Annotated in this window: 218 protein-coding genes, 5 tRNA genes and 1 pseudogene (2 of these 224 cut by a window edge); 79 read left to right on the forward strand and 145 right to left on the reverse strand. The window is 41.7% G+C overall.

The window, feature by feature from the left end; all coding sequences use genetic code 11:
* The 7 genes from QQK05_RS05915 to QQK05_RS05945 all read right to left on the reverse strand — a co-directional run.
* A protein-coding gene (locus QQK05_RS05915; protein WP_284296629.1) for a MotA/TolQ/ExbB proton channel family protein crosses the window boundary here: on the reverse strand, nucleotides 1-183 show its start. Its footprint begins 1,185 nt before the window's first position; 183 of the gene's 1,368 nt are visible here — the first part of the coding sequence; its start codon is at nucleotides 181-183; its stop codon lies beyond the left edge, outside the window.
* Nucleotides 184-193: 10 nt separating this feature from the next.
* Complete coding sequence (locus tag QQK05_RS05920; protein WP_284296630.1) at nucleotides 194-961, reverse strand: DUF3450 domain-containing protein; 768 nt, start codon at nucleotides 959-961, stop codon at nucleotides 194-196.
* A gap of 304 nt (nucleotides 962-1,265) precedes the next feature.
* Nucleotides 1,266-3,920: a TonB-dependent receptor domain-containing protein gene (locus tag QQK05_RS05925; RefSeq protein ID WP_284296631.1), complete on the reverse strand. Its 2,655-nt coding sequence runs from the start codon at nucleotides 3,918-3,920 to the stop codon at nucleotides 1,266-1,268.
* A 187-nt stretch (nucleotides 3,921-4,107) separates the two neighbouring features.
* Entirely contained in the window at nucleotides 4,108-6,879 is a 2,772-nt protein-coding gene (locus tag QQK05_RS05930; RefSeq protein WP_284296632.1) for a hypothetical protein, read from the reverse strand.
* Between the two features lie 330 nt (nucleotides 6,880-7,209).
* A complete protein-coding gene (locus QQK05_RS05935) occupies nucleotides 7,210-7,653 on the reverse strand; it encodes a hypothetical protein (RefSeq protein ID WP_284296633.1) in 444 nt (147 codons plus the stop codon).
* A gap of 171 nt (nucleotides 7,654-7,824) precedes the next feature.
* Nucleotides 7,825-9,234, reverse strand: coding sequence for a sigma-54-dependent transcriptional regulator (locus QQK05_RS05940; protein WP_284296634.1), 1,410 nt, complete (start codon nucleotides 9,232-9,234; stop codon nucleotides 7,825-7,827).
* The gene (locus QQK05_RS05945) at nucleotides 9,231-10,499 is read right to left on the reverse strand and encodes an HD domain-containing phosphohydrolase (RefSeq protein ID WP_284296635.1); all 1,269 of its coding nucleotides are present in this window, start codon (nucleotides 10,497-10,499) and stop codon (nucleotides 9,231-9,233) included. The genes QQK05_RS05940 and QQK05_RS05945 overlap by 4 nt, the downstream gene beginning before the upstream one ends.
* 113 nt (nucleotides 10,500-10,612) lie before the next feature.
* Here QQK05_RS05945 and QQK05_RS05950 point away from each other — a divergent pair, with 113 nt between their 5' ends.
* From QQK05_RS05950 to QQK05_RS05960, 3 genes are read left to right on the forward strand one after another with little or no spacing between them, the layout of a single operon-like run.
* Nucleotides 10,613-11,155, forward strand: coding sequence for a heme NO-binding domain-containing protein (locus QQK05_RS05950; protein ID WP_284296636.1), 543 nt, complete (start codon nucleotides 10,613-10,615; stop codon nucleotides 11,153-11,155).
* A complete protein-coding gene (locus QQK05_RS05955) occupies nucleotides 11,128-12,591 on the forward strand; it encodes a sensor histidine kinase (RefSeq protein WP_284296637.1) in 1,464 nt (487 codons plus the stop codon). The genes QQK05_RS05950 and QQK05_RS05955 overlap by 28 nt, the downstream gene beginning before the upstream one ends.
* A gap of 29 nt (nucleotides 12,592-12,620) precedes the next feature.
* Entirely contained in the window at nucleotides 12,621-13,244 is a 624-nt protein-coding gene (locus QQK05_RS05960; RefSeq protein WP_284296638.1) for a chromophore lyase CpcT/CpeT, read from the forward strand.
* Nucleotides 13,245-13,304: 60 nt separating this feature from the next.
* On the opposite strand, the gene QQK05_RS05965 is transcribed toward QQK05_RS05960, so the two are convergent.
* The gene (locus QQK05_RS05965) at nucleotides 13,305-14,132 is read right to left on the reverse strand and encodes a hypothetical protein (protein ID WP_284296640.1); all 828 of its coding nucleotides are present in this window, start codon (nucleotides 14,130-14,132) and stop codon (nucleotides 13,305-13,307) included.
* 281 nt (nucleotides 14,133-14,413) lie between these two features.
* On the opposite strand from QQK05_RS05965, the gene QQK05_RS05970 reads away from it, so the two are divergent.
* A complete protein-coding gene (locus tag QQK05_RS05970; RefSeq protein ID WP_284296641.1) occupies nucleotides 14,414-15,205 on the forward strand; it encodes a DUF1194 domain-containing protein in 792 nt (263 codons plus the stop codon).
* Nucleotides 15,192-15,638 carry a hypothetical protein gene (locus tag QQK05_RS05975; RefSeq protein WP_284296642.1) on the forward strand — a complete coding sequence of 149 codons (447 nt, stop codon included), beginning with the start codon at nucleotides 15,192-15,194 and terminating at the stop codon, nucleotides 15,636-15,638. The genes QQK05_RS05970 and QQK05_RS05975 overlap by 14 nt, the downstream gene beginning before the upstream one ends.
* Nucleotides 15,639-15,711: 73 nt before the next feature.
* On the opposite strand, the gene QQK05_RS05980 is transcribed toward QQK05_RS05975, so the two are convergent.
* Genes QQK05_RS05980 through hutC form a run of 3 tightly spaced genes read right to left on the reverse strand, consistent with a single transcriptional unit; the run spans nucleotide 15,712 to nucleotide 19,943 of the window.
* Nucleotides 15,712-17,712 (reverse strand): urocanate hydratase, encoded by a 2,001-nt coding sequence (locus QQK05_RS05980; protein WP_284296643.1) that lies wholly within the window; start codon nucleotides 17,710-17,712, stop codon nucleotides 15,712-15,714.
* 9 nt (nucleotides 17,713-17,721) lie between these two features.
* Nucleotides 17,722-19,221, reverse strand: coding sequence for a histidine ammonia-lyase (gene hutH, locus QQK05_RS05985; protein WP_284296644.1), 1,500 nt, complete (start codon nucleotides 19,219-19,221; stop codon nucleotides 17,722-17,724).
* Nucleotides 19,222-19,241: 20 nt separating this feature from the next.
* On the reverse strand, nucleotides 19,242-19,943 hold the full coding sequence (gene hutC, locus QQK05_RS05990) for a histidine utilization repressor (protein WP_284296645.1): 702 nt from the start codon (nucleotides 19,941-19,943) through the stop codon (nucleotides 19,242-19,244).
* Nucleotides 19,944-20,184: 241 nt separating this feature from the next.
* Here hutC and QQK05_RS05995 point away from each other — a divergent pair, with 241 nt between their 5' ends.
* Both QQK05_RS05995 and QQK05_RS06000 read left to right on the forward strand, forming a co-directional pair.
* Nucleotides 20,185-20,637: a hypothetical protein gene (locus QQK05_RS05995; RefSeq protein WP_284296646.1), complete on the forward strand. Its 453-nt coding sequence runs from the start codon at nucleotides 20,185-20,187 to the stop codon at nucleotides 20,635-20,637.
* Nucleotides 20,638-20,674: 37 nt separating this feature from the next.
* On the forward strand, nucleotides 20,675-21,154 hold the full coding sequence (locus QQK05_RS06000; RefSeq protein ID WP_284296647.1) for an AAA family ATPase: 480 nt from the start codon (nucleotides 20,675-20,677) through the stop codon (nucleotides 21,152-21,154).
* Between the two features lie 87 nt (nucleotides 21,155-21,241).
* Here the strand turns inward: QQK05_RS06000 and secF are convergent, their stop codons facing one another.
* The 5 genes from secF to queA form a co-directional block, all read right to left on the reverse strand.
* Nucleotides 21,242-22,189, reverse strand: coding sequence for a protein translocase subunit SecF (gene secF / locus QQK05_RS06005; RefSeq protein ID WP_284296648.1), 948 nt, complete (start codon nucleotides 22,187-22,189; stop codon nucleotides 21,242-21,244).
* Between the two features lie 17 nt (nucleotides 22,190-22,206).
* Complete coding sequence (gene secD / locus QQK05_RS06010) at nucleotides 22,207-24,057, reverse strand: protein translocase subunit SecD (protein ID WP_284296649.1); 1,851 nt, start codon at nucleotides 24,055-24,057, stop codon at nucleotides 22,207-22,209.
* Between the two features lie 60 nt (nucleotides 24,058-24,117).
* On the reverse strand, nucleotides 24,118-24,450 hold the full coding sequence (gene yajC, locus QQK05_RS06015) for a preprotein translocase subunit YajC (RefSeq protein ID WP_284296650.1): 333 nt from the start codon (nucleotides 24,448-24,450) through the stop codon (nucleotides 24,118-24,120).
* 36 nt (nucleotides 24,451-24,486) lie between these two features.
* Nucleotides 24,487-25,617 carry a tRNA guanosine(34) transglycosylase Tgt gene (gene tgt, locus QQK05_RS06020; RefSeq protein ID WP_284296651.1) on the reverse strand — a complete coding sequence of 377 codons (1,131 nt, stop codon included), beginning with the start codon at nucleotides 25,615-25,617 and terminating at the stop codon, nucleotides 24,487-24,489.
* 66 nt (nucleotides 25,618-25,683) lie between these two features.
* Nucleotides 25,684-26,733, reverse strand: a complete 1,050-nt coding sequence (gene queA, locus QQK05_RS06025) for a tRNA preQ1(34) S-adenosylmethionine ribosyltransferase-isomerase QueA (RefSeq protein WP_284296652.1) — start codon at nucleotides 26,731-26,733, stop codon at nucleotides 25,684-25,686.
* A gap of 248 nt (nucleotides 26,734-26,981) precedes the next feature.
* Between queA and aceK the strand changes: the two genes are divergently transcribed.
* The 6 genes from aceK (at nucleotide 26,982) to QQK05_RS06055 (ending at nucleotide 32,239) form a co-directional block, all read left to right on the forward strand.
* A complete protein-coding gene (gene aceK / locus QQK05_RS06030; protein WP_284296653.1) occupies nucleotides 26,982-28,712 on the forward strand; it encodes a bifunctional isocitrate dehydrogenase kinase/phosphatase in 1,731 nt (576 codons plus the stop codon).
* Nucleotides 28,713-28,824: 112 nt separating this feature from the next.
* Nucleotides 28,825-28,901: transfer RNA gene (locus tag QQK05_RS06035), tRNA-Trp, on the forward strand.
* A gap of 69 nt (nucleotides 28,902-28,970) precedes the next feature.
* On the forward strand, nucleotides 28,971-29,336 hold the full coding sequence (locus QQK05_RS06040) for a DNA polymerase III subunit psi (RefSeq protein ID WP_284296654.1): 366 nt from the start codon (nucleotides 28,971-28,973) through the stop codon (nucleotides 29,334-29,336).
* On the forward strand, nucleotides 29,333-29,782 hold the full coding sequence (gene rimI, locus QQK05_RS06045; protein ID WP_284296655.1) for a ribosomal protein S18-alanine N-acetyltransferase: 450 nt from the start codon (nucleotides 29,333-29,335) through the stop codon (nucleotides 29,780-29,782). The genes QQK05_RS06040 and rimI overlap by 4 nt, the downstream gene beginning before the upstream one ends.
* Before the next feature lie 167 nt (nucleotides 29,783-29,949).
* On the forward strand, nucleotides 29,950-31,860 hold the full coding sequence (locus QQK05_RS06050) for a methyl-accepting chemotaxis protein (protein WP_284296656.1): 1,911 nt from the start codon (nucleotides 29,950-29,952) through the stop codon (nucleotides 31,858-31,860).
* Nucleotides 31,861-31,990: 130 nt separating this feature from the next.
* Nucleotides 31,991-32,239, forward strand: a complete 249-nt coding sequence (locus QQK05_RS06055; RefSeq protein WP_284296657.1) for a hypothetical protein — start codon at nucleotides 31,991-31,993, stop codon at nucleotides 32,237-32,239.
* Nucleotides 32,240-32,331: 92 nt separating this feature from the next.
* On the opposite strand, the gene QQK05_RS06060 is transcribed toward QQK05_RS06055, so the two are convergent.
* The 3 genes from QQK05_RS06060 to QQK05_RS06070 all read right to left on the reverse strand — a co-directional run bounded on the left by QQK05_RS06060 (nucleotide 32,332) and on the right by QQK05_RS06070 (nucleotide 35,020).
* Nucleotides 32,332-33,579 carry a M56 family metallopeptidase gene (locus QQK05_RS06060; RefSeq protein WP_284296658.1) on the reverse strand — a complete coding sequence of 416 codons (1,248 nt, stop codon included), beginning with the start codon at nucleotides 33,577-33,579 and terminating at the stop codon, nucleotides 32,332-32,334.
* A complete protein-coding gene (locus QQK05_RS06065; RefSeq protein ID WP_284296659.1) occupies nucleotides 33,572-33,946 on the reverse strand; it encodes a BlaI/MecI/CopY family transcriptional regulator in 375 nt (124 codons plus the stop codon). Before QQK05_RS06065 ends, QQK05_RS06060 begins: the two co-directional genes overlap by 8 nt.
* A gap of 108 nt (nucleotides 33,947-34,054) precedes the next feature.
* Complete coding sequence (locus tag QQK05_RS06070) at nucleotides 34,055-35,020, reverse strand: sensor domain-containing diguanylate cyclase (RefSeq protein WP_284296660.1); 966 nt, start codon at nucleotides 35,018-35,020, stop codon at nucleotides 34,055-34,057.
* 294 nt (nucleotides 35,021-35,314) lie between these two features.
* Here QQK05_RS06070 and prfC point away from each other — a divergent pair, with 294 nt between their 5' ends.
* The 4 genes from prfC to QQK05_RS06090 all read left to right on the forward strand — a co-directional run bounded on the left by prfC (nucleotide 35,315) and on the right by QQK05_RS06090 (nucleotide 39,995).
* Nucleotides 35,315-36,895 (forward strand): peptide chain release factor 3, encoded by a 1,581-nt coding sequence (gene prfC / locus QQK05_RS06075; RefSeq protein ID WP_284296661.1) that lies wholly within the window; start codon nucleotides 35,315-35,317, stop codon nucleotides 36,893-36,895.
* A 205-nt stretch (nucleotides 36,896-37,100) separates the two neighbouring features.
* Nucleotides 37,101-38,852, forward strand: coding sequence for an arginine--tRNA ligase (argS, locus tag QQK05_RS06080; protein ID WP_284296662.1), 1,752 nt, complete (start codon nucleotides 37,101-37,103; stop codon nucleotides 38,850-38,852).
* Nucleotides 38,853-38,934: 82 nt separating this feature from the next.
* Nucleotides 38,935-39,714 (forward strand): TatD family hydrolase, encoded by a 780-nt coding sequence (locus QQK05_RS06085; protein ID WP_284296663.1) that lies wholly within the window; start codon nucleotides 38,935-38,937, stop codon nucleotides 39,712-39,714.
* A 134-nt stretch (nucleotides 39,715-39,848) separates the two neighbouring features.
* A complete protein-coding gene (locus QQK05_RS06090) occupies nucleotides 39,849-39,995 on the forward strand; it encodes a hypothetical protein (RefSeq protein WP_284296664.1) in 147 nt (48 codons plus the stop codon).
* A 128-nt stretch (nucleotides 39,996-40,123) separates the two neighbouring features.
* On the opposite strand, the gene QQK05_RS06095 is transcribed toward QQK05_RS06090, so the two are convergent.
* A complete protein-coding gene (locus QQK05_RS06095) occupies nucleotides 40,124-40,729 on the reverse strand; it encodes an AhpA/YtjB family protein (protein WP_284296665.1) in 606 nt (201 codons plus the stop codon).
* 120 nt (nucleotides 40,730-40,849) lie between these two features.
* Between QQK05_RS06095 and serB the strand changes: the two genes are divergently transcribed.
* Nucleotides 40,850-41,908, forward strand: a complete 1,059-nt coding sequence (gene serB, locus QQK05_RS06100; RefSeq protein WP_284296666.1) for a phosphoserine phosphatase SerB — start codon at nucleotides 40,850-40,852, stop codon at nucleotides 41,906-41,908.
* Nucleotides 41,909-41,950: 42 nt separating this feature from the next.
* Here serB and QQK05_RS06105 read toward each other — a convergent pair whose 3' ends face one another.
* Nucleotides 41,951-44,419, reverse strand: a complete 2,469-nt coding sequence (locus QQK05_RS06105) for a PilZ domain-containing protein (RefSeq protein ID WP_284296667.1) — start codon at nucleotides 44,417-44,419, stop codon at nucleotides 41,951-41,953.
* A gap of 284 nt (nucleotides 44,420-44,703) precedes the next feature.
* On the opposite strand from QQK05_RS06105, the gene radA reads away from it, so the two are divergent.
* The 4 genes and pseudogenes from radA (at nucleotide 44,704) to arfB (ending at nucleotide 51,237) form a co-directional block, all read left to right on the forward strand.
* Nucleotides 44,704-46,089 (forward strand): DNA repair protein RadA, encoded by a 1,386-nt coding sequence (gene radA, locus QQK05_RS06110; RefSeq protein ID WP_284297189.1) that lies wholly within the window; start codon nucleotides 44,704-44,706, stop codon nucleotides 46,087-46,089.
* 138 nt (nucleotides 46,090-46,227) lie between these two features.
* Nucleotides 46,228-48,480: pseudogene (locus QQK05_RS06115) on the forward strand (S9 family peptidase).
* Nucleotides 48,481-48,747: 267 nt separating this feature from the next.
* Nucleotides 48,748-50,754: a methyl-accepting chemotaxis protein gene (locus QQK05_RS06120; protein WP_284296668.1), complete on the forward strand. Its 2,007-nt coding sequence runs from the start codon at nucleotides 48,748-48,750 to the stop codon at nucleotides 50,752-50,754.
* Between the two features lie 75 nt (nucleotides 50,755-50,829).
* Nucleotides 50,830-51,237 carry an alternative ribosome rescue aminoacyl-tRNA hydrolase ArfB gene (gene arfB / locus QQK05_RS06125; protein WP_284296669.1) on the forward strand — a complete coding sequence of 136 codons (408 nt, stop codon included), beginning with the start codon at nucleotides 50,830-50,832 and terminating at the stop codon, nucleotides 51,235-51,237.
* 19 nt (nucleotides 51,238-51,256) lie between these two features.
* On the opposite strand, the gene QQK05_RS06130 is transcribed toward arfB, so the two are convergent.
* Together QQK05_RS06130 and QQK05_RS06135 are read right to left on the reverse strand one after the other, a co-directional pair.
* Nucleotides 51,257-51,835 (reverse strand): hypothetical protein, encoded by a 579-nt coding sequence (locus tag QQK05_RS06130; RefSeq protein ID WP_284296670.1) that lies wholly within the window; start codon nucleotides 51,833-51,835, stop codon nucleotides 51,257-51,259.
* 49 nt (nucleotides 51,836-51,884) lie between these two features.
* Nucleotides 51,885-52,904, reverse strand: a complete 1,020-nt coding sequence (locus QQK05_RS06135) for a LacI family DNA-binding transcriptional regulator (RefSeq protein WP_284296671.1) — start codon at nucleotides 52,902-52,904, stop codon at nucleotides 51,885-51,887.
* Nucleotides 52,905-53,065: 161 nt separating this feature from the next.
* Between QQK05_RS06135 and pgi the strand changes: the two genes are divergently transcribed.
* From pgi to nagP, 8 genes are all read left to right on the forward strand, one after another.
* The gene (gene pgi, locus QQK05_RS06140; protein ID WP_284296672.1) at nucleotides 53,066-54,718 is read left to right on the forward strand and encodes a glucose-6-phosphate isomerase; all 1,653 of its coding nucleotides are present in this window, start codon (nucleotides 53,066-53,068) and stop codon (nucleotides 54,716-54,718) included.
* 271 nt (nucleotides 54,719-54,989) lie between these two features.
* Nucleotides 54,990-57,653 carry a TonB-dependent receptor gene (locus QQK05_RS06145; RefSeq protein WP_284296673.1) on the forward strand — a complete coding sequence of 888 codons (2,664 nt, stop codon included), beginning with the start codon at nucleotides 54,990-54,992 and terminating at the stop codon, nucleotides 57,651-57,653.
* A gap of 65 nt (nucleotides 57,654-57,718) precedes the next feature.
* Nucleotides 57,719-58,756, forward strand: a complete 1,038-nt coding sequence (locus QQK05_RS06150; RefSeq protein WP_284296674.1) for a cupin-like domain-containing protein — start codon at nucleotides 57,719-57,721, stop codon at nucleotides 58,754-58,756.
* Nucleotides 58,757-58,778: 22 nt separating this feature from the next.
* Nucleotides 58,779-61,445 (forward strand): family 20 glycosylhydrolase, encoded by a 2,667-nt coding sequence (locus tag QQK05_RS06155; protein ID WP_284296675.1) that lies wholly within the window; start codon nucleotides 58,779-58,781, stop codon nucleotides 61,443-61,445.
* Nucleotides 61,446-61,649: 204 nt separating this feature from the next.
* Nucleotides 61,650-62,543: an N-acetylglucosamine kinase gene (gene nagK / locus QQK05_RS06160; protein WP_284296677.1), complete on the forward strand. Its 894-nt coding sequence runs from the start codon at nucleotides 61,650-61,652 to the stop codon at nucleotides 62,541-62,543.
* A gap of 11 nt (nucleotides 62,544-62,554) precedes the next feature.
* Nucleotides 62,555-63,553, forward strand: a complete 999-nt coding sequence (gene nagB-II / locus QQK05_RS06165) for a glucosamine-6-phosphate deaminase NagB-II (RefSeq protein WP_284296678.1) — start codon at nucleotides 62,555-62,557, stop codon at nucleotides 63,551-63,553.
* Nucleotides 63,553-64,686, forward strand: a complete 1,134-nt coding sequence (gene nagA / locus QQK05_RS06170; protein ID WP_284296679.1) for an N-acetylglucosamine-6-phosphate deacetylase — start codon at nucleotides 63,553-63,555, stop codon at nucleotides 64,684-64,686. The genes nagB-II and nagA overlap by 1 nt, the downstream gene beginning before the upstream one ends.
* Before the next feature lie 52 nt (nucleotides 64,687-64,738).
* Complete coding sequence (gene nagP / locus QQK05_RS06175) at nucleotides 64,739-66,025, forward strand: N-acetylglucosamine MFS transporter NagP (RefSeq protein ID WP_284296680.1); 1,287 nt, start codon at nucleotides 64,739-64,741, stop codon at nucleotides 66,023-66,025.
* Between the two features lie 81 nt (nucleotides 66,026-66,106).
* Here the strand turns inward: nagP and QQK05_RS06180 are convergent, their stop codons facing one another.
* From QQK05_RS06180 to QQK05_RS06200, 5 genes are all read right to left on the reverse strand, one after another.
* Entirely contained in the window at nucleotides 66,107-66,499 is a 393-nt protein-coding gene (locus tag QQK05_RS06180) for a helix-turn-helix domain-containing protein (RefSeq protein ID WP_284296682.1), read from the reverse strand.
* Nucleotides 66,500-66,665: 166 nt separating this feature from the next.
* Nucleotides 66,666-70,349, reverse strand: a complete 3,684-nt coding sequence (gene metH, locus QQK05_RS06185) for a methionine synthase (protein ID WP_407704864.1) — start codon at nucleotides 70,347-70,349, stop codon at nucleotides 66,666-66,668.
* Nucleotide 70,350: 1 nt separating this feature from the next.
* Nucleotides 70,351-71,292 (reverse strand): homoserine O-acetyltransferase MetA, encoded by a 942-nt coding sequence (gene metA, locus QQK05_RS06190; protein ID WP_284296684.1) that lies wholly within the window; start codon nucleotides 71,290-71,292, stop codon nucleotides 70,351-70,353.
* A 189-nt stretch (nucleotides 71,293-71,481) separates the two neighbouring features.
* Entirely contained in the window at nucleotides 71,482-72,285 is an 804-nt protein-coding gene (locus QQK05_RS06195; RefSeq protein ID WP_284296686.1) for a substrate-binding periplasmic protein, read from the reverse strand.
* Between the two features lie 129 nt (nucleotides 72,286-72,414).
* Nucleotides 72,415-73,257, reverse strand: coding sequence for an HDOD domain-containing protein (locus tag QQK05_RS06200; RefSeq protein WP_284296687.1), 843 nt, complete (start codon nucleotides 73,255-73,257; stop codon nucleotides 72,415-72,417).
* A gap of 225 nt (nucleotides 73,258-73,482) precedes the next feature.
* Here QQK05_RS06200 and trhP point away from each other — a divergent pair, with 225 nt between their 5' ends.
* Complete coding sequence (gene trhP / locus QQK05_RS06205) at nucleotides 73,483-74,835, forward strand: prephenate-dependent tRNA uridine(34) hydroxylase TrhP (RefSeq protein WP_284296688.1); 1,353 nt, start codon at nucleotides 73,483-73,485, stop codon at nucleotides 74,833-74,835.
* 6 nt (nucleotides 74,836-74,841) lie between these two features.
* Complete coding sequence (locus tag QQK05_RS06210) at nucleotides 74,842-75,087, forward strand: YfhL family 4Fe-4S dicluster ferredoxin (protein WP_284296689.1); 246 nt, start codon at nucleotides 74,842-74,844, stop codon at nucleotides 75,085-75,087.
* Nucleotides 75,088-75,129: 42 nt separating this feature from the next.
* Here QQK05_RS06210 and QQK05_RS06215 read toward each other — a convergent pair whose 3' ends face one another.
* From QQK05_RS06215 to QQK05_RS06225, 3 genes are all read right to left on the reverse strand, one after another.
* Nucleotides 75,130-76,305, reverse strand: a complete 1,176-nt coding sequence (locus QQK05_RS06215) for a mandelate racemase/muconate lactonizing enzyme family protein (protein WP_284296690.1) — start codon at nucleotides 76,303-76,305, stop codon at nucleotides 75,130-75,132.
* Between the two features lie 15 nt (nucleotides 76,306-76,320).
* Nucleotides 76,321-77,091, reverse strand: a complete 771-nt coding sequence (locus tag QQK05_RS06220) for a class II aldolase/adducin family protein (RefSeq protein ID WP_284296691.1) — start codon at nucleotides 77,089-77,091, stop codon at nucleotides 76,321-76,323.
* An 87-nt stretch (nucleotides 77,092-77,178) separates the two neighbouring features.
* Nucleotides 77,179-77,352, reverse strand: coding sequence for a hypothetical protein (locus QQK05_RS06225; RefSeq protein WP_284296693.1), 174 nt, complete (start codon nucleotides 77,350-77,352; stop codon nucleotides 77,179-77,181).
* A gap of 170 nt (nucleotides 77,353-77,522) precedes the next feature.
* On the opposite strand from QQK05_RS06225, the gene QQK05_RS06230 reads away from it, so the two are divergent.
* The 5 genes from QQK05_RS06230 (at nucleotide 77,523) to QQK05_RS06250 (ending at nucleotide 81,258) form a co-directional block, all read left to right on the forward strand.
* The gene (locus QQK05_RS06230; RefSeq protein ID WP_284296695.1) at nucleotides 77,523-78,746 is read left to right on the forward strand and encodes a threonine/serine exporter family protein; all 1,224 of its coding nucleotides are present in this window, start codon (nucleotides 77,523-77,525) and stop codon (nucleotides 78,744-78,746) included.
* Between the two features lie 18 nt (nucleotides 78,747-78,764).
* Nucleotides 78,765-79,388, forward strand: a complete 624-nt coding sequence (locus tag QQK05_RS06235) for a TetR/AcrR family transcriptional regulator (RefSeq protein ID WP_284296715.1) — start codon at nucleotides 78,765-78,767, stop codon at nucleotides 79,386-79,388.
* A gap of 284 nt (nucleotides 79,389-79,672) precedes the next feature.
* Entirely contained in the window at nucleotides 79,673-80,164 is a 492-nt protein-coding gene (locus tag QQK05_RS06240) for a DUF2878 domain-containing protein (RefSeq protein ID WP_284296717.1), read from the forward strand.
* The gene (locus tag QQK05_RS06245) at nucleotides 80,136-80,687 is read left to right on the forward strand and encodes a chalcone isomerase family protein (RefSeq protein WP_284296718.1); all 552 of its coding nucleotides are present in this window, start codon (nucleotides 80,136-80,138) and stop codon (nucleotides 80,685-80,687) included. Before QQK05_RS06240 ends, QQK05_RS06245 begins: the two co-directional genes overlap by 29 nt.
* Nucleotides 80,677-81,258: a DUF3833 domain-containing protein gene (locus tag QQK05_RS06250; protein WP_284296719.1), complete on the forward strand. Its 582-nt coding sequence runs from the start codon at nucleotides 80,677-80,679 to the stop codon at nucleotides 81,256-81,258. Before QQK05_RS06245 ends, QQK05_RS06250 begins: the two co-directional genes overlap by 11 nt.
* Nucleotides 81,259-81,285: 27 nt before the next feature.
* On the opposite strand, the gene QQK05_RS06255 is transcribed toward QQK05_RS06250, so the two are convergent.
* From QQK05_RS06255 to rppH, 5 genes are all read right to left on the reverse strand, one after another.
* Nucleotides 81,286-82,137 (reverse strand): thymidylate synthase, encoded by an 852-nt coding sequence (locus QQK05_RS06255; RefSeq protein WP_284296720.1) that lies wholly within the window; start codon nucleotides 82,135-82,137, stop codon nucleotides 81,286-81,288.
* A 19-nt stretch (nucleotides 82,138-82,156) separates the two neighbouring features.
* On the reverse strand, nucleotides 82,157-82,966 hold the full coding sequence (lgt, locus tag QQK05_RS06260) for a prolipoprotein diacylglyceryl transferase (RefSeq protein WP_284296721.1): 810 nt from the start codon (nucleotides 82,964-82,966) through the stop codon (nucleotides 82,157-82,159).
* 46 nt (nucleotides 82,967-83,012) lie between these two features.
* Complete coding sequence (locus QQK05_RS06265) at nucleotides 83,013-83,810, reverse strand: sulfite exporter TauE/SafE family protein (protein ID WP_284296722.1); 798 nt, start codon at nucleotides 83,808-83,810, stop codon at nucleotides 83,013-83,015.
* A gap of 9 nt (nucleotides 83,811-83,819) precedes the next feature.
* Complete coding sequence (gene ptsP / locus QQK05_RS06270) at nucleotides 83,820-86,084, reverse strand: phosphoenolpyruvate--protein phosphotransferase (protein WP_284296723.1); 2,265 nt, start codon at nucleotides 86,082-86,084, stop codon at nucleotides 83,820-83,822.
* A gap of 65 nt (nucleotides 86,085-86,149) precedes the next feature.
* Nucleotides 86,150-86,656 carry an RNA pyrophosphohydrolase gene (rppH, locus tag QQK05_RS06275; RefSeq protein ID WP_284297192.1) on the reverse strand — a complete coding sequence of 169 codons (507 nt, stop codon included), beginning with the start codon at nucleotides 86,654-86,656 and terminating at the stop codon, nucleotides 86,150-86,152.
* A gap of 135 nt (nucleotides 86,657-86,791) precedes the next feature.
* Here rppH and mutH point away from each other — a divergent pair, with 135 nt between their 5' ends.
* The 3 genes from mutH (at nucleotide 86,792) to QQK05_RS06290 (ending at nucleotide 89,826) form a co-directional block, all read left to right on the forward strand.
* Entirely contained in the window at nucleotides 86,792-87,475 is a 684-nt protein-coding gene (mutH, locus tag QQK05_RS06280; RefSeq protein ID WP_284296724.1) for a DNA mismatch repair endonuclease MutH, read from the forward strand.
* Nucleotides 87,476-87,587: 112 nt separating this feature from the next.
* Nucleotides 87,588-89,015, forward strand: coding sequence for a sensor domain-containing diguanylate cyclase (locus QQK05_RS06285; protein WP_284296725.1), 1,428 nt, complete (start codon nucleotides 87,588-87,590; stop codon nucleotides 89,013-89,015).
* Nucleotides 89,016-89,088: 73 nt separating this feature from the next.
* Complete coding sequence (locus tag QQK05_RS06290) at nucleotides 89,089-89,826, forward strand: hypothetical protein (RefSeq protein WP_284296726.1); 738 nt, start codon at nucleotides 89,089-89,091, stop codon at nucleotides 89,824-89,826.
* A 27-nt stretch (nucleotides 89,827-89,853) separates the two neighbouring features.
* Here the strand turns inward: QQK05_RS06290 and QQK05_RS06295 are convergent, their stop codons facing one another.
* Nucleotides 89,854-90,093 carry a hypothetical protein gene (locus QQK05_RS06295; RefSeq protein ID WP_284296728.1) on the reverse strand — a complete coding sequence of 80 codons (240 nt, stop codon included), beginning with the start codon at nucleotides 90,091-90,093 and terminating at the stop codon, nucleotides 89,854-89,856.
* Nucleotides 90,094-90,331: 238 nt separating this feature from the next.
* Here QQK05_RS06295 and QQK05_RS06300 point away from each other — a divergent pair, with 238 nt between their 5' ends.
* From QQK05_RS06300 to QQK05_RS06315, 4 genes are read left to right on the forward strand one after another with little or no spacing between them, the layout of a single operon-like run.
* Nucleotides 90,332-92,332 (forward strand): patatin-like phospholipase family protein, encoded by a 2,001-nt coding sequence (locus QQK05_RS06300; protein ID WP_284296730.1) that lies wholly within the window; start codon nucleotides 90,332-90,334, stop codon nucleotides 92,330-92,332.
* A gap of 13 nt (nucleotides 92,333-92,345) precedes the next feature.
* Complete coding sequence (locus QQK05_RS06305) at nucleotides 92,346-93,425, forward strand: SMP-30/gluconolactonase/LRE family protein (RefSeq protein ID WP_284296731.1); 1,080 nt, start codon at nucleotides 92,346-92,348, stop codon at nucleotides 93,423-93,425.
* A 4-nt stretch (nucleotides 93,426-93,429) separates the two neighbouring features.
* Nucleotides 93,430-95,733 carry a c-type cytochrome gene (locus QQK05_RS06310; protein ID WP_284296732.1) on the forward strand — a complete coding sequence of 768 codons (2,304 nt, stop codon included), beginning with the start codon at nucleotides 93,430-93,432 and terminating at the stop codon, nucleotides 95,731-95,733.
* Nucleotides 95,734-95,748: 15 nt separating this feature from the next.
* On the forward strand, nucleotides 95,749-96,924 hold the full coding sequence (locus QQK05_RS06315) for a catalase family protein (protein WP_284296733.1): 1,176 nt from the start codon (nucleotides 95,749-95,751) through the stop codon (nucleotides 96,922-96,924).
* A 23-nt stretch (nucleotides 96,925-96,947) separates the two neighbouring features.
* On the opposite strand, the gene QQK05_RS06320 is transcribed toward QQK05_RS06315, so the two are convergent.
* The 8 genes from QQK05_RS06320 to QQK05_RS06355 all read right to left on the reverse strand — a co-directional run bounded on the left by QQK05_RS06320 (nucleotide 96,948) and on the right by QQK05_RS06355 (nucleotide 104,630).
* Nucleotides 96,948-97,853, reverse strand: coding sequence for a GGDEF domain-containing protein (locus QQK05_RS06320; protein ID WP_284296734.1), 906 nt, complete (start codon nucleotides 97,851-97,853; stop codon nucleotides 96,948-96,950).
* Between the two features lie 287 nt (nucleotides 97,854-98,140).
* Nucleotides 98,141-99,013 (reverse strand): D-hexose-6-phosphate mutarotase, encoded by an 873-nt coding sequence (locus tag QQK05_RS06325; protein ID WP_284296735.1) that lies wholly within the window; start codon nucleotides 99,011-99,013, stop codon nucleotides 98,141-98,143.
* 131 nt (nucleotides 99,014-99,144) lie between these two features.
* Nucleotides 99,145-100,377: an amidohydrolase family protein gene (locus QQK05_RS06330; protein ID WP_284296736.1), complete on the reverse strand. Its 1,233-nt coding sequence runs from the start codon at nucleotides 100,375-100,377 to the stop codon at nucleotides 99,145-99,147.
* Nucleotides 100,378-100,388: 11 nt separating this feature from the next.
* Nucleotides 100,389-101,771 (reverse strand): amidohydrolase, encoded by a 1,383-nt coding sequence (locus QQK05_RS06335; protein WP_284296737.1) that lies wholly within the window; start codon nucleotides 101,769-101,771, stop codon nucleotides 100,389-100,391.
* A gap of 194 nt (nucleotides 101,772-101,965) precedes the next feature.
* The gene (gene msrQ / locus QQK05_RS06340) at nucleotides 101,966-102,565 is read right to left on the reverse strand and encodes a protein-methionine-sulfoxide reductase heme-binding subunit MsrQ (protein WP_284296738.1); all 600 of its coding nucleotides are present in this window, start codon (nucleotides 102,563-102,565) and stop codon (nucleotides 101,966-101,968) included.
* 13 nt (nucleotides 102,566-102,578) lie between these two features.
* On the reverse strand, nucleotides 102,579-103,580 hold the full coding sequence (gene msrP / locus QQK05_RS06345; RefSeq protein ID WP_284296739.1) for a protein-methionine-sulfoxide reductase catalytic subunit MsrP: 1,002 nt from the start codon (nucleotides 103,578-103,580) through the stop codon (nucleotides 102,579-102,581).
* 66 nt (nucleotides 103,581-103,646) lie between these two features.
* Nucleotides 103,647-104,012 carry a glutaredoxin family protein gene (locus tag QQK05_RS06350; protein WP_284296740.1) on the reverse strand — a complete coding sequence of 122 codons (366 nt, stop codon included), beginning with the start codon at nucleotides 104,010-104,012 and terminating at the stop codon, nucleotides 103,647-103,649.
* A gap of 66 nt (nucleotides 104,013-104,078) precedes the next feature.
* The gene (locus QQK05_RS06355; RefSeq protein WP_284296741.1) at nucleotides 104,079-104,630 is read right to left on the reverse strand and encodes a DUF2058 domain-containing protein; all 552 of its coding nucleotides are present in this window, start codon (nucleotides 104,628-104,630) and stop codon (nucleotides 104,079-104,081) included.
* Between the two features lie 87 nt (nucleotides 104,631-104,717).
* Here QQK05_RS06355 and QQK05_RS06360 point away from each other — a divergent pair, with 87 nt between their 5' ends.
* Complete coding sequence (locus QQK05_RS06360) at nucleotides 104,718-104,966, forward strand: DUF2164 domain-containing protein (RefSeq protein WP_284296742.1); 249 nt, start codon at nucleotides 104,718-104,720, stop codon at nucleotides 104,964-104,966.
* Here the strand turns inward: QQK05_RS06360 and QQK05_RS06365 are convergent.
* Genes QQK05_RS06365 through rlmD form a run of 4 tightly spaced genes read right to left on the reverse strand, consistent with a single transcriptional unit; the run spans nucleotide 104,963 to nucleotide 109,781 of the window.
* A complete protein-coding gene (locus QQK05_RS06365; protein WP_284297194.1) occupies nucleotides 104,963-105,352 on the reverse strand; it encodes a YbaN family protein in 390 nt (129 codons plus the stop codon). The two genes, QQK05_RS06360 and QQK05_RS06365, sit on opposite strands and share 4 nt — an antisense overlap.
* A gap of 18 nt (nucleotides 105,353-105,370) precedes the next feature.
* Nucleotides 105,371-106,189 carry a nucleoside triphosphate pyrophosphohydrolase gene (gene mazG / locus QQK05_RS06370; protein ID WP_322790557.1) on the reverse strand — a complete coding sequence of 273 codons (819 nt, stop codon included), beginning with the start codon at nucleotides 106,187-106,189 and terminating at the stop codon, nucleotides 105,371-105,373.
* On the reverse strand, nucleotides 106,186-108,375 hold the full coding sequence (relA, locus tag QQK05_RS06375; protein WP_284296743.1) for a GTP diphosphokinase: 2,190 nt from the start codon (nucleotides 108,373-108,375) through the stop codon (nucleotides 106,186-106,188). The genes mazG and relA overlap by 4 nt, the downstream gene beginning before the upstream one ends.
* Before the next feature lie 53 nt (nucleotides 108,376-108,428).
* Nucleotides 108,429-109,781: a 23S rRNA (uracil(1939)-C(5))-methyltransferase RlmD gene (gene rlmD / locus QQK05_RS06380; protein ID WP_284296745.1), complete on the reverse strand. Its 1,353-nt coding sequence runs from the start codon at nucleotides 109,779-109,781 to the stop codon at nucleotides 108,429-108,431.
* Nucleotides 109,782-109,879: 98 nt separating this feature from the next.
* Here rlmD and barA point away from each other — a divergent pair, with 98 nt between their 5' ends.
* Entirely contained in the window at nucleotides 109,880-112,654 is a 2,775-nt protein-coding gene (gene barA / locus QQK05_RS06385; protein WP_284296747.1) for a two-component sensor histidine kinase BarA, read from the forward strand.
* A gap of 30 nt (nucleotides 112,655-112,684) precedes the next feature.
* On the opposite strand, the gene QQK05_RS06390 is transcribed toward barA, so the two are convergent.
* The 55 genes from QQK05_RS06390 to QQK05_RS06660 form a co-directional block, all read right to left on the reverse strand.
* Nucleotides 112,685-112,942, reverse strand: a complete 258-nt coding sequence (locus tag QQK05_RS06390; protein ID WP_284296749.1) for a hypothetical protein — start codon at nucleotides 112,940-112,942, stop codon at nucleotides 112,685-112,687.
* A 121-nt stretch (nucleotides 112,943-113,063) separates the two neighbouring features.
* Nucleotides 113,064-113,444 carry a holo-ACP synthase gene (acpS, locus tag QQK05_RS06395; protein WP_284296751.1) on the reverse strand — a complete coding sequence of 127 codons (381 nt, stop codon included), beginning with the start codon at nucleotides 113,442-113,444 and terminating at the stop codon, nucleotides 113,064-113,066.
* On the reverse strand, nucleotides 113,444-114,175 hold the full coding sequence (gene pdxJ / locus QQK05_RS06400) for a pyridoxine 5'-phosphate synthase (protein WP_284296753.1): 732 nt from the start codon (nucleotides 114,173-114,175) through the stop codon (nucleotides 113,444-113,446). Before pdxJ ends, acpS begins: the two co-directional genes overlap by 1 nt.
* Nucleotides 114,172-114,888, reverse strand: a complete 717-nt coding sequence (gene recO, locus QQK05_RS06405; protein WP_284296756.1) for a DNA repair protein RecO — start codon at nucleotides 114,886-114,888, stop codon at nucleotides 114,172-114,174. Before recO ends, pdxJ begins: the two co-directional genes overlap by 4 nt.
* Complete coding sequence (gene era / locus QQK05_RS06410) at nucleotides 114,866-115,777, reverse strand: GTPase Era (protein ID WP_284296758.1); 912 nt, start codon at nucleotides 115,775-115,777, stop codon at nucleotides 114,866-114,868. Before era ends, recO begins: the two co-directional genes overlap by 23 nt.
* Nucleotides 115,767-116,459 carry a ribonuclease III gene (rnc, locus tag QQK05_RS06415; RefSeq protein WP_284296760.1) on the reverse strand — a complete coding sequence of 231 codons (693 nt, stop codon included), beginning with the start codon at nucleotides 116,457-116,459 and terminating at the stop codon, nucleotides 115,767-115,769. The genes era and rnc overlap by 11 nt, the downstream gene beginning before the upstream one ends.
* Complete coding sequence (gene lepB, locus QQK05_RS06420; RefSeq protein WP_284296762.1) at nucleotides 116,456-117,376, reverse strand: signal peptidase I; 921 nt, start codon at nucleotides 117,374-117,376, stop codon at nucleotides 116,456-116,458. Before lepB (QQK05_RS06420) ends, rnc begins: the two co-directional genes overlap by 4 nt.
* 5 nt (nucleotides 117,377-117,381) lie before the next feature.
* Nucleotides 117,382-119,172, reverse strand: coding sequence for a translation elongation factor 4 (gene lepA, locus QQK05_RS06425; RefSeq protein WP_284296765.1), 1,791 nt, complete (start codon nucleotides 119,170-119,172; stop codon nucleotides 117,382-117,384).
* A gap of 176 nt (nucleotides 119,173-119,348) precedes the next feature.
* Complete coding sequence (locus tag QQK05_RS06430) at nucleotides 119,349-119,636, reverse strand: hypothetical protein (RefSeq protein ID WP_284296767.1); 288 nt, start codon at nucleotides 119,634-119,636, stop codon at nucleotides 119,349-119,351.
* A 67-nt stretch (nucleotides 119,637-119,703) separates the two neighbouring features.
* Complete coding sequence (locus QQK05_RS06435) at nucleotides 119,704-120,042, reverse strand: hypothetical protein (protein WP_284296769.1); 339 nt, start codon at nucleotides 120,040-120,042, stop codon at nucleotides 119,704-119,706.
* Between the two features lie 11 nt (nucleotides 120,043-120,053).
* Nucleotides 120,054-120,422, reverse strand: a complete 369-nt coding sequence (locus QQK05_RS06440) for a hypothetical protein (RefSeq protein ID WP_284296771.1) — start codon at nucleotides 120,420-120,422, stop codon at nucleotides 120,054-120,056.
* Nucleotides 120,423-120,438: 16 nt separating this feature from the next.
* Nucleotides 120,439-121,995, reverse strand: a complete 1,557-nt coding sequence (locus tag QQK05_RS06445; protein WP_284296773.1) for a hypothetical protein — start codon at nucleotides 121,993-121,995, stop codon at nucleotides 120,439-120,441.
* Nucleotides 121,996-122,298 (reverse strand): hypothetical protein, encoded by a 303-nt coding sequence (locus QQK05_RS06450; protein ID WP_284296775.1) that lies wholly within the window; start codon nucleotides 122,296-122,298, stop codon nucleotides 121,996-121,998. It lies immediately after the preceding gene.
* Complete coding sequence (locus QQK05_RS06455) at nucleotides 122,299-122,631, reverse strand: hypothetical protein (RefSeq protein ID WP_284296777.1); 333 nt, start codon at nucleotides 122,629-122,631, stop codon at nucleotides 122,299-122,301.
* 77 nt (nucleotides 122,632-122,708) lie between these two features.
* Complete coding sequence (locus QQK05_RS06460; RefSeq protein ID WP_284296779.1) at nucleotides 122,709-123,098, reverse strand: hypothetical protein; 390 nt, start codon at nucleotides 123,096-123,098, stop codon at nucleotides 122,709-122,711.
* A gap of 14 nt (nucleotides 123,099-123,112) precedes the next feature.
* Complete coding sequence (locus QQK05_RS06465) at nucleotides 123,113-127,150, reverse strand: phage tail protein (RefSeq protein WP_284296781.1); 4,038 nt, start codon at nucleotides 127,148-127,150, stop codon at nucleotides 123,113-123,115.
* Entirely contained in the window at nucleotides 127,138-127,539 is a 402-nt protein-coding gene (locus QQK05_RS06470; protein WP_284296783.1) for a DUF6950 family protein, read from the reverse strand. The genes QQK05_RS06465 and QQK05_RS06470 overlap by 13 nt, the downstream gene beginning before the upstream one ends.
* Nucleotides 127,539-128,168, reverse strand: coding sequence for a hypothetical protein (locus tag QQK05_RS06475; RefSeq protein ID WP_284296785.1), 630 nt, complete (start codon nucleotides 128,166-128,168; stop codon nucleotides 127,539-127,541). The genes QQK05_RS06470 and QQK05_RS06475 overlap by 1 nt, the downstream gene beginning before the upstream one ends.
* Nucleotides 128,168-128,764 carry a hypothetical protein gene (locus QQK05_RS06480; protein ID WP_284296787.1) on the reverse strand — a complete coding sequence of 199 codons (597 nt, stop codon included), beginning with the start codon at nucleotides 128,762-128,764 and terminating at the stop codon, nucleotides 128,168-128,170. Before QQK05_RS06480 ends, QQK05_RS06475 begins: the two co-directional genes overlap by 1 nt.
* Complete coding sequence (locus QQK05_RS06485; protein WP_284296789.1) at nucleotides 128,764-131,541, reverse strand: tape measure protein; 2,778 nt, start codon at nucleotides 131,539-131,541, stop codon at nucleotides 128,764-128,766. Before QQK05_RS06485 ends, QQK05_RS06480 begins: the two co-directional genes overlap by 1 nt.
* Nucleotides 131,538-131,813 (reverse strand): hypothetical protein, encoded by a 276-nt coding sequence (locus QQK05_RS06490; protein ID WP_284296791.1) that lies wholly within the window; start codon nucleotides 131,811-131,813, stop codon nucleotides 131,538-131,540. Before QQK05_RS06490 ends, QQK05_RS06485 begins: the two co-directional genes overlap by 4 nt.
* Nucleotides 131,814-131,872: 59 nt before the next feature.
* Entirely contained in the window at nucleotides 131,873-132,193 is a 321-nt protein-coding gene (locus QQK05_RS06495) for a hypothetical protein (RefSeq protein WP_284296793.1), read from the reverse strand.
* 19 nt (nucleotides 132,194-132,212) lie between these two features.
* Complete coding sequence (locus QQK05_RS06500) at nucleotides 132,213-133,139, reverse strand: phage tail tube protein (RefSeq protein WP_284296795.1); 927 nt, start codon at nucleotides 133,137-133,139, stop codon at nucleotides 132,213-132,215.
* Nucleotides 133,139-133,261 (reverse strand): hypothetical protein, encoded by a 123-nt coding sequence (locus QQK05_RS06505; protein WP_284296797.1) that lies wholly within the window; start codon nucleotides 133,259-133,261, stop codon nucleotides 133,139-133,141. Before QQK05_RS06505 ends, QQK05_RS06500 begins: the two co-directional genes overlap by 1 nt.
* Nucleotides 133,258-133,680 (reverse strand): phage tail terminator protein, encoded by a 423-nt coding sequence (locus QQK05_RS06510; protein ID WP_284296798.1) that lies wholly within the window; start codon nucleotides 133,678-133,680, stop codon nucleotides 133,258-133,260. Before QQK05_RS06510 ends, QQK05_RS06505 begins: the two co-directional genes overlap by 4 nt.
* Entirely contained in the window at nucleotides 133,673-134,152 is a 480-nt protein-coding gene (locus tag QQK05_RS06515; RefSeq protein WP_284296800.1) for a phage virion morphogenesis protein, read from the reverse strand. Before QQK05_RS06515 ends, QQK05_RS06510 begins: the two co-directional genes overlap by 8 nt.
* Complete coding sequence (locus QQK05_RS06520) at nucleotides 134,152-134,577, reverse strand: gp436 family protein (protein WP_284296802.1); 426 nt, start codon at nucleotides 134,575-134,577, stop codon at nucleotides 134,152-134,154. The genes QQK05_RS06515 and QQK05_RS06520 overlap by 1 nt, the downstream gene beginning before the upstream one ends.
* A gap of 6 nt (nucleotides 134,578-134,583) precedes the next feature.
* Entirely contained in the window at nucleotides 134,584-134,880 is a 297-nt protein-coding gene (locus QQK05_RS06525; protein WP_284296804.1) for a hypothetical protein, read from the reverse strand.
* 84 nt (nucleotides 134,881-134,964) lie between these two features.
* Nucleotides 134,965-135,888, reverse strand: a complete 924-nt coding sequence (locus QQK05_RS06530) for a hypothetical protein (RefSeq protein WP_284296806.1) — start codon at nucleotides 135,886-135,888, stop codon at nucleotides 134,965-134,967.
* Between the two features lie 11 nt (nucleotides 135,889-135,899).
* Complete coding sequence (locus QQK05_RS06535; protein WP_284296808.1) at nucleotides 135,900-136,259, reverse strand: DUF2190 family protein; 360 nt, start codon at nucleotides 136,257-136,259, stop codon at nucleotides 135,900-135,902.
* Between the two features lie 5 nt (nucleotides 136,260-136,264).
* Nucleotides 136,265-137,392 carry a phage protease gene (locus QQK05_RS06540; RefSeq protein WP_284296809.1) on the reverse strand — a complete coding sequence of 376 codons (1,128 nt, stop codon included), beginning with the start codon at nucleotides 137,390-137,392 and terminating at the stop codon, nucleotides 136,265-136,267.
* Between the two features lie 314 nt (nucleotides 137,393-137,706).
* Nucleotides 137,707-137,895, reverse strand: a complete 189-nt coding sequence (locus QQK05_RS06545) for a hypothetical protein (protein ID WP_284296811.1) — start codon at nucleotides 137,893-137,895, stop codon at nucleotides 137,707-137,709.
* A gap of 195 nt (nucleotides 137,896-138,090) precedes the next feature.
* Nucleotides 138,091-138,261: a hypothetical protein gene (locus QQK05_RS06550; protein ID WP_284296813.1), complete on the reverse strand. Its 171-nt coding sequence runs from the start codon at nucleotides 138,259-138,261 to the stop codon at nucleotides 138,091-138,093.
* 17 nt (nucleotides 138,262-138,278) lie between these two features.
* Nucleotides 138,279-138,590 (reverse strand): hypothetical protein, encoded by a 312-nt coding sequence (locus QQK05_RS06555; RefSeq protein ID WP_284296815.1) that lies wholly within the window; start codon nucleotides 138,588-138,590, stop codon nucleotides 138,279-138,281.
* 10 nt (nucleotides 138,591-138,600) lie between these two features.
* Nucleotides 138,601-138,864 carry a hypothetical protein gene (locus QQK05_RS06560; protein WP_284296817.1) on the reverse strand — a complete coding sequence of 88 codons (264 nt, stop codon included), beginning with the start codon at nucleotides 138,862-138,864 and terminating at the stop codon, nucleotides 138,601-138,603.
* A gap of 52 nt (nucleotides 138,865-138,916) precedes the next feature.
* Nucleotides 138,917-139,222, reverse strand: coding sequence for a hypothetical protein (locus QQK05_RS06565; protein WP_284296819.1), 306 nt, complete (start codon nucleotides 139,220-139,222; stop codon nucleotides 138,917-138,919).
* Nucleotides 139,223-139,315: 93 nt separating this feature from the next.
* Entirely contained in the window at nucleotides 139,316-139,666 is a 351-nt protein-coding gene (locus QQK05_RS06570; protein WP_284296821.1) for a hypothetical protein, read from the reverse strand.
* A gap of 12 nt (nucleotides 139,667-139,678) precedes the next feature.
* The gene (locus QQK05_RS06575; protein WP_284296822.1) at nucleotides 139,679-139,993 is read right to left on the reverse strand and encodes a hypothetical protein; all 315 of its coding nucleotides are present in this window, start codon (nucleotides 139,991-139,993) and stop codon (nucleotides 139,679-139,681) included.
* Nucleotides 139,994-140,002: 9 nt separating this feature from the next.
* Entirely contained in the window at nucleotides 140,003-140,194 is a 192-nt protein-coding gene (locus QQK05_RS06580) for a hypothetical protein (RefSeq protein WP_284296824.1), read from the reverse strand.
* Nucleotides 140,195-140,211: 17 nt separating this feature from the next.
* A complete protein-coding gene (locus QQK05_RS06585; protein WP_284296826.1) occupies nucleotides 140,212-140,370 on the reverse strand; it encodes a hypothetical protein in 159 nt (52 codons plus the stop codon).
* A 1-nt stretch (nucleotide 140,371) separates the two neighbouring features.
* Nucleotides 140,372-140,914, reverse strand: coding sequence for a hypothetical protein (locus QQK05_RS06590; RefSeq protein ID WP_284296828.1), 543 nt, complete (start codon nucleotides 140,912-140,914; stop codon nucleotides 140,372-140,374).
* Nucleotides 140,914-141,375, reverse strand: coding sequence for a DUF6884 domain-containing protein (locus tag QQK05_RS06595; protein ID WP_284296830.1), 462 nt, complete (start codon nucleotides 141,373-141,375; stop codon nucleotides 140,914-140,916). Before QQK05_RS06595 ends, QQK05_RS06590 begins: the two co-directional genes overlap by 1 nt.
* 42 nt (nucleotides 141,376-141,417) lie before the next feature.
* Nucleotides 141,418-141,825, reverse strand: coding sequence for a hypothetical protein (locus QQK05_RS06600; RefSeq protein ID WP_284296832.1), 408 nt, complete (start codon nucleotides 141,823-141,825; stop codon nucleotides 141,418-141,420).
* Nucleotides 141,826-141,983: 158 nt separating this feature from the next.
* Entirely contained in the window at nucleotides 141,984-142,385 is a 402-nt protein-coding gene (locus tag QQK05_RS06605; protein ID WP_284296834.1) for a hypothetical protein, read from the reverse strand.
* Entirely contained in the window at nucleotides 142,385-146,371 is a 3,987-nt protein-coding gene (locus tag QQK05_RS06610; RefSeq protein WP_284296836.1) for a phage minor head protein, read from the reverse strand. The genes QQK05_RS06605 and QQK05_RS06610 overlap by 1 nt, the downstream gene beginning before the upstream one ends.
* Nucleotides 146,371-147,864, reverse strand: a complete 1,494-nt coding sequence (locus tag QQK05_RS06615) for a DUF935 domain-containing protein (protein ID WP_284296838.1) — start codon at nucleotides 147,862-147,864, stop codon at nucleotides 146,371-146,373. Before QQK05_RS06615 ends, QQK05_RS06610 begins: the two co-directional genes overlap by 1 nt.
* A 3-nt stretch (nucleotides 147,865-147,867) precedes the next feature.
* Nucleotides 147,868-149,541 carry a phage terminase large subunit gene (terL, locus tag QQK05_RS06620; RefSeq protein WP_284296840.1) on the reverse strand — a complete coding sequence of 558 codons (1,674 nt, stop codon included), beginning with the start codon at nucleotides 149,539-149,541 and terminating at the stop codon, nucleotides 147,868-147,870.
* Nucleotides 149,541-150,122 (reverse strand): terminase small subunit, encoded by a 582-nt coding sequence (locus QQK05_RS06625; protein ID WP_284296842.1) that lies wholly within the window; start codon nucleotides 150,120-150,122, stop codon nucleotides 149,541-149,543. Before QQK05_RS06625 ends, terL begins: the two co-directional genes overlap by 1 nt.
* Nucleotides 150,123-150,143: 21 nt before the next feature.
* On the reverse strand, nucleotides 150,144-150,536 hold the full coding sequence (locus QQK05_RS06630; protein ID WP_284296844.1) for a hypothetical protein: 393 nt from the start codon (nucleotides 150,534-150,536) through the stop codon (nucleotides 150,144-150,146).
* A 90-nt stretch (nucleotides 150,537-150,626) separates the two neighbouring features.
* Nucleotides 150,627-151,136 (reverse strand): hypothetical protein, encoded by a 510-nt coding sequence (locus QQK05_RS06635; RefSeq protein WP_284296845.1) that lies wholly within the window; start codon nucleotides 151,134-151,136, stop codon nucleotides 150,627-150,629.
* Entirely contained in the window at nucleotides 151,111-151,479 is a 369-nt protein-coding gene (locus tag QQK05_RS06640) for a Mor transcription activator family protein (RefSeq protein ID WP_284296847.1), read from the reverse strand. The genes QQK05_RS06635 and QQK05_RS06640 overlap by 26 nt, the downstream gene beginning before the upstream one ends.
* A gap of 1 nt (nucleotide 151,480) precedes the next feature.
* Complete coding sequence (locus tag QQK05_RS06645) at nucleotides 151,481-151,894, reverse strand: VRR-NUC domain-containing protein (RefSeq protein ID WP_284296849.1); 414 nt, start codon at nucleotides 151,892-151,894, stop codon at nucleotides 151,481-151,483.
* Nucleotides 151,888-152,091, reverse strand: coding sequence for a hypothetical protein (locus tag QQK05_RS06650; protein WP_284296851.1), 204 nt, complete (start codon nucleotides 152,089-152,091; stop codon nucleotides 151,888-151,890). Before QQK05_RS06650 ends, QQK05_RS06645 begins: the two co-directional genes overlap by 7 nt.
* Complete coding sequence (locus QQK05_RS06655) at nucleotides 152,088-152,552, reverse strand: hypothetical protein (protein WP_284296853.1); 465 nt, start codon at nucleotides 152,550-152,552, stop codon at nucleotides 152,088-152,090. Before QQK05_RS06655 ends, QQK05_RS06650 begins: the two co-directional genes overlap by 4 nt.
* Nucleotides 152,488-153,543 (reverse strand): hypothetical protein, encoded by a 1,056-nt coding sequence (locus QQK05_RS06660; protein ID WP_284296855.1) that lies wholly within the window; start codon nucleotides 153,541-153,543, stop codon nucleotides 152,488-152,490. Before QQK05_RS06660 ends, QQK05_RS06655 begins: the two co-directional genes overlap by 65 nt.
* Nucleotides 153,544-153,908: 365 nt before the next feature.
* Between QQK05_RS06660 and QQK05_RS06665 the strand changes: the two genes are divergently transcribed.
* The 8 genes from QQK05_RS06665 to QQK05_RS06700 all read left to right on the forward strand — a co-directional run bounded on the left by QQK05_RS06665 (nucleotide 153,909) and on the right by QQK05_RS06700 (nucleotide 159,735).
* The gene (locus tag QQK05_RS06665; protein WP_284296857.1) at nucleotides 153,909-154,634 is read left to right on the forward strand and encodes a helix-turn-helix domain-containing protein; all 726 of its coding nucleotides are present in this window, start codon (nucleotides 153,909-153,911) and stop codon (nucleotides 154,632-154,634) included.
* Nucleotides 154,635-155,467: 833 nt separating this feature from the next.
* Complete coding sequence (locus QQK05_RS06670) at nucleotides 155,468-155,746, forward strand: hypothetical protein (protein WP_284296859.1); 279 nt, start codon at nucleotides 155,468-155,470, stop codon at nucleotides 155,744-155,746.
* A 12-nt stretch (nucleotides 155,747-155,758) separates the two neighbouring features.
* Entirely contained in the window at nucleotides 155,759-157,027 is a 1,269-nt protein-coding gene (locus QQK05_RS06675; RefSeq protein WP_284296861.1) for a PD-(D/E)XK nuclease-like domain-containing protein, read from the forward strand.
* The gene (locus QQK05_RS06680) at nucleotides 157,028-157,984 is read left to right on the forward strand and encodes a RecT family recombinase (protein WP_284296863.1); all 957 of its coding nucleotides are present in this window, start codon (nucleotides 157,028-157,030) and stop codon (nucleotides 157,982-157,984) included. It begins immediately after the preceding gene.
* A gap of 52 nt (nucleotides 157,985-158,036) precedes the next feature.
* Nucleotides 158,037-158,201: a helix-turn-helix transcriptional regulator gene (locus QQK05_RS06685; RefSeq protein WP_284296865.1), complete on the forward strand. Its 165-nt coding sequence runs from the start codon at nucleotides 158,037-158,039 to the stop codon at nucleotides 158,199-158,201.
* A 15-nt stretch (nucleotides 158,202-158,216) separates the two neighbouring features.
* Entirely contained in the window at nucleotides 158,217-159,005 is a 789-nt protein-coding gene (locus tag QQK05_RS06690) for a hypothetical protein (protein WP_284296867.1), read from the forward strand.
* A complete protein-coding gene (locus tag QQK05_RS06695; protein ID WP_284296869.1) occupies nucleotides 159,005-159,562 on the forward strand; it encodes a phage N-6-adenine-methyltransferase in 558 nt (185 codons plus the stop codon). Before QQK05_RS06690 ends, QQK05_RS06695 begins: the two co-directional genes overlap by 1 nt.
* A 2-nt stretch (nucleotides 159,563-159,564) precedes the next feature.
* Nucleotides 159,565-159,735 (forward strand): helix-turn-helix transcriptional regulator, encoded by a 171-nt coding sequence (locus QQK05_RS06700; protein WP_284296871.1) that lies wholly within the window; start codon nucleotides 159,565-159,567, stop codon nucleotides 159,733-159,735.
* Here QQK05_RS06700 and QQK05_RS06705 read toward each other — a convergent pair.
* From QQK05_RS06705 to rpoE, 5 genes are all read right to left on the reverse strand, one after another.
* Nucleotides 159,732-161,003 (reverse strand): tyrosine-type recombinase/integrase, encoded by a 1,272-nt coding sequence (locus QQK05_RS06705; protein ID WP_284296874.1) that lies wholly within the window; start codon nucleotides 161,001-161,003, stop codon nucleotides 159,732-159,734. The genes QQK05_RS06700 and QQK05_RS06705 overlap by 4 nt on opposite strands.
* Nucleotides 161,004-161,492: 489 nt before the next feature.
* On the reverse strand, nucleotides 161,493-161,975 hold the full coding sequence (locus QQK05_RS06710; protein WP_284296876.1) for a SoxR reducing system RseC family protein: 483 nt from the start codon (nucleotides 161,973-161,975) through the stop codon (nucleotides 161,493-161,495).
* Nucleotides 161,972-162,931: a MucB/RseB C-terminal domain-containing protein gene (locus QQK05_RS06715; RefSeq protein ID WP_284296878.1), complete on the reverse strand. Its 960-nt coding sequence runs from the start codon at nucleotides 162,929-162,931 to the stop codon at nucleotides 161,972-161,974. Before QQK05_RS06715 ends, QQK05_RS06710 begins: the two co-directional genes overlap by 4 nt.
* On the reverse strand, nucleotides 162,931-163,539 hold the full coding sequence (locus tag QQK05_RS06720) for a sigma-E factor negative regulatory protein (RefSeq protein ID WP_284296880.1): 609 nt from the start codon (nucleotides 163,537-163,539) through the stop codon (nucleotides 162,931-162,933). The genes QQK05_RS06715 and QQK05_RS06720 overlap by 1 nt, the downstream gene beginning before the upstream one ends.
* Before the next feature lie 18 nt (nucleotides 163,540-163,557).
* Nucleotides 163,558-164,139: an RNA polymerase sigma factor RpoE gene (gene rpoE, locus QQK05_RS06725; protein ID WP_284296882.1), complete on the reverse strand. Its 582-nt coding sequence runs from the start codon at nucleotides 164,137-164,139 to the stop codon at nucleotides 163,558-163,560.
* Nucleotides 164,140-164,354: 215 nt separating this feature from the next.
* Here rpoE and nadB point away from each other — a divergent pair, with 215 nt between their 5' ends.
* Nucleotides 164,355-165,950 (forward strand): L-aspartate oxidase, encoded by a 1,596-nt coding sequence (gene nadB, locus QQK05_RS06730; RefSeq protein ID WP_284296884.1) that lies wholly within the window; start codon nucleotides 164,355-164,357, stop codon nucleotides 165,948-165,950.
* Here the strand turns inward: nadB and QQK05_RS06735 are convergent.
* A complete protein-coding gene (locus tag QQK05_RS06735) occupies nucleotides 165,947-166,438 on the reverse strand; it encodes a protein YgfX (RefSeq protein ID WP_407704865.1) in 492 nt (163 codons plus the stop codon). The two genes, nadB and QQK05_RS06735, sit on opposite strands and share 4 nt — an antisense overlap.
* Nucleotides 166,395-166,649, reverse strand: coding sequence for an FAD assembly factor SdhE (locus QQK05_RS06740; protein WP_284296887.1), 255 nt, complete (start codon nucleotides 166,647-166,649; stop codon nucleotides 166,395-166,397). Before QQK05_RS06740 ends, QQK05_RS06735 begins: the two co-directional genes overlap by 44 nt.
* Before the next feature lie 185 nt (nucleotides 166,650-166,834).
* Between QQK05_RS06740 and ygfZ the strand changes: the two genes are divergently transcribed.
* Together ygfZ and QQK05_RS06750 are read left to right on the forward strand one after the other, a co-directional pair.
* The gene (ygfZ, locus tag QQK05_RS06745) at nucleotides 166,835-167,794 is read left to right on the forward strand and encodes a tRNA-modifying protein YgfZ (protein ID WP_284296889.1); all 960 of its coding nucleotides are present in this window, start codon (nucleotides 166,835-166,837) and stop codon (nucleotides 167,792-167,794) included.
* A 19-nt stretch (nucleotides 167,795-167,813) separates the two neighbouring features.
* Complete coding sequence (locus QQK05_RS06750; protein ID WP_284296891.1) at nucleotides 167,814-168,329, forward strand: FKBP-type peptidyl-prolyl cis-trans isomerase; 516 nt, start codon at nucleotides 167,814-167,816, stop codon at nucleotides 168,327-168,329.
* Between the two features lie 56 nt (nucleotides 168,330-168,385).
* On the opposite strand, the gene QQK05_RS06755 is transcribed toward QQK05_RS06750, so the two are convergent.
* The 10 genes from QQK05_RS06755 to QQK05_RS06800 all read right to left on the reverse strand — a co-directional run bounded on the left by QQK05_RS06755 (nucleotide 168,386) and on the right by QQK05_RS06800 (nucleotide 176,617).
* A complete protein-coding gene (locus tag QQK05_RS06755; RefSeq protein WP_284296893.1) occupies nucleotides 168,386-169,516 on the reverse strand; it encodes a sodium ion-translocating decarboxylase subunit beta in 1,131 nt (376 codons plus the stop codon).
* Nucleotides 169,517-169,526: 10 nt separating this feature from the next.
* A complete protein-coding gene (gene oadA / locus QQK05_RS06760; protein WP_284296895.1) occupies nucleotides 169,527-171,302 on the reverse strand; it encodes a sodium-extruding oxaloacetate decarboxylase subunit alpha in 1,776 nt (591 codons plus the stop codon).
* A 9-nt stretch (nucleotides 171,303-171,311) separates the two neighbouring features.
* A complete protein-coding gene (locus QQK05_RS06765) occupies nucleotides 171,312-171,572 on the reverse strand; it encodes an OadG family protein (protein ID WP_284296897.1) in 261 nt (86 codons plus the stop codon).
* 687 nt (nucleotides 171,573-172,259) lie between these two features.
* Nucleotides 172,260-172,336: transfer RNA gene (locus tag QQK05_RS06770), tRNA-Arg, on the reverse strand.
* Nucleotides 172,337-172,530: 194 nt separating this feature from the next.
* Nucleotides 172,531-172,607, reverse strand: a tRNA-Arg gene (locus QQK05_RS06775).
* A 71-nt stretch (nucleotides 172,608-172,678) separates the two neighbouring features.
* A tRNA-Arg gene (locus QQK05_RS06780) sits at nucleotides 172,679-172,755 on the reverse strand.
* Nucleotides 172,756-172,789: 34 nt separating this feature from the next.
* Nucleotides 172,790-172,881 (reverse strand) — tRNA-Ser (locus tag QQK05_RS06785).
* A gap of 200 nt (nucleotides 172,882-173,081) precedes the next feature.
* Complete coding sequence (gene csrA, locus QQK05_RS06790; protein ID WP_284206763.1) at nucleotides 173,082-173,276, reverse strand: carbon storage regulator CsrA; 195 nt, start codon at nucleotides 173,274-173,276, stop codon at nucleotides 173,082-173,084.
* A 258-nt stretch (nucleotides 173,277-173,534) separates the two neighbouring features.
* Nucleotides 173,535-176,159 carry an alanine--tRNA ligase gene (gene alaS, locus QQK05_RS06795; RefSeq protein ID WP_284296899.1) on the reverse strand — a complete coding sequence of 875 codons (2,625 nt, stop codon included), beginning with the start codon at nucleotides 176,157-176,159 and terminating at the stop codon, nucleotides 173,535-173,537.
* A gap of 20 nt (nucleotides 176,160-176,179) precedes the next feature.
* On the reverse strand, nucleotides 176,180-176,617 hold the full coding sequence (locus tag QQK05_RS06800; RefSeq protein WP_284296901.1) for a regulatory protein RecX: 438 nt from the start codon (nucleotides 176,615-176,617) through the stop codon (nucleotides 176,180-176,182).
* Between the two features lie 198 nt (nucleotides 176,618-176,815).
* Here QQK05_RS06800 and QQK05_RS06805 point away from each other — a divergent pair, with 198 nt between their 5' ends.
* Nucleotides 176,816-178,795 carry a BACON domain-containing protein gene (locus QQK05_RS06805; RefSeq protein ID WP_284296903.1) on the forward strand — a complete coding sequence of 660 codons (1,980 nt, stop codon included), beginning with the start codon at nucleotides 176,816-176,818 and terminating at the stop codon, nucleotides 178,793-178,795.
* A 54-nt stretch (nucleotides 178,796-178,849) separates the two neighbouring features.
* On the opposite strand, the gene QQK05_RS06810 is transcribed toward QQK05_RS06805, so the two are convergent.
* Entirely contained in the window at nucleotides 178,850-179,380 is a 531-nt protein-coding gene (locus QQK05_RS06810) for a MerR family transcriptional regulator (RefSeq protein WP_284296905.1), read from the reverse strand.
* Between the two features lie 159 nt (nucleotides 179,381-179,539).
* Here QQK05_RS06810 and QQK05_RS06815 point away from each other — a divergent pair, with 159 nt between their 5' ends.
* On the forward strand, nucleotides 179,540-180,250 hold the full coding sequence (locus QQK05_RS06815; RefSeq protein WP_284296907.1) for a DUF642 domain-containing protein: 711 nt from the start codon (nucleotides 179,540-179,542) through the stop codon (nucleotides 180,248-180,250).
* Nucleotides 180,251-180,297: 47 nt separating this feature from the next.
* Here the strand turns inward: QQK05_RS06815 and QQK05_RS06820 are convergent, their stop codons facing one another.
* Nucleotides 180,298-181,434, reverse strand: coding sequence for an AraC family transcriptional regulator (locus tag QQK05_RS06820; protein ID WP_284296909.1), 1,137 nt, complete (start codon nucleotides 181,432-181,434; stop codon nucleotides 180,298-180,300).
* Between the two features lie 98 nt (nucleotides 181,435-181,532).
* On the reverse strand, nucleotides 181,533-182,885 hold the full coding sequence (ccoG, locus tag QQK05_RS06825; RefSeq protein ID WP_284296911.1) for a cytochrome c oxidase accessory protein CcoG: 1,353 nt from the start codon (nucleotides 182,883-182,885) through the stop codon (nucleotides 181,533-181,535).
* A gap of 127 nt (nucleotides 182,886-183,012) precedes the next feature.
* Between ccoG and QQK05_RS06830 the strand changes: the two genes are divergently transcribed.
* Together QQK05_RS06830 and QQK05_RS06835 are read left to right on the forward strand one after the other, a co-directional pair.
* A complete protein-coding gene (locus QQK05_RS06830) occupies nucleotides 183,013-184,416 on the forward strand; it encodes an aminotransferase-like domain-containing protein (RefSeq protein ID WP_284296913.1) in 1,404 nt (467 codons plus the stop codon).
* Between the two features lie 111 nt (nucleotides 184,417-184,527).
* The gene (locus tag QQK05_RS06835; RefSeq protein WP_284296915.1) at nucleotides 184,528-185,472 is read left to right on the forward strand and encodes an alpha/beta fold hydrolase; all 945 of its coding nucleotides are present in this window, start codon (nucleotides 184,528-184,530) and stop codon (nucleotides 185,470-185,472) included.
* A gap of 16 nt (nucleotides 185,473-185,488) precedes the next feature.
* Here the strand turns inward: QQK05_RS06835 and QQK05_RS06840 are convergent, their stop codons facing one another.
* From QQK05_RS06840 to QQK05_RS06860, 5 genes are all read right to left on the reverse strand, one after another.
* The gene (locus QQK05_RS06840; RefSeq protein ID WP_284296917.1) at nucleotides 185,489-187,081 is read right to left on the reverse strand and encodes a cryptochrome/photolyase family protein; all 1,593 of its coding nucleotides are present in this window, start codon (nucleotides 187,079-187,081) and stop codon (nucleotides 185,489-185,491) included.
* The gene (locus QQK05_RS06845) at nucleotides 187,078-187,212 is read right to left on the reverse strand and encodes a DUF2256 domain-containing protein (protein ID WP_284296919.1); all 135 of its coding nucleotides are present in this window, start codon (nucleotides 187,210-187,212) and stop codon (nucleotides 187,078-187,080) included. The genes QQK05_RS06840 and QQK05_RS06845 overlap by 4 nt, the downstream gene beginning before the upstream one ends.
* Nucleotides 187,209-188,702, reverse strand: a complete 1,494-nt coding sequence (locus tag QQK05_RS06850; protein WP_284296921.1) for a cryptochrome/deoxyribodipyrimidine photo-lyase family protein — start codon at nucleotides 188,700-188,702, stop codon at nucleotides 187,209-187,211. Before QQK05_RS06850 ends, QQK05_RS06845 begins: the two co-directional genes overlap by 4 nt.
* 8 nt (nucleotides 188,703-188,710) lie before the next feature.
* Entirely contained in the window at nucleotides 188,711-190,066 is a 1,356-nt protein-coding gene (locus QQK05_RS06855) for a DASH family cryptochrome (protein ID WP_284296923.1), read from the reverse strand.
* Nucleotides 190,067-190,142: 76 nt separating this feature from the next.
* Complete coding sequence (locus QQK05_RS06860; protein WP_284296925.1) at nucleotides 190,143-190,988, reverse strand: DUF417 family protein; 846 nt, start codon at nucleotides 190,986-190,988, stop codon at nucleotides 190,143-190,145.
* A 157-nt stretch (nucleotides 190,989-191,145) separates the two neighbouring features.
* Between QQK05_RS06860 and QQK05_RS06865 the strand changes: the two genes are divergently transcribed.
* On the forward strand, nucleotides 191,146-191,835 hold the full coding sequence (locus tag QQK05_RS06865; RefSeq protein ID WP_284296927.1) for a cupin domain-containing protein: 690 nt from the start codon (nucleotides 191,146-191,148) through the stop codon (nucleotides 191,833-191,835).
* Between the two features lie 69 nt (nucleotides 191,836-191,904).
* Here QQK05_RS06865 and QQK05_RS06870 read toward each other — a convergent pair whose 3' ends face one another.
* Nucleotides 191,905-192,246 (reverse strand): zinc ribbon domain-containing protein YjdM, encoded by a 342-nt coding sequence (locus QQK05_RS06870; protein ID WP_284296929.1) that lies wholly within the window; start codon nucleotides 192,244-192,246, stop codon nucleotides 191,905-191,907.
* A 312-nt stretch (nucleotides 192,247-192,558) separates the two neighbouring features.
* On the opposite strand from QQK05_RS06870, the gene QQK05_RS06875 reads away from it, so the two are divergent.
* Nucleotides 192,559-194,139, forward strand: a complete 1,581-nt coding sequence (locus tag QQK05_RS06875) for an AbgT family transporter (protein ID WP_284296931.1) — start codon at nucleotides 192,559-192,561, stop codon at nucleotides 194,137-194,139.
* A 175-nt stretch (nucleotides 194,140-194,314) separates the two neighbouring features.
* Nucleotides 194,315-196,315: a TonB-dependent receptor gene (locus QQK05_RS06880; RefSeq protein WP_284296933.1), complete on the forward strand. Its 2,001-nt coding sequence runs from the start codon at nucleotides 194,315-194,317 to the stop codon at nucleotides 196,313-196,315.
* A 43-nt stretch (nucleotides 196,316-196,358) separates the two neighbouring features.
* Here QQK05_RS06880 and nhaR read toward each other — a convergent pair whose 3' ends face one another.
* The gene (gene nhaR, locus QQK05_RS06885) at nucleotides 196,359-197,234 is read right to left on the reverse strand and encodes a transcriptional activator NhaR (protein WP_284296935.1); all 876 of its coding nucleotides are present in this window, start codon (nucleotides 197,232-197,234) and stop codon (nucleotides 196,359-196,361) included.
* Between the two features lie 127 nt (nucleotides 197,235-197,361).
* On the opposite strand from nhaR, the gene nhaA reads away from it, so the two are divergent.
* Nucleotides 197,362-198,570 (forward strand): Na+/H+ antiporter NhaA, encoded by a 1,209-nt coding sequence (nhaA, locus tag QQK05_RS06890; protein ID WP_284296937.1) that lies wholly within the window; start codon nucleotides 197,362-197,364, stop codon nucleotides 198,568-198,570.
* Complete coding sequence (locus QQK05_RS06895) at nucleotides 198,545-198,928, forward strand: hypothetical protein (protein WP_284296939.1); 384 nt, start codon at nucleotides 198,545-198,547, stop codon at nucleotides 198,926-198,928. Before nhaA ends, QQK05_RS06895 begins: the two co-directional genes overlap by 26 nt.
* An 83-nt stretch (nucleotides 198,929-199,011) precedes the next feature.
* On the opposite strand, the gene QQK05_RS06900 is transcribed toward QQK05_RS06895, so the two are convergent.
* Nucleotides 199,012-199,608: a HutD/Ves family protein gene (locus QQK05_RS06900; protein WP_284296941.1), complete on the reverse strand. Its 597-nt coding sequence runs from the start codon at nucleotides 199,606-199,608 to the stop codon at nucleotides 199,012-199,014.
* 149 nt (nucleotides 199,609-199,757) lie between these two features.
* Between QQK05_RS06900 and QQK05_RS06905 the strand changes: the two genes are divergently transcribed.
* Nucleotides 199,758-200,558: a substrate-binding periplasmic protein gene (locus QQK05_RS06905; protein WP_284296944.1), complete on the forward strand. Its 801-nt coding sequence runs from the start codon at nucleotides 199,758-199,760 to the stop codon at nucleotides 200,556-200,558.
* Nucleotides 200,559-200,588: 30 nt separating this feature from the next.
* On the opposite strand, the gene QQK05_RS06910 is transcribed toward QQK05_RS06905, so the two are convergent.
* A complete protein-coding gene (locus QQK05_RS06910) occupies nucleotides 200,589-201,941 on the reverse strand; it encodes a serine hydrolase domain-containing protein (RefSeq protein ID WP_284296945.1) in 1,353 nt (450 codons plus the stop codon).
* Nucleotides 201,942-202,198: 257 nt separating this feature from the next.
* Complete coding sequence (locus QQK05_RS06915; RefSeq protein ID WP_284296947.1) at nucleotides 202,199-202,660, reverse strand: DUF4174 domain-containing protein; 462 nt, start codon at nucleotides 202,658-202,660, stop codon at nucleotides 202,199-202,201.
* A 147-nt stretch (nucleotides 202,661-202,807) separates the two neighbouring features.
* On the opposite strand from QQK05_RS06915, the gene QQK05_RS06920 reads away from it, so the two are divergent.
* Together QQK05_RS06920 and QQK05_RS06925 are read left to right on the forward strand one after the other, a co-directional pair.
* Entirely contained in the window at nucleotides 202,808-204,904 is a 2,097-nt protein-coding gene (locus QQK05_RS06920; RefSeq protein ID WP_284296949.1) for a protein-disulfide reductase DsbD family protein, read from the forward strand.
* On the forward strand, nucleotides 204,891-205,499 hold the full coding sequence (locus tag QQK05_RS06925; RefSeq protein WP_284296951.1) for a thioredoxin family protein: 609 nt from the start codon (nucleotides 204,891-204,893) through the stop codon (nucleotides 205,497-205,499). The genes QQK05_RS06920 and QQK05_RS06925 overlap by 14 nt, the downstream gene beginning before the upstream one ends.
* A 53-nt stretch (nucleotides 205,500-205,552) precedes the next feature.
* On the opposite strand, the gene QQK05_RS06930 is transcribed toward QQK05_RS06925, so the two are convergent.
* The 3 genes from QQK05_RS06930 to QQK05_RS06940 all read right to left on the reverse strand — a co-directional run bounded on the left by QQK05_RS06930 (nucleotide 205,553) and on the right by QQK05_RS06940 (nucleotide 208,996).
* On the reverse strand, nucleotides 205,553-207,556 hold the full coding sequence (locus QQK05_RS06930; protein WP_407704866.1) for a TonB-dependent receptor plug domain-containing protein: 2,004 nt from the start codon (nucleotides 207,554-207,556) through the stop codon (nucleotides 205,553-205,555).
* A gap of 83 nt (nucleotides 207,557-207,639) precedes the next feature.
* Nucleotides 207,640-207,930, reverse strand: a complete 291-nt coding sequence (locus QQK05_RS06935) for a hypothetical protein (RefSeq protein WP_284296953.1) — start codon at nucleotides 207,928-207,930, stop codon at nucleotides 207,640-207,642.
* Between the two features lie 166 nt (nucleotides 207,931-208,096).
* Nucleotides 208,097-208,996, reverse strand: coding sequence for a LysR family transcriptional regulator (locus tag QQK05_RS06940; RefSeq protein ID WP_284296955.1), 900 nt, complete (start codon nucleotides 208,994-208,996; stop codon nucleotides 208,097-208,099).
* A gap of 124 nt (nucleotides 208,997-209,120) precedes the next feature.
* Here QQK05_RS06940 and QQK05_RS06945 point away from each other — a divergent pair, with 124 nt between their 5' ends.
* The 5 genes from QQK05_RS06945 (at nucleotide 209,121) to QQK05_RS06965 (ending at nucleotide 215,567) form a co-directional block, all read left to right on the forward strand.
* Nucleotides 209,121-210,080: an NAD(P)H-dependent oxidoreductase gene (locus QQK05_RS06945; RefSeq protein ID WP_284296957.1), complete on the forward strand. Its 960-nt coding sequence runs from the start codon at nucleotides 209,121-209,123 to the stop codon at nucleotides 210,078-210,080.
* Nucleotides 210,081-210,231: 151 nt separating this feature from the next.
* Nucleotides 210,232-210,903, forward strand: coding sequence for a response regulator transcription factor (locus QQK05_RS06950; RefSeq protein WP_284296959.1), 672 nt, complete (start codon nucleotides 210,232-210,234; stop codon nucleotides 210,901-210,903).
* Nucleotides 210,887-212,281: a sensor histidine kinase gene (locus QQK05_RS06955; RefSeq protein ID WP_284296961.1), complete on the forward strand. Its 1,395-nt coding sequence runs from the start codon at nucleotides 210,887-210,889 to the stop codon at nucleotides 212,279-212,281. Before QQK05_RS06950 ends, QQK05_RS06955 begins: the two co-directional genes overlap by 17 nt.
* Nucleotides 212,282-212,397: 116 nt before the next feature.
* On the forward strand, nucleotides 212,398-214,185 hold the full coding sequence (locus QQK05_RS06960) for a DUF1800 domain-containing protein (RefSeq protein ID WP_284296963.1): 1,788 nt from the start codon (nucleotides 212,398-212,400) through the stop codon (nucleotides 214,183-214,185).
* 11 nt (nucleotides 214,186-214,196) lie between these two features.
* Complete coding sequence (locus tag QQK05_RS06965) at nucleotides 214,197-215,567, forward strand: DUF1501 domain-containing protein (protein ID WP_284296965.1); 1,371 nt, start codon at nucleotides 214,197-214,199, stop codon at nucleotides 215,565-215,567.
* A gap of 25 nt (nucleotides 215,568-215,592) precedes the next feature.
* Here the strand turns inward: QQK05_RS06965 and lepB (QQK05_RS06970) are convergent, their stop codons facing one another.
* The 6 genes from lepB (QQK05_RS06970) to QQK05_RS06995 form a co-directional block, all read right to left on the reverse strand.
* Nucleotides 215,593-216,240 carry a signal peptidase I gene (gene lepB / locus QQK05_RS06970; protein WP_284296967.1) on the reverse strand — a complete coding sequence of 216 codons (648 nt, stop codon included), beginning with the start codon at nucleotides 216,238-216,240 and terminating at the stop codon, nucleotides 215,593-215,595.
* A 138-nt stretch (nucleotides 216,241-216,378) separates the two neighbouring features.
* Nucleotides 216,379-217,617: a sensor histidine kinase gene (locus QQK05_RS06975; protein WP_284296969.1), complete on the reverse strand. Its 1,239-nt coding sequence runs from the start codon at nucleotides 217,615-217,617 to the stop codon at nucleotides 216,379-216,381.
* A gap of 11 nt (nucleotides 217,618-217,628) precedes the next feature.
* Nucleotides 217,629-218,324: a response regulator transcription factor gene (locus QQK05_RS06980; protein ID WP_284296970.1), complete on the reverse strand. Its 696-nt coding sequence runs from the start codon at nucleotides 218,322-218,324 to the stop codon at nucleotides 217,629-217,631.
* A complete protein-coding gene (locus QQK05_RS06985; protein ID WP_284296973.1) occupies nucleotides 218,321-219,211 on the reverse strand; it encodes an alpha/beta hydrolase family protein in 891 nt (296 codons plus the stop codon). Before QQK05_RS06985 ends, QQK05_RS06980 begins: the two co-directional genes overlap by 4 nt.
* Before the next feature lie 29 nt (nucleotides 219,212-219,240).
* Complete coding sequence (locus QQK05_RS06990) at nucleotides 219,241-220,365, reverse strand: type 1 glutamine amidotransferase domain-containing protein (RefSeq protein WP_284296975.1); 1,125 nt, start codon at nucleotides 220,363-220,365, stop codon at nucleotides 219,241-219,243.
* Nucleotides 220,366-220,434: 69 nt separating this feature from the next.
* Nucleotides 220,435-221,610 carry an alkane 1-monooxygenase gene (locus QQK05_RS06995; RefSeq protein WP_284296977.1) on the reverse strand — a complete coding sequence of 392 codons (1,176 nt, stop codon included), beginning with the start codon at nucleotides 221,608-221,610 and terminating at the stop codon, nucleotides 220,435-220,437.
* Between the two features lie 139 nt (nucleotides 221,611-221,749).
* Here QQK05_RS06995 and QQK05_RS07000 point away from each other — a divergent pair, with 139 nt between their 5' ends.
* Complete coding sequence (locus QQK05_RS07000; RefSeq protein WP_284296979.1) at nucleotides 221,750-222,790, forward strand: helix-turn-helix domain-containing protein; 1,041 nt, start codon at nucleotides 221,750-221,752, stop codon at nucleotides 222,788-222,790.
* Between the two features lie 7 nt (nucleotides 222,791-222,797).
* On the opposite strand, the gene QQK05_RS07005 is transcribed toward QQK05_RS07000, so the two are convergent.
* The gene (locus tag QQK05_RS07005; RefSeq protein WP_284296981.1) at nucleotides 222,798-223,895 is read right to left on the reverse strand and encodes a threonine aldolase family protein; all 1,098 of its coding nucleotides are present in this window, start codon (nucleotides 223,893-223,895) and stop codon (nucleotides 222,798-222,800) included.
* Between the two features lie 25 nt (nucleotides 223,896-223,920).
* The gene (locus QQK05_RS07010) at nucleotides 223,921-225,594 is read right to left on the reverse strand and encodes a protein adenylyltransferase SelO (RefSeq protein ID WP_284296983.1); all 1,674 of its coding nucleotides are present in this window, start codon (nucleotides 225,592-225,594) and stop codon (nucleotides 223,921-223,923) included.
* 299 nt (nucleotides 225,595-225,893) lie between these two features.
* Between QQK05_RS07010 and QQK05_RS07015 the strand changes: the two genes are divergently transcribed.
* From QQK05_RS07015 to QQK05_RS07030, 4 genes are all read left to right on the forward strand, one after another.
* The gene (locus QQK05_RS07015) at nucleotides 225,894-227,960 is read left to right on the forward strand and encodes a S9 family peptidase (protein WP_284296985.1); all 2,067 of its coding nucleotides are present in this window, start codon (nucleotides 225,894-225,896) and stop codon (nucleotides 227,958-227,960) included.
* 287 nt (nucleotides 227,961-228,247) lie between these two features.
* The gene (locus QQK05_RS07020; RefSeq protein WP_284296987.1) at nucleotides 228,248-229,225 is read left to right on the forward strand and encodes a DUF1852 domain-containing protein; all 978 of its coding nucleotides are present in this window, start codon (nucleotides 228,248-228,250) and stop codon (nucleotides 229,223-229,225) included.
* A gap of 22 nt (nucleotides 229,226-229,247) precedes the next feature.
* Nucleotides 229,248-230,303, forward strand: a complete 1,056-nt coding sequence (locus tag QQK05_RS07025) for a methionine synthase (RefSeq protein ID WP_284296989.1) — start codon at nucleotides 229,248-229,250, stop codon at nucleotides 230,301-230,303.
* A gap of 234 nt (nucleotides 230,304-230,537) precedes the next feature.
* Nucleotides 230,538-230,686: the 5' end (the start) of a hypothetical protein gene (locus QQK05_RS07030; RefSeq protein ID WP_284296991.1), read on the forward strand. It continues 1,336 nt past the right edge of the window; 149 of the gene's 1,485 nt are visible here — the first part of the coding sequence; its start codon is at nucleotides 230,538-230,540; the stop codon falls past the right edge of the window.

Below are 230,686 nucleotides of genomic sequence, written 5' to 3' on the forward strand. Positions count from 1 at the left end.
TGATTTACGGGCTACAAATTCAGCTTCACGCGATTTATTTTGTTCTGTTTGAGCTATTTGGCCTTGTGCCAATTGGCTAAGTAATTCATCCAAATTTTTAGCTTCATTTGCTTGTGCACCGAAGCTTAACGCAATCATTGCCACACTCGCCAATAAGGTCTTTTTATTAAATGTAAATTTCATGAGTTTTTCCTTATTCGCTAACATTTAATGGAACAACAACTAAATCAGGAGCAAGCTGTTTCTTTGCAATACGAAATGCTTTACTAATATCAGTGCGATAGCTAGCAGGTAATGCTTCCCATTTTTTAGTTTCTTGGTTCCACATCCCCAGTTCAGAGCCATCTCGCGTCTGATATATGTAGCTCACACGACCGATACGTAAGAAGTCGACATTCTGTTCTTGACCGTTAATGTCAAGAAGACCGCTGTACGCTTCAATTGTGCGACCGTAGTCAACTTCGATTTGATAAGCCTCTAATACACGACGGAACTTCTCTGAAACCGCAATATCAGCGCGTTCCATCATGCTATTTAAACTCTCTAGGCGCTTAGCACGTTCTTCGGCAAGAAATGGTACATCTAATGAAACAAAGGCTTCTAACGTTGAAATCATACGTGCCATTAATGGTGAAATTTGACGTTCAATGATGCTAACCTGCTCCATCGAATTAGCGATGTCTGCTAGTTCAGCTAACTGATTATCAATCTGCTTTTGCATTTGACCGTTATAAACATTCAAACCATCAATTTCTTTATTAACTGTTTTGAATTGCTGTAACTTGGTTTGAATTTGGTCGCTAATTTTATCGATCTTCTTTTGAGACGTATCAGCTGATTGGTTAATTTTTTGGCCTGCTTTTACAACATCCTGTACATCTGTTGATTGCGCAGCATTAAGCGAAAGGCTACAACTTGCACCCATAAGTGCAGTTGCAAAGGCTAGCTTAGACAATTTCATAGTAAACCCTAGATTGATTTGCAAAAATTACAGCACTTAAAGTGTAAAAATATCTAAAAACTTTTAGCGCTTTTGTTATGGGGCAAAATTCTAAAGGCGAAATGTGACAATAAAGTTTCAGCTATATTGCAACTTTATTAAATGACAAAACAGTTGCAATTTTTTGACATTTATTAAGGATTTATGACGTTTATTTGAGCGTAAGATAAGAGAAAAACGAGATGCAATTTTGCTGATTTTTCTTCGCATAGAAAACAAAAAGGCAGCGGTTTAGCGCTGCCTTTTTTAGTCTTAACAGTACAGGCTATTCAAAATCCCATTTGAATTGAATATCAAAGCCAATACCTTTTGTTTCAGATCGGAACAATGTATCTGAAAACTCTATTTCTTTTTTCTGATCTAGCAAGTTTTGCACTTTGAACTTCAACGTAGTCGAGTACGTTGGGTAGTAGGTGTACACTAAATCTAAAGAATGGAACGGCTGCTCGTACTTATCATCTTGACCTTCAATACCAGGTATAATGATACGATCACCAAATACGTTGTAAGCTAATGTTGCTGAGTGATTACCGTTTGGTGCATCAAAGCCTAGGTTTAAGTTAACAACGTACTCAGAATGGCCTGTCATTCGACGTGACGTATTCGTAATCGCTGCTGACACACCCGTTTGATCGACAACACGTTGAGTATCAATATTTATTTCTGAATCACTTAATGTAACGTTACCTGAAATAAAGAAACTGTCAGCCCATTCGCCAAGAGAGTCAGCTAAGAACGTAAAGTCCTTCATAAAATCTACTTCAACACCGTAAACATTACCGTCATTAGCGTTAGCCATAACGATAAGTGGTGGACCATCCTGCGCTGGTGATTGTACAGATTCAATCGGGTTAACCATATCTTTGTAGAATAAACCAACCGATAGATTTTCCCCGGTGTCCATGTACCATTCCCAACGAAGGTCGTAGTTTTTCATGTCTGTTGCATTTAAGCCCGGCGTACCACGCACAGGATAGCCAGTTAACGGATCCAAGTAAGTAGTAGGTGCAACTTCACGTAAATCTGGACGAACCGTTGTTTGACCGTAAGAAAAACGATATTGCATTTCCGAAGATGGAATATACGTTAACGCTACAGCAGGAAACCATTCATCTTGCTGGAACGCTAGATCATTTAAATCAGACGGTAAATCAAATTCACCTGTAGAAGGCTTCAGGCCAGCAACAACTTGACGGAAGTCTTCATAACGAGCACCACCGCTGATTCGCCATTGTTGATCAATAAACACATCGGCTTCAAAATAGTAAGCATCAATCATTTGAGCAGCGAAATAGTCATCGCCGTCCACTGATGTATCACGAATAATCGTTTCATTGCCGTTTAAATCTGCGTTTAGAATGATGTCATCGGTTAGGATGTCATTCATTTTGTGACCTGAAAAATCAACGCCATTAAACGCTAAAGTATTGACATCAATACGACGCGCAAATGCTTGTCGATTTTTCTCAACAAAGTCACCACCCGCCTTTAACTCAATTTCCATGTTATCGAGCATGATTGGCAACGAGAAGTTGTAACCGTAGTTTTCAACTTCATCATTTAGCGTCTGGAACGAGTAACGTGATGCCGTTGTCGCTCGACGTAAAGAGCTTTCGTTAAGCAAGTCAAAAACACCGTCTTCATTCTCATCAGCAATAATGTAGCGTGTTTCAATATTTCCTGGTGCTAAACGCTCCGAGCGCGCATCAGAGTACTTCCAGTCGAAGCCTAAAAATCCTAGCTCTGGAAAGTTGTGTGTACCACGGATTTGATTCGCGATCATTTCACGCTCTTCGTAGATCACTTCTGTATCACGAACACGTAAACCATCACTTAATAATACGTTGTTGGTATTACCTAACTTGTCTTTAATCTCATCAACCGTATCGTGTAAAATCAGTGATGATACGTCTAAACGGTGGTTTTTTTGGTATTCAAAACCAACGTTAAACATTCCTGACCATTTAACCGTATGTTCCGTTGACTTAACGTCATCAAAACCACGAACAAGTGACCAAGACTCATCCTGATTTGAACGAAAATCCTGACCTTCATACAGCTCACTGTATTGATATTCGTTGTCATATGAAATTGCGGCAAGGAAACCAATGCGATGGTCATCGAAATCGGCACGATTACCAATGGTTAAATCAACGCCGTAATCTAAATCAACTTCATCTTCTACCGGGTCATAATCGCGGTTCATATCAGCCGCAATTTGACGGTTTTCATCTTGAGAGATACTGCCTAGACCTTGGTAGCTTGACCACAAGTCTTTTAATGCTTGCGGTGCTGCGCGTGTTCCATCGTCTAAACCTTTCCAGTCATCATCGCCACCAGCATAACCAAAGCCTTCACCCAAGTTATCTGTATTACCACCAATATTACCTGACATATTGAAAACGAAATCAGATGGGATGGTTTTTAGGCGGATATCAACATTACCACCACCAAAATGCGCTGGCATTGATGGAGAGTATGATTTTTGGACGGATAATGATTCAATAATTGATGACGGAAATAAATCTAATGGAATAACCGTACGTGTAGGGTCTGGACTTGGTACATATGAGCCGTTTAGCTGAGTACTTGAGTATCGCTCACCTAAGCCACGAACATAAATGAATTTACCATCAACCAACGTAAGGCCAGTCACACGGCGAAGAGCCGCGGCAGCATCACTATCACCCGTTCTTGAAATTTGTTCTGCACCCAAAATATCAGCAACAAATGCTTGGTTTTTTCTTTCTTCAATTACAGCACTTGCGGTGCCTTTTAGTCGGCTTGCTTTTACAACAACTTCTTCAATGGCAAGCTCTTCTTCGTTTGCAGCTTCCTGAGCAACGGCATTGGCACTTAATCCTGTAAGAAGCGCTAGTGTAATGCTAGATAAGCTAAAACGATTGGTTATATTTTTCATCTCTAACCTCGTTACTATGATTCATTAATAAGCCATTCAAAACGCGTTATTAATCAATGCATGGTAGTTATGGACTGTCTTTTCTAATAGGTTATTTATTGTTAGTGGGTATTAACTACACCTATCGCTAGGTATTGTTAAAATGTTAAGCCACTACCTCCTGGTAGTGGCTTAACCAGACGTAGGCTTACTCTAAACCTACAGTCCAACCAGCAGTCCAATCGTTGTCGGCAGTAACCGCACCGATGTGAGATGCATTATCAAAGAAAGTGCTTGCACCAAAGTCGTATGCTTCAGTCGCGTCAGTCGTGTAGATACCACTTAACACATCACTAATGTTGTCTTGTGTTGAGTTGTTCATCATTAGGTTAGTTACCCAGTTGCCTAAATCAAACGCTGAGCTACTTGAATCTTCAGTGTTTTTGAAGTTTTCATCACAAGCAAATACTGAGTTAGTAATGATTGTATCGCCAGCAATCGCTTGGTCTACCGTTAAACCAGCTTCAAGCTCGAAACACTCACCCATACCAGCACCACCAGTTACAACAAAGTTGTGTAATTGTGCGCGAGTACCTTCACGTAAGTAGATACCTTCTGAATCTTTGTCAGCCGTATCGAAGCCATTACCAATAATCGTCATGTTTGCGATCGTTGGGTTTGACTGTGGATCCTTGCCTGGCGTTGAACCATCGTTATCAGCTTCAATCGCACGGTTAGCTTCACCGTCGTTGTCTGCATGCTTAACTAATACATACTGCATGTTACCGCGGTAACCATTATCCCAGTCTACTGAGTCATCTTTGTTCGCAGTTAACACAACGTATTTCGCATTTACTGCACCACCGAAGAACTCAACACCGTCATCTGCGTTTTCATGAACTTGGATGTATTCAACAGTTGTTGCTGCGCCAACACCACCAAACGTAATACCGTTTAATTCGTTGTCTGGTGCAATTTCATAACCTGCGTGCTTAACAACGACATAACGTAACGTACCTGAATTATCATTCCAGTCAGTGCCGCCGAATACAGCACCTTCTTCAACACCTTCTACTTGAAGTGCACATGCACTACCGTCAGTAGGACACTTGTTAGACGGAGCATTACCAAGTAATACGATACCGCCCCACTGGCCTGAACCTGTTTCTTCGCCATTAACATCTTGGCTTGAAGTGAATGTAATTGGGTTAGCAGAGGTACCATTTGCTTCAATTTTTGAGTCACGGCTTACCACTATGTAATCGTTACCTGAGCGACCAAAGATAGTCACACCAGCATCGATTGTTAACGTTGCTGAGTTAGCTTTGTCTTCACCAACAAATACTGGGCCGTTAAGTGCGTATATATTGTTTGCAGTAAGGCGAACATCAGCCGAAAGCGTACCAGAGATTTCACAAGCAGATTGACCGCCAACAGACGTGATAGCAGTAGTGCCCATTGGACAACCTTCAACAGGTGCTTCAGCTGTTACAACACCGCCACCAAAGCCAAATGCCCAACCGTCGCGCCAGTCGTTGCTACCATCAAAAGCGCCCACGTAATCTGTTGCATCAAACCATGCATCGACTGCTGAAGCGTCTTGGCCAGCACCTAATAATGAAGAGTTTGAATCTGGAACACCGTGATTATCAATTAAAATTGACGTGCTTACACTGTTTGAATCTTCAGCTAGGAACCATGCTTCAAGGTCTAATAACGTTGAATCATCTGCCGCTTTCGCATTTTTAAAGTTTTCGCCGTTTGAACAAGCCATCACTGAGTTTTGGAAAACGATTTTGCCAGATGTCGCGTTATCAACAGTTACTGATGACGTATCGCCACCTTCAAACTCTAGACATTCACCCATTTCTTCAGGGCCTGTGATTACAACGTTGTAGAACTTACCCGCTGTACCTTCACGTAAGTAAATACCTTCTGAGTCTTTATCAGACGTATCAAAGTTGTTGCCCATAATTGTCATGTTTGCAATTGTAGGGTTTGATTGAGGCTCTTTGTCTGGTGTAGAACCATCATTATCAGCTTCAATCGCACGGTTAGCTTCACCAGCATTTACATCGTGTTGGATAAATACGTGCTGTAAACGACCACGGTAACCATTATCCCAGTCTACAGAGTCATCTTTGTTGCCTGTAAGAACCAAGTGTTTAACATCAACAGCACCACCGAAGAACTCAACACCATCGTCAGCGTTCGCATGAACTTGTAAGTAGTCAACTTCAGTACCTGAACCAACACCACCAAATGTCACACCATTTAATTCATTGTCTGGTGCAATTTCGTAACCAGCGTATTTAACAACAACGTATTTCAGAACACCTGAATTGTCTTCCCAGTCAGTACCACCGAACACAGCACCTTCTTCAACGCCTTCAACTTGAAGCGCACATTCACTGCCATCTGAAGGACATTTATTTGATGGTGCGTTACCTAAAATAACTAAACCACCCCATTGACCAGCTGTTGTCTCTTCACCTTTAACATCTTGTAATGAAGTGAAAATGATTGGATCTTGTGCTGTACCCTCTGCCATGATTTTTGAACCACGGTGAACAACAACGTAGTCGCTACCTGAGTTACCAAAAACTACTGCACCTGGTTCAATGGTTAACGTTACAGACGTATCCGCTTCACCAACTTCAAGTGCACCATCAATTGCGTAAAACACTGGAGTGCCTTCCACGCTTGCAACTAATGTTGTGTTTTCAGTAAGTTTGCTAGAAATATTTTGAACATAAACGTCAGTACCTAATACTGCGCTAACCTCTGCACTTAGTGTCGTGTTTGGCGTACCTGCTAAGTCATCCGTAGGATTTGTAGGGTTAGTTGGCTCTGGATTATTGATGATAGTATCACCAACAGAGTTATCAACGTTTGACTCCAAATTGATGTCACCACCACAACCGGCAAGTATTAATGCACTTGAAACAGCGCTTACTTTAAAAATATCCATCATTTTCATTTTTGTTATGCTCCGCAGCATGTCTAAGTTATTAAAAGTTACTAAATGTAAATTTTTGTTATTAAAATTTTGGACGCCATGCTACGGAGCAAAAATGACAAAAATGTTTTGGAAATATTTATTTTTTATTTCACGAAGTTTACAAACAGATGACAAACGGTTGGGACAACCGATGTTATAAGGGACTGTTATGATGACACTTTTATTACACGCAAAAAAATACCGCCTATTACTGTGACAGTAAAAAGGCGGTAATTAATCAGCTATGTAACTTTCGATACAAAGTTGGGTGGGAACGACTCCTAGTACCGAAGAACTTAAACTGAAAACCTATTTTGGCGCGTTGTATTTCGCGAACTTAGTCACGATTACGCCATTACAGTACAAATCATCTAAAACTTTTTGATCGGTAATCGCTTCAATGCCCTGGTGCAAAGCGGTAATACACAAGTTCGACGCGTCATCGTTAATGGCAGGTACAAATTTAACAATTTTTTGTGCTTCTACTTTTGGTGGTAACGCCTTGTTTTGCACTTTTGTTGCAAAACGTTTAAGGCTAACACCATTACACGTCATGCGTGAAATTTCACGTTCTGCATCAGCAAAGTGCTTAACAGCAACACGTTTTGCTTCTTTTAGTCCTTTTTCAGCTGCAACGATACAAAGGTTAGTAGCCTCTGAATCATCTAAGGCAACCATTTTCACGTTTGATGAAAGTGCAAATGCTTGCGAACTAACGATTGATGCAACAACTAATGCAAATAACTTTTTCATAATGACCTCTAAAACTATTAATAAACTGGCTATCTCGCGATTTAGAGCAATTATACTAACCAAAAACTCAATGTAAATAGATTTCGTAATAAAATTACAAAAATAGGTTTTTGAATACGAATTCAGTGATAAATTCGCTCCAAGAGATACGGCTTATGTAAGTTTACTACATCACCATTTTTGCATTTTGCGGTAAATTGTTGAGGGGTTAACTTTCAATAACGCTGCGGCTTGGGAAATATTTCCTTGGCATTTCTCTATCGCACTCTCAATGGCTTTTCGCTCTACATCCGCTAAAGGAAGGATGTCTTCATCAACATTTGCGGTATTGTTGAGTGAGGTTGGTGTAGTGCCTGACGAAATAGACTGTGGCTCAACTTGAGGTTGATTTTGTTCAAAACTAACGTGTTCTTTTAAAATACTATCTAGCATTGACTGGGTTATTTGCTCACCTGTATTCATAATACAAGCACCATGGATCGTATTTTCCATCTGACGCACATTGCCAGGCCATGCGTAGTTGTTGATGTAACTGATCGCATCTTGAGAAAACCCTGTAAAAGACTTGCCCTGCTCTCTCGAATATTTTTCTAAGAAATATTTTGCAAGCGCTAGCTTGTCAGTACTTCTATCTCTTAGAGGAGGTATGGACAAAGGAATGACATTTAGGCGATAAAACAAATCCTCTCTAAATTCACCCGATTTTACAGCATCAGATAGTTTAACCGATGAAGCACTGACAATTTGACTATCAAAGCTAATAAGTTTTGTACTTCCTAATGGAGTATATTCGCGCTCTTGCAGTACACGTAACAACTTTGCTTGTATCGCTAGTGGTAGGGTTGTTATCTCATCAAGAAACACAGTACCACCATCAGCTTGAGCAAAAATACCTTGAGTATCAGTAACAGCGCCAGTATACGCGCCTTTTACGGCGCCAAATAATTGTGCCTCAATCAAGTTTTCTGAAAAATTGGCACAGTTAACTGCAATAAAAGCGTTTTGTTTTCTTGCACTAGCTAAATGGCATTCATTGGCCACGAGCTCTTTACCGGTCCCGGTTTCGCCATGAACAAATATAGGAACGTTAGCACCGGCTGCCACGCTAATTTGTTGTTTCAGCGAAAGCATTCCTTCACTATCGCCTACTATATTGCTACTTTTGTGTGACCCGCTTGTAGCGGACTCTATCGGTTGTGCTTGATCTAATACAACACTTTCCACAGCAAAGATTAGCTCAGCATTTTTCCATGGCTTTGCTATAAATTTATCGATAATACCTTCATTGAAACTCTGTGATACTTGGTCAAAATCTTGATACGCATTTAACATAATGCGAGTAGATTCGGGCCAGAGATCTTTAACTTCTTTCAATAAGCTATAGCCATCGATATCAGGCATTCTCTGATCCGATACAATAACAGCAGGCTGCTGTTGTTTAATCAGGTTTAATGCCTGCCGAGGTGAAGTAAAAGTTTCGATTTGTGCAGGCAATCTGATTAAACAGCGTTTTAACGCTGCACAAATTTCACGCTCATCATCGACAATGACAACGAGTGGCATTTCATTTTCTGTTGTCATTCTTGACCTCCTAATGATTTACCCCATTCCACATAAAACACCAATTTTTGTTTTGAGCTTTGCTGAAATGTAGCTATTTGATCTATTGTTTTGGCTGTTATCTGGGTGTCCTTTATTAATAATTTTCGTTCATTTTCATCAAATACGTCTTGAGATAAAACCATATTCACCGCTAGTTCTCTTGCTGTCATGATACGTTCAAAATGTTCTTGCTCTGACGGGTTTTCAATAAGCGCAAAAAAGGTCTTTGTAACTTGCCTGTCAAATAACCGACCAGCCAATTTATTAATAATAACAACCGCTTCTGAGTGACTTACCGGCTCTTTAACAAAGTCGCCACGTACAAGAAGGTCATAATACAGTACTACAGAAAGTATCTTACTTCCCATAGGAATATCATCGCCAGCAAGGCCATCAGGAAAACCGGTACCGTCTACATGTTCAAATAAGTGACTAATAATATCGGCGCTTGGTGCGAGTAATTTTGCACCACGTAATAAACTTGCCGAACTAACAGCAAATTTAGCCCATATGGATTTTTGAGTGTCCGTCATTTGTTGCCAGCCTTTATAGAGCAACTCATCGGGTACGCCAAAACTTCCAATCTTGTGATATAAACCAGCTAAATAAACTTGCTGGCATTCAGCTGGTGTCATTGCCATACGTTTAGCAACTAACTTAGCTTGGTCTGCAACCCGCGCACTTTGATGATCGCTTTCTTGGCTGAAAAAGCTGACAAGATCCGCACCGACATGCAGTAATTGGTAATTCATTTCTTTTAAATCAGTCAACTGTTGATCTGATTGCTCATTTACAATTGAAATATTCTTCTGCAACGAGGCTAGCTTCTTTTTATCATCGCTAAGCTGTTTAATCGCATTTCGTTGCTTTCGTTCAGACTTTATTTCTTTGACCAGTTTATTAAGCTGCTTGACTAATTTCTTATTGTCCCATGGCTTTGCAATGTAACAACACACTTTACCTTGATTAATTGCTGCTTCTGCAAGCTCTAAATCGGCATACCCCGTCAATATTACGCGCTTTGTCGACTCGTTAAGCTGAGCTATTTGGGTCAACAACTCCGCCCCCGTCATGTGGGGCATTTGCATATCACTGACAAAGATATGGCTTGGATGTTTTTCAAAGTCATCGAGTGCTTGTTGTGGGTCCGTATAGCCGTGAACTTCAAATTTACCCATTAGCACGCGTTTGAGCGCATTAATAATTTCAATTTCATCGTCCACTAAAAATATTGAAGGTAGCATCCAAGTTCCCGCCTATTTCTTGGTAAATTAATGACTTGCTTTAAGATGTGCTAGCATTATAGTAATTAAGATATAATGTAATTAATCCAATAATCAATCTTAAATGGTGGAAAATGAAAGGTGCTGTCTTTACAGGGTTAGCTGAATTTGTTGAAAAGCACTATTCGTTAACCGATTGGTTAGAAGCCATAGATGCTTGCGAGCTTCCGTCTAACGGCGAGTTTTTAGCGACTGAAATTTACGATGATGATGAGTTTTTCCAAATAGCCGGAGCACTGTCTAAACAGTTAAATACTCCTGCACCAGACCTTTACAGGGCGTTTGGTAAGTATTTCTTTGAAACCTTGTTGTCATTAACGATCAAACATGTTGAGCATATCGATGAACTGTTTGAATTTATTCGTGCAGTTGACTCAATTATTCACACTGAAGTGCAAAAAGCAGATCCGTTAGCTTACACACCAACGCTTTTGTATGATCAACCAAGTGATGACGCCTTGGTGGTTCGTTATATGTCGAAACGTAAAATGTGTCACTTTGCTGAAGGACTTATTTTAGGTGCTGCTGAACACTTCAATCAAAAAGTAGAGCTTTGTCAAAATCAATGTATGCTCGAGGGAGATGAACATTGTCTGATACGCATTCAGAAACAATAAGTGACTATCAACGCAAGATCGAGCTATTAGAAAAAGCCTTAATTCGCGAACGAAATACTAAGAAAAAGCTCGAAGTTAAACTTGACGAAAAAGCCAACCAAAGGCTAGCTGAAAATAAAGATTTTTTAAAAGCATTCGAAGAAGCCCAGTCTCGTCAAATTCAACTGCAATTCTTGGGAATTTTGAATAAAGACATCATCTCAGATAAAAAACCTGAAGAGATGTTTGACTCTTATAGCCGTGGCTTACAAAAACTATTGGAAAACTGCCCGGTCCTTCTAGGAACCTTAACAAAGGACAGCTGGCAGTTAATGACACTTGGTGGGCCAGATGAAGATTGGAAGCTCATCAAGCCGTCTGAAGGCCTCTCGACAACATTATATAGCGTCCTAGAGTACGAGCCACAGCAATGGCACCGTAAAGAACTAGATAGTCCTTCGACGTTTAATCAGCTGTTAAGAAACAATACACTCTTGTTTTACATTATCGAATTATCAAGTTCACAAAAGCGCGTAATTTTCCTTGATATTAATCACTACTGCTACAGTGAAGATTTTAAAAAAACGTTAAAGGTATCAGGGCAAAATTTTTCAACTGCGATAAAAAAACGCATGACAGAAATTGAGTTATCCTACAATAACCAAAAACTAAAACACACGTTAGCTACGCTAGAAAAAACCCAAAAGCAATTAGCGCATACCGATAAAATGGCGTCATTAGGACAACTCTCTGCCGGGATAGCACATGAAATTAATAACCCTATTGGTTATGTCACCAGCAACTTAGATGTGTTAAAGGATTACCTCCAGATATACGAAGACGCATTTGCAAAACTTGCCAAAAATACCGATAACAGCCACGTGCTAGCTCAAAGCGAACTCAGCTTTACTCGAGAGGATACTCCCGCATTAATTGATGCCTGTAAAAATGGGGTTGAACGTGTCGCAGCAATCGTCAATAGTTTAAAAACGTTTTCTCGTAAAGAACAAACTGACTTTGGTGATACCCAGATTAATGATGTTATTAAATCTGCGATAGAAATGGTTTGGAACCAAATGAAATACGAACATCAACTTGAAGTTCAGTTGCTTGATGAGTTACCACCAATTTATGGCAACTTCGGCCAACTTCAACAAGTTTTTGTCAATTTGTTCGTGAATGCTTCCCATGCGATGACAGAAAAAGGTCAATTGACAGTAACGAGTAACCTAGTTGGTGATGCAGTGGAAGTTACAGTAACGGATACAGGGTGTGGTATCGAACCTAAAAATCTTAAGCGTCTCTTTGAGCCTTTTTACACCACGAAAGACGAAAGCTCAGGAACTGGACTTGGCTTAAGTGTCTCTTATGCGATTATTGAGAAACACAATGCCAATATCTCCGTCAACTCTACCCTTGATATTGGAACAACCTTTACACTAAGATTCCCTACCTAACGAAGCACATAATAATAACAAGGACACTAATGAATTTACGCTCAATTATCGCGACTTTGGCTTTAACTATTCCCTCGTTATCGCACGCAGATGACTTAACCAAGTTAGCTGATTGGATGACAGGCTCATTCAACAGTAAAGCACAATCGATAAGTAACGAAAGCTACTACAATATCAACCTTGAAATGGCTCAAATTTGGCCGGACAGTAAAGAGGCTATTTGGTTATACGTTGAACAAGCCGTTGCAACCAGCCTCGATAAGCCTTACCGTCAGCGGATATACAAGCTTGAGCAACAAGGCGACAAATACATTAGCACCGTTTACTCATTACCAAATCCAAGTGCCGTGGTTGGTGCTTGGCAACATTTGGAGAAGCTCGAAGGGCTAACACCTGATTCTCTCTTAATAAGAAAGGGTTGCCATATCAATATCACGCATGAAAAAACCACAGACACGTATACCGGTTCAACAGACGAAAAACACTGTTCGAGCAAATTACGTGGGGCGAGCTATGCAACATCTCATGTTGAGATAAAGTCAGATGTATTAACAAGCTGGGATCAAGGTTTCGACGAAGCTGACAAACAGGTTTGGGGTGCAATTCAAGGTCCTTATATTTTTGATAAAGTAAAAAACTACTCGGTGAAGTAACCTAAGATTAGATAAGTAAAAAGCGCTCTTGTGAGCGCTTTTTTTGGTTATTGATAAGTCTTATAACTTAGCCGTGATGTTATCCGGCTTATATATATGAAATATCGAGTGACGGCTTGTCGTTAATGACTGCTGACGTGGGTTTCTAAATGAAATCGCAACTTCTACATCATCACCGCTAAAGTCAGATTTTTTATCGCAATAGAAAATTGCGCTAATTGGGTATAATCCCATCTCTAAATCTACATTACCTGTAAAAATCTGCTTTTGTTCATACTTTGTGACCACGTGTAACTGATGGTCGATTACACGCTTACGGTTAATATCAATTCGAGCATAGCATGAACCAATTTGACTCATCGCATCACTTTTGGTTTGCGTTTTTGTGCCTTTCAGGTAAAACGCTACTGCTACTTGTAATCGGCCTGGTTTGTGGCTCGGAAATAATCCATTCAGGCGATACATGCTCGAGTCAGAATCAGCGATTCCATATCTTTTATGACTCGATAGTGTGAAACGAGTTTCGTTCATTACAAACGAACCAATGTCATTCGCATGGAAGATCTGTTCTTTTCTATCAGGTACCGGATAGACTCGCGTGATCCAACCTGGGTATAAGTCAGCATTTTCAACGGCTTTCGCCAACACTTCATTGCTTTCGACATGGTAAGGGTTCAACGTTCTCAAGATTTCTAACTCATTAAGTTGAGCATTAATGACAACCTTTTGCTCTCTTAAGTCATCTTGTAACAAGGTTGTTTTGTACCATAGTTGTAAACTAACGCCTGTAGAGACAACGATAAATACCAAAATAACAACAAACTTAATAATGCTCTCTTTTAATGAGGCTTTTCTTTTGTAGCGTTCTTTTCTGTAGTATGCACTCATAATCCTACCCTCACACTTACATTTATTAACTCACATTTCGTGTTGAAACTGATGTTGCAAATTGCTAGCCAAAGATAAAAACCCAAACAAAACAACACCTTAAATATTTTCCAATGTATTTTTGAGCAAGATGCATTGCAAAATGCAACAAATAATCATGCAAACTGCAACTCAGCCGAAACGCTAAAAACATAAATTACTGATTTTATTTACTTTTAACGAATTGGCTTGGCTATTGCGATAGCTAAAACAACGTAAATCGGTGAGAGCTGGAGGTTGTAATGAAGTCTCTTATTTCATCTAGTGTGTTGGCAGTCTCTTTACTGGCTGTACCCAAGGCATTAGCAGTGACACCAGTAGATATAGAACTATCACTTTTAGTTGATATCTCTGGCAGTATCAGCAGTTCGGAATACGATATGCAAATGCTTGGCTACCAAGCTGCATTTGAGAGCGACCGTCTGCAAAATGCAATAATCAACGGAACGGAAGGTCAAATAGCAGTTCAATTGATCATGTGGTCCGGTAGTTCGCAACAGCAAGTGATGATCGATTGGAGTCTGATAAATTCGGCTCAGTCTGCAGATGACTTTGCACAAGACATCAGTGGTTTAGCAAGACCATTTTCTGGTTGGACGGCTATAGGTAGTGCTATCGATTTCGCTGCCCCTTTATTTGACAGCAACGAATACGAAGGATTCGAGCAAATTATCGATATCTCGGGCGACGGCACTAACAATTCAGGTCGTTCGGTATCTGCAGCTTCAAACGATGCAATAGCGAACGGTATAGATACGATTAACGGCATTGTCATAACACAACGCCAGTCGGTAGTTGATCAATACACGACACAAGTGATCAACGGCGACAGCCCATTTTTATTAGCAACAACAAATTTTCAAGACTTTCAGCAAGCCATTGAGAATAAGATTGTTGCAGAGATTGAAGGCAGTAGACCTGCTGGCGCGATAACAGTACCTGCCCCAGGTACAAACGTATTATTTATCATTGCGTTAATTTGTATTTTTGGCTCAAGAGTACTTGCTAAGGAGAACACTCATGAAACAGTTTAATCGTTCGTTAACAAGTTTAGTTATGGTCGCATTAAGTGGTTTTGCGACAGTTCATGCACAAGATTACAACCTAGATTTTGGTCTTGTTTTACATAATGACATTGGTGAGCCAGTTGGTTTCGAGAAAACGAAAGAAATCCCACTAACCTACAATGGCGAGCCGGCACTTTATGGTTTGGTCGTAACTAACGAAGAGAATACGCCTTTCACACTAAGTTCAGTCCATATTTTACCGGGAAACCAAGGTGAAGCGCCGCGCAAATTAATGGGGAAACCTATGTATATACAAAAGCGAGGAGCTGTATTTTTGAGAACAGACATCGATGATGTCGTGGGTGTATATCAAATGGAAATCTATTTAGACAATGTGCTTTACAAAACGATAACGTATCAAATTACCAATCCGTCTATCGAGTTAGCACAAATGCGTTAACCTCACCGTGAGACAAGGATGTCACCCTTTCAGAAACAAAAAAGGCAGGTTACCCTGCCTTTTTACACGCAATCTAAAATGACAAGTTATCTAAAATGTCATCATCTACAACATTAGCAAGTGTCACTCGAAGCTTAGGCGTTCTCTCCATTTCACGTTTTATCGCAAAATTAGCTTCTTCATTACGTGCCCAACTACGACGCGCAATACCATTATTAACATCAAACATTAACATTGACTTCAACCGACGTTTGGCATCATCAGAACCGTCAAGTAGCATACCAAAGCCACCATTGGTTACTTCGCCCCAGCCAACACCGCCGCCATTATGAATAGAAACCCACGTAGCACCACGGAAACTATCACCAATAACGTTATGAATCGCCATATCTGCAGTAAAACGACTACCATCATAAATGTTCGATGTTTCACGGAATGGTGAATCTGTACCACTAACATCATGATGGTCTCGACCAAGTACAACAGGGCCAATTTCACCGCGTTTAATCGCATCATTAAACGCGTTAGCTATTTCGATACGACCTTGTGCATCAGCATATAAAATACGAGCTTGTGAACCAACAACTAGCTTGTTTTGCTTAGCATCGTTGATCCACGTAATGTTATCTTGCATTTGTTGCTGAATTTCTTCAGGCGATTCCGCCATAATCTTATTCAGAACAGCTGCAGCAATCGCGTCAGTTTTGTCTAAGTCTTCCGGTTTACCTGATGTACATACCCAACGGAATGGACCAAAGCCGTAATCAAAACACATAGGACCAAGGATATCTTGAACATATGACGGATATTTAAAATCAATACCGTTCTCAGCCATTACATCACCACCAGCGCGTGATGCTTCTAATAAGAAGGCATTACCGTAGTCAAAGAAATAAGTACCACGAGCAGTGTGTTTGTTAACTGCATCTGCATGGCGCTTTAATGTTTCTTGTACTTTAACTTTGAATGCTTCCGGCTCTTCACGAATAAGTCTATTTGACTCTTCATAACTAATACCAACCGAGTAGTAACCGCCTGACCACGGATTATGAAGCGACGTTTGGTCAGAGCCTAAATGAACAAAAATCTCTTGTTCATAGAAGGTTTCCCAAACATCAACAACGTTGCCGATAAAGGCGATAGAAACGACCTCTTCATTCGCTTGGGCTTGCTTAACACGACTTACTAAATCATCCATGTTATCAATAAGCTCATCAACCCAACCTTGCTCGTGACGTTTTGTCGCGGCAGCTGGATTAACTTCAGCACAAACCGTAATACAGTTAGCGATATTACCTGCTTTAGGTTGCGCACCACTCATTCCACCTAAACCAGCAGTTAAGAAGATTTTGCCTTTAGGACTTTCACCTTTTTCTAATACCTTACGGAATGCGTTCATTACCGTAATTGTCGTACCATGAACAATACCTTGTGGCCCAATGTACATGAATGAACCCGCCGTCATTTGACCATATTGCGTAACACCTAAGGCATTAAACTTTTCCCAATCATCTGGCTTAGAGTAATTCGGGATCATCATACCGTTAGTTACTACAACACGAGGTGCATCTTTTGATGACGGGAATAAACCCATAGGGTGACCAGAGTAGATGTGTAACGTTTGGTCTTCCGCCATCTCGCTTAAATATTTCATGGCTAATAAATACTGTGCCCAGTTTTGGAATACAGCACCGTTACCACCATAAGTGATTAACTCTTCTGGGTGTTGTGCAACAGCGGGATCTAGGTTGTTATCAATCATCAGCATGATTGCTGCCGCTTGCTGGCATTTAGCTGGATAGTCATTTACGCTGCGCGCTTTTAGCTCATAATTTGGCTTAAAACGGTACATGTAGATACGACCGAAATCCTTTAACTCTTGTGCGAACTCAGCCGCTAACTCTTTGTGCCATGCTTTTGGAAAGTAACGTAAAGCATTACGAACCGCTAATTGCTTTTCATCATTCGTTAAAATGTCTTTGCGCTTCGGCGCGCGGTTCAGGCCTTCAAGGTATGGCTTAGCTGGTGGTAACTCAGTAGGAATACCTTGTTTAATTTGATCTTCGAAATTCATATTCCTCTCCTAATGTGCTGTTACGTTAAAGGCTTGTGATTTAACAAGCTCAACCATGGCATCAATGTCAGGCTTTAATAATCTATCTTCTTCAAGTTTGGCAACCTTCGTTCTGATTAAAGCGAAGTTTTCTTCGATAATTTCTGAACAAACGTTAGGACGTCTAAATTCGATGGCTTGCGCTGCGTACATTAATTCAATTGCGAAAATCTTATCTAAGTTACCTAAAACTTGGTTTAGTTTACGACCAGAAATACTACCCATAGATACGTGATCTTCTTGTCCCATTGACGTTGGTACACTGTCTGCTGACGGAGGGAAACAAAGCGCTTTGTTTTCTGTCACTAATGCCGCAGTTGCGTATTGTGGGATCATCATGCCTGAGTTTAAGCCGCCAGATGTTGTTAATAAGCGTGGTAAACCGTGTAAACCTTCAAGAAGCAAGTAACAACGTCTATCAGAGATATTACCTAATTCTGCCGCGGCGATTGTCGCGTAATCAAGCACCATAGCTAATGGTTGACCATGGAAGCTACCGCCTGAAATCGCTTCTTCAGAGCTGATAACAATTGGGTTATCGGTTACTGAGTTCATCTCAATTTCAGCAAGTTCTTTTAAATGGTAATAAGCATTCCGAGATGCACCGTGTACTTGCGGAATACAACGCAATGAATATGGATCTTGTACGCGATCACATTCTTCATGGTCTGCCATGTTTTGCGAATCTTTGAAGAAGTAACGCATTCTGCTCGCTACTTCTAAATTACCTATAAACGCTCGGGTGTTGTGCAGTTCAGCTCTAAATGGTGACTCACTACCTTGCATACCTTCGATACTCATTGCACCTGCTAAATCAGCTAGATCGAGTAAATAACGCATTTTGGTTAATGCAGTAATGGCATGAGATAAAATAAATTGCGTACCATTGATTAACGCTAAGCCTTCTTTAGCATGCAATTCAAGTGGTGCTAAATTGTTGTCGGCTAACACTTGAGCTGCTGGTACATTTTTACCGTCCAACCAAAACTCGCCTTCACCAATTAAAGGTAGAAATAAATGAGATAAAGGTGCTAAATCACCAGATGCACCTACAGAGCCTTGCTCTGGTACAACTGGGATTAAATCCAGTTCGATAAACGCTAACATGCGTTCAACGACTTCTAAACGAATCCCTGAAAAACCCTGACTTAATGCGTGCACTTTCGTGATTAGCATTAATTTAGAAATAGATTTTGCAATCGGCTCACCGACACCAACAGCGTGGGTGATCAACAAGTTCTTTTGCAATAAATGAGTTTCTTCAGGTGAAATTTGTGTATCACACAAAGGGCCAAAGCCAGTATTAATACCGTAAACAGCCTCATTTGAGTTGGCCATTTTCTCAACATTTTGACGACTGTTGTTAATCTGTTCTTTGGCAGCTTGAGCTAACTCTGCAGTAATAGTGCCGTTGGCAATGCCGTTTACAGTGTCAAGATCAAGACGATCGATACCATATTTAAACGTCACGATATTCTCCTAAATTTTCTTTAAAACGTAAGATGACCACCTAAGCGATACTTATCACCCGGCGAAGTCAAAATAGCGAAACTAACGACACCGGCTGATGACCAAGTGCGTCGTTTTACTTGTAAGCACGGTTGATGACTTGAAATAGCCAACAACTGATTAATTTGTGATGTAGCAATAATAGCTTCTATTTCGTGAGTTGCTTCCGTTAACGGTGCTACATTTGATAGATATTCATGTGGGGTCGTTTGATTATAGTCTTGTGCCAAATAGTTAGGCACAAGTTTGGCATTGACATAACGCTGTTCAAGTTGAATAGGTTGACCATTTTCAAAGTGCAATATTTCACTATAAAACACTTTATTTTCTGGTTTCAACCCGAACAGGGGTAACAACGAATCAGGCAGAGTAACTTCAACTAACTGAATGAGATCAGCTTGATACTGATGGCCTCTGTCACGAATTTCATCTGCGATGTTTTTAATCTCTAGTAGTGATGACTGCGATTTAAAACTTGCAACAAAACTGCCGACACTTTGTGTGCGAAACAACACATTTTCGTCTGTTAATTCTTGCAAAGCCCTTCTTGCAGTCATTCGACTAACACTAAATAGCTCTGACAATTCGTTTTCAGATGGGACTTTGTGATTAGCTGGCCACTCGCCACTTTCTATCTTCTTAAAAATGTATTGTTTAATTTCAACAAACTTAGGTACTGACATAATGATTTAGACAACCCACTTGTATATACAATCAATATTAAGCTAGAGTTTGGCACAAAAAACTTGTATATACAAGCCAATGTTTGGGGACTTTTTGGGGCTATTCGATCGGCTTATTCATCTCCTCGCCCCTAAAATTAACATTTTATTTACATTATTGTGTTTTGCCCAATAAATGGTAAATTAAGTTCGAATATTAAAGCGTTAATCAATGGACAAATAAAAACATTAAGGGATTAAAATGATTAAATTTTTCACTACATACGCAAACTTTTTCCTCTACGCCATCGCCGGTTTCTTCTTCGCAAGGTGGACGAGAACACTTTTAGTTGAAGGTGACTTTGAATTAACCTCTATGATGTATTTTATCTGTGCGTTGATGCTTGCGTATCGCTTTTCTGACAAGTTTGAGCGTAGAAATAATCTCGACGAACTTATCAAGCGCAAAGAAGACTCGCTAGTTATTCGTTCGGTTCACCCATTCCCGATCATTACATTGCACCAAGCTAAATCCATTGAAATTGAGCGGATTTCGAAAGTCGCAATTAGCGATAACTGGCTATCTATCATTATCGATGGCAATGGTAATGGGTTTGACTTTCAGTTAGCTGATAGCAAAGAAAATATAGAATCACACCTTAAAAACTTAATGGTTGATCACAATACCGCTCAGGTAGATTTTCAATTTGTTTAAGCTGTGCCATAAACATCAATAAACGAGGTAGTTCAAATTGGCAAATATCGTAATATTTGGAAACTCTGGCGCAGGTAAGTCTACGCTTGCTAAACGCTTAGCAGACTCCCATCAGCTAGCTCATCTTGATTTAGACACTATTGCTTGGCTACCGACATCACCGCCTCAACGAATGTCGCTTGACCAGTCTAGTGTTACTATTAATGAGTTTGTTAAAGGTCACAAAAATTGGGTAATTGAAGGGTGTTATAGTGATTTACTCTCTATAGTTCTGCCATACGCAAGTGAAATTATTTTTTTAAACTTACCGATAGCTGATTGCATTAGCAATGCCAAGAAAAGACCATGGGAGCCTCACAAGTACGCCAGCAAAGCGGAACAAGACGCCAATCTAGCCATGCTAATTGATTGGATTGCTCAATATACTGAGCGACAAGATACATTCTCCTATCACGCACATAGAGCCTTGTTTGATGAATTTGTTGGCGACAAAAAAGAAATAACTAGCAATCGCTAGTATCTTTGGTCGAGATTATTTTTAAAGTTAATAAAAAAGGCGATGTGTGGATAACACATCGCCTTTTTTCATATAAATCAATAATGACTAAGGCATCATTTGTTCTTGATCTGCACCTTCTTTCTCTACAACTTCTGGGATTAAGTCTTCTTTCGAAACACCTAATGTTAGCGCAAGCGAGCTTGCGATGTAGATAGAAGAATATGTACCAATTACAACACCGAATAATAACGCTGTTGAGAAACCGTGAATTAATTCACCACCTTTAAAGAATAACGCTAACAATACTAAGATTGTTGTTATTGAAGTGATAAATGTACGACCCAACGTTTGCGTCAATGAGATATTGATAATTTGCTCGGTTTCTTCATCGCGAATTTTACGGAAGTTTTCACGGATACGGTCAGATACAACAATCGTATCGTTCAGTGAGTAACCGATAACCGCAAGCAACGCCGCTAGTACAGTTAAATCAAACTGTAAACCTAAAACCGAGAATAAACCTAAGGTCAGTAATACATCGTGAAATAGTGCGACAACAGAGCCAATAGCAAATCGCCATTCGAATCGAAATGATACGTATACTAAGATACAAATTAGTACCGTTAGCATCGCTAAACCACCCTGCTCTGCTAAATCTTCACCAACACTTGCACCAACGAATTCAATGCGTCGCATATCAATACTTTGGCCTGTGCCTTCTTTGAGTACAGCAAGAACTTGGTCACCTAATGTTTCAGGTTTAACATCGTCACGTACACCTAAACGAATAACAACATCTTTCGAGCTACCATACAATTGCACAACAGCGTCGTCGTAGCCATTCTGGTCCAATACGCTACGCAACTGGTTCAAATCAGCTGGTTGTTCAAAGCCTACTTCAATTAACGTACCGCCAGTAAAGTCCAAACCCAAATTAAGCTTGTTCGTTGCTAAAGAAACGGCACAAAGGATCATCACCAAAACACTTAGCATAAGTGCAGGCTTTCGAAGTCGCATAAAGTCGATAGGTTTATCTACATTAATAATTTGCATAATAAAGTCCCTCGCCCTTAAATCGGAAGCTTTTCAAGGCGACGACCGCCCCAAACCGCATTAACAATAGTACGTGTGAGTAAAATAGCTGTGAACATCGAAGTAATAATACCGATTGATAATGTTACTGCGAAACCTTTAATAGGACCTGTACCAACAGCGTATAAAACAAACGCAGCAATCAATGTGGTAATGTTCGCATCTAGGATGGTTGAGTATGCAGCATCATAACCTTGATGAATCGCTTGTTGCACTGATTTACCCGCACGAAGCTCTTCGCGTATACGCTCAAATATAAGTACATTGGCGTCAACCGCCATACCTACGGTCAGTACGATACCCGCCATACCCGGTAACGTTAATGTAGCGCCAGGTATCATCGACATAATACCAATAATCATTATTAGGTTAACGGTAAGTGCCATATCAGCAACAAGACCAAATGCTCGGTAGTAAATCACCATGAAAACAACAACAGCCGCTAAACCAATGATGATAGCTTGTAAGCCCAGTTGTACGTTTTCAGCACCCAATGATGGACCTACGGTACGCTCTTCAACAATTTGAATAGGCGCAATCAATGCACCTGCGCGAAGTAATAAGGCTAAATCATGCGCTTCTTGCTGAGAACCAGCACCCGTAATACGGAAACTCTTACCTAAACGTGCTTGAATTGTTGGTGCTGAAATAACTTCTTCAACTTTCTCAAAGATAGTATTGCCGTCTTTATCAACACGATTTGTTGGCTTGTATTCAATAAATACAACCGCCATTGGCTTGCCAATGTTATTTTTAGTTGCATTCGAGAACTTGCTACCACCTGGTGAATCAAGGGTAATGTTTACCTGTGGGCGTGAATATTCGTCAAAGCCAGATTTTGCATCAACAATATGATCACCCGTTAACATAACACGCTTTTTCAATAAGATAGGACGGTTGTTATCACGTTGATTTAATAGCTGTGAACTAGCTGGCACGCGACCATTTAACGCGGCGTTTAAGTCACCTTCAGTGTCTACCATTCTAAATTCAATGGTTGCTGTCGCATTTAAGATTTTCTTAGCTTGGGCCGTATCTTGAATACCAGGTAATTCGATAACAATATGTTTTTGACCTTGACGCTGAACTAATGGCTCAGCTACACCGATTTCATTTACACGATTACGAATAATCGTGATGTTTTGTTGAAGTGCATAATCACGAGTTTCTTTAAGCTTTTGCTCAGTCATATTAGCAAGAAGCGTTAGCTCATCACTGTTTTCAACAAACGTTAAATCACGGTACTGGCGAGAAAGAAAAGTCTCTGCGGCGTCTAAGTCTTCAGCGTTACGTAATTTAATCTCGATGCCGTTGTCAGTGCGTTTCACACCGCGGTAACGGATTTTTTCATTACGTAAGTCAGAACGAAAGTCACCTACCATTGAGTTTTCAGCTTTTAAAATGGCTTCGTTCATGTTGACTTCCATTAAGAAGCTAACACCACCACTTAAATCCAAACCCAACTTCATTGGTGTGCCACCAATTGACTGCAACCACTCAGGGGCAGCTGGCGTAAGGTTTAACGCTACTGAGAATTCTTGACCAATTTTTTCATCAAGCAAATCACGTGCTTTTAACTGAGCTTCTGTATTTTCAAAACGAACTAAAATTTGATCGTTTTCAAGCTCAGCACGCATAAACGTGATGTTGTTTTCATTTAAAGTGCTTTCAACTGTTGTCATCGTCGTTTCGTTAGCTACGTAGCCACGTAAACCAGAAATTTGCACTGCTGGGTCTTCACCATATAAGTTTGGTAAAGCATATAGCGCGCTTATGGCAACAATGAAAAGTACTAGCAAGGTTTTCCATACTGGATTCTTGTTTAACACAATTTCATCCTAAATCTATCTTTGAAAAAGCAAAAAGCCGCGAGGAACGCGGCTATTTGATTATAAGTTTTTCATTGTACCTTTTGGTAATACAGCAGATACAGCTGCTTTTTGTACTGTTACTTCAGTACCTTCCGCAATCGCAATTACAATGAAGTCTTTTTCGTCAGAAACTTTTGCGATTTTACCTACTAGGCCACCTTGTGTTAACACTTCGTCACCTTTGCCAAGTGCAGACATAAGGCTCTTGTGCTCTTTTACACGCTTAGCTTGTGGGCGGTAAATCATGAAATAAAACACTAAACCAAAAACAAGTAACATGATTAACATGTCCATACCTGCACCCGGTGCTGGCGCTGCTGCGGCATGTGCTTTACTGATAAATAAGTCCATAGTTTCCTCTTTTTATACTTCTATATTAAATTTAAATTACTCTGATTCCTGGCCAGCTAATGGCGGCACAGGCAATCCACGCAAGGCGTAAAATTCTTCAACAAATTCGTCCAATTTACCTTGCTCAATAGCATCACGCAAACCTTTCATAACACGTTGATAAAAACGTAAGTTATGAATCGTATTTAACTGAGAACCTAAAATCTCATTACACTTGTCCAAATGATGTAAATATGCACGCGAATAGTTCTTACACGTGTAGCAATCACATTCAGGATCCAATGGGCCCGTATCCGTTTTATGACGTGCATTACGAATTTTGACTATGCCGTCTGTTACAAACAAGTGACCATTGCGTGCATTACGTGTCGGCATTACGCAGTCGAACATATCAATACCACGACGTACGCCTTCAACTAAATCCTCAGGCTTCCCTACTCCCATTAAGTATCTGGGCTTATTTTCAGGAATCAAGGGGGTGGTGTGATCTAAAATGCGGATCATGTCTTCTTTTGGTTCACCGACAGATAAACCACCGATTGCATAACCGTCAAATTCAATGGACTTTAAGCCTTTTACCGAGATTTCACGAAGATCTTCATACATGCCACCTTGAACGATACCAAATAGCGCATTTGGATTACCCTCGTGTGCATCTTTAGAACGCTGTGCCCAACGAAGTGAAAGTTCCATTGAATCTTTTGCTTCTTGGTGTGTCGCAGGGTATGGCGTACATTCATCAAAAATCATTACGATGTCTGAGCCAAGCTTACGTTGCACTTCCATCGAACGCTCAGGAGTAAGCATAATTTTCTCGCCGTTAACAGGCGAACTAAACTTCACCCCCTCTTCGGTGATTTTTCGCATTTTACCTAAGCTAAATACTTGGAACCCACCAGAATCCGTGAGGATTGGTTTGTCCCAGTTAATAAAGTCATGCAAGTCGCCATGTTGTTCGATAATGTCGGTACCAGGGCGAAGCATTAAGTGGAAGGTATTACCAAGAATAATCTCAGCGCCAATATCTTCAACTTCTTCGGTTTTCATTCCTTTAACAGTGCCGTAAGTTCCTACTGGCATAAATGCAGGAGTTTCTACGGTCCCACGATCAAAAGTTAATCGACCACGACGTGCCTTGCCGTCGGTTTTCAATAATTCGTATTTCATGTTTATTCCTTAACCTACCAGCGAAACAGGCTGATGGTTTGTAAAGTAAATAAAGTATAGCGCGATCTATAACGAAGATTTACGCGTTAAAAACATAGCATCGCCATAGCTAAAGAAACGATATTCTTGTGCTACAGCCTCTTTGTAAGCAGCCATGATATGCTCGTAGCCAGCAAAAGCGCTGACTAACATAAGTAAGGTAGATTCCGATAAGTGGAAGTTGGTAATTAAGCCATCTACAAGCTGCCACTGGTAACCTGGAGTAATAAAAATACTCGTATCTTGGTAGTATGGTTTTAACTCAGTATCGGCTTCTTTCGCTGCCATAGCAGCACTCTCGAGCGAGCGAACAGATGTCGTTCCAACGGCAATAATTCTACCACCACGAGCCTTTGTATTGTTAATTTGTTGTACGACTTCTTCGCTAACTTCAACATACTCAGCATGCATAACGTGATCTTTCACGTCATCCACTTTAACGGTCTGGAATGTGCCGGCACCAACGTGCAATGTAACGAATGCGAGTTCGACACCTTTCGCTTTAATTTGCTCTAATAGCTCATCATCGAAGTGAAGACCAGCAGTCGGCGCAGCAACAGCACCTGGTTTTTCATTGTAAACGGTTTGATAACGCTCTTTATCACTGTCTTCATCAGGGCGATCAATATATGGCGGAAGCGGCATGTGACCAATGCGTTCTAAAATATTTAAGACATTTTCATCGCCGGAAAATTTCAACTCAAATAGCGCATCGTGTCGAGCGACCATTGTTGCATTGACTTCACCTTCTAGAATGATCTCACTGCCAGGCTTTGGTGATTTGCTGCATCGTATATGAGCTAGAACACTATGCTCATCTAAAATACGTTCAACTAAAACTTCCAGCTTTCCTCCTGAAGCTTTTTGGCCAAACATACGAGCAGGGATCACGCGAGTATTGTTAAACACAAGTAAGTCACCAGCTTGCAGATGCTCAAGAATATCTGGGAAATGTTGATGAGATATTTCACCATTGTTACCGTCTAATGCCATTAAGCGGCTAGCAGTTCTCTGTGCTTTAGGGTAACGAGCAATTAGGTGTTCAGGTAATTCAAATGAAAAATCGGCTACACGCATGGTTTTATCTGGTTTTTTGACAAGTGAAAATCGTGCGCTAGTCTAGTGTTAGCCATGGAGAATATCAAGATAAAAGTGTGACTTTTCGCAGTTAATATGTTGCTTAGAAAAAAGACATTATACACTGTAGCGATAAACTTAGCTTATGATAACCATTCACCAAATAACTTTTCGCCTCGCCGAGCAGTTTTATAGGCTTGAATCTAGAGCGTTTTGCTCTTTGTTTAAACTAACAATATTGAGTCGTTATGAATAATTTAGCCTATGCCATTGCCAAGACCATTTTAAATGGCTTTGAACGCCATATCTTCCTTTTCACTGAAATAACTCGCAGTGCTAAACAACGTTTTGAACAATGTCAGTGGCAAGACGTCCACCAAGCAGCAAAAAAGCGTACCGACTTTTATGATATTCGCGTAAAAGAAACCTTAACAACACTCAAACATGATTTTGAAATAGAAGCGCTAGACTGTGAACTTTGGCAAGGAGTTAAGCAATCCTATGTTGACCTATTATCGTCTCACCCTCAACCTGACTTAGCTGAGAGTTTCTACAACTCTATCTTTTGCCATCTATTCGAACGCAAATACTACTTTAACGACTACATATTTGTTAAAACGACGGCCAATGAGAGTAAACCTGTAGCAAAAGCACAGTTATACACGCGCTATTTTCCTGCTGAAAAAGGTTTAAAACAGACAATTTCAGATATTCTGACCAAACCGGGTTTTGATATCCCATACGAAGATCTCGAACGAGATGTCGATATTCTAGTCGATCGCTTTTATCAACAGTCTGCAAAAACACGATTTACGCCAAAAGAAATGTCCTTCGATATTCTAGATTTTGTTTTTTATCGCAATAAAGGCGCCTACGTCATTGGTAAAGTAAATTCGCCTGCAGGTGAAACGCCATTTATTGTTGCACTAATTAACAATGAACGCGGTGGTTTAGTACTCGATGCTATGCTAAGCGAAAGTGAAGAAATGGCGGTTGTTTTTGGTTTTGCTCGCGCTTACTTCTTTGTCGATTGCCAGCATCCGTTTGCGTTAGTTGAATTTTTACAAAAGTTAATTCCTCACAAAACAAAAGCAGAGTTGTATTCTGCCATTGGCTATCACAAACAAGGTAAGACCCAGTTTTACCGTGACTTCTTAAATCACCTATCAAATAGTGATGATGACTTAATCTTGGCGCCAGGTATCAAAGGTATGGTCATGTCGGTGTTTACACTACCCTCATACCCTTACGTGTTTAAAATAATAAAAGACAAATTCTCGCCTTCGAAAAACGTCACTAAAGCAGAAGTTAAAGATAAATACCGACTTGTTAAACTTCACGATCGTGTTGGGCGAATGGCAGATACAATGGAATACTCCGAAGTTGCCTTTCCAAAGTCACGTTTTAGCCAAGAATTGCTGGATGAGCTTTTAAAAGTCGCCCCATCACTAATTCGCTTTGAAGACGGCCTGGTGGTGATTCAGCATATGTACATTGAGCGCCGAATGACACCGTTAAACCTATTTCTAGCTGACGCAACGGAGGAAGAACAAGAAGATGCGCTCTTCGGGTATGGTCAAGCGATTAAACAACTGATTGCCGCAGATATATTTCCTGGTGATATGTTGCTGAAAAACTTTGGCGTAACTCGTCATGGTCGAGTAATTTTCTATGATTACGATGAAATCACCTACATGGATGAAGTTAACTTTAGAACGAAACCTGTGCCAAAAACTGAAGAACAAATATATGCGTCAGAGCCATGGTACACGGTAAATCCCGGCGATGTTTTTCCTGAAGAGCTGGCCGTGTTTGCGTTAGCAAACCCCAAATACCGAGAGCTATTTAACAAACATCATGAAGATTTGCTTTCAGCCCCATACTGGCAGCAAGCTCAAAAAAATGTTGCTGATGGGGTAATTGAAGATGTTTTTCCGTATCCAAGTGACATCCGTTTTTGTCAATATTACGGATGTTAGCTAAATCTAAGCTAAGAATTAGCCAATATGTTTAGAAATTAAGCGAACGGTAAAAATTAGTAAATTTACTCTTTACCTTTTAAAAAGCATACGTATAATGCTCGCTTGTTGCAGGGGTATAGTTCCAATTGGTAGAACAGCGGTCTCCAAAACCGACGGTTGGGAGTTCGAATCTCTCTACCCCTGCCAATTCTTCCCTCTATTTATTTCCAAATTTTTCCGCTAGTATACAAATTCATTTTTTGACGCAGCAATACTATGGCTCTTACGCAAAGACAATATGACCAACTCAATGAGATTGGAATTTCACTTTGGCAAAATAGATCTGCATCCACCACTGAATCTGATACAGCAGTAACAATAAAGTTGACCAACGAAGACTTTTTGCAATTACTCGACTCTCAGCTTTTTCAAGATATATTGTTGGCATTATCGATCACACCAGATCAAATTAGTCTGCTTGCGGGTCATTTGGACCTTGGGTTATTGAACTGGCACATGGCTGATGTTGAATCATGTGAAATGACGGCTTCACAACTTACAACGCCAACGCTTGATAAATTATCGAAGTCGCCACAACTAAAACAACAACTCTGGCAACTCATTAGCAAGACCTCGTCATGAACCTGTCTTTTAAACCTGTGACTCAGCAATGTGTTGAAACATTGATGCCAATCGAGAATGCCTGCCACAGCCACCCTTGGAATGAAAAATTATTGAGAAGCTGTATTGGCGGACGATATTTCGGCTTTTCTGCTACGTTAAACAATCAAATCGTCGGTTTTTATATTGCTGATAATATCGTCGGCGAAACAACGCTTATGGATATTTGTGTCACCCCAACTCATCAGGGTAAAGGTTACGGTAAAGCGCTGCTAAAGCACTATATTAATCATGCGGCTTCACTCGATTGTGTAACGTCTTTCTTAGAAGTACGTGCCAGTAATATAAGTGCGCAAATGTTATATATTACATTAGGTTATGTTGAAACGGGACGAAGGACAGGATATTACCCAAAGGAAATTGGTTACGAAGATGCAATAGTTATGAGAAAAGACCTCAAGAGCTGATTAATTTGCGATAAATTAGCAAAAAAACACTTGCCAACCATCTGATAAATATTACTATTCACATTCTTTTAATACCCTATTAATAAGTTAAACATTTTTTTAGCTAAACCAGCTCGCAGGATTTGTTAAAATTAAATTAGTTTGACATTACCTTTTGTGAATCGCCCATGACAAATTTATCCATCAAGAACAAAATTTTTGTTTCGTTAATCAGCCTTGTGCTGGTGACGGCATTATTAGTTGGTGCATTCAGTCAATTAACTGCTCGCTCGGTAATTGAAGATCGAATGCTAAACAATGAAATACCATCTACCATTCAAAACATTGGTGCGCAAGTCAATACGGAAATTGGTGAAATGTCAGCAATAGCTAAACATATTGCTACTGATAATTTCATTCTAGACTGGAACGCTAACGGTCGCAGCAAACAAGGTGAACAACTGCTTATTCGTAAGCTTCAAAAAACGGCACAAGATTTCGACTTAAGTGCGGCGTCATTTGCAGATCGCCCTTCTGCTATGTATTGGAATCAAGATGGTTTTCTTCGAAAATTAAATAATGACAATATCGATGGCTGGTTCTATGCCTATCGCGATAGCGGCCTAGAGACCAGTGCGAGCTTATATCACTACCCTGATTCCGCGAAAATTGATGTATTCATTAATTACCAACAAGTCAATGGTGCGGGACTATCGGGTATCGCAAAATCATTTGAAGATATGGCTAGCTCACTGGCAAGTTTTAAAATTGAAGAAACAGGCTTTGTATACTTGGTTGATGGCCAAGGAACTATTCAACTTCACAAAAATAAATCATTGGTTGGTAAATCAATCAATGACATTTATCCTGTCAACACGCAAAGTCTATTAAGACAGTCAAATTACAATCTATCAGAAGCCTTACTAGAAGATGGACTTGTTGTTGCCTCAAGTCATGTGCCAAGTGCAAACTGGTATGTCATTGCAGAAGTCCCAAGAGCAGAAATTTTTCATGCGATAGACCAATCACGCACACAAATTATGATCTCAGTATTTATTATTGTATTGATTGCTGCTTTCATCGCCTTTTTCATCACCAAGAGTATTACCTTACCTATCGCACGACTTGCTAATATGTTCAAAGAGATGGGTGAAGGCCAGGCAGATATCTCCTACCGCTTGCCGGAATCAGGACAAGAAGAGATGGTTGCCGTTGCAAAAGGTTACAACCAGTTTGTTAGTAAACTAGAAGCTGTTTTCGTTAACATTGCACAAAACAGTCAACGACTGCGTGAGATAGCAATTAAACTCAACACCGATGCACACACAAGTATTTCCGGCTCTATCGCAAATGACGAGAATACGCAGCACATATCAACAGCATTAAGCCAAATAGGGGAAACCGTCTCTGAAATTGCTGAAAACGCCCTACAAGCCTCAGATATTGCCAATAACATTCAAGCAAATGAATCGAACGTTCAACAGGTCATTGAACAAACAGGGACAGACATTGCCGCCCTTGCTGAAAAAATTAATGACATATCTGCAGTAATAGAATCGCTGACAGCAAATACGGAAACAATTGGAACCGCATTAGGGGTTATAGAAACCATTTCAGCACAAACAAACTTATTGGCGTTGAACGCTGCTATCGAGGCAGCTCGTGCAGGTGAACATGGTCGTGGTTTCTCGGTTGTAGCAGATGAAGTGCGAAACTTGGCGGCGCAAACAGCAAACTCGACAACTGAAATCCAAGCAATAATGGAAACATTACAGACCTCTTCTGCGTCAGTTGCAAGTGAAATCACAGGCATTATCGAACAATCGAAAAACACGTCTGACTCTATTGATCAAGCACGCCAAAACTTAGCAATGTCAGTTGAATTAACCCACAAGATAACTGATACATCCCATGTTGTAGCGACGGCGACAGAACAGCAGTCTATTACGTTAACCGACATTAACTCTAACATGGAAGGAATGACATCAACGGCTGTTGAAAATAGAGAAATGGTTCAGCATATCGCTGATGAAGCAGAAACTCTTAAGGAGCTTTCACAAGATCTCGATGGTCTCATTGCACAGTTTAGTAAAAAATAGCTAACGAAGATGACAAACAGGGAGCCAGCGGCTCCCTTTCTCGTTACAACTAATAACAATCATTTACCAAGAAGGTACAGAAATAGAAAGGTCAACTTTTTATCATAAGTTACAGCAGGCTAAGGAGTTAATGATGCAAGCAGTAACTAGTGAATATTCAAATTTGGTAAACAGCAATCACGCTGAAAGTGCTCGTAGAATAGCAGAGCAAGCCATCGCTCAATTGGCAGAATTAACGCCAAACACAATATCACAATGTGCAGCACTACTTGCCGAGCAACTCAATGCTGTTGCACCTCAACCAAAGCATGTTACTGACTACGTGTTAAGTCATGATGAATTAGTATGTATTTCAGAGCTGTTTCAGCAAGCAAATTAGATGGGAAATAAAACGGAGCAAACTCACATAAAGTTCAACTCAAAAGAGAATCGAGAAAACTTTACATGAGTTTGATTTAAGGGAAGTTTTTCTTAGTGAGCTGTTTTTTGACTATTCGTCACTTTAATTTGCTCAACCTGTTTAAATGACGTTTGTGACTTTGGCCCTAGTAGAAAGTCTAGTTGCACCAATGAGTTTTTCATACCTGCTTTAGATGGTTTATATTTCCACTGACGTAAAGCAATTTTCGCACTCTTGTCGAACACTTTTTTCGGTGTTGCCTTAATCACAGATACGTTTTCAACATCACCTTTCGGTGTAATATCAAATTTCAAGACAACAGAGCCTTCTAACTTCTTATCGACCGCTTTTTGCGGGTAAACAGGTTCAATGCGTTTTACCGGCATTACTTCTGAACCACCGGCTTTAGTCATTTTAGCACCGCTACCTGCAAAACTCATTGCAGATAGGCTCATCATTAACACTGCCATTACTGCTAGTGAAGCAATCATAGAACCTTTAGGGTTGTTTTTAATAAAATGTATACGTTCAAACATCACGTCTTTATCTCCATATTCTTTAAAGGACAATTGGGCAAAGCCTACAGGCACAGTTAGCTGGGCTGCGACTACTAATGCTTTGCTGTAGTTGATCCTGCTAGTGGTGTGTTTGCGCGCCAACACAATTTCATCACAGGAAAGTTCTTGGTCACGGCGATAATAGCGAAACGCTAACCATGCCAATGGATGGAACCACATTAGCGCTAATAAGATTAGCGCAAACGCATTCCACACTAAGTCATTTCGTTGAAAATGACAGAGTTCATGTTCAAGGATCAGCGCCTGCTGTTCCTTCGAATAATGTTGCTCGAAGTCTTCTGGGATCACTAGTGTTGGTTTAATGAGTCCCACTAGCATTGGACTAAAAACGTCTTCACTTGCTCGATAACGAAGTCCCTTTACATCGCTAGTTAATGGTGTTTCAGTCAATTGGCGCCAATTCTTTGTTTGCTTAACAAGCAAATAATGATTAACCATTAAATAACCGAAAAATACACAAAAACCGGTAAGCCACAAATATAAAGCGATATCGTAAACCGAATACCGAGTCATTTGCTCATTAGCAATAACTAACATTTTCGCCATTTGAGCGGAGGTTTCCGATGGAATAAACCAATTAGGTATCGACAATAACGGCAATGCGAGCGTAAAAGGAATAAATAGATACAAACGATAATATGTTTGACTTCCTATGTACGGTAATAAAGTTTTCCGAGATAAGATCAACATGCCAGCGATAACAGTAAATGGCACAAGTACCTCTAATAGCCAATCAATCATTTTCTTGCTCCCATGATTTAATGAGTGCCTTTAATGTTTCAACATCTTCTTTTTCGAGCTGGTTTTGCTTAGCAAACCCAGCGACAAGTGGCGATAACTTACCACTAAAGAGTCGTTGAACTAATGATTGGCTTTCTTGCTGCTGATAGCTCTCACGCTCTATCAATGGAAAATAAAGGTAGCGACGTTGCTCTTTTTCAAACCCCAGCGCTTCTTTTTTTACCAGACGATTTAACAAAGTTTTTACTGTTTTTTCATGCCACTGACGATCTGTATTTAACCGTTCAACAATTTCAACAGCACTTATAGGGTTCTTTTGCCAAATGACCTCAAGAACTTCATACTCAGCTTTACTTATTTCGACCATAACTTTAACTATTACAAATGTAATCCTTAATTAAAGATTACACTTGTAATCATCTAAGTCAAGCTTAAATTATGATCTAAAACGAAAGAATTGTTTGGAGATTGAACGCTAACCTTTTCCCTGTTGCTTTTTGCGCTCATACATTTGCTTGTCAGCATCTTCTATTAACGCTTCAATTGAACCATGGGCCGATTGAACATAACTCACGACTCCATGAGAAAATTCAATGTCGTAAGGTTTACCGCTATTTTTATTGAATTCATCTAAGGTCTGTTGAAACCGTTTAATTGTGCGGTGAGTTTGATGAATATTTGCCCCCGTAAAAAGCACAGCAAACTCATCTCCTCCCAACCGCGCCAAAACATCTGACTCTCGCAGTTCTTTTGACAATAAAAAACTAAACGCAATTAACACGTCATCGCCTTCTTTATGCCCGTAGGTGTCATTGATTGCTTTGAACTTATCTAGATCAAAATACACCAAGGATAAATCTACGTTCATCCTGCGACACATTTGGAAGCTAAATTCAGATAACGTATTGAATCCTCGTCGATTTGTAATGCCGGTGAGCTCGTCTAGCGTTGATACTTGAACAGCTTCTAATTCGCGTTCAGCCATGACCGCCAAATCTTCAAAGTCACGCATATCTTCCTTGTCAAAGACACGCGGTTTATCGTCTATGATGCAGAAAGTACCGAGCTTCATTCCATTAATACCTTTGAGTGGGTATCCTGCATAAAATCTAATATTGGGTTCACCCGCTACCAGAGGATTATCAAAAAACCTGTTATCTTTAGTGGCGTCCTCAACAACCAAGCACTCCGACGATAAAATTGCATGGCCACAAAATGAAACACCCCTATCAGTTTCTTGCACAGGTAAACCAAAACACGATTTAAACCATTGACGATTATCATCAACTAAACTAACAAGTGCGATAGGCACATCAAACAGTCGTTTCGCCATACGCGTTAACCGATCAAAACGCTCTTCTGGTTCAGTATCAAGTATTTTCAGTGCATGTAATGTTTGCAAACGCTCTAGTTCATTTTCTAGATATTCAGGTTTGAGCAATGTGCCTCCTTAAACCACCTAACGCAGCTCTTCACCGGTGAGGGCCGTCAAGTTTCATCTTTGTTTAAGTATAGAATAAATGAAAAATTTCATGACTTATTTGGCAACGAAAGCACCAAAGGCCCAGAGCACGTTAAGTTATTCATCAACAATTTTGAAAAAAGCGTAAAAAGTTAGTGATTAACTACTGATTGCAGACATTGTTTTAGGTATAATGTCGCGCTTTTTAGCGATTGAATTGTAAACACTATTCAATCCTTTTAATTTTCGTATTCGCTACAACAGGTAACTAGCATGTCTGTACAACAGCAAGAAGTCGATATTCGTCGTACCTTCGCTATCATCTCGCATCCAGATGCGGGTAAAACAACCATTACTGAAAAAGTACTTTTATTCGGTCAAGCCTTGCAAAAAGCAGGTACGGTAAAAGGCAAAAAATCAGGTCAACACGCCAAGTCTGACTGGATGGAAATGGAAAAAGATCGTGGTATCTCAATCACCACCTCAGTAATGCAATTTCCGTATAACGACTGTTTAGTTAACCTACTAGATACTCCAGGCCACGAAGACTTCTCGGAAGATACCTACCGTACCTTAACTGCCGTTGACTCATGTCTGATGGTAATTGATACCGCAAAAGGTGTTGAGGACCGTACGATCAAGCTAATGGAAGTAACTCGATTACGTGATACGCCAATTATCACCTTCATGAACAAAATGGACCGCGATACCCGTGATCCAATGGAAGTCATGGATGAAGTTGAAGACGTTTTAAAAATTAAATGTGCACCGATTACTTGGCCAATTGGCATGGGTAAAGAATTTAAAGGTGTCTACAACATTATGACTGATGAAACGATTTTGTATCAATCAGGCCAAGGCCACACAATTCAAGAAAAGCGTGTAATTAAAGGCTTAGATAACCCAGAGCTTGATGAAGCCGTGGGTTCATACGCTGAAGATTTACGTGATGAGCTTGAACTTGTCGTTGGTGCCTCACATGAGTTTGATTTAGACGAATTCCTCAAAGGTGAATTAACGCCAGTATTTTTCGGTACTGCATTAGGTAACTTTGGTGTTGACCATATGCTAGATGGTTTAACTAAATGGGCACCTACACCACTACCACGTAAAACCAATGGTCGCGACGTTGCCGCTACGGAAGAAAAGTTCTCGGGATTTGTTTTCAAAATTCAAGCGAATATGGATCCAAAACACCGTGACCGTATTGCCTTCATGCGTATTGTATCGGGTAAATACTCCAAAGGTATGAAGATGCGTCAGGTACGTATTGGTAAAGATGTAAAAATTGCTGATGCAGTAACTTTCATGGCAGGTGACAGAGCTAACGTTGAAGAAGCTTTTGCTGGTGATATTATTGGTTTGCACAACCACGGTAGTATCCAAATTGGCGATACCTTTACTCAAGGTGAAGAAATGAAGTTTACTGGTATTCCAAACTTCGCACCGGAAATGTTCCGTCGTATTCGCTTAAAAGATCCGTTAAAGCAAAAGCAATTACAAAAAGGTCTGATTCAATTATCTGAAGAAGGTGCAGTTCAAGTATTTAGACCAATGAACTCAAACGACATGATTGTTGGCGCCGTCGGTGTGCTTCAGTTTGAAGTGGTTGTTCAACGTCTGAAAACTGAATACAACGTTGACGCGATTTACGAGTCTATTTCCGTTGCAACAGCTCGCTGGTGTACTTGTGAAGATGAACGCACATTAGAGCAATTTAAGAAGAAGGCGTTTGATAACCTAGCATTAGACGGCGGTGATAACTTAACGTACATCGCACCAACTATGGTTAATCTGAGCTTGGCGCAAGAGCGTCATCCGGATATTGAGTTTCATCAAACCCGAGAACACTAAATTTCGTCGTAAAAAGAATTTAGGCTGCATTGCCGGCGTTATTTTTAAGAGTCACATAGGCAAGCTATGCTCCTATTAAAAATAACTTGGCGGCTTTGCCTAAATCCCTTTAACTTAGAAATTGAATTTTACTGTACAGAATTAAACGTCATTCCTGCGACAGCGGGAATCTCATGCGAAATAGCAAAGAGAAAGTGATAAAGAAATGAATATTAAACAACTACTGAGTGACATCGTATTAAAAGCGATGATCGAAGCAGGCTTACCAGAAGATACTAACCCTGCCGTTAGCCAATCAACGAAACCACAGTTTGGTGATTACCAAGCAAACGGTGTAATGGGCGCAGCTAAAAAACTAAAAACTAATCCTCGTGAATTAGCGACTAAAGTTGTCGAAAACCTAACACCAGCACTTGTCGATGCTGGAATTGCTGAAAAAATCGAATTAGCTGGCCCTGGCTTTATTAATATTCATTTATCAAAAGCGTGGTTAGCAGAACAATTAGCTATTGCAGCAAACGATGAAAAGCTTGGTGTAACACAACGCGAAGAGCCTCAAACTGTTGTTGTTGACTACTCAGCACCAAACCTAGCTAAAGAAATGCACGTTGGTCACTTACGCTCAACAATCATTGGCGATGCTGTAGTTCGCGCGCTTGAATTTAGAGGCGACAAAGTTATCCGTCAAAACCATATGGGTGATTGGGGTACACAATTTGGTATGTTACTCGCACACCTAAGCGATAAATTGGCAGCAAATGAAGTAGCTGAAACTGCGCTAGCCGATTTAGAAAACTTCTACCGTGAAGCTAAGATCCGCTTTGACGAAGAGGAAGGCTTTGCTGATCGCGCTCGCGAATATGTGGTAAAGCTACAAAGTGGCGATGCAGATTGCTCAACCCTATGGCAGCAATTTATCGATATTTCGATTCATCACTCAGAAGAGATTTACGACAAGTTAAACGTTACCTTAAAGCGTGAAGACATCATGGGCGAAAGTGCCTACAACCCAGACTTGCCAGTGGTTATTGACGAACTGATGGCGAAAGGTATTGCCGTAGAAGACCAAGGTGCAAAGGTTGTTTTCATTGAAGAAATGGCCAACAAAGACGGTGAACCTTCAGTCTTTATCGTGCAAAAATCTGGTGGTGGCTACCTTTACGCAACGACTGACTTATCAGCGTGTCGTTACCGTTCAAATGAATTAAACGCAGACCGCATCATTATCTTCACCGATGCTCGTCAAGCACTTCACTTTAAACAAGTTGAAATTGTTGCCCGTAAAGCAGGCTTCTTACCTGATCATGTAGCTTACGATCACTGTCCATTTGGTATGATGATGGGTGACGACGGTAAACCGTTTAAAACACGTACTGGCGGCACAATTAAGTTAGCTGACTTACTTGATGAAGCAGTAACGCGTGCAACGGATTTAATCAAAGAGAAAAACCCAGAGATGCCAGCTGAGCAACTTAATGAAGTGGCACAAAAAGTTGGTATTGGCGCAGTTAAATTTGCTGACTTATCGAAAAACCGTACTAGCGATTACATCTTCAACTGGAAAACAATGCTTAGCTTTGAAGGTGCAACAGCGCCATACTTACAATACGCATACTCACGTATTCAAAGTATCTTCACCAAAGCTGGCATTACAGTAGCAGAGTTACCTAGCCAAGCAACCATTGTTGAGCCACAAGAAAAAGCGCTAGCGCTTAAGTTACTTCAATTAGAAGAAGTATTAGACTCAGTGATCGGTGATGGTACACCTAACTTGCTATGTAACTACTTATACGAGTTAGCAAGCCTATACATGAGCTTCTACGAAGCCTGCCCTATCTTAAAAGACGGTATCGAAGAAGACGTTAAACTTTCTCGTTTAGCTCTATGTCACGCCATCTCAAGTACGCTTATGAAAGGCCTAGATATTCTAGGTATTGAAGTAATGGAACGTATGTAGCTTTCAGCTAGCAAACTATCTAAACTTAAGGCTATCATTTGATAGCCTTTTTTATTGCTCAAATTTAATACCCCTAACCAATATGCTTTTTACTGATAGCCACTGCCATTTTGATTTCAAAGAGTTTGCCCAAACCCGAGAAGCTGTAGCGAAAAACTGTCTTGATCTAGGGGTTCATCAACTTATTGTCCCCGCCATTGCGCCAAGTAATTGGCAGGCTGTATTGGCATTAGAGACTCAAAGCGAGCTTAAACTTCATAAAGCACTCGGCATTCACCCATGGTTTCTAAATGATCTAACGCTTGCTGATGTAGAGGATTTGTCCTCCTTGGTTACAAGGCATCATAGCGAAATTATTGCGATTGGCGAGATAGGCATAGACGGTAAAATTGCAGAAGATTACGATAACTTAACAAAGCAGATTCAGTTTTTTGATGCTCAATTAGCGCTTGCTGCAAAATCACAATTACCTGTGATCGTTCATCACCGGAAATCTCATCCATTATTAGTTGAGAGAATAAAATCAGCAAAATATTCTGGAGGAGGAATCGTGCATGCATTTTCTGGAAGCTTTCAGCAAGCCAAACATTATTTGGATTTAGGTTTTAAACTTGGTATCGGTGGAACCATTACGTATGAAAGAGCAGCAAAAACACGTAAAACCGTCACTAAGTTACCGCTAGAGAGTATGGTTTTAGAGACAGATGCCCCTGCAATGCCGATTTTCCAACAAAAAATTCAACATAATAGTCCTGAGAATATCCCATTAATTTTTGATGCTCTGACAGACTTAAGGCAAGAGCCTAAAGATTTGATTGCAGAACAATTGGAAAACAACATTATTAATCTTTTTTCGGCATAAACTATTTTACCCATAAGAACAAAGACTTAGAATTAAAAACAACACGAACCAGCTCATAAAACAAACAAAAAGGTTCATTTTTGAAAGTAAAAGTGAAATAATACACACTCAATTACAAGTAGTAGGGTTGAATTATGGCGACTTCAGAAGCGAATCAAACACAAATCAATGAAACAGCAACTGAGCAAAACATTTCATTAGAGCAACAATTAGCAGACGCAAACAAGCAAATAGAAGACTTAAAGCTACAAATATCTTGGCTTGAGCGTTCATACGAATAATTAAACGTAACCTATTCATTTGTTATTTAGCGAGTTTAAAGTAACTCGCTTTTTTTTGCCCTAAAACAAGAGCCGGAAAGTTATAGCAATAACTTTCATCAATGATTCCAGAGATGTTTTAGACGGTATTAATGCTTAACTTTACCTACTTTTAACGTAGGGCGATTAACTTTTGAGAAGCTTTTGGCCAGCAAAAAGCCAATGATGCCTGCTAAGATAAGTAGCAACCGAGCTTGCTCGGATAACTCTTGATTCGATTGTGTTAGTGAGGCTTTGATAAACTCATCATTTAAGGTAATACGCACGTAACCAAGTAACTTTTCCGCACGAATTTCACCTGTAAAACTTGTTTGTCCGATAAATTCTGCATTGTCTCGAGCAATCAATCGCTCCTTAATAGGTATCGCATTTGATGAGCTCACAATCACCTGCCCTGTAACACCATAAAACGTCACATCATGGATAAAGTCTTGTTGGCTTACATTTTCAGCGAGCGCTATCAATGACTTTCGATCGTTTTTTTGCAAGTAAACCGACGCACTGTCCGACAACTGGGTTAGCTGAAGCTGCCCTACAGTTTGATAGTGCTGATGAACTTTAGTTTGAGATTTTTGATCACTAATGAAATGAATATTCAAGACAATAACAATCAACACAACCGCTATAGTTAATTGCAGAATTTTATTATAAATCGGCGATATTTTAAGGTATAAAGGCAATTCGATTCGTTTCATAACATGAAAAATAATACACAGCTTATATATAACTATACTGGCTTACTGCATTTTTTAAAATGTAAACGTAATAATAATTGATTTGAAATTACTCACTTACCATCTCAAGGTTGTAAAAATATGTCGATGTTTGAATTAAATTTATCTGCTCACGCTAATACGCCTCTTGCTGACATTATTGACTGTTCTGCAGATATTAAAACGCCAATAAATATCCACCTTGATAATGAAAACCTATTAATTGAACAAGCTATTTTAAATACTAAAGTCGCTCCTCATGCTCAAGGCAGTGACGCTCAGATGCAAACCGTAACGAGCAATGCCCGTTTAGTTGTTTTTTCTACTATCAATCTTTCAACATTAGTTGCGTTAACTCATCAATGCAATCTGACATTAGTGTCAATTGAACAATGTGTTGATAGAGTTGGAAGTACAAGTATTCGAATTCTCATTGCAACCCAAGATATTGATAAGAGCCGCCAGCTGTTAGCAAGCTTTAATATGGCCCACAACATTGAGTCTGCAATAACTGACAGTTCTCCATCTTTATCTCAGCCAGGGTTGTTAGTCATGGATATGGACTCGACGGCAATAAAAATTGAATGTATTGATGAAATTGCAAAACTAGCAGGAACAGGAGAGCAAGTAGCAGCAGTAACGGCTCAAGCAATGCAAGGCAACCTCGATTTTAAACAAAGCCTTTATCAGCGAGTAGCAACGTTAAAAGGTGCTGATGAGTCTATCATGCAGGCTGTTTTAGATGAGTTGCCTTTGATGGATGGCTTAACAAACCTAGTTAAAGTACTACAGCAACACAATTGGCGTTTAGCTATTGCTTCGGGTGGTTTTACCTATTTTGCCGATCATCTCAAACACACCTTACCATTAGATGAAGCCTACTCTAACCAACTTGAAATCATTGACGGCAAACTTACTGGTGAAGTCATTGGCGACATCGTCGATGCCAATAAAAAGGCAGAGGTACTTGCGACGTTAGCAACAAAATACGGTATTCCAATGAGCCAAACCGTTGCGATAGGTGACGGTGCTAATGATCTCGTGATGATGGCAAAAGCACAATTGGGTGTTGCTTGCCATGCAAAAGAAATCGTTAAACAAAAGGCTCAAACGAGTATTAACAAGGCGCCACTTGACACCTTATTACACTGGTTGGACTAAAAATTAAAAAGCCTGATGGCTTTGCTATCAGGCTTTTTAACGTTATTTATTTGCTTGCTCAGCCACATACATCTGGTGTCTCAACAAAGCTTCCTTTGTCGTATCAATCAGCTCTACGACACCGGCAACACTCCAAATATCCTGTTCCAGTTGTTTGCCACGATGAATGGCATAAGAGCCAATATAACTTAATTCAGGGTTAAGAAAATCCATATTGGGACTATCAACCCGTGATAACTTGGTTTGCAAGCAAAACAACTGACCACGCTTGAGCGCGGTTGCAATAAACATATGTCTGAGCTTATCGCTACTCAGCTCTGTATCAAATTTAGTAATTACAGCTTTCTCAACTGATTTAATGCTGGTATCAATTGAAACATATAACATTCCATTTACCGGCAAGTCAGCAGGCTGTAAGCGTTTTAATGCAGTAGATAATGAATCCATCGCACTATTGTGACTTAAGATTGGAAACAAGTTGGCTTTGCGACGATGATCACTTAACCCTCGACAAACAGAAATAAAGTTTGAGGTTTCATCGTTGGCGACTACAAGCTCAGCTTTATATCGGCTACCACTGGTCTGAACCAGAACGTTAGGGACATCGATAAAGCTTGAATAAACATTAATTAGCGCTTTGTTCAAACCAGGAATAGTTAATGCGTACTCATCAGTCTCTAATTTGTCTCGATTTTTACTGATTAACAGCTTAAAGAAGCTTCGACCAATATGATGATGTTGCTCTACATAGACTTTCAAATTAATAATATTTCGCTTCTTATTAATTCTAACCACTTCATAAGGTAGCTGACTTAAATCAAAGGCATTGGTAACTTTCTGTAAGTTTGGCAATGAAAGTTTAACCACATCACCGCGTTTTAATATTGCCTCCCTATCGAGCACTAATTTCAATCCCGACATTGAAAAGTCTTCAGAATGACCATGCCACTGCACACCACCTGCTTCAATAGTTGCAGGCGTTTTATAGCGAAAGCGAGGTTCAGTGCGTTGATTTAAAAAGTTTATTCCAACGGACTCGACTCGTTTATTTTCAACATGCCGTTTGTGGCCAAAGGCCTTTAGTTTTTTCTTGTCAATATCGCTAAATTGATACTGTTTGTACTCTTCAACTAAGCTTTCACAGGTAAGATCCTGAGCGACAATACAGTAAGGTAGACTGTCGACTACGTTGTAAACATCATCAGAAGGAAGATCCATTAAATATTGGTCTTTTGGCCCTAAAGAGTTCGACAAGGTTAGGGTTGCATGAACTTCTTCCCTATCAACATCAAACAACTTAATTTCCGTTACAGCGAATGAGTCTTTCGACGCAGCAAAACCAATAAATTTTCGCATGAACGCCTTGTCTTGCTCTAACTGTTTATTGTCTGCCGTATAGAAAAATTGCTGGCCTTTGTTTTCATGAATAAAGCTATAAACTAACAAGCTTTGACCAATTTTTTTTGCCATTCTCAGACGCGCAATACGCTCTTGGGTAAGCAAACAATCAATTGTTGAAAATTGACGTTCATCTTGCCAATATTGAAATAAGGCTTGGTTATTATGACCGGTCAATGCATAAGCGGGCTGGTATTTGCCATTGACTGACTGGATAAAAATGGGTAATTCATTAATTTTAGGTAAAATATATTGCTGATAGCTCCGAGACTTAATTGCTGCGATACTATTATCTAAGTTGATCTTATAACGACGCTTGTTACCTTGAATAAAACCTTTTAAAAATTGCCTAAACCCATCTTTTTCTAAGCCATCTTGATAGACGCGTTCTAAACCAATAAGTTGAATTTTATCAACCACCTGAAGGTTTCTAACGATATATTCAAATTCGTTTTGCTTACCAAACTGAAACTCTTGCTCTAGACCAACAAATTGAATAACAACAGTTTGGCCTTTTTTCACTTCTTGCTTTTCAGTTAGCCGGATCTTACAACCATCGATACTTAGATCAGATGTTGTTGCCAATAAGATGTCATTGTCATTAAATTGTATCTTTACAGATATCGCAAAGTTCATTCGCTCTTCTTTGCGGTTATAATATGGGCCTAATGAAACGACATCCGCGGGGTATTGAGTCTTATCGAAAACTCTATCTTGTTCGCCGGAAGCTTGGGTTGCATCAACTTGAGATTTTTCGCGTTGGTAGATAACTCGAAAATTGTTATCAGTATTTTTAACTGCTTCATAAACACCAAAGGTGTATGAACCATAGCTTTCAATACTTTCCTTGAAAGTTTGAATCGCGACGTCATCAAGAAAGTGTGTTTTCCCGTCATATTCAAACATTTTACATTCGCCATCAACCAAGCCTCGTAAGTCAACCAAACGAGTACACGGTTGCGCCAAACGCTTCACTTCCATTTTTAAAAGAAAACGATCGCTGGTAGGCAGTTTTTTTGTTGCAGCATTATATTTAGCTTCAAAGTCCGTCTTAAAAACTTGACCTCTAAACTGTTCAATAATGCGATTATATTTTGATAAGTCTTTTGACATTGAACCCTAAACTAACAAAATCACAAAAAGGCTAAACAATACATAGGTATTATTATCTTATTAAAATCGAAAAAAACAATAAGCAATAGTCGTACCCAATAAACATTAACGCCAACGAGAACCTTTATTTACAAGATAAAAACAATCAATTTAAGTAAAGTAACTAACGACTAAACATAACGATGGCAGAAAATTGACGTTATGGACTGCTGTTGCATATTCGTATTGAAACAGCGAAACTAGCGCCATTAGATCTGACTCAAAACAATAAGGTGTTAGCCTGTATGGCAAAAGCGGCAAAAATTGAATTTGTGTGCACCGATTGCGGGAAAAACTATACTCGTTGGCGTGGTCAATGTGAATGTGGTGCATGGAATACTATTGTTGAGATGAAAATCTCAGCTGCAAAAGCGAAAGCGAGCGCGAAATCAGGTTCCGTTGCTGGCTATGCAGGTATTGCTGGGGGCGGCTCAAAAAAAATCGACGAAATCGTTTCATTAGAAGCAGAAAAAAAACCGACAAGTATTGGCGAACTCGACCGTGTCATCAGTGGTGGCGTGACTACAGGATCAGTCAATATCATTTCTGGTGACCCCGGCGCCGGTAAAACAACACTTTTATCTGCGCTTATTGCGCGCATGTCACAAGATGTGGCCTCACTATACTGTACAGCAGAAGAGTCACTATCCCAGTTTAAGAATCGTGTTCAGCGATTGAAACTAGAATACCAACCAGATAATTTATATTTGTTATCGGAAACAAGTGTCGAGCTTATTATTGAAGAGCTTGAAACGAATCAAATCAAATTTGCCGTGATCGATTCAATTCAAGCTGTCGTGACAGAAACCGCAAATGGCAGTCCAGGTTCACCCTCTCAAGTAAAGAGTGCAGCACAAGCATTAACGCAATACTGTAAGCAAAACAACGTCACCATGTTCATCATTGCTCACGTCAACAAGAATAATGAGATTGCAGGCCCACAAACGTTGGTGCATATCGTTGATGCCCTACTCCATATCGATACTAACGATGGCCAAGTAAGAACGTTAAGAGCGAATAAAAACCGTTTCGGTGATATAGACACAGTTGGTATTTTTAAGATGACCGAACGTGGCATGATCAGCGTGGATAATCCAAGTGAGATATTTCTCTCGGGCTCTACGACTAACTCACCTGGTTCGGCCATTACCTGTATTCGCAAAGGCAATCGAAATCTCCTTTTGGAAATTCAGTGTTTAACGACTGAAATCGAATCAGAATTCCCTCAACGAGTATGTGTTGGTTTGAACATGAACCGAGTAAAAATGCTTACCGGTATTTTGCGTAAACATACCAAAACCAAAATTTTCCACGATACGTTTTTCAATATCGTCGGCGGTTTAAAAATAGATGAATCGGAAACCTGTATTGATTTAGCGCTAGTAACGGCACTGCTCAGTTCGTTAAATGACTTCGTGGTCCCCAGAACAACATGTATTATGGGGGAGCTAAGCTTGAACGGCGATGTTCGCCCAATCGATAGCGGCGTTCCCAGAGTTAAAGAAGCTGCACAACACGGATTCGAGCAGATAATTATCCCACACCGTAATTATCACAAATCAATGGAAGGAAGTGGCGCGCAAATTATTCCAGTAAAAACGATTCACCAGCTACTGGAAATTATCCAATAGTTAGCACTTATTAACACCAAACAATCGATAAATAAGAACAAGAAATTAAACCTGACGTTTTCTGTGGTTGTTTGGTATTATTCGAGAAATAATCACAACAAACTTGATGTTGTTTAATCAAAAAGTTGGAAAGATTCCATGAAGAATACAATTAAAAAGCTAGCGATAAGCGTAAGTGCGCTTGCAGTTAGTTTTGCAACGGTAGCGCAAGATGTAGCACCTGAAAATACGGCAAATGAACTTACGATTGAGCGTATTTATTCATCACCTTCACTAAATGGCACGACACCAAAGTCCCTTCGTTTTTCGCCAGATGGCTCACGCGTTACCTATTTACAGGGCAAAAAAGAAGATCTCAACCGTTACGACCTATGGGAATATAATATCGCGACGGAAGAAAATCGTATACTTGTTGATTCAAAAGACATTTTTGATGGCATAGAAAACCTATCTGACGAAGAGAAAGCCCGCCGTGAACGCCAACGAATTTACGGTTCAGGCATTATGGAATACAAGTTTTCTAACGACGGTAAGGCGTTACTGTTTCCACTTAATGGCGACCTTTATTACTACAATCTATCAGACAAGGAAGCAAAGCGCTTAACCAATACTGAAGCATTTGAAACTGATGCAAAGTTTTCACCTCGCGCTAATTTTGTCTCGTTTATCCGAGAACAAAATATCTACGTAATTGATATTGATTCAGGAAAAGAAACTCAACTAACCACCTCGGGTGGCGGTACCATCAAAAATGGCATGTCGGAATTTGTTGCTCAAGAAGAGATGGGCAGGATGACAGGTTATTGGTGGGCGCCAAATGAAAAACATATTGCATTCTTAAATGTCGATGAGTCACCCGTTGATATCGCCATTCGAAATGAAATTTATGCAGAGAATATCAAGCTAGTAGAGCAACGTTATCCATACACAGGCACGCCGAATGTCACTATCAAACTTGCTACAGTGAACGTGAAAAGTAAGAAAATTCGCTTCATCGATACAGGCGAAGAAACTGATATTTATATCCCACGCGTAAAATGATTACCAAAAGGTGACGCACTGACCTATCAATGGCAATCACGTGACCAAAAAACATTAAAGCTAAACCTATACAAGTTAAAAAACCGCCGTCAAACTACCTTGTTAACGGAAACCTCAACACATTGGTTAAACCTGCATGATGATTTACATTTTTTAAGTGATAACAAGCGCTTTATTTGGGCGTCTGAACGCAATGGTTTCAAACATTTATACTTATACAATACCGACGGCAAACAATTAGCGCAGTTAACTGATGGCCAATGGGTTGTTGATTCATTGCACGCCGTTGACGAACAAGATGGCTGGATCTATTTTACAGGTCGTGCTGACACGCCACTTGAGCGCCACCTATACAAAGCACCACTGGACGGCAAATCACCTGAACACGTTGTTAGAATCACTAAACGCAATGGTTTCCACAACATCGTTTTTGCCGGTAATATGAAAACCTATATTGATAAGTTTTCGAATATTCAAACACCATCGCAAGTTAGCCTTCACAAAATTAATGGCGAACATGTTACTTGGTTAGAAGAAAACAAAGTTGATGCAAATCACCCTATAGCACCGTACTACGATCAGCTCGTTATGCCAGAATTTGGCACATTAAAATCTGATGATGATCAAGCGACGCTCTATTACAAACTATACAAACCCAAGCAACTTGAGCCAGGTAAGAAGTACCCTGTTATCGTAAAAGTATATGGTGGGCCGTATGCTCAGCGTGTGACTAATAAGTGGCAAGGCGCTGACATGATTCAGTATATGGTTAACCAAGGCTATGTTGTTTTTCAGCTAGATAACCGAGGCTCTAATTACCGTGGTACCGCGTTTGAATTTCCAATTTATGAAAACTTAGGTGAAGTAGAAGTTGCAGATCAAGTTACTGGCGTTAAATTTTTACGTACACTCAACTTTGTAGATCCAGAGCGTATCGGTATTTATGGTCACTCTTACGGCGGCTACATGGCATTAATGAGCATGTTTAAGGCTGGTGATTACTTCAAAGCAGGTGTTTCTGGTGCGCCAGTTACCGATTGGAGATTATACGATACTCACTACACGGAGCGTTATTTAAACCACCCTGAGGCAAACGCAAAAGGTTATGTGACAAGCTCAGTATTTCCATATGCTAAAAACTTGAATGGTCCACTATTTGTTTATCATGGTATGGCTGATGACAACGTATTATTTACTAATACGACTAAACTTATCAAAACGTTACAAGATGAAAATAAAGTGTTTGAGTTAATGACTTACCCTGGGTCCAAACACTCTATGAGAGGAAAAAAAGTAAAAGTACATTTGAATAATACTATTATCGACTTCTTCGACCGTCATTTTAAATAGGTTTTTCTATATTTGTAAAAGGCAACCCTAGGGTTGCCTTTTTTGGTTTTGACAACACAGTTGAATAAATTTTGGTTATAAAGATATTCCTTTTTAACCTCAATTATGTTTAATATTAAGACGCCATATTTATGTTACTGAATAATAATAATAAGCATCAGAAAACGTAAGCAGTTTTGAGTGTTACCATTCAACCAATCGCTTCTTTAAAGCCTAGGTACCTGGGTTTATTCCTGTTGTTTAATGTAAAATTTTTGGGATAATTCAATGAAAAACCGACCGTCGGTAGTACGCAAAGTACTACTTTCTATTTCTGGTATTATTGCCGTTATAGCCATTGCTGTGGCTTATTTTGTCACCTCTGAACGAGCAGCAACTGTAGAACAGACAGTAACGCAAGAGATTCGTCGAGCTACACAACAAGCTGGTTACGGTATTCACGAGTTTTTCAGGGAGCGCTCTCGTGTCGTAACATCCTTACAGGGTAACCCATTTGTAAATGATTGGTTTAGCCGGTATTCAGAGCGCGGCTCATTCATTGACAACGACCAGCAATATCAGCAAATTGTTCAGTTATTTAAATACGAGTCAGACTATGACCCGTTAATCAAATCCGTATTTTATGCACCTGCGGCAACGTATGAATATTTTGATATTAATGGTCGCTACAACGATCCAAACTACTTTACGAGTAAACGCCCTTGGTGGTTTGAAGCACTCGAAAAAGATCGACTATTTATCACCAACCCAGAGATTGATGCCAACGATGGTTCAATTGTTACCTCGATAAAAACAACGGTTTACTCTCCATCACGCACACTACTCGGTGTCATGGGGATCGATATCCTTGCGTCAGAAATCAAAAGCGGCTTAATTGATAAAATGCACTACCAAAATGAAGGTTTTGGCTTCTTATACACCGCCGACGGTCGTATCATTTCGTTCCCTGATGATGGCAATAAAATAGATATGAGCACACTGCCGACACTTGATCAGGTGGATAATTTAATATCGCACGCAAAAGGTTTTAAAGCCCTGCTTAACAGAAGTAAACCACAAAAAGAGCTACTCACTACCGTTGAATTCAAAGGCGAAGAATACTTAGCATTAGTTTCTCCTATTACTGACGAAACAATGGCCCTGGATTGGCGTGTTGGCTTTATGGTGCCGATGCATGCAATCAATGACCCGGTAACAAAAACAACATATTCATCAATTTTTTCAGTAATCTTAGTATTACTATTAACGTCAGGTGTCATCTTTATTACGATCCAACGTTTGTTAACAAAACCATTGAAACGTGTAACGGCGGCCATGGACGACATTGCAACAGGTGATGGTGATTTAACCAAGCGTATTGACATTAATACCAATGATGAACTTGGTCAGTTAAGTCAGTCTTTTAATACTTTTGTTGAAAACATCCAGCAAATTATTGGCCAGTGCAATGACACGACACAAAAAGTAATGACAGAATCTGATCAAGTAAGTCATTTAGTTGAGGATTTCTCTTCGACCGTCGGCATGCAAAAAGGCTACATTGAGCAAATTGCGACAGCTGCAACCGAAATGACACAAACAATACACGGTATTTCGGACAATGCACAAACGTCACTTGATTATGCAACTAAAGCATCGCAAGAATCACAGGAAGGTAAAGTGCTCGCTGACGACGCTAATGCACTGATGAGTGACCTCGCGAACGAGGTGAGTCACTCAACAGACGTTGTGAATGCCCTTCACAAAAACTCAGAGTCTATCTCTGAAGTATTGGAGGTTATCAAAAATATTGCTGAGCAAACCAACCTATTAGCGCTAAACGCTGCCATTGAAGCTGCACGTGCCGGTGAACAAGGTAGAGGCTTTGCCGTTGTAGCCGACGAAGTTAGAACGCTAGCCAGTCGAACACAAGACTCAACAGGTGACATCGAAAAGATCATTGCAAAGTTACAAGAGTCGGCCTCTGGTGCTGTATCAGCAATGACGGTAGGTAAAGAAAAAACCAAGCAAGGTGTTACTGTTATCTCTCAAGTCTCTGAAAAACTTGCTCAAATAAACGAAGCAATCGCACTCATCGAAGAGCAATCAAATGAAGCAGCGTCGACAATCAAAGAGCAAGCCTCTGCCTCAGATGAAATAACTCAACAAACTATTTCAGTAAATGAGCTTGCCGATCAAGCTGTTACGCAAACTTCTGATATGGCTAACAAAAGCCAAGCACAGAAAGCTGTGACACTTGAACTAACAGAAACAATATCTCAATTTAAAGTTTAATTTCACAACCCACGTATCAATAAGCGATAAAGCTAGTGTAAACTGGCATTATCGCTTTTTGCTTTTAAGGACCTTATGAAAATATCAAACAACGTCGAACTTAATCTTGATGACGTTGAAATCTCAGCCATTAGGGCCCAAGGAGCCGGTGGTCAAAATGTTAACAAAGTCAGTTCCGCAATTCATTTACGGTTCAATGTCAATACGTCTTCATTACCTGATTTTTACAAAGAGAGACTGCTAGCGATAAAAGATAAACGCCTCACGAAAGACGGTGTAATCGTCATTAAAGCCCAACAATTTAGAACGCAAGAAAAGAACAGAGATGCCGCTATAGAGCGCTTGGTCGACTTGATTAAGAGCGTAAATGTTGTCCAAAAAGTACGACGTGAGACTAAACCAACGCGCTCTTCCGTCAAGAAGCGATTAGATAACAAAAAACAACGCTCGCAAGTCAAAGCCATGAGAGGTAAAGTCGTTTAATCAAGCCTGCATTCATGGATTAATTGCATGAAGAAAGCTTGGCTAAACTAGCTTCTCGAATCTTGCCTTCAGCATCGGTAATGCGCAATGTATTGCCATCTTTAGATAGGGAAAAATCAAATGTGTTACCTAACCAAGCTGTTTTGATAATGAGATTGAGTTCATAGCGATTCAAAGGTAAATCACACATTTGATAAAAATAATGATAGGCCCGCCCCATTGCTCCAGGATCAGCGGTATATACATAAATAGTGCTGTCTTCAAAAGCTTTTTGGCGATGAACCTTATCCAACCTATGTAATGAGTCGCTGTTAAGCATTACGCCGAAAAACATCACGAACATTTGAAGCCCTGAGAGCAATAAAGCGAGCCCCCATATAGACTTGCCCCCAAAAGAAGATTTAACAAGCTCCTCGAACTGTTCTAGCGAATATAAAGCAATACAAAAGCCAATAAAAACAGATAGGTATTTGAAATAAAAAAGCCAGTATCTAACGTTTGCCATAAAGGTTGGACTTTCAAAATTAAGCCCCCATAGCGTCGCTCCATGAATGCTCTCAATGAATGGCAAACAAATCAGGCAAAGGGTAAAAATCACAACTCGCATGCGGTATTAATATCCTTATTAACCGTAACTAATGAAATGATTAGGCGGTGATGTTACCCGTGGAATCTCGAACGACCAATTCAGGAGTAAATTGCTCAACCGTTTTTCCGTCGTTGGCTTTTTTAATTTGCGAAATGAGGAGCTTCGTTGCATTTTCCGCTATTTGCGCCGTTGGTTGGTTCGCGGTTGTCAACTTAGGCCATGTTTGACGTGAAAACGGTGAGTTCTCAAACCCTGCAATCGATAATTGGTTTGGGATATCGATATTCATTAAACGTGAGGCAAACAACGCGCCAGCCGCAATCTCATCATTACACGAGAATATCGCTGACGGTTTGTTATCCAGTGCCATCAAATACTTTGCCCCTTCGACACCCGACTCAAATGAATATTCGCCATCAATCATCAGTTTATCATCGAGCGCAATGCCATTTGCTTTCATGGCGTCTTTATAACCATTTAGACGTTCAGCACTCGAATTATGCTCTTTACCACCCGCAATAAATCCAATACGTTGATGGCCTAGTTCAATAAGATGTTCTGTTATATCAAACGCCGCTTTGTGGTCATTCACCATAACACAAGGAGATAATGTATCAGGTGCTTGCTCACCTGACATAATACGCACAACTTTTACATCAAGGTTTGTTAAGTGTTCAACAAACTCTGGGTTTTCTGAAAATGGTGGAGTTAATACAATGCCCGCTATTCGCGACATCTTTACCATCAACGTAATTTCATCAAGAATGTTTTTCGATTGCGCATTACACGGATGAATAACAAGCTCATAGCCTTGAGCTTTGCAGGCTTTTAAAATACCGTTTTGCATATCAATAACATAATACGCGTTTGGGTTATCATAGATAAACGCAATTGAATAAGATTTTGTCCCAGCCAAATTACGAGCAGCAAGATTAGGTTGATAGTCAAGGGCGACAACAGAGGCCATCACTTTTTCTTTAGTTGCTTCTCTAACAGACGGCTCGTTATTCATTACACGAGAGACGGTTTTTATCGAAACACCGGCATGTTTTGCAACATCATTGATCGTCGCTTTCATTAAAACTTCAAATCCTAAATTCTATTTCTTGTTTTTGGCTAGGGTATTGGCATTTGCTCTCAATCGCAACTAACAAATCGTTAAATTAAGCATCAACCCAATTTGACAGCGCTGTCATTTTAACTTAATTTGATCATATCAATAACAAGTAGGTAATCAATATGACCCGACGTACTGCACTCGCAAGTTGGAAAAAACTTGCCGAGTTGGCTAGCTCTCAAGCTAACTTTAATATTCAACAGGCTTTTAATCAGGAGCCTAAACGATTTGATAATTACCATATAACGCTCGACAACTTACTATTCGATTACTCAAAAAATCTCATTAACGAAGAAATCTTTGAGGCGCTAATTAGTTATGCAATTGATTGCCAACTAGATAGAGAGCGTACACGAATGTTTAGCGGCGAAAAAATTAATAAAACAGAAAACCGGGCTGTTTTGCACACTGCGCTGCGCAGTGCATCTGCAGAGCCATTATGGCTCGATGGTTCAAACATACGAGAACAGGTTAAAAATGAACTAATCAAAATTGAGCAGTTCACCAATGCTATTCATGAAAAACATCACTTGGGCTACAGTGGCAAGCCAATAACCGATGTCGTCAGTATCGGTGTCGGTGGATCTAACCTTGGTCCGGAAATGGTTTGTAATGCGCTACCTCATTATCAAGTTAGTGAGTTAACCATGCACTTTGTATCGAATGTAGACGCCGCGCAATTGTTAAGTGTACTTGACAAGGTGAACCCGGAAACCACCTTATTTATTATCTCATCAAAAACCTTTACCACCTCAGAAACCATGACCAATGCAAAAACAGCAAAAGCCTGGCTTGTGTCTCACTTTGCAAATGAGAAGGCGGTTACTCAACATTTTGTCGCTGTCAGTAGCAATTTACAGAAAGTCGCCGAGTTTGGTATTTCGCCAGACAACATTTTCGCGATGTGGGACTGGGTCGGAGGAAGGTTTTCTTTATGGTCAGCAATCGCTTTACCCATTGCACTCTACATAGGTTTTGACCACTTCCAGTCTTTACTTGAAGGTGGTGAAAACATAGATCACCACTTTACTCAAGCACCTTTAACACAAAATATCCCAGTGATCATGGCACTTCTAAGCTTTTGGCACGCAACGTTTCTAGACAATCAAAGCCAAGTGATTTTGCCTTACGACCAAGCATTGGCAAAGTTTCCTGCTTACCTTCAACAAGCAGAAATGGAGAGTAATGGTAAATCTGTATCCACGTCAGGTGAAGACCTCACCTACCCTACTGTTGCGGCTTTATGGGGAGAAATTGGCATTAATGGTCAACACGCTTTTTATCAATTCTTGCACCAAAGCGTGAGTACAGTGCCCGCTGATTTTATCGGCTCTATCTATCCGAATCATAATCAAGATAGTCATCATGAAGTGCTGATGGCGAACTTCTTTGCCCAGAGTCAGGGCCTAATGACGGGAGTAAGTTCTTCTCAAGTTATCGAGCAATTACAAGCTCAAGACTTAAAGCAAGAGCAAGTAAGAGCGCTCGCACCACACAAAGTCCATAAAGGTAACAAGCCTTCAAATACCATACTCATCGATAAGCTCACTCCATACAGCTTGGGGCAACTCGTTGCGCTATATGAGCATAAAATATTTTGCCAAGGTGTGTTTCTAGATATTCATTCGTTTGATCAATGGGGTGTAGAGTTAGGTAAAGTCTTAGCAAATGACATCCAATCACAACTAAAAAACCAAGAGATTAAACAAAATCAAGATAGTTCGACTCAAGGATTACTGCGTCATTTTTTGTTCAAACAGCAACAATCGGGATAAATAAAACACAAAACACGACCAAATATCCATCAAAAACAGATAAAAACAAGTCATAAGAAAATGAAAAGCGACAAATATTTTCTTATTTAAAACAATAAATTAAATAAATCCTTAACTTTTTTTTAATAATTTTGTAGCCAAGATAAAAATTTCTGTGTAAGGTTTATACAAATTTGATGACAACGCTGTCATAAAAAGACAGCGCTGTCATTTTAAATACAAAGCAACAAACTAAAATAATATTCACAACAATGTGTATAAGGGAAAGTCAATGTCATCTAAACACTTTAAAAAAGGCGTCTTAGCAAGCTCAATTGCAATGGTGCTATCAGGTGGTGCTGCGCCACTTGCTTTTGCTGACGAAGCAAATGCTAAAGCAGAAACAGAAGTCATCGAAGTTCGTGGTATTCGTGGCTCTTTGAAAGAAAACATTAATGCGAAACGCTTTTCAGACTCTATTGTTGATGTCATCACTTCTGAAGACATTGGTAAATTCCCTGATAAAAACGTAGCTGAAACCCTGTCTCGTATCACCGGTGTCGCGGTAAGTCGTGAATTTGGTGAAGGTGAGAAAATCAGCATTCGTGGTGCAGGCCCAAAATACAACCGCACATTGTTAAATGGTCAAACAGTTGGTACTGCTGACTGGTTTATCCTAGATGAAGCAAACCGTAGTTTTAACTACACTATGCTTCCTTCAGTAATCGTTAAAAACTTAGAAGTTTATAAGTCACCAGAAGCTGCTACCGACGAAGGTTCAATAGGTGGTACGGTTGTTTTACGTACTCGCCGCCCACTAGAGCTTGATGCGAACACGGTAAGCCTTTCATTAGAAGGTCAATACTCTGAAACATCAGGTGAAACAGACCCACAATTAGCAGGTATGTACTCGTGGAAAAACGAAGACGAGAATTTTGGTGTCATGATTTCTGCAGTCAGCCAAGAGCGAACACTTGAGCGTCAAGGTTTCGAAGTATTAGGCTGGATCGAAGATGAAGCAGACGATTACATCGTACCACGTAACATTGGTGCACCTCGTTTCCTTCAAGATCGTAAGCGCGACACGGTATTTGCAACCTTACAATACGCACCATCAGATGAGCTACTATTCACATTTAACGCACTGTCATCAAAGATGGATGTTGATAACCAGAACGCTAACTTAATTAACTTCGCATTTGCAGACCGCGCAGAAATCATTGCAAACGCGACAAAAGTTGAAAACGGTGCAATTTTAGCCTCAAGTGCAGGTGGTAACTATGCCTACAACTTTATCAACCGTGTATCTAGCACAGAAACAGAGCAATTCCATTTAGACGTTGATTACGAAGGTGATAACTACACGTTAAACTTTGAAATCGGTACGACGGCAGCAGAAGGTGGTACCTACCGTGAAACGTCATGGGAATATGTTGCTGTTGGCGCAGGTTACGCATACGACTTAACAGGTACGCCTAATGTTGATATCGGTGTAAACCCAGCAGATGGCAGTAACTTTGCAGCCGGTTGGATCTGGGGTGGCGCTAAGCCAACAACAGACGAAGAAACGTTTGCACAACTTGACTTAGAATTCCCAGTAGAAGTTGGTCCATTCTCTGCGTTAAAAACGGGTTTAAAATACCGTCAAGCTGAGCGTACTCAAGGCCGTCATGCGTACAGCTGGCACGCTCCATTTACCGATGGTGGTGGTGCAGATTGGAATGTGTACTTAGGCCACATCTTTGAAACATGCCCAACGCTAGCCGATTGTGGTCTTGATGCATTAGGTTCGGTTAATGTTGACGTTGCCGCAACGGGTAACCTAACCAGTCAAGTTGCACACAATCGTGCGTTAATGGAAGAAATTGCATTTGGTGGCCTTAACGGTATTAACGCAGGTTACGCAATTCACGACAACTTACCAGAAATTTGGGAAGTTGAAGAAGATATCTTAGCATTTTACGTGCAAGGTGATTTTAGTGGCGAAGGCTACCGCGGTAACTTAGGTTTGCGCTACGTGAGTACTGATCAAACTTCATATGGTTATGAGTTCTCAGGTGAAACTTGGGGCCTAAATACTATCAATGGCGACTGGTTAACGCCAGAAACACTAAACTGGGTAAGCGAATCTAATGATTACTCTGAAATGCTACCAAGCTTCAACATTGCATTTGATCTAAATGATGAGCAAATTCTACGTGTAGGCGCAGCTCGAGTAATGGCTCGCCAAAACTGGGCAGATATCTCATCTTCTGAGACTTATGGCTCTCTAAATGGTGGTCGTGGTTCAGGAACACGCGGTAACCCACAACTTTCTCCAACAATTGCAAACCAATTCGATGTCTCTTGGGAATGGTATTACGCTGACGCATCAGTGCTATCTGTTGCCTACTTTGCAAAAGATATCAAATCACTTCGAACATCGACTGTTGTAACAGAAGACCGTTACAATGAAGAGACAGAAACGTGGGTACCTGTAGACTTTACGCAACCAGGTAATGGCTTAGCGGGTACTATCGAAGGTATCGAGTTTGGCATCCAACATGACTTTGGTGGCTACGGTGTACAAGCAAACTACACCTACACAGATTCTTCAGCAGAAGAAGAGCGTGACCCAACTAAACCAGGCTCAGGTCTAGTTGAAGGGACATCACAAGACATGCTTAACTTAACGGCATACTATGAGAACGATACGTTCGGCGCTCGTGTAATGTATAACTACCGCAGTGAATGGTACAAAGGGTTACACTTCAATGGCGATGAGTTATTTAACGATGCATTTGGTCAATGGGATGCGAGCGCATCGTGGAACTTCAACGAATACCTAACCTTTACGCTTGAAGCCGTAAACTTAACAAACGAAGAAATTGTTGAGTACAACGGTAATAAAGAACGTGTGATGTCTATTTATGAAAATGGTCGTCGATACGTAGCCGGTGTTCGTGTTAACTTCTAAACGTTAACACCTAAAAAAGCCGAGCCTAGCTCGGCTTTTTATTCACAAAGATTGTTGAGTGAGTTATGAAAACACGTCCATTGAAACAAGTTGCTGTTTGGCACAATGTTGATAAAGCAACATTTACCCAAGAAATTTTGCCTTTAGCAGAACCTGCAATATTGAAAGGTTTAGTCAACCATTGGCCGCTTGTTCAACATACGTCAGACACAACTCGCTCAAGTTATGTTGCATTAATTGATAGCCTTAAAGCTCTCTATATAGGTGGTAATGTTCAGTTTGCCCGCCTTGACAAACAATCGGCAAATAACCGCTATTTCTACAACAGAGACTTCAGTGGATTTAACTTCAAGCGCGAAGTTGCGAGCTTTGACACCTTTGCAAACGCATTATTGCGAAATGAAATTAGTAGCCATGAAGCGGTTGCGATCCAAAGCGCGCCAGTAAACGATTACTTTCCAACATTTACGCAAACTCATGAGTTATCATTATTTGACGCATCCGTTGAGCCACGTTTTTGGTTGGGTAATCACTCTACCGTTGTGCCGCACTATGACGATGCCGACAATATTGCTTGTGTCATTGAAGGTAAACGCAGGTTTACCCTATTCCCGCCAGAACAAATCAATAACCTTTATGTTGGACCATTAAATCATACACCCGCCGGAGCTCCCGTTAGCCTGGTTGATGTAAACGTGCCTGATTTTAATAAATATCCAAAATTTAAAGAAGCACTCAACCATGCCCTAGTTGCAGAGCTTGAACCTGGCGACGCTATTTATATCCCAACGCTATGGTGGCATAACGTTGAAGCGCTATCGAAGGTCAACTTATTGGTGAACTATTGGCAAGGAGGCTCAATTGCAGGCAATGATAAGCCCGTACCGATGGATAGTTTATTGTTAAGTTTAATGACCATAAAACAACTTCCAGAGGCAAAAAGAAAAGCATGGCAAGCTTTTTTTAATTACTACATTTTCGAGTCGCAGCAAGACAGGATTACTCACATTCCAAACCACCTTCATGGTGTACTTGGCGAGTTAAGCGAGACTCATAAGCAACAAATAGCAAATTGGTTAATTAGCCAATTATCTAACCAATAAACACGATTAATAGGCTTGGTACATGAGAGTTTTACAATTTACCTTGATCTCAGCATTATCTATTGCAGGCGCACTAACACTGAGTGCTTGCTCTCCAAATCAACATCAAGAAGAGAACGCCCTAAATAAAGCAACGCAAAATGATATAGATCATATTGCAAGCACACTAGACGTTAAGTTTGCCCTCGTTACAAACCAACCATCTAAGCAGTGTGATAAAAATACAACAGATGGAAATTGTTTCACCGCTAAATTAACGCTGACGGCGGCAGAGGCTATTAATGCAAAAAATTGGCAAATCTATTTCTCACAGATCACGCCAATCCAATCGTCAAGCAGTGATGAGTTTATCATTGAGCATATTAACGGTGATATCCATCGCTTAAGCCTTACACCAAAATACTCTGGCTTTGCTAAGAATGAGACGAAAAGTGTCACCTTCTATGGGAGTTACTGGTCGCTATCAGAATCTGACGCTATGCCCAACTATTTGGTCACGGCACCTGAATTAAACGCACAAGTTATTGAAAGTACAAGAGCTACTATCGATGCTGATACAGGGCTTGAAATCTTACCGCATGTAGAAACATATACCAGCAACAAGCATCACTTTAAGCGCACAGCAAACGACAAAACTCAATGGCTGACAAGTCAAACGCTATTTGACCGAAATGCGCCTCATTTTAATGCTGAGGTCAGCGAAGATGATATTGCTCAAGCGATCATTCCGACACCATTGAAAGTGACAAGGCATCCAGACAACAAGTTACTATCAATTAAAAATGGCTTGAACATTGTATTTAATCAAGTGCCATTGGCTTCAGTGAGTGCGGCGCTCGAACGATTAAGCTCTATGGGCATTCAACAGACAAATGACGGTACCCCAGTTCAACTATTTATTGAACCTAAGCCAAATCGTGTTAATGGCAGTTATCAATTATCGATAACCGAGGATGGTATTTCGATCACAGGACAAGACGAGCAAGGTGTATTCTACGCACTTCAATCGTTAGCAAGCTTAGTTGTTCTGGAATCCGACACAATCCCGCAGTTGGAAATTATTGATGCGCCACTATTCGAGTTTAGAAGCATGCTTGTCGATGTCGCACGTAATTTTAAAAGCAAAGCCTTTATTTTAAAACTTCTCGACCAAATGGCAGCATACAAGCTCAACAAGTTTCACTTTCATTTAGCTGATGATGAAGGTTGGAGAATTGAAATACCAAGCCTTCCTGAACTAACACAAATTGGCGGTCAGCGTTGTTTTGATGTGACAGAACAAGCATGTTTAATGCCTCAACTTGGCGCTGGCATTGACACTGAAAGCCCGGTCAATGGCTACTACACCGTTGCCGATTACCAAGAGATTTTGCGATATGCTAGTGCACGACACATACAAGTGATCCCATCACTTGATATGCCAGGCCATTCTCGCGCCGCTGTGAAAGCAATGACTGCGCGCTTTGAAAAGTACAAGCAACAAGAAATGCTTGATAAAGCAAATGAATTTCTCTTGTATGAAGCCGACGACTACACAAAATATTCGTCAGTTCAATACTATCAAGACAACACCATCAATGTATGTTTAGATTCCGCTTACCACTTTGTTGAGCACTTGATGAAAGAAGTTCAACAAATTCATAAAGAAGCTGAACATCCACTAACGCGCTACCACATTGGCGCAGACGAAACAGCAGGTGCATGGGTAGAAAGCCCAAGCTGTAAAGCGTTCTTAGCTAACAATACCGAAGGTATTACTGAAGCAAAGCAATTATCAGGTTACTTCGTTGAACGTGTTGCAACTATGATTGCAAAACTCGGAATAGAACCTGCCGCGTGGGCAGATGGTTTAGAACATACGCGCGTAGAAAACATGCCATCAGTTGTTCAAGCCAACGCTTGGGGGCCTTTGATGTGGAGTTCACATAGTCAGACACATGAGCTGGCTAACAGGCAATGGCAAGTCGTGATTTCATCACCTGATGCGTTGTATTTTGATTTTCCTTATGAAGCAGATCCCAAAGAGCATGGTTACTATTGGGCAAGCCGAGAAATTAATACAGAAAAAGTATTTCAATTTATGCCCGAAAACTTGCCTATTCATGCCGAATTTTGGAATGACCGCGAAAATAACCATTATGTAGCTGACGATACTAAGCAAGTCGATGAAAACAACAAAATAAAAAGTGAACCACTACACCCTGGTGTAAAATTTTATGGTGTTCAAGGTCAGCTTTGGACAGAAAACACGCGTTCGGACGATATGGCTGAACACAAAATTTTCCCTCGCCTATATGCACTTGCCGAGCGTGCTTGGCATAAGCCAAGCTGGGCCGTTAACTATGACTATCAGGGCAAAAAGTACGATAAGAACTCTGGCATCTTTACTCAAGAGCTAAAAGCACAACGCGATCGTCAGTGGCAAAAATTTGCCCAAACCTTGGGACAAAAGGAATTACCAAAACTCGAGCTTGCCGATATTGCTTATCGCCTGCCAACAGTTGGCGCAAAAATAATCAACGAGACATTACATGCAAATATCGCATTTAAGGGGTTAACCATTGAGTACCAAATAAATGACGGTGAATGGGTGACCTATCAACAACCTGTACCAGTTAATGGCAAGGTTAAAGTGCGTGCACGCAGTTATGACGGTTCTCGCGCAGGCCGAAGTTGGCTGGTTAAGTAACCTTGCCAGTCAAAAAAGTATAAGGATTATGTGCCTAAAACACCCGTTATCACTGCTTTAGGCACACAGTTTAGTGGTTGTTAAAAAAATATTGCAGAAATGAAAAATAATAAATGACAACGCTGTCATTTATGTTAGTATGACTGTAAAAGTAAACCAAGTATTTATTTAGTAACTCAAGAAAGAGTTACCTAAGAGGTCAAAATGCCGACAGAAAATAAAACATACTTTTTAGGAATTGACGGTGGTGGCAGTAAGTGTAAAGCCATCATTGTTTCTGAAGACAATAAAGTATTAGGCACAGGGATATCTGGACCTGCAAACCCTATTCACGGTTTTGAGCAGGCAACACACTCAATAACAGAGTCAGCTTTACTTGCACTTGATGATGCTGGGTTGTCTAACGTTAGGCTTAGTGATTTAGTTGCTGGTGTTGGTTTAGCTGGGGTAAACCTACCTGTTTTGTTTGAACAAATGTCAGCATGGCAACATCCGTTTAAAGCTATGCATTTAACAACAGATTTATTAATCGCCTGCCTTGGTGCACACCAAGGTAAAGATGGTGCTGTCATGATTTCGGGCACGGGTTCATGTGGGTTTAGTTACGTTGATCAACGACCATTTATGGTGGGCGCACATGGCTTCCCTCATGGAGATAAAGGCAGTGGCGCTTGGATTGGTTTACAGGCAACGAAAAACGTATTGCTATCGCTTGATGGCCTAATCGAGCCAACAACACTTAACCAAGATATTTTAACGCACACAAAAGCACAAGATGCTCTTGCTTTAGTCGAAGCGATTGCAGGAAAGCCCGCAACTTATTATGCACAACTCGCCGGTTACGTTTTCGCCCGTGCTAATGAGGGCGACAAAATTGCCAAAGCAATCATTTTAGAAGGCGCTCAATATTTGAGTAGCGTTGCCAAACGGTTATCGCAACAAAATCCACCTCGTCTTTCAATTATTGGTGGTTTGTCGAGTTTCATCGTCCCTTGGCTTGAAAAAGATGTACAAGCCAATTTATCTGAGCCTGTTTACCCTCCCGAAATGGGCTCGGTTCTTTTTGCTAAGCAGCAAGTTGCCATCGCTGCACAATAATAGGTTTTACTATGACAAACACTCTAATGGAACAAGAGGCGAAACAAACGCCTCAAGTTATCGAGCAACAGCTCAAAAACAACAAAGCAACTGCACAATCGATTGCACAAAAGCTTCAACAATTAGCACCAACAAATGTGATGATTATTGGCCGTGGTTCATCTGACCATGCGGGCGTATTTGGCAAATATTTAATCGAAGTTGAAGCCGGCATTCCCGTGAGCTCAGCAGCCCCATCTGTTTCAAGTGTTTATAACAAACAATTAAAGCTGGATCGTAGTTTTGTCATTGTTATCTCTCAATCAGGTAGAAGCCCAGATATTTTAGCACAAGCGAAGATGGCCAAAGATGCGGGGGCATATTGTGTAGCATTAGTGAATGACGAAACCTCGCCATTAGGTGAAATTGTTGACGATGTTCTGCCATTATCAGCAGGTGCTGAAATATCTGTGGCGGCTACAAAGAGCTATTTAGCAACACTATCCGCTTTACTTCAGCTCACAGCCTACTGGACTGATAACCAAATATTGGTATCTGCGCTTGATAGCTTACCTGAAGCGCTGCAATCAATGATTGAGTCAGCCCCACAATTAACGCCAGAATCTATTGAAGGCGTTAAAAACTTAGTAGTACTTGGTCGCGGATTAGGATTTGCGGTATCAAAAGAAATGGCGTTAAAACTTAAAGAAGTAGCCAGTATTCATGCCGAATCATTTAGTAGTGCAGAGTTCTTGCATGGCCCTGTGACCCTCGTTGAACAAGGCTTAGCAGTGATTAACTGTCAAGTGTTTGATGAGAGCTTACAGGCGCATCAAGAACAAATAACAGAAGTTAGGCACCGTGGTGCAAGTGTTGTCGATATCAAACAAACTGACAATGAAATACATCCTCGCCTAGCGCCACTAATTGTATTACAGCGATTTTATTTAGACGTTGCCAATGTAGCCGTGTATCGTGGTTTTAATCCAGATGAGCCAAAAGGCCTCAAAAAAGTAACACGGACTTTGTAATGAACGAAAAGAGTATTAGCGTAGCCAAATTGTTCGACGGTGAACGGTTTTACAACAATTGTCGCGTAACGATTAACAACGGCAAAATTTTAGCAATAGAACCTAATGTTGCAGATAGCCAAGTAAACTACCAAGGCTTGCTTGTACCGGGGTATATCGATTTACAAGTCAATGGTGGTGGCGGTGTATTGTTTAACTCAACGCCGACAGTAGAAGGCATAAAAGCAATATTCGCTGCTCACAATAAATTTGGCACAACGGCGATGCTCCCTACGTTTATTACAGACAATGTTGATCAAATGGCTCTTGCTGCACAAGCTATCAGCGACGCCATCAATGAAGGGATAACGGGTATTGTTGGGGTACATTTTGAAGGCCCTCATCTAAGCGTAGCTAAAAAAGGAGCTCACAGTGCCGAATATATTAGGCCAATAAGTGAGGCTGAATGGGAAATTCTTTCACGTAAGGATCTGGGCAAGATTATTGTTACGATTGCGCCAGAGACCGTTCAAGCTGCCGACATTTCCCGAATGGTTTCATTAGGCATTAAAGTTTGCATAGGACACACCAATGCAGATTATAAAACGGCTCAACGAGCAGTAGATGCTGGTGCAAGTGGTTTTACGCACCTATACAATGCGATGTCAGCGCTAACCTCACGCGAACCAGGTGTAGTCGGTTGCGCCCTACTTAACGATCACACTTACTCCGGGTTAATTATTGATGGGCACCATGTGGACTACACCAGCTGCGAAATTGCATTAAAAGCAAAGGCACAAGGTAGTGTCTTCTTGGTGACTGACGCAATGCCACCAGTAGGCACTGAAGATAATAAATTTGCCTTTTTTGATCGCACCGTTCATTTACATGACGGCAAGTTAACGTCAACAACGGGTGAATTAGCTGGCTCGGTACTCGATATGGCGACTGCCGTTAAAAACTGCCATAAATTTGCTCATCAATCACTAGATGAAGCACTGCGCATGGCAAGCTTATACCCCGCTAATTACATCAATGAAAGCCACCATCGCGGCCGTTTAACCGTTAATCATTGCGCCGATATGGTGTTGTTGGACGATAACTTTAACGTTCAAAAAACATGGGTAGGTGGCGTACAAACGTACACAACATAAATTAATTAAAACAACATAAAAACAATAATTTATAAAAGAATGAGGAAGTATTATGACAGCAAATGCGATTGCGCAAACTAAACAAAGCAGCGTGGTGCCTATGACCATCGTCGCTGTTTTGTTTTTCATCCTAGGTTTTGCTACCTGGATAAACGGCTCTTTAATGCCTTATTTAAAGCAAGTCTTGGCATTAACACCTTTTCAGGCGTCGTTAATTCTTTTCTCGTTTTATATTGCTGTTACCTTCACTGCCATTCCATCAGCTTGGTTAATTCGCAAGGTAGGCTACAAGAAAGGTATGGCACTAGGCATGACGGGCATGATGCTAGCTGGCCTTCTATTCATCCCTGCAGCCAAAACGCAAATTTTTGCGTTGTTCTTATTCGCTCAACTAGTTATGGGTGCGGGTCAAACTTTATTGCAAACAGCGGTAAACCCTTATGTTGTTAGAATAGGACCGGAAGAATCAGCTGCCGTTCGTGTGAGCATTATGGGCATTCTTAATAAAGGCGCAGGTGTTGTAGCACCACTTGTATTTAGTGCGCTAATCGCAAGTAGCTTCCAAGATACAGTTGGCACTGAGCTAACAACTGCACAAATTGACGCCATGGCAAACTCTCTAGTTACCCCTTATTTAGGTATGGCCATATTTATTGGCGTATTAGCATTAGCAGTTTTCAAGTCACCACTACCGGAGCTGGAGAAAGAGCCAGAGCATAAAGGTGAAAACTTAATTAAACAAACACTTGCTCACAAACCATTAGCATTAGGTGTAATAGCGATTTTTGTTTACGTTGCGGTAGAAGTGATTGCGGCGGATACCATAGGTACCTACGCCCTGTCTTTAGGCATTGAAAACTATGCAGTGATGACGTCATACACCATGGTCTGCATGGTATTAGGTTATGTGCTTGGTATTTTAACGATTCCACGCTTTATCTCTCAGCCTGGCGCATTATCAATTTCAGCCGTATTAGGCCTGTTACTAACCTTAGCTGTAGTGTTAGGAGATAGTGAGTCTTACGTGATTGCTGAAACACTACTCGTGCCATTTGGCGGCGCAATGTTGCCAGATACCCTGCTTTGTATTGCCTTTCTTGGTTTAGCTAACGCAATTGTTTGGCCTGCCGTTTGGCCTTTGGCCTTATCAGGCTTAGGCAAGTTAACATCTACAGGCTCTGCTTTACTCGTAATGGGCATTGCGGGCGGTGCATTCGGCCCATTATTTTGGGGGTTGTTAAGTAATACTTCGCTAGGTCAACAAGGTGGCTATCTGGTGATGTTGCCCTGTTATGCATTTATTCTTTACTACGCATTAAAAGGCCATAAACAAACGTAATGTATACCCTCCTCTCGTGGTAATTCCACAGGCATAACCTTATCGGTTATGCCTTTTTTTTGCGAGTCTTGGAAGAAACTCTTATTCAGTCGCATTTAAACGCGCTAATAAACCCTTGGCATAATTTATCGCATCACGTTCAACTTTTGTGATCGGTTCTTGCTCTCCTTTTTTAGGCCCTTTTAAGATCGATTGAGCAAAGTCTATCGCATCACGCTCCACTTGATACAACAACCCCGTCGGTGGTAACACTTTCTCTTGGCCATCATGGTTTTGGGCTTCGGTTTCTTGAAACAACGTTTGAGATAACTCACTGACGGAGGTTTCAAACACAGCAGCTAAACATTTTAATGACTCTAAACTTGGCTGCTGACCACTTTCTAGACGTTGAATCGTACGAACACTAACCCCCGCTAGCTCAGCTAGATCCTCTTGTGACCATCCTTTATCTAATCTTCTTTGTTTAATTGTCATAATAACTCATCTTATTCCGACTTAAGTAAAGTGTAGTTTATGACAAAAAATACAGCTGAGTAACACGACACGAACCCGACAATTGCCAAAAGTCATGAAAAAACAAACGATAACGAACAAAAAAGGCACAACATTATGTTGTGCCTTTCGTCCAGTTAGCGATTAACTAATCTTCCAAATTAGGTGCTAGCCAACGCTCTGCTGTGTCTAAGTCCCAACCTTTTCGGTCAGCATAATTTTGCACTTGGTCGTGATCTATTTTCGCCACTGCAAAATATTTGGCGTCAGGGTGCGCAAAGTACCAACCACTAACCGCAGCACCGGGCCACATTGCATAACTAGAGGTGAGCTCCATGCCTATGTTGTTTTCAACATCAAGTAACTTCCAGATAGTGCCCTTTTCAGTATGCTCAGGACAAGCTGGGTAACCTGGCGCCGGGCGAATACCTTGATAAGATTCTCGAATTAACGCTTCGTTATCAAAGTTTTCTTCTGCCGCATACCCCCAATATTCCTTGCGAATTTGCTCATGCAGATACTCCGCACTCGCTTCTGCTAAACGGTCGGCTACAGCTTTCATCAAAATGCTATTGTAAGTGTCGTGTTTCGCATCAAGTTCAGCAACCAGCTCATCACAACCAAAACCTGCAGACACGGCAAATGCCCCCATGTAATCATCAACACCTGAATCTTTCGATGCGATATAGTCCGCTAAACAACGGTTGTACTGTCCTGCTGGCTTTTTACCTTGTTGGCGTAAATGATGGGTTGTTAGTAAATGCTGAGTTTTCGCTTCGTCACTATATAAAAGCACATCGTCATCTTCGCGCACTGCAGGGAATAATCCAAACACTGCTTTAGCACTAAGCTTTTTGTTATTAATTACGTCATCTAACATCGCATTAGCATCGTTAAATAATTTAGTTGCCTCTTCACCAATTAGCTCGTGCTCAAGGATTTTCGGGTACTTACCCGATAACTGCCATGTCATGAAAAACGGTGTCCAATCAATGTAGTTGCGAACAACGTTTAAATCTAAATCGTCAATCACGGTCACACCCAACTTATTCGGCTTTGTTGGCGTGTAATTGTCAAAGTTAATAGGGCTTGGATTAGCTTGTGCGTCTGTTAACGAGACAAGTGTTGAACGTGGGCCTTTATTGAAATGACGTTCTCTAACTCGTTCATACTCTTTAGTTTGACGCTCCATAAATGCAGGGCGTAGTTCATCAGATAATAACGAACTTACCACCGACACTGAACGTGAAGCATTTGGCACATACACCACTGGATGCTCGTATTGGGGTTCTATTTTAACTGCCGTATGCGCTTTGGAAGTTGTTGCACCACCAATTAATAATGGCAAATCAAAACCTTGGCGTTGCATCTCTTTAGCAACGTGAACCATTTCATCAAGTGATGGTGTAATTAACCCTGATAAACCAATCACATCTACCTTTTCTTCTTTGGCTACACGCAGTATTTCTTCACATGGCACCATAACCCCAAGATCGATGATTTCGAAGTTATTACATTGAAGTACAACGCCAACAATGTTTTTGCCAATGTCATGCACATCGCCTTTTACCGTAGCTAATAAGATTTTGCCGTTTGAGCTTGCTTCGGTTTTTTCTTCTTCAATAAACGGTTGTAAATGGGCAACGGCTTGCTTCATTACACGCGCCGACTTAACCACTTGTGGTAAGAACATTTCACCAGCGCCAAACAAGTCACCAACCACGTTCATGCCATCCATTAATGGCCCTTCAATAACGTCAAGCGGACGATTAGCCTCGAGTCTTGCTGCTTCGGTATCTTCAACAATGAACTCATTGATACCTTTAACAAGTGCGTGCTCTAAACGTTTTTTTACAGGCCATTCGCGCCATTCAAGATTCGCTTTGTTATCTTTGCTACCGGCTTGTCCACGATACTCTTCAGCAATATCTAGTAAGCGTTCGGTTGCGCCGTCATCTGAGTTCAATACCACGTCTTCAACGGCTTTTAATAAGTCTTTTGGAATATCAGAATAAATCGCCAGCTGACCTGCATTGACAATCCCCATATCCATGCCGTTTCGAATACAGTGATAAAGGAACACAGCATGAATCGCTTCACGAACAGGGTTGTTGCCACGGAACGAGAAGGATACGTTAGAGACACCACCAGAAATCATCGCATGTGGTAAGTGCTCTTTGATGTCTTTTACTGCTTCGATGAAATCAACAGCGTAGTTGTTGTGCTCATCGATACCTGTTGCTACCGCGAAGATATTTGGGTCGAAAATAATATCTTCTGGTGGGAAGCCAATTTCATCCACCAAAATATGATACGCGCGCTGACAAATCTCGAACTTACGTTTCCGGGTTTCTGCTTGACCTGTTTCGTCAAATGCCATCACGATAACGGCCGCACCGTAACGACGTATTAGCTCTGCCTGCTCGCGGAAAATTTCTTCCCCTTCTTTCAAGCTAATTGAGTTAACAACCCCCTTACCCTGAATACATTGTAAGCCTGCTTCTAAAATGTCCCATTTCGACGAATCGATCATCACTGGCACTTTGGCAATATCAGGCTCACCGGCAATCAAATTTAAAAAGCGCACCATGGCAGCTTTGGAATCAAGCATGCCCTCATCCATATTGATATCGATTATCTGGGCGCCGTTTTCAACTTGTTGTAAAGCGACTGAAATTGCCTCATCGTAGTTTTCTTCAGTGATTAAACGTTTGAATATCGCCGAACCTGTCACATTGGTTCGCTCACCTACGTTAACAAATAAACTTTCTTTTTCGATGGTTAGCGCTTCAAGACCGGATAGTCGGCATGCAATGGGTTTAGCTTCAATCTTTCTTGGTTTTATTTTTGCGACCGTTTCAGCCATGCCTCGAATATGATCAGGTGTAGTACCACAACAACCACCAACGATATTTAAAAAGCCTGCCTGAGCCCACTCCTCAATATGTTGATTCATATCTTCAACACTAAAGTCATATTCACCAAATGCGTTAGGTAAACCGGCATTTGGGTGAGCAGATACCGCGTAATCGCTTATACGGCTTAATTCTTCAACGTATTGGCGAAGCTCCACGGGACCTAGAGCACAGTTCAAACCAAATGAAATTGGCTTGGCGTGTCGTAATGAATTATAAAAAGCTTCAGTGGTTTGCCCCGATAATGTGCGACCTGAGGCATCGGTGATGGTGCCTGAAATCATCACAGGTAAACGGACATCTTCTTGTTCAAAGACCGTTTCAACAGCGAATACCGCAGCTTTTGCATTTAGTGTATCGAAGATAGTTTCAATTAAGATAATGTCACTACCACCTTTTATTAGGGCAGTAGTTGATTCAATATACGCCTGCTTTAATTCTTCAAAACTAACGTTACGAAATGCAGGGTCATTAACATCTGGGGAAATAGAACATGTACGGTTAGTGGGCCCTAACACACCAGCTACAAAACGTGGTTTTTCTGGTGTCTTTTTATTGTATTCATCCGCCGCCTGACGCGCTATTTTTGCCGCTTCTAAGTTGATCTCATAGCTGATATCTTCCATCTCGTAATCAGCCATTGCAATCGTCGTTGCGTTAAAGGTATTGGTTTCTAGAATGTCAGCGCCTGCTGCCAAATATTCATCATGAATGGTGCGGATAATCTCAGGTTGAGTAAGCACTAACAAATCGTTATTGCCTTTTACGTCGCAATGCCAGTCTTTAAAACGCTCGCCACGATAATCCTGTTCTTCGAGCTTGTATGCTTGGATCATGGTTCCCATTGCACCATCCAAGATTAAAATGCTGTTTTTTAAGGCCTGTGTTAATTGATTAAACGATGCTAACTGCTGCACGTTACTCTCCTGTGATTGATGTCTGAATATGCTCAGCATCTAATTGGTATGGGGTGATTTGGTAAACGTAATAGTTTATCCAGTTATTAAATAATAAACTGCCGTGACTACGCCAACTGCTTCTTGGATCGTTATTTGGATCATCACCTTTAAAGTAATTAACAGGCACTTTTGGCTCAAGGCCCATCGTAACATCACGCTGATACTCTTGAGCTAGGGTATGTGCGTCATATTCTGGGTGTCCTGTAACAAACACATGACGTTTATCTTCGCTAGCCACCAAGTAAACACCTGCCTCATCAGATTGTGCAACAATGTTTAAGCCGTCGACTGATTGGTAATCTTGCTCAGTGACTTGGGCATAGCGTGAATGTGGTACCTTAAACTCGTCATCAAAACCACGCGTTAGCTTCTCCAGTGGTAACAGTACTTCATGGTTATATACGCCTGATAGCTTTTCATCGCGCAGTTCACGGTCAATGCCGTAATGGTAATAAAGCGCGGCATGTGCAGCCCAACAAAGATACATGGTTGAGACAACATTTTGCTGCGCCCAATCAAAGGCTTCACAGATTTTGTCCCAATAGCTTACATCTTCATAATTAATTAAACCAAGCGGTGCGCCAGTAATAATTAAGCCGTCGTATTGCTTATCTTTCACGTCGTCGAATAAACGATAAAATGACTCTAAATGTGAAGTCGGCGTATTTTTCGACGGATTTTTATGAATGCGCACGAGCTCAATGTTAATTTGCAAAGGCGTGTTCGATAGCATGCGTAGAATTTGCACTTCCGTTTCAATTTTGTTTGGCATTAAGTTCAAGATCGCCACTTCCATCGGACGAATATCTTGGTTTACTGCGCGATGTTCAGACATCACGAAGATATTCTCATTGCCGAGAATATTTAATGCAGGTAACTGATCTGGGATTTTAATTGGCATGCTAGCTTATCCAATATTGCTGTAATTCAATAACTTGATAAAAACTCAATTTAGAAGTTTTTACATATAAACGTTTAGACGTCTAAACAATATCAAATTATCAACAAATAGCAAGTTGGAATTGCAACTAAAGCGCAAGTTAGTATTGTCTAATTTATTACCAGTAAATATGACACTGAAAGTGGATTGTTATTGCGATGAGGCAGGCACCGTTTGCAACACATCAGTTGTAGAGTAGTTCTTAAGGTGACGCTCTAAGATTGCTTGATAGGTGCCATTGACCTTTATTTTCTCTAATCCTACATTGAAATCGTCACGTACAGCTTGATCCCAAAACGCATTGTAGAAACCAAATTTATCACCAAATATTTTAGAGACTTGGTAATCCCTATTTTTTTGCTGATAATCAGCTCGCTCCTGAAAGTATAAAAATATTTCATGGGCTAACACGATCACATCAATACGACCGAGGAACATCATTCTTACCTGTGTTTCTTGCCTTGCGGTTTCCTGATAAAGGCCTGTATCTTTGTTTTTATCGGCAATCGATTTATATTCTTCGCCATAAAAAAGGTGAGCGCGTTGATGGGCAATGATGGACTTAGCTTTTAAATCATTTATCGAGTTAATATCAAAGTTGTTCTTCTTTAAATGCACCGCAACCGTTTGATATTCAGGTAACACAATATCGGAATAGTACACGCTTATCTCTGAAAAGTTCTTTTGGGTCACGATTGTGCAATCAACTTCTCGAGTACTGAATGCGATTGGTAGACGACCATATGGATAACTTACAAAGTTAACCTGGTACCCCATGATAGCTAAGCTTTCCTTAACTATATCCACTTCCGCACCGGTAATTTCATCTAAGTCATCAATACTGTATGGAGGAAAGTGAGCTACCCCTACAGATATAGTTTTATTGTCAGCACTCAGTACAATAGCGTGCCAACACATAAGAAAGATGAGAAGAGAATGCTTAAAAACCGTCATTCTTTTAAGCTAGCATATATAAAGCGGTTTTCAATGTATGACTAGGTTTATGGTTTTCGACTCCTTATTTCTGAAAACAAAAAAGGCCTCGAATGAGGCCCTTTTACTATCAATCACTTCAACTAATAATTAGTTAAACATTGCCTTCACGTTTGCCGCCATTTCTTCAAACTCTGGCGTATCCATAAAGCCAACGTCAGGCATTACACCTTTGTCTGCATAGCTTTTCAATAATACAGAGCACGTAGATTCTGATTTGAAAATACCTTTTTTAATAGCACCCGCGCGAATAAAATCCAGGTAACTGACCTCTTTCGGAAGTACTGTTAGGTCGCTCCAGTCGCGAACAATTTCGGTAAAGTCTTCAGTAAAGCCCCACGCCTTTGTCACTTCTGCACCTACAGGACTTGCAAGCTTGATAATTGCTTGTTGCAAGAACGTTGGATTTGCAAATACATCAGGGTGGTTTTTGGCTTCCGTTAAAATAGGTAACACGCCAACATTATGGATAAGCGCCGCAAGTGCTAGCGTATCGAGGGTTAATGGCGAGTGTTTGTTATCATTTTTGTAGAATGTCATTAATGCGATAGCGACAGACGCCACTTCAACAGTTTTTTCCCATGACTTTTTCAGGTACATACTGATAATTTCATTGTCAGAGATGAATACTTGTTCAAGTGCCATTGCCGTAGCAATACTCTTAATTTGACGTAAACCGATACGAGTGACTGCTTGGTTTACTGTTTCTACTTTTACTGAACGTCCCATAATCGCACTATTTGCCACTTTCAACATGCCTAACGATAAGGCAGGATCCTGGCTAATAATGTCACTCATTTGGTTTAGGTTAACCTCTGGGTCGTCGGCTGCTTCCCTAACTTTTAAGGCAATTTTTGGTAAGGTTGGTAATACTAGCGCGTCTTGTTTTATTTTCTCTATCAAGATTATGTAGAGGGCATTTTCTGTTGCCATAGAAGAAATCCTTAAATTTAGTACCTAATTACAAAATAGCACAAATTTGTGTTTTATCATGCACTTCTGAACAAACAATTAAAATAAGGTAAATCATTACAAAATAATGATTTTTGATATACATCAAAGAAAGTGCGAATTAATAATCGGTTTACATTCTTCATGTTGAAGGCCAAGCGTGCGGAGCTGTAAAATACGCGGCCTTGTGATTAAGTAGGAATGTAGATGTTTTCTCCTGAATTGCTATCCCCAGCAGGTAGTTTAAAAAATATGCGTTATGCTTTTGCATACGGTGCTGATGCGGTTTACGCAGGTCAGCCTCGATACTCATTGCGCGTGCGAAATAACGAATTTAATTTAGATAATCTAAAAATAGGTATTGATGAAGCACATGCCTTAGGTAAAAAGTTCTACGTCGTTACCAATATTGCACCACATAACAGTAAACTGAAAACGTTTATTAAAGACCTAAAACCTGTGGTTGATATGGGGCCTGACGCATTAATCATGTCAGATCCAGGCTTAATCATGTTAGTTAAAGAGCATTTCCCCCACATGCCTATCCATCTGTCGGTACAGGCAAATGCGATTAACTGGGCAACCGTTAAGTTTTGGTATCAGCAAGGGGTTGAGCGGGTAATATTATCGCGTGAACTATCAATCGATGAAATTGAAGAAATTCGCCAACAATGCCCTGAGGTAGAATTAGAAGTTTTCGTACATGGTGCGCTATGCATGGCCTACTCTGGTCGTTGCCTATTATCAGGCTACATTAACAAACGTGACCCAAACCAAGGCACATGCACCAACGCCTGTCGCTGGAAATACGATGTCCACGAAGCAAAGGAAAACGAAACGGGCGACGTCATTGCCATTGCGTCGCAACCTGAACCTGAAATTTACACACCGAGTGATGAAATCGTCCTACTGCAAGAGCAAGGCCGACCAGGTGAATATATGCCTGCGTTTGAGGACGAGCATGGCACCTACATCATGAACTCAAAAGACTTGCGTGCGGTGGAGTTAGTTGAAAGGTTAGTAAAAATTGGCGTTCATTCATTGAAAATTGAAGGCCGTACTAAGTCGTTTTATTACTGTGCTCGCACTGCACAAATCTATCGACAAGCGATTAATGACGCTGTCGCAGGCCGGCCATTTAATGACCGCTTAAATGTTGATCTTGAGCATTTAGCCCACCGTGGTTATACCGAAGGCTTTTTACGTCGTCATCGCCATGGCGACACACAGAACTATGAATACGGCTACTCAATCAGCAAAACTCAGCAGTTTGTCGGTGAAGTTACCGGATTAAATCCAGCTAATGGTTTAATCGATATTGACGTAAAAAATAAGTTTTTAGTCGGTGATGAACTTCAACTCATGACGCCTAATGGTAACCAAAGCTTTACCCTAACCCATATGGAAAATAATAAAGGTGAAGTGATTAAAGATGCCAAAGGTTCTGGTCACAAAGTGTCATTATCTTTAGAGACGGACTTAGACCTTACCCACGGTATTCTGCTACGCTATTTAGAAGAGGGTGAAAATACACGTAACCCTTTTTTACAGGCAAAGTAAGTAACCATGGCATTAAAAATATTAGACGCTTGCATTAACTGCGATATGTGCGATCCCGAATGTCCGAATGAGGCAATTGCACTTGGTGATAAAATTTATGAAATAGATCCCGACAAATGCACCGAATGCGTTGGTCATTATGACAACCCTACCTGCGTTTCAGTTTGTCCAATCGACTGCATTATCAAAGACCCAGATAATGTCGAAACCGAGGAAGAGCTACTCGGAAAATTTTTATTGATGCACGGCTAACAGATAATAAAAAAGGAGCGATTAAGCTCCTTTTTTATTATTTTATTTTACTGTGACATGTGGTGAGCGTTTAACGACTTCATCGTTTAGTTCAATACCAATACCTGGCGCTTCCGATACTTCAAACACCCCATTTTTAGGCTGTGGATCTTGAATACATAACTCCCTATTCCACGATTTAATTGCATAGGTGTGATGCTCGTGAATTAAGAAATTAGGAATAGCAGTTTCTAAATGCAATGATGCCGCTGTGGCAACAGGTCCACCACAAACATGTGCTTGAATACGTATGTCATATACATCTGCGTAATCACATACTTTTTTCGCCTCAGTGAATCCTCCACATAAACCAACATCTGGTTGTAGTACGTCGATTGACTGATCTTCAAAATACGGACGGACGTCCCAGCGATGATACAAACGCTCACCACCGGCAATAGGTACCCGTAAATTGTCAGAGACTTTCTTATGCACTTTTGAGTTCAAGTAATTGACTGGTTCTTCAAACATCATGCAGCCAACTTCTTCTATGACCTCTCCCATTTGAATCGCTGATGCCGCCCCCATTAACGAGTGCGCTTCGAATATAATATCGACATCGTCGCCAACAGCTTCTCTAATTGCTCGCAATCGATTACCAAAAAGCTTCATTTGAGGCTTAGTAAATAGTTTAGTGCGATCAAATGAAGACTCACCATTAGCATCGTAAACAATTGGATCAACCTTAACGCAGTCATAGCCTTCGGCCATCGCTTTATGGGCAGCTTCTGCATATTCTTCAGGCTCAATGAGCTTCTTACATTCTTTGTCCCAGTCAAACTGAAGCTGACTTGCATAGGTTCTTAATTTCGTATTTACTTTGCCACCAAGTAACTGGTACACAGGTACACCCAATGCTTTGCCTTTGATATCCCACAATGCGGTATCAATTGCGCTCATTGCTGAATAAAGTACCGGGCCGCCACCTAACCCCCAGAAGCTTTCGCGCAACATACGAGACCACAACATTTCAGTTTGAAATGGATCTAAGCCAATCAGCACAGCTTCGGCGATTTCTTTGATCATCGCGGCTGCCGCACTGTGACCCCAGTCATACGCTAAACCAGCTTCACCTACCCCGCTAATACCTTCGTCAGTGTGAATACGAACAAATACAGGATTCCACGGCGGACGCTCCGGACAGTGGATATCAAAAATTTCTACATGAGTTACTTTCATTGTTATACCTAAATTCTATTGAGCAAAACTTGGATCTGCTTTGTAAACACGGCGAAGCATCGCTGGCCATGATTTTTGTCCACCGGTAAGCCCTGAGTGAACGACATTAGCTTGCGCTTTAATGTTATCAACAATCGCCTGTTCAACCATCACGGGTTTCATGCCGGTAGACATAATTTGCAGCTGCACTTGGCAAGCTCGAGTTAAGTCATACATATGCATAAAGGCATCACCAATTGTTTTACCAAGCGTTAAGCCACCGTGATTACGCAACAACATAAAGTTCTTGTCGCCTAAGTCTGACTGCAAACGTAACTTTTCATCTGCGTTAACAGCCAAACCTTCATAATCGTGATAACTCATTGATGCTAAAGCAAACATTGCATACTGACTTAGCGGTAACAAGCCCTCTTCTAAACTTGCGACGGCAATGGTTTCGTTGTTATGCAAATGGAGCACACACATCGCATCGTGACGCACTTGATGGACCGCTGAATGAATCGTGAATCCTGCGGGGTTAATATCGAATGGGCTATCATCATCCAAAACGTTGCCATTAATATCGATTTTTACAAGGTTCGATGCGGTGATTTCGTCAAACGCCAAACCAAACGCATTAATTAAATAATCATCGGTATCAGGAATGCGTGCAGAGATATGTGTATAAATTAAATCGTCCCAACCATGCATAGCAACAAGTCGGTAACAAGCAGCCAAGTCAACACGAGTTTGCCACTCAGCGTCAGAAACTTTGCCTTTTAGAGAAGGTGTTGGAATGTCGAACATAGCCTGTACTTTTTGTTTTGGATGTCTATATGGCTAACTCTACCTTAGTTTTTTACTCGAATAAAGCATTCAGATGAACAAAAATAGCTACATGATTCCTCTGATCATAGCGGCAATAAGCAATACAAAAACCAAAATCATAATGATTTTAGAATACTTTCCTTGCTGTTGCTCATCCATAGGTTTGCCGTACTTTTCACCTAAAAGTACCATCAACGCAACGCCACCAAAGACGCACGCCAGTATTATCAATAACGTCATAAACAAACTCTCTTAAATTCTTGATTTGTACCAATTCAATTTGCTTTGCTCTTACTTCCTCATCGAAGCGATGAATTCACTAAATATTTAATAAAATTGGTATTGTTACTGCTATTAAAGCATTTTTTAATTAAAATAGTCATGAGTATTAGTTACAAATTGCGTCAATCATGCCAAAAGCAGCAACTTTTAAACAAAAACGTCGTTTTATCATAGGCCTAGGTAAAGCTTTACATAAGTTTGGTACCAACTCTTTTAGAAGTGAAGCCCACCTACAGCACGTTGCTGACTTTCTCGAATTACGAGCATGGTTCATTATTACACCAACGTCCCTAACGTTTGTTTTTCTCGATGATGACGACCAAGAACATAACTTTCTTGTCAGAGTTAAACCTAGCGAATTGGATTTAGGATCACTTGCACGTACCGATGAACTTGTCGACGAATTGATTTCGGGTAAACGCACCCTCGACGAGTCAATAGAGCGACTTGATGAGATTGCCAACAAACCTAACCCTTACGGTAGGCTATCAACGTTAATTGCCTTTGGTGCGTCATCAGGTGCATTCGCAATGTTAATGCACACAAGTTGGAATGACGTAATTTGGTCAACTATTTTGGGGCTAGTCGTCGCTATTTTAATCTTTTGGTCTGAGCGTTCAAAACGGGTGACTGAAATGCTTGAGCCTTTATCGGCATTAGTTTGTGCATTGGCGGCAAGTGGAATCGCCTCCTTTGATGCGCATGTTAATGTGCCTCTTGTAGTCCTATCGTCGATTATTGTCTTTATTCCTGGCTTGTCGCTCACGCTCGGTTTATCGGAATTGTCAGCACGCCATTTACTCTCCGGCACAGCAAGGATCATGGACGCCATTATGACGTTGTTTAAACTCTACTTTGGCGCCTTCTTGGGTATGTCTATTGGTGGTCTCATCTGGCAACCGTTGACGTTTGTAGCATCAACACCATTGGCAAGTTGGACGGCTTGGTTAGCTGTATTTATTCTTTCAACCACGCTAGCCGTATTATTTAGGCTCAGGAAAAAAGACGCCCCTTGGGCGATTTTAGGTGGTTTTGTCGCCTTTGGTACTAGCCTTTGGGCAAGTGCCTATCTAGGCTACGCACTAGGTGCCTTTGCAGGAGCATTTGCTTTAGGTGTTTACAGTAATTTATTCTCAAGAGTAATGAATTTACCATCGAGTATCGTATTACTCTTAGGTCTTGTTGTACTTGTACCTGGTAGTAAAGTATTTATTGGTTTGAACACAGCTATTTCAGGCAAAGAAATGCTTCACGTACCTGACATTGGTTCACAAACCTTTTTAATTTTTATGTCGCTTGTGGCAGGTTTAATTTTTTCAAACGTCGCTGTGCGCTCTCGTAAAAGTTTATAATTTGTAAATAGGAAAATCATGGCAGTATCTAGCACCAATAAAAAAGCAAAGTATCATCACGGTGACTTACGTGAAGCGTTGATTCAGTCAGCAACGAGTATGATTGAAAAAGATGGTGTGAATAACTTATCTTTGCGTAAACTTGCTGAACAGGTCAATGTCTCGCGAACTGCCGCCTACCATCACTTTAAAGATAAACATGATTTACTATGTGCCATCGCTGCTCAAGGCTTCGCTCAATGGACGGAAATGGCGGAAACTATCAATAATGATGATTCGCTGTCACCTCAGGAAAAGTTTAAACAATTTTTCTTAAAGTATATTCAGTTTGCTATCGACAATTCAGCTATTTACGAGCTCATGTTCGGTCATCAACTATGGCAAAGTGGCGATGATAACAGCACACTAACGAGTGTTTCTTACCCCTGCTTTCAGTACCAAGTAGAAATGACACGGACGTGGCAACAGCAAGGGATTTTTCCATCATCTGAGAACCCCACTCGTTTAGCGCAAGTAACATGGGCCACTATGCATGGTTTGGCAAAACTCTACATTGACGGTATCTACACACAAAGCTCAACGATCGAAGAGATGTGTGAAACGGCAATCAATCTGCTCTTAAATAATTCACCTTCCCACTAAGAAGAGCCAATGAAAACAAGAAAGACTACCCATGGTAGCCTTTCTTTCCGTGATTATGAGGTTATGACGCCTTATTGGCTACACATGAATTTCCTGAAAAGTCGACATCGGTCACTTTGTCGGTTTCTTTATCTAGTTTGAAGTAAGTCGTGCAGTGGTAGGTTATTCTCTGCCTTGATATTTTGGTTTGCTTTTTAAGCACATAATATTTTCTCTCAAAGCGATCTAAAAACGCAAAACATACGTTTATAAGTTTATAAGCACGCAAATACCCGGCAAATGAGATGTGGTTAATCAACAACTTAGGCTTCAACGCAATTTGGTTCAGTGCGATTTTTTTTGAAAACAGCGCATTACCGTTCGGTATCTTGTTGCTCACGATTCATTGTTGGTACTTCAGAAAATCGAATGAAATTAACACCGTTGCGCTCGTCATGGTACTCGGTACGATCCTCGACACAGGACTAATGTACTTAGAGGTGTTTAGTTTTAAAGAGCAAACACTGTTTATCCCTGCTTGGTTAATGCTTATTTGGGCAGCTTTCGGCGCTACCCTAAATCATAGTTTAGCGATACTTAAAGAGCGCAAGTTACTTACGCTAGCAATAGGCTTTATCTTCCCGCCATTGAGCTATTTAGCAGGCTACAAATTTGAAGCAGTCAGTTTTGGCTATAGCACGGGTATAACATTAGCAATACTCGCGGTTATTTGGGCACCACTTCTGTACGGATTGTTTAGGATCTCTTATGTCAAACACCAACAGCAGCTTGCTTAAGCTCATAAAACAAGCAACATTGTGCTCAGCCCTGACGCTGAGTTCAACATTCGCGTATAGCCAGCCCCTTCAACTTAACGAAATTCAATCAACCTACAAAGAGGTAGGAAGCGCCAAATTTCGCGTGCTTTTTTGGGACATATACCAAAGTCGCCTTGCTAGCCCATCCGGTAAATATGACCCAGACGAAACCTATTTATTTGAGATCACTTATCTACGCGATATTAAATCAAAAGATCTTATCGAACGAACCATCGAGCAATGGGAGCACATTGGCCTGGAGGAATCTCAATACCAAGGTTACTTAGGCCACATTCAAGCCCTATGGCCTGATATTTCCAAAGGTGACAAACTATCAATGTATGTCACTAACGAGCTTACCGCTTTTTACTACAACGATAGCTTCAGAGGCATTGTTGAGGACCCTAATTTTGCTGGTGACTTTGTCGCTATCTGGCTAAGTGAAAATACCAGTCAACCCTCCCTTAGACGTCAATTACTTGGAGAAAACAATGCTGAATAATGGTTATAAGCTGAGCAAAACCAAAGCGGCTTTTATTGGCTTATCTGCTGTCATCATTTCCGGCTGCCAAGCACAACTTAACGATTATAATGAGACCCAGCCTAGTCTGCGTTACGAAACCTACTTTAATGGCCCGATGGTCGCATGGGGCATGGTGCAAGACTTCCAAGGTAAAGTGACCCGGCGCTTTTGTGTTGAAATGACAGGAACATGGGAAGATAACGTGGGTCTCCTCGCCGAAACGTTTTATTTTGACGATGGAGAAGTGAGTTATCGCAACTGGCAACTAACAAAAACCAGTACTAATCAGTATACAGGAGAAGCTGAAGACGTTATTGGTGCAGGCTTTGGCGCGGTTAATGGTTTTGCTGGCAAATGGCAATATACACTTTCTTTAGATGTTGACGAAACCAATTACCATTTCGCGCTAGATGACTGGCTATATCAGATTGACGACTATCGGGCTTTCAACAAGGCAGAAATGAAAAAGTTTGGTATTACCGTGGCAGAACTTACCTTGTTTTTTGATAAACAAACACCCTTGAGAGCCTGTGATAAAAAAGGCGCTTAACACGCCTTTTTTATATTTGAATTGTCATTAAACCGCAAATGGATACTTAATCGGTTCATGGCATTGGTAGCCCACCACCTCGAAATCATCGGTAGTCACCCAAGTTTCAATATCTTCTAATGATTTAATCTTAGGGTTAATCTTAAGCTGAGGTGCAGGGAATGGCTCACGTTTTAATTGAACATCACGCATTAACTCAAGCTGGTTCTCATAGATATGAGCATTAACAATCTTATGGTACGCCTTGCCAGCTTTGTGACCTGTAATTTGTGCCATTAACGCTAACAATACAAAACACTGAATTTGGTTAAAGTTTAAACCTAGCGGCACGTCACAGCTTCTTTGTGTGCTATTTAGGTACAAAGTATCGCCTAGTAAAGAAAACTGATGCGAGTACATACATGGTCGCAAGCACCCTAAGTCAAATTCACCAGGGTTATAGAAGGTGACAATCTCCCCTCTATCATCGATGCCTTTAGATAAGTTATCGACAACTTTCTTAAGTTGATCGAGTGATGAACCATCAGGACGTTGCCAAGCACGGCCTTGAACGCCATAAACACGTCCCATGTCATCTTCACCTTTACGAACAGGATTATTTAACCATGCTTCGTTCTCGTTAGCATTGGCATCCCACGTTTTACAACCTATTTCACGGAATTGAGCCGCACTGTCGTAGCCACGCAGATAACCTAATAGTTCAGCAATAGCCGCTTTATAAAAGCTCTTACGCGTTGTAATAAGAGGGAACGCATTGTTTGCGACATCGTATTCAAGATCAGCGTTTACCACCGTTAAACACTTGATACCGGTTCGCTTATTCTCAATCCAAACGCCTTCATCAACGATGCGCTGACATAAATCTAAATATTGTCTCATTATTGACTAGCCTACCCTATTATTTTGATGTCGTATTTACTTGGCGATTTGAGCCATAAATGATAATGAATAATCCAACAATTACCATAGGCAAGCTTAAGATTTGTCCCATTGAAATATACTCAAAGAAGAAACCCAGGTGATCGTCCGGCTCTCTAAACAGCTCGACAAACATTCTAAAGATACCGTAACCAATTAAAAACATTCCTGACAGCATACCTGGCGACTGCTTTCTTTTACTCATAAAATACAGAATAAAAAACAACACAACGCCTTCTAAGAAGAATTCATAAAGCTGTGATGGGTGACGTGGTAGTTGCTCAGGGTCGGTAGGAAAAATAAAAGCCCACGAAACATCTGTTGGGCGCCCCCATAATTCAGAATTAATGAAGTTACCCAATCTTCCCATTCCGAGTCCAATAGGAACCAATGGAGCAACAAAGTCACCAACGGCAAGGAAGTGTTTATTCTCTTTACGAGCAAAAATAAACACTGCAGTAATCACGCCCAATAAACCGCCGTGGAAGGACATGCCACCTTCCCAGACCTTAAATAGGTATAATGGGTCGGCAAGAAACAGATCAAACTGATAAAACAGCACATAACCAATTCGACCGCCAAGAATAACCCCAAGAAAGCCATAGAATAACAAGTCACTAACTTGTTCTCTTGTCCACACCCCGTTGCTCTTATCAGCCGCTTTATTCGCAATGTACATTGCCGCGACAAAACCAATCAGATACATCAAACCATACCATCTGACAGCCAATGGGCCGATTGAAAAGATCACTGGATCGATATTAGGAAATTGCAAATACTGCGTTGTCATAAAAATTCCACAATTTTTTTAATTAAATTCAATAGTTAGGCTGTTCTTAAGCGAGAAGCATTTCTAACGCTACTAATAATAAGAAACCTGCAAATAGTTTTTTCAAGGTACGAACAGGTAATTTACTCGCTAGCTTCACCCCAACTGGAGCAAATAAGAATGAGGTTGATACTATGCCGATTAATGCAGGGACATAAATATAACCTAAACTCCAGCGTGGTAAATCAGTTTGCTGCGCGCCTGTGATAATAAATCCGAGCGAGCCGAACAATGCTACCATGAGACCACAAGCCGTTGCAGTACCAATAGCTTGCCTGACTGGCACACTTAAATAACTTAATGTCGGGATCAAAATAACCCCGCCCGAAATCCCCATTAGGCTTGCAATAACCCCCGTAACGGCGCCTACGCCATTTACTTTCCATTGTTCTGGGTATGGTTTAGTGCGCTCTACCTTAATGGAAATAAGCATGTATACCGCTAATACAATCACTGCACCAGCAAAAATGGCGGTTAGCGCTTCTGCTGACAATAGTTCAACAATAAATGAGCCTGAAATCGCACCAATACTTACTGCGACCATTAACGGCTTAGCAATATCCCATGGAATATTGGCATTTTTATGATGCGCAAAAACCGCAGACGACGAAGTAATTACGATTGCTGCAAGAGACGTAGAGAGTGCAATAGGCAATACAAGTTGAGGTTCAACCCCAAATAATGGTAACAAGTAAACCAAAGCAGGAACGATGATCAATCCACCACCAATACCTAGCAAGCCCGCTAGAAAACCAACAGACATACCTAGTATTGAGCAAACCAAAATAATGGTTAAAGCGATCATAGCTTGAAGTTACATTCCTGCACGAACAAAGCCACCTAAACCGAGGTTCTCGAGCTGTTCATTTAAATAATTCTTTATATCTTTTGCTGAGTCTAAACGCAGAACATGGGTTAACATTTCCTGCGCATGTTCCATCGAAATATGGCGAATGATCCACTTTATTCTGCCAACGTTATGTGGGTTCATACTAAGCTTATCAAAGCCCATGGCAACTAATAATACTGCACCGATAGCATCACCAGCCAATTCTCCACATAAGCTTAGCGGCACATTATTTCTCTTCGCCTGTAATGCTATTTCATTCAACGCTCTAACCACCGCTGGATGATAAGAGTCATACAAATGAGCGACACGTGAGTTATTTCGGTCAACCGCTAATAAATACTGTGTTAAGTCGTTACTACCAACAGAAAAGAAGTCCACTTTTGTTGATAATTCGTTGATCAAAAAGATAGCACTAGGGACTTCGATCATTATACCTATTTTGGGTTTCAAAATGTTTTCACTAAGCTCTTGGCATAATTCAAAATAAGCTTGATTAATCAGCCTAATGGCTTCGTCGACTTCTGACATAGACGATATCATCGGTAACATGATTTCTAAGTTACCACAGCCAACATTCGCTCGAATCATTGCCCTTACTTGCAATAAAAACAGCTCAGGATGGTCAATTGAAATCCTCACTCCACGCCAACCAAGAAATGGGTTGTCTTCCTTAATCGGAAAATACGGGAGAGACTTATCGCCACCGATATCTAACGTACGCATAGTGACCGCTTGCCTATCAAAGGCAGACAATACGTTGTAATACCAAATAGACTGCTCTTGCTCTGATGGAAAGCTTCGACTTTCCATAAAAGGGATTTCAGTACGGTATAACCCAATACCCGTTGCACCCGCTCGTTTTGAGTGTTCAAAGCCAGAACTTAAGCCGGCATTTAGCTGTAACTCAAGTGGTCTTCCGTCAAGCGTAACCGCAGGTAAATGCTCAACTGTTTGAATTTTTTCAACCAGTGCAATCTCTTCATTTACAAGATGCTCATACTCTTTTAACAGCCCGGCTTCAGGGTTTATAAATAGCTCACCAGAATAACCGTCAACAATAGCTTGAACATTATTAAATGCCGTTAAACTGCTTTCTTGAAGGCCCATAATAGCGGGAACACCAAGTGCTCTAGCAAGTATAGCAGCATGAGAGTTATTCGAGCCAGACAGCGAAACAACACCTTTCAATCCTTGAAATTGAAGGTCGGCAAGCATTGACGCGGTCACTTCTTCGGCAACTAGGATAAACGTTTCTGGTAATATCTCTTCGCGCTCATCCTGCTGTTGCAGATTTTGTAAAATTCTGTTGGATAAATCACGTATATCACTTGCTCGTTCACGAACATATTCATCTTCGAGGGCTTCAAACTGAACAACATAAGCATCGATAACAATTTTTAAACCACTTTGTGCACACCAACCTTGCTCAATTGTTGCGTGAATTTCTTGTCCTAGTTGCTCGCTTTCAAGCAAGTGTTTATACATTTCAAAAATATCAACACTTGCATCAGTAACAACACCCTGTAATTGCTCAGTGATTTTAATAAATTCAGCGCGTGTTTTTCTTATTGCTTGTTTGAGAAGCTCTATTTGCCCTTTACTATCAGGGTGTTTCTCAAGCGTTATGTTTCTTAAATCAGCTTTCGGCTGACTAACATATATCGGTGCGATCGCCACACCTGGAGAGCCAGCAACACCTTGAATATATGGCCTAACCTGTTTTTTATCGGCACGTTTGCCCGACCAACCACGATTTTTAGCATGAGCGAGTGAAGCGGCTAATTGCGCAGAAAGCGTTACCAAAAACGACTCTTCAGTCTCGGTAAAGTGTCTTGCTTGTTTCTGTTGAATGGAAATGACACCTAGGACTTGGCCTTGGTGAATAATTGGCGTCCCCAAAAAGGCATTAAACGCGTCTTCCTTCACCTCAGGAGCATATTTGAAGTGAGGATGTTTACGCGCATCTACTAGGTTCAAAGGTTCTTCTCTTTGCCCGACTAAACCGATCAAGCCTTCAGAAAAACCGATTGTTGTTTGTCCCAACGATTCTTTTGCTAATCCGTCGGAAGCGACAAGTAAAAAGTGTTGTTTTTGATAATCCGCCAAATGTACAGAACAACAGTCAGTGTTCATCACGCGCTTAACTTCTGACGTCATACGATCTAGCGCTTTGTCGAGCTCAAAAGCTTGACTAAACTCTAATACGATTCGTCTTAAATTAGTTAACATGCGCGTCCTTGGGAGTCATAAAAAAACAAACCGCTACAAGAAAGAGCGGTTTGGTACATAGTAAATTACCCTCTTTTCTTTCGCCTATCATGGCGATGAAAAGGTAAAGCAATTGGGGCAAATTCTTTCATGACTTTTCGATAAACCTCACGTTTAAATGACACCACCTGCCTTACTGGATACCAATAGCTTACCCAGCGGAAGTCATCAAATTCAGGATGTCCTGAATGTAATAAGTTTACGGCACTATCTGGGCTGGTTAATTTTAACAAAAACCATTTCTGCTTTTGCCCGATACACACCGGTTTACTGTCGTGTCTAATTAGTCGTTTTGGTAATTTATACCTCAGCCAATGTTTAGTTGAAGCAACGATTTTTACATGTTCAGGTTTTAAACCAACTTCTTCGTATAATTCCCGATACATTGTCTGCTCAGCACTTTCTCCATCATCAACGCCACCTTGTGGAAATTGCCATGAATGCTGGCCGTACCTACGTGCCCAAAAAACTTGTCCCCTGTCATTGATAATTACTATGCCGACATTGGCTCTGTAGCCATCAGCATCTATCACAGGAACTCCTGAATAAATTTTTAATTTATGCTTTGATTCTTCCACAATCTTCGCTTTCGAGCAAATGAATACTGACATTATTTTCTACGCTGTGTAAAAATAGCTTAGTAGCGAACAAAAATTGATAAAAATTGTATGAAACCAAAGGCTAACCCACCTCAAAGTGAGCAAGAATTACTCGAAAGAGCACAGCATTTAGCGGGTTTAAGCCTCGCACAAATTGCCGGAGAAGCGGAGATCGCTGTTCCTACAAGTTTGCGAAAGGAAAAAGGTTGGATTGGCTTACTCCTTGAGCATGTGCTTGGTGCTACTGCTGGCACACAAGCAAAGCCTGATTTTGATGAACTTGGAATAGAACTTAAAACCATCCCAATAGATTTTAGCGGCAAACCGCTTGAAACGACCTTTGTCAGTGTTGCCCCTTTAATGGGTTTAGTTGGCTCAACATGGGAAAATAGTCATGTTTGTCATAAGCTTGCGCGTGTTTTGTGGGTCCCGATTGTCAGTGAAAAGCAACTTGATATTAAAGAGCGTATTGTAGCGACGCCTTTTATTTGGTCTCCAAATGAGCAAGAAAATAACTTGTTAGCTAATGATTGGCAGGAATTGACCGATATGATTGTGCTAGGTGAAGTGGAAAAGATTTCAGGCAAGTACGGTCAGGTTTTACAATTACGACCCAAGGCGGCGAATAGCCAAGCTAAGACCAAAGCTATTGATAAGCATGGAAATTTATTTATGACATTACCTCGAGGTTTTTATCTTAAAACACAGTTTACCCACGAATTAATTAAACGACATTTAATCACCCATGATTAAGCTAAACTTAATTGAAATATAAATTGCATATTATTGAATTAGAAAATAAGCTTAATAAGTGTGGGTTATACCATTCACACCGCTGAATTTATAAGGTTTTTAGTTAAGATACATGAAGTTAATTGATCGCTTTGACCGATATATCACCGCCCTATTCTTTGCTACTATTTTTGCTGTAGTAACGACGTCTTATTTTACGTTTAAAACAGTCATAGCGACCTATAACAAACAGCAACAAGAAGTAACAATACCGCTTTTCTCATGGATTAACACTGAAGTTATCAGCCCATTTACTTTATCAAAGTACATGGCACAAGACCCTTTACTGATTGAGTTGGTTGAGCAACAAGCACTCGATGAGCAACGTTTACAGAAATATTTAAACGTCGCCTCAATGGACAATAAATTAAGAGCGTTTATTGCATTAGAGAAGCATAACGTGCTGCTTGATTCAGACGGGCTGAAGTTAAACTTTCAACATGAAGACGCGGAATGGTACCAGCGTATCAAAGCCTTGGAGCACAATTTTATTGCCGACATTGGTGACTCTGAGGACCCTACCTTATTTTACGATGTAAAAATGTTTAATGATGAGGGACACTTTATTGGTTTTACGGGTGTAGGTGTTGATCTCGATAGCTTTGCTGAAAAATTAGCAACGTTTAAGAACCAGTTTGGCTTTGAGGTGTATTTTGTTGACGAAGAGAACAATATTACCTTATCGACAAATGGTTTAATGAAAACAGAAAGTCACCATAGACGAGACGAACTAATAAATATCAACAGTTTTCCTTGGTATCAAAGTTATTTACACAGTATCGATAGCGATGCCAATGAGTTTACCTACAATGCCGAAAAAGAGATTTTTACGGTGACGCATTTAGACATCGAAGAGCTGCGTTGGAAAGTATTTGTCGTCGCTCCTTCTGCCACGAGTCAAAAAACCTTTTGGTTGATTTTAATGAGCCGTTTTGGTGTCTTTGTATTAGTGGCCCTTGTTTTGTATCTCGCATTTTTCTCAATTATTGAAGTGTTCAAAAAGGATATCGTTGCAGATGCTAATGTAGATAACTTAACAGGTCTGCCGAATAGATCATTTGTCCAATGGAAGTTCAAATATCTATTGGAAAACTATAAAGAGATTGCTGTTATCGTTGCCGATATTGACCACTTTAAGTCCATCAACGATACACACGGCCACATTGTCGGTGATAATATTTTAAAAAGAATAGCTAAACTTCTCTGCGCTGATTTACGCAGTCGTGATATTACCGCACGCTGGGGCGGTGAGGAGTTTGTATTAATACTCCCCAATACCGGACTCGATCAAGCGATTGAAATCTGTGAGAGGTTACGTGTAAATATTGAAGCATCGCAATTTTATGGCGAGCATAAAAAACAACCATTTAATGTCACGATGAGCTTTGGGATAAGTATTGAAACAACAAAAGGTCTCGAGTTTAAACACTTTATCGAGCATGCAGATAAAGCATTGTATGACGCGAAAGAAAATGGTAGAAACCGGGTCGAAGTTGCCTAAACCAACAAGAACAAATAGTTAATTGAAATCACCTGTTTAGTCATAAACGGTGCGCTGTTAAATTAAAGGATTAATGATGAAGAACGCGCTTATTGTCATTTTAGTAGTTATGGTTATTGCGTTATCTTACCTTAACTTTGGCCAAACACCTGCTCAATCCCCACAGCTAATGAGTACGCCAATCAGCAAAAGCACTGCCAGCACTATTGCTAAAGACACTAGCGCATCACAAACTCTAGAGTCGAAAACTCATCAATCCACAGAAAACAAAGAAGCATCACGAGTCACAGTTAATAACGCGACAACCAATCAATCGTTGGCAAGTAATCATTCCCAAGAAAAGCAACAGATGTGTATTGAAAATGATCAAGCCACCGACAAGTGCGAAGTCAACTTATCGCTCAATATTGAACAGCTGCTCATCAATCAAGAAACAGGTTCAACGAACGCAGAAAAAACCATTTTATTGCTTGAAAGCACCAACTTTTCCGAGGTGATGAATCAACTCGCTAGCACCAAGTACCGACAAAAAGCGTTTGATAGAGAGGCGCAATATAACAGCAAACTCAACGATTTTTTAAACACGCATTATGAACATATTCAAAGCGACGGCATTTTCTGCGGAGAATCAGTTTGTGGAATCGAATTCAGGTATGATGACGTCTCATACATTAACGACTTCAACAAAAATTACGCTATGGGGGGCTCTTTCACCAGTTTTGATGTACCAGATGACGAAATGGGTAATAAGAGAGCGCGAATTATTTTCACTCCTGAGAGCACGTCAATCACATTTAAAACCAAAAGTTAGTCACTTGGCGTTTGTGATTTATTTTTATCACAAGATCCTAATGGCGACTTTCATGCCATCGACTGTCCACTCTTTGGTAATTTGATTTTGAATAACACGAGCAACTAACGACTCTATATTCCCATTGTCGTATTCAACGACCATGCTGCACATATGATTATGTTTTTGCTCGTAATCGGGAACATCAACATTGATTATTGTGGCTGGGGTTTGCTTACTCGGTACTCGTCTTTTGTACCAATCTTTTTCGATTAATTCATATTTCATGTAATCATTATCGAATAATCTTTAATCTACGACAACAGTTAACCAGTGTGCGGAATTTTAAAGGTAGATAATCTCAAACGTTAGCGCGCTCTTTTTGGTCATAAGTCAGCTGGTTAACCAGAACTAATAAAAATTATCGTACTTATAGGAAAAAATCATATAATTTCATTATTTCTATATATAACAGCAAATTAAATATTGTTATGCTAATGCTCTAACTTAGTTAATGGATTATTTCATGACGAGCGAATTACAACAAAAACAACTGCTCGAAGAGGAGAGTGCGTGGCTAGAAAAACGCACTAGCAAGTCAAACAAAACACTTACAGGACTTGCGCTTTCCGGTGGTGGCATTCGTTCAGCTACCTTCAACCTAGGCGTTTTACAAGCCCTTGAAAAACATCAAATTCTCAAAAACGTTGATATCACGTCGTCCGTATCTGGTGGTGGTTACATTGCGTCTTGCTTGAGCTGGTTTCAACAGAAAAAAGGACAATTCCCTTTCGGTACGCAGCGTCAAGACCATGGTAAATTGGGTGGCGCAGTGCTGGCATGGCTACGATCTCATGCGTGTTTTTTAACACCAGGCGACGGCATCAATAAACTGTCTTTGTTTACCGCACTATTTACTGGCACCTTTATCAATCTTTTTATTTTGTTGCCACTGTTCATCGGGTTATTTTTTTTATTGGCTATCGATTTTTCGAGCTTTCAATTACCTCTGAAAAAGCAACACGACACTAACTTGTTTGGTATCGCTACTTTACTTGGCTTTTCAGGTATCGGATTGTGTATTGTGCTGATGATATGTGCCGCGCTTTCGACGAGAATAAACGGCTTAAAGAACCGGGCGACAGAAAAGATTCGATATTTATTAACGAAAGTCACACAGTGGAGCATCTTCTTTATCATCATCGGTCATTTGCCGTTACTACATGACAAAGTTGAGTCCTTTACTGACAAAATTGCGCACGGTAGTGTTACCGTATCAATCGTAAGTGCACTGTTGAGTTTGTTGTTGATATGGCGCGGTGACCGCACAGAGAAAGGTCAATCAATTGGCAGTATAATTTTAGTTAAATTGCTTATTTATACATTCTGTTTAAGCGTATTCATATTTACCTACCATTTGGCACGTTATTGGTTAATACCTGAGGAATACTTCTTACCACTGCCCTTTATTCTGTGGACGCTAACCTCAGTCGTTTTGGCCTTACTTTGTGACATAAACCTAATATCTATGCACGGTTATTATCGAAATAGACTGCGTGATACCTTTATGCCAACCGACGTTCCAAAAACTGACGGACAAGGAAGCTTTGAGATAGCCGAAGGCGGCTGGCAAGAATCACAGCTTTGTTATCTTGCTCAATTCACGCAAAACAAAGGTCCTTATCACATTATTAATTGCAATGTTGAGTTAGTTGATTCCAAACACCCTAAGTACAAGAATAGAAATGGTGACAATTTCACGTTCACGCCAGTGATGTCTGGGTCGTCGGCGACCGGATATATATCTACCAAACGATATATGTCAGGTAAAGTGGATTTAGCAAGCGTAACCGCAATCTCGGGTGCTGCTGTAGCAACCAATACCTCACACACCCAAGGTGTTGCACTAAACTTTATTATGGCCTTGTTCAACTTACGTCTGGGTTGTTGGTATCCAAACCCTAAAGCCACATTAGCGCATAAGGAACGCAAGCCGTTATGGTACCACTGCATTTTCAGAGATATGTTTGGCAAAGGTCTTGATGAAAATAGGCGCTTTATTCATTTATCTGACGGCGGGCACTTTGAAAATCTAGGCGCTTATGAACTATTCAAACGTAAAGCCAAATTAATTATCAGCGTTGATGCCGGAGCTGACCCAGATTTCAAATTTCACGATCTCGCAAAATTAACAGAACTCATTCGTGTCGACTTTGGTGCTAAGCTTGCCCTTGATACCTCCCCATTAGTGCCAGATGGCAAAGGGTTCAGCCAAACCGCTTGGGTTATAGGCGACATTAGCTATGAAGATGGCAGCAAAGGCAAGTTCATTTATGTGAAGTCAGCAATGTTGACGCAATTAAGTCCCGATATTGTTGGGTACAAACATGAAAACCCGACATTTCCCGATCAAACAACTGCGGATCAGTTTTTCGATGAATATCAGTTTGAAGCCTACCGAGAACTTGGCTTTCAAATAACTCATCGCATGCTGACACGAGATCCAGCTATCAAAGAACTATTATAAGAAAGGAATATCTATGCCATTAGAAAAACAAGTTACATTAACGGACTCAACGTTTTTTCATGGGGATTACCAACTAATTTCAGACTCCCTTGAATACCCTGAAGGCCCAGTATACATGGCAGACGGTAGCGTATTACTGGTTGACATCAAAGCGCAAACGCTTGTGAAAGTAGCGGCAGACGGCACAAAAACGGTTGTTGCAAATACCGGTGGCGGGCCAAACGGTCTCGCAATCGGCCCTGACGGCTGTGCGTATATTTGTAACTGTGGTGGTTTTACTTGGATGCCTGTACCTGTTCCAGCTAAGGATCAGGTATTACAAATTGGCACTACTCAACCGACTGATTACACAGGCGGATTAATTCAAAAAGTTGATTTAACGTCAGGCAAAGTCACAACCTTATACACTGAGGCATCAAAAGTCCGCCGACTCAACATGCAAACCATGCAATGGCAAATAGAGACCATTGATACACCATTTCAGTTGAAAGGCCCTGACGATATCGTTTTCGACGAATTAGGAAATTTCTGGTTTACCGATTGGGGCAAAAGCCGCGAATTAGATCGTGACATTACTGGTATTTATTATGCTAAAGCTGATGGAAGTGAAGTCACTCAGATGATTTTCCCGCTTAATGCACCAAACGGCATCGCGCTATCTCCTGATGGCAAACGTTTATACACAGTCGAAACCTATACTGGACAAGTCCTATATTGGGAATTATCGGCGCCTGGTCAAATAAAGCCTAACCCTGCATCAATAGACGGGACATATTCACTGTATAAATTTGGTGGACAAGCGATTTTTGATTCGATGGCCGTTGATACCGAAGGCAATTTATATATCGCTTCAATGTTGCCTTATGGCAACAATCCTATGTCCAATGGAGGTATCAGCGTCATCTCACCTAAGGGCGAACTAATTGAGTATATTGAAATTGTTCGACCAGACGGCAAATTTGCTCCACTTCCATCGAATATTTGTTTTGGTGGAGAAGACCTTAAGACGGCATTTATTACGCTTGGTGCGAGTGGCGCATTGGTCAAAATAGATACGACTATCGCAGGCTTAAAACTTGAGTACAACGGATAACATTATGTTTAAACACCTTTTAACGTCTTTAAAAAACATGGTGGCATTCATTACTTCCGGCGAGATTGTGACTTGGAGCGTAAAAGTCCTTAAGAATGTTTCCTTATACAAAGTAATCAAAGGCTTAGCGTATACTTTTGCAGGGTTAGTGGTTATTGGATGTATCGCTTTGTTTGCGGTTATTCATTACCCAGCCAGCCAAATCCCACTTTATGAGCCAACTGATAAAACCGTGTATTTAGACCAAGGCTGGGGCGTAACTGAATCTTCACCGGAGCGACAGCTATACTACTACACGGCTCAAGGCACTAGCCTAAAGGGGTTTGAGTATGAATGGTTTCACCACATTGAAATGCCTTGGGGTAAAAAAAGGTTTGCTGAACCTGATCACTTAAAAGCATACGGTTTTATCGTTGATGATAAGCCAAGTAGAGCCAATCCATATCTTTATCCGCTGGGTTTTACCAAGCATTACAGCCAAATAGAGGATGCTGAGCTACTTGATTTAACGTGTTCTGCTTGTCACAACGGTCAGCTCAATATCAGTAAAGCGGGCACACGATATGCTGTGCGCATAGACGGCGGACAAGCAATGCATGCGTTTACTACAATGAAGGTTGGTCACTTTGTGCCTACGCTTGTTGCATCAATGGCAAGTACCTACTTGAACCCGTTCAAGTTCAATCGATTTGCCAACAATGTACTCGGTGAGCATGCAAGTGGCGATGCTAAAGCGACACTTAAAAAACGTTTCGGTCAGGTATTGTGGCGTTTCGTGAAACAAGGTTATAACGACTCAAGCAAACATTTATACCCTGTTGAAGAAGGTTTTGGCAGAACCGATGCTTTGGCTCGTATCGGAAATACGGTATTTGGCGATAATTTAACGCCAGAAAATTATCATTTGGCTACGGGGCCTGTTAGTTACCCACCTGTCTGGAACATTTGGAAGTTTGACTGGGTACAGTATGGTGCATCAGTAAAACAACCAATGGCGAGAAATATGGGTGAAGCACTTGGTGTTGGTGCCCATATAGCATTCACCGATCAATATGGACGTCCTCTGCCTCTAGACCAGCGCTTTAATAGCTCAGTTCTTGCGGAAAACATTCATCAAATAGAAACAACATTGCAAGGGTTAACCCCACCGCAATGGCCAGAAGAGCTGTTTGGTGCGATTGACCATGAAAAAGCAGCTAAAGGTAAAAAACTTTTTGAAAATCACTGTCAGGGTTGCCACGGTCCACATCCAGCAAATGCGATGCTTAAAGCAATTGACATGCCTTTAAAGTCTGACGATGAGCCAGTTTGGATAATGAAAACATTGGGTATTGAAGAAATCGGTACAGACCCTAATGCTGCATTTAACTTCGTTAATAATCGCTTTGACCTGACAAAAACAGGTATTACTAATGACGAAATTGTAAAAACTGTTCGTCCTATACATGTAAAACAACTCAAACGCGTGACGGAACAAGTCCTAAAAGCACCGACTCTCGTGTCGTTTTTATCTTCGCCTAACCCACAAGTTAGCCAATTAGCATTTACCACGGATTGGCTAGCCAATAACCCTGAAGAATTTAAAGTGTTAAGCCAGGTTTTTGGTTCGTGGCAAAGCCAGTACAGCACCATCACTGATTTATCCGCAAAAATTGCAGAATATGGCGATGAAGCGGTACAGCTAGATATAAAAACAGCGCTAGTAAAAGAACAACTGAATACTTTAGATAGCGTTATTTCGAGCCTCAATGTGAGCGCTTTAACCGTTGGTGAAGCACTAAATCTGGTTGGTATAATGATTCGAGAAAAATACTACCAAGACCGAAACTTTAATGAGTCAGAACAAGCCTGTTTTGATGGTTTTGGCGCATTAGACATGCCCCAGCAACCGATGGCTTATAAAGCAAGACCACTTGAGGGGATTTGGGCAACACCGCCATTTCTTCATAATGGCTCAGTACCGAATATCTATCAATTATTGTCACCTGTTTCCGAGCGAGCTGAGAAGTTTTTTGTTGGCCGCCGCGAGTATGATCCTGTGACATTAGGCTACGATACTACGCCTCTGTCAAAAAGCGGCTTCTGGTTTGATACAAGCCTTGAAGGCAACTTAAATACAGGCCATGAGTTTAGAGCCGGTTATGTGCCATACAAACCAGGAAACCCGCCTCAATATGGCGTGATCGGCCCTGAGTTAACTCCTGACGAGCGTTGGCAAATCATTGAGTATTTAAAGATTCATAAGGATGATAAACACCCAATATCACCCAAAAAGCCTGTTAGTTGTCTAGCAAGCACGTCTCATTAAAATTGGACTAAGTTAATGAATACTGCATTAAAAATATTATTAGCTGGTGGCGGTGTCGTTGCTGTTGCTGCCAGTTTGAACTTTTTTTCAGAGGAAGAGGCAAGTGAATTCCATAACGGAATATATGAGCCGCCTGAAGAAAAAACGTATATCGCTGATATCATTTCATCAGCTGTTGCTATGTCGACAAGAAGCCATAAACTCACTGCACCAGCCCCCTACCGCAGAGACGTTCATGCTAAAGCTCATGGCTGTGTAAAAGCAACATTTTCCGTGCCTGAATTGAACCAACCCAATTTACGTTATGGTGTGTTTAAGGAGCCAAGGGAGTATCAAGCTTGGATCCGGTATTCAAGCGGTGACACCATGCCACAACCAGACTCGGTGCGAGACGCTCGTGGCATGGCAATAAAGTTAATGAATATTGATAGCCCTACACTGTTAAAAGATAAGCAGAACGCAGGAAGCCAAGACTTTGTCATGATCAATAACGATGTGTTTTTTATTCCAACGGTTAAGGAATATAAAACCTTCATGCAAACTCAGGCACAAGGCGATAAATTTGGTTATTTCTTTGATAATTTCAATTGGAATATATTCAAATGGCATTATCGTCAGCTATATCTTGGTGCTAGTACCTTAAAAGCAGCCCCTGATAGTTTGCTGACTGAGCGATACTACAGTTTATCTGCTTATCGATTGGGTCCAGAGCAATTTATGAAGTACTCCGCCAAAGCCTGTGACAGTAATACTTCAATTAAAGTCGATGACGATAAACCTAATTTTTTGCGCACAGAATTATCCGAAAACCTAAGCAGCAATGCCGCCTGCTTTGACTTTATGGTTCAATTGCAAAATCCAAGCAAGAATATGCCAGTAGAAGACACCACAGTGCGTTGGAAAGAATCTGATTCTCCCTTTGTCAAAGTTGCACGTATCACGATACCAAAGCAACAATTCGACACCCCGGAACAAAACGCATTTTGTGAGAACTTATCGTTTACGCCATGGCATGGTACACAAGATCTTGAACCTGTTGGTGGTATTAACCGCTTAAGAAAAGCAGTTTACGATGGTGTATCTAGATTTAGACACGGTAAAAATAACGTTGAAAAACAAGAACCACAAGGTTGGTGCTTATCGTTAGACGGTAAGCCATGCCCGACGAATAACGAGGGTGTAGTGCCTTAACCGACTACCAGGTAATCGTTTGGTTAAGATGCGATTACCTGATTTCTACCCGTCCTTTTCGCTTGATAAAGCGCGCTGTCAGCTCGCTTTATCAGCTCATTCACTTCAGTATCGTGTACTAATCGCTCTGTAACCCCAAAGCTCATGGTGACGGAGATGCTATCTCCCTGATAAATAAACATGTGATTGGCAATCGTCCGGCGAAGGTGCTCCGCAGTATCCGTTGCTTGTTGCAAGTTGGCTTCGGGTAGCAACATGACAAACTCTTCACCGCCATATCGCGCCAATCGATCACTTGCACGACTGTTCATTTCCAGGACATTGGCAACTTTCTTTAAAATATAATCACCTGCGAGATGGCCTTCTTCATCGTTAATTCGTTTAAAGAAGTCTATGTCCATAATAATTAATGAGAGCTTAGTTTCATATCTTTGGCTATGCGCCATCATGCTCTCAGCTTCGCTAATAAAGGTACGTCGGTTGTTAATGCCAGTCAAAGCATCCTTAGTCGCCATATCCATTAATCGAACCTGATACCGATGCACTAAGCGATTAAACCAAGACATCACAATAAAGGTTTCAATCATAATCACTGTGACAGTAGAAATTAAAATAAGCTCAGCTGTTTTAGGTGCAATCTCAATTAATGGAGGTTCTTGATAATTTACCGCGGCAAAAAACAGCACCACAGCTAACAACATGACGCCAATCTTTTCATGCATTTCATCTTCTTCAAATAAGACAAATATCCCAGTAGGGATGATCAAATAATAGAGGTGAAAATAAGATTCAGACGAGAATATTAGCGTGCTTAGCAAAAACACATGCATCATTAACGTAATGAAAAACCATAGTTTTGCTTGTTTAATCAGCTTTAAATGTGACATCACAAGTGTAATGCAATAGCCGGCCACAAACACTAAATTCATCAAAGTAATCGATGGCAGTTGCAGCTCAAAGTAGAAAAACATGGCGTAGCAAAAAGCTATCAGCGCCGTTATACAGCTAACCAAATTAGTAATTTTGATTTTTAAAGCTTTAGTAGAACTTTGAGAATCTGTCCCTAGATTTATGATAGAGCTTAACATAACCGTTATTTGCTGACTTTTTCAGCTGATAATAATGCCTCAAACGAATAACAACAAGCGTTGCATGGTTTAATTATTTAACAAAACCATAGTTCTCGCCAATCTTGGCGACTATTTTAGATGTCTTGCTATGAAATATGACTCACCTTAATGACCTGACGAATTGACACAGAGTCTCCAGCTGAAAGCGTTAGCGGTTCGGTAAAGCCAGCTTCAAGGCAGACAAACTCTTTTTCCCCACCAGCATGCACATCAGCCATCGCATCAGCGCTTTCCGTACCAGGATTCCATAAAATCCAAGTAGAGGTGCCATGCGCACTTAATTTTATATTTCGATTTAGACCATAATCTAATAGTTGTACGTCTTGGTGAGTAAAGTAAATTCGATCTTTGGGGCCACGACAATCATTTAAGGTTTTCGTTTTTTCGCTCCCATCGAGCTTATCAAAAAACCTTACTTGAGATAATTCCGGTACACACGTTTGTTCTGGTTGACTGACGGAAAAATAGCTATGAAGAGCGCCGTCGTGCTCAAAGTCATATTCACCCGTATTGGCGATATCTATGGTTTGGCTGAATTCTTCACCAAAGAATAACGTTTGCGTCACCTTAAAAGCAAACGGCCACGTCGCCGCTTTAGCGTCGCCTTCAAACGTTAAAACAACTTCGACACCTTCATCAGAACTCGTTACTTTAGTTAATTGCCACAGGCTCGTGCGAGCAAAACCATGATTAACCTCTCCTTCTTTCGCACCAAACCAAGGCCAACACAGCGGAATCCCCCCTCGAATTGCTTTACCGTCTTGGTAATGAGTGTTTTCTGACAACCAAAACACATCGCTATGCCCTTTGGGTTGCCAGCTTAATACATGACCAGCATATAGAGACAACGCTGCGTGACATTGCGGATGCTCTATTCTAAGAATAGGAATACCATTGTTCGTTGATTGAGTAACGTTTACATCACGTTGTTCGACAATAGATAACGTCTTTTGAGACATGAGTAGCTCACACTTTTTTATTTCTTGCTACTTTAACGCGATAACAAGGTGTAGCAAAGGGTAAAAGCTTTCGCGCACAATTAGGCATAAAAAAACCACCTATTACGGTGGTTTTTTTAAAAGCGAACAGCTTACTTAGTATATGAACGCGGCATATCAGAATTAGCCATGTAACGGTCTCTTAATTTGTCAGAACGTGACTCAGTAGAGTACTCTTTACCGCCAATCCAAATCTTGTCAACTTTAGTACTTAACTCAAACGGATCATTGCTCCATAAAACGAGATCAGCTTTTTTGCCAACGGCAATTTCACCTGCATCTAAGCCGAAAACATCAGCAACATTTGATGTAATCGCTGCCAACGCTTGTTCACGCGTTAAGCCGTTAGCAATCGCATTACCTGCGTTGTAACGTAACTGATACATATTATGTGTATCGCCACCCGTCGTTATAACAACTTTAACGCCGGCATTGACGAGTTTTGCAGCGTTATCAAGAGAGTTATGTAACGCGTCAAAGCTAGATGGTAGGTTTTCCAATGCATCAATGATAACGGGTACATCAGCTTTTGCTAACTCGTCTGCAACAACAATCGCATCAGCTGCACTGACGATGGCCAAATTCAGACCAAATGTCTCTTTAAGTTTAATGATGTTTAATAACTCACTTGCACGGTCAGCATAAACAACCATTAACTTTTCGCCATCTAGCAATGATTTAAGCACTTCCTCGTCACGCTTAAGCTCACTTTTCTTGTCGTCTTTCTCAGCTTTTTTCATTTTCGCCTGAAAATCAGCAAGCTTATTCGTTAACTTTTGTAAATTTGTCGCTCGAGAACCTTTACTCTCTGCACCTAACTCTACATAGACCGCATTATTTGCAACACGAACACTATCAAACTCACCCGATAAGTCCGTGTAGAATGTTTGACCTTTAAATAAGTTATCCCCGCCGCGTGGAGATACAACACTTGAGGTGATACCACCTTTACGAGTGTAAGCCACTACCGTTGATTTTGGGTTGTATGCCAAACTAGGGTCAAAAGTTATATCAGCACCTTTGGCGCCTGCATCACGACTTCGCGCGACAGCCCCTACTTCAACTAAGCCTAGGTTGTTCATAACACTGATGATACCAGGCGTTAAATTACGACCTTGTGCATCAACAACACTGTCAGCACTTACCGACGCTGGATTAATCGCTGTAATTACGCCATCTTCGACGATAATTGTTGCATTACTTAATACGCCCTGCTCGCCCGCGGTATGAACCGTTGCATTGGTAATCGCTAAGCTCTCTGCATTTGCCCAAGTAGAAGTCGCCGCAACAGCTAATGCCAATAATGATGATTTAAATAATTTCATGAGGCAGCTCCTTATTCTTGACCTAGTAGGAAATCACTTTTCGCTTGATACTTGTCATCAAAGCGATCGTAAACTTTTGCGCCATCAACAAATACTTGTTCTGCTTGCGCGTATACGCTAAACGGATTTTGGTTCCAAAGAACAACGTCCGCTTTTTTACCAACTTCCAAGCTACCAGTGTCTTTCTCAATACCCAAAGATTTCGCGGCATTGTATGTAATCCACGTAATTGCATCTTCTTCTTTTAGACTAAAACCATTTTCGTTCGCGCGATACATGATTTTGCCGGCTTCTTGGTTTAATCGCTGAATCGTCGATGCTGAGTCAGAGTGAACAATTGCACAAGAGTTTGGCTTGCCATCAACGATAGCAACGTTTTCCAATGTCATATCGTAAGCTTCCATCTTGAAGCCCCACCAATCTGGCCACATCGCGGCACAGTTACCGTTTTCAGCCAATAAATCGGCAATCTTGTAGCCTTCTACTGCATGGTGGAATGTTCCTGAGTGGTAATTGAACTCTTTGCCCAGGTCAATCATCATTGCCATTTCCTCTGCTTTATAGCAGTGGTTATGAATCATAATGTCACCATCTAACACGCCCATAAGCGTATCTAATTCAATATCACGAGTAGGAGCTGTAGGGTTTTTACCTGCATCATAATCTGCATTGTATTTATCCCATGCACGCTTATATTCTTGTGCTTCAGCCCATGCCATACGATAACCCGCCATGTTACCCATACGTGTCGAAGGGGCTACATTTTTGCTGCCATACACACGCTTCGGGTTTTCACCACAAGCCATTTTCAATCCGTAAGGCGCGTCTGGAAATTTCATACCTTGCATCGTATGACTTGGTACATTTTTCAATGTAACACCGCGCCCCCCAAATAAATTGGCAGAGCCAGGTAAAATTTGAAGTGTAGTAATACCGCCTGCACGTGCCGCCTCAAAACCAGGATCTTGAGGCCAAACACTGTGTTCAGCCCAAACTTCTGATGTATTTGGTGCGATCATTTCATTACCATCGGCATGTGACTCCACACTTGGATTTGGGTAAACACCAAGATGAGAGTGAACATCGATAATACCAGGAGTGACCCATTTACCTGCAGCATCAATTGTTGTTGCATTTGCGTCAGATAAATCTTTACCGATTTTAGAAATTTTACCGTCTACCAATAACACATCCGTGTTATCTAGACGCTCACCAGTACCTGTTAGTACCGTGGCATTCTTCAACAAAGTAGAAGTAGAAGGCAATACTTGGTAGGTGCTTGGGTATGGATTTTTATTAATTGTAACCCTTGGATCTTGTTTTTCAGACTGCATACAAGCAGTAAGTGCTAGCGAGATACCAGCAACTAACAGAGTTGGTACAAATTTTTGCATTATTGAGGTTCCCATGGTTGTTTTTGCATTACGCGTAAACAACTTCATCGTTAGATAGTTTATTTTTATTAATAAAGTTTTATGCATCATGACAATATATGGATTTACATAAAACAACAATAGCTATCAGATTCGATAGTTTGAATTATCGACAAGGTGGCGTGTTTTTGGGATATTTTACTGTTATAGCCAGGCTATTTAACAAAAATTCGTTTGATTTTGTCCTTTCTTAGCCATAACAAAAGTGCGGTCAGCAAGATGTATATGCTCGGCTCAATCAATTCTGATTTCACAGACCAATAAAAATGAATGGCAACAAGGAATACAATGGCATAGTTTCCATTGTGAAGTGATTGCCAACTACCTTTCATCTTTCTCTTCAATACCGCTAATGAGGTCACCGCCATTGGTATTAACCATAAAAAGGCTAACATCCCGATGGTGATGTAGGGGCGTTTAATCACCTCTTCGACAAATAAACGCCATTCAAACTGCAGATCGAACGCCAGGAAACTCAACAAATGACAGCAAGCGTAGAAAAATGCATATATGCCTAATAAGCGTCTTACTTGCATTAAAAACCCTTGTTTTAAACGTTTAGCAAGTGGGGAAATTATCAGCGTCACGAGTAGTAAATTAAATGCACCAATACCAGTAAAGTGAATAATCGCTTTCACTGGGTCGCCACCTAATTGGTCATTAATTGCCAAATAGTATTGATTAACAATTAGCCCTAATGCGATAAGGTGAATAATACATTTTAATAGAAAGACTTTTTTTGATGTAGACAACATAACAACACCACCACTAATAATATTTCGATAAGTCCATGCCTTTATACATATGGGCTACTTCCTCTGAATAGCCATTGAACATCTCTGTATCTAACCGATTTTGAGCAAACAAACCGCCAGAAGTAATTCTTCGCTCGCGTGCTTGACTCCAACGAGGGTGCGCTACATTAGGGTTTACGTTTGCATAGAAGCCGTACTCGTGTGGCGCAAGAATATTCCACGTAGTTGGTGGCATTTTTGACACTAATTTAATCGAAACAATGGATTTAATGCTTTTGAATCCATATTTCCATGGCACAACAAGGCGGATCGGTGCACCATTTTGCGGAGGTAATGTTTTGCCATATAAACCAACGCTTAAGAAACTCAGCTCATTCATCGCTTCATCTAATCTGAGCCCTTCTTTGTAAGGATATTGAATTCCCCCACCAAGTCGTCTACTTTTTTGGCCGGGCATTTGACTGGGGTCGTAAAGGGTTTCAAAAGCAACATATTTAGCCTTACTCGTTGGACCGGCTTGTTTAATTAAATCAGCCAATGAAAAACCAATCCAAGGGATCACCATAGACCAAGTTTCGACACAACGTAATCGGTATATCCGCTCCTCCAATTCAAAGCGCTTAAACAAATCGTCGTAATCTAAAGTGATAGGTTTATCGACTTCTCCGCTAATGGTTAGCTTCCATGGGTCCACTTTGAAAGACTGTGCAAGTTCAGCTGGTTGGTGCTTTTGAGCACCAAACTCATAGAAGTTATTGTGCGTGATGACTTTTTGCTCCGGTGTCAGTTTATCTAAACCGGGCTGTGCCTTTTTAAAGTCAAGTGACGTTAATGTGGCGTTAGGCGTTTCGTCATCACTAAACCAATCAACCGCGTTGGCAGCATGTGGCGCTAACAGGCCAGTCGCACCTATGTAACCGAGTGATTTGAGTAAAGTGCGTCGTTTTATATAAACGCTCTCATCTGTTACTTGATTTTCAAGTAATTGTGATTTTTTTGGGGTTTTTATCAGCATATAAGGTCTTAACTTCTAAAACTTACTTATAAGACCTTATACGCGAGGATTTGCTTTCCTGATTAATTAAATTTTCTCAAAAGTTTTGTTCAGGTAGGCGATGATATCATTTGATTCATACATCCAAGTCGCTGTTCCATCAGCATTTTCGATACGCAAGCAAGGAACTGTACGCTTGCCACCTTGACTAACTAACGTATCTAAATTCACTGAATCATGAATGTTTTTTAATGGAATGTTTAACCCTTGTCGTTTTATTTCACGGCGTACCTTTACACAAAACGGGCATGCAGGTAGTTGATATAAGCTTAAGTGACTTGTTGCTTTATCTAACTCAGCTTGCGCTTGTTCACTTCGCTTTGGTTTGCTTGGTGAAAAAACAAAGTCAAAAAATAATATAATGCGGCCAATGAGCCAACGAAGAAGTTTCATTATTACTGCCTAAAATGAATGATTAAAAGTAGCGCATACACAATATAGCCGGCATACGCGAGAAAATTACCACATTAAATCGTCTGGGATTTGGAAGTCAGCGTAAGGATCGTCTTCGTCAACTTGTTCATCAAGCTTACGGTCATTTTTGAGTAACACGACGTTTTCATCGATTGTCGCTAACTTTTCAGCCGTTTCAGCTGTCACTACATAGGTTTTTTCATCTAATCCACAAAGCGCTAAACGACCATTAACTAATGCATCTTGAATGGCTTGGGTGACATAAAGCTTTTTGATCGTACTGCCAAACGTATAATTGTATTCCAACTCGCCATCAATATCCGACAATGAATGATGAGTTAAAATTTGCAGTACACGCTGATGGTGCTCTTTTTGCGCAAGCTCCGCTTTTTTCTGTTCATTTAGCGCTTTATCTTTTTCTTGTTTTTGCGCTTGTTGTTTTGCTAAGTCTTGCTTGACTTGCTCTTGCATACTCGCTTCTACTTTAGCACCACTGCGTTTTTGCTTATTCTTTCTGCGTTTATCACTATTGGCTTGACGCGCTTTTTGCTTTGTCGTTAAGCCCGCTTTAAGTAACTGATCTTGTAACGATGACATCTCATAACCAACTAAAAATTAAATTAGGCTGATTTTATCAAGGTTCGTTACAATGAGCGAGCACTGATACTCAACAAAGAAACGAAAATGAATCTACTAAAATTATCGCAATTACAAAAAGCACGTCTAGTAGAGCAGTTTCAAGATTACTTTTCAGAAGAACTTGAAACTGACTTAGGACAATTTGACGTCGAATTTCTATTAACTTTTATCGAACAAACGCTCGGCCATGCCTATTACAACAAAGGGCTCGAAGATGCTCAAACCATGATAACAACAAGATTAGAGCTATTAACGGAATCAATTGTTGAGCTTGAAAAAACGAGTGATATCTAATCTTGTTTGGGTTCCCCAACCTCTTCCGCCAAAGGCAAACCAGCGAGAAAATAAATAGGCCAACTTACCAATAAGATGACCAGCAGCTTGAGATACCAGACAGGTAAAATATAACAAGACCAAGCACATGTTAGTACGATGCTAACGATAGCTATACGCTTAGCTTTTCGAGGAATACTGCGAGTGGTTTGCCAATGATAAATCAATGGCCCAAAGGTAGGATTATCAAGCAGCCAACGGTGCAAACGTGGTGATGACTTTGCAAAGCAGGCACCAGCAACGATCAAAAATGGTGTAGTCGGTAAAATTGGCAGGACTACACCTGCGGTTGCTAAAGCAACGAAGAGGAGTCCAATCACAGTGTAAAGCCATCTTGGTAGGCGCACAGTTCTCAATGCACTCCCCTATTTTTCGGCGCTTTTAACTTGTAGCCAAAATGCTTCAAGCTCATCAATGCTGTAGTCTTGTAATTGTCCATTGTTGGCTTGAGCTAGGCTTTCAACTTGCTGAAAGCGTTTAGTAAACTTTTGATTTGCTGCACGTAACAAGCTTTCGGGGTCTTGTTTAGCATGGCGACACAAATTAACTACCGCAAACATGAGGTCACCTAGCTCTTGATTTAAGGCTTCTCCGCCTGTTGGTAGTTCAGCTTTTACTTCAGCTACTTCTTCCTCAACTTTTGCCAAAACATCATCAATATTTTGCCAATCAAAGCCTACATGAGCGCAACGCTTTTGAATCTTATTTGCTTGAGATAATGCTGGTAAGCTCTTGGGAATATCCGCAAGGATACTCAACGACTCATCTTGGTTTTTTTGAGCCCGCTCTTTCGCTTTTTCGTTTTCCCAATTAGCTTTTATCTGTTCATCGGTTGCTAGATCTGTCGTACTGAATACATGAGGATGACGGCGAATCAGTTTTTCACAGACACTTTCAATAACACCATCAAAACTCAACACCTGTTGCTCTTCACCTAGCTGACTATAGAAAATCACTTGGAACAATAAGTCGCCCAGCTCTTTTTCTAGTTCAACAAAGTCCTCCAGTGCTATTGCATCAGCAACTTCGTAAGCTTCTTCAATAGTATGCGGAACGATAGTGGCAAATGTTTGTTTAATATCCCAAGGACAACCTGATTCGGGATCTCTAAGACTTGCCATTATCCATCGCAGCTTATCAATTGACGCAGGTGCATCAATCATATTCTTTTGTGTCTTTTTCACAGACGAATTACCTCTGAAACATCGTCAAGTTGAAGAATTTTATTCGTTAATCGCGCTAACACTTCAGCGTTAGCAATTTCCATCGTAATGTTCATACGGGAATTTTGTTTAGTTTTATCCGTATGACTCTGCATTCCCAATATGCTAATACGCTCATTCGCTATAAGTGTTGAAACGTCACGCAACAACCCTGCGCGATCACCAGAAATGATGGCAATAGTGACTTGATACGTCGACCTGACGTCATCTCCCCATTGCACTTCTACACCGCGTTCTGGATGTTGCGATAATGAGTTAGCCAATTGCTCACAGTCTTTTCTATGAACGCTAATACCACGTCCTTGAGTGATGAATCCTTCAATCTCATCACCTGGCACTGGCTGACAACATTTCGCCATATGAGTTAACAAATTACCAACACCTGACACCGTAATGGCATTATCCGACGTTGTTTTCGACGGCACAGATTGGCGCACTAAACTTTGCGGATCCAGCTCTTCTTCAGGTAGTGACTTCTTAATTAATTGTTGTAGGTAATTCATTACCTGCTGCAAACGAATATTACCCGTACCGATAGCTGCATAAACATCTTCTACCGTTGTCATATTGAACTTTTCAATAATTTCAGGTAGTTGCGTCAACGGGGTTTGGCTACGAGTAGACTCGGCTTCAAGTAACTCTTTACCCGCCGCAATATTTTTATCGCGATCGAGTAACCTAAAAAAGCTCTGTACTTTAGCTCGTGCTCTACCCGAATGGAGATAGCCTAAATTAGGATTTAACCAATCTCGACTTGGATTAGGATTCTTAGATGTTAGAATTTCTACCTGATCACCTGTTTGGAGTTGATAAGTAAACGGGACTATACGACCAGATATCTTTGCGCCAATACAACAATGCCCTACATTGGTGTGAATATAGTAAGCAAAGTCTAGTGGCGTTGAACCTAATGGTAAATCAATTACATCACCATTTGGTGTAAAGGCATAAATTCTGTCCTCAAACACCTGTGAACGAAGCTCATCAAGGATCTCACCACTTTCAGAAACATCCTCTTGCCACTGCAGTATTTTTCTTAGCCAGTTAACTTTTTCATCAAAGCCTGTTTTTTTGCCACTGGCACTACCTTCTTTATATTTCCAATGTGCAGCAACCCCCAACTCAGCATCCTGGTGCATTGCTTCAGTACGTATTTGCACTTCAACGGCCTTTCCTTCAGGCCCTAGTACTACAGTATGAATCGATTGATAACCGTTAGGCTTTGGTGTTGCAACATAGTCATCAAACTCGCTTGGTAGGTGTTTCCAGTTAGTATGAACAGCGCCCAGAGCACCATAACAATCTTGAAGCTCTTCAACCAAAATTCTGACAGCTCTCACATCGAACAATTGTTCAAAGTCCAGCGACTTTTGATTCATTTTTTTCCAAATACTGTAGATATGCTTGGGACGGCCATAAACGGTACCTTTGACATTCATTTTTTCCAATTGACTCTGCAAATTGGCGACAAAGTCTGTCATGTAGCGCTCACGCTCTAATCGTTTACCGTCAAGCATTTTGGCAATTTTCATATAGGTATCAGGGTGAAGATAACGAAATGAAATATCTTCCAGTTCCCATTTTAGTTGACCAATACCTAAACGATTTGCAAGTGGTGCGTATATATTTGCAGTTTCCTTCGCTGCAAGTACACGCGTTTCTTCTTCTGCATTTTTAACAATACGCAAATAACATAAGCGCTCTGCTAATTTGACAACGACTGCTCTCACGTCATCAACCATAGCCAATAACATCTTACGAATATTATCTATTTGTTTGGCAGCAACCTGGCTTGAATTACCTTGTTGTAACGTTTTGATCGCATCCATTTGATCAACCCCCTTAACAAGGCCAAAAACACTTTGACTAAATTGCTCTTCGACCTGTTCAAGCGACATCGCCTTATATTCCACTAAAGGGTATATAAATGCTGCACATAAGGAGTCTTTATCGAGGTTTAATTCAGCTAAAATCTCAACCATCTCGAGAGATTTAGTCAAACTTTCATCATTGTCCTTAAAGTAAGTTTGTACCTTTTGCCACAATGCCTCTAAACCGTCGCGTTTGGCTTGGGCAAGATCAAGCTGTGTTAACCATTGCTCAAAACTATGCTCAGACATTAAATGTGACTTACGAACTGAAACCATCAGTATTTCCTTGACTGCTTGAATAGCGAGATATTAAAAATAGAAATTAAAAGCTATGAATCTACTCGTTGGAACAATACCATAGTTTCAACGTGTTTTGTTTGGCTAAACATGTCCATTAATGCAATTTTTTTGAGTGCATAACCTTGCTTAATAAGTTCCGCACTATCTCTTGCTAATGTCGCTGGATCACAGCTCACATAAACGATATCGCTTGCACCAAATTGCCCTAGTTGCTGACATGCTTCTAAAGCGCCTGCTCGTGCGGGATCTAATAGGATTTTAGTATATGACGATGTTTGCCAGGACGACTTTTTCCATTCTTCATTTAAGTTAGCTTGAAAAAACGCTACATTGTTAAGCTTATTAGATTTGGCATTGCGTGAGGCTTTATCCACCATCTCTTCAACGCCTTCTACACCAGTAACCTGCGTTACTCGTTTAGCAATGGGTAGACTGAAGTTACCAAGCCCACAATATAAATCTAAGACATTGTCGTCCCTAGTTAATGATAGCCAAGACAAAGCTTGCGAAATCATTTTTTCATTTACTTGATGATGTACTTGAATAAAGTTATCAGGTTCAAAGTTAATCTTAATATCGGAATCAACCACATACATTAAAGGTGAAAATTTCGATAATGAAACAAGTTCACTACCGCCTCCAAAATCGAAATGCACCTGGATACGCGCGTTGTCACTGTATTGCTGAGTAAACATTAACCAAGCTGACTTTGTCTCGTCAGTTAGGTTACCAAGTTGCCGAACAACAATAGTGACTAGCGACTCACCTTCATCCATAGAGTGAATCAATTCAATATGCCCAATCGACTTATTTGGCAATAGGTTTACGAGCTCGGTAATTGGCCTAATCAATAGAGATAAAGGTTTGACTAGCGTTATACACTCTTTAATGGGGGTCACTTGGTTAGTGTTGCTTTCTCGAAATCCAACAACGGCAGTACCGTCTTTGTGATACTGCACTCCTAGTCTTGCTTTACGTCGATAATGCCACATATCCTCAACAATAGGTTGTTGCCAAGCAAGCTCATGAATTCCTTGACGGGCAAACAATTCATTGACTTTACGTAACTTCATATCGATGTGCTGTGATTGCGCTAAATGTTGTAAGTCACACCCTCCACAGACTTTGTTATGTTCACATTTGGGTGAAACGCGGTGTTCACTCGACTCAACAACCTCTTTTAACTGACCAACCAAGTATTTACTGGTTTGATCTAATACTCGTACATTAACGACTTCCGTCGGTAACGCGCCAGCGACAAACACTGGCTTTTTTTGATAACGAGCTACTCCGCGTCCATTAAAATCCATCCGCTCAATTTTTACTTTGAGTGACTTTCCTTTTAACGATTTACTGGCCGCAGGCTTAAAGATTTTTACCATGATTTTTCTATCTGACTGTAAGTTTTTTTTGGTCTACATGGCGAACTATGCCATGATATAGCGAAGCAGGGACAATTTTACACTAAACACGACGTTAGATGCAGAAAATAAGCCTAAAAGATTGGGTAATTCTAATTACTATTTTACCGACGACGTTAATCGGCTTGGGTTTGGCTGGTTATTTCACTGCAAGTCGTCACGCCCAATTAAATGAATTTCTAATTAATAAGTCTACTCATATTATCGAGCCGATAGCGATAGCTTCTACTAAGCTATTGGATGACAGAAATCGCGAAGATGTTCGCACACTATTAAGCTTTACACATCGAAATCATGCCGACGTGATTCGAAGCATCGTTTTATTTACTGATGACAATCAGGTTTTTGTGACCAGCTCTTATAATGGGGACACAAGCATTATGCGTGTTCCTGCTGGCTATGATCTTCCTCGAGAAACGACCGTAGAAGAGCAAAGCGACTTGCTTATATTCAGAACGCCGATAATTATCGATGTTGAGCCAACTGAAAATTACAATTCCCCACAAAAAATTATCGGCTACCTCTCAATGCAGGTAGACAAAAAATCAGTACAATTTGATCAACAACGTGAAATGATCATTGCATTTATCCTAGTTGTACTTGGTTCAATCATTAGTGCGATATCGTCATTTCGTTTGATTGGTAAAGTTACAAGGCCATTAGGTTCGATGGTCCAAGCGGTTGACAGAATAAGAGAAGGTAAATTAGAAAGTCGTGTGAGTGGCCAACTTATCGGCGAACTAAACTTCTTGAAAAATGGTATCAATGCCATGGCACAGTCACTCGGTGACTATCATTTGGAAATGCAACGAAGCATTGACCAAGCTACGTTAGACTTACGAGAATCATTAGAACAGTTTGAGATTCAAAACGTTCAGCTCGATATTGCAAAACGTAAAGCTCAAGATGCAAACAGAGTAAAGTCTGAATTTTTAGCGAATATGAGTCATGAATTACGTACACCATTAAATGGTGTTATCGGCTTTACGCGCCAAGTGCTTAAAACACCATTGACCGACACTCAGCGTGATTATCTTCATACCATTGAGCGTTCTGCTAATAACTTGCTTGCAATCATCAACGACATCCTAGATTTCTCAAAACTAGATGCCGGCAAAATGGTCATTGAGAACATTCCATTTGCCTTAAGAGAGTCCATCAAGGAAACCGTCGCGTTATTAGCACCAAGTGCTCACAAAAAGAATATTGAGTTGTCATTGCGTATTAGCAATGAATTACCAGACGCCCTAATCGGTGACGCCATGCGAATTAAGCAGGTACTAACGAACTTGATCAACAACGCGATAAAGTTTACCGACGAGGGTTCAGTGACTATCGACGTTGACACAGAACATATTGATAAAGAAAGCGTAATAGTAAAAGTACTGGTAAAAGATACTGGTATAGGTATGAGTAATGAGCAACAAGAAACGTTGTTTGAAGCATTCAACCAAGCGGATAAGAGTGTAACAAGACTATATGGTGGTACAGGTCTTGGTTTAGTTATTTCGCAGCGTTTAGCACATGAAATGCATGGCGATATCGGTTTACAATCTGAGCCAAATGTCGGTTCAAGCTTCTGGTTTACCTTCAAAGTTGATCTCAACCATATTCAGTTAACAACATTATCAAACCAAACAAATTTAAGAAGTAAATCTATCTTATATTATGAGCCTCATACCCACAGCCGCCAAGCCGTTGGGGAAATGCTTCATGCCACTCAAATGAACGTAAGCTGTGCTGTGACAATGTATGAGTTTGAAACCATGATGCAACAGCAACACTTTGATTACGCGCTTATTGGTGGCGACGTCAGCCCAGGTGCAATAAACCAATTAAAGAGTTTGGTTAATGAGACGAGCAAGAAAATAGATAATGTCCATGTAGCAATCAATAGCGCCTCACCTAACTTACAAGAAACCATTATCGCTTCTGGTGCAAAAACGTGTTTGTCAAAGCCACTTATCGGCATGAGATTAATAAAAGCATTGCAAGATAAATCAAGCGATAACAATCTTAATCAATCATCAACAGGCAATGTTATTGTCCCCATAAAGGTACTTGCTGTTGATGACAACGAGGCAAATTTAAAGTTAATCAAAGCGCTATTAAGCGAACAAGTACAAGATGTTGTCACAGCGACCAATGGTGAAGACGCTTTGGCGCTATGTAAACAAGAAAAGTACGCCATCATCTTTATGGATATTCAAATGCCTAAAATGGATGGTATTACTGCGCTTAAACACATCAAAGATGACACGTTCAATGAAAAAACGCCTATCGTAGCGGTGACTGCACATGCGCTAAGTGACGAAAGAGATAGACTCTTAAAGCTTGGCTTTAACTCATACATGACGAAGCCAATTGACGAGACAATGTTAAAGCACACTATATATGAATATTGTGATTTGAAGCTATTTGTAACGTCCAAAGAAGAGGCTATAGAAGAGCAAGCTGAGCAGGTTATAGAGCCTCCAGCGTCAACTAAGCCGGCGGTGATTGACTGGGATCTTGCACTGAAGCGTTCAGCAAACAATGAAGCGTTAGCCAAAGATATGCTTTCAGGGTTAGTTAATAGCCTACCTGAAACTCAAGAAAAATTAGACGAGGCTATTGCTTGCCAAGACGTAGAGAGTGCAAAAAGTTTAATTCATAAATTGAATGGCGCTTGTTGTTATTCTGGTGTCCCGAACCTTGCTCATTGTGTCAATGAGATTGAAACCCAGTTAAAACAAGGGGCAAGCATAGATGACTTAGAGCCAAACTTTTTTGAATTGAGCGATCATATTGACGCACTTAGTGAGCAAGCAAGTCAATATTTAACACCAGCCTAACTGAGTTAGTGGTGACTAGCGACGTGCTGTCTATCGGATTTGAATATCAGGTGAAGAGTTTATTTCGCCATCTTCCGTGATTACCGCAACGCCTCCATTACACATGAGCACGGCTAAACTTCGTCCGTTATCATTACGAACAAAAGCGAGCTCGTAGCCGAACTTCCCTAAGCTACTCGCAGAAAATTTTTGTGCTAACGATAATCTATTCCACCAAACCGATTGATGCGGGGATTCTGTCCTGCGTTCGACATACATTTGACTATCTACCTGACCGTGAGCTTGCATATACCACCTCTTTTATGGCATCACCCTAATACCAGTATAGTCACAAAGTACATTTTTTGCGCAAAATAATCCACACTTATATTGGATTACGTTTACATTCGCTGTTTATATACTAGAAATATTAGCCGCTTAAGATCACAAACGCACTCACAAGCGTGTTATCGTCAGCAAGAGAAATATGCCAACTATTAGCACCTAATGCTTTAGCTTTATCTAAGGCGACTCCCGTTAATGACAGAATTGGCGCACCACTAACCGTATTAGTAATCTCAAAATGCTGGAAAGATACGCCTTGTGCAATACCCGTTTGCAAAGCTTTTGAGGCGGCTTCTTTTGCCGCCCAACGTTTCGCCAAGAATTGGCTTGGAAATGAGTGAGCTTGATAACGTTCAAGCTCCAGAGGTGTCAGTACACGTTTAGCAAGCTTGGCACGCATAGCACCTTTCATTTCGACGATACGCGTGCTATCTAATATGTCAGTACCAATACCAACGACAGACATTAACTTCTCGCTTCAATCATCAGTCTTTTCATATCTCTAACGGCTTTCTCTAAGCCATCGATAGCGGCGCGAGCAATAATCGCATGACCAATGTTCAATTCAATAATATCTTCAATAGCCGCGATTGGTTTTACATTGAAATAGTGCAAACCATGTCCAGCATTAACTTTAATACCTAAAGAGGTCGCGTATGCAACACCCTCTTTAATTTTCTCAAGTTCTGCTAATTGCTTTTCTTCGTCAGCTTCATCAGCATAATGACCAGTATGAATTTCAATAAATGGTGCGCCTGATTTTGCTGCTGCATCAATCTGATCTTTATCTGCATCGATAAATAAGCTCGTCAAAATGCCTTGTTCTGATAGTTGAGTTACCGCTTCAGTAATGCGGTCGAGTTGACCAACAACATCCAAGCCACCTTCGGTTGTTAGTTCCTCTCGCTTTTCTGGCACCAGGCAAACAAACGCAGGTTTAACCTCACACGCGATTGCCAACATTTCGTCGGTAACTGCCATCTCCAAGTTCATGCGAGTTTGAATGGTTTGTGCCATTACATATACGTCTCTATCTTGGATATGACGACGGTCTTCTCGTAAATGAATCGTAATACCGTCAGCACCGGCATGCTCGGCAACACTAGCCGCATGTGCTGGATCGGGATACGTCGTGCCACGTGCTTGTCGTAATGTCGCAATATGGTCAACATTGACGCCTAAATATATATCTTTCATTGCTTTTTATCTCTCGCCATAAATAGTTCACGGCTCTTTAAAGGTTTATGTCCTAACAAATGATTAAGCATTTGACGCATTAATATTTTATGTGTGTTCAAACTATTTGGAGTTGTGCTGTTCCCCACTGCAATTGCAAGTAAATCATCTCGTGTAAAGATGGGAAGTTTACTGCTGGGATTGGCCTCAACGAAGCCTTGCTCAACAATAAATTGCCATTGTTCGTTCAATGAGTCACTCACTACGCTAAAATCTAAGCTAAAGCCTAGTTCATCAAGCAGCTGCATTTCAAATTTACGTAATATAGGCTCAATCGTATCACTTTTATCTAGGCAATCAATGGCTTGAGCATAATGTTCAAACAAGGTTTCACAAGGAATATTTTCAGGTAAGAGCTTGACCAAAAGTTCATTAATATACAAGCCACTATAAAGTGAATTTCCGAGCAACATTTTATGTTGGTGAAGACTTTCTAATTGACTTGCTTTTTTCAGCTGATGACGACCAGACAATTGTATAGTAAACCGAGAAAATGGTTGCAAAATCCCTTTTTTATTGGCTTTAAGCGAGTGCCCAGATGAGATTACGGCACTCACTTTTCCATCGTTTTGTGTAAGTAAATCGATGATTAATTGATGTTCTTTAAATGGGCGACTATGCAAAAGATAGGCTTGCTGAGTCTCTTGCATATTACCCCGAATAATCGTCGCCATAGCCTAGGCTGCGCAAAGCACGTTCGTCATCTGCCCAACCTGATTTTACTTTTACCCATGTTTCTAAGAATACTTTACGATCGAATAACTCCTGCATATCACGACGTGCTTCTTGACCAATCACTTTAAGTTTTTCGCCTTTATTGCCAATAATCATCCGCTTTTGACTGTTGCGCTCAACTAAGACCAACGCATTGATATGCAATATTCCCTTTTCATCAACTTTAAATTGCTCTATTTCCACCGTCGTAGAATATGGCAATTCATCACCTGTAAAGCGCATGAGTTTTTCGCGCATGATTTCAGACGCCATAAAACGACTTGAACGGTCCGTAATATAGTCTTCTGGGAACCACCAATCGCTCTCTGGTAATGCTTTAAAGCACTGCTCTTTAATCGCGTCAATGTTCTCACTCTTCTTAGCCGATATAGGGATAATTTCTTTGAACTCATACATGCTTGCAAGTTTTTGCAAATGAGGTAGCAACGCTTCTTTATCTTGAACGTTATCCGTTTTATTAACCGCTAAAATAGTTGGTACATTGGCATTTTTGATTTTCTGTAAAACCATTTCATCATCTTGGGTCCAGTGAGTTCCCTCAACTAAGAAAATGACCAACTCTACCTCTGCGATAGAGCTACTCGCTGCACGGTTCATTAAGCGGTTAATCGCGCGTTTTTCTTCAACATGTAAACCCGGCGTGTCAACCAACACTGCTTGATATTCATCTTCAGTGAGAATCCCTAGAATACGATGGCGTGTTGTTTGTGGTTTACGTGAAGTAATACTTACCTTTTGGCCAAGTAAGTTGTTTAGCAAGGTAGACTTACCAACGTTTGGGCGACCTACAATCGCAATGAGTCCACAATGTGGTGCTTTATTTGTCATTTTGTAATCTCTTCAAGACAAGCTCAGCAGCTGCTTGTTCGGCTTTGCGTCGGCTAGTGCCCTTAGTTATAACCTCATCAGATAGTATGTCTGTCGTACATTTTACAGTAAACGTTTGGTTATGGGACTTACCTTGAATATCAATCACTTCGTACTGTGGTAAAGCGATTTTTTTACCCTGTAGTAATTCTTGCAAACGGGTTTTTGGGTCTTTTTGAACACCCGGCTTGATCGTTTTTAAGTGATTATCAAACCACGATAAAATCAACGCTTTAACGGTATCAATATCGGAATCTAAGTATACCGCGCCAATAATTGCTTCGATAGCATCCTCTAGAATTGACTCTCGACGATGACCACCACTTTTCATCTCACCAGGACCGAGTACTAAATACTCTCCAAGCTTAAAGTCTTGAGCAAGTTTCGCTAACGTTACGCCACGCACGATACTTGAGCGCATACGCGTGAGATCACCTTCGCTGTGTTTTGGAAACTGTTGATAAAGCGCTTCAGCGATAACGAAACCTAAAATAGAGTCACCCAAAAATTCAAGGCGTTCGTTATGAACGCCCTTTGCACTTCGGTGAGTTAACGCCTGAACCAACAGCTCAGGATTGTTAAACTGATAATCAATTTGTTTAGACAGGCGATTTGCTGCTAATGGGTTGGTCTTGATGTTCACCCAATACCACCTAATCTTTCAAATCTGATGCCTGTTGGAATCCATGTTGGTAAGAAGTCTTCTTCTGTGCGCTCAAAATCAAAACTCATCCAAATAAAGACCGCTTTACCTACAAGATTTTCTTCAGGTACAAAGCCCCAAAAACGACCATCTAAGGAGTTATCTCGGTTGTCACCAATGGCAAAATAATGACCTTTAGGAACAACAAACTCATCTGCTTGCGTACCAGTTTGTTGGAAGTAATGCGGTACACGCGGACGCAAGTTTTCATTCACTAAAATCTCGTGCGTTACGTCACCAAGCTGCTCTGCATAACGTGTTAGTTCATTAAAGCCATCTGAATATGTCCCGCGCTCAACAAACTCCAAAGGCATTTGCTCAAAGTTTGGACACTCTTTATCGTCAGCCTGACAAGCCTTTTTAATGTATAAGACCTTATCGCGGTAGATAATACGATCACCAGGTAAACCAACCACACGCTTAATATAATCAAGATTTGGGTTTACCGGATACTTGAACACCACTATGTCGCCACGCTCCGGCAAATTATTCTCGTAGAATTTTTTGCGAGCAACTGGATCACGTAACCCATATTCATATTTATTAACTAAGATGAAGTCACCATCCAATAATGTCGGCATCATTGAGTCTGACGGAATCTGAAAGGGCTCATATAAAAATGAACGAAGGATCATGACAAACGCAATCACAGGGAATATTTGTACTGAGGTATCTACAAATCCACTAGGCGCTAAAATACCTTCAACAACGTCTTCCGGTAATTCACCTTCACATTGTGACTGTGCGCTCTCAAGCTTTTCTTGGCGCTGCGGCGCTAAATAAAACTTGTTGGCAAGCCAAACGATGCCTGTAAATACAGTGATTGCAACTAAAAATATAGAAAAATAAGCAGCCATAGACTCTAGTTATCCATCTTAAGTACAGCTAAAAACGCTTCTTGAGGAACTTCCACGTTACCCAATTGCTTCATGCGTTTTTTACCTTCTTTTTGCTTCTGAAGAAGCTTCTTCTTACGACTTACATCACCACCGTAACATTTAGCTGTTACGTTTTTACGCATTTGTTTAACGGTTGTACGGGCAATAACATTGTTACCAATAGCCGCTTGTATCGCGATATCAAACATTTGACGGTGAATAAGCTCTTTTAACTTTTCTACTAAGCTACGCCCACGTGCAACAGAGTTTGTTCTGTGTGTGATCATCGCTAATGCATCTACGCGATCGCCATTAATCATGACATCTACACGCACCATATCTGCCGCTTGGAAACGAACAAAGTGGTAATCAAGTGAGGCATAACCACGAGAAGTAGACTTAAGCTTATCGAAGAAGTCCATGACAACTTCAGCCATAGGAATTTCGTAAGTTACCGCGACTTGGTTACCGTGGTAAACGATATCTTTTTGTACACCACGCTTTTCAATACACAGAGTAATTACATTACCTAAATGCTCTTGCGGCACTAAGATATTGGCTTGAACGATCGGCTCACGAATTTCGTCAATGTTGTTGATTGGTGGTAGTTCACTTGGGTTATCAACCATCAAAGTCGTGCCATCAGTACAAGCGACTTCATAGTTTACCGTTGGTGCTGTAGTAATTAAGTCAAGGTCATATTCACGGGCAAGACGCTCTTGAATAATTTCCATGTGAAGCATACCAAGGAAACCAATACGGAAACCAAAACCAAGTGCTGATGAATTTTCAGGTTCGAAGAATAATGACGCATCGTTAAGGCTCAACTTATTCAATGCATCGCGGAAGTTTTCATAGTCATCAGAACTAATTGGGAAAATACCTGCGTATACTTGCGGTTGCACTTTCTTAAAACCAGGTAATGCTTCTTCAGCTTCTTTCTTAGAAATTGTGATGGTATCACCAACTGGTGCACCGTGAATCTCTTTGATACCCGCAATGATGAAACCTACTTCACCTGTTTTTAAAATATCCGTTTCCGTTTGCTTCGGCGTGAAAATACCGACTTTATCGATAATATGCGTTTGACCCGTCGACATAACAAGCATCTTATCGCCTTTGCGCACTTCGCCGTTCATGACACGCACAAGTGAAACAACACCTTGGTAGTTATCAAACCAAGAATCGATAATTAATGCTTGTAGATTGGCATCAGGATCACCTTCAGGTGCAGGAATATTTTCAACAATACATTCAAGTACATCTTCTATGCCGATACCTGTTTTTGCCGAACATGCGACGGCACCTGTTGCATCAATACCGATAATATCTTCAATTTCTTCTGAGACACGGTCTGGATCTGCTTGAGGTAAGTCAATTTTGTTTAGAATTGGCAATACTTCAAGGTCCATTTCAATAGCGGTGTAACAGTTCGCTACCGTTTGCGCTTCAACGCCTTGACCTGCGTCAACAACAAGTAATGCACCTTCACACGATGCTAAAGAACGTGAAACTTCATATGAGAAGTCAACGTGACCAGGCGTGTCGATGAAGTTTAACTGGTAAGTTTCACCGTCTTTAGCTTTGTAGTCTAAGGTAACACTTTGTGCTTTGATAGTAATGCCACGTTCGCGTTCGAGATCCATAGAATCAAGAACTTGAGCTTCCATTTCACGATCTGATAGACCACCACAGTGCTGAATCAAACGGTCTGATAGCGTTGATTTACCATGGTCAATGTGGGCTATAATGCTAAAGTTTCTTATGTGCTTCATTTTACTAAATATTTTTCTCTTAGCCTCGACAAGATCAAAAAATTTGTACTTGTTTTTGTACTTGTTTGCAAAAGTCATCACTTAGATTGACGATCTTTTTTAATCCGTTATCAAGGGTTAACAAATTGTCTAAAGTTGGCGGATTTTAGCATTTAGAAGCGCTAAGGCGCTAGCTTTTAATTGTTATGATTTATGTAGCGCTGATAATCGCCGACGGTTAACTCTTTGGCGTGGAATAACTCAAGCTGCCTTAGTCGCTCTTGAACGAGTTTAGCTTCGGCCTTGGTTTCTTGTGACATTTTACTCTGATTCGTTTTTATATCGGTAATATCTTCTTTTAACGCGACCATTTTAACATCTAATGCGCTAACGGTTCCGATAACTGAAATAACGCCAACTACCAGGCCGCTTGCTATATTTTTTAAAATGTCTGTTGCGTCGCTCATAAAAGATAATTTTTTCATATATAAAAAGTTAAGCTAACTATAAAGAGTTGGCCTAACTTTTCTTTAGGTGTGTTTTTGCACCTGGTTAAATGTTTGCGTTAACTGCATTAATAGATACCTTTGCACCGGCTAACGTCGGGTGAATGATCACCTGTCCGTTAGTGTGCAGCGGATCAAATACCGTTAACGATAGTGATTGCTGCCGAGCAGCTGCCGCCAATACTTGACCGAGTTTAAACACGATGCGGCCGCCGTTGAAAAATTCAACTTGGCCATTTTCCGAGCTAAACGGGATCCCTTGAACTGAGCCTTCCATTTTTGTAACGCCCATTTCAATAAAATTAAGGGGATCCCCTGTTCTAGCATTGCTGACAATTAACTCGTTTTCGTTGTCGGTACCAATAAAAACCGTTTCAATTATCATGCGTCACCTTTCTAGGTCGGATCGTTAAACTCAATATCAGCTTGCGGACAGTCGACCTTGTCCCCAGCATCTAAGTTTTTTTGTGTACCGGTGCCAATATATAAAATCTTGGTGCCGGTATCGTCGACAATCGCGTAATGGTTAAACTGGCCTGCATTATCGACATTCACCGTCGAGACGGCTTGTAATGTCCCTTTGCGACCTGACGCGTCGCCGTTAGCTTTTGTTATTGTTGGCACATACTCAGCGATAATGTTCGCGGGTGTTGTGACGGTTGCGTAAACAGTCGAATACACGTTAAAGCAGATAACGCGATCCGCTTCTGCGATAATTTTGTCGATTGGTGCGTCTAAAACGTCGTCATGAACAAATTTAGGCATGGTTATTACTCCAGGGTTATGAGCCTTTGGCTACTGTAAATTGTGGTGTGTTACTCGCTATATGGTATTTAAGCGTTGCGCTAATAATGTTTAAGGATCCGGCGATAATGTCCGGCATTGACTCTAACAGCATGGTCAGCGATTCAATGTCACAAACGACGGTTAAGTCATCAAACGATAACGCGGTATATCGGGTTAATGCGATGTGCTCGACTTCTGAGCTAACGGTCGGCTCGTCAAACTGTAATGACGCTTTACGTACCAAGGTTATATTGTCGATGTCGCAGCCGACGCTAACACTGTTAAATTGCAGCGCTTTATTGCCGCTCAAATTCATATTGTCAATGGTGCTAGCTATCGATAAATCGTGATACTGCAATGTTGCATTGCGTGATAGTGTTAAGCTTTCAATTGAGCAGCCAACGTTAACACTGTTAAATTGCAGTACTTTATTTCCTGTGGTCGATAACTCCATGTTATCGATTGTCGAATTAATAATAAGCTCGTCAAAAATTAACGCTGAATACCTGGTTAATGCCAGGTTATCAATTTGGGATCCGATAGCTATATCATTGAATAAAAGTGACGAGTATTTAATAACACTCATATTGTCGATTTGGGATCCGACAAAAACGTCGTCAAATGCTAAAGTCGATTTTCTTACCAGGCTGAAATTATCGATTGTTGATTGGATCGTTAAATCATTAAACCCGATGTTTGTAATGCGGGTTAGTTGAATTGATTCAATCGAGCACGCAATATTGATTTTGTTATAAATTAGTTGGTGCGTTTGGCTTGCGGCCGCCTCAAAAAAAGCCCCAATGTTTAAGGCGTGTAATGACGATGTTAGCTTGACTCTATAATCGCCGTTATCAGGATCGACGAGCTCTGTTTTTGTGTAGCCTGTGTGTACGCCTGACGCATCACCAGAAGCTGAATTAGTGTTACTTTCAGGGAAATTGTTAAAATCACCATTAACACCACCTGTCGCAAATACTTTATTTGATGTGTGAGCGTTCGAGCCTAACAGTCCTCGATTTAGATAGTTAATTATTGTTACGTTTTCTAGTGTGCCGGCATAATCAGCATATCTAAAATCAAGGCCGTCTTTACAGTTGTTAGCATCAATAACAATATTTCTGACATGAACATTGTTTGATTGACAGTCAATTCTAAATATACCGTATTGCCCGTCGGGAACATCGGAAGAACAGAATAATCGGTCAAATGTGCCGACGGTCATGTTTAAGCTTATAACTAACGATCTATTCCAAACGCTGTTTGATGAACAGTGTAAATCATAAACTTCGGTATTGTCTGCGCCTACTGTCAGCGTGATAACTTTAGCAAGCAGATCGCCGTTAGCACCGTTATAAGTCACGCTATCGGTGTATATTTTAGCACCATGAACCGCTGAACCGCTAATGTCGACAACGGCGCCAAGGTAACCTTTACATTGCGCCTCAATAGCCGAGCCATAATCGACTCCAGATTCAGCCGCCCACCATAACGCTAGCGTGGCGTAATCTTCCGAACCGCCCCAGCCGTCGCCCACCTTAGCTAGTCTAGGCATTTACTTTATCTCCACATAGTTAAGCAAAGTTGCCTCGTCAACTTCTACTATGCCTTGTGATAACAATTCTTGATAAAACGGATCTTGAACATCTGGTGTCCGTAGCTTTTTTGCTCCGCCAAGTAACTCGGCTTCTAAGTCTTCCGATAAATCCGTCACGCAAACCCTAACAAACGTTTTACCAACGATTACAACTTCTTTACCTTCGAATTGCTCAATAGGTATAGAGTCGATTACTTCGCCTATATATTTGTTAATGGTAGGCTTATCTTCTCGAAGAATAATTAACTTGCGAGCAGTCATTTAAACTAAGCCTTTTTTTAATTCATAAATATAGGCGCGATGGCAATGATCCCACTGTCGCTCGAAGGGATAAGCTAATAAATCTATGATATAAGCCTGGTATTGGTAACGGCGCTTTGTGAAAGCGTGCTCGCCCGTCCAGCCGCTAATCGTTCGATACCTGGTACCATGCGCAGCTGAGCAAATGACAATATCAATAGACAGCCAGAAATTTTGCCCCCAGCGAGAAAAAATCGTTGTCGGGATAGTAAAGAAATACGCGGCAATGAGTGGCAAGCCTACTAAGACATAGGCTAAAAGTGTTCTTATTGTTTTAAGTAATGAAAGCAGCATAAATAAGCCTTAACAGTCAGATAAGTTAAGGCTTATTGAAGTAAAATCGAAAGTTAAATATTACTAGCGTTTTTGCACTAGCCGGCCGGCAGCTGCGCCCACGCGTCAATCGCGGCGTGGTGATTAACAACGCGCTCAACGGCCTGGTTAGTTGCTGTCGTGAGCAGATCCGTAACGGTAAAGCTCGTTTCTGCAATGAGCGCGAGCGGCACTGTGTTAGTAAACGATGGGATCTCATATTTAACGCCGGTACTTGAGACTAAACAATCGCCGTTGTCGTCGATAAATTGCGCTTTGATCACGATAGCAATGTGATCTATTGTGCCGTTTTCGTCCTGATCTATATCCTGGCGTAAAATGCAAATTTTGACCTTTTGCCCGGCATAACTACCGCTTGTTATATCGAAGACTTTTTCACCTTCAGCTAAGTTGTTAAATGATGTGTTTAACTGATAGATTAATGACATAAACAATAAAATCCTTATGGTTGTAAACCGCCGCCGCCGCTACCGCCGCCGCTACCGTTTGCTGGTGGTGTAACAATCTTGCCCACATAGCGACGTCCAGTATTGGCGGTTAAATCGCTTTTACTTTGTGTCGCAACATAGGTGACGGCGCCACCGGCATAGGTCGGATCGTCACAATATAAATAATAGGTTCTGTTAGGGGTTGTCCATATCGTCCCTTGATTGTAAGTTACGTTTCCATGACCAAACCTTACCGTATGGGCGCTTATGCTGATTTGTGACGCTATCCCTTCCCAATCGGTCGTTGCGGTAATCGTTAAGCCGCTAATCGTGACTAAAGCCCCCGCCGAGTTGACCATTGGGATCTGTGTTTGGTCGGATAACGCGTCTTGATCTGCTAACGCGCCGGTGTTCTTAGTTGCGCCGCTCGCTGGTGTTTCTGTCCAATTGGCAGCGTCTTTTAAATTCGTTTCGGTTATCTCACCGCGTATTGTTGCGCTTGATTTGTTCTCGACACTACCTAGGCCGACATTTGCTTTGGTGGTGTTCGAGTTTTTGTAGTTAGAATCAGGGCGCAAACTACCAATACGAGAATCTGCGCGGCCGTCGATCTGTGATTGCGTAACCGCTTGGTAGGTCGCTGTTGTGCCATCGTCTAACTTGTATGATAGCTGACCGAGTGTTTCGTCATTAATAAGCTCAAATTTATTCGGCTTAGTCGCAAACGTTTTGCCTGTGCCGACAATGTCAGCCTCGACTATTTCACCGCGTATTGTTGCGCTTGATTTGTTCTCGACACTACCTAGGCCGACATCGCTTTTAGCTAAAGAGTCTTTTAAAGCTAATGCGCCAGATAACGGCGTAATATCCAAATACTTGATATAAATCTTTTCTAAGCCTAAGCCTGTCCAGTTTAAGATAACAGGGCTCGCCCATTTAGCCGTTGCTGTTGGTGTGTAGGTGAAAGTGAATTCTTGCCATGTGTCACTAATAGCATCGTTTTCTCTAAAACTTGTTATTTGTCTTGTGTCTTCGGTAACTGTGCTTTCACTTGCTGCCTGGCCATTACTGATCGCCAATTTGCCGTCGGGTAATTCGCTGTCGAGCTCTTGCATTCTAAAATAAAAGCCGGTGGCGCTAGCAACGCTCGCCTTTACTTTGATACGAATAGAGTATTTCGTTTTTGGGTTTACTCGAAACGCTGAAAAAGCCACGCCGATACTTGAATCTGAACCGTTGAATAGCTGTAAGGCGTTTTCGGTAGAATTATAAACAACGTTACCCGGCGACGCGCTGCCATAAGCAGCAAAGCAGCCGGCCGGCCGTCCGTCTTCGGCTAAAATAGAAAAGTCGCGGTTAAAGAACATTGCGCCAGGCGACGCGGCCATCGCATTAAAATATTTTTGTACTTCGGTATTTTTATAAGTGCTATCAGGTCTAAGCGCACTAACGCGACTATCTGCGCGGCCGTCCACCTGATCTTGGGTTATTGCTTGGACGGTTTGCGTTGTGCCATCATCAAGTTTGTAACTTAACCGTCCTAACGTATTGTCATTTACCCACGTAAATTTGTTCGGTTTGGTACCAAATGGCCGGCCACCACCAACAAGATCCGACAAGCCGATTTCGCCGCGAATTGTCGCGCTCGATTTATTTTCGACATTGCCTAGGCCTAACCCCGTTCGATTGACGCCGCCTAAATTAACCGAATTGCCGTTCTCGTCTTTACCGGCCAATGTACCGTCTGAATTTAAGATTAGCTGCTCGTTTAATATTGGGTTTAGGTTGGTTAAGTTACCTATCGTAATGATCGGTTTAGGTAGATAAGCGCGTCTGCCTTTAGGTACTTTCCAGACAAAGCCTGTCCAGCCGCCATCCTCATGATACCATTTGCCTTCGCTGTAGCTTTGCTCGCTATTCACTAACACGATGCGGTCGCCATGTATTGGCTGCGCGTTAGCGTCTTCTAACGCTTCTCGTAAGCCGGCTAATGCTTCGGTGTCTGACCAGGCCGTTAAGTCAGTTTCATAATAATACATCGCGATCGGCGTGCGCTCTTTGGTCACATCAAAGCCGATTTTTCGCCAAATGTAATCTGTCGGATCGTTGCTTTCTATTGGCGATAGTTGGTTTTCTGCAATACCTTCATAAAGCGCATCGGTCGGATCGTCCGTCATAAAAGGCTGCTCTATACGCTTTTTGTATTTTCGCCAGGTATAACGAATAGGGCTGTTGATTGGCTCGTTAGCAATAACGAGTGTAAAGATGATTTCTTTTTGGCGGCCACTTCGGTTTTTAGCTGTTAATCGCGCGCGATAGCTGCCTATTTGCAAACCATTAACCGCAACGACTCTGTCTTGTGTTGAGTATGTTCTGACCGTTAAATATTGCGGCAAAAATTTAAGCTCTGCATTATAGCTCGGTGATTTCGGGTTGAATCTGTCATCGGTGTGCGAAATAAACTCGGGGTTTAATTGTTGGATTTGCACATCATAGCTAACGCCCTGTAAAGGATAATACCAAGATAAGATCCCTTGCTCGTTTCGATTTTCGTCGGTGCTTTCGGTGTAAATAATATCCTCAAGCGACCAAGAAGGCATGGCAAACGAATCGCTGATAAAATTGTTGCCGCTGCGCTTGCGCTCGTTTGGCTCAAAATCATCCGGGTAAAGCTCGCTGCTATCTTTTTTAAAGACAGTATTAACAATTTTCTTGCGCGGATCCCATTGTACCGACTCGCAGCGAAACTCGACGTTATTTAGGCCATCTTCGGGCAAATTAATTAAATAGTTAGTACCAGGTTCAAGTAGTAAGCCGGACGCATTGAGCGGAAAATTAATGGTAAAGCCTTCGCGGTTTTGCTCTAAAAAGCCTTTACCTAAGCGCTGGCACATGGTTTCGCTATTCGTGCAAAAAAGCCTTAATTCTTGCTCTAAGGTCATGCCGTCTTGCGTTTTGTAAGTGTCGTTACTTGTTGGCGTCGCGTCGGTTGCCTGGTAATAACGTTTCGGATCGACAAACGATGTTCTAACCAGGTTAACGCGATCTTTAATTGGTGTGTGCGGCTGGTAAGAAATAATACCGGCGGCCATTGTCTTATCAATCGTCATGGTCGGGGCGCCCTGGTAGACTCCCGCTTTTAAATAGATTTTACCGCTATAGTTATAAGGCTTAGCGCCCATACTAGATAATAAGCGTTTTAAGTTTTCGCTTGGGCTTTGATCTTTGGCCAGTGTGCCGTTACACGTAAAGCGCTTTTCTGTGTTGGCTGCGTCGTTATCATCGGTGTAATTGACGGTTTCGTCGCACGCGTTCGCCTGAGCGGATATGTCGGCAATGTCAAAGCGTGAAATTGGCTGCTCTTTGTAGCCGCCAAAACGTATAAAATCCATCGCACATAAAATCGGGTTTTCGCTCCATTCCCAGGTTGACTCGTCATTCGCGCGATGGCTGCCGATGCCGCCATTCGTGCTATCTTTGCGCGGATCGTAAACCGACTTGCCTTTAACTTTAAAGCGAATAGAGTTAACGCCGTTGGTGAAGTAATCAGGATCGGCGACAATATCAACCGTCACGTAAGTAATGCCGTTACCGATATGATCTTCCGTCCAGCCATCACAATAGCGCAGCGCTACATCACAAGCGGCCACCTGGTCGCCTAGCTTTACGCGTAAATCAACTTTTGATGCCAAGATAGGATCGTCGGCCAGGACTTGCCCTTCAATATCATAAACGTTGACCGATTGGCACGCGTGCGCAGCAATTGGGATCACCATAACATGGTGTAAATTCTCGTCGTCATCTTCATAGCTGCCATAGCCAACAATGGCGCCACCGACCAAGGTTTCGCCGTAAATATCACGCCTTGGCTGCATGGTGCCAGTACCTAAGCTTTGCGCCTGGTTAAGACTTTCTGACGCGCTACCAAGATCCGGTTTGAGTGCAGCGGTTAACGCAACGGCCGCAACTCCGGCGGCAATACCGACGACAACGGAAGCGGCCGCAACTCCGGCAGCTACCCCAGCCGCTACTGCGACGACTACTGGTGGCATGAATGATTACTCCATATTTTTAATGATTGATTTAAGGGTTTTTGCAAAAGCCCTTTTTCGCCTGGCACATAAACAATGCTTCGAAAAACAATGCCGGCTTGTTGCTGCCCTTTTTCATTAAGCATTAAGGCGATGTCGCCAGTTATTGCCTGGTTAATTGGTTTAGGTTCGCCCAGGTAGGTATCGAGCAAGGCTTCAACGCTACCGCCATGTTTTGCGATAATTTTTAGCGCGCCGATTTCACTGTCATAACTGCCGCGAAAAGGCGCGGCGGGGTCGTGTCCGCTCAATGCGTTAACCAGATCCGCAGCAATCAAACAACAATCGTTTTCGCCCCATTTAAACGGGGTGTGTAATTTTTGCTGAATAACCTGGTTAACGATTTTCATTAGTGCAGCCTTTTACGTCGACCGCCGTTGCCGTCACCAAAACCGCCACCACCAGCACCACCGACTGACGTTCCAGGTAATCCGGCGTTAATCGGTCGTGAGCTCAATAATTCGACCTGATCGAAAAACTTATCGCCAGGGAATTTCTGTTGCTGTGCTGCGTCGGTATAAAGCGCGTTCTCAATTGGTCTGTTCCAAATTTCTATCCAATCAACAAGCGATAATGAAACGGCCGCAATTGCGCCTTTTGAAATAGATAAATCACCAATAGCACCATCGAATAAAACGTCGCCGTCAATGATGCGTCTATCTTCATCTAATACGACAATGTGCATTTTTGCGCTGTTCCCAATAGGATCCTCGGCTTTGACATCAGCGATTAACGACGGATCCGTTAGGCTTAATCCTACTTGAAGGCGCTTAGGTGAATAGTTCGCATCCTCGACCACTCGGCCAATACTGCCGAGCTCGCCAACGCCAATATAATCATTCCCGTTATAGCTTCTAGTGCCTACGCCGGTATGGACTCTTACCCAGCCACTAGCGCCCCAATCAAGCTCAAGAAAATAAAGAATGCGTTGTGCGTCGCCGTTTAAAATGGCGTTTTGAATGGTTGAAGAATAACGCATTATCTCAAGGCCTCTTTTAACCGAATAGCAACATTGCGAAAGACGCTAGGGCTTTGTGAAAATGTCGGTATATCGCCAGGGTTTTCAATAAAAAATAAACCCGCAATATCGGTGATCGATAACACTGTCCCGTCGGCTTTTGAATTAATGATCTCGGGTGCAAATTTAAGCCAGCATTTACCGGTCGAGTCGGCCGTCGCATCTTCGGTTAATTCGTGGATCCGATCCCCTAGCTGAAATCGATCGCCAATACGTCCAAAAGTTTGATAAGCCGTCATGCCGCGAATATGTAACGTCGTGCCGTATTGGTTATTACCATTCACGCGTGGGGATCCGCTCCAGGTACCTAAATTTTGATGCGCATAATCTTTTACGCGCAGTAGGTTAATTGAACCGCGCAAGGCGTTAAGCGCTGCGCGGATCTGGCGCCCGTCTTCGTGCTTAACGGCGTCCCATTCGAGCATGGCTACCCAGCGATCGCCTGGTTCGTCCCATACTTGCTCAACTTGGTTGTACGGGTTGAAATTAACCTGGCTTGCCGGTCTGATATTAAACGCGCATTTGCTCGGCGTAATATCGGGTAAATCAATAATCATTAACTTGCTGCTCTCATGTGTTGTGCAATAACACCACCGGCGCTAAAGTCTTCGATTAGCTCCGCTCTCATGCGTTCTGTTGCTAATTCGATGGACTGCTCAACGTCAGCGCTGCCCCCTTCGACGTTAATGTTATTCGTTATGTTTATAATATTGTTACCCGACTTTTTGCCGCCGCTCTTTATGTTGTCAGTTAGGTATTCGAAGTTTTCTCGTTGACGCTCGTTTAATACCATTTCGCCGCGTTTTAACATCCAAGTACCTTCGTTTTTAGCCGGTACCCGTCCGATCCCGTCGTGCGCCTGGCCTTGTAATTGTGTGCCTTGAATGGTCGAGACAATACCGGCCGTTTGTGCGGCGACGGTTGCCATAGCTGGGATATTAGCGGGGAAAGGCAGCGAAGCAGCTGTCGCTATACCTTGTTGAATTTTGATAATCGATTCAGCGATCGCAAACGCTTTACTAGCCGCAAACATGGCTTTATAGACGCCTGACTGCTCACCGGCGAAAGTTTTCGCTAATCCCGCCAGGCCATCGAATAACTGACCGCCATTTTGTAATAACGTGACCTTTTTCTGCGCTTCTATTTGCTCTAGCGCTTGTTTATGCCTAGCGTGCTCTTGCTCTATTAACGCGTGAATTTTTTTGCGTTGCTCTAACTCGGGATCACTGTCACCGAGCAAACCTAACGTATTATTAAGCGTATCAAGCCGGCCTTTGTGCGCTTTGTTTTCGACGTCTTCGGCTGTTCTTGGCGCGTTAATTTGCTGATCGAGTGCTTCAATCTCTTTTGCCCTGGCTTGGGCGTCGGCTTTTTCAGCAAGTAAACCTAGCTGCGTGCGTAGTTCTTCGCTAATGCCTTTTAACTTGCCATGTTCAAGCTCATAAGCAAGCTTTGCCGTTTCGCTCGACGTCGATGTTAATTGCACTTTCCGATCAAGTTGTGCCAGGTAGCTATCGCCTTGTTGTTTTAATTGCTCGGCGGCTGCTTTCGCTAGCTGATCTTGATTTAGCTGCGCGCGCTTTTGGTCGAGTAATTTAGCCTGGTTAAGTAATTCTTGCTGTTGGTGTGGCAATAAGTCTTTATACTTGCCCTGCTCTACGTGGTATTGAACCCGCGCAAGCTCTGTTGTTTTGCCTAATAACGCGACTTGCTCTTTTAGATTGTCGCGTTGCTTTTCGAAAAGACTAACGACGTTATCCGCTTGTTTAGTGCTTTCGCCGCCTTTTTCGGGGGTTGATTTTAAGCCGATAACATCGCGTAACGCCTTAATTGTGTTCTCTAATTCTGAAACTTTGTCGTTTGCTGCCTGGACGTCTTCGGCAGTTAATTTAAAAAACGGGTTGTTATAGCGCTGCTGTGTTTCTTCGGCGAGTGTTTTTGCGTGATCGAGCATTCCTTCATAACGGCCGAGCGCGGCTTCTGCCTGATCTAGTGTGTAGTTTTTAAATGGGTTTAGCTCTTTAGCCTGATCGTTAAGTCTTTTCGTTGCTTCGGCGGCTTCATCGGTGCTTGTCGCAAGCGAATACATACTAAACGCGGCGATAGTAAGTAAACCAGGTAAACCACCAACAACGGCCGATAGCGCAGCTAATCCACGCGACGCAATGGCCAAGCGAGTGGTCGCAGCTGCGGCAGCTGTTCGCGCAGCGGTTAACCTGGCTTCGGCTGCGGCGGCTTGTGTGGCGCCTAATGCGGCGGCTTTGGCAGCTGTCGCGCGTTGAATTTCAGCATTAGCCGCAATCAGCGCTTCTCGAGCCGCTGCTCTGTCAGCTAATACGCCTTTGGTTGCGGCGACGGTCTTAGCTGTTAATGCTCTAACGGCATGGCCAGCGGCCACAACCAGGGCGCCGCCTAATATTGTAGTGACGCCGTCGAGATTTTCCCGTAAGAATTGCAAGCCACCTGAGATCCCTTCTAATGTCGGCGTTAATGTCGAGTCGATAGGATCTTCTAAGGCAACGGCGAGTAATTGATATTCGCGCTTAATGTCTCGTAATTTGGTGTTGATATTGTCGGCCGTTCGTTCGGCTGCTCCCGCGTAATCTTCTAGCGCGGTCACTAATAACGTACCTAATAACTCTGACGAGATTTTACCATCGGCGACCATTTTTTTAAGGCCGGCCGACGTTTCTTGACCAGCTGCGCGCGCAAGCTTAGACATCAAACCAGGTAACGGCTCGGTCACCTGGTTAAGCTCTTGCATTTGGACGACGCCTTGGCCTAGTGCCTGGCTTAAACCATAATACACATTGGCTAGATTTTCGTTTGTGGCGCCCGTCTCGCTTGCTGCGTTAGATAGGCCGGTTAGAATGTCCCTGGCTTGCGTGTCATTTATTACCTGTTCTTTTACCAGCACAGACAACCGGCCGTAACCGTCGGCTAATGAATTAATTTCTTTGTGGTGACGCTCGGCTAATTGAATCAACCAGGCTTCTTTATCCGCGTAATCTTCGGCGCTTTCACTTAACGCCATTAATCGGGTGCGTATATCCTGAAAGCCGGCTAACTCTTGCACCAGGCTAGATCCGATTTGGAAGGCACCAAAACCGGCCGCCAACGTGCCGATTGTTCGGCCTAAGCTAACGGCTAGCTTATTAGTTTGGGAAAGCTTAGCATTGGTTTGGCCTAGCGATTTTTCAAACTTTTTATTTTGGACAGTCGCTTGGCCGGTTGCCTTTTCGAGTCGCTTTACTTCTTTTTCCGACGCCTTTACATCGCTGGTAAATTTGCCGGTTTTCGCATTAAAGCGGACGCTAACATTATAATTACTCATTCTAAGGCCTTGTTAATTTCTGCTGCTACAAATAGCCCCATTTGCTGCAATAATTTAAAATGCTTTGTTTTGTATTTGCGCTTGTTTAGCCTGACTTCTGCTTCAACTTGCACCAGGTCTAAACCTAAACACCTTCCGCATGGCTTCCAGCGCATTAGCTCGCGAATATCGACAAACCATTCTAGGATCGGCCAGTTCATTGGTAGCACTTCAATGATCTGGTTTTGTTTTAGCTCGTCTAAGACTTCTTGCGGCGCGCCGAGTTTTTCCATTTCCGCCAGGGTGTCATCGTTACCCGTTTGCGGTGTTGCTAGTCCTTTAGCAACGCGTTTTAGTTTTTTACTTGTGCGCCAGTGTTGGCCGATAGATAACCCGAAATAAGCGACGAACGAACAAAGGCAATGTCCGTTAATGCTTGCAAGTTATCCTCGTTAAATTCGAGCAATTCGCCGCTTTCATCGCCCAGGCCTTCCCAGCCTTTAATAACTTGTTTTAACAACGCCCGATCATCAGTGTAAAAGAGGTCAAATTCAGCCTGTTTAAGCAGCTTAAATCTGACCTGGCATTTGTGCTTTTTCACCTTGCCGCCGTCGACGGGTTCGTTAATAATTACTGGCCATAAAACAACGTTTTCGCTTTTTAATTTGAACATGATTAGCCCCTTAATTTACTTATTCAAACGTGAATTTAACTTCGTCATTACCCGCATTTGTCGGAATTGGGATCAATGACAATTCAAGTGTTGCTATGCCGTTTGCTTCGCTATAGTTCGGCGACTCCAACTGCACGTTAGGCGCATCGACCTTACAAATGAGGCCAGCTGTTTGGCCATGCTGAATCGATAGCGCGCCAGTTTGGTTTGTCATAATTGACGCAAAGTAATCTTTAGTTGCCAGATCCGGCGCTTCAATCGTGACAGATCCCGACGCCTGGCGATTGGTGATCATGACTTCCGCAGCGGTTAAGGTTTCGATGTATTCAACCGCTTGGCCAACATCAATATCGAGTTTATGAGGCTTCGCGCTATAACCTTGCAAGGTAAAGTTAGACGTTCGGCCTTCGCCTGTCGGTGTTGGTTTCTGCCAGGCTGACCAATCCGGCGTCGGTGCTGCGCCCGTAACCGGCGCCACATATAACGCGGTAAATTCAAACGCCAAGTAAGGAATACCCGCTTCCATTTCTAGCGAGACATTGCCGCGCGCGCCGACGGCCTTATGTAAGTTGTTACCGATAAAGAAAAAGAAGGTCGCTGACTCGTAATTAGTCGCCGCTAAGTCATATTCAACCATTGTGCTAGCGGTGACCGTTTCAGCAAAACCAGCTGCGCGTAATAATGTGCCGCACGCTGGAGCGGTACCCGCTACGCCGCTGCCTTGTAATTCAACTTTAAAGCTGATCGTTACATGCTCACCTGAGACGATTTTTTCTTCGGCGCCTAAATATGGCTTTTCTAAGCCGCGCTCAATCGAATTAGACTCTAACGGGGTAAACTCTAGATCCTTAGCTAAAATCGCGTTTGAGCCGTTGAGTGCTTCTTCTACGCCGTAAACTGACTCGATGCCAGCAAGTAATAATTTTTCGCGAAATTTGATACTCATTATTCTTCACCTTTCTTTTTATTTTCCGGCTGAGTGCCTTTCGGCTTGGTTTGTGAAACTAACTTAGCTTCGCCGTTCTTTTTCTCTTTTAGGTAAGAGCCGCCTTGACGCTGATTAATCATGCTGTCGAGTCCTCGTAAGTGTCTGTTGTGAATCTGTCTAACCAATAAACTTGGCCGCCGTCCATCGCTAAAAGCTCGCCACCGGCTAACCAGCATTGCGAATGCTCGCTATCAGGCTGCCAGCCAAATAACGCGTCTTTGACGGTAGCGCGCGCCTGGTTCAATGTGTCATTAGCGCTTTTGCCGGTAATGTCGTTTCTAACGGCGATCACCATTAAAACGCCGAAGGTTTTTCTATTTTGCTGCAAGATACGGCCGACCATTTCATTAGGCTGCGAGTGTTCTTCGCTCATTGGTACAATAAACGCCTGGTTCCGATTCCCTTTGATAGCGTTTTGGGCAGCGTCCATGCTAAGGGCAATCGATACAGTGTGAAAAAATACACTGTCATTTAATTTGTCGACGATAGCTTCAATCATTGGCAATTAACGCCTTAACAAAAGAGTTAACAGCATTACTTAATTTCTTCTCTTGGCGCTGGCCGTAACCGATAAACGGACGCGCGGGTAATACTGCTTTTTTCAAGAAGAAGACGCGGCCGGCTGCACTAAATTTGAGTTTGCCGCCTGGCTTCTTCGGTTTAATAACGGCGCCATGATGATGAAATGGCGCATAAAATACATTGGTACCCACTTCGACAACGGCGGGGGATAACTGACTATTAATGCTTTGCTGTAGTCTGCCGGTGTCTCTTAGTGGCTGGCCTTTTCTGATTTTAAGTGGCGCCCACTTGCTGCCATCCGGCGCAACGCCACGTTTAAAGCCTGTGCGAAAGTCGTTAACCATCGCTTGACCAATTGTTTTTAATACGGGGCGGCCTTGCTCATTACCAAAACTTATCGCTTGGTTAAAAAGCTTATAGAGGCCGTCGTCGTAGAAGTTCTTTTCCATTAAAAGCCGCTCAAGCTATCGCGCGTAAAGGTGCGATCTGATTGTCGACGTTTAACGCTCACCAGGCTTTTAGTGGGTGCCGGTGTGCTGTCGTTGATTTGTAAGTTAACCAGGCCTTTTGCAATATCTTTTAGATAACTAACGGCCTGGTCGTAACGTTTCTCGGCCGCGTCGGTCGGCTGATCATCCATCAAGGTATAACGGGCAATGTCGCAACAACGACGGATCAGGGCTAGCGGTGGCTCTTGTAGTGGCAATGGGTGAACCGCGCTGATATACGTATCAATCTCGGCGCTAGCGTCTTCTAGGGCTTTTACTATGACTGCTTGGCTATAGTTATTCGGATCTGATTCATCAGGGGCTAAGATGATCAATTCTTCTCGCCCTATCCGACTTTCAAGATCCGCCACTGTTGCATAACTCATAATGCGTTAACCTTTTAACAACGCGATTAACTGCGATTTATTGGCTTTTTTGTCATACTCGATCTGCTGCGCATCTAACAACGCTTTAAGCTCGTCATTGGTTTTGCTTTCGAGTGTATCGTCGCCACTGTCGACCGTCGGCTGCGCTGGCATTTCGTCGGCTTCTTCTTCGGTCGGCAAACGTGCTGCGCCTGAGTTGATTAGTGCTTCGACTTCGCTTTCGTCAACGTTAACGCTGTGGTGGTGTAATTCGCCATTAACGCGAATTGGCCAGTTACACATTAATAAAACTAAATTTTTCATCTTTCCTACTCCCAGGTAGTTGTTAAAGTGGCTCCCTGGAAAAAAGGCCAGGGGTTAACCTGACCAATCCCAGGGAGAGGGAACCTAGATAACAGAATCTAAGTAGTAACCCGCGTCAGCTGCTAAGATAAGCTCGCGGATTGACTCACCAACGCGCACGCGCTGACCGCCGCGAAGACCAATGCTTTCATCTTCAAAGCTGCCGGCTACTTTCGAGCCCCATTCTGCGGTTAAACAGAAAGTGACATCGTCTTGCACTTGTGCTGCCGGTTTTAAGTGGATTAACGCGGCGCCACCTGTCCAAAGCTTGCCCAGGTTAACCGGCTGGCCTTTGTTCGATGTGTTATATCGAGCCGAGCCGATAATGATTTGGTCTAGCTCTAATTGTTGGCGGATCCACTCCATCGGGACTAGGCCATCATCGCCTAATGTACCGTTGAACGATTTCACCACTGACGGGTTACGGCGAAGCTCTAACGCTTCTTTACGCGATAACACCATCACGTTAGGCGCGACGATTGGCGTTTCAATCGCATCAGCGATCTGTACCAATGGTTTAGACGCTGAATCTGTCCACTTATCCGCGCCCGAAAGCGACTCTTTGTGAACATAGCTGTTAGCGTTCATGATCATGTTAGCGACGCGTTTTTCGCGATCGAGCATGACTAATTCAGTTAGCTTCGATGTCGCGCGATTTAACGGGTTAAACGTCGGGTGATTAGATGCCGCGTCAATATCATGCTGCGGGATCGCATCTTCCAAACCGTAATCGTTAACAAAGCTCGACTTTTCTTCTGCGCCGAATTCAACTTCGTTCGGGCGACCTTTACGGCCTACCATTGTGTTAGGGATCGTGTATGAATCCGCTAAATTGAATTCGGTGTAACGAAAGTCACGCGTTAAAACTTCGGCGCGCGGACAAACAACGTCGGCGATAAAGTTTCTGTTTGAATAACCCAGGGCAATGGCCGTTAATACTGAGTTTTGTTTAAATGGTGTACCGCTCATTGGTCACGCTCCTAGTGCTTGTTAATTTCAATGCTGATCACATCGCCATCGACGCTCGATGCGTCTAGCGCGAAGCCGATCACGTTATCTGTACCGGCGCTTGTAGCAACGGCTTTACCTTGGGCGTTAGTTGTTACCGCAGCGCCCTTGTTGATTGCTGCACCGGCTTCAACTTCGACGATACCTTGGAAGATAACGTCAACGGCGCGGCCGTCTTCGATGTCTGCTGCGTCGTCAGAAACACCAATCAAACGATCACCAACGGCGGACGCCAGGCTAACCGAGTTTTCAGCGGCAATTAGTTTTACAATGCGACGTTTAGCAATAGCGCCCGACGCAATAAATGTTTTTGTTAAAGCTTGATTTCGCATCGCTGCTACTCCTTCGTTTTATACTTGCCACTAGCGACCGCTTGAACTGCCTGATCGATAGTGAGTGTTACGCCTTTTTCGGCCTGTTCTTCTTGATAATCTTGCGCTTGTTGGGCAAGCTGCGCGGCTGACATTTCGGCCGGCTCGTTTTCTTCGCCTGGCGCTTGTTCGCTAAAGTCAACTTGCTTCGGCATAGACGCTAAAAACTGGTTTAACGCTTCTTCGCCTTTGGCTGTCGTCTTGTTGTCACCTTCGCCAAAATCAACCGAAACATCATTACCGGCTAACGCTTCCATAAAGCTGGTAACTGCTGGTACTTGCGCCGGTGTGATACGGCCTTGTGCAACAAGCTTTTCAACTTTCTGTGTGCGTTCTGCGGCTTTTAACGCGTTTTCTCGGTCGGTAAAACCTTGGATTTGCTCGCTAAAGCTTTGGTTTTCATTAGTCAAGCGCTCATTCTCGGCCTGTAGTGCCTTGATTTCTTCTTCTGTCATAATCGGATCCTGTTGTGGGTCAGAAAAATTAGGTTTGTTGTGGGCGTTATCGATTTCTGTTTTAGCGTGGTTTTCCATGCCTTCGACAACATAGCTAGGGATCACCTGGTCGGCGTCTTCCTTCGAAAACTTCTCGATAAGAAATTCACGCAAACGGCGAAATAAACCGGCCTGATCTTGTTTGAGCCAGGCGGATTCTAGCGATTCTTCAAATTCGATTAATAGCTCGTCGTCTTCTTCGCCAAACTGTAAAGGCTCTAAACCTTTAACCGCTGGGGGTTGCGCACCTAAAAAGCCAACGTGACGAAGTGAATAGCTGCCAGGCGTCGGATTGTTCGGTGAATTAGGCGAATAGAAGCTTGCTGAGACTTTTTTAAATTTGCCTTGCGCGACCATTTCAGAAAAATCAGGATCTAGCTGGTGGGGCTCGGCGTGAATGCCTTTATCACTGAAAGACAACGCTTTAATCCAGCCGAAAGCGGGGATATTGTCGCTAGGGTGACCGATAACGATCGGCGCTTCGTGAATGGTCGGATCGTAGTTGTCGACAATGGCTTTTACCTTGTCTTCGCTAAAATCGATTGTAGAGCCGTTAGCGCTTGTGTGCGTGCCAGGCTTGAATATATGTATCTTTTTCATTTTAAGCCGCTTAAATACAATTTAAGGGCTATTTAACGGGATTTAACGAAAGTGGTTTAGGTGTGTTTTTGCACTTGCATAAAAAAGCCAGGGCTAAGCCTGGCTGATTGGTTTATATTTAGGTCTACTTTTGTGTGTATCGTTCTTTAAAATGTTCGATTAAAGTTTCTTCGTCACATTCATGCGTAAAATCCCAAGTGCATTCGCTACATTTAATTCGACTGATACCTAGCTCTCTACAGCTTTCGATACTTAGCCCTGCATAGTCTTGCCCACACATATGGCAATTTGTTTTGCTTAAATTCATCTTTAGCCTACTTTCTCGCACTTGGTTTGATGCGATATAAAAACTCTCTTTGCTCTGCCGCTTGTCGTTTTGCAACTTCAGCTAACGCGGTTAGCTCTCTGAACATTTCATCGGGCGTGTAGTGCTTAACATCGCGCAATACCAAACCAAGCTTTTTAGCAAAGTAATGATCATCTAATCCATATTCGTTTTTCATATCAGCCTACTTTTGCGAAACCGTTTTATACATATGAACTTTGCAACCGTTTTGATTTGGCTTTCGCTTCATAGGTGTTTTCGATTTGTCTTCTAAAATTGTATATCTGATAGTGCAAACATTGTTTTCTGCGTCAAAATCCGCACAGTTTTTACATGTTCTCTTTATGCTGTTTCTGCCAGACATAAGCACCTCTTAAACAGCTACTACTCTAGCTTTAGTTTCTTCACTCGATGCTTCAATTTCTTCTACCAAATCATCGGCATCCCCAAGATTGTTAAAAATCAGGTTGCCCTTGGTTTTTGAGCATTTGACGATTTCAGCTTTCGACGGGTCCTCTAACCCTTTAATCACCATGTAATTCATAGTTATTATTTCCTTGTCTACTTTTGTGTGAATGTATCGAACCATTCAACATTGTTTACTTCACAATCCCGAATAAACATATCTTTTACATTATTAAACTTGCCATTAGATAGGTTAACTTGGAACTCACTTGCTTGAGTGTATGTTGTGCCTCTCACCCCGATAGAGATACTTAATTCATCACGTTCTGATTTTCTGCAAACTGCGTAATCAACGTAAACATGCTCGTCATCTCTAAACGAATAATCTAAACGGCAAGGAACATCAAAACCATGAGTTACAACCAACTCATAAAGCTTTAAATAATCTTTACTAACCAATTGCTTCATATCAGCCTACTTAAATAGAGCGCATGCGCTTGTTGATGATATTGATAGCAGCATTAAAGCCCTGCTCAAAATCAGGAAACGAAACACCTTCTGCTGTTAAATCTTCTTCACCGTCACATTCTGAGCCTGCGCCAAATGTTGTTTTTCTTAAAGCTTTGTTTTCAGCAATTAAGGCTTCCATTGCTTCTACAGCTTCGCTAATAAACGCAGCATTAGGTAAGTTCTCAATGTTGTTTTGTTGTAATAACTTCTTTAAATTTTCTAACTCTTTCATTTCATATCCTTAATTCTTTTAAAGTACCATTTGGCACTGGTTAATCGTCTACTTATTCGGATAAGCTTTCGATGCTTGCCGCCTGTCTAAACCAAATCATTGCAGCAATGTTCATCACATCGCGCATATCGCCTTTATCTACATGCTCTTTAAGTAATTCTTTTAGAAACTCAGTATCACAGTCTGTAGTCCACCAGCCGCCTCGACCTTTCATACGTGCGTCGGTCAATTTTTCAGACATAGCTTTTTGAGCAAAAGCAACAAGCCATTGATCAGCTTCTATATCTCTTAGTTCTGGTTTTAGAGACATTAATTGCTTTGACAAACGTTTCCATTCTGCTTTGTTTAAATTACCCATTGTTATTTCTCCGTTTAAGTACCATTTAATAAAATAGAGACTCTACACATCGTTTAATTACATAAAGTCTCGTTTTGTTCGTTACGTTAAGGTCTAAGAATTACTCGCTATATCCTTAACGTGCTGTATACCTTCTTTTTCAATTTTTTTTAGCTTTTGCTTTTGGACAATTGACTCCTTAGAAGCTTTAGCTTTATTAGGCGGCATTGCTTCACCTACGCGATCCCAGATAAGTTCTTCTGGTATAACATTTCGCATCAGTCTTTCTATAGCTGCCTTAGGTTTATAATTTCGTTTTTCTGCCGCCTTGTTAATTGAATATTTCAAGCTTTTACGTTTATCTAAATAAAGCCATAAAGCTAAGTCTACGGCTCTAAAAAGATCCTTATCATCTATGAATGGCAAGTCGTTAATTGCTTGTTGTTTCGTATATAAAGTAGCCATCAAACATAGTTCCTAAATCGTTTTAAAGCTGTCGTTTAACTCGCGTTCAAACAAGATATTTTCGATTTTTTCTCTTGTTGAAAGCTCCCGCTTTTTGGCCGGCACGCTTGCTTTACGGTTGCGCGGTGAAACAATCAATTTAGGCATTCTTTTTTTATAGACCTTGCGCTGACAGCCGCAGCCTTTGACCTTGCCTAGATTGTCTTTTCTCACTTCGCGGATAGTGCCGCAAACGCATTTACACCGAAAGTAAGCTAAGCCATTACTTGATGGCCTTGCGACTTCCCCTAACACTGTAAAATTATTAAATACATCACCTGCTTTCATCTGCTCCCCCTATTCTGCCCAAGCTCTTAACTTGGCGCTCTTGCTTAGCTTCTTCTTGGCCGCTGCTTCTATGCGCTGAATATTGGTTTGACTACAACCGCAGATTTCAGCGATTTCAACTGTATTAAGTGTTTGCCCTGGTTTAGCGACGCAACACATCACCGCTAACGCCAGGTCAATATCAAGGTTAATTTTTGGCATAGTCTCCCCCTAGCGCATCAAGCCGCTTTTAGCTTCTCGATTTTTTCTAAAACGACGTAATAACCGGCGTTAAATAACGCCATTTCATAACTGCCGCCGCTGCTGTTTTTCCAGTGCGCGCAACGCGCCTCGATAGCTTCTTTTTGCTCGATTAGTGCTTTTAGTTCGTCGGACATATTATTCACCTTCTGCGATCGCGCTTAGCTGGTTGTAAACTTCTTGGAATTCATCAAAGTTCGTACCGGCAATAGTTAGGTCGGTTTCGTTCAGGATCTGGACGACGCGCCATAATGAATCGAAGCCTTGTTTCGATAGTTTGATGTCAATCTCTTGCTTAGGCGGCTGGAAGCAGTCAAGCTCGAGCGGCTCGTTAATCCCTGTCATTTGCTTAAATGAGCCGCGACGGTTAATCAGTTGGCCATAGCCAAAACCTTCAAACCAAACGCGTTCTAAAAAGCGTTTGTAGTTGTGATCAGGTACCGCATTTTTAAAGTTGTCATACTTGATATTGTCAGCGATCACACAAAGGCGGGTTTTAAGCTGCTCTTTGGTGATCTCAATACGCCAAGGGTAATCGCTCGGCGTCGTGCTATAGATTTGATCAGGGCGGTTCGTTAACTGCTCTAAGTGCTCTTTTTTACGTGCGCGCACCATGACCACGCTAGGGTCGTTTCGGTGCTCAACTGCGCTAATAAATCCGTCTGTTGTCATTAACCACATTATTTTGATTCTCCTGTTAATTCATTCGTTAGCCAGGCTAATTGCTTGCCAATGCCTAGGCCTTGTAATGGCTTTTCAATACCGATTGTTAATTCGTTCGCGACCAGGTCGACCGGCGCGACATACTTTGCACCAGCCAAGCAAACAACCTTGTCGCCGGTGTCTTCTGATTCGTATAAGTAAGCGCGCAGCTGCTGGGCTGTTGTTCTATTCCATGCTTTACGCTTGCGCATACTGAAATTATTTAGCGTCATATCGTAAGGCGCGATAACGTCGCCCAGGCGTAAGACGCCATGCTTAGCGCTTAAAATGATAATGTCCGCCTCTTTTGCGCCTTGTTTACGCGCATAAGCTAACGACTTCTTGAATAAATCGCCCTGGTATAAGTGACCAGCTGCGGCCGCGCCTTTCGTTTTCTTTCCCGAGCAAGCCAGGATAAAAAGGGTTCTTGGTTCAAACATGGTAAAAACTCCTGTAAGACGGGCGAAAAGCCCGTCGCTGGGCTAATCGATAAGCTGTAAAAACTGGCTTGATTCTTTCTCGTTAAGAAGGTCTAAGCTTGCGTCTTTGGCTTTGTAGAAAAAGTCAGAAAACATTTTCGCGATATGTAATTTGTTATTCATCGCGTAATGCCATGACAACTTGTTCAGCGTGATCACCAACGCGACCGCCGACGCGACTTTCGCGTTAACTTCAAGCGAAATATAGGCGCCGTCGTTGTGTAGCGTTAAATTGTCTTCTGACAGTAAAAGGGCAGTAATGGCCAGGTTGTTATCAACGCGATAATTCCACAAGCCGCCTTTATATTGGCCATGTGTTAAGCGTGATAACGTGCCGTAAGTGCTCGTTTCAATAAGTGCGGCAACTTGCGCCGGTAACTTTGAGTAGAGTTGTTGTGCAGTAGCTTTCATTTTGTCACCTTTGGTTAGTAGGTTAATGGTTGCTGTTTGTTTGTTCGCTAACCATTTAAGACCTAATTAGGGACTTTGTCAAGCTATTTTGTTTCGTTTTGTTTACTTTTGTTAAAAATAAAGGCTTTTTGCCTGTGGACTTAATCCCTATTTAGGGACTATATTAGGGTCATGTGCTCGTTTGAATAACGGATCCTGACGCGCTCTCGTTCGGCGTCGATGTCGTCTATCTTATCGCGCCAACGGGCAAGCATGGCTATTTCGTCGGGTCGCTCATTATGAATCTTATCGACGTAAACTTCCTTAGTTTCGGTTTTTACGCCAATACAATCTGCGCCGCTAAAATACTCGGGTTCACCTTCGATAAAGCTAAATTCTGGCGTTGCGATTCCATTAGGATCGTCATAATGCGGCATGACATAAAACAAGCCGCCTTGCTCTATTTCATAAACAAAGCAAGCAAAACGCGTTTGCACATCGTCGCCTTTTATGACCAAAACTAAACCGCCATTATCACTAAGGCCGCCATGCCATAAATCTAAATACTTTTTATCTAACATTAATACCTTGCCTGTATTACTTCTTCTAAGTCGCGACCGTCCGGCCACTTCTCATAATTGTTTGATTTTAACCAGGCGATAAACTCCTGGCGATCCGATTCACTATACAAAACTATTTTTTCCAGGTCTTCAAATAAGCTTAACCCGTCTTTAAAAATGGTTTCGTCTCGCGGTCTCTTGGCGTTTGCTACCCAATCGCTAATATGCTCGCCTCTCGAAGCAAGCGTCGAATCTAACTGGCTGCCGAATTCGTCGTCATCATAAGAAATACGATCCATGCGCTTCATTAACTTGTGCGGTTTAAAGTAAAGACCTACTGCGTTTAATCCGTTATAGCTCGAACTCGAGCGGCTTTTTATGCGGGTAAATACATAGTTAGCACCACCTTTACTGTAATCTGTCGATAGCGCTTGGGCAGATTCAGGCAAGCCGCGTCGTAATCGCTCGCCTAAGCTGGCCAACATGCCGCCACCGTTAAAAACGTCTTTGAGTTTTTCATTAATCGAAAAGCTCGCGCCGTCTTTGCCTAGTGTGCCAATAGCATGGAATAAAACGTGATTATCTGCCCATTGATCATACTCGGGCGACTCGAGATCCGTTCGGTAGAATACGCGGCGGCCATGCTCCCAAGCTTGGCCAGTGTCTCGCTTATTCCATAATGGATTTTTTGTAATATCGTAACCGACGGCATTATTAATAAAGTCAAGTTTCGCCAGGCGTCTAGCTTCGGGATCGGTAATGTCGTTAAGCGCCTGGTATTTAGCCGTCATATTGCGATCGAGTAATGCCCAGCGTCGATAGGCGGTCTGATCTAAATAAAGCTCTGTTCTGACCGCTTTTGTCGTCAATTGATTAGGCACGCCGAGCGCTTCTATCTGTTCAATAGCTCGCGCAGCTGCGGCCTTATTGTTGCCTTTGACTTCAATTTGCACATAACCGCGTGAATAGTAAGCATCACCGGCCATTACATTGATTTTGACGTCGTCACCTGGCTTGGCTTTGTAATTCGTAGTGTAAGGCGCCGAAATAGTATGGCCTTGCTGTCTAGGTGTAGAACGATCGTATTGCATCGCTTTATATCTAAAGGTACCCGCTTTTTCCCAGGATAAACCGGCCGCCGCTTTATCACTCACCAAATCAAACACATTAGGTAAATCATCCGTTTTCATCATAAACGCCCAAGGCTGCGCCGGTAAGTTTAATTTAGCAATGCCTTTCATGCGCTGTAATTCATCACGCCAGGATAACAACGTCACCATTTGTTGATCAGTGTAAACAGCTTTGTTTTTTGCTTTATCAATAACGCTATTAACTTCATCGATAGCAGCGTTTAACCTGTCTATATCAAGCGTTCTTATAACCTTTTTATCACGATAAAGCGCCCCTATCCCCCTGGCAACGGTTGAAACTTTTTCCTTTAGGCTCGTTAGCGAAATGCTGCCGCTGTTATCATTAAACTGTTTGCTGACTTCGCCTAAGCCTTTTTCGGTTAACTTCATGGTTAACATGGTGGCCGGCTCGCCGTTCTCGTCGATAAAGTGGCTTAACTTAACGTTGTGATCTTGGATAAAGTCTTCATCGATAGTCAGTGAATAACCGTTAACTCGAGACTCTTTGATCGCGAGTAAGTCTGCGTCGGTCACCGTTTCGATAATGTCGGGTTTAGGCTTTTGCGGTAGCGCTTCGGGAAAGGCTTTGGCGATATAGTCGCGGCGTGCTTTTAGCTTGGCTTTGAGCTCGTTAGCGATATTCGGATCACGACTGCCGAAGCGGTCGACCATATCGTCGATTTGCTCGTCAGTAATGCGAAGGACTTTGCGCGCGCCAATGATTAACTGCTCCCTGGTCGCATTAGAAAAGACGCTCGCGGCCTGGGGATTTAAGCTGCTATCTAAAAACGTCTCGAGCTCGGTAACATCATTGCCGAATCTATCGCCTTTTAAACCACCTTGCGCGCGATAACGAAGGGCTCCGCCAGGATCCATCCGAATAGCGCGATTGTTGAGTAAGATCAGGTTGTCATAATCCAGACCGATAACGTCCCAATTAGCAAGCCAGGCGTCAACAACCATGTTTTCATGGACATTGTCAGCTAGGTTATTGACTAATTTATGGCGGCTTTCTTCTAGGCCTTCGATGATTTCACTGGCAACGTGAAACTTGCCGTTTTCGCTGAAGTAGTAATAGCGCGGCGCTTCGGTACCGGCGAGCTCATAAAGTCTAGACGCTAGCGTTTCATTGCGCGCGATGTCTTCTGACGCCAGGGTTTTAATGTAATAACGCTTGCCGGTTTCGGTGTCCTGGTAGAAGGCGCCATCGTTAGAGCCTTTTTTCTTGGTCGCATACTTGACCATATTAGCCATTGATAGCGTCGGCTCGCTAACCTTCTCGGGCTTTGTGACATCGGCCAGCGCATCTTTAAGCGCTTGTACGGCGTCAGCTGGTGGCACTAATTCGGCTTGCGCTTTGGTAATGTCTGCCGTCACTTTCATTTTCTCGAGCTCGTCGAGTGAGTCGAACACTTCTTTTTGTTTCGGCGTCGGGATCTTCCCTTCAATCAATTTCTTTTTATAGCCGCTAAGGTGCTTTGATTTTTCCTTGGCTTGCTGTTTAACTTTGGCCTGTTCTTCAATGGCAGCAACTAAGCTTTTCGCATCAGGATAATTTGCCGCGCTGCCGTCTTTGGTCATCTTGTCGAAAATCTGCTTTTTAAAGGCGGCTTGCTTTTGCGCTTCACCTGCCGCTATTTTGGTCAGTTCTTCTTTTGCCTGGGCATTACCTGTCTTGACGTCAATTTCGGCAATTATGGCTTGCTGTGCTTCTTCTGGTAGTGAATCAAACGCCGCTTTTGCGTTCGTGCCTGGCTCTTTGTTCGCGATCTTCGCTTTCTTGAATTTGGCAAGTTGATCCCCTAGCTTTTTGGTGTCGGCTTGTTGCTTAGCTTTGGCCAACAATTCTTGAGCGTTCATGCTTTGCGCGGCTTTGGTGTTTGCTACTTTCTTAATTGCAGCAGCCAGGTATGGCGTGTTCGCTTCGATAGCGTGATCTATCTCAAATTGTGCGGCGCGCTCTTTGGCTTTATCCAGGGCTTTATTCGCGAGCCCTTGCGTTGAGCTAATACCTAATTCTTTCAATGCCTGGTTTGCTTCTTTGGCGGCTTGTCGTGCTTTTTCGTTGCCTTTTTTAATGAGTGCCGCTTCTTTTTGGGCTTTGGCTAACTTGTCGGCCTGAACTTTGTTTAGATGCTCGAGTCGCGTTTTTCCCGCGTTGTGATCAAAGCCAGGATCCACGCCTTCGGGTACCAGGTTGACTTTATCGCTGCCAGGCTTTTTCCATTTCTTCATGGCCGGTTTTTGTGCGGGTGAAACGCTTAACCCGTAATCGGCCAGATCCTCTTTTGACATTTGAATAACACCGCAGCGACATTGCCATCCGTTCGGCGGGTAGTGCGTATTCCAAAACTTATCGGTAACCGGTAAAACGACGTTGTCGTGCTTGGCGTGCTCCGGCCGCGTTCTTGAGTCGTCGACGGCGTCATACATCAAGTAAGGCATAGCTAGCTTTGCATCGTCTATCGCTTGCCAATGGCCGACCGCATAGGCTGACTGCATGTTAGTACGAAAGATATTTTCGAGACGGCTTGCGCTGCCTAACTGGACGGTTTGCTCGAAGGCTGTACCTGGATTAATAACCTGTTTACCCCACCAGCCTTTTTTTTGTAACAGCGGGATCAACTCGTCTTTAAAGTCCGCCAGGGTTTTTCCTTCGGTCAGTGCCTTAGATAAGCCATCTTTAACCGCGAGCAACAAGTCGTCATTCATCATCTTGGCGACGGTAAACGCGGCGTTGTGCTCGTCTTTTAGCATATCTGACCAATTCCAGGTCTGCGCTAAGCCTTTATCGTTAAAGAAGCTGATCGCCTGGATAAAATCTAAATCGAAATTACCTAACGCGCCTGGTCGACGGTCTTTAAAGTTAACAATCATTAAGCGGCTGTCCCTTTAAATAAGCCCATTAATCGACTAACAAAGGTCGCCTTTGCGATTTTCTGCGCTTGTGCTTGGCTTGGCGCCTCACTAAAGAGTAAATCTAATTCGCGCTGAAAGGTGCCGACGTCGTCGGTTTCTTCTAATAAGCCGATTAATTTTTGGATTTTATCGCCGTATAACTCGGCGTAGTCTTCGGCCAGCTGCTGCGCGCCTTCGATTAACGCTTGCTGATCCTGGCGATGATTCACGCGCTTTTGTGTTAACGCGGTAACGTCCGCAAAGTCGGCGCCCATTGGTGGGACATTGTTATTTTTAGGTGGCAGCATATCGCTAGCTTTTTTCGACCAACCTTCGCCGTAAGTTTCTTTGATGTACTGCTCCGACGGCTCAAAACCTAACGCCATGATCTTGTTATCACGCTCGGCGACTTTTTCCAAGTCTTCGTCGTCTTTGACTTTGCGCCAAACGCGAGGGACTTCGGCGCCTGGAAAGTTGTATTCAATTAACGGTTTGATAACTTGCTTGTTAAAAGAATCGCAGATCAGATCCGCATCAGCCTTGATAAGCTCGTCTTTTACGTCGCTGTGGACTTTGGCTTGGCTGTAGCTGCTGCCTGAGTCCGTTGTCATGGTCTGACTTAAAATAACTTTGGCAATAGCCGCATCCATGCGATCGCACATCGCGTTATAGTCTGCGGTGCCGCTTCTAGATGCCTCAACTAAATCAACAATCAAATTATCAGGACAAACGACGCCGCTGTCTGCCTGGATAGCCTCGAGCACTTCGAGCGCTTTTTCTTTCTCGTTCGGATCGTCGATTTGCGCGCCTGGTAATTTGGCCATTGCGGTAGGCATACCGAATTTTTCTAAAAAGATTAACCAAAACTTGATCCCGTTGCGCTTAAAGAAGGTCGGCCAGTAAAGTGAATGTGCTAGGCCTAAACCATAGGGGTTATCGTCGGTATCGGCGCCCGAATTAAATAACCAAAACTTATTATCAGGCATTGGCTTAGCTTCGCCGCCTTGCTGAATAAAATATAAATTATTGTCTTCATCGAACTTAAACTTCGCGCGGTCTTTGACTTTGATTTTATCAATGACAATGCGGTTATCTTCGCTCGCCCATAAAATCTCGCCAACTGCCCAGCCATAATGTAAGCCGTAAAGCATTTTGCGCGTGACGTCGTCAAAGTTAATGCGCTTAATTTGCTCTCGGACAAACTCGGCGATTGCTTGGTCTTGTGCGCTTTCGCTCGCCGCGTCGACTTGCCATTCTTTGCCTAATAACGCTAAAAAGCGCTGTTGATAGCACGATGTTACCTGATCGTCGCGTAAGATTTCGCGGTAAACGTCCAGGTTATGCCCTTTTGCGCGCAAGATATTATCGGGATTTTCGACAAGGCCTGACGTATAGACTGATCCTATCGCTCGGCTTGCCAAGCGACGGCTTGAAGGTGTTGTCGCTATCTCGGTGGTAACTGGTTTTTTCATTGCTTAATACCCGTTAAAGTTGTTTCTACTACGGACAGCGCCGTAACCTTTGTTTGTATCTGTGTGGCTTTGGTTGTTTTCATCAGCCAAGGCTGCACGTTTGTTATTGCTTCGGTAATGCGTTAAGTTCACGCGTTGCGCGTGCGCCCAGCGTAAAAACTGACTGACGCTATCGACCTGATCGTCATGTGTCGTTAACGGGAAGCCGAAAAGCTCTGACTCAAACGTCGTTAACCAACTGGCGATATTTGGCAGCCATAGCAAGCCGGCCTCAATTAACGGGCTGACGGCGACTAACCGCGTTAATTTGTCGCCTTCGGGCTCAATGGCAATGGTCGGAATAATTAATTTACGGTTCCAACCTTCAATCTCTATTCCCGCCTGGCATTCCTGGATCAGCGATTGGCCGCTGGCTTTATCCTCAATCAATACGCCGTCGGGCTTCCATTGCAAATACAAATTAGCCAGGGCTTTTTTAAGCTCGGGTAATCCGACGCGTTCGCGCCAAACGTGCAACAAATAATAACCGTCGTCTCTTTCGCCCCACACTGTCAGCACACTAGGATCGTTCACTTGACTAGCTTTATAAGCGGTATCTAACGAAAAGATTACCCGTAAAAATGCCGCTGGCTTTTCGCCGTAGCGCATCGGCCAGGCGCGTTTAATGAGTGCGCCGTCGGCCGGCTTAGGTCGTTGCATGTAAAGCGCGTCCCAATTGCGCGATCCTTGGACGCGTCGCTCTCGTTCCCAGTGTTCGGGGCTAAACCAATCTGTCCATAGCCACTGACCAATCTCTCGCCCGAGCGGATCGTCTTCGCGTTCACATTGCGCTTGAAGACAAATGACATACCAGGGCTCGCCGTCTTTCGCTTCTACCCAGCCGCTTTGCCCGTCCCAATCATCAGGCAAGATAAGGCCGCTTAGGTCTTGTTCGTGCCACCGGGTTTGAATGATCAAGATAAATCCGCCAGGCTTTAAACGCGTGCGTAAATCGTTTAGGTAGGCTTCCCAGGTCTTTTCTCTAATGGTCGGGCTGTCTGCGTCTTCGCGACCTTTGACGGGGTCGTCAATGACTAGGCCGTCGGCGCGGTTACCTGTGATCCCTGACAAGATGCCGCCACACATAAACGTCGATTCGTTCGTTAATGCCCAATCATCAACGGCGCGGTTATCGGTTTTCAGCTGCGCGTTAAAGATTTCGTCGTATTTGGTCGATGATGTAATTGTCCGGCATTTGCGGCCGAATTTTTTCGCTAGGCCTGACGCGTAACTGGTGGTAATAATATTTTTTCTTGGGTTGCGTCCCATAAACCAGGTAGGAAAAACCACCGTCCCGTAAGTCGACTTTGCCGAGCCTGGCGGCATAAACACCATGACGCGATTAAAAATATTGCCGGTATCGGGGCAGACTTCCTTAGCCTCGACTTTCATCAGCGTATTGTTAATTAATTCATGATGAATCGCTGGCTCGACGGTTTCGGGGTAAAACGCGTTCGATATTTCGTGGCCGGTACATTTCGGATCGTCGCAGTCGTCACCTAACGGGCAGCTGTCGGCCAAAAGTGGCGCACCTGGGATCTCAATCGCTCGGCAATATTCGTTTAAGTCGTTATAAGCTAACCGGCGGTTTTGTTCTTCAAGAAGCGCTAAATACTCTAACTGCTCGTCTCTAGTCACTACGACGCCTTTTTAACTTTCTTCTCTAGCTCGGCGATACGCTGTGACAGTTCATCGTCTGACATTTCGCGTCGGTCAACTGAGATATTGCCTTCTAAGGTGGTCTTTACTTCTTTGCGCTCACTAAAGGCGCCGACGTCAATGTGTTTGCCGATCATTTCTAGGTTTTTGACCTTGTCCGGCCATTTTAGCTTTTTCAAAAAGCCGATTTGCGCTCGTTCGTCGCCATGCCCTTCGAATAATTCGCTCACTTCAAACTGTGAGATAAATTGCCGCCAGGGTCGTGGCCATTCGCTAAGAGGTTTAACGCTGCCGTCGTCAAAAACGATGTCTAGGACGTCTAATTGGTCAATCTCGACCATGCGTAAGAGGACATAGTCTTTATCGATGCTTAGACGCTTGAGGCGCTCGCTGCGCTCTGTCTTAATGGCGTCCGTAATCTTAACATTTCTTAACAGCCTGGACGCGGTCTGCGCGGCGGTCTTTTCAGAATAACCGGCTAAAACGGCTGACTGTGTGCCATTCTCACCGGCCGCATAGTGAATAACAAACGCTGCTTGTTGGTTGTTTAATTTCGCCATGTGCGCTCCGCGTCCTGGTGATTACTTCTGCTCGGTTTTACGGTTTATCGCTTGTTGTACGTGTGGCAACGTAAAATAAAACGCAACGACTAGACCAAACGGCCATGACCACACATCATCGAGCAAGGTTAAAACCCAGCTCGAATCTTCATGCCAACCAGCTAGACGGCAGCCGACCGAAATTAAACTTAAAATCGATACCATGCCGGTAATTGTCCAGGCTAATCCGCGACGGCTGCGCGCGCTTGGGCTTAGCGTTTTCATCAATTCCAGGTACCAATTTAGTTTTTTCTGTTTGTCTCCGGCTTTTTCTTCGTCGGTATAAACCAGGGCGTCGCCTGTATCTATAATCGCGTTTAAGCCGGTTTTGATTGTGTCTTCACTTGAAAAAAGTGATTTAAAAAATTTAATCATTATCTCCACCAATGACCGGCAAGCCTTTGTAAAAAACAGACTGCGGGTTATCGAGCTCTAACATAATGGCTAATGCCAAACGTGAATATCTCATGCGTGTTCGGTTTCCTTTTCGGGTAAGTGGTAGAGGTATTTTTCCGCCATTTTTAAGTAATGTTTAGGTGTACCTTTGCCGGCCACTGTGTTGTAGTAGCGCTTCCAATACATCGCACGCGAAACAAAGTCTCGCGGGATAGGTTCGGGGATAAGTAAATATTTAAGGCGAGTCAATGCCAGGGATAACATCGGATCGTCGTTTAGGTCGGCCAGCTGCGCCGCGTCGACATCAATATCAAGTTCCTGGCGTAGCGCTTCTTTGTGTTTTGCGCGTGCGCGCTGCTTAACGTCTTCAAAGCCGATTAAATCAAACTGCGTTAACCCGAAGCCGGCACCGTTAGGCGTCGGATCCTGGTAATACCCTAAACAAGTTTCGGCGGCGGCGGTTTCTGCCAACATATAGTCCGCGCTGCCGGTTGAACCGTACCCGAGTACATCACAAACTTGGCGGCTCATAGCGAGCACATTGTCGCCAGGGTTAAGCCCGTAACTTCTTTTGCTCATTGAGTCTCTCCGTTTTACGTTGAAGGATCATGCGAATAGCACGCGCTTTAAGTTTGTACTTGGCGGCCATTTGCTCGATAGATAAAGGTTTCGTCTCTTGCGTTTCCTGGAATATTTTTTCGTTGCGCTCTTGACGGTAAATAGTGGAAGGTACCCAAAGCGTATCGCCTTGCATGTAAGCGACTAGGGCGTCAGCTGCTGCGTGTGAAATACGCGCGCGAATAACTTTGATAGAGTGACTTTCTCGGCCAATGTAAATAAATTGGCTTCGAAAGATTTTTTCTAGTTTGAGTGTTGCGTCATACCCTAAAATTCTGACGAGCTCTTGTTCTGCAAGTGTCATGTTAGGCGGCCTTCTCTTGTTGTTTTAAATAAGCTTCGATAGCGTCTTTGGCTTGTTCCCAGCCATAAGCTAAAACGGTTTTGTAGCCTACGCGTTCCATGCGCTCGAGCCATATTAATTGACTTTCTGAGGTTGACGGTTTCTTCTGGCCTTTCACTATTGGCCGCTTTAATTCAATCCATAAACCGCTATAACCATTCATCGGAATAGGTAAGAACAAATCTGAAACACCGGCTTTGACGCCCTGACGCTTTAACCTGGCCGCTTCTCGACTGTCACGCTTACCACCGTTAGGGATAGCAAATAAAAAGTCGTATAACGTCTCTGAGCTCGTCACGCGTATAGACTTAGACCAAGTGATTAACGCTTTTTGGTGTTCGTCTTCGATGTGTCGTGTTGTTGTTCTTCTTACCATCGCTGTTTTAACCTTGTTTCGAATAATGGCCTTCTTGCTTGCTGCCAATCTTCTGGTTGCTCGTTAAACCACTTGCGTAACTGTTGATTGGTTTTAGAGCCTTTAAGTAAATATCGCGTCAAACAATCGAGTTTGTGCCAGGTCTGCTTTTGCACTTGCTCGAGTGTTTGCGCGCCAAACTTGCAGCAATTCGTCACTTAGCCGCCTTTTTAAAAATTGAGCGTTTTATCCCCTGGATATGTAACGTCGCTTGCGCTTGTCGCTCTGCCCAGGGTTTAGCCGGTAGCGCTTTACTTGCATCAAAAACTTTGTGCTCTGGTGGGCTTGATTGTTTACATAGCCCAATAAACGCCGGTATATTCGGCCATTCAAACGTCTTGTTGCCTCGCTCCATTTCGCGCTTTAATCGCTCGATACCTTTTTCCAGCTGCGCCCTGGATATTTGGCCAAAGTTACGCGCCCATTGTCGGCGCGCTGCTTGTAGTTCTTCTGTGCTAGCAAACGTCATTGAGAATTTTTTCAAGTAAACGCTGTTTAGCAACGTAAACGCATAAACCGTTATTTGTTTTTCGTAGGGTGTCGGTTCATACCCGTTACCAATTGGCGATTGCTGATCTTGGATCTGATAATTGTTTGCTAACGTTGCTAAGTCCTTCATGGTGACTGCCCTTCTTCTGGTTGTGCTTGGTTTGTTTGGCTTGTTCTAAAGTGAGTTTTTCCCACCACTTGCGCAGTGAGCTAGGCGACAAGATATTCGCCCGATACCAATCGCTAGCACTGAGTCTTGCATAGCGAAACAATTCGCATATTTCACGATGGCTGCGCTTTTCTACTTGGTTGATTAATCGAATGGTATTAGCCCACGACTCGAGATTGATTTTTTTGGTATAGGGTTTGCCGGTTTCTGCAAGATACGATTGCAGCAAAATAGATTTAAAATATTCAGCGGTTTTGAAATCGTCTGCTGAGTATTTGTATTTAGTTTTGGTTTTCGATTTTTTAGCTGGTTTAGATTCGCTCTCGATCGGTACCTTTATATTATTATTATTATTATTATTATATTTATGACCACCAAATGGCTGGAGCCCTTGATTTTCCTGGGGGTCTAGGTGACCAGCAAACTTCGACGGATCAGGGGGGGTCTGATCGTGGTGTTCTAGGTGACCACCAAGCGGCGCTAGCCCTTTATCTATAAGGCTTTGTACGTGACTTGCAAAGTCATCATCACCGATAGAAAAAGACTCTACCTGACCTTGTGCGTGACCTTGTACGTGACCACCAAATGGCTGGAGCCCTTGATTTTCCTGAGGGTCTAGGCGACCTTGTGCGTGACCTTGTACGTGACTTGCAAGCGGCAAAGTCCAACTTGGCAAGATGCGTTTTTTAAAGTCACCGGCTTGCGTTTTGATGATAATTTCGCGTTGTTCAAGTGCCTTTAGCCAATCCCTAACTTGTTTGTCAGTCGGGATCTGGGCGACGGCGCGAGACTTGGCGCTTGGCCGATATGATATATCGTCTTTAAGTTGGGGGATCCCGACGGTCACTTGATTAGTGTTCGGGTTGAGTCGCTGCCGTAAGGCGACATACAAAAGGCGGCATTGTGGGGCAAGCCTATTGTCTAATAACAGCTGATATTCTTCTGTTAACACGATAGACGCTCCATTATTGTTATAGTTTTCATGGTGTGCTCGTTGTTCTAAAAAGTTTAAAAACCAGTGAGTGGTTAATTCACCGACAACTATATTAGACTAAAAAGATAACAATTCGCAACTTTTTAGCAATACAAAGCACCTTAGGATCCCTAATTAGGGATCAAAAGGTTAACAAATATTTATTTTGATAGGATTGTTAGCAATTTCTTTCCCTGTAGTGTATAAAAACGGGAGATACAGGGGGAAAAGTTAAAGGATTGTTAACTCTGTGTCTCCAGGGAGCTTTCGCGTAGGTTCTGCGAAAGAATTATATTTGTAGGAGAATATAAGCGCCTTATGCGCATTAATAAGGACTTGGGGCAATGAAATTTGAAGATAAATTAAAGTCTAGAATGAAAGAGCTAGGCATTAAACAGGTCGATTTAGTAAGAAAGACAGGGAAAAGTAAAACGAGTGTTTCTAGATGGATGCGTGGCAGCATTCCACGAGGCAAAGCACTTATCGACTTAGCAGAAATGCTAAGCGTCTCGACTGAATGGCTAGTCGGCGACACTGAAATTAATCGCTCGATTGAATGGAAATGGAAAGGCAGCGAAGAACTTGATCACCAAGCCAAGATCCCAGCGGCCAATATTCTGCCGATAGCGTTTGTGAATAAAGATACATTATCGTGGGAAATGACGGGCGACGTTACGTTAAGTGCGTCATCAAATAGCGCATCGATACTACAAGATGACAACGATTATATCGTCTTAGATTCTGATTTTATGCAGCAGCTGGGGATCTCCCCCGGTAGAGGCGATCTGTATTGCATTGTTAGGACATCGATTGCTAGTCATATTTCACAAGTAGACATTAACCCAATGGTGGGCGGGTTCTATATTGGTGCCTGGCGCGAAAACCCTGTTTTAATGCACTTGAGCCTAACGGCTGACGATGGGATCCGCATTAAAAAAATGGTAAATTCGAGAAGTGAAGAAGTCGTTGCCAAGGATGCTATCAGCAATATTAGCGGGATCAGTATTCTAGGACAGGTCGAATCTGTTACAACTAATTCAACGGAAATGTTTGAACGACTTTTCGCATAACCTAAATTAAAATAAAAATACAAGGCCGCTAATTTAGCGGTCTTTTTTTTGTTTCTTGCATTCTTTTTCTTTCTAAGTTGGAATTTTTTCAATGAAATTCCGAATTCTTTTTTTTAGCTTTTTGACAGTCTTTTTGTCGATGTTTTAATACTGATAAATGAATGAGTTAACAGCTAAAACCACGACAAAATTAAGATTCCTTAACGGAAAAAGTAGATTTCATCAAAAAGCCTTGTTAGTCAACAAATGTTTACTAACTAAGTCGTTGTAATAAAAAGGGCTTAGGGTAACCAAATGGAAACTCCGGTGAAAATGCAAAGATTTTTACTGTATATAATCACAGTTAAAATAAAATTTAAAAATAATTAAAAAACAGTTGCTTTCAAAATTTAAATCATTAACTTGTTAGTCAACTAAGTGTTTAAGAACAATAAAAATGAAGGGAAACAATAAAATGATCGAAGCAGTAGTTACATTCCAAATAGAACTTTTGTTAGGCGCTGGGGGATCTTATCTTTGCCTTGGGCAAACAAGAATAAGCGCCGCCACTAAAGAGCGGTTGGAAGAACTTATCGACGCAGCAAGGAATCAACACGAAGTAACAAACGTTAAATTCCTATAATAAACAAGTAGTTATTATTAAAATAAAAGAAAGTCCCTTTTTAGGGACTTTTTTATTTGCTTTTTTGGTTTCGCTTTGTTAACTTTAATTGCGAAAAAGTTAGCTTTTGTTTACTTTTTTATTTAAGCACAAAGAAAAACGGCTCCCGAAGGAGCCGTCTTAGAACAAACCGTCAGTAACCAGCTGACGATGCACAAAAGGATAATAGCAAATGAGTTTATCACTTGTAAAGCAATGCCCCAGCGTTGGCGAAGCTATCTCGGCGTGTAGTGACTTAACAAAGCACTTTAACCGCACTGTCGAGCCGTCAAGAAATTTAGTCGCGAGCACCAAGTTAACAAAGCGCAACGAGTTAATCGTTAATGTGGTTAATCACTTGGCTGCGGATCATTCAATGTCAATCTATCGTCGTCGCATCTGCTTAGCTACGCCTGACAAGTTCAGCGTGTTAATCGATGCCGTAAAAGATGATTTGGCCAATATCTTATAAGGGGAAAAGATCATGAAATTATTTGACGTTACATTTATGCGTTTATCGAAAGCGCCTAAAAATATTCATTGCATGACTTACCAAGTAGAAGCAAACGACGAGTCAGTGGCAAGACATAAAGCGCTTAGCTGTTTAATTGAAGACAATTTAAACCGTAAGCATTACAAGCAAACACCGAAGGTTGAAGAAGTTAAAACAACCGCTAGTGAAGAAGTTATCGACGTTGATCAGGAGTTAGTCATTAATGAAAAACCGAGCGAGGACAAGGCGCCAGAAACTGCCGAAGAAGTCCAGGGCGAATTATTACCAGCTGTTGAGACTGAGCCAACACCAGAAGAAAAGCTAGCCGCCGAAATAAGCGCATTAAATGACAAGATCAAGTCGTTGTTGCCTGGTGAAGTGTTAGTCCTAGAAAACGTGACTAACGAAGCTTATCACGCCAGTTTAGGCGTTAGCTGCTCTAAGTTGAAAGTGCTAATCGATGAATGCCCCGCCGCTTATAAGGCCGTTATCGATGGCGAGCGCGAGCGCACCGAAAAGGCGATTTTTAATGTCGGATCCGCTGCGCATAGTGTGATTTTAGAGCCGCATAATTTCGAACGCGATTTCGGCGTGATGCCGGCCGACTTGAAGAAGCCAACTAAAGCGCAACTTCAAGCCGCAAAACCGAGCGAAGCAACGGTCGAATTAATCAAGCGCTGGGACGCTTTCAACGCTGAGCATGGCCACAAAACCTTTATCACTGACGAGCAATTCAAAGCTGTTAAAAAAATGCGTGACGCGGTTGTCTCGCATCCATTCGGCAGTCGTTTAGTGGCTAATGGTACGCCTGAGATCAGCTACTGGCGCCGCGATAATCAAACCGGCCTCATTGTTAAATGTCGCCTGGATTATCAATTAGGCGACTTGGCTGTCGATGTGAAAACCTGTCAAGACTCGAGCCCGAAAGCATTTACTCGTCACGCGCTGCAATACGGCTATCACGTACAAGACTCATTTTATCGCTTTGTTACCGGCCTAAAAGAATTCGCCTTTTTAGCTGTAGAAAAGCAAGCGCCTTGCGTCGTGACTGCGCCGTTACTGTTTGATAAAGACGCTCGCCGCTTAGGTCAGCTGCAATTTAGAAAAGCGTTAAACACGATCGCAGAATGCGAGAAAACCGGTATTTGGCCAGGTCACGCCCAGGGCGTTGTCACAATGGAATTGCCGGCCTATGAATCATCAAAGCTAATCGATTTAGAAGTCGAATTAGAGTCGAACAACATTAACGAGGTGGCATAAATGAATAACGTAGCAAACATCAACGTAAACGAAACAGGTTCAACGGCGTTAAGTAATACTACCGATATGCTGTTAAACCCTACGGTAATGCAACAAATGGACGCGTTGGCCACAATGATGGCCGGTGGTAAAGCGACCGTTCCGCAGCATTTACAAGGCAATCCGGCTGACTGTATGGCTATTGTCATGCAAGCGGCACAATGGGGCATGAATCCCTTTGCTGTAGCGCAAAAAACGCATTTGGTTAGCGGTCAGTTAGGTTATGAGGCGCAACTTGTTAACGCGGTGATTTCGAGCTCTCGCGCTATCCAAGGCCGCTTTAAGTATGAATGGTTTGGCAATTGGGAAAACGTCTTAGGTAAGGTCGTTCAAAAGACGAACCAAAACGGCAAAAAGTATATTGCGCCTAACTGGTCGTTTGAAGACGAGCGCGGCTGCGGCGTTAGAGTGTCAGCAATACTGCGCGGCGAAACAACGCCAACAACGCTTGAATTACTTTTAACCCAGGCGCAGACCAGAAACTCGACGCTTTGGGGATCGGATCCTAAGCAGCAACTAGCTTATTTAGCCTTAAAGCGTTTTGCGCGTTTATATACGCCTGACGTCATTATGGGGGTGTATACCAGTGACGAGCTCATGCAGCCGCAAGGTGAAATAGAAATTAACCCGATCACCACAACGCAAAGCGAGTCGCTTAATTCAATTATTGAAGAAGTGAACACCGAGCAAAACGCCGAACAAGAAAACGTCGCTAATCAAGCAGTATGCGACGAAGACGGCGTCGAGCATTCAGACCACACAATGGCTAAATACATCGACCAATTAGAAGCGGCCGATCAATTAGACATTTTACAAGCTGTGTTCGAGCAAGCCTGGAATTGGGCGAAGGCCAACAAGCTAGCCCAGGCCGCCGCTAACTTTAAAAACACTTATGACGCTCGATTATTAGAGTTTTAACGCGTGCCGGCCGGTAGCGCATATCGGCCGGTTAACTTTGGAGTAATAAATTATGTCTCAATTAGTTAACCAAGAATTCATCCTAAAACGTTATGGAATTTCGCGGATCACGTTACACAAATGGCGTAAGAACAAGAACTTTCCACAACCGATCCCGGCGGGTAAAAAGTGGCGTTTAGATGCCATCGAAGCCTGGGAAAAAGCCGCTAACGAATAATAAAGAGTCAGAACGATGCACACAATTAACGAACTTATAGAGAACTTAGCAGCGCAATATAACAGCGAAGTCGACGACTATAACCAAGTTGTCGACCACGCCGAGCAGCTGGAGCGCGAAAACACCGCGCTAAAATTAGAATTAAGCCGGGTTAAAAACGACTTAGCAAAGGCGGCCGCCTCTTTGGTTGCCGCTGAGCAAGTAGCTAAAGAAAAGCTACGCTTAGATTTAGTCGTCAAAAGCTTAAACGCTAAACTTGTCGACGCCCTAGCCTCTACCGATAAAGATTTACTTTCTCGGTTTAAAGAAATTGGCAGCACGCCGAAGAAGATCCGGGATCGGATTAAGCAGCTTCAAACGAACGCAGAAAAGCAGCGCAAAATTGCAGAAGCGCACAAGCGAGATATTGCCGCCTATCGTCACGATCAGAAGAAGTACAAGGCGGAAATTACCGACTTAAACGCGCGCATAGCGCAGTCGAGTTTATTTTCACCGCTGATTTATGGCAATGGTGATCAGCTTGTGATGTGGCCAAGCTATCGCGGCGAAACGGACAAAGACGCAAGAATGGCATTGCTTTATATGACCAACCAAGGGCGCGGATCCTTGATTGAATTAGACGGCGACAACGAGGCGGCCTTAGCTCCAGCACCTAAACGCGGCTTGCGCCCTAGTGACGCATTGCTTGACGATGCCGGCCGGATCTTGCGCCGATTCAAGAAGCAAAATTGGACGGTAGGCAAAGACGATTTAGCCTGGTTCGAGCAAATGAGTAAACAAAGCTTTAACGAGGTAGCCGCATAATGACAACGTCTAAAGACTACGGCGGATCTAATACGCCGGTTGATATTCGCGACCTATGGGCGACGCCTTCTTGGTTGTTTGAAAAGCTGCACCAGGAATTTAACTTTTCCCTGGACGCGGCCGCCAGGAAAGAGTCGGCCAAGGTCGACAACTTTATTACTAAAGAAGAAAACGCCCTAACCATTAACTGGTTGTCGCGTATCGGCAGTAATAACCGCGCGGTGTGGATTAATCCGCCTTATTCAGATATTGCGCCTTGGTTAGCTAAAGCCGAAGCCGAAGCACGCAAAAATAACATTGTTAGCGTGCTACTTATTCCAGCGACGCCCGATGCCGGCTGGTGGCCGAAGTCGGCCAGCGAAGTTCGCTTTATTACCGGCGAAGTGCTCGAAGGAAAACAGCGCAACGCATCAGGCCGGATCCATTTTGTCCGCGCTGATACCGGCGAAGTGCAAAAAGGTAACCCGAAGGGCTCTGCGTTAATTGTTTTTGCGCCTGGTACCTTGGGCAATATGACCACGAAATATACACCAATAACGGCTTTTAAAGGGGAATAATCATGGGGTTAGATAAGCCTATTTTAAAAACCAACGATATAACGAATTACTTTGGCATTAGCACGCGCACACTCGATAGATGGCGCAAAGAGAAGGGATTCCCTAACCCAATAATGAAGGGATCCCCTAATATCTACCGACGCGAAGAAGTGGAACGCTGGTTAAATTCTTAACCAGCCTTATTGCGAGTAATCGGCGTAACGTTACTCGCTCGCCCTTGGATCTGTTCTAGCTTGTAAAACCACTGTCTATAAGCGTCGGCCATTTCTTCTAAATAATCATGATGGTTATAGTTCTTCAAAACGCCTTGTAATACGTGACCTAACATTTTTTCACTATAGCGATCGTCAATCCTTAATTTCTCCCAATTTGTCCTAGCCGTTCGGCGTATATCATGCGTAGACCAGTGCTTGAATTTTTCCGGCTGCGGCCTGTGCTTATCAATCCAGGCGGTTAAATTATAGGGGATCCCAATATGGCTGCGATCACCAACGACGCGATCTTCTTCGGATTTTGAGCAAGGAAAAAGTAGCGTATTACTACTTGATAAATCAATCGCAAATTTAATGATTGGCACAAACTCGGGGATAATCGGCCGCTTAATGTCGTTGCCTGTTTTGCTAATTTCTGCCGGCACCGTCCAAATACCTTTAACCAAGTCAAAGTGCTTAATTTCAGCTTGGCGCAGTTCACCGACGCGGCAGCCATAATAAAACAGCAACGTAAAAAGCGCTTTGTTCGCTGGCCGCAACATGCTTTTTTGTATTGCGGTAAAGATCAGGCTAATTTCATGATCAGCCAATACCCTGTCTTTGACGCGTCGCTTAATGCCGAAGTCTGTAGCGCTATATTCAACGAGTGGCAAGGTATCAATAAGCTTTGCCTTTTTCGCCCATTTAGAGGCTTGTTTAATCTCGCTAATAAGTGACCGGGCAGACTCGGGCTTCTCGTCGGCGACGTCTTGAATAAAGTTAATCCAATCGATAACCGGGATCTTGTCAAAATGTACCTTGCCAAATTTAGGAAGGATCCAGTAATTAACACGATTCATTAGCATGTTATTAGACTTTCGCTTACCAGCTGACGCGCTGCTGTACCACTGTTCGAAAACTTGCTTAACGGTTTGCCTTGATTGGATCCCGTCCTTCTCTATTAGTAAAACTTGCTTAGGATCTTCGTTTTTATCCAGATATTCAGCCAGGCGATCACGCTCTTTGCGCGCAGCTGCTAGCGGCATTTCGGGATATACGCCTAAATCAATCCGGCGCTGTGTGGATTTTTGTTTAACAACATCGAAGTAATAATAACGATATTGCCAGGTAATTTTACCTTTTGGCGATACCCTGGCGGCGAGTCCGTCGCGTTTATCATCTTTAAAAATTTCCGTCTTTTCCCTGGGTGACTCGAAAACTTTTTCTAGCCACTTGTTAGTAATGTTCATGCCTTGCCCCTTCTGACCTACAAGCCCTAGCAAGTACAAATTTTAGTGAGATCCTGTCGGGATCGAAATTTTGTACTTGTTTTTGTACTTGTTTTGCTTGGCTTAACTTACCTTAAAAGGTAAACAAAGGGAAACGAAAAGAAATGATTATTAACTGGTAAGGCGCATTAAAGCTGCTAAAAGTTTACTTTTTGACTAGGATCGTCAAGGGGTGTCTTATGGTCTATGATAAATGTGGGCAATGATTGAGAAGTTACGTATGTGTTTCATTTATATATTTTCTAACCAATGTTGTTTCGATGACCTATCTTAAGTTTAGGTCATAGTGAGTGTTAGCACCTGCCAACACCAAATATCCGGATAATGGTTGCGAATTATAAACAAAAACAGAGGGCTATTCTTCTTTTTTCGTATTGTTAATCATGAATAATCGAGGAAAAGTGTAAAGAGCTTTGTCCTTATCACATAAAATGACGAAACAACGGCTAGTTAAGCACTGTGAATTTGTACGTCAATATCACTTGAAGGTATTTTTTTTAACAGGTACGGCGCCAAATTAGTTTGGTTATTTTTTTGATTCTCGATGTATTTCGCAAGCCGAAAACCCAAGTAACCACCAATAAAGCCAAATAAGATTGAAAATATTTCATGAGTCGATTGCGCTATCGTGATCTGCCCAATCCCAGAAAACGTGATTAAAAAGATTAAAGGAAGTCCATAAACACGAGCCAAACTCGACATCAATCTGCCTTGAGGAATTGCAATAATCACTTTATCACCAACTTTTAAGGAAGGTTTGAAGTCTTTGGTTGGTAGTCTCAATGATAAGTTTTTTTGAGGAAACGCTTTCGCAACCTGTCCGCTGCCACAAGTATCGATTTGTTGGCAGCTTGAACATGTTGATTTAATTTCACTTGTCACCTCAACCCAGTCGTCCTCAACTGAGTTAACGGTCGCAGTTTCTTCGATCACTGAATACTCTGTAATTTAAATTGTATTGATTCAGCCATAAGTTTAGCAGTAGCCGTTGGTATTTTACCAACCACACTGACTTCGAAACCGTTGTTTACTTGGTTGTAAACTATGGTTGCTCCATCTCTAACAAACTCTGGAGCTCTTTGTTTATCGCTACTTTGCGTAACATACACTGACACGTCAACTAAACCGTCACTAAAAAGCATAAACTCAGCGGGCTGTTTTAACAGGTTAATACGATGACGATTTACACGTTTCCTTTCGAAACCCATCGGTAACCAACCAACTTGCCAATTTAGTTCTAAATCACTGTTAGCGCTTGGTAATTCAATAACATTAGGTAATGTCATTTCGTTTACTTGATTTAGCTGGTTTGGCATATTTTCTGGCAGTTCTAGATAGGTAAACTGTACCTGTTCAAGTAATTGCCCTTTTGATGTTAGCAATGCCATTTTAAGTAACATGCCTGACTCTTCATCTAACCAAACCCAATGCCCTAAACGATGTGGGTCTTTCGAAACAATACGGATTAATTGGGCAGCGCGACCTAAAATGCGAGAACGACCGACACTCACAAAGTCGTAATATTGATTTAACTGGGTGATATCACCACTAAAAATTGACGGAATAGGTCCCGATATTTGGTTTGTAGCTAGTGAATATGCTGGCAACCCTGGTTCGATATAACTAACAATTTCGCCCTTGCGAAGAATATCTTTGCGAGGCCCATTGAGTAACGAAAGAATTTCAAGTTGCTCACCTTGTTCATCAATGCCGTGAGCCCAGTGGTATGGCTCAGCTTGATTGTTTTTGACAACAACAAAAGCTGTTGAAAAATGGCGTTGGTTTAAGGTTTCAGAAAGGCGGTTTAACCAAGCACTTGCGTCTTGGGCGTCATTTGCTATTGAGCCAAATGAACTCAATAGCAAAGATAAAACTAACACATATTTCATTAATTATTTTCTACTTCAGCTTCTTTTACTTCAACAGTTGACTGTTTAGATTGAGGTGCTTGAGATAATAACTTAATTTGTTGCTGGTGATCAGCTAATAATGCTTGGAATCTACGTTGTTGCTCAATGTAAGCTTGCTTCTGTGAAACTTTTGGTTGATTTACATTGTAGCTAACTGGGCTCGTAATCCCTGAGATAGGGTTGGTGCGAGCAACTTCGCTTGGCGAAAAAGGCTCGTTTTGAGCAACGTTTTGTTGTACGCCTAAAATCATCAAACCAGCTGCCGACGCTGCTATCGCCACTTGACCTGCTGGCTTAACAAACTGTACCAAGTTATCTTTAACCTTTTGCGTAAACGACGGCTTGGCTTTCGGTGCTAAAACAGTTGGTTCGAGCGCAATCGCTGCTGCAATACTTTGCGATACATCGATCAGTTGTTCTGGGGTTGTTTCGTTACGAATGGCATCACCGGCGAGGTGGTACTGCTTCCAAGTATCAGACAACGTTTCATCAGCTAAAATTGCATCTAACTGTGCATCGAGATCATCAATATTCTCTAGCTCGTTATCTACAATGGCTGACATTGTCTCAAACTTATTTTCACTCATACATTTTACCTTTTTCTTTTAGCGTCGAAGTAATGGTCTAATTTGCTTATCTACTGCTTCACGTGCTCTAAAAATCCTAGACCTTACCGTGCCCACAGGACAATCCATTTCAATCGCAATTTCTTCATAACTTAACCCATCTAATTCACGCAGCTTAATTGCTACACGTAAATCTTCTGGTAATTTATCTATCGTACGAAATAAAACTTCTTGAATTTCGTCCGTTAATAATAACTTTTCAGGTGATGCACTCTCTTTCAGTACATCCGAGCTGTCGTAAACTTCAGCATCAGCAACATCAATATCGGCTGGGCTGTTAGGTTTTCGACTGCTAGCTACAATGTGGTTTTTTGCGCAGTTAACAGCAATTCGATAAAGCCATGTATAAAACGCACTATCACCTCTAAAATTTGGCAAAGCACGATATGCTTTAATAAATGCTTCTTGCACTATATCTGCAACATCGCTTTGGTTCTTCACATAGCGAGATACCAAACTAGCAACTTTGTTTTGATACTTAGTTACCAGCAGGTTAAATGCATTTTTATCACCACGTTGTACCTTTTCAACCAACAATTGGTCAACGTTCTGTTCGCTCATTTGAGCTCGTTCTCCTACATACTACTAATTTGTTTTTATAGTTGGCTCAAAGCAAACGCACAATTTAGGACTATGATAATTATAGAAAGTTCGAAAATATTTTATTTTTTTTTAATTTAGTATTTTAAACCATATGGATTACGCATTTATTCTATGCGTATTATCAAATTAACGGTAAAATAATCCCTATTATAGTACCCGAATTTCTTTGATTTATGAATCAACAACATAATTGTGACGTGTTAATTATCGGTAGCGGTGCTGCTGGATTGTCGCTTGCTCTTCATTTAGCTAAAAATGCAGACGTTATCATCCTGAGCAAAGGTCCCGTTACAGAAGGCTCAACCTATTACGCACAAGGCGGTATCGCCGCAGTATTTGATGAAAATGACTCGGTTGATTCCCATGTAGAAGATACGTTAATTGCCGGTGCAGGCATATGTAATGAAGACGCCGTTCGTTTTACAGCAGAAAATGCTCAAACCTGTATGCAATGGTTAATCAATCAAGGCGTCGAATTTGATCATGAAATCAATGATGAAGGCGAAAAACGATACCACCTAACACGTGAAGGTGGTCACTCACATCGTCGAATTTTGCACTCTGCTGATACCACGGGTAAAGCGATTCAAACAACATTAGTCGATCGCGTTAAAGCCCATACGCGTATTCGCGTATTTGAGCGCTACAACGCAATAGACCTAATTACTGAACAAGCAAATAAAACGAAAGCCTGCATTGGTGCTTACATTTGGAATCGCAACATTGAAAAAGTAGAAGCGATTCACGCCAAAAAAATTATTTTGGCTACAGGCGGTGCAAGTAAAGTTTATCAATATACATCTAACCCTGATGTCGCCAGCGGTGATGGTATCGCCATGGCATGGCGTGCTGGGTGTCGAGTTGCAAACATGGAATTTAATCAATTCCATCCAACGTGTTTGTTCCACCCAAAAGCTGGGACATTTCTATTAACCGAAGCCTTGCGCGGTGAAGGGGCAATATTACGTCGCCCTGACGGTAGCCGATTTATGCCAGAGTTTGATGAGCGTGCAGAGCTTGCGCCGCGAGATATCGTTGCCCGTGCTATTGATTACGAAATGAAACGTCTTGGTGCCGACTGCATGTTTCTCGACATAAGCCACAAAAGTGCTGACTTTATCCAGCAGCACTTCCCCAACATTTATGAAAAAACCCGTGCACTAGGGATGGATATGACAAAAGAGCCTTTACCTGTTGTACCGGCTGCGCACTACACCTGTGGTGGTGTCATGATAGACAAGCACGGCCGTACCGATATTGAAAACCTATATGCCATTGGTGAAGTCTCATATACAGGTTTACACGGCGCCAATCGGATGGCAAGTAACTCGTTACTTGAATGCTTAGTCTATGCGAGAGCCGCTGCCCTCGACATTGAACGTGTTATTGATCATCGAAGCAAATACAAAAAGTTGCCTAAATGGGATGAGTCTCGTGTTACAGATTCAGACGAAGAAGTCGTTATTCAACACAACTGGCATGAATTACGCCTTTTCATGTGGGATTATGTCGGTATTGTTCGGACGACTAAGCGACTCGAGCGAGCATTACACCGCGTTGAATTATTGCAAAGAGAAATTAGCGAATATTATGTCAACTTTAAAGTGAGCAATAACTTACTTGAGTTGCGTAATCTAGTGCAGGTCGCGGAGCTCATTATCCGCAGTGCAATGGAGCGAAAAGAAAGTCGCGGTTTACACTTTACATTAGATTACCCTGATCTTTCTGAAAATTCAGCTGAAACAGTGTTAACGCCCAATGAAAGCTAATGACGTTTTAATTGATTCATGATTCTTAGAAGTCGTCGGTAATCAACATCTGACATACTATCTTTAAAAATAAACCAAGCATATTTTTGCTTGGTTTTTTGTTCCTGCCAGCACATTCGAGCGCCAAACCAGAATACTAGGCTTGTCGAATTTAGTTCTCCTGTAGTAATCGAATCATTGCTCTTTTCATAAAATGAAATGGCACCATTTTCAAATAATCGGAATTGGCTTGCAATACGTTCATCGCCAATGAGTTTTTGCGTCCATATTGCAAATGTAGTCGTCCAGGACCAACACGCTAGGTATTGCCATAGCGCCACTAAGACTACATAGACAATTAAATAATAAATGAATGTTTTAGGGGTGAAAAAAGAGAAGACGACGATGCCATAGAGGATATGAAGGCACGCCAATAACGGAAAATTAGAGTGCCTTATCGTTAAATTATGACTTTTTAACTCGATTGAGGATATGTTGAACCATGTCATTTAATTCTGCGTCCTTACAGATTTCATGTCCCATAAACCATGCAAAGAGTTCCGGATCTTCACATTCTAGTAAACGTTCAAATGTAGCTTTTTGTTTGTCCGATAGATCATCAAAGGCTTCGTCCACAAACGGCATAAACAATATATCAAGTTCTAACATACCGCGACGACATGCCCAACGTAATCTGGCTTTATTCTCACTTAACGACATAGAGGACCTTATTTTTATTACCAGTAAATACAAGTTAATCTGAACTCAGGCGAAATATGTAAATTACCTAGGCTAGATTGCTCTTTAGATTCTACCAATTAAATACGAAAAAAACTTGTCTACGGTTGTTTTTTTTCACTTTACCCTCACTCTATAAGTATTCTCATCATTCAAAAGTGATAAATATGACTCAAGCATTGCCCTCATTAGCGCAACTACCTGAAGTATTCAGTTTAGAATTAACGCAACTTTCTGCAATAAGCCTTACCGGTGAAGAACAAAATCACTACCTCCAAGGCCAAGTAACTTGTGACGTTTTGTCGTTAGCGGACTCCAAACTTTTAACTGGCGCTCATTGTAATGCAAAAGGAAAAGTGTTTAGTGTTTTTAGATTATTCAACGCTGATGGGCGCAATCTTCTGCTTCAGCCTAAAACAACGTTAGAAGCGTCTTTGAAAGAACTTCAAAAATTTGGAGTTTTTGCAAAAGTAGATATTGCTGAAACATCAGATTTGAAGTTTTATGCTGTTGCAGGTAGCAAGAGTGCAGAAGCTATTGGGAAAATTGTATCGACTGTTCCTGATAGTCTGACACCTGTTGTAGAAGAACAGGATGTCGTTGTCTTGTACATAGGCGGAGAAACTGATCGATATGTTATTGCGACACAAAAAGCATATACAGATGTAATTGATGCAGGCATTACTAAACTTCACCAAGATGTTTGGCAACTACTAGAAATAACAGATGGCTTCCCTTACATGGCAGAGTCTCATGTTGATCAATATGTTCCACAAATGCTTAACCTTCAAGCTATCGGTGCAATTAGTTTTAACAAAGGCTGCTACTTAGGCCAAGAAACCGTCGCAAGAATGCAATATTTAGGCAAAAACAAACGTGCACTTTTCTCACTGGTTAGCCAATCAAATGTGCCATTAGAAAATATTACCTTGTTGGAACAACAACTCGGTGAAAACTGGCGAAAAGCTGGTGATGTATTAGCCTCTTATCACGCAGATAACGGCGAAGTATACTTACAAGGTGTATTGGCAAGCGATATTGAAGTTGAAACAGCACTTCGAGCTAAAGAGCAAACATCTTTGCTATGCAAAATTAAACCTTTACCATATTCAACTGAAATTAAATAAATAACTGAAGAGACCTTTTATGAAAATTGAACAAAACAAAGTTGTGATCATGCACTATGCCGTAATGGATAGTGAAGATACTTTAATTGATAGCTCATATGATCACAGCCCATTGGCAATTATCCACGGTACGGGTTATTTGATTCCAGGCCTAGAAAAAGCACTAATAGGCCATGAAGCAAAAGATACTTTCGAAGTATCAGTAGCTGCTGATGACGCATATGGCCAGCGCCATGACGAGCTTGTTCAAACTGTTTCTCGTGAACTGATGCAAGGTGTTGAAGACTTGGAAGTAAGTACACAACTTCGTGCCTCAACCGATCAAGGCGAGCAAACAGTTATTGTGATTGACGTTAATGACGATGAAATCACGGTTGATGGCAACCACCCATTAGCTGGTATCGACTTAAAATTCGACGTTGAAATTTTAGAAGTTCGTGAAGCGACTGAAGAAGAATTGGCAACAGGGCAAGTTGCTCCTGAAAAGGCAAGCTGCTGTGGGCCATCTGATGATGAAGGCGGTTGTTGCGATTAAAGCGCTTACAAAAAACCGGAGTTGATACTCCGGTTTTTTTTACCCTAAATTGACGCCTACCCTACGAGCGCAAGCAATATACCTGCAGCTACCGCAGAGCCAAGTACACCAGCAACATTTGGTCCCATTGCATGCATCAATAAGAAGTTATGAGGGTTAGACTCTAACCCAACTTTGTTTGCTACACGTGCCGCCATCGGCACAGCAGAAACACCAGCAGCACCGATGAGTGGATTAATTGGCGTTTTTGATATCTTGTTCATTACCTTAGCCATTAATACACCAGAAGCTGTACCGATAGAGAACGCAACAGCACCCAGTCCTAAAATACCTAAGGTTTCTACATTTAAAAATTGGTCTGCTTCTAATTTTGAACCAACGCCTAAGCCCAAGAAGATGGTCACGATATTAATCAACTCGTTTTGCGCAGTTGAGCTTAAACGATCAACCACACCACATTCACGCATTAGGTTACCTAAACAGAACATACCAACAAGAGGCGTTGCTGCAGGTAAGAAGAAAATAGCCATCATCAATACGCCGAGTGGGAAAACGATTTTTTCCACTTTTGTCACGTGGCGAAGCTGAGCCATTTCAATTTTGCGTTCTTCTTTGTTAGTAAACGCCTTCATAATTGGAGGCTGAATAATCGGTACCAAAGCCATATATGAATAGGCAGCTACTGCAATTGCACCAAGTAATTCAGGTGCAAGTTTTGATGCTAAGAAAATCGCGGTCGGACCGTCGGCACCACCGATAATAGCTATAGCAGAAGCATCCTGTAGACTAAATTCAAATCCTGGAATCGCATTTAACGCTATAGCGCCAAATAACGTAGCAAAGATACCAAATTGTGCGGCAGCCCCTAAAAACAACATTTTAGGGTTAGCGATTAATGGCCCAAAGTCAGTCATTGCTCCTACCCCCATAAAAATGAGAAGTGGGAAAATACCGGTATCGATACCCGCGTAGTAAATGTAATGGAGTACCCCACCTACTTCTGAAAAGCCAGCAAGAGGGATATTCGTCAAGATCGCACCAAAACCGATAGGTAACAACAATAATGGTTCAAAGTTTTTTGCAATGGCAAGGTAAAGCAAACCTACACCAACAAGCATCATAATAATTTGATTCACTTGAAAGTTTGCTAAACCTGTCGACATCCATAAGGTATGTAACTGCTCCATAATACAACCCTTACGCTAAGCTTAGTAAAGCATCACCAACAGCGACACTGTCACCTTCTTTGGTGTGGATAGCAACGATTTGGCCGTCAGTCGCAGCACGAACTTCAGTTTCCATCTTCATCGCCTCCATAATAATCACAACATCACCAGCGCTTACTTGCTGACCTTCGCTAACAAGTACTTTAAAGATGTTACCGGCCAATGGAGCATTCAACGTTTCTTCGGCAGAAACTGAAGCGGTTTGTTTAATTGCAGCATCACTTACTTTGGGCGCAATATTGGCAATCTCGCCACCTTGAGCCACAACAACGTCGTACACTTTACCGTCAACACTGACTGAATAGCTTTCTTGTGCAGCAGGTTTCTGTGACGGCGTTTGTGCAACAACCACATCTTCTTTCGTTGGCACTGGCTCAAAGGCATCAGGGTTGTTACGGTTTTCTAAGAACTTCAAACCGATTTGTGGGAATAACGCATAAGTCAGTACATCATCGATCTTTTCTTCCGCCAAGTTAAGTGACTTTTCAGTAGCAAGCTGCTCAAGTTCAGCAGTTAAGTTGTCTAGCTCCGGAGATAGCAAATCTGCTGGACGGCATGTTACAACGTCTTTACCCTCAAGCACTCTCTCTTGCAATTCTTTGTTCACCTCGGCAGGTGTTGAGCCATATTCGCCTTTGAGTACACCAGAAGTTTCTTTTGTAATTGACTTATAGCGTTCGCCAGTCAGCACGTTCAGTACAGACTGTGTGCCAACAATTTGAGACGTTGGCGTCACTAACGGAATGTAACCTAAGTCCTTACGTACACGAGGAATTTCTTCAAGTACCTCATCTAATCGATCGGCTGCACCCTGCTCTTTTAATTGGCTTTCCATGTTCGTTAACATGCCACCAGGTACTTGAGCGAGTAAAATTCGAGCATCTACACCTTTTAGGCTACCTTCAAATTTCGCGTATTTTTCACGAACATCTCTAAAGTAAGCAGCAACTTCAGCGAGTTTGACCATATCTAGACCAGTATCTCGCGCCGTACCTTCAACAGCAGAAACAATAGTTTCCGTCGGCGAATGGCCGTAAGTCATACTCATTGATGAAATTGATGTATCAATAACATCGACGTCGGCATCAATTGCCTTTATATGTGTACCAACACTTAAACCGGTTGTTGCATGACAGTGCAAGGCTATTGGTAAGGAAACGGTTTCTTTTAAACGAGAAACGAGTTCTTGAGCGGCATAAGGCTTCAATAAGCCAGCCATATCCTTTATACAAAGAGAGTGAGCACCCATGTCTTCTAGCTTCTTCGCCATATCTAACCACGTATCTAAAGTGTGGACAGGGCTTTCAGTAAAGCTCAATGTACCTTGAGCGTGGGCACCAACTTTGACTGCAGCTTTAATTGCCGTTTCTAAATTGCGCGTATCGTTCATTGCGTCAAATATGCGGAACACATCGATACCATTAACATGAGCACGTTCAACAAATTTTTCGACAACATCATCTGCATAATGGCGGTAACCTAGAATATTTTGACCGCGAAATAGCATTTGTTGTTTCGTGTTTGGCATCGCCTTTTTCAAGGCTCGAATACGCTCCCATGGATCTTCACCCAAATAGCGAATACATGAATCAAATGTTGCCCCACCCCAAGACTCAATTGACCAAAAGCCAATTTCATCCAACTTAGGAGCAATCGGTAACATGTCCTCTAAACGAAGGCGTGTTGCCAGTAATGATTGGTGACCGTCTCTCAGGACTACTTCTGTAATGCCCAATGGTTTAGTCATGATATGCTCCTACTCTTTATTATGTTTTTGACGGAAGTTAGCAACCGCAGCACTTATTGCTGCAACAACATTTGGTTGAATCCCCTGAACTTGCGCAGATTTGGTCGGGGTTGGCTTTTGAACAGGTTGTGGATCAGGAAACTTTTTCGAAAGCGGGACTAGTACGGCATTGATAAATATCACCAAAATGCCTAAAAATAAAAAGACAAATACCATACCGGCGAACATCAAGGTGCCAGCCTCGATAAATTGTTGACTTAGTGATTCCATGATTAACTCTTAACCTATTTTTTGAGAAATAGAATAATCACTCCAATAATAAAATTGCAAGCAAGAATTTGCATTTTGTTAAAAATAATTACTGTCAAGAACTAAAACATAAGTTTTAATAACTATTTCGAATTAACTCTAATAATTATTCACACAAAGATACATTTAAAATAAATTAAACCGATATCAGTGAATATATATTCACATGAATTCATAATACCTAATTCAAAAAATAGGCATGCTCAATACGGCAAAAGCGCTAAACAGTTGTTAAAGAATAAGACGTTACTTTCCGATTCACTTAACTCGCGATAAATGAATAAGAAACGGCAATTGAAATGCGATGTGCAATAAATAAGTTAATATTGAATTGGCTGTGAACATTCGCCCCCTTAAGCACACAGGGACTCGTAACCAACAGTTTCCAGACAAGCTATCCAACCGAGCTACGCGTTAGATTTAACAAGCGCCAGAAAGCAAAAAAGCTGACATATAGTCAGCTTTTTCTACTCATAATGAGTTTATATGTCGATTGCTCTAGGAGTCGAGCCTGCGACCGCAATGGGGCTCGTAACCAACAGTTTTCAGACAAGCTATCCAACCGAGCTACACGTTAGATTTTACAAACGACAGAAAGCAAAAAAGCTGACATATAGTCAGCTTTTTTTACTCTTTACCGAGTAAAAGTGGCGGACGCGGCAGGAGTCGAACCTGCGACCGCCTGGTTCGTAGCCAGGTACTCTATCCAGCTGAGCTACGCGTCCGCGGTAACCTTTCTTTTATATCCTAGTTCCGGATAACGAACCTTGTTCGTAGCCATCGTTACCTGATATTTCTATCCAGCAACACTACGTGTTCGCGGTAACCTTTCTTTTATATCCTAGTTCCGGATAGATTGATTAAGCTTCAATCAAAGCTAAAAATAAAAAAGCTGACTAAAAGTCAGCTTCCTTGAATGTGGCGGACGCGGCAGGAGTCGAACCTGCGACCGCCTGGTTCGTAGCCAGGTACTCTATCCAGCTGAGCTACGCGTCCGCGGTATATTAACTTCTTTTATCAGCCTTAATATTAGCTGAGAAATATTGCATTGCCACTTGTTATCAAAGTGGCGGACGCGGCAGGAGTCGAACCTGCGACCGCCTGGTTCGTAGCCAGGTACTCTATCCAGCTGAGCTACGCGTCCGCAATATTTGATACGTTATTATCAATAAAGATAATGGCGGTGAGGGAGGGATTCGAACCCTCGATAGGGTATAACGCCTATACTCCCTTAGCAGGGGAGCGCCTTCAGCCTCTCGGCCACCTCACCAACGTGCGGTGAATAATAAGGGATAAAAAAAATAAGTCAAACGCTTTTTTTACTTTTCTTTCCGTTTGAAGATATTTCGTTCAAGTCGGGCGTTTTTCATACATTATCAAGCATTCAATGCAGGGAATAATGTTAGAAAACATTAAAAAACAGCCATAAAAAAAGCCGATTCAAAAATCGGCTTCTTGTCAGAAAATTTTTTAGAAGTTGCCCGAAGGTTCTCCTTCACCTTTTTCTGATTGTATACGCATATAAATTTCTTCACGATGTACTGAAACTTCTTTTGGAGCATTAACACCAATTCGTACTTGGTTTCCTTTTACACCCAATACAGTCACAGTAACTTCGTCACCAATCATAAGGGTTTCGCCTACGCGTCTAGTAAGTATTAACATTATTGGTTCCTTTTACTAATGAGGTCCACAGATTATAAAGCTAGATTTTAGATGTCCATTTTCATACTTCTCTATCTAGTAATAGCCAAGATTATGAAATTAGTCTAAATTTTCTTTAAATTAACTGAATAAATCGTTAACTTTGCGTTAATTATAACAAAGTAAATTGTTACTCTTGTTAACTAAAGTGTTCTTAGTTGTTACCAATCTTTTAAGTGTGTAAGGCTCTAAAAACGAGCCTTATACATCAAGACCGTTCTAACTAAGCTTTTCTTGCAACCATGGCTGCACTGTTGCCATAGCCGCAGGAATATTTTCAGGTTGGCTACCGCCAGCTTGCGCCATATCAGGACGACCGCCGCCTTTACCACCAACTTGTTGGGCAACGAAGTTAACTAACTCCCCTGCTTTGACCTGACCTGTCAGATCTTTTGTAACACCGGCAATCAAGCTTACTTTGCTTTCTTGAGACGTTGCTAACATGATAATGCCAGACCCCATTTTGTTCTTAAGGTCATCAACCATACCACGCAACGACTTCGCTTCAACACCGTCAATAGCAGCAATTAATGCCTTAACACCATTGATGTCTACTGCTTGGCTAACTAAGTCAGCCCCGGCTTGTGCCGCCATCGCTTGCTTGAGTTGTGTAACTTCTTTTTCTAACTGTTTAGTTTTAGAAAGAAGCTGTTCAACTTTTTCCTGAACATTCGAGCTATCACCTTTAACTAACGATGAAAGCATAGCAATAAGATCACTTTGCTGTTCGGTATATGCTAGTGCAGCTTCACCAGTAACGGCTTCGATACGACGGATACCCGCAGCAATACCTTGTTCAGTTACTAATTTAAATAAGCCGATATTGCCGGTGCTTTCTACATGTACACCACCACATAGCTCAGTAGAGAAATCTCCAAGTGTTACAACACGAACTTCATCGTCATACTTTTCACCAAATAATGCCATTGCACCTTTAGCTTTTGCATCTTCGATATCCATCAATTCAGTATCACGTGTATGGTTTTTACGAATTTCGTCATTCACCAAGCGCTCAACTTCACGCAGTTCGTCTTTCGTTAGACCTTCAAAGTGAGAGAAATCAAAACGTAGTTTTTCATCGTCACACAGTGAACCTTTTTGAGTCACATGGTCACCTAACACTTTGCGCAACGCTGCGTGTAACAAGTGAGTTGCTGTGTGGTTTTTGATAATTTTTTCACGACGTTCAACGTCAATAACGGTATTAACACGCTCATTGAGTTGAATAGGAGCGTTAGCAACGCCTTGGTGCGCAAATGCATCGCCAATTTTTACCGTGTCATTAACAACAAATTCGCCACCGTTAACAGTAATAACGCCACTATCACCGACCTGACCACCTGATTCTGCATAGAATGTTGTATGGTCTAAAACAACAACGCCTTTTTGGCCCGCTTCAATTTTACTTACTGGTTCACCTTCAGCAAACAATTCAACAACTGTCGCGTGTGTTTCGTGTTTTGTGTAACCCTTAAAATCAGTGACATGCTCAGATTTAAGTTGTTCGTTGTAATCTGTACCGAATTGACTAGCTTGTTGAGCACGTTCGCGCTGTAAGCCCATTGCTACATCAAAACCATTGTGGTCAATGTATAATGCACGCTCACGCGCAATATCTGCTGTTAAATCTGCTGGGAAACCGTAAGTGTCGTATAACTTGAATACATCATCACCACTGACAGTATCACCTTCTAGATTCGTTAAAATATCTTCTAAAAGCGCCATACCACGATCTAAAGTACGACCGAATTGCTCTTCTTCGATACGAAGCATTTTTTCAATAATTGCTTGGTGCTTTATTAACTCAGGGTATGCTTGTCCCATTGTTTCAACTAAGGCTGCAACTAGCTTGTGGAAGAAGTGTGATTTAGCTTCTAACTTGTGGCCATGACGAACAGCACGACGAATAATACGACGTAGCACATAACCACGCCCTTCGTTTGATGGCATAACACCATCAGCAATTAAGAAGCTACATGAACGAATATGATCAGCAATAACACGTAACGACTTGTGCTCTAAGTCATTACACTCTAATAGATGAGCCGCTGATTTGATTAAATGTTGGAAGGTATCTATTTCATAGTTACTGTGAACGCCTTGCATGATTGCTGCAATACGTTCTAACCCCATACCTGTATCAACAGATGGTTTAGGTAATGGTTCCATTGTACCGTCCGCTTGACGGTTGTACTGCATAAATACTAGGTTCCAGATTTCGATAAAGCGATCACCATCTTCTTCAGGTGAACCTGGAGGACCACCCCAAATATGATCGCCGTGATCGTAGAAAATTTCAGTACACGGACCACAAGGACCTGTATCACCCATTGACCAGAAGTTATCAGATTCAAACTTTTTGTTTGGTGATTTGTCGCCAATACGAATGATACGATCTTTTGGTACACCAATTTCGTTCGCCCAGTAATCAAATGCTTCTTGGTCGGTTTCGTATGTCGTTACAAGTAGCTTTTCTTTCGGCAGACCTAAAACAACTGTTAAGAATTCCCAGGCAAAGCCGATAGCATCTTCTTTAAAATAGTCACCAAAACTAAAGTTACCTAACATTTCAAAAAACGTATGGTGACGAGCTGTGTATCCTACATTCTCTAAATCGTTATGTTTACCACCAGCGCGTACACAGCGTTGAGACGAGGTTGCTCGTGTATAACTTCTTTTTTCTGCGCCTAAAAATACATCTTTAAACGGCACCATACCCGCGTTGGTAAATAATAATGTTGCATCATTACCCGGAATTAACGAGCTACTATCAACAATTTGATGCTGCTTTGATGCAAAAAAATCTAAAAATGCCTGTCTTATTTCGGCACTTGTTTTGATCATGGTGATACCCACTTCTTTAATTAACTTAATGACAATACAGAGGCAATTTCATCATATGAAAACCCTCTCGATTGTAAAAATCGAATTCTTTTCGCTTTGTCTTTAGGATCTTTAATGGCGATGTCACCATATTTTTTCAAGTACGTTTGTGTTACCAACTCGAACCAATCTACAGGCTCATCTTGATATGCCATCCGTTCAATATCACTTGAGATACCTTTTTGCTTCAGCTCATTTTGAATATAAAACTGACCATATCCCCTTGAGACGCGATTGCGAATAATGCTTTGCGCTGCGCGGAACTGGCTTTGATAATTGTTTTCTATCAAAAAGTGTAATACTTCATCTATTTCATCGTGCACAAAACCTTTATTTTTTAATTTTTGCACTAACTCTTTTTGCGTGTGTTCACGACGAGCTAAGTATGAAATTGACTGGTGTAATATATCTTTATTCAAAAAAGTTAAAGCTGACAAATTTTAATAGTTTATTGTACCTATAAACACCACCTAAATAACAGCTTTAAAACATAAGAATATTAATTAACCACATTCACAGACAAATTAGGCAGATTCTCTTTTACTTTGTGTTAACAATCACGCAATATTAGAAGATAATAAATGAAAAAATAATACTAATATTGCACAAGGATGAATATGAAAGTTCAACTTAACCCTTTGGCTTCATCTTTTATCGTTTTCTTATTGTCAAGTTTGCTCGCCGCTTGCGGTGGCTCATCGAGTAACAGTAACGATAATTATCGTGTCAGCGTCGACCAATCTGCGATCGAGTTCATCAATGAAGCAGGCACTGAGTCAGATGAAACAATTACGGTAAATGTTAACTACTCAGGTAAAGGACTTCTGGTCGGTATACCAAATGATGGTTCAGTCCCTTCATGGTTAAATTACCAAGTAACAGAGGTCACCGAGTCTACAGCACAAATTGAGTTTCGCTTAGACTTTGAAGATCAAATAGCAGCAAACACATATACAACAGACATTCGTGTAACAAGTGGTGATATTGATAACAACCAATTTGTCCACGCTGATATTGCCGTGAGCCTCAACATTTGGCAGTTAACAATTGATGATACAGCCATTAACTTATCTTCAACAAAAGGTAACACTGCAACAGATGAGTTTGATGTTCGCCTAATTGCAGGTAATACAAATTATACCATCAGTAGCGATCTCGACTGGTTATCGTTCGCATCAACCGAAGGTGAAGGTACAGGTGAACTCGAAACGATTACTGCAACCGCTAATTACTCGGCGATTGAAGCAGCTGGCTTAATCGAAGGCTCTATCACCATCAGTGAAAGCACAACAAACTCAGAGCAAACGATTCCTGTTTCACTGACCCTTGACGAGCTCTACGTCACTACGAGTCAATCAGCATTAAGCTTAGTCAAAACCGCCAATACAGAATTTTTAACACAATCAATCGACATCCATTCCAACGCTGAATCGGCACTTACTTGGCAAGCAAGTTCAAATGTAGACTGGCTAACGTTAACGCCGTCAAGTGATGGCAGCTCATTAACCGTTGAAGCAGATGCTAGCCTGATAACAGCCGAAACGACAGAACAAGCGCAAATTACCATAGAGTCGACAGATAGTTTAAGCGCTCAACCGGCCGTTGTTGAGGTGAATATTTATCACAGTGAAGCAACCCTTGCAGACTCCGAATCAATTGATAGCATTACCGTTAATACCGATGGTTTAGCCGTGAATCCGCTTACGCCATATTTATATGCAGCCGTTGACAATACCATTAGAGTCTATCATCAGTATTCATTGAATCTTGAAAATACGTTAACGCTAAACTCTTCAGATCTTGATATTGAAAACCTAATTATTTCAAAAGATGGTAAGCACCTATTTGCACTCGCTCAAGAATCCACTACTGATGCAGAGGGCGCAGAAACTACAACCACATATCATTATCACGTTGACTTGCAAACGAACCAAGTTACTGAACTTACAGACGCAGATATCACTGGCAAGCCAGTAGAACACCTTGTGATAAGTGGGCGAAATTTTATCCTCACGGATGCATTAGAATTTGCCGCGTTAAATTTAACCTTGATTCATCAAGATCCTAATAGCTTAACAGTTGATAACGTTGATTTTGCCAATGCAACGAATGCATTGTATATAACTAACGGTGGTGCTGATCTCTACAGGTTTACCGCGCAAGTTAATGACTTTTCACAAGAAATGATTGATTTAACCTTCGATCAATCATACCGCCCAGACAATGGTGGCAACACGTCATTATTTGACATCGTAGTGAATGATCAGGACACCAACATTTATGTACTCAATGGTTCGACAGATTGGATAAGTTTTGATGGAGCAGGTTTTACCGATAATGGTCGATTAAATGCCGGATCAAACCTCTCAACCTTAGGACTTGTTGCAACGCAAAATAAACAACCAATGATCCTACGCGCCGACGCAACACCGACAGTGTTTCTTGAAGGCTACGACAATGCGCAAACACAAAGTAGTCAAACAACTGTGCAGACCGTCCTACCGACTATCGTTGAAATTGATGGTACAGGGACGCGTTATATAAACTATATCGCAGGAACGAATACCATCGTTCTCTACCGAATAAATCCATTATAATCACCACAAGGCCCAGTCAATAGTGACTGGGCCTTTTTTATAGGAAAAGTAAAATTATTTCCTACAACGATGCGACCAACGCCTAATACTTTCTACCTCTTCTTTTTCACATCCTAACGAATATAAAAAGTCTTCATGCATTGCAGGTAGGTCGTTTTCAAACGCTATATGCCATCGATGCATATCTTCGTCAGTCATCCCTGAAGCTCTCAATATATTTACCCACTGTTCCTTGTTAACCGTTTTGGTTTGACCAAGCAATGAATCCTTGCCAAGCAACTTCACAATGAATTGCTGTTGTTGACGCAGTCGATTCATTTCGTTATTAATATTTTCCAATCGAGCCGCAAGCACCTGACTTGTATCACCTTCACTATCTTCAATGAGAGGCTTTATTTCATCTAAGGTAAGCCCTGCTTCACGAAAAGCTGAAATTTTTGTCATCTTTTCAACGTCATGGGCGCTATATAAACGGTAATTAGCTCCTGATCGAGTAGTCGGTGATAACAATTCAATTTTGTCGTAATACAATAAAGTGCTTCTTGATAAACCAAACTTCTTAGCAACTTGATTGATGGTCAACATAATTTTCCAATACCTGAGGGATCATTTAATCAACTATAAACTATGAAGTTATAGACACCGCAATAATTCTTTAAAACTTAAATTGGACACTTTAGCCATATTTTTAATCGTGCTAGTTACTTATTATTCAAAGTAATAATAGCAATTGAAAGTTGAACTATGTCTGCATTTATAAAACGATTATCTTTGGCAAGTATCCTGTTTTGCGTCAGCCATGTTGCGAGCGCATCATTGATTACGAATGGTAGCTTTGAACAAGTAATATTTGATGATAATTCTGAATCTAAAGGCAAAGTATTCGGTACCGACTTATCGGCTTTTGGCCATAAGAAAAAGGGCTGGGATGTTTTCACAACACTACCTGGTTGGTACACGTCTTCTGGTAACGGAATCGAAATTCAGAAGAATATTGTGACGCGTTCACAAGATGGCTCACAGCATGTTGAGTTAGACTCTCATAAACGTGGTGGTTCTAATTCTATGATGACACAAACCATTAGTTCGTTGGTTATTGGTCAAACTTACCAGCTTGATTACTTCTACAAACCAAGAACTAATGGCACGAACGATAATGGGATTAACGTTTATTGGTACGATGCAGATGCGGTGTTCAACAGCAGCATCCAAGCGCTTCACACCTCTAATGGTTCTCGTAAAGAGCAACGTAACTGGGAACGTGAAACATTAACATTTCAAGCTAATTCAACGTCAATGAATTTAAGCTTCGCGGCTACAGGAAAGCAAAACACGCTAGGTGGTTTGATTGATAACGTGTCGCTAGTGCAGGTTGCTCAAGTGACAGAACCGTCAACTTTATTGATGTTCTTGCTACCAGCTGGCTTTATGTTAACGAGAAAAAGAAACCGCTAACCCAATCCTGCCTGCTGGTTTACGCTTTTTAGATAAATCAGCAGGGCCTAATTAAATATTTGCGTCAACCCATCAAGATCATCGATAGCAAATGACTTTGCTTGCATATAAATGTCATCATTGAATTCTCTATGCGTTGCACATCGATACAAACAATCGAGCATAAAATGAAACGCACATACTTGCTTGTTGCCCGTTAAGTTGCCCGCCTTTAGTTTCAACTTATCTAATGCTAGTAGCCATTTGACGACATTAACATCAATGTGCCACTGCGAAAGCATCAGCGCTGACGCAGAAAAAATACTAACGCCACAGACTTTCTCAAGTTGTTTATTCAAAATAGAGAGTTCATCAATCCCCTCAACCGCTGGGATAACATAATCTGCCTTTGGCATCTCACGATGATTTAACAAAAATATACCAATCAAACCAAACATTAACACTTGTTGGCTAATTGCATAATCTACAGATTGATCAAAGAGCTTTCTATTTTTAAACCACGTTAAACAATTCGCAGCAAGAGAAAATGAACGATGATAAGTCTTCAATAACTGTTCATCGACTACCTCGTTTAGTGCATCGCCAATTCCGTATAAAACGGCAAAATTGATAACATTATCAATGCCAATATTTCGCCCTATTGCTTCATGCAAATCCGCAGGCGTTTTGCCATAAACGGCTGTACTCGCTTGCCCCATGACACGCCCAGTAAAAACAGGGTCCAACTCAATAATGTCAACAACTCTGTCCAAATCAATATTGCCCGTCGCTTTGTATTTAATCAGCTCTGCACAGCTTTTTGGCATTGGAGGCAACGAATCAATAATTTGGCTAAAAGTTGTTTTCTGATCGTGTGTTTGCGACGTATTCGCTAAGTTACGATATTGTGAAGGTGTTATATTAAACTTCTGTTTGAATGCACGTTCGAATGTTGCCCTTTCTGAATAGCCAAGTTTAAAGGCTAATTCATCAATCTTTATGCTATTTTTTCGTAGCGACTCTACACATAATGCATTTAAAAATTTTGTTTGAATCGCTTTGTAACTTGTGTCGTCATTAGCAAGTTTTCGCCTAAAAGAGGTCGTACTCATGTGTAGCTCTTTAGCACATTGCTCCAATGTCAAAGCAGCAGGTAATGGACTAACCAACAATTTTTGGGTCACTGCTTCACTCAATGTGCTCATGGGATAAACATTCCTTTTTTCCGCGAAAACTCACTCGAAACACAATTATGAAAGCTTTTATCAATAACAACAAGTTGTTAGATCAATATCTTGTCATTTTACCAAGCTTTTGCGTGAAACTTACTTTTTGTTATCACTTTCTCTTGTTCACTCGTCAGCATGAAGGTTAGCTCAGTAAATTGAGCGCTATGCCCTTCTGGCGAAGTGACATTGATCAGTAGCAGTTTGTTTTCCTCTTTATCCAGCAGAATGGGTTTGTTATTTTCTATCGTAAAACCTTCATTTTCAGGTAAAGATAAAATTAACCGTTTCGCTTGATTAGTTTTATTTAACAGCTTGATTTGATAACTATTTTCAAATCTGCCGTCGAGATTTTCACGATAGAGGACATTTCTGTCTTTAATAATACTCACCTCAATGAGCGAACGGTTTGCAAGCCAAACAGCAAAGATAGCGGTAAATACTACAATGACACTAATATAGGCAATTGAGCGCAGTTTATTAGAGGCTCTATTTGCTACATTAGCAATAAGTCCTTTAGCATAGCCAAAACGAGTCATCACTTGGTTACATGCATCAATACACAAGCCACAACTAATACATTGGTATTGAAAGCCTTGGCGAATATCAATTCCGACAGGGCAAACTTGGACACATAAATTACAATCAACACAATCGCCAAGACCGTCAGGTTTTTCGCGGTTTAGTTTTCTTGGCGCTCTGGGCTCACCTCGACTTGCTTGATAAGTAATGACCTTTGTTTCGTCACCGATCATTGCTGACTGAAAGCGAGAATACGGACACATATGCTCACACATTTTCTCTTTTATCCAACCAGCGTTTGTATATGTCGCAAACGCAAAGAATAATACCCAGCCCCAAAATAAAGCACTCAACTCACCCGTAAAAATAGCAATGTAAAGAGGCTTTACTGGCGTGAAGTAGCTCATAAATGTTGTTGCAGTAAAAAAGGCAATGAGCAGCCAAGCAACGTGTTTTAAACCTTTCCGGGTTAACTTGTCCGTTGACCATGGCAATTTGCTAAGTTTTTTCTGCGCTTGATAGTTACCTTCAAAGCGAAATTGAGTCCAGAAAAACATAAAGCTCCAAATCGTTTGAGGACAGAGAAAACCACACCACAAACGACCATACCGAGCAGAAACAAAAAACAGTAAAAATGCCGCTATGACAAAAACAAAAAAGAAAATCAGTAAATCTTGTGGATAGAAGATCAAGCCAAAAAAGCGAAGTTGCTGAGCACCGATATCAAACAAAATCGCTTGCTGACCATTAAACTCGATAAATGGTAAGCCCGCAAAAATAACCATCAAAAATGTTGCGATTAACCTGCGCAATCGTTGCCAACTTCCTGTTTGCTCCTTGATGATAATTTCCTTATCAATATCTGCGGTTTGAAAGATAACAGGTGAAGTGTTGTCAAAGTTTTTCATCGTAACCTCGTACTGCCACGTGGTGAGCAAAAATTTCGCCGGCAATTCTAATTTCAAGACCGACATGGTTACAGGGACAAAAAGTTATATTACAATGGGTACAGTTAAGTATTTGTAGATATGCGACATGACAAAACTTTATTTACAACTAAGTCATTCTATTCAAGAAAAAATTACGCTGGGACTGTTGAAAAGTGGTGAGCGTTTAGCGTCTATTCGCTCGCTCATGGACAGCCATGGCGTTGCTAAAAATACTGTCATCAGTGCGCTCAATGATCTTGAAATGAAAGGGTTTATTGTCGCAAAGCCAAAGGTTGGTTACTTCGTTACACAAACCAAACAGAACATGCAAAGGGTACCTGAACAGCATTTCCCAGATACCACTTTAAGTAAAGTTTCCTTATCCGATGTTTTTTATGATGTTATGACAAAGCAAGCCGCTTTTGACATTATTCCCAACGAGCAATCTACACCACCAACAAGCCATTTAGCGTCGTTGAACAAATGTCTTCGTCGAGCCTTTCGCGAGGAAATTCCATTTAGAACGAGTCACTATGACACGCCAAAAGGGTTAAGATTACTCAGAGAACAAATTAGTCTGCGCTATCGCCAACGTAACATTCCAATCGATGCGTCAGAACTATGTATAACATCAGGTTGTCAGCATGGCCTTATGTTGGCGCTCATGGCCTGTTGCGAGCCTGGTGATGTCGTTGCAGTAGAAAGTCCAACATTTTATGGTTCATTGCTTCTATTGGAGCAGCTAAAACTAAAAGTTGTTGAAATATCATCTCACCCTTTAACCGGATTAGATGTTACACACTTGTCATCCGTACTTAAAAATCAAAACATCAAGGCTTGTATCGCAACACCAAATTTCGCTACTCCGACAGGTAGCTTAATGCCAGAAGAAAGCAGAAAAAGTTTGGTAATGCTTGCCAACAAATATGATTTTGCGCTAATTGAGGATGATATCTATGGCGAAATATCGTTCTCAAATACAGTGTCATCACTTAAGTCATATGATGTCCAAAATCGTGTCATTATTTCTAGCTCTGTGTCGAAAGTACTGTCTAAAGACATAAGAATTGGCTGGGTAGCGGGTGGAAAGTGGCAAAAGAAAATCGAACATTTAAAGCTAACAAGCATGCTAGCAGCAAGCCGCTCTGTCCAAGCAGGACTCGCCCAATTTATGCATCAAGGGGGCTACAGAAAGCATATCAACTACACAAACCTGCAATTAAACAATCAATTACAAACACTTGTTGATGTGATTCAGCAACATTGGCCTACTAACATAAAGTATACTGTCCCCAATGGTGGAATCGCTTTGTGGGTTGAGTTGCCAAAACCGATAGATAGCATGGCGCTATATCATGCGTTACTCAACAAACACATCGTTGTAACGCCCGGCATTCTTTTTTCTCATCGAAATAGCTATTCCAATTATTTACGCTTAAGCTTTCAGCATAAAATGACACCCAAACGCGTCGCCGCGCTCAAGGTAATAGGAAAAATGTTAGCCACCTAATGCAAGCTAACTTTTAAATAGAAAAGTGTAATTTTCACAATAATTTCATCAAGCCTTATTATTGCTTATTTAACATGACGTGTTATTTGCTATGTGATTTATCGCACTACTATGGAAAAAGTTGCCCAGCTTGAATCTGGCATCAACCTTAGTTACCAGGATACAGGCAAGAAAGGACACCCTGCGATTATCTTAATAATGGGGCTAGGTGCACAAATGACGGTATGGCCTGATGAGTTGTACTACGGGCTTGTCAACAAGGGATTTCGGGTTATTCGATTTGACAACCGAGATACGGGAAAATCATCATTACTCAGTCACTATGGTAAACCCAACGTCCTGAAAACTTGGGCAACTCGAAAATTTACCAGCAAAGCGAAAGCTCCCTACCTGCTCGAGGACATGGTTCAAGATACCTTAGCACTCATGTCGTATTTGAAGATCAAAAAGGCACATTTTATTGGCGCTTCTATGGGCGGAATGATTGCACAAATTTTGGCAGCAAATAACAAAAAGAAGGTATTGAGCCTTACCTGCCTAATGTCATCAGCCAGACCTCAAGGGTTAACAGTATCTCGCCTCCGAATGTTCATGCAATTGGCAAACCGCCCAAACTCTAGTAATCGAAAAGCTGCAATTAACTACAATGTAAAACTCAATCGCCTAATTGGTAGTCCCTCGTTTCCAATTGATGACAAACAACTCTATCAGCAAGCAAAATTCCATATAGAAAGAGGTTACCACCCTGACGGTATATCTCGCCAATTAGCCGCCCTCACGGCTTCAGGTTGTCGTCGACATCTCCTCAAGTCAATCAAAGTAAAAACGCTTGTTATTCATGGTAATCAAGATCCTGTAATTCCTCTTCAAGATGGGATTGAAACCGCTCAATCAATTAAGAAAAACAAGCTAAAAATTGTTGACGGTATGGGCCATGACTTTCCACCTGAGATCACACCAAAACTGATTAAGTGGATTAGTAAACACATTCTAAAAGCTGAGCAAAAAAGAGCAGTGAAAAAGGCATTAAAGCAAGCAACTATCGAACTAAATTAATAGCGACATCACCAACCTATAAGGTATTGATATTTGCTAAATACTCTTCTGCCTTTGTAAGTACTTGCTCGCGCTGTGCTTCAGATTTTTTATACCAGTTAGCATAAACCATTCGATTTCTTGGATTCGCTTTAAATTGCGTTTCATGATTGACCATAAAGCGCCAATATAAGGCATTAAGCGGACAAGCATTTGTGCTCGTTATTTCTTTTACTTGATAATGACAACTGGCGCAATAGTCACTCATCTTATTGACATAGTTTCCACTGGCAGCATAAGCCTTTGAACCGACAATGCCACCATCAGCAAATTGGCTCATTCCTCGAGTGTTTGGCATTTCTACCCATTCAATTGCATCGATATAGATGCCCAAATACCAAGCATCAACTTCCGAAGGGTCAATACCAGCAATTAGACAAAAATTCCCGGTAATCATGAGTCTTTGAATATGATGTGCGTAGGCAAATGTTAAAGACTGGTTGATTGCATGATGTTGACAATTCATTTTGGTATCAGCCGTCCAAAACCAATCAGGCAACGGCCGACTTGCAGATAACGCATTCATTGTCGAATACTCGGGCATATTGGCCCAATATATACCTCTGATAAACTCTCGCCAGCCAATAATTTGCCTAACAAACCCTTCTATCTGGGCTAGATTAATCAAATCAGAATGAGCGCAATAGTATTCAATGGCGGTATCAACAACGAGTTGTGGACTTATCATTTTGCTATTTAACGCAAATGACAGTCGTGAATGATATAAGCTCCATGTATTTTGCTGGGCAAGTAAATCCTGCTGACAGGTCATAGCATCTTGAAAGCGGCCAAATTGAGGCAGACAAAATTGACAGAAGTACTTGAGTAATTCAACTGACTGCTGTCGATTAACGGGCCACAATAATGTCTTGTTTGCTTGTCCGATCGTTTTTACTTCATGCCGACTTAGCCGTGACAGAATGTCAGTAACATCATTACTGAACATCAAAGGTTCTGGAATATTGTTAATATCTGCTGGCTTTAACTTTTCTCTATTTTGCGCATCGAAATTCCACTGTCCTCCCAGTGGCTCGTTATCATCCATCAACAATGAAAATGACTTGCGCATCTTTCGATAAAACGCCTCCATGCGATGATGTTTACCACGTTTAAAATGCTGGCCTAACGCCTTTTCAGTTAAGTAAAAATGTTCACATTCAAATGCATTAACGGATATATCTAGTGTTTTCACGAACGCTTCAACCTGTGATCTCAAACGAAACTCATCTGGTAGTTGATAATCAAACGCTGTTACTTGGTATTTCCTAAGGAGTTGTGACAGAAGTTGAGGCAAGTCTGCAAATTTATGAGTTTCATCCAGCGAAAGATACAGCACATGATGCCCAGCTTGTCGCAGTGCGTTGGCAAAGTGCTCCATGGCAGCAAAAAATGCACAAACTTTTTGGACATGATGCTTGGCATAATCGGTTTCCTGCTTTAACTCAGTGATCACATACAGAGTCTGCTCATCAACCGAGTTAAACCAAGAATGACTCGCGTTCAGTTGGTCACCTAGGATAAGCCTCATTCGTCGGTAACATTGCCCAATATTTTGATTCATTTGATTCATTTGTTTCTTTTTCCCGCGCATCTTTTTGAGCAGTATCTAACGTGCTCCCAATTCAATCGCCACTTTTTACGCCAGCTAAATGGTAGTGAACAAACCGGACAAACCTTTTGAGGTAACTGGGATTTTTTCATACCGACGCCTTTGCTCTTTTTTGCCTAGATTGATTCTGAGAACGCACATGTCGTGCGAGAATACGCTGTGATTCCTTTTTCACAGGCAACCTATTACGCCAACTCCAAAGCAGTGACTGTGCTTCTTTGTAACTTGCTGCTAAGTCGACGATTGGCTCAGGGTAGTCTTGTCCCAACTCAACGCCATACATCATTTGCTCCATAGGAGAAAGCTCCCAAGGTGTATGAATTAATGGTGCAGGGATTTGTTCAAGTTCAGGCACCCATTGCTTGACAAAAGCTCCATCAGTGTCTTTTTCTTGCCCCTGTTTCACAGGGTTATATATTCTGATGGTATTAATCCCTGTAACCCCTGCTTGCATTTGAAACTGGCTGTAGTGGATGCCGGGCTCATAATCGAGGAAAAGTTTTGCTAAGTGTGTGACGCCTAAGCGCCAATCGAGCGCTAAGTGATGGCATAAAAAGCTTACTAACATCGCTCGCATGCGAAAGTTGATATATCCGGTACTTTGCAAACAGCGCATACAAGCGTCAACCATTGGATAACCAGTTTGCCCTTGCTGCCACGCAGCTAAACGGGTACGCGCTAAGTCACCACTAATTCTGGGTAAATCATGATAGCCCCGATTAACTGCCTCAAACTCCATGCGAGACTCACTCTCAAACTTTTGAATGAAATGACAGTGCCAGTGCAGCCTAGAGCTTAGCGCTGCGAGTGAACGTCGCCAGCCAGGTTTGTGCCAAAAATTTAATAGTTGTTGATAAAACTGCCTCAGGCTAATGTTGCCCCAAGCCAAGTGTGCAGACATTCGAGAGCAATGCCGTTGGCTTGCACTTGGGCTTGATAACGAATAGAAATATGATTGGCCTCGCTCATTAAAAAATGAGGATGACACTTGCCAAGCCTCAGCCTCACCACCTCGTTGAAAGTTGCTATCGTATTGAGTATTCCACTGGTCTAAAGGCGCTTGAGGAAGGTTCTCTTGGAGCCCTAAATCGTTAAACCAACAGACAGACTGTAAGTCAATCTCGAGGATAGGCTCACGCATCACACGTTGCCAATTACGATCCCAGTTCTCGCGACTCTTTAACGCGCGAATTACTGCTGCATATGATGATTCATGCCAGACAACCGAAGCATTCTCGCACCATTGCTTTACCACGAGGTCTCGCTCAAATGTTCGATTTAAACCAATTTCTTGGTGAGAATGTAGCGATTTAATACCATAGCGCTGATGAATCGTCTTTAGCGTGGTAATAACATCACCTTTGGTCACACAAATTGCGGTGGTTGGTACTCGATCTTTAATATCTTCAAGCGATTGAGCAACAAAACGCCAATGACGTGGATCATGATGAGGATCATTGAGCAGTATATCTTCAAAGCAATACAGTAATAGAACAGGACGCCCAGACGAGACTGCCGCATGAAGTGGCGGATGATCCGATAAACGCAAGTCTCGTTTGAGCCAAACTACACTAATCGACATGATTTATCCTAGGCTTCTAACACTGGCCAGTCAGCAGCGTCAGTGCTGTCTATTGCTGTAATATTCTGTTCACCACTCCATCGAGCAATAAAGCTACCGTCGGGATCATACTGCTGTTGTTGCTTCTCAATATTAAAGTGACGTCCGCCGCGAGGATCGACACCGACACCCGCAATGTATTGCCAATTTCCCCAGTTGGCTGCAACATCATAATCAATAAGTTGTTCTTGAAAATAAGCCGCGCCATATCGCCAGTCAATATTGAGTTCATTGGTTAAGTAGCTCGCAACAAGTTGTCTTCCACGGTTTGATAAATAGCCAGTTGAGCGCAATTGATTCATACATGCGTTAACCAAAGGTGATGGTGTAGAGCCGTGTACCCAGCGATTAAAACGTTCAGGAAAATAAGAGGTTAATGGAGATTGTTGGGCAACCCCTTTGAACGTGAACAAACTCGTACCTTGGCGAGTGGCTTGCCATTGAAAGTACTCTCGCCAAAGTAATTCAAACCCTATCCAATAAGTGGATTCGTTAGCGCCAAAAACCTCCTCATAACTTAACTTTTGTAACCAAACCTGTCTCGGTGATAAATTCCCTTGACTCAAGTAGGGACTGAGTTTTGTCGACGACGACCAATCATCTAGTGCATTGCGGGTTTCTTTATAACTTAGCGGTGCTTGACTTGAAAAGTACCCTCTCAAATGTCTACTTGCACTCAGTTCGCCACCATGGAACATCGACGATTCAACCAAATCATCTCGAAGTGACTGACTAGCGCCTGAAAGACTAGAGGCTTTTTCAACATCAAATACATCAAGTGGCAATGTCATTGGTGCACGAAGTTTGAGTCCATAAGATGCTTGTGGCAGTTGAACTTCAACGGACTTTTTCTCAACAAAATTACGAAATCGACTAAAACTTTTGTATTTTGCGTCATCATCAGGGAGTTGCGAAGGTTCAAAGAGTGTCGAATTCCATCGGCTTACAACGGTAAGCTCGTTGAACTCTTTGGCTACCTGACGCCAGTGCTGTTGCTCATACCAACCAACTTGATGCGCAACACCAAGGTGAGTAAATGTATGTTGTGTTGTAAGTTGACTAATGACTTGTTTCGGCGAACCAAAGGCCACATATAAACGATGTTTACTATCGCTTAGATTGCGAGCCAGCGCTTCAAGTGACTGACAGATGAAGCGCCATCGATGGAATCCTATATCTTGATGGTGATAATTGGTTGGCTTAAACCACTGTGGGTTGATGATGTATACAAATGCCAAACTCTCGCACTCTCGAGCAAGTGCGTTGAGTGTGGGGTTATCTTCTAATCTCAAATCATGGGTGAAACAGTATAGGCCTTTTCGCATACTCTAAATTTCATGTAAAAACAGTCTTTTTAATACGGTTTCTAGCAGAATTTAGTTCAGTCGTAAGGCCTTTAACTTACGTATTATCAGCTGTTTGATGTTCGTTTTCAGACTTCACGAGCGTAATGAAAAACAGTAAATTTGCAATAAACCAAAGATCTTTTATTAAGAAATGCCCGCCGCCAGATAGCAAGGTATCTGTTGAAAGCGCACTATCCCAACTAAACAAGAAAGTTTGTGTAACCACAAACACAGCACCCGACATTAGCACGGAAGGCACTAGCAACTTAGTGTAAAACACGGCAGCAACAAGTAGTAAAATTGCGATAAGATCATAAAGACCAATTAAGTTTGATGTGGTTTGTAAATCCCAAACATCATACATCCATGCCATCAATGGCGAACTTTTGACTAGAGTTTCAATACCTTGCGCTTCGAATAATGTGAATTTCATGCCGCCAATCCAAAGTAGCACTAGGATTACTGGAAAAAGACTGATCCATATTTTGGTATTACGCGTTAGGTTAGGAAAAATGATAAGTAAACCAACACTTAATAAGGCAAAATATTTAATAATTCCCTGGCCAGAACCAATCGCTGGAAAACCGCCCAATTTTGATAGGTACATCGTTTCACTCACTAAGCTTAGCAACGGAAAAATACCGACAGCAATCATTGTCCAGCCAGCTGGTCGCTGTAGTTTGCTAAACTTAATCGCACCTAACGATAACACCGAAATAAGAACAAAGCTTAGTGCCGCAAGGGAGTTAAAAAAATCACCAGATGCGAAGTTTGTTATGCCATAAAAGTTTGTGATCAGGTCTATTGAACGGTGATGCCCCATTAAAATCATTGATACGCCCATCAACGCGCTTGAGAAAGCGATCAAGATTAATGCTGCTGTTTGGTTTAATTGCTTCATTCAAATATAGTTAAGTTGCTAAAAAGTTACCTATAAGACCTTAGAGATGATTTTTTATTTCATAATAGATATAAAAATTAAAATTTTAATAGCATTTTAGAATTTAAATAATTGAAATCTGGTCGGTTAAAAAAATTAAATAATAGAGATTCACCATATGTCGAGCCTGGAAAACGTAAATTTAGACTTTTCACTACGTGTCGAAATAAATACTCAAAACAGAGAGTGGCTGCCTAGCCCAATGAAGGGGGTATGGCGAAAACCTCTTGCGCGTGAACAGGCTGAACGGGGGCATGCAACAAGTATTGTCAAATATGAACCAGGCGCAAAATTCTCCGAGCACCCTCACCCATTGGGTGAAGAAATATTGGTCTTAGAGGGTGTCTTTTCTGATCACACCGGTGATTATGGCGCAGGCACCTATATTAGAAATCCAGAAGGTTTTAGTCATGCTCCGTTTTCAAATCAAGGCTGTACGCTATTTGTAAAATTACATCAGTTTCAATCAACCGACAAAAAACAAGTACGTATCAATACCAACGCCACACCATGGCTACCTGGTCAAGGCGGATTAGAAGTCATGCCTTTGCATGAACATGATGGTGAACACGTGGCGCTTGTAAGATGGCCTGCTGGTGAAAAGTTTCAACCCCACAGGCATTTTGGTGGAGAAGAGATACTTGTGTTGAGCGGTGAATTTAAAGATGAACACGGTAGTTACCCGACAGGTACGTGGTTGCGCAGTCCGCACATGAGCCAGCATCACCCTTATGTTGATGAACCGACAATTATATGGGTCAAAACGGGCCACCTTCCTTTTGACCCCTTTGCAACAATCAATCAATAAAAACAGCCCGACTAAAATCAAAGTAACAAAAAAGCAGGCCGAAGCCTGCTTTTGTCATTTACTTACTGCTTAAGCCTTTTTAACAAACTTAGCGGTAACCATCATTTCTCCGACACCATCGACCTTACAGTCTAATTCATGGTCTTTCTTATCAAAAATGCGTCTCACCACGGCTTTCGTACCAATCTTAATCACCTGAGAGCTACCTTTGATTTTTAGATCTTTAATCACAGTAACTTTATCACCTTCAGCTAGTACTGCGCCGTTAAAGTCTTTGATTTCAAACGCATCTTCATCTTCCACATCCGAAGGGTTCCACTCGTACCCACATTCAGGACAAATATACATATCTTGATCTTGATACACATATTCAGAATTACATTTAGGACAATTTGGAATAGCTTCACTCATAATAAAAACGCCTTAGAAAAATTGTGGCTATTTTAACAATAAATCATCATAAACCCTAGACTAAAACTGTTATTAATCAGCTTCATAAAAATTAACTTCATACAGATTAACCACAATGAGGATTGTTCACGTAATTTATCAAACCAAGGTACACCACCAAGCAACGGTAAACTGTATATTATTAAACCAATTGATAAAGGTGAAATTGCACCTTGGCTAGAGAAAATGGTAATGTTGGCCAGCAATTATTGAAGTACACACACAAATATTAGAAACAGAAACTAAATCTGTTCGAAGTATAAGGCGTTATTTATGAGCACAACCGTTAATCAGCCAATCCAAAGAAATGGCTGGTTCAACCGTTTTTTATCGACGGTAGAATTTCTTGGCAACTTATTGCCACACCCGATAACACTATTTGCGATGTTTTGTTTATTCATCATTGTATTTAGTGGTATTGCAGATTACTTCGGCTTGAGTGCCGTCGACCCGAGACCAATTGGATCAGCAGGCCGGGATCCAGATGGCGTAATTGAAGTTGTGAGCTTATTGAGCGCAGAAGGCTTGCAAAAAATCTTTGGCGGTTTAGTGACGAACTTCACTGGTTTCGCGCCTTTAGGCACTGTTTTAGTGGCGTTGTTAGGCGTGAGTATTGCAGAACATTCAGGCATGTTATCGGCGGCATTGCGCGGTATGGTAATGGGTGCATCAGATAGACTGGTCACTTTTATGGTGGTATTTGCTGCAATCATATCAAACACAGCATCTGAGCTTGGGTACGTGGTGTTAATCCCATTAGCAGCGATGATCTTCCATAGTTTAGGCCGACATCCGCTTGCTGGTTTAGCAGCTGCATTTGCAGGTGTTTCTGGAGGCTATAGTGCCAACCTACTACTAGGTACTATCGACCCTCTTCTATCAGGTATCACCACCGAGGCTTCTCAATTAATTGATCCTAATTACACGGTTAGCCCCGAAGCCAATTGGTACTTCATGATTATTTCAACATTTCTCATTGCTGGTTTGGGTACTTTTATCACAGAGAAGGTCGTAGAGCCGCGTTTAGGAAAATACGATGAAAGCGAAGCAAGCGAGAAAATTGTTTCTAACATTGAGAAATTAAAGCCAATTGAAGTCAAAGGCCTAAAGTGGGCTGGTGTAGCATTTCTTGTCATTGGTGGTCTATTAGCACTAACGATTGTGCCTGAAAATGGTATTTTACGTCACCCTGAAACTGGCGCAGTGACTGGCTCACCGTTTTTAAAGGGGATTGTCGTTGTAATCTTTATCACCTTTGCTATTCCTGGGTTTGTTTACGGTAAAGTGGTCGGCACAATGAAGAATGATGTCGACGTTATCAATGCAATGAGTAAAAGTATGAGTTCGCTTAGCTTGTACATCGTGCTTGTATTTTTCGCAGCGCAATTTGTCGCCTTTTTTAAATGGACAAACTTAGGCACGATTATGGCGATTAATGGTGCTGAGCTCCTACAAGCTTTAGGGTTAACTGGTCCAGAAGTATTTGTATTGTTTATTTTTATGTGTGCCCTGATTAACTTAAGCCTTGGCTCTTCATCAGCACAATGGGCAGCAACGGCGCCGATATTTGTCCCTATGCTAATGCTTATTGGCTACGCACCAGAAACAATCCAAGCGGCCTACCGTATTGGTGACTCAGTGACAAACTTAATCACGCCTATGATGAGTTACTTCGGCTTGATATTAGCGGTTGCGAGTAAATACAAGAAAAATATGGGGATAGGTACGCTAGTTGCCACCATGCTGCCATATAGTATTGCGTTCTTCATTGGTTGGGTTGCATTATTTTATATTTGGGTATTTGCATTCGGTATGCCAGTAGGACCTGGTTCACCTGTGTACTACACGCCTTAAGCTATAAAAGCCACCGCTCTGGTGGCTTTTTTATCGGAATAAAACTGACCTATTCACTTGAGATTGACGTACAATAGTTTCATAACAAAAATACTACGTCTAATTAACTGTTTTGATTCATTTTAATTTACCTATCAAGTACAAGAAAAACGCGCTTTATTCACTGTGCACTGCAATGTTAACGCTTAACAGCCCTCTGGCAATTGCCAGCGAGTTGGAAACTATTACTGTCACAAACAACCGTGCTGAACAACCACTTGAAGAAATCAGCCGCTCTATTTCAGTAGTATCTACCCGCGAGATAGCACAAAGCCAAGTCGATCATATTCAGCAAGTGCTAAATCAAAGCGCAGGTGTCTATGTAAATCGAAACTCTGGACAAGAAATGCTGCTCGCTGTGCGCTCCCCAGTGTTAACAGGCGCTGGAGCTTGTGGCAGTTTTTTGACTTTGGAAAATGGTATTGCATTGCGCCCAACAGGCTTTTGTAATGTTAATGAGCTGTTTGAAAGTCACTATGAATTGGCACAGTCAATCGAGATACTCAAAGGCCCAACCTCGGCGTTTTATGGCAGTAACGGCTTGCACGGTGCGATCAATATCATTGAACCAGCATCAAGAACACGCACACCGTTTGTCAAGGCAACATTCGGTCAATGGGATTATCAGCAACTTTCTTTTTTAGCAAATAATGAGTCATTTTCAGTGTCTTCATCACTTAGCCATAGTGGTGGTTATCGAGATGAGTCCGGCTTTGATCAACAAAAGCTATCCATGTCTCATTACTATCAAGGACAAGGTTTTGATGTAACGACGTATCTAAGTGCAACTAATTTAAACCAAGAAACAGCCGGATACATTGTCGGTAAAGACAGCTACAAAGATGATGAAATCAGAGAGTCAAACCCTAACCCTGAAGCATATCGAGATGCCAGCTCTGTTAGAGTATCACAACGTTATGAATTTGATTCAGGTCTAACGATTTCACCTTATGCACGCTATAGCGAAATGGAATTTCTTCAGCACTTTGTACCAGGTAAACCAGTAGAGAAGAACCACCACCACAGTGTAGGTATTCAAACTCAATACCTTGCATTTGAAACAGCTACAACAACGGTTGATATCGGCCTAGATACTGAATTGTCAGAAATGTCGTTGATTGAAGAGCAATTTTCACCGACACAAGGTAGCGCGTTTTTGCAGGCAACGATCCCAAATGGCAAGCACTATGATTATGATGTTGACGGACTTAGCGTTGCTGGATTTGCCACAGTGAAGCATCAGTTGACTGAATTGGTAACATTAAATGCAGGTGCGCGAATTGAATATATACACTACGACTATAACAACCAAATGAACAGTGGTCGAGTCGACGAGAATGGTAACCCATGTGGCTTTGGTGGTTGTCGATTTAACCGCCCTGAAAGTAGCGAAGATGATTTTACAATATTCTCCCCAAAACTAGGCATTGTCTACAGTATTGATAATGATTCAAATGCTTACATAAATCTTAGCCATGGCTTTAGAGCGCCACAAACAACAGAGCTGTATCGCTTACAACGTGAACAATCCGTCTCAGAGTTATCCCCTGAAGAAATCGTAGCGTTTGATGTGGGCTATAGAAAATCAACAAACAATAGCGCTTGGTCAATTGAAGCCTATTGGTATGAAAAATCTGACGTGATTTTGCGCGACAGTGACTTTTTCTACATTAGCGATGGTGAAACACGCCATCAAGGTATTGAAACATCTTTTACGACCAAGCTCGATAATAGCTGGCAATTACACGGCAACATTACCTACAGTAAACACCAATATCAAAATAACCCTAATTTAAGCCAACAAGATATTGTTGATAACGATATATCCAATGCTCCGCGTTGGTTATCAAATCTATCTATTGGCTACTACAAGCATGACTGGCAACTTGCGTTACAAGGTCAGTACGTGGGCAAATACTACTTGAATGCAGAGAATGACGCGAGCTACTCAGGCCATACGTTGCTCCATTTAAGAGGACAAATTTCATTGTCAAACAAACTGAGCATATACATTAACTTAGATAATATTTTAGATAAAAAGTATGCCGAAAGAGCTAATTATACGAACTTTACGCAGGAGCGTTACTTCCCCGGCTTACCGAGAAACTTGAAGCTATCAATTGACTATAGCTTTTAAACTAAATAAACATTCAAGCACCTAAAATCGGTGCTTGAATGTCTTATGGCTTTAACGCCATAACCGCCGGATGAGTGAACTTTCGCTCAGCGCTAATTAAATACAACACCTCTTTTATGTCTTCTGTTCGACCGATAACTTCTACTTGATAAGTCTCTAAAACGTGGCTTTCAACGATTGTTGGTGTACAAAAAATACCGTAGCCTGCTTGGCCGAATAATTTAGCTAAGGCACTATCATCAAACTCGGCGACTATTTCTGGGTGAAGATCATTATCGTTTAACCAAGAAATCAAACTCATTTTAATTGACGATTGCTCACCTGGAATCAAAATCGGTTGTTGATTGATATTCTGTGGAAATGTTCCTGAAATTGTCGATTTTTTGTGTTTAGCGATGTAAAACGTCAGCCCGCTTTCCGTAATCTTGTGGCTAAAAGCTTTTACACGTCGACCTGGAGGCACAGGACAATCAGATAATATGATATCAAGCTTATTAAGCGCTAAATCAGCCAGCAATTGATCAAGCTCACCTTCACGACACACTAACTTAACATCCAGCTCACCTTCAAATATCGGCCTAAGAAAATCATAAGTAAATACTTTTGGAATGACGTCGGTAATCCCTACGGTTAATGTTAATTTCTTATTCAACTGATTCGGCTCAAGGCTTTGCATCAGCTCATGGCCTAAACTAAAAATGTCTTCAGCATAGGAATAGACCAGTTTGCCATTGTCGTTGAGTACTAGCCTTTTGCCATGCCTTTCAAATAATCGTAAATCGAGATAATCCTCTAACGTTGCAAGTTGACCACTTACAGTTTGTGGTGTGACGTGCAAAAGTTTACATGCATCCGCGATGCTGCCCTCTTTTGCGGTCAAATAGAAATAATACAAGTGGTTGTAATTTAACTGTTTCATATTCACACCTTATGATCGAAAGCCCTTATCAGGAAAAACCGAATTAAAATTAAGTTTATATCGAATTTTAAGTAGAGTGAATTTTTTCTATAGTCGAATATCAGGCAAATTTCTCAGGTAGCTATTTATGACTAAAGCTGATTTTCGACTCATGATCCAACACGATGCGCTGGGCGGTCTGTTGTTAGTTGCGGCAGCAACGCTTGCAATGATTGTTGCAAACACTGGGTTAAACGTATTTTATCAAGGTTTTCTTAATGTGCCTGTTGAAATACGACTAGGCGACTTTGAAATCGCGAAACCATTGTTGTTGTGGGTAAACGATGGATTAATGGCGATCTTTTTCTTTCTGGTGGGTCTAGAAGTTAAACGAGAAATTATTGAAGGACACTTATCTTCTCCTGAACAAATCATTCTTCCTGCTGTTGGTGCAATTTCAGGTATTGCGTTTCCTGCGCTTTGTTACGTCTGGTTCAATTGGGGCAACCCAGAATCAATCGTTGGTTGGGCTGTTCCGTCTGCGACAGATATCGCATTCGCTTTGGGTGTTTTTAGCCTGTTCGCCAAACAAGTACCGCTATCTCTGAAGCTGTTTTTACTTTCCGTGGCTATATTTGACGATATTGGTGCTATTGTGATCATCGCGTTATTTTATTCACAAGACCTATCGACCTTGTCTCTGACTATTGCCATTGTTGGTCTCGTTATTTTATTCATCTTGAATAGAATGGAAGTTCGCTATCAAGCAGCGTATATCTTAGTGGGTGTTATCGTTTGGGCAGCTGTGCTCAAGTCCGGTGTCCATGCAACATTAGCCGGTTTCGCTCTTGCGCTATTTATTCCATTAAAAGTCAAAAATGAAGATGGTAATCCAATGTTGCTCAACCTAGAGCATAGTGTTCAGCCTTGGGTCGCCTTCGCAATCCTACCATTGTTTGCCTTTGCAAACGCTGGTATCAACCTTGCTGGCATCACCTTTGATGATCTATTACACCCCGTGACATTAGGCGTAATTGCAGGTCTATTCATTGGTAAGCAAGTCGGTATCTTTGGCGCATGTTGGCTAGCGATAAAACTCGGTTTTGCCCAGCTACCAAAAGGCGCTAATTGGCTTCAACTTTACGGTGTATCGGTCCTATGTGGTATCGGATTTACCATGAGCTTGTTCATCGGTTCACTTGCATTTGAAAACTCAACCACAACTTATTTTAATCAAGTAAAACTTGGTGTGTTGATCTCGTCCCTACTCGCTGCAGTTTGGGGTGGCTGGATGATTAAACTTTCACAACCAAGCACAAAGGAGATTCGTTATGAAACACCTAGTACTGCTCGTTAGTGCATTATCACTATTCAGCTTGAATGCGCATAGCTCTGAGCAAGCTAAATCACCCTGTAAAAAAGATACAGAGTCTACGGCTTGCCAAGCCTATATTTCAGGTATTGTAGAGGCCTACATTGCCAGTAAACAGAACTATTTAGTGAAGCAGTCATCAGCTGATAGCTCGATTGTCGATAGAGCTTACGCTAACCGTGTTGGCTATCATAGAGCAAAGGCGCCAAAGGCCCAAAGAGCTTGTTTACCGGATGATATAGATACAGAAGAAATCACCAAACAATTTCAAGCATTGAATGCCTCAACAGATATTACTATCGCGCTCGGTGATTACTTGCGTAACACTTATCCTTGTAAGTAATCAAGCCAAGTTTGAGTAGAAGTTTTCCAACCAGTTTGGCAAGGATGCCACTACTTGGGGATGTTAATACACTATGCTTACCGTTATGGCTGAGGGTATAAACTGATTAAAATGAGATTTTTACCTGAAACCGCAATCCCTATTTCATCTCCGTCTTGGCATTCGTGGATTTTTACCAATGCGCCCGATGGCATATCCTTTTGAAAGTCACCTAAATGCAAGGTGATTTCACCACCATCGATGGCATAGACAAAATTCAAGACACTCTCATCAAGTAACAATGAATCTAATTCATGAAAAGTTGAGACTTGAGGGATATAAAGCCCCTGTTTAACCATCACATTAAAGTCTTTAATCGTTCCATCAGTTAACTTGCCTATGGTTTTGCTTCCGCCATCGAACGTTGTAAACTCTAGTAATTCACGAAGACTATCCGTGTATTCATCATCATGAGTCAAGTCTATGCCCTGGCCTTCAATCAGGACTAAGTTACGCCAGTAACCAGAAAAATCTGAAAACGCTCCATCTTCACTTACCGTCGCCATACTTAATCGCCAGTCGAAGCCATTAACATCACCGCCATCATTTACTGCTAATTCGATGGTCTCGCCTTTTCCATTTTTCCAAGGCGTTTTTGTAAACTGTTCAGGCGTAATTATTTCGATTGGACTTAAGCTCATGACTAACCTTCAATAAGTGAGTGTTTTAACGGCGCTAGTTATACGTGAAGTTTCCACAACTAGCAACGTTACTAGACAAACGTCCAATCTGTTTTACCGAAAAAATGATATATACTTGTTCATTAGTTGTTCCAATATAGTTGTATTTAATGTCCCGATCGCGTTTTTTGGCTTTAGTTATCAGCATGTTGCCTTTTACAGGGCAAACACAAGAGGAACTAGTGATTTATACGGAACACTTTCCTCCCTATAATTTTCAAATCAATAATAAGATTCAAGGCATCAACATCGATCTTATTAAATCTGCATGTAAAAATGCCGATATTGATTGCGACTTCGAACTGTATCCATGGCAGCGCGCATACAAGAAATCATTAAAAACAGAAAATGCTGGGCTTGTATCTACCGCCTACACAGAAGAGCGTGAATCACTGTTTCAATGGGTTGGTCCGCTTGTTTCCGGCGCATCGTGCTTTTATAAGCTAAAAGCACGACATGATATTGTCATTAACGAAAAGAATGATTTACTCAACTACTCAATAGGCCTGCCATGGTCTGATGTTTATGAGGAAATATTAAAGAATTGGGGATTTGAAAAGGGAACAAACTACGTTACCTTTTCTGAAAAATACGCATACGCTAACGCGTTCAAATCGGACAAACTTGATTTATTCATCGCGTCAAATGTCACCCTACCTCGCCATTTGAGTAAGCTAAACCTATCATTTGAAGATGTTGAACCCGTCTATTTACTCGAAGATCCAGACTTAGGTGGCAACTACCTAGCCTTAAATAACAATGTTGACCAACACACAGTAGATAAACTGCAACAAGAAGTTGAAAAATTAATGAGTTCATCGACTCCAGATGATTTGCAAGAGCACTATATCCGATCACGATTATCTGATCCTAATAACCGCAGTAACATCGCTAGACAATGCCGAATTTAATTCTCGCCACCTAAGTGTTCAAAGTTTTTATCATTGGCCGTTTTGCTTCCTCGCCTGAGATACCAAGTAATCGGCTACCGCTTGATAAGCAGGCAATGATGTAACGTCTATGACACTATTCCCAGCAACAGGATGTGATGCCAACCTAACAAGTACCATGTTTGCAGTCGGGTCGATATAAATCGTCTGGCCATGCACGCCTCTTGCGGCATATGCGTTATTTTCATTATGAAAATGCCACCACATACTTCGATAACTTCCTTCAGGTAAAGTAGAAAAACCGCCATACCCGAATGCCTTTTTGTCACCCCCTTGACGGATGCTCGCTATTACACTTTTTGGCAATACTTGCTTTCCTTCAAGCACTCCCTGGTTGAGCATGACATCACCGACTCTCGCCAAATCTCGAAGTGAAGCGCTTAAGCCTCCTCCCGCAAACGGTGTGCCGAGCGCATCAACGGTAATGTCTGCACTGTGCTCCATACCAAGCTTTGACCAAAGCAAATCACTTGCAAGCTCATTGAATTTTTTCCCAGATACTCTAGCCAATATCCAACCTAAAACATCTGAATTTACCGTCTTGTAACCAAATTTCTTGCCGTGTTCATTCGCCTTTTTTACGGTTACTAGGTATTCAAAATAGCCTACTGGCCCCTGGTAATCTTTCGGTTTCGGTAGCGGATTTGCGGCATAGCTATATTGCCAAATATCAGCATTTGGATCGGCATAGTTTTCACTGTATTGAATCGAGGTTGTCATATCCATCACTTGCCTCACAGTGGCGTCACCGAATCCCGATGTTGATAGCTCAGGGATAATTGTGTCGACACGAGCTGACTCATTGAGCGTCCCTTGTGAGATAAGAATTTCTGCTAGCAACCCTGTTATCGATTTGGTCATCGACATCGCAGCATGATTATCTTGAGGCCTCAAACACCCGCGGTATTTCTCATAAACAATCTCGCCGTTGTGCATAATTAGCAGTCCATCAGTGTAATTACTCGCGAGACTTTCGCTAAAAGACATCGGCTCGCCTGTCAATGTTTTAAAGGTGATTGACTCTATGCGGTTATCTAATTTCGTGGGTAGCTTACGATAAAACGTTGGATTTCTTGAAACTGATGCAGTCGGCAACAACGCCCTCATGTTGCACACAGACCAGCGTAGGTTAGGAAAACTAAAAAAGTTAGAATCCGGTAGTGTGACGCGTTTATCAATGGGCGGAGGAAAACCTACCATCACACTATTTAATTTGGGATCAGAATCTCTATCCGATAAAAACTTCGACACATGATGGCTTGGGGCATGTGCTTCATCGCTTGCATATAAGGGCACCCCTGCCAAAACGAACCACACGCTTAACAATAATAAACTTGATTTCATAAACCCAATCCCTATGTAAAATTAATAGTGACTACGAAATGAAAAGCAATTTAGCTTACTACCGTTTTCTAACCCAGAGCCCTACAATCAACTCGCTTCATTTGAGCTTTTATTGACTTTGACACTAGGTAATTGCAAAACAACCCAATAACCTATACTCAGAGCGCTAATCAAAATCCCTAAACCATAGATAATGGCCTCAATCTAATGAAGTTAATGCAGCCTAGCTAAATGAATTTCAAACATCCCTAATTTCGTTAAAATTCCACATTAGAAGACTTATTAATTTCAACCTGGCGCATTGGCATCGTGTTAATCAATGCCATCACTTTATCAATGGTTAAATCGTCAATTCGATAGGTTGCTTTTACCGCCCCATCTAATCCAACCACTACTACTTGCTGCGGGGTTGGTACTCTCCGTTGCAAGTCTGAATCTAAAGAATCCACTCGTTTCATCAATGCAGTTGGCATTAACTGGTAGGCCTCATCATTAATTAATGCAAATACAGACAAACGATAATCCGCCAAAATATCATTATCTAACGACCACATAAAATCATTAAGCAATGGCTGTGAATCAACATTAATGAGTACTAACCTTTGCTCCCACTCAAGCTCATCTAGAGAAATTAATTCCGATGAGGCGAAACTATAAAAGCTAATAAGACTTCCAATCACCACCATAACCAAAATTTGGCTTAATTTGACCATTTTCATCGTGCTTGCCTGCTCCTTCTAATGACGACGCCAACATTAGCTACGTATACTTGCGTTAAGTTGTTCATTTTTTACGCTCGATGAGCTTTAACAATAAATCAAACGTACGTTAACATGGTGCAATCGATAAAATTAATTAGTTGATATATGACGCGTTTTTTATCCTTAAAGCTTTGCTTGGTGGCAATACTACTTGTATCGCCACTCCTTCTTTTTAATAAAGCTGACGCGCAAGTCACCCAAACTTCTCACGACTTTAATCTCTCCACCTACGTAACAAATACCATTCAACTGGGCCGTGGTCCTCATATTGAAGTTGCTTTAGTGTCGGAGTTAGATGGGGCAAAAATAGGTCAAGAGCAATGGCTTGGGATTTTATTATCGACAGAAAAACATTGGCATACGTATTGGCGCAACGCAGGTGACTCAGGTGAGCCTCCAACTGTCAATTGGCAATCTCCCTCTGATATCACCTTCGGTGAATTTCATTGGCCAATCCCCACACAAATCCCTGTTGCTCACCTTACGAACTATGGTTACGAAGGGAAAACCTTGCTTATGGTGCCGTTTACCATCAACAACCTAGTGCCTGAGGTTAGTCAAGTCTCGATTACTGCCGATTTGTCATGGCTAGTATGTAAAGAAGACTGCATACCGGGCTGGGCAACGCTTTCGATTGAACTACCGGTATTAGATTCCCCCAAAGTTGCTACTAACGGACAACTGTTTGAACAAACCCGAAAATTGCTCCCTCAACCTGAGAAGCTAAGCGCTTTATATGAAGTCACTGACCAGTTTTTAACGTTATCACTCGAATTACCAAGCAAGAGCAACTGGCAATTACTACCTTTTCGATCTGATCTCATTCAACACAGTGCACAGCAACAATGGCTTACAGAGCCGGATGACGTAAAAACCAATGTATTACTACAAAAGTCAGATTACTTTAGCGTTGAAAATGAACCTACCGACTGGTTACTAACTGACGGGAAGAAAGGCTATTACGTCCAAGCCACTGTAAATACAACAAACCCACCAATACCTCACGGGCAGGCTTCAATTTGGCTGATGGTATTGTTTGCCTTTATCGGAGGACTCATCCTCAATATTATGCCTTGTGTACTGCCTGTTTTGTCATTAAAAGCCATGTCTGTGACATCATCAGGTGACAATAAAAATCATTGGGGATATTTAATTGGCATCATGGTGAGTTTTGGCTTATTCGCCACGCTCATCATAACGTTGAAAGCCAGTGGTAACGCCATAGGTTGGGGCTTTCATTTACAAGAACCCTTAGTTATCGCCTTTTTAGCATTTTTATTTGTCTTTATTGCACTGATGCTGTGGGATTTGGTACCTAACGTAGCTGGTATCTCAGGTCTTGGGCAAAACCTGACGCAAGGAGATTCGTTTACTAGCTCATTCTTTACCGGTGTTCTGGCGGTCATTGTGGCATCACCTTGTACCGCGCCATTTATGGCGACGGCCCTAGGGGTAGCAATGGTGAGCCCTGCTTATGTTACTTTCCTTATCTTCGCGGCGCTTGGCCTAGGTTTTGCGTTGCCCATGACACTACTATCACTCTCACCAAGATTTGCTCGCCTACTACCTAAACCTGGTGCGTGGATGAATACCTTCAAGCACTTCTTAGCGTTTCCGATGCTTGCCACTGTTATTTGGCTAATATGGGTATTCCTCGGACAAACCAACAGCCTTGGACAGCTTTGGCTATTAACAGGATTGCTCTCTTTTGCATTTTGCTTTTGGTTAGCCAGTTTATACGTTGGTAAAAAAGCGTTATTGGCCACGATTTTTGGATTATTTGTTGCCTTTTATACCAGTATAAAAGGCAGCGAGCTTGCCACCACAGCGCAAGTAATCACTCAATCAAGCTTTTCTGAACAAAAGCTCGCAAACATGCGTAATAACAATCAAGTAATCGTCGTCAATATGACAGCAGATTGGTGTATTACCTGTAAAGTTAACGAGCAAGTCGCGTTTTCAGATGAAACGCTTCAGGCTGTTTTGGCACAAGAAAATGTCCAATATTTAGTTGGTGATTGGACAAACAAGAATCAAGAAATCTTAGATTATCTAACGCGATATCAGCGCTCGGGCGTCCCGTTGTACGTGGTTTATGCAGGGAATCAATCTGAACAGGTTTTACCTCAAGTGCTAACCTCAGATATCGTCATTAATGCAATTCAACAAGCACAACAGGAGCTTAACAATGCGACACTTTAAACACTGGCTATGTACACTACTTTGCATATTACCTATTGCGGCAAACGCAGGAGCAAAAGTAGACAAAGCAGCCCCTAGTTTTGAACTTAAAAACACGCAAGGCGAAGTAGTAAACTTATCTGAGTTCGCCGGTAAATATGTTGTACTTGAATGGACAAATCACCTTTGCCCATATGTAAAGAAACACTATGAAAGCGACAATATGCAAGCTCTTCAACGTAAGTACACGGTTCAAGACGTCGTTTGGTTGTCGATTATCTCTTCAGCGCCAGGCAAGCAAGGTCATGTAAGCGCGACGAAAGCGGATGAACTCACTAAATCACGAAATGCTGCGCCAAGCCACGTATTATTTGATGAAAGTGGTGAGGTCGGTAAATTATACGGAGCTAAAACCACACCACACATGTACATTATCGATCCTAAAGGCGCACTGCGTTATGCTGGCGCGATCGATAGCATCAAATCAGCAAACCCTGCAGACATTGCAAAAGCAACAAATTATGTTGAGACAAGTATGGTGAGCTTGTTAGCTGGTAACAAGGTTAATAAGAAAGTCACCCCACCTTATGGCTGCTCAGTAAAATACAAAAGCTAATGTAAATTTCAGTCTCCGCTAATCTTTGCGGAGACTGACTTATGCCTCAGTAGCTAATCACCAAATTGTATACGAATACCTGCATTGACAGTAAATCCATCATTTCTTGACCAGATATCAGTAGTCCAGCGACCACTTGGTGCTTGATTAGGAAGCAATAGTGACTCTTCTTTTGTCTGCCTAACATCAAGTAAATTCTCAGCATTCAAAAAGTAGCTAACACGACCAACCGTTATTTGACCCAGTAATCCCAAATGCCAATATGCGTCACTTTTTTCTCGATAAGGATTATTTTCAAGCGTTTGCGTCCCCGTATAGTAGGCTTCAAAACCCACTAAGTGACTGCCATGCTCTTCCCACATAACTACAAAGCCTGCGGAATGTTCTGGCGTTAAACTCAAAGGCACTCGGTTTACACTATCTTCAGCCTGTTTTGTCGCATCAGTATACAAATAACTACCGGTAAATTTGATGTCTCGCCAGCGATAACGCATCAATAATTCAGCGCCACGTATTTCACTGCTTCCATTCGCATTAACCAGTTGGACTTGATCTGATGAACTCAAGCTATTGGATAAAACCTCTAATTCGATTACGTTCTCAACGTCTGAGGCGAAAAATGTCACACTAGTTTCAATGCCCCCGGCGATATAGCTTATATCTATCGAAGAAGTCGTTGCTTGTTCAGCTTCTAAATCACTAAGTGGGGCTAAACGAGATAATCCTGTTTCATCAATATCCTCGATAAATGGCGTTGGTGCGTAATAGCCCTGTCCATAAGCACCACGAATAATCCAATGCTCAGGTCGATACAACACAGATATACGTGGGCTTACTTGAGTACCATACTCACTATGCCAATCTGAGCGAGCACTGAGGGACATGGAAATATCATCGGTTGCTTCATAGTCAAACTGAGTAAATAAACCAGGTACATCATAGGTGTAATTGAATTGAGGAAAGGTCTTTGAATCAAATTGCTCAGAGATAAATGCGGCTCCAACAAGCCATGCAAATTGCTCTGTGTAACCAGAAATACTTGATTCTATCAGGTAGCTATTATGGGTATCATCCTCGAAGCTATCTCCATAGGTATGCTCATGATCTTGGTTCATTGCAGACCCTCGAACATTCCAACCAAGATCGTCGTTCAACGACTGATCGTACACAAAGCCAAAATCAGTACGTGTTGACTGTTGGTTTTGAGGAAATGAGCTTCCATTAGGCAATGTTGATTGTCCTTTTGTTCCTCCGGTCCTATCTTCTGTCATCGCCCCGAGTGTTATATAAAGGTTTTCTCCATTCTCACCTTGCCAATACAAGCGAGGGCGCGCGGTGAATCGTTCATAACCTGCTAAGTCAATCCAACCATCGTCATCCAGGTCCTGTTCACTTTGGCGATGTGCACCTGCGGTCAATGAAGCACTCCACGTGTCAGATACAGGTGATGCAAAATAGGTCGTAATATCTTGACCATCTTTTGAAGTAAAATTAGCTAATACCTCACCTTCAAATTCATTAGACGGCGTACGTGAAATTAAATTAATAACACCACCCAATGCTGAACCGCCGTATAGCGATGATGCCGAACCTTTAATAATCTCAACATTGGCTAGATCTGTTGGCGGGATCTGCAATAGGCCAATGGATGCTGTCTGCCCACCATAAAGTGGTAAACCGTCACTTAGCAATTGCGTATATCTTCCATAAAGCCCTTGTAATCGAATATTTGCACTTCCTAGCGTGGGAGATGTAGTTTGCACTCTTACTCCCCCTGTCTCAGAGACTAGCATCGAAATATTACCTGGGCGCATCAGTGCTTTTTCTTGGATTTCTTCACCATTGATCACTTCTGTTCGAGTAGCAGACTCTGTGACGATTCGCCCCAAACGAGAAGCACTGACTTGGATGCGTTCTATTTTTTCGTCGTGATGCTCATGATGTCCATGATCATCATGCTTATCCGAATGCGTATGCATTTTGTTGTTTTCTGACGCAAGTACAAAAGTTGGCAGGAAAACGAACGTTGCCGCTACCTTATTGAATTTATTTAGCATTTTTACCTCTAGCAATGCCTTGAGATACTCTCAAAATATAAAATTAATAATTAAAATGAGTTTTTTTAGGGCGTGTTTAGCCCTTAAGAGGTAAAAATGGGTGGTCGATATACAGATGTTCTGGTTTTGACTGGATGTTGGTGCTGATATTGATAATTGGGCGATGAAAATTCGATGTCACCAATTGACGAATAGTTCGTGGTGACATAAGCCAGCACAGAACACGCATTGAATGCACAAAAACAACTTGACTCACAACAGTCTGTATCACAACAGTCATCAGCTTCCGCAGGTTGTTCATGAATATATTCCACATCGCTCACGTTATTTGCTTGAAGAGTTTCACTACAGATACTGACATTACTATCAGCCATTGCTTGCCCTAAAAGCGACGCAACCAAAACTAAGATGAGTAAAATATTTAAGCCAGTATGATTCATAAAATGTTTTCAAGTAGATATCACGGCAATTGTAAATTGAAAGTGATAAACGTTGCAATAAATCCCTTTATTTAAAGAGCCCAAACAACCTAACGATAAACTAAATGGTTGCCTTTTTTAGTAAGAAGTCGATCAATACCCGCACGCGTTTGGCTTTTTGCGTATTTTGATGAAAGAAAATATAAAGGCCAGACATTTCATTCCAAAGCTCGGGGAGTACAGGCACCAGATCTCCTCGCGCAAGCTCATCGGCGACAATAGTCTCCAATAATCTGCCAATGCCAAGCCCTTGAAGAGCAGCATCTTTGATGACATCGGTATCATTGGCAACGAGCGCACATGGCGCATCAATAATAACCTCTTGTCCATTACGCAACACAGTTAATGGTAGCAATTGATTAGACGAAATAAAGCGATAATAGATATACTTGTGTTGGCTAAACTCTTCGATTGATTTCGGCATACCGTAATTGGCAATGTAAGCAGGAGAGGCAAAAAACGCGTCTTTTTTCGGCGGTATAAGAAGCTTAGCAACCATTTCATCACCGACTCGATGACCAAACCGAATGCCTAAATCAAATCCGTCTTCGATAATATCAACGGTACCATCATTGATTGAAATTTCTAAATCAATTTCTGGATAAGTTTGACAAAACTCTCGATAAACCGGAGCTAAAATCTGTTGGTAAACAAAGCGAGGCAATGTTATGCGCACTTTACCTCGTGGAATATGGCGCAAATCACCAACACTCTCAAACGCAAAATTCAGCTCATTAATAGACTTGAGTGTACGCTGATATAATAGTTCGCCTGCTTCCGTTAACTCTATCTTTCGAGTAGTGCGAGTGAATAATGGCAAATCAAGCGATTGCTCGAGTAACTTAAGCGATTGACTCACAGAAGGAGCAGCTATTCCCAAAATCCTCGCAGCACCTGTAATGCTACCTTCTTGGGCTATCGTGTGAAACACGCGAAGTTGATTGTACGTACTACCATTCATAACGTAATCTCATCTCAATTATTAACTTAAGCCTAATAATATTTTAAATAATAGTCATCTAAAAATTATCAATCGTCTACATTAAGCTAAACCACATCAACGACAATGCCTGTGGAGAGCAACAATGAACAATGTATTAGTTATTTCTGGCCACCCTAATTTATCAGAGTCCAATACAAATCAAGTTATTCTAAACACGCTAGAAACTGAACTAGCAGGTGTAGAAATAAGAGCATTAGACAGCCTATATCCAGATTACAATATTGATATCGAGGCTGAACAAACAGCACTGCTCAACGCTGATATCGTTGTATTACAATTCCCATTTTATTGGTACTCAGTGCCTGCACTATTGAAAAAATGGATTGATGATGTTTTCAGTTATGGCTTTGCTTACGGCAGCGAAGGTAACAAATTACAAAACAAAGATTTCATACTTTCATTAACCATTGGTGGCCCCGAAGAAGCATATTCACCACTGGGCTACAATCACTTTCCGATTGCTCAGTTACTTCAGCCTTTAGAGCAAACAGCTTACCTTGCTGGTATGAAGTTCCATAAGCCGGTTTACAGTCACGGTATGGTATATATTCCGGGTGTTTATAACGAGCTGGAAGAAGTTCAAGCGAAGGCAAAAGCACACGGGATTCAACTTAAGGACAAAATAGCCTCTTTAACCACGATTGATGAAAGCTATGTGGAAAGCTTTGTGCGTAAATGGTTTGTCGCGTTCGATAAAATGCCAGAGGATAGCCAACAATTTACCCAACATTTAGCGACAGATGTAACTTGGTCAATGCCCGAAGGAGACTTTAAAGGTCATCATGGGTTTGTTGAATGGTACAACATCGCATTGAAGCAATTTAAACCGAATTGTGATCATCAAATTCAAGCGATATCAGTGCAGCAACACGACAAAAGCTTCATAGTTGATTTAACAGTAAACTTGACGGCAGAGACTTATCCTGAATCAGACTTTAACGGTCAACCAATCAATATCGTTGCTAAAGAAACATGGCACATGAGCATATCACCTCAAGGCAGATTGCTGATTGATAATTATCAAGTTGCTTTAGCTGAATAATCATTAGCGCCATCACATCTATCCTATTCATTTGTGGAATTCGTAACCTTTTTAACAACTTAGTTCGCTGATATAAAGGTTACGAAATTGTATTGATAATTTTTGTTTGAAAACGCTATGATGAATTATTGCGACAACAATCAAACAATCTATGAATGTACTGTTAATTGAAGATGATATCGACACCGCACAATTTATTTCGCGCGGTGTATCAGAGCAAGGAGATGCTCTGACTCACACAACTCAAGCAAAACAAGGGATCTTATTTGCTTCGACCACAGATTTTGATGTCATTATTTTTGATCGTATGTTACCCGATATGGATGGAATCGACGCGATTAAAGTCCTACGTAGTAGCGGTATTGATACCCCTATTCTTGTGCTAACAGCGCTAGCCGAAACAGCGGATCGTGTTGCCGGACTTGACGCAGGAGCAGATGATTACCTTGTAAAACCTTTTGCCTTTTCAGAGTTACAAGCGCGATTGCGAGCATTGACGCGCCGCTCGCCGATAAAGCAAGCCAATCATATACTCAGCATTGGTGATCTCACGCTAGATAGAACCACACAACAATGCAAACGCGCGGGAATTGTGTTGGATTTAATGCCACGAGAATACAAGATTCTCGAATACTTATTAATGAATGCAAATCAATTGGTCACTAAAACGATGTTACTTGAAAAAGTATGGGGCTTTAGTTTTGACCCACAAACCAGTTTAGTTCAAACGCATGTCAGTCGTCTTCGCAACAAGGTCGACAAGCCGTTCTCTTCTGACTTAATTAAAACCGTTCGAGGTAGTGGCTATGTCATCTCAGAGTAACTCTCCAAAATTTTCAAATTCAATCTTCAAGCGTCTGTCTCTTGGCCTCGCACTTGTACTAAGTTTAACTATTATTGCACTTGTCTTGCTCAGCATGCTCGAAATACGCAACGTTCATAAAGAGCTACGGCACGAAATAAACGAAATATCTCAAGAAGTTATTCAACTTTTTAGAGCCGAAGGCCGACAAGCCGTGCTTGAAGAGTATGATTTACTAGAGCAGCCAAGATTCGACTATGATGAGATGTTGAGTCGATTTGATCACGGCGATATTGTATTTGCGTTTCGGTCTGCTAGAGGCGTGCTGATTACAGGTGCAACGGAGCTTGAGTTTACTGAAGGCTGGCATAAAAAAGAATACTTGTTTGAAGAGGAAACAATCAAAGTTATTGGAAAAGGCACCGCATTTCCTAATGGCGCAACCATGATGATTCAAATGCCATTAGGTGGAGAGCCTGCTGAAATTAAAGAAAAACTCAAACGTACGATATTGATATTGCTGATTTTTGCCCTGTTTTTACTGATAAGCTTTAAGTGGCTCGTTGCAAAATACATTGATAGCGCAGTTTCAGGTTTAACCAAGCAAATAGATGAGGTAGCTAAAAACCCAGAGAATCAGCGACTCTCCATTAACAGTCAGTCACAAGAGCTGCATCAATTAGCCTCATCTTTAAATAAAATGCTAGACGAGGTATCAACAGCACACCGTAACATGCAAACCATGTCAGTAGGCATTGCCCATGATTTGAAAACACCGCTTGCCCGTGTAGCATACCGATTACAATTAATGCAGCAAGATATTGATAACAAACCAATATTATCTGAACACATTGATAAAGCTTACGATGAGCTTACCGGTATTGTCGCTACTTTTAGCAACATGATTAGACTTAACGAAATAGAGTCTGGTCGAAGAAAATCATCATTCGTCAACCTTAATGTCTCTCAGATTATCCACGATATTGCCGAGAGTTATCAGCCTGTATTCGAAGATCAGATGAAACAGTTGGATATCTCTATCGTTGACAATGTGAGGTGCTTAGGTGACGCTGATTTACTCAATCAACTGGTAAGCAACTTACTAGAAAACGCACTTGTCTACAGCGAAGATAACGCAAAAGTATGGCTTCGATTACAAAGTAACGCGTCAGGCGCCCTGCTCCAAATCGGCGACTCTGGCCCAGGTATTCCCAATCATCTTCACGAGCAAGTGTTCGACCGTTTTTATCGTGCCGACTATAGTCGAGGAAAGCCAGGTAATGGACTAGGGCTTAGTATTGTAAAAGCGATTTGTGAATTGCATGGCGCGACAATAACGCTGATCCCCAATCAAGCAGGGGCGGTTTTCGATATAACGATTCCTACGCAATCAACCTAATTTCGTCTATAACCATACAAATTTGTATGAAAACTTAAGAGTAACTTTAAAGGACATAATACCAATCGCAATTTATAGTTAAGTAACGTGAAGTTTATAGGATGTATGTGAACGCCATGATTACTCGACATAAAAATACACTAAGACAATTCGCTGTCATACTTGTAACAACCTTACTCATCGGCTGTGGAGGTGGCGGCGAGTCAACACAAGCCGCTGAACCGACACCGCCTGAGCCGCCGCCGGTAACACCACCAACAGAGCAACCACAAGATGATACGTGGCAAAGTGAACAAGACGTTGTTTCATTCATTAATCGTGCAAGTTTTGGTGCCACGCCTGATGACCTATCGCTGCATGACACAACAACCGCATCGTCATGGTTTACCCAACAACTAAGCGTTCAACCAACTTACTTAATGCCTGCATTAGCCGAGTATACACGGCCTGAAGATGTCAATGACGCAAGTATTTTTTATATTAATTCAACGTCTTTCGCATTTTGGAAACACGCAATCACGGCAAACGATCAACTCAGGCAGCGTGTCGCATTTGCCTTATCAGAGATCCTCGTAACGTCTACTAACTCTGGCGACTTTCTCGCAGAGACACCGGAAGCAATGGCAAGTTATCAAGACATTCTTATCAAACACGCTTTTGGCAATTACCGAGCGTTACTTGACGATGTGACATATTCTCCAGCAATGGGCTTTTATCTTACTTATCTTGGTAACTTAAAAGGTGATGAAGAGACCGGCAGAACGCCAGATGAAAACTATGCACGAGAGCTGTTGCAGTTATTTACTATTGGTGTTGTCGAACTCAATTTAGACGGCAGCGAGAAACTCGATGCTCAAGGAAAACCAATTGAGACATACACCAACGCTGATATTCAAGGCTTAGCAAGAGTATTTACCGGTTTAAACTTTAACGATCAGGCAATCGAGGAATCAATTGCGCTTGCAGCAAGTACACCGATGTCGGCCTTTGATGAAGATCACTCGTTGAAAGAAAAATCGTTTTTAGGTCAAACCATCGCTGAAGATACCTACACACAGGAGTCTATCGCACAAGCGCTAGACATTATCTTTGATCATGCCAATGTTGCACCGTTTATTGGAAAACAACTCATCCAACGCCTTGTTACAAGTAACCCGAGTGCAGAATACGTTAGTCGTGTTGCGACAGCATTTGAATCAGGTACCTACGCTTTACCTGATGGGACCAGCATTGGTGAAAACCGCAGGGGTGATTTAGCGGCAACCGTTGCTGCTATTTTATTTGATGATGAAGCACTTAATTTAAACACGACAACTGGCGGAAAAATTAGAGAACCGATAGTTAGATTTACCCAGTGGGCGCGTGCATTTGAAGTTCAAAATATCTGGCCTCACTTTGTCTTTCAACTCTGGGATACTAGCTCAGCAACCTTGTTAGCCCAACACCCATACCGCTCACCAAGTGTATTTAACTTCTTTCGTCCAGGATATATCTCACCCGGCTCAGTGAGTGGCGAGAACAACTTAGTCGCACCTGAATTGCAAATCACTAACGCGACCTCGATTCCTGGCTATATCAATTTTATGACCTATTTCATTTTTGGCGCTCAAGAGAATATAGATCTAGAAAGAGTCGAAGAAATTTTAGAAGTAGAAGGTGTGAATTTTGACCCTGAAGATGCACCAATCAGCTTTCAAGTCGATTATGGTGACCAAGTAGACATCGCTGAAGATGCCTCTGATCTCGTTGCACAATTAAATTTATTGCTAACAGCGAACACCTTATCCGAATCTACCACAGCTCGCATTGTCTCGACAATTAGCCAAATCCCTGAACCACAAAGTCGTGTCAATGTTGCCATCCTGATGGTAATGACCTCTGCCGATTACTTAGTACAGTTATAGGAGATAGTAAAATGAATCGACGTAAATTTTTAAAGCTAAGCTCTGCGACTGTTACTGCCACAGCAACGATGGCAAGTCTTAATTCTATGCTGGCACACGCAACGCAAGTAGGCAGTAATAATGACGATTATAAAGCCTTAGTGTGTGTATTTTTATATGGTGGTATGGATAGTTACGATACGGTTATTCCTTCAGACCCTTCAAGTTATCAAGAGTGGGCAACGATCAGACAATCATTGTTAAATGGGTATACAACACCTCGCGGTATCGACAACTTGTTACCGCTACAAACACCTGCTCGATTTGGTGGGAGAACTTTTGCATTGCCACCGGAAATGCCTGGTTTGCAAGCATTGTATCAACAAGGAAATATGGCAGTTGTCGGTAACGTCGGGCCGTTGTTAGAACCAACGACTAAAACAGCGGTATTTAATGAGACAGCTAATTTGCCCGCACGACTTTTTTCTCATAACGATCAACAATCAACTTGGATGTCCGGCAGTACTGAAGGAGCACAATATGGCTGGGCGGGTCAACTCCACGACGCACTATTATCAAATGGCCACAGCAATAACAGCCCGTTCTCCGCGGTTACCATGTCTAGTGCGGAATTAATGATAACTGGTCAACAAACGGTTCCTTATCATTTAATTGGTGGCCAAGCACTTAATGCCAATATTCTAGATAACGTGCCTAATGAATTAAGAACAGATTTAACTAATCACTTTTCCCACTCAACAAGTAACTCATCTAACTTGTTGAACCAAGATATCGCGCAAAAACATGCCGCTGCATTCGAGTCTAATGCTCTATTCCAGCAAGCTGTTGGCCAAAACAGCGAGGCTGTGCCCAGTTATGGTCAATCTTATTTGGGCTCTCAATTATTCAGTGTCGCCAATGTTGTCAAAGCCAATGAGCAACTAGGCGCTAATCGACAAGTGTTTGTGGTCACGCTGGGTGGGTTTGACACGCATTCAGAGCAAGCAACCGAGTTACCTGAACTTCAAGCGATCTTAGATAGTGCGATTTCTGGCTTCTATAATGACCTAGAACAAGCTGGCTTACATGACAAAGTCACACTATTTACTGCGTCAGATTTTGGGCGCACGTTAGCAATTAACGGTGATGGAACAGACCATGGTTGGGGGGCACATCACTTTGTTGTTGGAGGCGCCGTTAATGGCGGTACAATATACGGAGATGTACCACCAGCTAATTTTAATCACTCGCTTGACGTAGGAAGTGGTCGATTACTACCAACAATGTCTATCGAGCAATATGCGGCAAACTTTGCCAGCTGGATGGGATTGAGTGAGTCGCAGATTGAATCTCTATTCCCTGAGTTACTAAATTTTGCTGAGCGACCAAACTTTATGAGTTAATCATTGAAGTGCGATTGAACGAGTCTTAAAGTGACTCGTTCAATCGGTTGTTTTTAGGCATGTAATAATTGTCATAATCTAAAGAAAACAGAACCTTATCTGCTCTACCAATAATTTCACCTCTTGGCACAAAGCCATATACACGAGAGTCAGCACTTGCTCGACGATTGTCACCTAACACTAAATAACTATCTGCTGGCACAGTGACAGGATCAAATCCCCCCAATGACGCGCCCATACCTTGATCAAATTTCACAATATGTGGTTTACCCGGCAACATCTCTGTCGCCGTGATAAGAGTTTCTCCAAACTCAACGTTTTGATATTCGACAGGTTTGCCATTGAGAATCAAACGTTCATTTTTCATTGCAACGGTATCACCTGGAAGGCCAATTACTCGTTTTATTAAGCGCTTATCAGCTGCATCAGATTCGAAGACAATAATATCGCCGCGCATAGGTTCGTTTAGTCGAGCAATTTTAGTCATGGTAAATGGCACTCTTAAGTCATATGCCATTTTGCTAACACCGACTCTATCGCCCACTTCTAACGTAGGTTCCATAGAGCTACTTGGAATAGAGTAATAATCCGCAAAAGCACTACGAAATATCGCCATCGATAATAAAAAGGTTAATAATCCAATATTTTCTTTAAGCACTTTTTTAACAGCCATGAATCAATTCCTTGTTGTTTGTTTTTTACCGCAGTTATGCACGCGCTTTACTATGACAGACATGATGTGAATAAATTCATGATGAATTATTGAGAAATGTAACAAAAATTGTTTCCACCCCAGTAATTAGAACTCCCATTAAGCCCAAATCAACGAAACCTTTGTACCTTCGTTTGACGACGAAATGTCGACAATAATATTTGTTTTTTCACACAAGCGCTGAACCAAAGACAAACCAATACCGAAACCACTACTCTGCTCTCCTTTGACACCCACGTTATGCACTTCAGACAATATATCAGGCGATATTCCCGCCCCGGTATCCGTGACGGATAATTTATGTTCTTGGTATTTAATGCTAATTGTACCTTGATGAGTATGTTCAAATGCATTTGCGATCAAATTGCTAATAATCACACTCAAATAAAGCTTATTTCCGCACTCACATGCACTATTTGGGACATCTATAAGCAGCTCAATATCTTTGTCTTCAATTTTTTTATGATGGCTGACAACACTCTCTTCAATTAACGGCAGTAACAAGATGCTATCTTGTTCAACATTCTCTTCACGCGCTAACATGAGTAGACCATGAATACACTGCTCCATTTGTTGCTGAGCATTGCTCATGCGAGTGACTAACTGTTGTTGCTCGCTTGTTAAATCCGTTTGTTGTAAGAGTGTCAAAGCGCCTTGGTTTATCGCAACAGGCGTGCGTAACTCATGGGAAACATCCCGGGTAAAATGCTGTTCTCGCTCGATAAAGTTACTCGTACGCTCAAAAGCACTATCAAGTTGGATGGCAAAAAATCCGATTTCGTCATTTGCAAAATCATTGGAAAAGCCTTGAGGTATATCGTTGTTTTTAACTTTAGAGAGAATATCAACAAGCTTTCCGATGGGTTTGCCAATACGTTTTGCAAGTGACCAGGACATTAGTGCAACCACCAAACTAATCATCAGTAGCAAAAACAATTGCATTTTTGCCATGTTTCCTTTGATACTGCGAACGATTAAGTACTCACTAACTTCGGCAACAAGATAACCTTGCGCTAACGGTTTCAAATGATAGTGTTTGCTACCTTCCCCAGGAAACTCAATACGTTCGGGCTCATCTTCTAATAATGTCTGAATGGAGCGAGGCAACTGCTCAAAGCTAGAATAATAACGGACAAAAGTCAGTTTTGGCGTTGGTAATTCACCTTGTGTTAATTGCTGCTGAATATGCCTTGATTCCGTGTTCAATAACTTAGTGAATAACGAGTCCTCAACATAATAACTAAAGAGCAATGACAACGCTGAAAATAACACACTGATAAATACCGAAATCGCAATAAAATAAACGAGTATGCGTGTTCTAATTTGATGAGAAAACATAAAAGCCTTTGTTAAATTGTTAAGCTAAAACCTACGCCATGCATGGTTTTAATTACGGCGTGTTGATATGGCTTATCGAGTGCTTTTCGCAGCTGATAAAGATGAGACCTCAAAGCATCCGACGATGTTGGTTCCTCCCCCCAGATACGGTCACATAATTCACTGCGTGTAACAGCTCGAGGATGTGCTTCCATTAATATCTGTAATATCTGAAAGGGAATGGGTTGTAAATGGACTTCGCATTGATTTCGAGTGACGTGCTTTGTCGCAATATCAAGTGTAATCGCTTGCTCACCTTTTCCTAATGAAAGAGTTTTAGATTGATTTAAGGTATGACGCTGAGCAAGTGCTAAACAACGAACATAAAGCTCTTCTAACGCGAACGGCTTTGTTAAATAATCATCAGCCCCCGTGGAAAAGCCAACTAACTTATCATCTAAAGTATCCCTTGCCGTCAACATAATGATAGGAATATGGCGTTGCGCTTTTTCTCGTAGTTCCCGACAAACACTGAGTCCATCCATTTTGGGCATCGCGATATCAAGTACAATGACATGATAATAATTTTCTAGTGCCAGCTGGCAGGCTTGACGACCATCATAAGCAAAATCCAAAACCATATTATGCTGTTCAAAGAACGTAGCAATATTACGGCTAATTGCTACGTTATCTTCAACTATAAGAACTTTTAGTTCATCGACTTTCACTCAAACCATCCTGAGAGTTTTTTGTAGTAGCCTTCAGGCAATACATGCCCACCATCAAACGTCACGTGCTTTTTATTTGATGTTTTAAACATGGCAAACAAGGCTTCATTTTCCGATTCCGATGCATGTTCATCATCATTAGCAGTCACTAACCATACCTTATCAGCATGCAGTGTGTTAACGATATTTTTGACTGCAACAATTGCCGTTTTATTATCAAGGTATGGTGGAACGATTGATAACACCTGTTCGACCCTAGTATCGGTGCTCGCAAGAATTAATGACACTTGACCACCCATACTGTACCCGGCAGCGCCCGTTTTATCGGGATCAAATTGTGGCTGCTGCTCAACCCAATCAAGTAAAACTCGATAATCTTTCACTGTATCGATAACCATCTGTTCATAAGGTTCTCGCTTACCCCAATAGTGCATGTTATTCATAACATCAACGATAGTGTAATCGAGGTCTTTACGTTTACCGTGATTTCGACTATCAATCGCAATAACTGCATAGCCGCTTGCTAATGCTTGTTCCGTTATCTTGTCGGTTTGCTCAAGTGTAGGACGTTCTTTGAAGCTATCCATAAACCAGCGATTGTCACTTCGGCCCATAGCATGAATCCCAAGCAAAACCGGCACTTGATCCACACCTGGATTTACATTGGCGGGATAGCGAATTCTGCCATTAACCAAAGCACCATCAAAACTTGTATAGGTAAAGCTATATGTCGTACCGTCGTCTTGCGTAATATTCATATTTACCGGACGCTTTTGATAACTATATCTTTCTGTGACGATCTCTTGAGAGACTTGGTAGGGTTTTAACCCCCATATCGCGTACCAAATCGCGCCTAGTGTGACGACTACACCTGTTATTGTTGCCATGATTCTTTTCCAATGTTGTTTTAAATAGCTCATGATTTACTGATCTCAGCTAAGAGTGATTGAATCTTCTCGTTATCGGGAAACCTTGCTTGTGACTGACGAAGCACAATCAGGGCTTTGTTTAAGTCACTCTTATCGATGTGAGTTTGTGCAATCGCCGCATCCAGCATTGGGTGATTAACGTCTGATTGAGTAAGCTCCATCAATGCCAGTGCAACATTACGCTCAATTTCAGTCGTCGCATATTTGCTTTGATACAAACCAGACATCGCCAACAACATCGGGCTATAGCCTTGTTTGTTTGCTTGGTATTCTTTGGTTGCTAACACGCGATCTTGATAAAATTTTTCAACTAACTTGATGGTATTGTCATCTTTAAAGGTAGGAAGACCTGTTGTAGATAACCCAAGTTTTTGAACAACGGCTATCGCACTATCGGCTGTTGAAAACGGATTTTGCCCCGTGACAATTTGTCCATCAATACTAACCTGATTAAGCATCAGCCCATCTTTGATAAGATTGGCCCCTTGAGCTTTTAAATTATCTTCTAATGAAAACGGCAATTGCCATTTTTTAGTGAAGGCCGTTTCTTCAACATTGGTAAACGCAGATATTCTCTTATTGTTAACAAGATAACTTCCATCATCTAATTTAACGTCAAGCAGTGCTGCCGGCCCATGACAAACCGCGGCTACAATACCGTTTTGTTGATAAACCTGTTTGATGACGCGTTTAACGTCCTGATTTGTCGCCAAATCATACATAGGGCCCTTCCCGCCAACCACATAAACGGCATCGTAATCTTGAGTATCAACGTCACTAAGTACATTGGTGTTAGCCAGTTGCTTTGCCGCTTCTTCATCAGCTAAAAACTCCTTGTTATAAGGCTTGTTTTCATCAAAGTTATCAGTAATTAATGCCCCTCCTTTTGGTGAAGCGAAGGTCACCGTAGTCCCCGCGGCTTTAAAAACAAGATAAGATTTGCTCATCTCATCGAATTCATAGCCAGGTTTTATCAGTTCTCCTTGCTCATTTTTCTCACCATAGCTACTCAACACCATTAAAATATTTTTCTTTGCTGATTCAGCTATCGCATTGACACTCAAACTAGAAAGTAAAATCGCCGTGCAAATTGGCAGTAATTTAGGTCTCACAATCATTCTCCTTTAATAAATTACAACGCAATTTATCAAGGAGGATGTGAAGAAAGTGTGAAGAGCAGACTAGTCTGTTTGAAGTTTATAACGTTGGATTAATTTATCCCTTTTACTCGGTAATAAATTCAATGAATCAAGATCACCGTTCGTCACCGAAATCAGGCGTTTATCCATTACGTAAAACCAGAGCCAAGGAATGTAAGCCATAATAAACATACCAAAGTAACCATTAGGCAACGAAGGTAAATCCGGAAAATGCCTAAGCGATTGATAACTTCGCGTCGCATTTGCATGATGATCGGAGTGGCGTTGTAGATGAAATAATGCCCAATTTGAGAAGATATGGTTACTATTCCAGCTATGGTGCGGTTGCGGCTTTTCATAACGCCCTGACGCAAGCTTTTTTCGTTTAAGTCCATAGTGCTCAACATAATTAGCTGAGGTTAACTGCCACATAGACCAAAAGGCGGCGATTAACAGGTAGGGAATAACGCTTGCCCCTAACCAAATTGCCATAAAAAAATAGATGCCTATCGTCATTAACATGGTTTGAATAAACTCATTATTGTATGACCATGGAGATAAGCCCTTTCCAATGAGCCGATCTCTTTCGACGGTATACGCCCTAATAAAACCACCTGGTAACTCTCGGCAAGCAAATTGATATATGCTCTCCCCCATCTTTGCTGATGCCGGATCCTCTGGAGTCGCCACATGTTTGTGATGGCCTCGGTTGTGCTCAATAAAAAAGTGTCCATAGGCAGCGGGAGCAAGTACCACCTTAGCCATCCATTTATCTATTTTATGTCTTTTGTGGCCCAACTCATGGCCGATATTTAACCCGTGACCACCGATGTAGCCAGACAATAAGCCACAAGCTAAGTAACCCCAGCCAGTTAGTGTGTAATTAACAACAAACCACCCCAAAAATACGAAAGTAAATACCACCAGAGGGACATGTAATAAGGTAATAATTCTGTAGTAAGTGTCGGCCTCTAATTGCGGGATAACAGACTCAGGAGGATTACTCGTATCTTCCCCCATCACCAGATCAGCAATAGGAAACACTACATACCAAAGTAAAACAAATGACCACAAAAAAAATTCATTGTGGGTTTGAATAAAGATAAGCGGCCCAGCTAGCGCCGAAAGTGGAATGAGAAATGATACCAACCACATATGGCGTTTTTTATCGACGTAGATATCACCGTTATCTGCTTGAAAGTGCTTTGTTATATTCATTATTGCCCTTCGTCATTGCGTTTGAGTGCCCTTCATCTATCTAACAACACCTAAGTACAAAAATTAACCGTTGAAATTGGCATAAAAACGTCATATTTTGCCATTACAGTGTCAATTAAATACTAATAACTCAAAAACGATGGACAAAACACGAAATGTAGCGATAACCAATGACCTACTACCGTCAATACACCCAAGCTATGCGCGTATTATGTGTGCCTATATCCAAAACAAAGGATATGACATTGATAAGCTATTCATCGGTAGTACGCTCAATTGGCAGAACTTGTTAGATCAGCAAGGTTTTATTAGCCTAGCTCAATTTAGAGCCTTAGTGCTCAATGCCCTTCAATTAACCCAAAAGCCTTGGTTAGGGGTTGAAATGGCAAAGCAACTTCAGGTCTCAGTGCATGGAGCTTTAGGCTATGGTGCAGTCGCAGCGCCTACAGTAAAAGATGCCTTTAAACTCATCGAGCAAGCAATGACAACACGTATCTCACTATTGGGTTTTGAGTATGTTGAAACTAACGTAGGCGCGAGATTTCACGTTGATGAATTTGTCCCGCTCGCAGCATTATCACAAGTGGTGTATCCCATGTTAATTGGCGCTTTTTGCGACATTATTGAAAAAACAACAGGCAGTCATGCTCAACAGGTAAAGGTTTTCCTCCCGTATCCCCAACCGGCTTGGTTTAAACAATATCAAATACAATTTCCGCAACTCACTTTCTCTTTTGACAGTGAAAGCTTCTATATTGATATACCTGCATCACTATTGAGCATGCACTCACTTACCGCGGATAACTTTGCTTATCGCAATGCCCAACGAGAGTGTCTTCAACTATTGAAGAGTAAAGAGCAAGGGGGAGCTTTATCAGAACAAATAAAAAGACGCTTGTTTTCAATGTCACCAATGACACCGCAACAAGCTCAGATCAGCCAAGATTTAGGCATATCCGTCCGTACATTGATCAGAAAGCTAAAAATGGAAAACACCAGCTTTCAAAAGATTGTTGATGAAGTAAGAACAGAACTTGCCTGTTGGGAGCTTCAAAACACGGAACAGCCGATAGACGATATTGCAGATCGCGTTGGTTTCATTGATACATCTAACTTTTCAAGAGTTTTTAAGCGCTGGATGGGCATAACACCTTCACAGTTTAGACGACAATCGAAGTAAACCTAGCTTAGTTAGCAATGCAATTATTGATGTGCTCCACCCAATACTCAACAGATTGTGTTAACGCATTTTCACCAATTGTAATCTCACAAACACAAGAGTGTTGATCACCAGACCTAGGCAGCGGCAAAACAATGACGCCTGTAAGTTCAGCATATCGTATTATTTTATCGGCTAACGTTTTCGCGTTTATGTCAAACTTCAAATGAAACATTGAGACTTCAGGATGCTCGGGTTCTAACCTAATCGCTAACATGCTCAGTTGCTGACAAAGCGCCTTGGTGTAACGAACATAATCTGGCATTCGGTTTAGGTGGATGTTAAGGCCTCGCTTTGCGGCAATCACTTCAGGGTATAATGTTATGGGGTTGCCTCCCGCCCGTCTCGCCCATATGCGAGCATCATCAATCAATTCTTTTTCACCCAACAACGCTGCGCCAAAGACGCCATTCAAATCTTTGTAAAAACTCACATAAAGGCTGTCAAACAAGGCCGCAATTTCAGCTAAGCTACGTTGATAGTAATCTGTTACTTGCCAAACTCTTGCACCATCTAAATGAAGTTTAACGCCGTGAACATCACACCAATGGCGAATCTCGAGTAACGATTGCCAAGTGGGCAGTGCACCGCCAATCTCCCTCATGGGTACCTCAAGAATTATTGCTGCTAAAGTCTCTGAGTTAAGGTCACTCAAATCCTCAGCCGTTGTAACACGTGATGGATCACCAACGCTCTTCCCATTTAATTGCCAAAGGTATTCAACGGCCATATGTTCGTGAAGTAACAAGTGCGACGTTGGGTGCAAACCTATATCGTTTTTCCCCGATTGCTCACTAAAGCACTTCATCGCAACACATTGGGCAAGTGTTCCTGTTGGTAAAAATACACAACTCGCTTTAGCAAAGAGTTGAGAGAGTTCCTGCTCAAAGGCTTCGATAGTGCCACCGCTCCCGTATGCATCTCGCATGTCATTGTCGGTTACATAGTTAGCTAAAGCAGTTAGCTCCTTATCCATCGCTAATTGGGGATGTCTCAATAGAGAAGTCTTTGCAGCTTTGCTTGCGCTGGCATATCGCTGTTTTTGATGTTCAGTAATGTGGCTCATTAAAGCTAGATACCTCGGCAAATAATTAAGATGAGCAACTGTAGTGAGATACCCCACCCGCTAACATAAATTGCTCAGGTCTACGCTGATAGAATTTACTTTCAACGTCCTCTGATTGTTCCTCGTAAGGGTTGGTTAGGATTGTCTGTAATTCTTGGATTAATGAAAAGTCGCCTTTTGCCGCCTGCTCATAGGCTGGCACTACAAGCCACTCACGCCACGTGTATTTTGGATTAACGCGTTTTAGTGCCTGTCTAAGCGCACTCTCATCTTTATGTGCTATTGCCAGCTTCCACTTTTCAAACCAAATCAACCATTGCTCCGTTAATTCCTGCGAAGGATTGCGATAAAAACTTAGTGCTAGTGTCGAGATATCGTTAGGTATATCAGAAAGCTCACGAAAGAAAATCGTGTAGTCGACTTTGGTCTTAACCATAAGTTGCATAAGTTCGACGTAAAGATCAGCATCAAAACTATCAAGCCCCAACTTACTTGCCCACATAATTTCCATTTTTTCCTCAACAACATTTGAAAACGTTGAGCGAATACTTTCTAACTCGTGCAGCGCATCAGGGCTTTGGGAAATAAGCGGAACAAGCGCCGAACAAAAGCTGTCAAAGTTTTTACCTGCAGCAAGCGGCTGATTAAAAAAGGCAAAGTGGCGACCACCGCCAGTCCAAGGCTGAAAAATGGGATCAAACTGTTCACAATAACCAAATGGACCATAATCTAGGGTATAGCCTCCTAACGCACAATTATCACTGTTAAAGTTACCTTGGCAGTAACCCACACGAATCCAATTTGCTACTAATGTCGCGAGTCGTTCACGAAATTTTGTTGCAAGCAAAACCACCTTCTTTTCTAGTGGTAAATCGTCATCAATTTCCTCTTGATATTCGCGCTCTATTACGTGCAAGAAAATCATCTCTAGTTCTTTAAGTGCCTCTGGATGAGATTGTTTTCTCGCTCTTCTACCGAACAACTCTAGTTGTCCCACGCGCAAAAACGAAGGCGCTACACGCGTTGAGATTGCAACAGGGTTTTCCACCATGATTTCAGGTTCAAATGATTGAGAGTCCTCAACATACCAAGGGCGATGAACTTTTTCTGAACTCGACATATACAAACATAACGATCGAGAGGTTGGTACACCTAACGCCTGCATATGCTCTTGCGCTAAAAATTCGCGGACACTCGAGCGTAATACGGCTCTGCCATCGCCACCGCGACAATAAGGCGTAGGGCCACCACCTTTTAATTGCATCTCCCAGCGCTGACCATTATGGTCGATTTCTAAGACAGAAATAGCTCGACCATCACCGTATCCATTCCCCGTTCGAAACGGGCATTGCTCATTATATTCAGTCCCATAAATAGACAATGCATAGCCCGTCGCCCAGCCAAGTTTTCTCATAGGCGCAGGTAAATGAGTTAAGTCACCGGTAAATAGCTTCGTAAAGCTTTCATCGTTTACAAGGCGGTGATCAAATGCCAATTCATCAAAGAATGTGCGACTGTGAGCAACATACACAGGGTTTTCAATCGTCGTAGGTTTTACCGGCACATAATGACCTGAAAAGACCTGACGAGGACTAAAATCATCCCCACTTTCTGTGGCATCAGGATCACAAGCGAGAGTACTGACCAGTGAATAATCCGAAATTTTCGCGATGTCTGATAGGCTTTTTATTTGTTCCATAGACTTTGTAATATCGTTTGTTTGACTGTAGTAACTTTCTTTGTACTTACCACCGTAAGTCACCTTGAGATCAAGTTACTGTCGGTTTTATTTATGTGGTAACGCTAGCAGAGTAAGTTACTCAACACCAGAGTACATGGCTTGTTAAAGTCGATTAAAAGCTTACTGGCTCAGTAACAAGTCAATTCATCTCAATTTTTCGACACTATATATCAAACCACTGTTGTTTATGTATCGAGATAGGCTATGTTATTGAATAAATTATTAATCGGTTAAACATAATAAAGAGATCAATCTGAATGAGACAATTAAATTTACCGAAACCTGCCCTAACCCTTATGCTCGGTGCGTTATTAACAAGCCAATCTGCAATAGCAGAAGACACCAATAATAATGTGCTGGGACTAAAGGATTTATTCAATCTTGAATACGCATCAAATCCAGTGGTTACTCCGGACAGAAAATCAGTAATCTATGTCAGAAATAGCATGGACATCATGACAGATTCAGTGCGCCGAAATCTGTGGACAGTGGATTTAGATGGCACTGACCATATGCCACTATTATCTGACACTAAAAACCATTTCAGTCCAGTTTTCTCACCGGATGGCAAAAAATTAGCTTACTTGTCGAGTAAAGAAGGTAAAGTGCAAATTTACCTGAGAGACATTGCCACAGGAAATACAACTCGTGTAACAGATGTTGCAATGAGTCCAAGTAGTTTAAGCTTTTCGCCAGATGGCTCTCAGCTTGCTTTCTCAATGTTTACTCCAACAAAAGCAAAACCATTATTTAGCCTTAATTTTAAGCCGAAAGACGCAAAATGGGCGGACAACGCGCAATACATTGACCAAACATTATTCCAACGAGACGGCGCAGGAATGAGACGTCCTGGAAACATGCAAGTTTACGTTGTACCGACAATAGGCGGAACACCACGACAAATCACATCAGGGCCATTTGATTATGCTGGCTCTATTGCATGGACTAATAATGGTAAGCAGCTAATTGTTTCGGCAAATACACGCAATGATGCTGACTTCGATATCTTTAACGCGGACATTTTAGCCATTGATGTAACAACATCAAAAGTTACTAAACTAACAGACGCTAGTGGTCCTGAAGGTAGTCCAAATATCAGTCCTAACGGTAAAAAAATTGCATTTACTGGTTTTGAAGATAATGGCAAGTCAAATCAGTTAAATCAGCTCTACATTATGAATCTAGATGGCTCAAACATAAAAAGCCTTACGCCAACGTTAGACCGCTCTGTGGAAAGTATAGATTGGGCTGACAACAGTAAAGGTTTGTATTTTAGTTACGATGACATGGGCAAAAAGCATGTTGCTTATGTGAGCTTGTCAGGAAAGATCACAACGAAAACAGATAACTTAGGTGGTATGAGCCTAGGAAGACCATACACGTCTGGTCAATACGATGTAGCGTCAAACGGTAGTATTGTTTACACATCAAATAGTGGCAACCGTCCGGCCGATTTGGCAATCGTTGACAAAAAGGGCAAAGTCAAACAGCTAACCGATTTAAATAGCGATGTTTTTGGCCACAAAACGCTCAACAAGCCTGAATTATTATCGCTCAAAAGCAGTGTAGATGGCCGAGATCTGCAAGCTTGGATCGTCACCCCGCCTGATTTCGATCCTAATAAAAAATACCCATTACTCCTTGAGATCCATGGTGGTCCTCACACCGCTTACGGCCCGAGTTTTTCAAGTGAAGTACAGCTTTTCGCTGCTGCAGGTTATGTTGTTGTATACGGCAACCCTCGTGGATCAACATCGCAAGGTGCTGAATTTGCAAACCTTATTGACAAAAACTACCCATCTGAAGATTACAACGACCTAATGGACATGGTTGATGGCGTCATTGCAAAAGGTTATGTCGACGAATCAAATCTATTTGTTACAGGTGGCTCAGGTGGTGGTGTGTTGACGGCTTGGATCATCGGAAACACCGACAGATTTAAAGCAGCAGTAGTGGCTAAGCCCGTCATCAACTGGACAAGTATGATAGGTACGTCAGATATTTATACCTTTATGACAAGATACTGGTTTAACGACCTACCGTGGAATGATTACGAGCAATACTGGAACCGTTCTCCACTGTCATTAGTTGGCAATGTAAAAACACCAACGATGGTATTAACGGGTGAGCTCGATGTCAGAACACCGATGGCAGAGAGTGAGCAATACTATGGTGCGCTTCGCTTGCAAGGTGTCGAAAGTGCCCTTGTTCGTATTCAAGGCGCATACCATGGGATTGCAGCTAAGCCTTCAAACCTAGCGCGTAAAGTTGGCTACATTTTGGCTTGGTTCGACAAGTACAAAGACGAAAAGAAAGCTGATTAATTAGCTAAACTCGATTAGCTCTTATCATATTAATTAACCTTAATCGTTAAGAGCTAATCTACCTTCCATTGTACACATTTCTGATCATTACCTAAGTTCCTACAAATAATTCTGTTCTCGGTCCACTCCTACCCACTGCGCTACCCCACGAATAACAAGACTTATGAATATTTCTCATACTTGAATGAAATAAAACCATTTTTTTTCATAAAACATTAGGCGTATAAATCCACCTATTCACGTTGCGGCTTCGCAATTTAAGAGTATTTATTAAGGGTTTTATCGTCATGAGCAACGAATTCACATTTAATATCAAGAAGATAATTTTTGATGAGCACTATCAGCCTGCTGATAACACACGTATTACCACAAACTTCGCAAACCTAGCACGTGGAGAGAGTCGGCAATCGAATTTAAGGAGTGCTTTAAAGATGATTGATAATAGCTTTAACGCTCTCGCGCATTGGGATAATCCTCATGGTGACCGTTATGCCCTAGAACTAGAGATTGTCTCTGTTGAAATGGACATCAATGAAGGCGGTCAAGCATTCCCGTCGATTGAAGTATTAAAGACCAATATTATTGACCGTAAAACCAATGAGCGAATTGAAGGAATTGTCGGCAATAACTTTTCATCGTATGTTCGTGACTATGATTTTAGCGTATTGCTATTAGATCATAACAAGGATAAGCCTCAGTTCAGTATTCCCGAAGGTTTTGGGGAGTTACACGGTAAGCTTTTTAAGTACTTCGTCAACTCTGCATGTTACAAACAACACTTTAAAAAGTTACCTGTCATCTGTTTAAGTGTGTCAGACAACAAAACGTATCAGCGAACGGAAAACCAACACCCTGTTTTAGGGTTTGAATACTTGCCAAATGAGTCGTCATTAACCGAGCAATATTTCAAAAAGATGGGCTTACAAGTACGTTATTTCATGCCTCAAAATAGCGTTGCGCCGCTTGCATTTTACTTTTTTGGTGACTTACTCAATGACTACACGAATCTGGAGCTAATCAGTACGATTAGCACAATGGAAACGTTTCAAAAGATTTATCGACCTGAAATATACAACGCAAATGCTGTTGCCGGTAAACGCTACCAACCGAACTTAAAGAATATCGACCATTCGCTAACCCAGATTGTTTACGATCGAGAAGAACGAAGTCGACTCGCGATTAAGCAAGGTAAATATGCAGAAGAGCACTTTATCAAGCCATATCAGCACGTCCTTGAACAATGGTCGGCGAACTACGCCCTTTAAATCGATACATAAGGTTATTAACATGAAAACTCTTTTACCGACTTCGACAGCGGGCAGTTTACCTAAGCCTTCATGGCTAGCCGAACCAGAGAAACTTTGGTCACCATGGAAATTAGAAGGAGAAGCACTAACACATGGCAAGCGCGATGCACTGCGTGTATCACTGCACGAACAACAATACGCTGGTATCGATATTGTCAGTGACGGTGAGCAAACTCGACAACACTTTGTCACCACCTTCATTGAGCATTTAACTGGGGTTGATTTTGAGAATCGCAAGACGGTTAAAATTCGCGATCGCTATGAGGCGAGTGTACCAACAGTCGTAGGCCCAGTAAGTCGCCAAAAATCGGTATTTGTTGACGACGCTAAGTTTCTTCGCCAGCAAACTAATAAGCCAATAAAATGGGCTCTGCCGGGCCCGATGACGATGATAGATACGCTTTACGACGATCATTATAAAAGTCGTGAAAAATTAGCTTGGGAATTTGCCAAAATACTCAATCAAGAAGCAAAAGAACTTGAAGCTGCTGGTGTTGATATTATTCAATTTGATGAACCTGCATTTAATGTTTTTTTTGATGATGTAAACGACTGGGGAATCGCCTGTTTAGAAAGAGCCATAGAAGGCTTAAAATGTGAAACAGCCGTGCATATTTGTTATGGCTATGGCATAAAAGCAAATACAGAGTGGAAGAAAACCCTAGGCTCTCAATGGCGACAATACGAAGAGATTTTCCCAAAACTTCAACAATCCAATATCGATATTATCTCCCTTGAATGTCATAACTCGCGTGTGCCAATTGAGTTGCTTGAACTCATTCGAGGTAAGAAAGTGATGGTGGGCGCAATTGACGTAGCGACCAACGAAATAGAAACTCCTGAAGAAGTTGCCGATACATTGCGAAAAGCGCTAGGGTTCGTTGACCCGGATAAACTCTACCCTTGTACCAACTGCGGTATGACACCATTATCAAGAGATATAGCGAATGCAAAACTGAACGCACTTAGCCAAGGCGCAGCAATAATCAGAAAAGAGCTAGCGGCGGAGTTTAGCCTAGCTAACCAAGAACTCTAATCGCACGATAAACTTATTAACTTAAGAAGCATCATGTAGTTAAGTCTACTTGGTGCTTTTTTATTTAACCGCCCTCCCCGTCCATACATCAATAAACCATTACTCTTTCGCATCTACTATCAAAAAGATGAAAACATATTCACATTAGTAAAGTAACTAATGCAGTTAAGCGTAAACTATGCTTTAATCAACTGTACAAAAAACATACAAAAATAATAAAACACGGAGGTTATTATGGTCCGATTAATCGTGAGCATTTTGTCAGTAGTATTGCTATCAAGTTGTGCAGGTAACTACTTAAGTGCGACCTGTACAGATCCTGATAAATGTGAATCTGCAATTATTTCCAAAACAGTTCAAAGAAACGATAAAGTGTCTGCTGG

Origin of the sequence: Thalassotalea loyana (genome assembly GCF_030161435.1) — a bacterium.
GTDB classification, from domain to species: domain Bacteria; phylum Pseudomonadota; class Gammaproteobacteria; order Enterobacterales; family Alteromonadaceae; genus Thalassotalea_G; species Thalassotalea_G loyana.

Excerpts from the sequence above, each read along its gene's own strand:
- QQK05_RS05920 (WP_284296630.1), bottom strand. The coding sequence starts at position 961 with ATGAAATTGTCTAAGCTAGCCTTTGCAACTGCACTTATGGGTGCAAGT.
- QQK05_RS05925 (WP_284296631.1), bottom strand. The coding sequence starts at position 3,920 with ATGAAAAATATAACCAATCGTTTTAGCTTATCTAGCATTACACTAGCG.
- QQK05_RS05930 (WP_284296632.1), bottom strand. The coding sequence starts at position 6,879 with ATGAAAATGATGGATATTTTTAAAGTAAGCGCTGTTTCAAGTGCATTA.
- QQK05_RS05935 (WP_284296633.1), bottom strand. The coding sequence starts at position 7,653 with ATGAAAAAGTTATTTGCATTAGTTGTTGCATCAATCGTTAGTTCGCAA.
- QQK05_RS05940 (WP_284296634.1), bottom strand. The coding sequence starts at position 9,234 with ATGACAACAGAAAATGAAATGCCACTCGTTGTCATTGTCGATGATGAG.
- QQK05_RS05945 (WP_284296635.1), bottom strand. The coding sequence starts at position 10,499 with ATGCTACCTTCAATATTTTTAGTGGACGATGAAATTGAAATTATTAAT.
- QQK05_RS05950 (WP_284296636.1), top strand. The coding sequence starts at position 10,613 with ATGAAAGGTGCTGTCTTTACAGGGTTAGCTGAATTTGTTGAAAAGCAC.
- QQK05_RS05960 (WP_284296638.1), top strand. The coding sequence starts at position 12,621 with ATGAATTTACGCTCAATTATCGCGACTTTGGCTTTAACTATTCCCTCG.
- QQK05_RS05965 (WP_284296640.1), bottom strand. The coding sequence starts at position 14,132 with ATGAGTGCATACTACAGAAAAGAACGCTACAAAAGAAAAGCCTCATTA.
- QQK05_RS05970 (WP_284296641.1), top strand. The coding sequence starts at position 14,414 with ATGAAGTCTCTTATTTCATCTAGTGTGTTGGCAGTCTCTTTACTGGCT.
- QQK05_RS05975 (WP_284296642.1), top strand. The coding sequence starts at position 15,192 with ATGAAACAGTTTAATCGTTCGTTAACAAGTTTAGTTATGGTCGCATTA.
- QQK05_RS05980 (WP_284296643.1), bottom strand. The coding sequence starts at position 17,712 with ATGAATTTCGAAGATCAAATTAAACAAGGTATTCCTACTGAGTTACCA.
- hutC (WP_284296645.1), bottom strand. The coding sequence starts at position 19,943 with ATGTCAGTACCTAAGTTTGTTGAAATTAAACAATACATTTTTAAGAAG.
- QQK05_RS05995 (WP_284296646.1), top strand. The coding sequence starts at position 20,185 with ATGATTAAATTTTTCACTACATACGCAAACTTTTTCCTCTACGCCATC.
- secF (WP_284296648.1), bottom strand. The coding sequence starts at position 22,189 with ATGCAAATTATTAATGTAGATAAACCTATCGACTTTATGCGACTTCGA.
- yajC (WP_284296650.1), bottom strand. The coding sequence starts at position 24,450 with ATGGACTTATTTATCAGTAAAGCACATGCCGCAGCAGCGCCAGCACCG.
- tgt (WP_284296651.1), bottom strand. The coding sequence starts at position 25,617 with ATGAAATACGAATTATTGAAAACCGACGGCAAGGCACGTCGTGGTCGA.
- queA (WP_284296652.1), bottom strand. The coding sequence starts at position 26,733 with ATGCGTGTAGCCGATTTTTCATTTGAATTACCTGAACACCTAATTGCT.
- aceK (WP_284296653.1), top strand. The coding sequence starts at position 26,982 with ATGAATAATTTAGCCTATGCCATTGCCAAGACCATTTTAAATGGCTTT.
- QQK05_RS06040 (WP_284296654.1), top strand. The coding sequence starts at position 28,971 with ATGGCTCTTACGCAAAGACAATATGACCAACTCAATGAGATTGGAATT.
- rimI (WP_284296655.1), top strand. The coding sequence starts at position 29,333 with ATGAACCTGTCTTTTAAACCTGTGACTCAGCAATGTGTTGAAACATTG.
- QQK05_RS06050 (WP_284296656.1), top strand. The coding sequence starts at position 29,950 with ATGACAAATTTATCCATCAAGAACAAAATTTTTGTTTCGTTAATCAGC.
- QQK05_RS06055 (WP_284296657.1), top strand. The coding sequence starts at position 31,991 with ATGATGCAAGCAGTAACTAGTGAATATTCAAATTTGGTAAACAGCAAT.
- QQK05_RS06060 (WP_284296658.1), bottom strand. The coding sequence starts at position 33,579 with ATGATTGATTGGCTATTAGAGGTACTTGTGCCATTTACTGTTATCGCT.
- QQK05_RS06065 (WP_284296659.1), bottom strand. The coding sequence starts at position 33,946 with ATGGTCGAAATAAGTAAAGCTGAGTATGAAGTTCTTGAGGTCATTTGG.
- prfC (WP_284296661.1), top strand. The coding sequence starts at position 35,315 with ATGTCTGTACAACAGCAAGAAGTCGATATTCGTCGTACCTTCGCTATC.
- argS (WP_284296662.1), top strand. The coding sequence starts at position 37,101 with ATGAATATTAAACAACTACTGAGTGACATCGTATTAAAAGCGATGATC.
- QQK05_RS06085 (WP_284296663.1), top strand. The coding sequence starts at position 38,935 with ATGCTTTTTACTGATAGCCACTGCCATTTTGATTTCAAAGAGTTTGCC.
- QQK05_RS06090 (WP_284296664.1), top strand. The coding sequence starts at position 39,849 with ATGGCGACTTCAGAAGCGAATCAAACACAAATCAATGAAACAGCAACT.
- QQK05_RS06095 (WP_284296665.1), bottom strand. The coding sequence starts at position 40,729 with ATGAAACGAATCGAATTGCCTTTATACCTTAAAATATCGCCGATTTAT.
- serB (WP_284296666.1), top strand. The coding sequence starts at position 40,850 with ATGTCGATGTTTGAATTAAATTTATCTGCTCACGCTAATACGCCTCTT.
- QQK05_RS06105 (WP_284296667.1), bottom strand. The coding sequence starts at position 44,419 with ATGTCAAAAGACTTATCAAAATATAATCGCATTATTGAACAGTTTAGA.
- radA (WP_284297189.1), top strand. The coding sequence starts at position 44,704 with ATGGCAAAAGCGGCAAAAATTGAATTTGTGTGCACCGATTGCGGGAAA.
- QQK05_RS06120 (WP_284296668.1), top strand. The coding sequence starts at position 48,748 with ATGAAAAACCGACCGTCGGTAGTACGCAAAGTACTACTTTCTATTTCT.
- arfB (WP_284296669.1), top strand. The coding sequence starts at position 50,830 with ATGAAAATATCAAACAACGTCGAACTTAATCTTGATGACGTTGAAATC.
- QQK05_RS06135 (WP_284296671.1), bottom strand. The coding sequence starts at position 52,904 with ATGAAAGCGACGATCAATGATGTTGCAAAACATGCCGGTGTTTCGATA.
- pgi (WP_284296672.1), top strand. The coding sequence starts at position 53,066 with ATGACCCGACGTACTGCACTCGCAAGTTGGAAAAAACTTGCCGAGTTG.
- QQK05_RS06145 (WP_284296673.1), top strand. The coding sequence starts at position 54,990 with ATGTCATCTAAACACTTTAAAAAAGGCGTCTTAGCAAGCTCAATTGCA.
- QQK05_RS06150 (WP_284296674.1), top strand. The coding sequence starts at position 57,719 with ATGAAAACACGTCCATTGAAACAAGTTGCTGTTTGGCACAATGTTGAT.
- QQK05_RS06155 (WP_284296675.1), top strand. The coding sequence starts at position 58,779 with ATGAGAGTTTTACAATTTACCTTGATCTCAGCATTATCTATTGCAGGC.
- nagK (WP_284296677.1), top strand. The coding sequence starts at position 61,650 with ATGCCGACAGAAAATAAAACATACTTTTTAGGAATTGACGGTGGTGGC.
- nagB-II (WP_284296678.1), top strand. The coding sequence starts at position 62,555 with ATGACAAACACTCTAATGGAACAAGAGGCGAAACAAACGCCTCAAGTT.
- nagA (WP_284296679.1), top strand. The coding sequence starts at position 63,553 with ATGAACGAAAAGAGTATTAGCGTAGCCAAATTGTTCGACGGTGAACGG.
- nagP (WP_284296680.1), top strand. The coding sequence starts at position 64,739 with ATGACAGCAAATGCGATTGCGCAAACTAAACAAAGCAGCGTGGTGCCT.
- QQK05_RS06180 (WP_284296682.1), bottom strand. The coding sequence starts at position 66,499 with ATGACAATTAAACAAAGAAGATTAGATAAAGGATGGTCACAAGAGGAT.
- metA (WP_284296684.1), bottom strand. The coding sequence starts at position 71,292 with ATGCCAATTAAAATCCCAGATCAGTTACCTGCATTAAATATTCTCGGC.
- QQK05_RS06195 (WP_284296686.1), bottom strand. The coding sequence starts at position 72,285 with ATGACGGTTTTTAAGCATTCTCTTCTCATCTTTCTTATGTGTTGGCAC.
- QQK05_RS06200 (WP_284296687.1), bottom strand. The coding sequence starts at position 73,257 with ATGGCAACAGAAAATGCCCTCTACATAATCTTGATAGAGAAAATAAAA.
- trhP (WP_284296688.1), top strand. The coding sequence starts at position 73,483 with ATGTTTTCTCCTGAATTGCTATCCCCAGCAGGTAGTTTAAAAAATATG.
- QQK05_RS06210 (WP_284296689.1), top strand. The coding sequence starts at position 74,842 with ATGGCATTAAAAATATTAGACGCTTGCATTAACTGCGATATGTGCGAT.
- QQK05_RS06215 (WP_284296690.1), bottom strand. The coding sequence starts at position 76,305 with ATGAAAGTAACTCATGTAGAAATTTTTGATATCCACTGTCCGGAGCGT.
- QQK05_RS06220 (WP_284296691.1), bottom strand. The coding sequence starts at position 77,091 with ATGTTCGACATTCCAACACCTTCTCTAAAAGGCAAAGTTTCTGACGCT.
- QQK05_RS06225 (WP_284296693.1), bottom strand. The coding sequence starts at position 77,352 with ATGACGTTATTGATAATACTGGCGTGCGTCTTTGGTGGCGTTGCGTTG.
- QQK05_RS06230 (WP_284296695.1), top strand. The coding sequence starts at position 77,523 with ATGCCAAAAGCAGCAACTTTTAAACAAAAACGTCGTTTTATCATAGGC.
- QQK05_RS06235 (WP_284296715.1), top strand. The coding sequence starts at position 78,765 with ATGGCAGTATCTAGCACCAATAAAAAAGCAAAGTATCATCACGGTGAC.
- QQK05_RS06240 (WP_284296717.1), top strand. The coding sequence starts at position 79,673 with ATGTGGTTAATCAACAACTTAGGCTTCAACGCAATTTGGTTCAGTGCG.
- QQK05_RS06245 (WP_284296718.1), top strand. The coding sequence starts at position 80,136 with ATGTCAAACACCAACAGCAGCTTGCTTAAGCTCATAAAACAAGCAACA.
- QQK05_RS06250 (WP_284296719.1), top strand. The coding sequence starts at position 80,677 with ATGCTGAATAATGGTTATAAGCTGAGCAAAACCAAAGCGGCTTTTATT.
- QQK05_RS06255 (WP_284296720.1), bottom strand. The coding sequence starts at position 82,137 with ATGAGACAATATTTAGATTTATGTCAGCGCATCGTTGATGAAGGCGTT.
- lgt (WP_284296721.1), bottom strand. The coding sequence starts at position 82,966 with ATGACAACGCAGTATTTGCAATTTCCTAATATCGATCCAGTGATCTTT.
- QQK05_RS06265 (WP_284296722.1), bottom strand. The coding sequence starts at position 83,810 with ATGATCGCTTTAACCATTATTTTGGTTTGCTCAATACTAGGTATGTCT.
- ptsP (WP_284296723.1), bottom strand. The coding sequence starts at position 86,084 with ATGTTAACTAATTTAAGACGAATCGTATTAGAGTTTAGTCAAGCTTTT.
- mutH (WP_284296724.1), top strand. The coding sequence starts at position 86,792 with ATGAAACCAAAGGCTAACCCACCTCAAAGTGAGCAAGAATTACTCGAA.
- QQK05_RS06285 (WP_284296725.1), top strand. The coding sequence starts at position 87,588 with ATGAAGTTAATTGATCGCTTTGACCGATATATCACCGCCCTATTCTTT.
- QQK05_RS06290 (WP_284296726.1), top strand. The coding sequence starts at position 89,089 with ATGATGAAGAACGCGCTTATTGTCATTTTAGTAGTTATGGTTATTGCG.
- QQK05_RS06295 (WP_284296728.1), bottom strand. The coding sequence starts at position 90,093 with ATGAAATATGAATTAATCGAAAAAGATTGGTACAAAAGACGAGTACCG.
- QQK05_RS06300 (WP_284296730.1), top strand. The coding sequence starts at position 90,332 with ATGACGAGCGAATTACAACAAAAACAACTGCTCGAAGAGGAGAGTGCG.
- QQK05_RS06305 (WP_284296731.1), top strand. The coding sequence starts at position 92,346 with ATGCCATTAGAAAAACAAGTTACATTAACGGACTCAACGTTTTTTCAT.
- QQK05_RS06310 (WP_284296732.1), top strand. The coding sequence starts at position 93,430 with ATGTTTAAACACCTTTTAACGTCTTTAAAAAACATGGTGGCATTCATT.
- QQK05_RS06315 (WP_284296733.1), top strand. The coding sequence starts at position 95,749 with ATGAATACTGCATTAAAAATATTATTAGCTGGTGGCGGTGTCGTTGCT.
- QQK05_RS06320 (WP_284296734.1), bottom strand. The coding sequence starts at position 97,853 with ATGAATTTAGTGTTTGTGGCCGGCTATTGCATTACACTTGTGATGTCA.
- QQK05_RS06325 (WP_284296735.1), bottom strand. The coding sequence starts at position 99,013 with ATGTCTCAAAAGACGTTATCTATTGTCGAACAACGTGATGTAAACGTT.
- QQK05_RS06330 (WP_284296736.1), bottom strand. The coding sequence starts at position 100,377 with ATGAAATTATTTAAATCATCATTATTGGCATTAGCTGTTGCGGCGACT.
- QQK05_RS06335 (WP_284296737.1), bottom strand. The coding sequence starts at position 101,771 with ATGCAAAAATTTGTACCAACTCTGTTAGTTGCTGGTATCTCGCTAGCA.
- msrQ (WP_284296738.1), bottom strand. The coding sequence starts at position 102,565 with ATGTTGTCTACATCAAAAAAAGTCTTTCTATTAAAATGTATTATTCAC.
- msrP (WP_284296739.1), bottom strand. The coding sequence starts at position 103,580 with ATGCTGATAAAAACCCCAAAAAAATCACAATTACTTGAAAATCAAGTA.
- QQK05_RS06350 (WP_284296740.1), bottom strand. The coding sequence starts at position 104,012 with ATGAAACTTCTTCGTTGGCTCATTGGCCGCATTATATTATTTTTTGAC.
- QQK05_RS06355 (WP_284296741.1), bottom strand. The coding sequence starts at position 104,630 with ATGTCATCGTTACAAGATCAGTTACTTAAAGCGGGCTTAACGACAAAG.
- QQK05_RS06360 (WP_284296742.1), top strand. The coding sequence starts at position 104,718 with ATGAATCTACTAAAATTATCGCAATTACAAAAAGCACGTCTAGTAGAG.
- relA (WP_284296743.1), bottom strand. The coding sequence starts at position 108,375 with ATGGTTTCAGTTCGTAAGTCACATTTAATGTCTGAGCATAGTTTTGAG.
- rlmD (WP_284296745.1), bottom strand. The coding sequence starts at position 109,781 with ATGGTAAAAATCTTTAAGCCTGCGGCCAGTAAATCGTTAAAAGGAAAG.
- barA (WP_284296747.1), top strand. The coding sequence starts at position 109,880 with ATGCAGAAAATAAGCCTAAAAGATTGGGTAATTCTAATTACTATTTTA.
- QQK05_RS06390 (WP_284296749.1), bottom strand. The coding sequence starts at position 112,942 with ATGCAAGCTCACGGTCAGGTAGATAGTCAAATGTATGTCGAACGCAGG.
- acpS (WP_284296751.1), bottom strand. The coding sequence starts at position 113,444 with ATGTCTGTCGTTGGTATTGGTACTGACATATTAGATAGCACGCGTATC.
- pdxJ (WP_284296753.1), bottom strand. The coding sequence starts at position 114,175 with ATGAAAGATATATATTTAGGCGTCAATGTTGACCATATTGCGACATTA.
- recO (WP_284296756.1), bottom strand. The coding sequence starts at position 114,888 with ATGGCGACGATTATTCGGGGTAATATGCAAGAGACTCAGCAAGCCTAT.
- era (WP_284296758.1), bottom strand. The coding sequence starts at position 115,777 with ATGACAAATAAAGCACCACATTGTGGACTCATTGCGATTGTAGGTCGC.
- lepB (WP_284296762.1), bottom strand. The coding sequence starts at position 117,376 with ATGGCTGCTTATTTTTCTATATTTTTAGTTGCAATCACTGTATTTACA.
- lepA (WP_284296765.1), bottom strand. The coding sequence starts at position 119,172 with ATGAAGCACATAAGAAACTTTAGCATTATAGCCCACATTGACCATGGT.
- QQK05_RS06430 (WP_284296767.1), bottom strand. The coding sequence starts at position 119,636 with ATGAAAAAATTATCTTTTATGAGCGACGCAACAGACATTTTAAAAAAT.
- QQK05_RS06435 (WP_284296769.1), bottom strand. The coding sequence starts at position 120,042 with ATGATAATTGAAACGGTTTTTATTGGTACCGACAACGAAAACGAGTTA.
- QQK05_RS06440 (WP_284296771.1), bottom strand. The coding sequence starts at position 120,422 with ATGCCTAAATTTGTTCATGACGACGTTTTAGACGCACCAATCGACAAA.
- QQK05_RS06445 (WP_284296773.1), bottom strand. The coding sequence starts at position 121,995 with ATGCCTAGACTAGCTAAGGTGGGCGACGGCTGGGGCGGTTCGGAAGAT.
- QQK05_RS06450 (WP_284296775.1), bottom strand. The coding sequence starts at position 122,298 with ATGACTGCTCGCAAGTTAATTATTCTTCGAGAAGATAAGCCTACCATT.
- QQK05_RS06455 (WP_284296777.1), bottom strand. The coding sequence starts at position 122,631 with ATGCTGCTTTCATTACTTAAAACAATAAGAACACTTTTAGCCTATGTC.
- QQK05_RS06460 (WP_284296779.1), bottom strand. The coding sequence starts at position 123,098 with ATGTCATTAATCTATCAGTTAAACACATCATTTAACAACTTAGCTGAA.
- QQK05_RS06465 (WP_284296781.1), bottom strand. The coding sequence starts at position 127,150 with ATGCCACCAGTAGTCGTCGCAGTAGCGGCTGGGGTAGCTGCCGGAGTT.
- QQK05_RS06470 (WP_284296783.1), bottom strand. The coding sequence starts at position 127,539 with ATGAAAATCGTTAACCAGGTTATTCAGCAAAAATTACACACCCCGTTT.
- QQK05_RS06475 (WP_284296785.1), bottom strand. The coding sequence starts at position 128,168 with ATGCGTTATTCTTCAACCATTCAAAACGCCATTTTAAACGGCGACGCA.
- QQK05_RS06480 (WP_284296787.1), bottom strand. The coding sequence starts at position 128,764 with ATGATTATTGATTTACCCGATATTACGCCGAGCAAATGCGCGTTTAAT.
- QQK05_RS06485 (WP_284296789.1), bottom strand. The coding sequence starts at position 131,541 with ATGAGTAATTATAATGTTAGCGTCCGCTTTAATGCGAAAACCGGCAAA.
- QQK05_RS06490 (WP_284296791.1), bottom strand. The coding sequence starts at position 131,813 with ATGGAAAAACTCGGCGCGCCGCAAGAAGTCTTAGACGAGCTAAAACAA.
- QQK05_RS06495 (WP_284296793.1), bottom strand. The coding sequence starts at position 132,193 with ATGTTCAAATTAAAAAGCGAAAACGTTGTTTTATGGCCAGTAATTATT.
- QQK05_RS06500 (WP_284296795.1), bottom strand. The coding sequence starts at position 133,139 with ATGAGTATCAAATTTCGCGAAAAATTATTACTTGCTGGCATCGAGTCA.
- QQK05_RS06505 (WP_284296797.1), bottom strand. The coding sequence starts at position 133,261 with ATGATTAATCAGCGTCAAGGCGGCTCTTACCTAAAAGAGAAAAAGAAC.
- QQK05_RS06510 (WP_284296798.1), bottom strand. The coding sequence starts at position 133,680 with ATGATTGAAGCTATCGTCGACAAATTAAATGACAGTGTATTTTTTCAC.
- QQK05_RS06515 (WP_284296800.1), bottom strand. The coding sequence starts at position 134,152 with ATGGAAAAGAACTTCTACGACGACGGCCTCTATAAGCTTTTTAACCAA.
- QQK05_RS06520 (WP_284296802.1), bottom strand. The coding sequence starts at position 134,577 with ATGAGTTATGCAACAGTGGCGGATCTTGAAAGTCGGATAGGGCGAGAA.
- QQK05_RS06525 (WP_284296804.1), bottom strand. The coding sequence starts at position 134,880 with ATGAAAAATTTAGTTTTATTAATGTGTAACTGGCCAATTCGCGTTAAT.
- QQK05_RS06530 (WP_284296806.1), bottom strand. The coding sequence starts at position 135,888 with ATGAGCGGTACACCATTTAAACAAAACTCAGTATTAACGGCCATTGCC.
- QQK05_RS06535 (WP_284296808.1), bottom strand. The coding sequence starts at position 136,259 with ATGCGAAATCAAGCTTTAACAAAAACATTTATTGCGTCGGGCGCTATT.
- QQK05_RS06540 (WP_284296809.1), bottom strand. The coding sequence starts at position 137,392 with ATGAAAAAGATACATATATTCAAGCCTGGCACGCACACAAGCGCTAAC.
- QQK05_RS06545 (WP_284296811.1), bottom strand. The coding sequence starts at position 137,895 with ATGAAAAACGAATATGGATTAGATGATCATTACTTTGCTAAAAAGCTT.
- QQK05_RS06550 (WP_284296813.1), bottom strand. The coding sequence starts at position 138,261 with ATGAATTACATGGTGATTAAAGGGTTAGAGGACCCGTCGAAAGCTGAA.
- QQK05_RS06555 (WP_284296815.1), bottom strand. The coding sequence starts at position 138,590 with ATGAAGCAATTGGTTAGTAAAGATTATTTAAAGCTTTATGAGTTGGTT.
- QQK05_RS06560 (WP_284296817.1), bottom strand. The coding sequence starts at position 138,864 with ATGAAAGAGTTAGAAAATTTAAAGAAGTTATTACAACAAAACAACATT.
- QQK05_RS06565 (WP_284296819.1), bottom strand. The coding sequence starts at position 139,222 with ATGGGTAATTTAAACAAAGCAGAATGGAAACGTTTGTCAAAGCAATTA.
- QQK05_RS06570 (WP_284296821.1), bottom strand. The coding sequence starts at position 139,666 with ATGGCTACTTTATATACGAAACAACAAGCAATTAACGACTTGCCATTC.
- QQK05_RS06575 (WP_284296822.1), bottom strand. The coding sequence starts at position 139,993 with ATGAAAGCAGGTGATGTATTTAATAATTTTACAGTGTTAGGGGAAGTC.
- QQK05_RS06580 (WP_284296824.1), bottom strand. The coding sequence starts at position 140,194 with ATGCCAAAAATTAACCTTGATATTGACCTGGCGTTAGCGGTGATGTGT.
- QQK05_RS06585 (WP_284296826.1), bottom strand. The coding sequence starts at position 140,370 with ATGTCCGACGAACTAAAAGCACTAATCGAGCAAAAAGAAGCTATCGAG.
- QQK05_RS06590 (WP_284296828.1), bottom strand. The coding sequence starts at position 140,914 with ATGTGGTTAATGACAACAGACGGATTTATTAGCGCAGTTGAGCACCGA.
- QQK05_RS06595 (WP_284296830.1), bottom strand. The coding sequence starts at position 141,375 with ATGTTTGAACCAAGAACCCTTTTTATCCTGGCTTGCTCGGGAAAGAAA.
- QQK05_RS06600 (WP_284296832.1), bottom strand. The coding sequence starts at position 141,825 with ATGAAAGCTACTGCACAACAACTCTACTCAAAGTTACCGGCGCAAGTT.
- QQK05_RS06605 (WP_284296834.1), bottom strand. The coding sequence starts at position 142,385 with ATGTTAGATAAAAAGTATTTAGATTTATGGCATGGCGGCCTTAGTGAT.
- QQK05_RS06610 (WP_284296836.1), bottom strand. The coding sequence starts at position 146,371 with ATGATTGTTAACTTTAAAGACCGTCGACCAGGCGCGTTAGGTAATTTC.
- QQK05_RS06615 (WP_284296838.1), bottom strand. The coding sequence starts at position 147,864 with ATGAAAAAACCAGTTACCACCGAGATAGCGACAACACCTTCAAGCCGT.
- QQK05_RS06625 (WP_284296842.1), bottom strand. The coding sequence starts at position 150,122 with ATGGCGAAATTAAACAACCAACAAGCAGCGTTTGTTATTCACTATGCG.
- QQK05_RS06630 (WP_284296844.1), bottom strand. The coding sequence starts at position 150,536 with ATGATTAAATTTTTTAAATCACTTTTTTCAAGTGAAGACACAATCAAA.
- QQK05_RS06635 (WP_284296845.1), bottom strand. The coding sequence starts at position 151,136 with ATGAGCAAAAGAAGTTACGGGCTTAACCCTGGCGACAATGTGCTCGCT.
- QQK05_RS06640 (WP_284296847.1), bottom strand. The coding sequence starts at position 151,479 with ATGACACTTGCAGAACAAGAGCTCGTCAGAATTTTAGGGTATGACGCA.
- QQK05_RS06645 (WP_284296849.1), bottom strand. The coding sequence starts at position 151,894 with ATGGTAAGAAGAACAACAACACGACACATCGAAGACGAACACCAAAAA.
- QQK05_RS06655 (WP_284296853.1), bottom strand. The coding sequence starts at position 152,552 with ATGAAGGACTTAGCAACGTTAGCAAACAATTATCAGATCCAAGATCAG.
- QQK05_RS06665 (WP_284296857.1), top strand. The coding sequence starts at position 153,909 with ATGAAATTTGAAGATAAATTAAAGTCTAGAATGAAAGAGCTAGGCATT.
- QQK05_RS06670 (WP_284296859.1), top strand. The coding sequence starts at position 155,468 with ATGAGTTTATCACTTGTAAAGCAATGCCCCAGCGTTGGCGAAGCTATC.
- QQK05_RS06675 (WP_284296861.1), top strand. The coding sequence starts at position 155,759 with ATGAAATTATTTGACGTTACATTTATGCGTTTATCGAAAGCGCCTAAA.
- QQK05_RS06680 (WP_284296863.1), top strand. The coding sequence starts at position 157,028 with ATGAATAACGTAGCAAACATCAACGTAAACGAAACAGGTTCAACGGCG.
- QQK05_RS06685 (WP_284296865.1), top strand. The coding sequence starts at position 158,037 with ATGTCTCAATTAGTTAACCAAGAATTCATCCTAAAACGTTATGGAATT.
- QQK05_RS06690 (WP_284296867.1), top strand. The coding sequence starts at position 158,217 with ATGCACACAATTAACGAACTTATAGAGAACTTAGCAGCGCAATATAAC.
- QQK05_RS06695 (WP_284296869.1), top strand. The coding sequence starts at position 159,005 with ATGACAACGTCTAAAGACTACGGCGGATCTAATACGCCGGTTGATATT.
- QQK05_RS06700 (WP_284296871.1), top strand. The coding sequence starts at position 159,565 with ATGGGGTTAGATAAGCCTATTTTAAAAACCAACGATATAACGAATTAC.
- QQK05_RS06705 (WP_284296874.1), bottom strand. The coding sequence starts at position 161,003 with ATGAACATTACTAACAAGTGGCTAGAAAAAGTTTTCGAGTCACCCAGG.
- QQK05_RS06715 (WP_284296878.1), bottom strand. The coding sequence starts at position 162,931 with ATGAAATATGTGTTAGTTTTATCTTTGCTATTGAGTTCATTTGGCTCA.
- QQK05_RS06720 (WP_284296880.1), bottom strand. The coding sequence starts at position 163,539 with ATGAGTGAAAATAAGTTTGAGACAATGTCAGCCATTGTAGATAACGAG.
- rpoE (WP_284296882.1), bottom strand. The coding sequence starts at position 164,139 with ATGAGCGAACAGAACGTTGACCAATTGTTGGTTGAAAAGGTACAACGT.
- nadB (WP_284296884.1), top strand. The coding sequence starts at position 164,355 with ATGAATCAACAACATAATTGTGACGTGTTAATTATCGGTAGCGGTGCT.
- QQK05_RS06735 (WP_407704865.1), bottom strand. The coding sequence starts at position 166,438 with ATGACATGGTTCAACATATCCTCAATCGAGTTAAAAAGTCATAATTTA.
- QQK05_RS06740 (WP_284296887.1), bottom strand. The coding sequence starts at position 166,649 with ATGTCGTTAAGTGAGAATAAAGCCAGATTACGTTGGGCATGTCGTCGC.
- ygfZ (WP_284296889.1), top strand. The coding sequence starts at position 166,835 with ATGACTCAAGCATTGCCCTCATTAGCGCAACTACCTGAAGTATTCAGT.
- QQK05_RS06750 (WP_284296891.1), top strand. The coding sequence starts at position 167,814 with ATGAAAATTGAACAAAACAAAGTTGTGATCATGCACTATGCCGTAATG.
- QQK05_RS06755 (WP_284296893.1), bottom strand. The coding sequence starts at position 169,516 with ATGGAGCAGTTACATACCTTATGGATGTCGACAGGTTTAGCAAACTTT.
- oadA (WP_284296895.1), bottom strand. The coding sequence starts at position 171,302 with ATGACTAAACCATTGGGCATTACAGAAGTAGTCCTGAGAGACGGTCAC.
- QQK05_RS06765 (WP_284296897.1), bottom strand. The coding sequence starts at position 171,572 with ATGGAATCACTAAGTCAACAATTTATCGAGGCTGGCACCTTGATGTTC.
- csrA (WP_284206763.1), bottom strand. The coding sequence starts at position 173,276 with ATGTTAATACTTACTAGACGCGTAGGCGAAACCCTTATGATTGGTGAC.
- alaS (WP_284296899.1), bottom strand. The coding sequence starts at position 176,159 with ATGATCAAAACAAGTGCCGAAATAAGACAGGCATTTTTAGATTTTTTT.
- QQK05_RS06805 (WP_284296903.1), top strand. The coding sequence starts at position 176,816 with ATGAAAGTTCAACTTAACCCTTTGGCTTCATCTTTTATCGTTTTCTTA.
- QQK05_RS06810 (WP_284296905.1), bottom strand. The coding sequence starts at position 179,380 with ATGTTGACCATCAATCAAGTTGCTAAGAAGTTTGGTTTATCAAGAAGC.
- QQK05_RS06815 (WP_284296907.1), top strand. The coding sequence starts at position 179,540 with ATGTCTGCATTTATAAAACGATTATCTTTGGCAAGTATCCTGTTTTGC.
- QQK05_RS06820 (WP_284296909.1), bottom strand. The coding sequence starts at position 181,434 with ATGAGCACATTGAGTGAAGCAGTGACCCAAAAATTGTTGGTTAGTCCA.
- ccoG (WP_284296911.1), bottom strand. The coding sequence starts at position 182,885 with ATGAAAAACTTTGACAACACTTCACCTGTTATCTTTCAAACCGCAGAT.
- QQK05_RS06830 (WP_284296913.1), top strand. The coding sequence starts at position 183,013 with ATGACAAAACTTTATTTACAACTAAGTCATTCTATTCAAGAAAAAATT.
- QQK05_RS06835 (WP_284296915.1), top strand. The coding sequence starts at position 184,528 with ATGGAAAAAGTTGCCCAGCTTGAATCTGGCATCAACCTTAGTTACCAG.
- QQK05_RS06840 (WP_284296917.1), bottom strand. The coding sequence starts at position 187,081 with ATGAATCAAATGAATCAAAATATTGGGCAATGTTACCGACGAATGAGG.
- QQK05_RS06845 (WP_284296919.1), bottom strand. The coding sequence starts at position 187,212 with ATGAAAAAATCCCAGTTACCTCAAAAGGTTTGTCCGGTTTGTTCACTA.
- QQK05_RS06850 (WP_284296921.1), bottom strand. The coding sequence starts at position 188,702 with ATGTCGATTAGTGTAGTTTGGCTCAAACGAGACTTGCGTTTATCGGAT.
- QQK05_RS06855 (WP_284296923.1), bottom strand. The coding sequence starts at position 190,066 with ATGCGAAAAGGCCTATACTGTTTCACCCATGATTTGAGATTAGAAGAT.
- QQK05_RS06860 (WP_284296925.1), bottom strand. The coding sequence starts at position 190,988 with ATGAAGCAATTAAACCAAACAGCAGCATTAATCTTGATCGCTTTCTCA.
- QQK05_RS06865 (WP_284296927.1), top strand. The coding sequence starts at position 191,146 with ATGTCGAGCCTGGAAAACGTAAATTTAGACTTTTCACTACGTGTCGAA.
- QQK05_RS06870 (WP_284296929.1), bottom strand. The coding sequence starts at position 192,246 with ATGAGTGAAGCTATTCCAAATTGTCCTAAATGTAATTCTGAATATGTG.
- QQK05_RS06875 (WP_284296931.1), top strand. The coding sequence starts at position 192,559 with ATGAGCACAACCGTTAATCAGCCAATCCAAAGAAATGGCTGGTTCAAC.
- QQK05_RS06880 (WP_284296933.1), top strand. The coding sequence starts at position 194,315 with ATGTTAACGCTTAACAGCCCTCTGGCAATTGCCAGCGAGTTGGAAACT.
- nhaR (WP_284296935.1), bottom strand. The coding sequence starts at position 197,234 with ATGAAACAGTTAAATTACAACCACTTGTATTATTTCTATTTGACCGCA.
- nhaA (WP_284296937.1), top strand. The coding sequence starts at position 197,362 with ATGACTAAAGCTGATTTTCGACTCATGATCCAACACGATGCGCTGGGC.
- QQK05_RS06895 (WP_284296939.1), top strand. The coding sequence starts at position 198,545 with ATGAAACACCTAGTACTGCTCGTTAGTGCATTATCACTATTCAGCTTG.
- QQK05_RS06900 (WP_284296941.1), bottom strand. The coding sequence starts at position 199,608 with ATGAGCTTAAGTCCAATCGAAATAATTACGCCTGAACAGTTTACAAAA.
- QQK05_RS06905 (WP_284296944.1), top strand. The coding sequence starts at position 199,758 with ATGTCCCGATCGCGTTTTTTGGCTTTAGTTATCAGCATGTTGCCTTTT.
- QQK05_RS06910 (WP_284296945.1), bottom strand. The coding sequence starts at position 201,941 with ATGAAATCAAGTTTATTATTGTTAAGCGTGTGGTTCGTTTTGGCAGGG.
- QQK05_RS06915 (WP_284296947.1), bottom strand. The coding sequence starts at position 202,660 with ATGAAAATGGTCAAATTAAGCCAAATTTTGGTTATGGTGGTGATTGGA.
- QQK05_RS06920 (WP_284296949.1), top strand. The coding sequence starts at position 202,808 with ATGACGCGTTTTTTATCCTTAAAGCTTTGCTTGGTGGCAATACTACTT.
- QQK05_RS06925 (WP_284296951.1), top strand. The coding sequence starts at position 204,891 with ATGCGACACTTTAAACACTGGCTATGTACACTACTTTGCATATTACCT.
- QQK05_RS06930 (WP_407704866.1), bottom strand. The coding sequence starts at position 207,556 with ATGCTAAATAAATTCAATAAGGTAGCGGCAACGTTCGTTTTCCTGCCA.
- QQK05_RS06935 (WP_284296953.1), bottom strand. The coding sequence starts at position 207,930 with ATGGCTGATAGTAATGTCAGTATCTGTAGTGAAACTCTTCAAGCAAAT.
- QQK05_RS06940 (WP_284296955.1), bottom strand. The coding sequence starts at position 208,996 with ATGAATGGTAGTACGTACAATCAACTTCGCGTGTTTCACACGATAGCC.
- QQK05_RS06945 (WP_284296957.1), top strand. The coding sequence starts at position 209,121 with ATGAACAATGTATTAGTTATTTCTGGCCACCCTAATTTATCAGAGTCC.
- QQK05_RS06950 (WP_284296959.1), top strand. The coding sequence starts at position 210,232 with ATGAATGTACTGTTAATTGAAGATGATATCGACACCGCACAATTTATT.
- QQK05_RS06955 (WP_284296961.1), top strand. The coding sequence starts at position 210,887 with ATGTCATCTCAGAGTAACTCTCCAAAATTTTCAAATTCAATCTTCAAG.
- QQK05_RS06960 (WP_284296963.1), top strand. The coding sequence starts at position 212,398 with ATGATTACTCGACATAAAAATACACTAAGACAATTCGCTGTCATACTT.
- QQK05_RS06965 (WP_284296965.1), top strand. The coding sequence starts at position 214,197 with ATGAATCGACGTAAATTTTTAAAGCTAAGCTCTGCGACTGTTACTGCC.
- lepB (WP_284296967.1), bottom strand. The coding sequence starts at position 216,240 with ATGGCTGTTAAAAAAGTGCTTAAAGAAAATATTGGATTATTAACCTTT.
- QQK05_RS06975 (WP_284296969.1), bottom strand. The coding sequence starts at position 217,617 with ATGTTTTCTCATCAAATTAGAACACGCATACTCGTTTATTTTATTGCG.
- QQK05_RS06985 (WP_284296973.1), bottom strand. The coding sequence starts at position 219,211 with ATGGCAACAATAACAGGTGTAGTCGTCACACTAGGCGCGATTTGGTAC.
- QQK05_RS06995 (WP_284296977.1), bottom strand. The coding sequence starts at position 221,610 with ATGAATATAACAAAGCACTTTCAAGCAGATAACGGTGATATCTACGTC.
- QQK05_RS07000 (WP_284296979.1), top strand. The coding sequence starts at position 221,750 with ATGGACAAAACACGAAATGTAGCGATAACCAATGACCTACTACCGTCA.
- QQK05_RS07005 (WP_284296981.1), bottom strand. The coding sequence starts at position 223,895 with ATGAGCCACATTACTGAACATCAAAAACAGCGATATGCCAGCGCAAGC.
- QQK05_RS07010 (WP_284296983.1), bottom strand. The coding sequence starts at position 225,594 with ATGGAACAAATAAAAAGCCTATCAGACATCGCGAAAATTTCGGATTAT.
- QQK05_RS07015 (WP_284296985.1), top strand. The coding sequence starts at position 225,894 with ATGAGACAATTAAATTTACCGAAACCTGCCCTAACCCTTATGCTCGGT.
- QQK05_RS07020 (WP_284296987.1), top strand. The coding sequence starts at position 228,248 with ATGAGCAACGAATTCACATTTAATATCAAGAAGATAATTTTTGATGAG.
- QQK05_RS07025 (WP_284296989.1), top strand. The coding sequence starts at position 229,248 with ATGAAAACTCTTTTACCGACTTCGACAGCGGGCAGTTTACCTAAGCCT.